At 56.1% G+C, this 169,251-nt stretch carries 155 protein-coding genes and 4 pseudogenes; 52 read left to right on the top strand and 107 right to left on the bottom strand.

Features of this window, described 5'->3' with window-relative positions; genetic code table 11:
* Together KIN_RS20775 and KIN_RS20770 are read right to left on the bottom strand one after the other, a co-directional pair.
* The coding region (locus KIN_RS20775) for a type IV secretory system conjugative DNA transfer family protein (RefSeq protein WP_159810773.1) at positions 1-608 on the bottom strand (608 nt) is incomplete at its 3' end.
* Positions 605-1,111, bottom strand: coding sequence for a DotD/TraH family lipoprotein (locus KIN_RS20770; RefSeq protein ID WP_159810771.1), 507 nt, complete (start codon positions 1,109-1,111; stop codon positions 605-607). The genes KIN_RS20770 and KIN_RS20775, both read right to left, overlap by 4 nt.
* Positions 1,112-1,242: 131 nt before the next feature.
* Between KIN_RS20770 and KIN_RS20765 the strand changes: the two genes are divergently transcribed.
* Positions 1,243-1,425 carry a hypothetical protein gene (locus tag KIN_RS20765; RefSeq protein WP_159810769.1) on the top strand — a complete coding sequence of 61 codons (183 nt, stop codon included), beginning with the start codon at positions 1,243-1,245 and terminating at the stop codon, positions 1,423-1,425.
* Positions 1,426-1,455: 30 nt separating this feature from the next.
* Here KIN_RS20765 and KIN_RS20760 read toward each other — a convergent pair whose 3' ends face one another.
* The 3 genes from KIN_RS20760 to KIN_RS20750 all read right to left on the bottom strand — a co-directional run bounded on the left by KIN_RS20760 (position 1,456) and on the right by KIN_RS20750 (position 8,105).
* Positions 1,456-2,370, bottom strand: coding sequence for a DUF2493 domain-containing protein (locus KIN_RS20760; protein ID WP_159810767.1), 915 nt, complete (start codon positions 2,368-2,370; stop codon positions 1,456-1,458).
* A gap of 306 nt (positions 2,371-2,676) precedes the next feature.
* The gene (locus tag KIN_RS20755) at positions 2,677-3,732 is read right to left on the bottom strand and encodes a DUF7146 domain-containing protein (protein ID WP_159810765.1); all 1,056 of its coding nucleotides are present in this window, start codon (positions 3,730-3,732) and stop codon (positions 2,677-2,679) included.
* Positions 3,729-8,105, bottom strand: coding sequence for a strawberry notch-like NTP hydrolase domain-containing protein (locus KIN_RS20750; protein ID WP_207710160.1), 4,377 nt, complete (start codon positions 8,103-8,105; stop codon positions 3,729-3,731). The genes KIN_RS20755 and KIN_RS20750 overlap by 4 nt, the downstream gene beginning before the upstream one ends.
* Positions 8,106-8,359: 254 nt before the next feature.
* Between KIN_RS20750 and KIN_RS20745 the strand changes: the two genes are divergently transcribed.
* Positions 8,360-9,382 carry a hypothetical protein gene (locus KIN_RS20745; protein ID WP_159810763.1) on the top strand — a complete coding sequence of 341 codons (1,023 nt, stop codon included), beginning with the start codon at positions 8,360-8,362 and terminating at the stop codon, positions 9,380-9,382.
* Positions 9,383-9,398: 16 nt separating this feature from the next.
* Here the strand turns inward: KIN_RS20745 and KIN_RS20740 are convergent, their stop codons facing one another.
* The 7 genes from KIN_RS20740 to KIN_RS20710 form a co-directional block, all read right to left on the bottom strand.
* Positions 9,399-9,716 (bottom strand): VpaChn25_0724 family phage protein, encoded by a 318-nt coding sequence (locus tag KIN_RS20740; protein ID WP_159810761.1) that lies wholly within the window; start codon positions 9,714-9,716, stop codon positions 9,399-9,401.
* Between the two features lie 127 nt (positions 9,717-9,843).
* Positions 9,844-10,428: a hypothetical protein gene (locus KIN_RS20735; RefSeq protein WP_159810759.1), complete on the bottom strand. Its 585-nt coding sequence runs from the start codon at positions 10,426-10,428 to the stop codon at positions 9,844-9,846.
* Between the two features lie 102 nt (positions 10,429-10,530).
* Positions 10,531-10,986: a DUF6915 family protein gene (locus KIN_RS20730; protein WP_159810757.1), complete on the bottom strand. Its 456-nt coding sequence runs from the start codon at positions 10,984-10,986 to the stop codon at positions 10,531-10,533.
* A 1-nt stretch (position 10,987) separates the two neighbouring features.
* Positions 10,988-11,380, bottom strand: coding sequence for a DUF6878 family protein (locus KIN_RS20725; RefSeq protein WP_243144997.1), 393 nt, complete (start codon positions 11,378-11,380; stop codon positions 10,988-10,990).
* Between the two features lie 72 nt (positions 11,381-11,452).
* Positions 11,453-11,743, bottom strand: coding sequence for a hypothetical protein (locus KIN_RS20720; RefSeq protein ID WP_159810755.1), 291 nt, complete (start codon positions 11,741-11,743; stop codon positions 11,453-11,455).
* A gap of 117 nt (positions 11,744-11,860) precedes the next feature.
* Positions 11,861-12,262 carry a DUF3768 domain-containing protein gene (locus tag KIN_RS20715; protein ID WP_159810753.1) on the bottom strand — a complete coding sequence of 134 codons (402 nt, stop codon included), beginning with the start codon at positions 12,260-12,262 and terminating at the stop codon, positions 11,861-11,863.
* A 125-nt stretch (positions 12,263-12,387) separates the two neighbouring features.
* Complete coding sequence (locus tag KIN_RS20710) at positions 12,388-14,484, bottom strand: ParB/RepB/Spo0J family partition protein (RefSeq protein WP_159810751.1); 2,097 nt, start codon at positions 14,482-14,484, stop codon at positions 12,388-12,390.
* 332 nt (positions 14,485-14,816) lie between these two features.
* On the opposite strand from KIN_RS20710, the gene KIN_RS20705 reads away from it, so the two are divergent.
* Positions 14,817-15,185: a helix-turn-helix domain-containing protein gene (locus tag KIN_RS20705; protein WP_159810749.1), complete on the top strand. Its 369-nt coding sequence runs from the start codon at positions 14,817-14,819 to the stop codon at positions 15,183-15,185.
* Positions 15,182-16,480: a type II toxin-antitoxin system HipA family toxin gene (locus KIN_RS20700; RefSeq protein WP_159810747.1), complete on the top strand. Its 1,299-nt coding sequence runs from the start codon at positions 15,182-15,184 to the stop codon at positions 16,478-16,480. The genes KIN_RS20705 and KIN_RS20700 overlap by 4 nt, the downstream gene beginning before the upstream one ends.
* A 198-nt stretch (positions 16,481-16,678) precedes the next feature.
* Here the strand turns inward: KIN_RS20700 and KIN_RS20695 are convergent, their stop codons facing one another.
* Positions 16,679-17,551 carry a LytTR family DNA-binding domain-containing protein gene (locus tag KIN_RS20695; protein ID WP_159810745.1) on the bottom strand — a complete coding sequence of 291 codons (873 nt, stop codon included), beginning with the start codon at positions 17,549-17,551 and terminating at the stop codon, positions 16,679-16,681.
* Positions 17,552-17,797: 246 nt separating this feature from the next.
* Here KIN_RS20695 and KIN_RS20690 point away from each other — a divergent pair, with 246 nt between their 5' ends.
* The 3 genes from KIN_RS20690 to KIN_RS20680 are packed head-to-tail and all read left to right on the top strand — an operon-like array spanning position 17,798 to position 20,743.
* Positions 17,798-18,583 carry a MipA/OmpV family protein gene (locus KIN_RS20690; RefSeq protein WP_159810743.1) on the top strand — a complete coding sequence of 262 codons (786 nt, stop codon included), beginning with the start codon at positions 17,798-17,800 and terminating at the stop codon, positions 18,581-18,583.
* An 11-nt stretch (positions 18,584-18,594) separates the two neighbouring features.
* Positions 18,595-19,806, top strand: coding sequence for an alpha/beta fold hydrolase (locus tag KIN_RS20685; protein ID WP_159810741.1), 1,212 nt, complete (start codon positions 18,595-18,597; stop codon positions 19,804-19,806).
* Positions 19,799-20,743, top strand: a complete 945-nt coding sequence (locus tag KIN_RS20680) for a hypothetical protein (protein ID WP_159810740.1) — start codon at positions 19,799-19,801, stop codon at positions 20,741-20,743. The genes KIN_RS20685 and KIN_RS20680 overlap by 8 nt, the downstream gene beginning before the upstream one ends.
* A 690-nt stretch (positions 20,744-21,433) precedes the next feature.
* Here KIN_RS20680 and KIN_RS20675 read toward each other — a convergent pair.
* The 4 genes from KIN_RS20675 to KIN_RS20660 all read right to left on the bottom strand — a co-directional run bounded on the left by KIN_RS20675 (position 21,434) and on the right by KIN_RS20660 (position 24,489).
* Complete coding sequence (locus KIN_RS20675) at positions 21,434-22,519, bottom strand: DUF4158 domain-containing protein (protein ID WP_159810738.1); 1,086 nt, start codon at positions 22,517-22,519, stop codon at positions 21,434-21,436.
* A 142-nt stretch (positions 22,520-22,661) separates the two neighbouring features.
* Positions 22,662-23,243 (bottom strand): hypothetical protein, encoded by a 582-nt coding sequence (locus KIN_RS20670; protein WP_159810736.1) that lies wholly within the window; start codon positions 23,241-23,243, stop codon positions 22,662-22,664.
* Between the two features lie 53 nt (positions 23,244-23,296).
* Entirely contained in the window at positions 23,297-24,052 is a 756-nt protein-coding gene (locus KIN_RS20665; RefSeq protein WP_159810734.1) for a hypothetical protein, read from the bottom strand.
* Positions 24,049-24,489, bottom strand: a complete 441-nt coding sequence (locus KIN_RS20660) for an ABA4-like family protein (RefSeq protein WP_159810732.1) — start codon at positions 24,487-24,489, stop codon at positions 24,049-24,051. The genes KIN_RS20665 and KIN_RS20660 overlap by 4 nt, the downstream gene beginning before the upstream one ends.
* Positions 24,490-24,600: 111 nt before the next feature.
* On the opposite strand from KIN_RS20660, the gene KIN_RS20655 reads away from it, so the two are divergent.
* Positions 24,601-25,239, top strand: a complete 639-nt coding sequence (locus tag KIN_RS20655) for a TetR/AcrR family transcriptional regulator (protein ID WP_159810730.1) — start codon at positions 24,601-24,603, stop codon at positions 25,237-25,239.
* Between the two features lie 66 nt (positions 25,240-25,305).
* Here KIN_RS20655 and KIN_RS20650 read toward each other — a convergent pair whose 3' ends face one another.
* The 15 genes and pseudogenes from KIN_RS20650 to KIN_RS20580 all read right to left on the bottom strand — a co-directional run bounded on the left by KIN_RS20650 (position 25,306) and on the right by KIN_RS20580 (position 39,782).
* Positions 25,306-28,422, bottom strand: a complete 3,117-nt coding sequence (locus KIN_RS20650; protein WP_159810728.1) for an efflux RND transporter permease subunit — start codon at positions 28,420-28,422, stop codon at positions 25,306-25,308.
* Positions 28,422-29,531 carry an efflux RND transporter periplasmic adaptor subunit gene (locus KIN_RS20645; protein WP_159810726.1) on the bottom strand — a complete coding sequence of 370 codons (1,110 nt, stop codon included), beginning with the start codon at positions 29,529-29,531 and terminating at the stop codon, positions 28,422-28,424. The genes KIN_RS20650 and KIN_RS20645 overlap by 1 nt, the downstream gene beginning before the upstream one ends.
* Before the next feature lie 63 nt (positions 29,532-29,594).
* The gene (locus KIN_RS20640; RefSeq protein ID WP_159810724.1) at positions 29,595-30,128 is read right to left on the bottom strand and encodes a hypothetical protein; all 534 of its coding nucleotides are present in this window, start codon (positions 30,126-30,128) and stop codon (positions 29,595-29,597) included.
* Positions 30,129-30,219: 91 nt separating this feature from the next.
* A complete protein-coding gene (locus tag KIN_RS20635; protein ID WP_159810722.1) occupies positions 30,220-30,903 on the bottom strand; it encodes an isochorismatase family protein in 684 nt (227 codons plus the stop codon).
* A gap of 110 nt (positions 30,904-31,013) precedes the next feature.
* The gene (locus KIN_RS20630; RefSeq protein ID WP_159810720.1) at positions 31,014-32,084 is read right to left on the bottom strand and encodes an alpha/beta hydrolase; all 1,071 of its coding nucleotides are present in this window, start codon (positions 32,082-32,084) and stop codon (positions 31,014-31,016) included.
* A 14-nt stretch (positions 32,085-32,098) separates the two neighbouring features.
* Positions 32,099-33,295 (bottom strand): HlyD family secretion protein, encoded by a 1,197-nt coding sequence (locus KIN_RS20625; RefSeq protein ID WP_159810718.1) that lies wholly within the window; start codon positions 33,293-33,295, stop codon positions 32,099-32,101.
* Positions 33,288-34,874: an MFS transporter gene (locus KIN_RS20620; protein WP_243144999.1), complete on the bottom strand. Its 1,587-nt coding sequence runs from the start codon at positions 34,872-34,874 to the stop codon at positions 33,288-33,290. The genes KIN_RS20625 and KIN_RS20620 overlap by 8 nt, the downstream gene beginning before the upstream one ends.
* A 49-nt stretch (positions 34,875-34,923) precedes the next feature.
* Entirely contained in the window at positions 34,924-35,370 is a 447-nt protein-coding gene (locus KIN_RS20615) for a nuclear transport factor 2 family protein (protein ID WP_159810714.1), read from the bottom strand.
* Between the two features lie 16 nt (positions 35,371-35,386).
* A complete protein-coding gene (locus KIN_RS20610) occupies positions 35,387-36,235 on the bottom strand; it encodes an alpha/beta fold hydrolase (RefSeq protein WP_159810712.1) in 849 nt (282 codons plus the stop codon).
* 120 nt (positions 36,236-36,355) lie between these two features.
* Complete coding sequence (locus KIN_RS20605) at positions 36,356-36,847, bottom strand: cupin domain-containing protein (protein WP_159810710.1); 492 nt, start codon at positions 36,845-36,847, stop codon at positions 36,356-36,358.
* 20 nt (positions 36,848-36,867) lie between these two features.
* Positions 36,868-37,428, bottom strand: a complete 561-nt coding sequence (locus tag KIN_RS20600) for a cupin domain-containing protein (protein WP_159810708.1) — start codon at positions 37,426-37,428, stop codon at positions 36,868-36,870.
* Positions 37,429-37,487: 59 nt separating this feature from the next.
* The gene (locus KIN_RS20595; RefSeq protein ID WP_159810706.1) at positions 37,488-37,952 is read right to left on the bottom strand and encodes a cupin domain-containing protein; all 465 of its coding nucleotides are present in this window, start codon (positions 37,950-37,952) and stop codon (positions 37,488-37,490) included.
* A gap of 26 nt (positions 37,953-37,978) precedes the next feature.
* Positions 37,979-38,467, bottom strand: a pseudogene (gene dps, locus KIN_RS20590) (DNA starvation/stationary phase protection protein Dps); the annotation flags it as partial.
* Between the two features lie 26 nt (positions 38,468-38,493).
* Positions 38,494-38,922 carry a nuclear transport factor 2 family protein gene (locus KIN_RS20585; protein WP_159810702.1) on the bottom strand — a complete coding sequence of 143 codons (429 nt, stop codon included), beginning with the start codon at positions 38,920-38,922 and terminating at the stop codon, positions 38,494-38,496.
* Positions 38,922-39,782 carry an alpha/beta fold hydrolase gene (locus KIN_RS20580; protein WP_159810700.1) on the bottom strand — a complete coding sequence of 287 codons (861 nt, stop codon included), beginning with the start codon at positions 39,780-39,782 and terminating at the stop codon, positions 38,922-38,924. Before KIN_RS20580 ends, KIN_RS20585 begins: the two co-directional genes overlap by 1 nt.
* 183 nt (positions 39,783-39,965) lie before the next feature.
* On the opposite strand from KIN_RS20580, the gene pdxR reads away from it, so the two are divergent.
* From pdxR to KIN_RS20555, 5 genes are all read left to right on the top strand, one after another.
* Entirely contained in the window at positions 39,966-41,471 is a 1,506-nt protein-coding gene (pdxR, locus tag KIN_RS20575) for a MocR-like pyridoxine biosynthesis transcription factor PdxR (RefSeq protein WP_159810698.1), read from the top strand.
* Between the two features lie 70 nt (positions 41,472-41,541).
* Entirely contained in the window at positions 41,542-42,219 is a 678-nt protein-coding gene (locus tag KIN_RS20570; RefSeq protein WP_159810696.1) for a pyridoxamine 5'-phosphate oxidase family protein, read from the top strand.
* Between the two features lie 34 nt (positions 42,220-42,253).
* On the top strand, positions 42,254-43,147 hold the full coding sequence (locus KIN_RS20565; protein WP_159810694.1) for a helix-turn-helix transcriptional regulator: 894 nt from the start codon (positions 42,254-42,256) through the stop codon (positions 43,145-43,147).
* Between the two features lie 183 nt (positions 43,148-43,330).
* A complete protein-coding gene (locus KIN_RS20560; RefSeq protein WP_159810692.1) occupies positions 43,331-44,236 on the top strand; it encodes a helix-turn-helix domain-containing protein in 906 nt (301 codons plus the stop codon).
* 6 nt (positions 44,237-44,242) lie between these two features.
* A complete protein-coding gene (locus tag KIN_RS20555) occupies positions 44,243-45,154 on the top strand; it encodes a helix-turn-helix domain-containing protein (protein WP_159810690.1) in 912 nt (303 codons plus the stop codon).
* Between the two features lie 274 nt (positions 45,155-45,428).
* Here KIN_RS20555 and KIN_RS20550 read toward each other — a convergent pair whose 3' ends face one another.
* From KIN_RS20550 to KIN_RS20475, 16 genes are all read right to left on the bottom strand, one after another.
* The gene (locus tag KIN_RS20550) at positions 45,429-45,746 is read right to left on the bottom strand and encodes a Dabb family protein (protein WP_159810688.1); all 318 of its coding nucleotides are present in this window, start codon (positions 45,744-45,746) and stop codon (positions 45,429-45,431) included.
* Between the two features lie 31 nt (positions 45,747-45,777).
* Positions 45,778-47,334 carry a GMC family oxidoreductase N-terminal domain-containing protein gene (locus KIN_RS20545; RefSeq protein WP_243144995.1) on the bottom strand — a complete coding sequence of 519 codons (1,557 nt, stop codon included), beginning with the start codon at positions 47,332-47,334 and terminating at the stop codon, positions 45,778-45,780.
* Positions 47,335-47,379: 45 nt separating this feature from the next.
* Positions 47,380-48,036: a 3,4-dihydroxy-2-butanone-4-phosphate synthase gene (gene ribB, locus KIN_RS20540; protein WP_159810686.1), complete on the bottom strand. Its 657-nt coding sequence runs from the start codon at positions 48,034-48,036 to the stop codon at positions 47,380-47,382.
* Positions 48,037-48,063: 27 nt separating this feature from the next.
* A complete protein-coding gene (locus KIN_RS20535; protein WP_159810684.1) occupies positions 48,064-48,780 on the bottom strand; it encodes a FadR/GntR family transcriptional regulator in 717 nt (238 codons plus the stop codon).
* Between the two features lie 2 nt (positions 48,781-48,782).
* Entirely contained in the window at positions 48,783-49,259 is a 477-nt protein-coding gene (locus KIN_RS20530; protein WP_159810682.1) for a flavin reductase family protein, read from the bottom strand.
* Between the two features lie 73 nt (positions 49,260-49,332).
* Entirely contained in the window at positions 49,333-50,526 is a 1,194-nt protein-coding gene (locus KIN_RS20525; protein WP_243144994.1) for an LLM class flavin-dependent oxidoreductase, read from the bottom strand.
* Positions 50,462-51,922: an NAD-dependent succinate-semialdehyde dehydrogenase gene (locus KIN_RS20520; protein ID WP_159810680.1), complete on the bottom strand. Its 1,461-nt coding sequence runs from the start codon at positions 51,920-51,922 to the stop codon at positions 50,462-50,464. The genes KIN_RS20525 and KIN_RS20520 overlap by 65 nt, the downstream gene beginning before the upstream one ends.
* A complete protein-coding gene (locus KIN_RS20515; RefSeq protein ID WP_159810678.1) occupies positions 51,909-53,084 on the bottom strand; it encodes a mandelate racemase/muconate lactonizing enzyme family protein in 1,176 nt (391 codons plus the stop codon). The genes KIN_RS20520 and KIN_RS20515 overlap by 14 nt, the downstream gene beginning before the upstream one ends.
* 17 nt (positions 53,085-53,101) lie before the next feature.
* The gene (locus tag KIN_RS20510; protein ID WP_159810676.1) at positions 53,102-54,250 is read right to left on the bottom strand and encodes a sugar ABC transporter permease; all 1,149 of its coding nucleotides are present in this window, start codon (positions 54,248-54,250) and stop codon (positions 53,102-53,104) included.
* Positions 54,247-55,842 (bottom strand): sugar ABC transporter ATP-binding protein, encoded by a 1,596-nt coding sequence (locus KIN_RS20505; RefSeq protein WP_159810674.1) that lies wholly within the window; start codon positions 55,840-55,842, stop codon positions 54,247-54,249. The genes KIN_RS20510 and KIN_RS20505 overlap by 4 nt, the downstream gene beginning before the upstream one ends.
* Before the next feature lie 65 nt (positions 55,843-55,907).
* Positions 55,908-56,945, bottom strand: a complete 1,038-nt coding sequence (locus KIN_RS20500; RefSeq protein ID WP_159810672.1) for a sugar ABC transporter substrate-binding protein — start codon at positions 56,943-56,945, stop codon at positions 55,908-55,910.
* Positions 56,946-57,283: 338 nt separating this feature from the next.
* The gene (leuD, locus tag KIN_RS20495; RefSeq protein WP_159810670.1) at positions 57,284-57,865 is read right to left on the bottom strand and encodes a 3-isopropylmalate dehydratase small subunit; all 582 of its coding nucleotides are present in this window, start codon (positions 57,863-57,865) and stop codon (positions 57,284-57,286) included.
* Positions 57,862-59,259 carry a 3-isopropylmalate dehydratase large subunit gene (gene leuC, locus KIN_RS20490; RefSeq protein ID WP_159810668.1) on the bottom strand — a complete coding sequence of 466 codons (1,398 nt, stop codon included), beginning with the start codon at positions 59,257-59,259 and terminating at the stop codon, positions 57,862-57,864. Before leuC ends, leuD begins: the two co-directional genes overlap by 4 nt.
* Positions 59,256-59,687: a tripartite tricarboxylate transporter TctB family protein gene (locus KIN_RS20485; RefSeq protein ID WP_159810666.1), complete on the bottom strand. Its 432-nt coding sequence runs from the start codon at positions 59,685-59,687 to the stop codon at positions 59,256-59,258. The genes leuC and KIN_RS20485 overlap by 4 nt, the downstream gene beginning before the upstream one ends.
* Positions 59,684-61,186 carry a tripartite tricarboxylate transporter permease gene (locus tag KIN_RS20480; RefSeq protein ID WP_159810664.1) on the bottom strand — a complete coding sequence of 501 codons (1,503 nt, stop codon included), beginning with the start codon at positions 61,184-61,186 and terminating at the stop codon, positions 59,684-59,686. Before KIN_RS20480 ends, KIN_RS20485 begins: the two co-directional genes overlap by 4 nt.
* Before the next feature lie 76 nt (positions 61,187-61,262).
* Positions 61,263-62,222 carry a Bug family tripartite tricarboxylate transporter substrate binding protein gene (locus KIN_RS20475; RefSeq protein WP_159810662.1) on the bottom strand — a complete coding sequence of 320 codons (960 nt, stop codon included), beginning with the start codon at positions 62,220-62,222 and terminating at the stop codon, positions 61,263-61,265.
* A 120-nt stretch (positions 62,223-62,342) separates the two neighbouring features.
* Between KIN_RS20475 and KIN_RS20470 the strand changes: the two genes are divergently transcribed.
* Positions 62,343-63,284, top strand: a complete 942-nt coding sequence (locus tag KIN_RS20470) for an alpha/beta fold hydrolase (RefSeq protein ID WP_159810660.1) — start codon at positions 62,343-62,345, stop codon at positions 63,282-63,284.
* On the opposite strand, the gene KIN_RS20465 is transcribed toward KIN_RS20470, so the two are convergent.
* The 3 genes from KIN_RS20465 to KIN_RS20455 all read right to left on the bottom strand — a co-directional run bounded on the left by KIN_RS20465 (position 63,263) and on the right by KIN_RS20455 (position 66,179).
* Complete coding sequence (locus KIN_RS20465) at positions 63,263-64,195, bottom strand: LysR family transcriptional regulator (protein WP_159810658.1); 933 nt, start codon at positions 64,193-64,195, stop codon at positions 63,263-63,265. The two genes, KIN_RS20470 and KIN_RS20465, sit on opposite strands and share 22 nt — an antisense overlap.
* Positions 64,196-64,593: 398 nt before the next feature.
* Positions 64,594-65,046, bottom strand: a complete 453-nt coding sequence (locus KIN_RS20460; protein ID WP_159810656.1) for a MarR family winged helix-turn-helix transcriptional regulator — start codon at positions 65,044-65,046, stop codon at positions 64,594-64,596.
* Complete coding sequence (locus tag KIN_RS20455; RefSeq protein ID WP_159810654.1) at positions 65,043-66,179, bottom strand: Acg family FMN-binding oxidoreductase; 1,137 nt, start codon at positions 66,177-66,179, stop codon at positions 65,043-65,045. Before KIN_RS20455 ends, KIN_RS20460 begins: the two co-directional genes overlap by 4 nt.
* 330 nt (positions 66,180-66,509) lie before the next feature.
* On the opposite strand from KIN_RS20455, the gene KIN_RS20450 reads away from it, so the two are divergent.
* From KIN_RS20450 to KIN_RS20435, 5 genes and pseudogenes are all read left to right on the top strand, one after another.
* Positions 66,510-68,282: a monovalent cation:proton antiporter-2 (CPA2) family protein gene (locus tag KIN_RS20450; protein WP_159810652.1), complete on the top strand. Its 1,773-nt coding sequence runs from the start codon at positions 66,510-66,512 to the stop codon at positions 68,280-68,282.
* A gap of 215 nt (positions 68,283-68,497) precedes the next feature.
* A pseudogene (locus KIN_RS22735) lies at positions 68,498-68,755 on the top strand (NAD-dependent epimerase/dehydratase family protein); the annotation flags it as partial.
* Positions 68,756-68,764: 9 nt separating this feature from the next.
* Positions 68,765-69,376, top strand: coding sequence for a Rossmann-fold NAD(P)-binding domain-containing protein (locus tag KIN_RS20445; protein ID WP_243144993.1), 612 nt, complete (start codon positions 68,765-68,767; stop codon positions 69,374-69,376).
* A 68-nt stretch (positions 69,377-69,444) separates the two neighbouring features.
* Positions 69,445-69,909, top strand: coding sequence for a hypothetical protein (locus tag KIN_RS20440; RefSeq protein ID WP_159810648.1), 465 nt, complete (start codon positions 69,445-69,447; stop codon positions 69,907-69,909).
* Positions 69,910-69,962: 53 nt separating this feature from the next.
* Positions 69,963-70,934: a dihydrodipicolinate synthase family protein gene (locus KIN_RS20435; protein ID WP_159810646.1), complete on the top strand. Its 972-nt coding sequence runs from the start codon at positions 69,963-69,965 to the stop codon at positions 70,932-70,934.
* Positions 70,935-70,940: 6 nt separating this feature from the next.
* Here the strand turns inward: KIN_RS20435 and traA are convergent, their stop codons facing one another.
* Positions 70,941-74,657: a Ti-type conjugative transfer relaxase TraA gene (traA, locus tag KIN_RS20430; protein ID WP_159810644.1), complete on the bottom strand. Its 3,717-nt coding sequence runs from the start codon at positions 74,655-74,657 to the stop codon at positions 70,941-70,943.
* A 229-nt stretch (positions 74,658-74,886) separates the two neighbouring features.
* Between traA and KIN_RS20425 the strand changes: the two genes are divergently transcribed.
* The 3 genes from KIN_RS20425 to KIN_RS20415 are packed head-to-tail and all read left to right on the top strand — an operon-like array spanning position 74,887 to position 77,163.
* On the top strand, positions 74,887-75,135 hold the full coding sequence (locus KIN_RS20425; protein ID WP_159810642.1) for a TraC family protein: 249 nt from the start codon (positions 74,887-74,889) through the stop codon (positions 75,133-75,135).
* 7 nt (positions 75,136-75,142) lie between these two features.
* On the top strand, positions 75,143-75,364 hold the full coding sequence (locus KIN_RS20420) for a hypothetical protein (RefSeq protein ID WP_159810640.1): 222 nt from the start codon (positions 75,143-75,145) through the stop codon (positions 75,362-75,364).
* On the top strand, positions 75,361-77,163 hold the full coding sequence (locus KIN_RS20415) for a type IV secretion system DNA-binding domain-containing protein (protein WP_159810638.1): 1,803 nt from the start codon (positions 75,361-75,363) through the stop codon (positions 77,161-77,163). The genes KIN_RS20420 and KIN_RS20415 overlap by 4 nt, the downstream gene beginning before the upstream one ends.
* Positions 77,164-77,177: 14 nt before the next feature.
* On the opposite strand, the gene KIN_RS20410 is transcribed toward KIN_RS20415, so the two are convergent.
* From KIN_RS20410 to KIN_RS20365, 10 genes are all read right to left on the bottom strand, one after another.
* Entirely contained in the window at positions 77,178-78,110 is a 933-nt protein-coding gene (locus KIN_RS20410) for a hypothetical protein (protein ID WP_159810636.1), read from the bottom strand.
* Positions 78,111-78,119: 9 nt separating this feature from the next.
* Positions 78,120-78,542, bottom strand: a complete 423-nt coding sequence (locus tag KIN_RS20405; protein WP_159810634.1) for a hypothetical protein — start codon at positions 78,540-78,542, stop codon at positions 78,120-78,122.
* Between the two features lie 168 nt (positions 78,543-78,710).
* The gene (locus tag KIN_RS20400; protein WP_159810632.1) at positions 78,711-79,070 is read right to left on the bottom strand and encodes a DUF736 domain-containing protein; all 360 of its coding nucleotides are present in this window, start codon (positions 79,068-79,070) and stop codon (positions 78,711-78,713) included.
* 424 nt (positions 79,071-79,494) lie between these two features.
* The gene (locus tag KIN_RS20395; protein WP_159810630.1) at positions 79,495-79,830 is read right to left on the bottom strand and encodes a single-stranded DNA-binding protein; all 336 of its coding nucleotides are present in this window, start codon (positions 79,828-79,830) and stop codon (positions 79,495-79,497) included.
* Positions 79,830-80,234: a hypothetical protein gene (locus KIN_RS20390; protein ID WP_159810628.1), complete on the bottom strand. Its 405-nt coding sequence runs from the start codon at positions 80,232-80,234 to the stop codon at positions 79,830-79,832. The genes KIN_RS20395 and KIN_RS20390 overlap by 1 nt, the downstream gene beginning before the upstream one ends.
* Positions 80,234-80,704 (bottom strand): hypothetical protein, encoded by a 471-nt coding sequence (locus KIN_RS20385; protein ID WP_159810626.1) that lies wholly within the window; start codon positions 80,702-80,704, stop codon positions 80,234-80,236. The genes KIN_RS20390 and KIN_RS20385 overlap by 1 nt, the downstream gene beginning before the upstream one ends.
* Before the next feature lie 180 nt (positions 80,705-80,884).
* Complete coding sequence (locus tag KIN_RS20380; protein ID WP_159810624.1) at positions 80,885-81,112, bottom strand: hypothetical protein; 228 nt, start codon at positions 81,110-81,112, stop codon at positions 80,885-80,887.
* Between the two features lie 494 nt (positions 81,113-81,606).
* Complete coding sequence (locus tag KIN_RS20375) at positions 81,607-81,861, bottom strand: hypothetical protein (RefSeq protein WP_159810622.1); 255 nt, start codon at positions 81,859-81,861, stop codon at positions 81,607-81,609.
* The gene (locus KIN_RS20370; protein WP_159810620.1) at positions 81,858-82,187 is read right to left on the bottom strand and encodes a single-stranded DNA-binding protein; all 330 of its coding nucleotides are present in this window, start codon (positions 82,185-82,187) and stop codon (positions 81,858-81,860) included. The genes KIN_RS20375 and KIN_RS20370 overlap by 4 nt, the downstream gene beginning before the upstream one ends.
* A gap of 997 nt (positions 82,188-83,184) precedes the next feature.
* Positions 83,185-84,639, bottom strand: coding sequence for an HD domain-containing phosphohydrolase (locus KIN_RS20365; RefSeq protein ID WP_159810618.1), 1,455 nt, complete (start codon positions 84,637-84,639; stop codon positions 83,185-83,187).
* 111 nt (positions 84,640-84,750) lie between these two features.
* Here KIN_RS20365 and KIN_RS20360 point away from each other — a divergent pair, with 111 nt between their 5' ends.
* The 3 genes from KIN_RS20360 to KIN_RS20350 are packed head-to-tail and all read left to right on the top strand — an operon-like array spanning position 84,751 to position 86,673.
* Positions 84,751-85,341, top strand: coding sequence for a hypothetical protein (locus tag KIN_RS20360; protein WP_159810616.1), 591 nt, complete (start codon positions 84,751-84,753; stop codon positions 85,339-85,341).
* Between the two features lie 25 nt (positions 85,342-85,366).
* Positions 85,367-85,969, top strand: a complete 603-nt coding sequence (locus KIN_RS20355; protein ID WP_159810614.1) for a cytochrome b/b6 domain-containing protein — start codon at positions 85,367-85,369, stop codon at positions 85,967-85,969.
* Positions 85,966-86,673: a molybdopterin-dependent oxidoreductase gene (locus KIN_RS20350; protein WP_159810612.1), complete on the top strand. Its 708-nt coding sequence runs from the start codon at positions 85,966-85,968 to the stop codon at positions 86,671-86,673. Before KIN_RS20355 ends, KIN_RS20350 begins: the two co-directional genes overlap by 4 nt.
* 683 nt (positions 86,674-87,356) lie before the next feature.
* Here the strand turns inward: KIN_RS20350 and KIN_RS20345 are convergent.
* From KIN_RS20345 to KIN_RS20290, 12 genes are read right to left on the bottom strand one after another with little or no spacing between them, the layout of a single operon-like run.
* Positions 87,357-89,318 carry a TRAP transporter large permease subunit gene (locus tag KIN_RS20345; RefSeq protein WP_306439017.1) on the bottom strand — a complete coding sequence of 654 codons (1,962 nt, stop codon included), beginning with the start codon at positions 89,316-89,318 and terminating at the stop codon, positions 87,357-87,359.
* Positions 89,319-89,327: 9 nt separating this feature from the next.
* Positions 89,328-90,404, bottom strand: a complete 1,077-nt coding sequence (locus tag KIN_RS20340; protein ID WP_243144992.1) for a C4-dicarboxylate TRAP transporter substrate-binding protein — start codon at positions 90,402-90,404, stop codon at positions 89,328-89,330.
* A 57-nt stretch (positions 90,405-90,461) separates the two neighbouring features.
* Positions 90,462-91,118 carry a malonic semialdehyde reductase gene (locus tag KIN_RS20335; protein WP_159810610.1) on the bottom strand — a complete coding sequence of 219 codons (657 nt, stop codon included), beginning with the start codon at positions 91,116-91,118 and terminating at the stop codon, positions 90,462-90,464.
* 28 nt (positions 91,119-91,146) lie between these two features.
* Positions 91,147-91,971, bottom strand: coding sequence for a 3-oxoadipate:acetyl-CoA acetyltransferase (locus KIN_RS20330; protein ID WP_159810608.1), 825 nt, complete (start codon positions 91,969-91,971; stop codon positions 91,147-91,149).
* Positions 91,968-92,849 carry an intradiol ring-cleavage dioxygenase gene (locus tag KIN_RS20325; protein ID WP_159810606.1) on the bottom strand — a complete coding sequence of 294 codons (882 nt, stop codon included), beginning with the start codon at positions 92,847-92,849 and terminating at the stop codon, positions 91,968-91,970. The genes KIN_RS20330 and KIN_RS20325 overlap by 4 nt, the downstream gene beginning before the upstream one ends.
* 9 nt (positions 92,850-92,858) lie before the next feature.
* Positions 92,859-94,613 carry an FAD-dependent oxidoreductase gene (locus KIN_RS20320; RefSeq protein ID WP_159810604.1) on the bottom strand — a complete coding sequence of 585 codons (1,755 nt, stop codon included), beginning with the start codon at positions 94,611-94,613 and terminating at the stop codon, positions 92,859-92,861.
* On the bottom strand, positions 94,613-95,671 hold the full coding sequence (locus KIN_RS20315) for a branched-chain amino acid ABC transporter permease (RefSeq protein WP_159810602.1): 1,059 nt from the start codon (positions 95,669-95,671) through the stop codon (positions 94,613-94,615). Before KIN_RS20315 ends, KIN_RS20320 begins: the two co-directional genes overlap by 1 nt.
* Positions 95,671-96,534, bottom strand: coding sequence for a branched-chain amino acid ABC transporter permease (locus KIN_RS20310; RefSeq protein ID WP_159810600.1), 864 nt, complete (start codon positions 96,532-96,534; stop codon positions 95,671-95,673). Before KIN_RS20310 ends, KIN_RS20315 begins: the two co-directional genes overlap by 1 nt.
* On the bottom strand, positions 96,531-97,238 hold the full coding sequence (locus KIN_RS20305) for an ABC transporter ATP-binding protein (protein ID WP_159810598.1): 708 nt from the start codon (positions 97,236-97,238) through the stop codon (positions 96,531-96,533). Before KIN_RS20305 ends, KIN_RS20310 begins: the two co-directional genes overlap by 4 nt.
* Positions 97,238-97,957 (bottom strand): ABC transporter ATP-binding protein, encoded by a 720-nt coding sequence (locus tag KIN_RS20300; protein WP_159810596.1) that lies wholly within the window; start codon positions 97,955-97,957, stop codon positions 97,238-97,240. The genes KIN_RS20305 and KIN_RS20300 overlap by 1 nt, the downstream gene beginning before the upstream one ends.
* A 45-nt stretch (positions 97,958-98,002) precedes the next feature.
* A complete protein-coding gene (locus KIN_RS20295; RefSeq protein WP_159810594.1) occupies positions 98,003-99,262 on the bottom strand; it encodes an ABC transporter substrate-binding protein in 1,260 nt (419 codons plus the stop codon).
* A gap of 47 nt (positions 99,263-99,309) precedes the next feature.
* Entirely contained in the window at positions 99,310-100,374 is a 1,065-nt protein-coding gene (locus KIN_RS20290) for a maleylacetate reductase (protein WP_159810592.1), read from the bottom strand.
* Between the two features lie 89 nt (positions 100,375-100,463).
* On the opposite strand from KIN_RS20290, the gene KIN_RS20285 reads away from it, so the two are divergent.
* Entirely contained in the window at positions 100,464-101,414 is a 951-nt protein-coding gene (locus KIN_RS20285) for a LysR family transcriptional regulator (protein WP_159810590.1), read from the top strand.
* An 86-nt stretch (positions 101,415-101,500) separates the two neighbouring features.
* Here KIN_RS20285 and KIN_RS20280 read toward each other — a convergent pair whose 3' ends face one another.
* On the bottom strand, positions 101,501-102,079 hold the full coding sequence (locus tag KIN_RS20280) for a TetR/AcrR family transcriptional regulator (RefSeq protein ID WP_159810588.1): 579 nt from the start codon (positions 102,077-102,079) through the stop codon (positions 101,501-101,503).
* Positions 102,080-102,316: 237 nt separating this feature from the next.
* Between KIN_RS20280 and KIN_RS20275 the strand changes: the two genes are divergently transcribed.
* Positions 102,317-103,015 (top strand): hypothetical protein, encoded by a 699-nt coding sequence (locus KIN_RS20275; RefSeq protein ID WP_159810586.1) that lies wholly within the window; start codon positions 102,317-102,319, stop codon positions 103,013-103,015.
* A gap of 364 nt (positions 103,016-103,379) precedes the next feature.
* On the opposite strand, the gene KIN_RS22495 is transcribed toward KIN_RS20275, so the two are convergent.
* The gene (locus KIN_RS22495) at positions 103,380-103,766 is read right to left on the bottom strand and encodes a TetR-like C-terminal domain-containing protein (protein ID WP_243144991.1); all 387 of its coding nucleotides are present in this window, start codon (positions 103,764-103,766) and stop codon (positions 103,380-103,382) included.
* 45 nt (positions 103,767-103,811) lie between these two features.
* A pseudogene (locus KIN_RS22730) lies at positions 103,812-104,000 on the bottom strand (TetR/AcrR family transcriptional regulator); the annotation flags it as partial.
* A 103-nt stretch (positions 104,001-104,103) separates the two neighbouring features.
* On the opposite strand from KIN_RS22730, the gene KIN_RS20265 reads away from it, so the two are divergent.
* Entirely contained in the window at positions 104,104-104,835 is a 732-nt protein-coding gene (locus tag KIN_RS20265) for a DUF8737 domain-containing protein (RefSeq protein ID WP_159810582.1), read from the top strand.
* Positions 104,836-105,006: 171 nt separating this feature from the next.
* Positions 105,007-106,164: an MFS transporter gene (locus tag KIN_RS20260; protein ID WP_159810580.1), complete on the top strand. Its 1,158-nt coding sequence runs from the start codon at positions 105,007-105,009 to the stop codon at positions 106,162-106,164.
* 211 nt (positions 106,165-106,375) lie between these two features.
* Here KIN_RS20260 and KIN_RS20255 read toward each other — a convergent pair whose 3' ends face one another.
* Positions 106,376-107,665, bottom strand: a complete 1,290-nt coding sequence (locus KIN_RS20255) for a beta-propeller fold lactonase family protein (RefSeq protein ID WP_159810578.1) — start codon at positions 107,663-107,665, stop codon at positions 106,376-106,378.
* Between the two features lie 143 nt (positions 107,666-107,808).
* Here KIN_RS20255 and KIN_RS20250 point away from each other — a divergent pair, with 143 nt between their 5' ends.
* Positions 107,809-108,735 (top strand): LysR family transcriptional regulator, encoded by a 927-nt coding sequence (locus KIN_RS20250; protein ID WP_159810576.1) that lies wholly within the window; start codon positions 107,809-107,811, stop codon positions 108,733-108,735.
* A 410-nt stretch (positions 108,736-109,145) separates the two neighbouring features.
* Positions 109,146-112,508, top strand: a complete 3,363-nt coding sequence (locus KIN_RS20245) for an HD domain-containing protein (protein ID WP_159810574.1) — start codon at positions 109,146-109,148, stop codon at positions 112,506-112,508.
* A gap of 189 nt (positions 112,509-112,697) precedes the next feature.
* On the opposite strand, the gene KIN_RS20240 is transcribed toward KIN_RS20245, so the two are convergent.
* The gene (locus tag KIN_RS20240) at positions 112,698-114,287 is read right to left on the bottom strand and encodes a hypothetical protein (protein ID WP_159810572.1); all 1,590 of its coding nucleotides are present in this window, start codon (positions 114,285-114,287) and stop codon (positions 112,698-112,700) included.
* Positions 114,288-114,451: 164 nt separating this feature from the next.
* On the opposite strand from KIN_RS20240, the gene KIN_RS22305 reads away from it, so the two are divergent.
* The 6 genes from KIN_RS22305 to KIN_RS20205 all read left to right on the top strand — a co-directional run bounded on the left by KIN_RS22305 (position 114,452) and on the right by KIN_RS20205 (position 122,260).
* Positions 114,452-115,663 (top strand): phosphatase PAP2 family protein, encoded by a 1,212-nt coding sequence (locus KIN_RS22305; protein ID WP_207710159.1) that lies wholly within the window; start codon positions 114,452-114,454, stop codon positions 115,661-115,663.
* Between the two features lies 1 nt (position 115,664).
* Positions 115,665-117,827: a S8/S53 family peptidase gene (locus tag KIN_RS20225; RefSeq protein ID WP_159810566.1), complete on the top strand. Its 2,163-nt coding sequence runs from the start codon at positions 115,665-115,667 to the stop codon at positions 117,825-117,827.
* A 260-nt stretch (positions 117,828-118,087) separates the two neighbouring features.
* The gene (locus KIN_RS20220; RefSeq protein ID WP_159810564.1) at positions 118,088-120,049 is read left to right on the top strand and encodes a vanadium-dependent haloperoxidase; all 1,962 of its coding nucleotides are present in this window, start codon (positions 118,088-118,090) and stop codon (positions 120,047-120,049) included.
* Positions 120,050-120,052: 3 nt separating this feature from the next.
* On the top strand, positions 120,053-120,370 hold the full coding sequence (locus KIN_RS20215) for a hypothetical protein (protein WP_159810562.1): 318 nt from the start codon (positions 120,053-120,055) through the stop codon (positions 120,368-120,370).
* A gap of 106 nt (positions 120,371-120,476) precedes the next feature.
* Entirely contained in the window at positions 120,477-121,211 is a 735-nt protein-coding gene (locus tag KIN_RS20210) for a hypothetical protein (protein WP_159810560.1), read from the top strand.
* 113 nt (positions 121,212-121,324) lie between these two features.
* Complete coding sequence (locus KIN_RS20205) at positions 121,325-122,260, top strand: tyrosine-type recombinase/integrase (RefSeq protein WP_159810558.1); 936 nt, start codon at positions 121,325-121,327, stop codon at positions 122,258-122,260.
* A 67-nt stretch (positions 122,261-122,327) separates the two neighbouring features.
* Here KIN_RS20205 and KIN_RS20200 read toward each other — a convergent pair whose 3' ends face one another.
* The 5 genes and pseudogenes from KIN_RS20200 to KIN_RS20180 form a co-directional block, all read right to left on the bottom strand.
* On the bottom strand, positions 122,328-122,972 hold the full coding sequence (locus KIN_RS20200) for a hypothetical protein (protein WP_159810556.1): 645 nt from the start codon (positions 122,970-122,972) through the stop codon (positions 122,328-122,330).
* A 514-nt stretch (positions 122,973-123,486) separates the two neighbouring features.
* Positions 123,487-124,659 (bottom strand): annotated as a pseudogene (tuf, locus tag KIN_RS20195) (elongation factor Tu); the annotation flags it as partial.
* 128 nt (positions 124,660-124,787) lie between these two features.
* Positions 124,788-126,743 (bottom strand): ATP-binding protein, encoded by a 1,956-nt coding sequence (locus KIN_RS20190; RefSeq protein ID WP_159810554.1) that lies wholly within the window; start codon positions 126,741-126,743, stop codon positions 124,788-124,790.
* Positions 126,744-126,814: 71 nt separating this feature from the next.
* A complete protein-coding gene (locus KIN_RS20185) occupies positions 126,815-129,280 on the bottom strand; it encodes an HD domain-containing protein (protein WP_159810552.1) in 2,466 nt (821 codons plus the stop codon).
* Positions 129,281-129,287: 7 nt separating this feature from the next.
* Positions 129,288-129,704 (bottom strand): hypothetical protein, encoded by a 417-nt coding sequence (locus KIN_RS20180; protein ID WP_159810550.1) that lies wholly within the window; start codon positions 129,702-129,704, stop codon positions 129,288-129,290.
* A gap of 132 nt (positions 129,705-129,836) precedes the next feature.
* On the opposite strand from KIN_RS20180, the gene KIN_RS22725 reads away from it, so the two are divergent.
* On the top strand, positions 129,837-130,271 hold the full coding sequence (locus tag KIN_RS22725; protein WP_159810548.1) for a MerR family transcriptional regulator: 435 nt from the start codon (positions 129,837-129,839) through the stop codon (positions 130,269-130,271).
* Positions 130,272-130,310: 39 nt separating this feature from the next.
* Here KIN_RS22725 and KIN_RS20170 read toward each other — a convergent pair whose 3' ends face one another.
* Both KIN_RS20170 and KIN_RS20165 read right to left on the bottom strand, forming a co-directional pair.
* Positions 130,311-131,138: an HNH endonuclease family protein gene (locus KIN_RS20170; protein WP_159810546.1), complete on the bottom strand. Its 828-nt coding sequence runs from the start codon at positions 131,136-131,138 to the stop codon at positions 130,311-130,313.
* Positions 131,139-131,143: 5 nt separating this feature from the next.
* On the bottom strand, positions 131,144-132,397 hold the full coding sequence (locus KIN_RS20165) for an AAA family ATPase (RefSeq protein WP_159810544.1): 1,254 nt from the start codon (positions 132,395-132,397) through the stop codon (positions 131,144-131,146).
* Between the two features lie 181 nt (positions 132,398-132,578).
* Here KIN_RS20165 and KIN_RS20160 point away from each other — a divergent pair, with 181 nt between their 5' ends.
* Positions 132,579-134,168, top strand: a complete 1,590-nt coding sequence (locus KIN_RS20160; protein ID WP_159810542.1) for an alkaline phosphatase D family protein — start codon at positions 132,579-132,581, stop codon at positions 134,166-134,168.
* A gap of 152 nt (positions 134,169-134,320) precedes the next feature.
* Here the strand turns inward: KIN_RS20160 and KIN_RS20155 are convergent, their stop codons facing one another.
* The 5 genes from KIN_RS20155 to KIN_RS20135 all read right to left on the bottom strand — a co-directional run bounded on the left by KIN_RS20155 (position 134,321) and on the right by KIN_RS20135 (position 140,445).
* On the bottom strand, positions 134,321-135,076 hold the full coding sequence (locus KIN_RS20155) for a hypothetical protein (protein ID WP_159810540.1): 756 nt from the start codon (positions 135,074-135,076) through the stop codon (positions 134,321-134,323).
* Positions 135,077-135,295: 219 nt separating this feature from the next.
* Complete coding sequence (locus KIN_RS20150) at positions 135,296-137,347, bottom strand: ATP-binding protein (protein WP_159810538.1); 2,052 nt, start codon at positions 137,345-137,347, stop codon at positions 135,296-135,298.
* A 220-nt stretch (positions 137,348-137,567) separates the two neighbouring features.
* A complete protein-coding gene (locus KIN_RS20145; RefSeq protein ID WP_159810536.1) occupies positions 137,568-138,683 on the bottom strand; it encodes a Fic family protein in 1,116 nt (371 codons plus the stop codon).
* 209 nt (positions 138,684-138,892) lie between these two features.
* The gene (scpB, locus tag KIN_RS20140) at positions 138,893-139,495 is read right to left on the bottom strand and encodes an SMC-Scp complex subunit ScpB (protein WP_159810534.1); all 603 of its coding nucleotides are present in this window, start codon (positions 139,493-139,495) and stop codon (positions 138,893-138,895) included.
* Positions 139,492-140,445 (bottom strand): DUF1403 family protein, encoded by a 954-nt coding sequence (locus tag KIN_RS20135; protein ID WP_159810532.1) that lies wholly within the window; start codon positions 140,443-140,445, stop codon positions 139,492-139,494. Before KIN_RS20135 ends, scpB begins: the two co-directional genes overlap by 4 nt.
* A 126-nt stretch (positions 140,446-140,571) precedes the next feature.
* On the opposite strand from KIN_RS20135, the gene KIN_RS20130 reads away from it, so the two are divergent.
* Positions 140,572-141,777 (top strand): tyrosine-type recombinase/integrase, encoded by a 1,206-nt coding sequence (locus tag KIN_RS20130; RefSeq protein WP_159810530.1) that lies wholly within the window; start codon positions 140,572-140,574, stop codon positions 141,775-141,777.
* A 36-nt stretch (positions 141,778-141,813) separates the two neighbouring features.
* On the opposite strand, the gene repC is transcribed toward KIN_RS20130, so the two are convergent.
* The 8 genes from repC to KIN_RS20090 all read right to left on the bottom strand — a co-directional run bounded on the left by repC (position 141,814) and on the right by KIN_RS20090 (position 150,532).
* Positions 141,814-143,139 (bottom strand): plasmid replication protein RepC, encoded by a 1,326-nt coding sequence (gene repC, locus KIN_RS20125; RefSeq protein ID WP_159810528.1) that lies wholly within the window; start codon positions 143,137-143,139, stop codon positions 141,814-141,816.
* Between the two features lie 171 nt (positions 143,140-143,310).
* Positions 143,311-144,288 (bottom strand): plasmid partitioning protein RepB, encoded by a 978-nt coding sequence (gene repB / locus KIN_RS20120; protein ID WP_159810526.1) that lies wholly within the window; start codon positions 144,286-144,288, stop codon positions 143,311-143,313.
* Between the two features lie 72 nt (positions 144,289-144,360).
* Positions 144,361-145,557 (bottom strand): plasmid partitioning protein RepA, encoded by a 1,197-nt coding sequence (repA, locus tag KIN_RS20115; RefSeq protein ID WP_159810524.1) that lies wholly within the window; start codon positions 145,555-145,557, stop codon positions 144,361-144,363.
* A gap of 457 nt (positions 145,558-146,014) precedes the next feature.
* Positions 146,015-146,317, bottom strand: a complete 303-nt coding sequence (gene icmT, locus KIN_RS20110; RefSeq protein WP_159810522.1) for an IcmT/TraK family protein — start codon at positions 146,315-146,317, stop codon at positions 146,015-146,017.
* 6 nt (positions 146,318-146,323) lie between these two features.
* Positions 146,324-147,595, bottom strand: coding sequence for a DotG/IcmE/VirB10 family type IV secretion system protein (locus KIN_RS20105; RefSeq protein WP_159810520.1), 1,272 nt, complete (start codon positions 147,593-147,595; stop codon positions 146,324-146,326).
* Positions 147,592-148,791, bottom strand: coding sequence for a DotH/IcmK family type IV secretion protein (locus tag KIN_RS22490; protein ID WP_243144990.1), 1,200 nt, complete (start codon positions 148,789-148,791; stop codon positions 147,592-147,594). The genes KIN_RS20105 and KIN_RS22490 overlap by 4 nt, the downstream gene beginning before the upstream one ends.
* Entirely contained in the window at positions 148,791-149,438 is a 648-nt protein-coding gene (locus KIN_RS20095; protein ID WP_159810518.1) for a type IVB secretion system apparatus protein IcmL/DotI, read from the bottom strand. The genes KIN_RS22490 and KIN_RS20095 overlap by 1 nt, the downstream gene beginning before the upstream one ends.
* Entirely contained in the window at positions 149,438-150,532 is a 1,095-nt protein-coding gene (locus KIN_RS20090; protein ID WP_159810516.1) for a thioredoxin domain-containing protein, read from the bottom strand. The genes KIN_RS20095 and KIN_RS20090 overlap by 1 nt, the downstream gene beginning before the upstream one ends.
* A 170-nt stretch (positions 150,533-150,702) precedes the next feature.
* On the opposite strand from KIN_RS20090, the gene KIN_RS20085 reads away from it, so the two are divergent.
* The 11 genes from KIN_RS20085 to KIN_RS20035 are packed head-to-tail and all read left to right on the top strand — an operon-like array spanning position 150,703 to position 161,682.
* Complete coding sequence (locus KIN_RS20085; RefSeq protein ID WP_159810514.1) at positions 150,703-151,221, top strand: hypothetical protein; 519 nt, start codon at positions 150,703-150,705, stop codon at positions 151,219-151,221.
* A gap of 15 nt (positions 151,222-151,236) precedes the next feature.
* Positions 151,237-151,788, top strand: coding sequence for a hypothetical protein (locus KIN_RS20080; protein WP_159810512.1), 552 nt, complete (start codon positions 151,237-151,239; stop codon positions 151,786-151,788).
* 13 nt (positions 151,789-151,801) lie between these two features.
* Positions 151,802-152,215 (top strand): DUF6750 family protein, encoded by a 414-nt coding sequence (locus KIN_RS20075; RefSeq protein ID WP_159810510.1) that lies wholly within the window; start codon positions 151,802-151,804, stop codon positions 152,213-152,215.
* An 11-nt stretch (positions 152,216-152,226) separates the two neighbouring features.
* Positions 152,227-155,247, top strand: a complete 3,021-nt coding sequence (locus KIN_RS20070; protein WP_159810508.1) for a putative type IV secretion/conjugal transfer ATPase — start codon at positions 152,227-152,229, stop codon at positions 155,245-155,247.
* Positions 155,244-156,098, top strand: coding sequence for a hypothetical protein (locus tag KIN_RS20065; protein ID WP_159810506.1), 855 nt, complete (start codon positions 155,244-155,246; stop codon positions 156,096-156,098). The genes KIN_RS20070 and KIN_RS20065 overlap by 4 nt, the downstream gene beginning before the upstream one ends.
* Entirely contained in the window at positions 156,098-156,823 is a 726-nt protein-coding gene (locus KIN_RS20060) for a hypothetical protein (RefSeq protein ID WP_159810504.1), read from the top strand. The genes KIN_RS20065 and KIN_RS20060 overlap by 1 nt, the downstream gene beginning before the upstream one ends.
* Complete coding sequence (locus KIN_RS20055; protein WP_159810502.1) at positions 156,823-157,425, top strand: hypothetical protein; 603 nt, start codon at positions 156,823-156,825, stop codon at positions 157,423-157,425. The genes KIN_RS20060 and KIN_RS20055 overlap by 1 nt, the downstream gene beginning before the upstream one ends.
* A complete protein-coding gene (locus KIN_RS20050) occupies positions 157,418-157,693 on the top strand; it encodes a hypothetical protein (protein WP_159810500.1) in 276 nt (91 codons plus the stop codon). Before KIN_RS20055 ends, KIN_RS20050 begins: the two co-directional genes overlap by 8 nt.
* Entirely contained in the window at positions 157,683-158,819 is a 1,137-nt protein-coding gene (locus KIN_RS20045) for a conjugal transfer protein TraW family protein (RefSeq protein WP_207710158.1), read from the top strand. The genes KIN_RS20050 and KIN_RS20045 overlap by 11 nt, the downstream gene beginning before the upstream one ends.
* A gap of 5 nt (positions 158,820-158,824) precedes the next feature.
* A complete protein-coding gene (locus KIN_RS20040; protein WP_159810498.1) occupies positions 158,825-159,388 on the top strand; it encodes a hypothetical protein in 564 nt (187 codons plus the stop codon).
* Complete coding sequence (locus KIN_RS20035; protein ID WP_159810496.1) at positions 159,385-161,682, top strand: DotA/TraY family protein; 2,298 nt, start codon at positions 159,385-159,387, stop codon at positions 161,680-161,682. The genes KIN_RS20040 and KIN_RS20035 overlap by 4 nt, the downstream gene beginning before the upstream one ends.
* On the opposite strand, the gene KIN_RS20030 is transcribed toward KIN_RS20035, so the two are convergent.
* From KIN_RS20030 to KIN_RS20005, 6 genes are all read right to left on the bottom strand, one after another.
* Entirely contained in the window at positions 161,679-162,074 is a 396-nt protein-coding gene (locus KIN_RS20030; RefSeq protein WP_159810494.1) for a hypothetical protein, read from the bottom strand. The genes KIN_RS20035 and KIN_RS20030 overlap by 4 nt on opposite strands.
* Before the next feature lie 56 nt (positions 162,075-162,130).
* Entirely contained in the window at positions 162,131-162,634 is a 504-nt protein-coding gene (locus KIN_RS20025; RefSeq protein ID WP_243144989.1) for an SOS response-associated peptidase, read from the bottom strand.
* 267 nt (positions 162,635-162,901) lie between these two features.
* On the bottom strand, positions 162,902-163,213 hold the full coding sequence (locus KIN_RS20020) for a hypothetical protein (protein WP_159810492.1): 312 nt from the start codon (positions 163,211-163,213) through the stop codon (positions 162,902-162,904).
* Positions 163,214-163,536: 323 nt separating this feature from the next.
* Entirely contained in the window at positions 163,537-165,285 is a 1,749-nt protein-coding gene (locus KIN_RS20015) for an adenylate/guanylate cyclase domain-containing protein (protein ID WP_279285296.1), read from the bottom strand.
* Positions 165,286-165,543: 258 nt separating this feature from the next.
* The gene (locus tag KIN_RS20010) at positions 165,544-165,765 is read right to left on the bottom strand and encodes a putative antibiotic biosynthesis monooxygenase (protein WP_159810488.1); all 222 of its coding nucleotides are present in this window, start codon (positions 165,763-165,765) and stop codon (positions 165,544-165,546) included.
* A 1-nt stretch (position 165,766) separates the two neighbouring features.
* Positions 165,767-166,561 carry an aldo/keto reductase gene (locus KIN_RS20005; RefSeq protein ID WP_159810486.1) on the bottom strand — a complete coding sequence of 265 codons (795 nt, stop codon included), beginning with the start codon at positions 166,559-166,561 and terminating at the stop codon, positions 165,767-165,769.
* A gap of 94 nt (positions 166,562-166,655) precedes the next feature.
* Between KIN_RS20005 and KIN_RS20000 the strand changes: the two genes are divergently transcribed.
* Positions 166,656-167,555, top strand: coding sequence for a LysR family transcriptional regulator (locus KIN_RS20000; RefSeq protein ID WP_159810484.1), 900 nt, complete (start codon positions 166,656-166,658; stop codon positions 167,553-167,555).
* Positions 167,556-167,597: 42 nt separating this feature from the next.
* Here the strand turns inward: KIN_RS20000 and KIN_RS19995 are convergent, their stop codons facing one another.
* Together KIN_RS19995 and KIN_RS19990 are read right to left on the bottom strand one after the other, a co-directional pair.
* Positions 167,598-168,836: a type IV pilus twitching motility protein PilT gene (locus KIN_RS19995; protein WP_159810482.1), complete on the bottom strand. Its 1,239-nt coding sequence runs from the start codon at positions 168,834-168,836 to the stop codon at positions 167,598-167,600.
* Positions 168,833-169,251: type IV secretory system conjugative DNA transfer family protein (locus tag KIN_RS19990; protein WP_159810473.1), on the bottom strand; the 419-nt coding region annotated here is incomplete at its 5' end. The genes KIN_RS19990 and KIN_RS19995, both read right to left, overlap by 4 nt.

The following is a 169,251-nucleotide window of genomic DNA, read 5'->3' as shown; positions in this document are numbered from 1 at the left end:
GCGAACACACGTTTTTCTTCACGGTTCTGTGGGAGGAAGTCATCGTTCTGCTGCGCTGGCTCCTCGAGCGGGATCACCAAATAGTCGCGCCATGTCGGTACGACGGTCGTGATCCGACCAGGGATCTCGATCCGGTAATATTCGTCTGCCGCGACCGCGGATCGCCCATCCCCCTCGACATTGATCGCCGCGGTCGCCCGTGACACTACGGGCGGCAGGATGTAACCCGTTTCGCGCGGGGGCGGGTAGGCGACCCGGTTGAAATCAAATGTTGCAGACAGCTTGCCGCTGTCGGTTTCCAACTGGCGCATGATCTCCCAGACGCGGCGCTCATATCCGGCCTGGGCCGCATAGGAGAGCGCCGCATCGCGCAAGAGATCGTAGCGTTCTTCCTCGATATCAGTCTCATAGTTGCCGCGCTGCGCACGGGCTGTGAACGTATCAAAGCCAACAGGCACGCGGTCGCTGCGATATTGATCGGGACCGCCGACGATGATCGGTGGGGGAGGGGCGATCTCCGGCTCCACGCCTAGGTCGAGTGTCTCACAGGCGGTGAGAGTCGTCAGGAAAAATGCAAAGGCAGCGAGGCGCGCGACGGAATGGCTCATAGTTCTAGGTCCTCGCGATGCGGGACCGGGCTCGCCTCGTGCCGACGGTAGTGGATCGTCATCGTCCGTGACGTTTGATCGATAAAGACCTTCGCGCGACCTTTGGCCTGATGGAACGCCTCTCTGAGCGCACCGATCGCGGGCAGGTCGCGTTGCACCAGCACCACGACGATGGGGGCGCCTGGTTTCTCGCCGTCGGCGATCACGCGGTAGCCGGTTTCGCGGGTGATGATCGAGACAAGGTCCTCGATCTTGCCGGTGAACTGTGCGTTGACGACGCGCAACAGGGCCTGGTCGGTAACATACTCGGGGTTTCTGAGAACAACCTGGCCGCCCGCGATCGGCTCCAACACGCCGTTGTAGAGCCCCGCGTCGGCGACCTCGCGGCCCACATCAAAGGTTTGCTGCTCGACCAGGCCGGCGATGCTTTGGAGGTTTTCGGGGGCGGGGGTCGTACATGCGGAGAGCACGCCAACGCCAAAACATAGTCCATACCGTATCATCACCGCTCACCTGTCCTCATCCGGTCCGACATTCGGTAGTCGGTTAATCACTGCTTCACATATCGTTATGTGTATCGTTATATTATCTGATAAACCAGAGCAAAAATCACTCCTCAACGGGAATGGCGGAGATGTCCCCAAAAACGATAAAACAGACGATGCTGCGGCTCGCCGTGCTCAAGAACCTGCCCGAGACCAGCGACAGTTTGAGACGCTATCTCGAGGAGGCGCTCGCCCGCGATTCTGTGGACGTGTTCAATGAGATTGATGCTCTGGCGGACGCCCTACAGACCAATGGCGATGCAAGGCGCTGATGCGCGCCTGCACCGCCAGTCATCCGGGCCTCAGCCCCCGATCCGTTTGATCGGGATGCCGAGCTTGCGGGCTTTGTCGACGAGATTGTCGGTGATCCCGGATCCCGGGCAGGCGATCACGCCCTTGGGCATGGCCTCGAGCAACCGGTCGTTGCGCTTGAAGGGAGCGGCCTTATTATGTGCCGCCCAGTCGGGCTTGAAGATGACCTGCGCCACGCCACGATTATCGGCCCAGAGACTTGCGATGTGCTCAGCCCCTTTGGGTGTGCCGCCGTGGAGTAGGATCATGTCCGGATATTTCTCGCGGGTCTGATCAAGGATTGACCAGATCGTATCGAAGTCCTGATAATCGCCTCCCGTCAAGGCGATGCGGGTCCCTTCGGGGCAATGGACCTCATTCTTCTTGCGGCGCTCGGCCGAGATGAAGTTCCGGCTGTCGATCACCGAGGCGGTTAACCCTTTGTTGGACGTGCGTGAGCCTGTGCGGGGAAGCCAAACAGACCCTGTCTCCGCTTGGAATTGCTCTGCCGCATGGTCGCGCATTGTCTCATAGGCGTCGCGGTGATCGATGAGCTTCTGACCCCGTGCGATCTGGCGTTCCAATTCGAGGCTTTTGACCTCTGATCCATCCTGCGCCCGCATCAATCCGCGCTGTTCGATCTCATTCTCGTCGAGACGGCGTTCGATCAATCCCAGCCGCCGATGAAAGATGTTCGTGAGGGACCAGAGCAGTTCTTCGAGATCCTCTTCGAGCTGCGTGTCTGCCAGGAGCATATGTGTCGCCTCCACCATGGCTGCGATCGCACATTCGGTCTGATCCTGTTCGGGGAGCGGGCGGTGATCGATCTCGTCTTCGGGTGGCCTGGGGCCGTGCAGGGCAAGTGCTTCGAGGGCACGGGCCGTGGCGCTTGATGTGGGGCTGATGGGTGCGGGATGAGGGGTCATGATGTGGTCCGTCCTTTGGTCTCGTGTTGCGTCCTGATCCGATTTGGATGGGGCGATGAACGGACCGTCAACGGCCCGACCGCACCCATCAGGGCCGCAGCGCAGCGGAGGACGGGACCGGGCCATAAATTTGCTGCGCGAGGAGGTGCGGCGCAGCCCGCCGGGGAAATTTCTGGTCCGGGCGCGTTGCTGTCGGGCCGAGGGTGCCTCTGCACCCGACCTGTCGGTCCATCGACCCCGGATATCCAAACGGGGCAGGGCGCTGCGCGTGCCGGACGGCACCGCCACCTGACCTCTGTTCCGCTTTCAGGCCGCCTGATCGCGCGGCCAAAGGTCGTGCCCGTCGACCTTCGCCGATATCACTGCGGCAAGCCGGTGTCGCAGAACGGTGGGCCCGTCCGCGATGAGATCAGCGTTGAAGTCATCGCGATGGGGCGTGAGGAAGAAGGCGTCACGCCCCGCGGCCAGTGCGCGGGCGTGGAGCGTCTTGGCACCGCGCCACCCGGCCCGATCATCATCGAGCGCGATCCAGATACGGCGTGTCGCAGAGGGCCAGATGAAGGCCGCAAGGTGATTGGCCGTCAGACAGGATATGAGAGCCGCTGTTGGGAAGGCCGTGCCCACCGACAGCGTGTTCTCGAGACCCTCGCCAACAATCAGATCGCGGGCGGACCTCCAAGCACCCAGTCGGATTCCGTTTCCGTGCAAGGCACCCAAAACGCGTTTCGGTGCAGTGATCGCGGCGACTTGGCTCGTGACAGGATCAAGGAAGATGCGCGAGCAGCCTGTGATCTGACCTTCATTGTCTGTGATCGCGGCAAGGAGTGCTGGACATGCGAGCCGTTCGCCATGGTCTCCCCGCAGATAGGCGCTCGGATGATATCGGAGTGCTGTTCCGAACCGCGTGATACCGCGCGCCGTGAGATAGGCTGCGGCAGGGGTGTTCGCGATCGCTGTCCCATATCCGAAGAGTTTCACGCCGGATCGGACATTGGTGTTTGGAAAGCTCCGCATCTTGTCAGAAGACCGCGTTCGATTTGGACCGAACTGTGCATGACCAAGGAAGGATCGCGCCTCGGCCATCAATGCATCAAAGCTGCCAGACCCAATCTGATGCGCGAGCAAATCCAGCAGATCGCCAAACTCGCCCGTGGCATGATCCGTCCATTTGCCTGGCTGATTGCCGCCCGCCGCACACAGACGGATGGTAAGACTACGTCCGGCGGCACCGGTCACATCTCCCATCTGCCAATAATTGCCGGCCTTCACGCCGTTCGGGAAATAGCGTCGACAGAACCCTTCCGTATCCCGCGCGAGGTCCCGCGCGATTGCGCCTACGTCGATGCCGCGCCCCCGGGTCATGCCGCGCTCCTGGTATCAGCCGGATCGGCGACGATTTGGTGTTTCTGCAAGATGGCATCCAGAGCGCCTGTTGTATCCGTCGGAATGAACAAGCGCGTCGTCCATTGGATGATCTCCGTGAAGCATCCCAACGCCTTGAACTGGGGAAGGGCAGCCGGGTTCGCGCCCACCAGCTCCAACCGGTAGACGCTCATCAAACGCGCTCGGCGCAAGGTGAGCCCGCCCGAGAGATGGATCGATTGTCCTCGCTTCAGAACGGCGTCCAGCACCTCGTCGGGCGAAAGCTCGACCACGTGATCGAGACCGAGTGCCGCATAAAGACGCGCCAGCTGATCCTGGGTGACCAACCGTCCGAGCGCGCGCTCACCGTCCTCGGTCTGCAGCCGGTAGATGCGCATGTTGTCGACCGGCAGACGATCCCAGATCGGGAGGAGAAGGCCCGAGACCAGTGTCAGTTTGGAGACGGTCGTCTCCGGGACCGCAGCAACCTCTTTCTGCCAGGCCGCCTCAAAGGCGCTGTCCGAGGCGGGCTCCCAATGCGAGGTCTTCAGCTCGATTTCCAGCAAGCGCTCGTCGCCCATCGGGCGCAGCAACTCGACCCTTGCAATAGGCTCGCCCTCCTCGGTCATCAGGCTCGTTGCCGGCGTCATAAGCGCGGCGCGATCCGACTTCCGGTTGATCATCAGCCGGACGTCACCGCGTTGCGCGCAGAAAGCCCGTGCCTTTTCCAGTGTCAGCGGGTGGTTGCGATCCGTCCGCTCCACCGTCAGCGCCGTCGCCGTGGCACCGGAGGCGGTATGTTCAAAAATCGTCTTACGATCGATGATCTCGAACCGCTCGGCCTGCAGAGTTTCCAGACCCACCTCGTAAGTTCCTGCCGTGATAGCCTCATCGATAATCGCCTCGAGGATGTGCCCGAAACACGCGAAGATTGCGTTCTGCATGTCGATCGTGAGCGCCAGGCACCGGTTCAGGAACTGCTGGATCGGGGGCAGCTGTTCTTTCAAGGACCCGTCGCTGTCGCAAGGCGAGAGACCCGTCATCTCCTCGAACCGGCTCTGCGAGCAGGCATCGATACGTTCATTCGTGAGATCCCAGAAGAAATTGCGCAGCGCCTTGCGGGCATAGACGCTCTCAAGATTGTCTTCGGCGCGGAACATGTTCTGCCCGCCCGTCTCGCGCTGGCCCTTCGTGATCGCCCCGAGCGTGTCGAGACGCCGCGCGATCGTCGATAGAAAACGTTTCTCGCCTTTCACGTCCGTCGCACAGGGCCGGAAAAGCGGGGGTTGCGCCTGATTGGTCCGGTTTGTGCGGCCCAGACCTTGGATGGCGTTGTCTGCCCGCCAGCCGGGCTCCAACAGGTAGTGCACGCGCAGGCGACGGTTCCGCGCGCCGAGGTCCGCATGATAGGACCGCCCGGTCCCGCCCGCGTCCGAGAAGATCAGGATGCGCTTGCGGTCATCCATGAACGCCTGGGTCTCACCGATATTGGAGGAGGCGGGGCGGCTTTCGACTTTGCGACGTCCATCCGAGGTGCGAACGATCCGCCGGGAGCGCCCGGTCACCTCCGCGACCTGCTCATTGCCAAAATGCCAGAGGATCTGGTCGAGGGCACCCTGTACCGGTGGCAGCGCGCCGAGATGCTCGATCATCGCGTCACGCCGCGCGGCGGCTTCGCGGGATTGGATGGGATGTCCGTCGGCGTCGGTGGCCGGGCGCGATTTGAGGTTTCCGTCCTCGTCAGTGAAAGGCTCGAAGAGCTGTGTCGGGAAGGAATGCATCAGATAGTCGAGAACGTATTCACGAGGGGTGATGTCCACATGCAGATCGCCCCAGTCACCGACCGGGATATGCGCGAGACGCCGTTCCATCAGAGCCTCGCTGGTCGAGACGATCTGCAGGACGGCGGCATGGCCTGCCTCGAGATCAGCCTCAATGGATTTGATGACCGTTGGGCATTTCATGGCCGTGATCAGGTGGTTGAAGAACCGCTGTTTGTTGCTCTCAAAGGCCGAACGCGCGGCGGACTTCGCTTGCACGTTCAGCGTGCCTTCGTCTGAGGTGATGCCCGACGCCTCCAAGGCCGCTTCGAGATTGCGGTGGATGATTTGGAACGCCTCGGCATAGCTGTCATAGATCTCGCGCTGCGTCTGTGTGAGCGGATGGACCAGCATCTCGTAGGCGACGCCGTCATAAGACAGAGATCTTGCCAGATAGAGGCCCAGGGCTTTCAGATCGCGCGAGATGATCTCCATCGCCGCTATCCCACCCGCCTCCATGTCCGCCACGAATTGTTCGCGTGTCGCAAAGGGGAAGTCGCCCGTTCCCCAGAGGCCGAGACGGGAGGCATAGGCGAGATTGCCGACCACCGTCGCACCGGTCGCCGAAACGTAGAGGATCCGCGCATCAGGCACCCGGTCTTGTAATCGCAATCCTGCGAGGCCCTGTTGCGAGGCCTGTTTTTCGCCGCGCCCGCCCTCCTTGGCTTTCTCGCCAGCCGCGTTCGCCATGGCATGGGCCTCATCGAAGGCGATGACACCATCGAAGTCATCTCCGAGCCAGGCCACGACCTGATCGAGCCGCGAGGCTTTGGTGTGTTCGCCATGTTGGCGTTCGGCGGTTCGCAGGGTGGCATAGGTGACGAAGAGAATACCTTCGGCAAGCCGGATGTCTGACCCCTGTTTGAACCGCGACAGTGGAACGATATCGGACCTGCGCCCACCAAGTGCTGTCCAATCCCGCACTGCATCCTCGATCAACTTGTCCGATTTGGAGATCCAGACCGCGCGTCTTCGACCGGCCATCCAGTTGTCGAGGATGACACCGGCCACCTGGCGTCCCTTGCCGCAGCCGGTGCCATCGCCAAGAAACCATCCCTTGCGCAGACGGAATGCGCCTTCGGCCTCAGGCTCGGCGGCGACAAGACGGCCATCCTCGAGATCATGCCGGAACCAGCTCGCCAGATGTTGGCTGTGGGCATCGCCAGCATAGATCACGCTCTCGATCTGGGCGTCCGACAGGAGGCCCTTGGTGAGAATATCCTTCGGCAAATTTGGTCTATGCGTCGGAACGGGCGGGGCGACGGATCCCATGGCGGCGGATTGCACAAGAGCCGTCGGATGCACAGCAGCTCCGTCGATCGCAATGGACTGAACGGTATAGGGCTCGTAGAGCGCAGCGTTCAACGTGTCCTTCGGCTCGGTCCAGTCTTTCGGCTGATAAGACACCGGTGCCACCTCGGCCCGGTCAAAGGGATGTTTGGAACGCTCCGCCGCGACGGCTCTGACCTGACCCTGCGCCTCGGCCAAAAGCGTAGAGAAGGCGCCCCCGTCCGATTGTGCAGATTGGTTTGCAGCCTGCAGAACTTCCCGCGGGGGACAGTGGCGTATAACCGCATTGTGAAGTGCGTCGGTGCTCTCGACTAGGGGGAAGTAGGTCGTCTCCGGTGTCGCCTCGATCCCGGTCATCTTGTCGATGACGGTCAGCCGGGTTTCCGTCGTCGTGCCGTGGCGCGCGTAGAGTTTGCCCGCGATGGAAACCGAGAACCGGACGGTCGCAGCCTCGGTGATGCGGGCGAAGGTCTTCCGGTAGGCGGAGGTTGCAGGTGAGAAATTGCTACCGGAAATCAGCACCAGCCGTCCTCCGTCTGCCAATCGTGCCAGACCCGAGAGCACATGGTCCGAGATCGCTCCCTTGTGGCGGCCCTCGACGCCCGGAGAGGCCGAGAATGGCGGGTTCATCAGAATGACCGACGGACGAATACCGCGGTCGAGCCGATCATGAATCGTGCCGGCATCGTGGCGGGTCACATCACATTTCGGGAAGAGGGCTGAGAGCAAATCCGCCCGAACCGGATCAAGCTCGTTGAGATGCAGACGCGCGCCGCGAACGTGCGCGTGGATCGCCAGAAGGCCTGTACCGGCGGACGGCTCAAGGACCAGATCGTCTTTCTTGATGTGTGCGGCACGGGCAGCGATACCCGCCAACGGCAGGGGCGTGGAGAATTGCTGCAGTTTTTGGGAGGTCTCGCTGCGGCGCGTATGTGGCGGGGCGAGCGCCGCAATCCGTGCCAATGAGGTGATCAGGGCAAGATCGGACCCCGCGCGCTCGACCATGGTGCGCCCGAATTTTGCGAGCAACAGGACCTGTGCGGCTTCGCAGGCGTCATAGGCGTCCTTCCAGATCCAGGCACCAGAGCCGTCACCGGCACCGAAAGCTGTCTCCATGGCGGCGCGGAGACAGGCCTGATCTATGGGTTTGCCGCTCTCGAAATTGACGAGCAGATGCTCTGCCGCGTGAAGGAGGCGATCGGACTTGTGGCGCTCATCAGGTAGGGAACTATGTGCGGCGCGAGAAGGGGAGGATTGAACCATGGGAGAACTCCGGAACTGAGGGTGATGCCCGCCCCGGACCTCTCTCTGACATCGGGGAAGGCTTGCCCTTCCCCCCAAGGCCCTCTCCCTCTCCGCCTTTCGGCAGAGCTTCCCCATCTGTTTGGCGCGCCGTCTGTTTCCTATGTTGGTTCGGTGGGAAGATAAGAGCTGGGCTGGCGTGCGAGCCTGCTCTATCAACACCAGCACATGAGCGTCTTCGCGCCCTCACACGTCACATGGTCTCGAGTTCATAAATGATCCTCTACAAGACAATCGCCCTGCAATATGGGCGCTTTCTGGAGACCGGTCAGCCCGGCAAGGAATACGATCCGGTCGGTCGCATGGTGCCGACCGAGGAGACACGGGCGCAGAGGCGCGGCATCCTTGACGATCTCTCGGCGGCGCGCCTCTATCTGCTCGATCATCGTGCGGCCAACTACCTCGACAGCCTCAGGATGGACGTTCAGGGCAAGCCATGGGAGGAACGGCCAGAGTCTCACATCCAGAGCTATGTCAGCGAAATCGAATTCCCGCAGGCGCTGGTTTGGGTCGAGTACGACAGCAAACAGCTCTGGCAAGATCGCGTCACCCGTGGCCTGACGTCGATGAGCGCCGAACAGCTGCAGTACTGGCATCAGCGAGGATTTCTCTTCGACAATCGCGCGCCGGATTTTATGACCGTGAGGCTCTTCTCCGCGATGACGGATCAGAGTTTCTGGGACGCGCCTCTGACACTTGTTCTGCCGAAATCCCCGGACGGTCGCCCCAGTTTCGAGGGTGTGAACTGGCAGGCTCACCGCAATGTCGCGAAAGCGCATATGCAGATGAGTTCAGGCAATCGGGAGCAGGAGGTCAGGGATCTCTTCAAAGAACACAAAGGGCATCTGAGCTACGAGATGGTGATCGGATTTATGCTCTTTGCAGCTCTGGCCGCGCGGGAAGACGATTTGATTTCGCGAGATGCGCAAAGCCTATCCAACGCCGAGATCAAGACGGCCCGAAAATTCGGTAAGTCATGGATCACCGAAAGCCCACGATCACATGTGACGATCAGGATAGGTCCGAGTGGCGAACGGCATCTGGCCGAACTCGAACGACGACAGCGGTTCGAGGAGGCGCAGGCGTCAGGACGCGCGACGCCGACCGAACATTGGGTAGCCGAGCACGAACGGCGCTATGCGAGCGGCAAGGTGGTGAAGGTGCGTGCGCACAAGAGAGGGCAGCCGACATCTTCGGATCTGCCCGTGCGTGTGGTTGGGCCAAGACCCAAAGACTGATGCGATGGTGCGCGTTTCAATACGGGCATTCGGGTCCTGGCCGCAGGACCAGATCGCTCATGACGAGGCCTTGAGCCACATCACCGCCCGCTTCGGTCAGTTCTAGAACGACGACCTCACCCCGCTCGGTCACCCTAAGAAAACCGACGCTCTCCAAGGAACGGCATTCCTGCAGGAGCTGGTCTCTGGTTGCGGTGAGCGCAATGACGGCGAGACAGTCGCGCAAGAGTTCGATGTTCGTGCAATATCCGGGGTTGCGCTCCAAAAGACGCAAGATGGCTAATGCGCGGTGTTGCCGCTTGATGGAGTCCATCTGGTCTTCAGCGTTTTTCATCTTGGCCCATCTCGTTTTCTTCTCACTCTTGGGCCTAGTAAAAACGCCGACCTCTGAGGCGTCTATAAAATGATCTTGAACACAGAGGAAGGCGTCTAACGTCTTCAGACGTGGCAACATTTTCAACTTAGCCAATCAACACGGCGGATCGTGCTTCAGTCAGACAGCCTTGTTCGTAGTCTCCTAGAAACCCCCAACAGCTGTCGATCTCTTCCCCATCCCGTTCGGTGACAAACCCGAAGCAGTTGCCGGTCAGATAATCATCATAGGCGGCGACCTCTTGCCTGAGTATGTTTTCAACATTTTCGCGCAGGCTTTTCGATACGCGCTGCACTCCATAGGCTTCGCGTACGGGATCAAGAGAGACATGAATGAACCCGACCTGCCCGGAATCCCAGGGGCAATGGAACCCGGTCGTGTTCATGGTGATGCCACTGTGGTCATAGAGATAGAGCGGCAGGATGACTGCTTTGCGGGAGGCGCGTGAATAGAGTTGGTCAAAGCTGGCGTCCGTCGCATCGGACATTTCCGCAAGCGATGCAAGAAACGCATGCGGGTCTTCGTGGCTGTGATCATCCCCCAATCGGTAGCGTCGATGCCAGCAGGTCATCGTGCCTAGATTGTCAAACTCCCGTGGGTTCTCGGGGGTGGGGTCATGGAAAATCTTGATCGTATGTTCGTGATAGGTTTCCTCGTGGATCGGGTCTCGCATGGCGGTTTCTCCTTTTTTGAAGCGCATAAAAAAGCCGCCCGGAAGGCGGCGCTGGATTTTCGTAGTGTTGATGACGTCCGTTCAAGCCGCGTCGCGGGCCGATTAACGTTCCGCCGCCTCAGCGTCGCGCTTGCAACACCACTCGGTCAGCCCGAGAATTGTGCGGCCCGCGACGACGGCGTCGCGCCAAGCCTGTTGCGGGTCGGCAAGGTCAGCTGGTGCTTGATTGTCGATGGCTCCGTTCGCCATCCAGGGAACAGGTTGGATGCGCGAGAGCCAATCCGCGAGGCTTGGGATGCACCCGCGGCAGTCCTCTTTGACATGTTGCTCGCCGATCCACCGGACCGGGACGGTACGACCGGCACTGTTGGCAAGTGTCAGACCAAAGACACGCTCCGCCTCGAATATGCCTTGGCTGTGATGCCGTAAGGCACGGTGGGTGAAGAGCGCGAGATGCGCTTTGGAGGCATCGAACCAGTCGTGAATATGCTGGTAGTCCTCAGGCGCGCCGCCAAAGCGACGCGCGGAGCTCTCGGCGTGGTGCAGGGGATGGGCCATCTCAGACCCCCTCGTGGGTTGTTGTGTCGTGATCGACGAAGCGGTCGTGATGTGTGAGATCGATCCGGTCCTCGGTGATGTCCCATGTCATCTCGCCGTAGCCGCCTTCATTGTTCTCGAAACCGGGATGGAGCGAATAGGCTTGATCCCACCCGAAGTTCTCCAGAGCCTTTGCATCCTCTGACGAAAGCTCTGTGCCCACGGGCTCCAGCGTCATGTCCTGAACATTGCCGGAATCGCCGTAGGCGTCATATTGGACGGTCACGCCTGTGGCACCGGCAGCGCGCAAAGCGACGAGCAAACGCGCCCGTTCGTCTTTCAAAGCGGTCTCGCGTTGCCGCTGTGCCTCTTCCATGGCGGATATGATCTCTGCATTTGTCGGTTTCGTTGGCATTTTCTGTCTCCTCAAAAGGAAAGACCCGCCGGTGCGGCGGGCCTTTTGGGGTGGTCATGATGTGTGTCCCGCTCAGGCGGCCGAGGCCTTGCCCAAGGGCTGTTCCTGCAGGTTGAACACCAGATCCTCCGTGGCCTTCTTGAACCCGGGCGGCTTGCGTGGCGCATGGCAGCGCACCGAGGCGCGACAGCCCTCGCCGTGCTCCATCGCGAAGGCGGTGATCTGGCTGACGAGATCCTCCACCCCTGCGGCGGTGATCTCGCGGGTGGGGTGGCTCTCGCCGAACTCATACTTCGTGACGATGAACCCGCCCTCCTTGTGGGCGCGGTAGAGCTTGACGGTGTAGTCGATGCTTTTGGGCATGGGATATTCTCCGCGATGCGCGGGTCCGAACCGTTCGAACCTCGAAAACGCATCAGCGGAACAGAACCGCTCCCTACCGGATGGGGAGCGGCCCAAAGTCTGTGCGGGTCGGTCTGGTCAGTATTCGGACGGCAAGAGCAGGGTCATCACGCGCCGTGTAAACTGCGGATCGGTTGGATCGGCGGACCCGTATTCGTAGTTTTCGTCATAGAGATCGAGCTTGAACCAGACCGTCACGCCGTCGATCTCCATCACACCCATCTCGTGCCAGCCATAGGGATCGCTGTCTTCATTGAAGGTGCCATAAGCACCGATGGCCGCGAAGAGCTTCTCTTTGAAGGTGTCGGACTGTTCGGCGATGCCACGGGTCATCATCACCCGTCCGGGCGGGATCGGACCTTCTGTGGCGACGCCGACACTCGCCTTGCGGAAGCGATCGTTCTGTTCGGCGACCAGTTTTGCGGTTTCCGCGCTGCTCAAGTCCGGCGTATTGTCGATTGTGATCTCATCTGTGGTCATGTCGTCTCTCCGTGCCGGTCCGCTTGGGACGATCCCGGTGCGATTCACCCGGCAGTCGGAAAGGACCGCCCCCGATCAAGTTGAGATCGGAAGCGGCCGAGGCAAGTGAAGGGTAGGTGCTGTTGTTATGCGGCGTCGCTCAGATAGGCGGGCAGGGCGGTATCGTCTTGCGCCGCGGTCTCTGTGTCGCCTGACCGGGTTTCACCGCTCACATCAAAGGCCATGCCATCCGGCAGCCAGCGGGATGTCTTGGCGGCTGTCTCCGCGGTCAGTCCGGCCGTCTCGCCGGGAGTCTCCGAGAACGCCTGATCCATCGCCTTCGCCAGTTCCGGTTTGCGCAGACCCGACTTGTCGTCGGCCCATTCCCCGCCGATCAGCGCCTTTGCCGTCTCGAGCGCATGGTCTTTTTTGACCCGCGCCCAATAGGTTTCCGCACTCGGACGCCAGCAGGCGGCGACATCAACGTTCAATCGTGTTCCAATCGCTTCAATGATCGGATTGGTCCGCGTGTCGTTACTGAGTTGCTGTTTCAGCGCATAGGACGTGCACCAGGCGAAGAGCGCTTGCTTGTCGCTTTCTTCCAGTGAGCAGAGCTGATGGAAGTCTTCAGGTGCGTCGGCCTCCGCCCAGGAGAGGTTCAGGCCCTCCTGAAGCTTCTCGAGCATCAAGGCTGCGACCGTCTCCTTCAGGGCCTCGTTTGCTCCTTGCGTCATCGCCGGGCGCAATGACTGATCGAGGGGGGAGTGATAGCTGCCGCGACCGATGAACGCGCGTGCCATGGCATAGAGCATCACGTCGTAGGCCGTCGCATAATCGGCGACGAGATGCGCTTGCAGGATCTGATGGCGTGTCGCCCGCAGATCGTCGGCCAGCGCCTGTGTAATGCCTTGTGCCTTCCGCGCCGCCGCCGTGGCGTCCACGGGCACATTCGAGGGTCGCATCGATTGCGGGAGTTCGATCTCCGGTGCTGTCGCAGTTTGCGCGTTCTCACCCTGTGGTGCATCCGCGCTTTCATCCCCTGCGTCTTGCTGCGGGATATCCTCGGGCCGCGCGAGGCCATCATGGTAGGTCGGCTCGCCCGCATGATTGATGGTCACGACACATCCGGCGATCTTGTGGTCTTCGTCGGTGTAAGCGACGTTCGCTTCGCGGATATCGTCGATTTCCCGAAGGCGATCCCAGATTTTCTCCTCTTCCTCCTGGAGCGCCTCAGTCCACGTGTCCTCATCATAGTCGTCTTCCAGCTCGGTTTGCCGGGCCTGCAGTTTGTCATACTCGGCATCAAGTTCGGGATCGGATGCGAGCGGTTGTGGATAGACCCGGCCGAAGGGGCGAAAGCTGTCATAGTCGACCTCCAGCATCGGCTCGGCCCATTTCCAGGTCTTGGCGGCTTCCGCTGCGAGACCGGCCAGCTTCTCTTCGGCGAGCTTTTCCAGAAGGTCGGGATCTTCGAGATGGGTGTTGTCGCGCTCGGAGAAGAGGTCTTCGATGACGGTGCCGCCCGCCGCCTTGTAAGTATCGACCCCGACGAACTTCGCGAGTTTGGATGCGCCGGAGTAGGTTTTCTGGGTGAGGTGATTGCGGATGGCGTAGGCGCCCGGATTGTATTGCTTTTGGACAGCCTCCCATGCCTCGATCTGACGGGCATGATCGTCAGTCAACGTGAACGCCATCACGCAGTCGAGCGTCATGTCGCCCGCGCGGAAGATGTCCATGATTTCTGGGGCCACGCTGGCGAGCTTGAGGCGCTGTCGCACCAGGTTCTGCGTGATCCCGAATTGCGCTGCGATCTGCGCTTCGGTCCGGCCCTTCTTGCGCAGGGTCGCAAAGGCCTCGAACTGGTCGGCCGCATGCATCGCCGCGCGGACGAGGTTTTCGGCCGCCGAAGTGTCTTCGGCCAGATCGGGGTCTTCGATCTGGCAGGGGACCTTGTGACCGGCCTTGATATGGCCAGCCTCTTTCAGCTTCTGCAAGGCAGCGAGGCGACGGCCGCCAGCGTGCACATGGAACTTCGCACCCACTTTGTGCACGAGCAGATTCTGTTTGAGACCGGTCTCTTTGATGCTGGCATAGAGTTCCGCGTCGGCTTCAGCGGATGCGGGCGATTTGCGCACGTTCTTGGGGCTGAGGGTGAGTTTCGAGAGGGGAATCAGCTCGAAGCTGGGTGCGGCGACGGCAGCTGTCTTTGCGACGTCCGCGGCTTTGGATTTGGTCTTGGTCATAACTTGGGATCCTTTTCCAGGTCCCCGAGCCCGGGAGAGCCTCTCTCTCCCTATCAAGCCCGGCAAACTGGGCTTGCCCGCCTCTTCCTCTCTGAACCCAGGGCGCAGCCTATCCGCCGCGCGCGCCTCGTTCTTTGCGGTCATGTTTCGGTCGCGGTTGTCGTGGGCTGTGTATGCTCAAAGTACAGATAAGAGCTGTGCGGCCAATCAATTTTGATCGGTTTTCAACTTTTTCAGTCATAATTTATCAAATATGATAGCAATATCACGGCGTCTCTCTCGAATCTTGCTGTACACAAGGAATGCATGCGTGCTATCAGTTTTGATCGTAAATGAGTGCCAAAAGCGATTTTGCTATCAAAAGTGATCGGATGAAAATTGATATATTGACGCCGGACAAGGTGATCCTCAGGGAGCTCGGGGAGCGGCTTGCAAAGCTGCGCAAGCAGCGCGGGTACTCGCAGGAAGAACTCGCAGAGGAATCTGGATTAGGTGTGGCCACCCTTCGCCGGATCGAAGCGGGCGAGGGGAGCCAGATGGACTCTTGGCTCAAACTGCTTAAAGCACTGCAAATGATCTCATCACTTGATCAATTTCTCCCTGAGAATTTCGAGTCGCCGATGGCGCAGGCCAAGGCCAGTGGGAGACGAAAGAGAAACGCACCTTCGAGCGGCAAACGTTGGGGCGATGAGAACGGATGAGTACGGCGATCGTCAAGCTTTGGGGGACGACAATCGGTTATGTCGCTATGGATGCTTCTGAGCGCTTTGCCCGCTTCGAGTACGATCCGGACTTCCCTGATCTCGCCGTAGAACCCGCACCGATACATATGAAAGTGAGATCGGGCCGCATCTATCAGTTTCCGGATCTGCACCCCCGGTCATTTCACGGGATGCCTGGCATGATCGCTGACAGCCTACCCGACAAATACGGCCAACGACTGATCGATGTGTGGTTGGCAAAGACGGGGCGTAAACCAGAAGATTTCAACGCGGTGGACAGGCTTTGTTACACCGGGCGCCGGGGCATGGGTGCGCTTGAATTTGAACCCTCTAAACGACCCGACATGCCTGAAGACAAGCAGCTTGAGATTGAGCAACTAACGCAGCTGGCGTCCATGGCGTTTGCCAGCAAAGAGACACTCGACACGAAGTTCGAGGAAGCTGGTGGCGAGGAAGCGCTGCTGGATATCCTAAGTGTCGGCACGTCAGCAGGTGGTGCACGGGCCAAGGCTGTGATCGCGTTCAATCCCCAGACCAAACATGTTCGATCAGGTCAGGTCGACCTTCCTGAAGGCTTTGAGCATTGGTTGATCAAGTTCGATGGCGTGGAGTTCAGTGGCGATTGGGGTATCGCCGATCCGATGGGATATGGCTTGCTGGAATACAGCTATCACGAGATGGCCAAGGCCTGTGGGATCGACATGATGGAGAGCCGGGTGTTCTCCGAGAACGGGCGCAACCATTTCATGACCCGGCGCTTTGATCGAGACGAAGTGGGTGGCAAAAAGTTTGTTCAAACTTTCGCAGCTCTGGCGCATTACGATTACTATGAGAGCGGCGCTTACTCCTACGAGCAACTCTTCATGCTCATGAAGCAGCTGGACATGCCGAAGTCGGCTCTGGAGGAACAATTCCGGCGCGTGGTGTTCAACATCGTCGGCTGTAACCAAGACGACCATGTGAAGAATTTCGGCTTCATGATGGACCGCGATGGCGAATGGTCACTAGCTCCGGCCTATGACCTCTGCCATGCGGAGGGCAGTGCTTTTACTCGCTTCCATCAGTTGAGCATCAACGGCAAGACATCCGGTCATACCCGCGCTGATCTCAAGCACTTGGCAGAATATGCAGGTCTTCCGCGTGGCCGCGAAAGAAAGACTCTCGAGCATACTCAAGAAGCGTTTTCAGGTTGGCAGGCTTTGGCGAACGAACTCGAAATACCGAATCCGTTACAAGAGCATGTGCGACGCACAATCCGCCTCAAGATCGATTGAAGCGGGTCGACGATCAGCCAACAAAAGCGTTGTTCTCACAAGGCAAGCACCAAGTACTGAACTCGATAGAGTTCCATAATGAGACTTAAGCAGCTTAGGTGAAAAGGCGGACAAATTCGCAGGGTGGCCTGTTGTGAGATCGTATTCCGGTAATGTTTATTATGTTATATTCATTGTCATAGGTTTGCCGTTGAACAGCTAAAGACGTCGCCGCACCTCTGCAGCACGCCGCCGGCTGACTGGGATGGATTCACTGTTCGACAGGATACAACGATGAGCGCTGCCGTCTCGGACCAATCGCGTGACATGGCGCGGAACCACCCAGTGCGAGCGGTGGCACTGTACCCCTTCAAACGGCTCTAGTTTCTCGACCGTCTCAGCGAAGCCCACGGACAATGTAGTCGAACCCTCAGTCGTCACCACCAGAATGTAGTGATCTTGCGCCTCGATACGGATGAGGTCTGACCCGATTGACAAAGGCACTTTGGGCAGGATGTCACTTAGCTCGGGAGGTGTCGCCTGCGACGCGACAATGCGGCGGCGCAAGAGTTGTGAGAGACGGGACGCGCGCTCCAACAACAGAAAGAGGAGAGCCGACAGCGCAAGGCAAGCTGGCGCAACCTCTACGACCTCACGCAGCAGTGCAGTTCCGAGCTGGTCGGGCGGGCTATCCGGTTCGCCACCAAGCCCGCCATCGACCAACAACGAGATAGGCGCAACGAGCACAGGCAGGGCCGCAATGGCGATGATCACCGCGACTCTGCGCCGGACGCCCGCAAGGACGAGACCGGTCACAGACGCGGTGAGCAGCGCCAGCGCTGCACCGATCTGCAATGTCCAGGCCAGCGCAGCCCCCGGGTAGGGCAACTCTGTCGTTGAGGATGGCTCGAGGGCGGCGACGGCTAAACCTGACGCTGCCGAAAAAACCGCCCCATGCAACAGAAAGTACCGCCATGACGATGCGTTGTTGGCAGTCGGCCCCGCGCCAAGGAAGACGGTCGCGTCGCGCCAAAATCGCAAGATATTCTCCTTACGTTCGACCTCGCCCGTCGGCCCGTGTTTCTTCGGCATTCTATTTCTCTCTTTCTGTCCCTGCAGACTAGGCCTCGGTCCGTCCAGCCGTTGCAATATGGGATTTCGCGACCGGTAGCACTTTGACCGTTCGCGAGACCGCTGCCTCCGTTCGTGAGCAAAACGGCACCTGCCGCGAAGAACCGCTCGCGTTACCCGCTCGTGATGCCGCCAATGTCGCTGCATCACCGAGTCCCAAAGCAGGGGCGAATGAAAGTTGGATGACAAACGAGGGCACCAAATAACATGAACCGAAATTGCATCATTGTCGCGGCGATATCAGCGACTGCGCTTCTCCAAACACCACAGGCTATTGCGCAAGGCTTATCATCTGAAGTTGAGGGCGTGATCGGCCTCGGCGTCGGCAGCGCGCCGACCTTCGCTGGCTCCGATGAGACCGAGACCGAGGTGCTGCCGATAATCGATCTGGAATGGCGGCGTTTTTTCCTCAATTCCGAGCTTGGGGTGGGCGGTTACGTCTTGCGCCGCGATGACGACATCGCGGAGTACGGGGTAGCGCTTTCGCTGGGCTACGACTTCGAAAGCCGCGAGCAGGACGATGACGCTCGGCTGAGCGGTCTAGACGACGTGGAAGGCACAGCGACACTCAACGCCATCTTCGAGTATGGCCTGGGTCCCGCCGATCTCGAATTCGTCATCTCGCGCGGGATCGGCGGTGACGGCCACGGAGGGACGACCGCAACGCTATCGGCCGGGTTCGACACAATGCTAGGCGAACGCTTGCAAGTTGGCGTGGCACCTTTCGTTCGATGGGCCGACGGCGACTATACAGATGCGTTCTACGGGGTCTCAGCTTCTGAGGCCGGACGCTCATCCTTCAGCCGCTACGATGCCTCGTCCGGGATCGAGCGTTACGGCCTCGAGCTCTCGGGCTACTACCGTCTAACCGAGCGCGTTGGCATCGCCGCCGAGGTTGAATGGGGCCGGCTCTCTGGCGACGCCGCCGACAGCCCCTTGGTCTTCGACGACACACAAATCGAGGTTGGAATCGGCCTCCTCTACAATTTTTGATGGAGATTATCATGACCCTACGCAGTCTTTCCGCCTTGGCCCTTCTCTGCGCCACCGCCATGCCCGTCTGCGCGGACGGCGAATTCTATCGCGACATTCGTCCGGCGCATTGGATGTGGAACGGAATTGACCCGATCAACCTTGACGCGACGCTGGAGCGCATTCGCGCTGGCGCACCCGAAGACGGTCCAGCTGATGGCGCGACCGAATACGGGCCCGGCGAATGGACCTACGAGTTCGAGAGTCTGGGCGACAGCCTAGTAAGGCGCGCCGACGTACAGGTCGCCGCCGGAAACGCCCTTGTCGCGGCCGAACTGCTCAGTCGCGCGGCGGGACATTACGCTGTGGCCAAGTTCCCGTATGTCGGGGAAAACCCGAACCAAGAGCGGAACTTCGGCAAAAATATCGACGCCTTGATGCGCGCCGCAGCGCTGCGCGGGCATCAGGTGGAGCAAGTGAAGGGTAACTGGGGCGGTCACGCTATCGATGGCATCTTGACCTTGCCAGCCGATGAGGATGGTCCGATCCCAGTCGTTGTCGCGTCCAACGGCATCGACGTCCTCAAAGGCGAGTTCTTCGGACTGACCGAGGCGCTGCTAGCCGAAGGGATTGGGTTGCTCGCTTACGACATGGCAGGCACGGGAAGCCATTCTCAAATTCGTCTCGCGCCAGACTACGAGCAGTTGCCGGTCGCACTTATGGAAATCCTACGCTCCGACAAGCGCGTGGATGGCGACCGGTTCGCAATCATGGGCGTTTCCTTCGGCGGCGGCATCGCCGTCAAGCTGGCTATGCAGGCACCTGAGGGTTTACGTGCCGCAGTCAACGTTTGCGGGCCTGTCCATTCTGTCTTCCAACTCGAAGCCGAGCAGATCGCCTATGTCGGAGAGATGTATCGCCATGCCTTTGCCGACAGGGCCAACCTAGACCCCAACGATTTTGAGGCCATCGCGGCAGCGTTGAAGGGGTTCTCGCTGGTAGATCAGGGACTGATTGGCGAGGGACGCACGACCCACGTGCCGATCTTCTCGATCAACGCGCGCGGAGACGACGTAGCCCCGGAGTCGGATATGGAATTGGTGACCGCGTCGACCACCGACGGGACGTTGGTGTGGTCGGGAACAGATGACCATTGTCCGCAGGACCGTTGGCAGATGACCTCGAAACTCGTGCCATGGCTTGTCGAGCATCTGAACTCAGCAAAAGGCGACGATCATGGATAACTCGACCGAAATCCGCGCCCACCTCCCCGCCGCCTCGCAACCCCGAAAGCGGCGGTCAGGCATCGTGGCAATTCTAGCTGTCGCGGTGGCACTTGGCCTCCTCGCCTATGGTGCGCTTTACACGCGGACTGGCGTGGATGTGATGTTCACTCTATTTGCGCCGGACCAATCCATCCCCGACCTCAACCCGGACGGGCCACCAATCCAGCCGACCGCAAACCTTGTTCGCGCAGACACGCGGTCACTGCCACTTGCTATCCTCCAACCCTCTGGCATTGCCTGGGATCCCACTGATGAGCGGTTCCTAGTAGCGACCGACCAGGCGGAGCTCTTTGAACTTCCGCCGTCACTCGACGCGGTTAAGTCTTCGACCGTGATCAACGGTGCGCCACTGTTGCTGCGACAGGGGCAGATCGAAACTGTGACCATATCGGACGAACGTGCCTTCATTGCTGGTGACTATGACGAGATCGCTGTTTGGTCTAAGGGCTCAGGTGGATGGCAGACCGAGCCGGGGCTGCCACTAGGCCTAGGCGGCCTGCCGACTGTTGGAGAAATCGCGGCTATGTCGGTAGATCCCGCGACCGGGACGCTCGTCCTCTCCGACGAAGGGCAAGGGCTGCTGCTGAGTCTACAAGACGGCACAGCGCTCCGGCTGCAACTGACAGGCGATCTTCGCCCTAGCAGATCCGTATCCGAATATCAGATCGTCGGCTTGCACCACGGCGGAGACAAAATCGTCGCGCTCGCTGCAGGATGGAACGACTTGCTGTACATCGACCCGGTGACCGGTGAGATTTCGACCGTTTACTCACTTGTCGATGCCGGAGAAGTTTCTGGGATTGCGTTGCGAAAGGATCAAGCCTTTGTCACCGTTGATCATGAGTATTCCGAGGCGTCTCCTGGAGTAGCAGTTTATGCCTTACCGCCCGACTGACGCCGAAGCCAAGCGCACCATCGACTATTGCCCTTAGTATTTCATCGTTTCATATAACCAGGACAGTCAGCCCGCTCAAGGGTGACCCCAACTGCGAAAAGCATAGGGGTTACCTCCTTGGGCATGGTATGATGTATTGAAACAGTCGAGGCATTGCACATTCCGAAGAGTTAGTTGCGTGTTGCGCTGCTTGGCTGACGCAAACAGGATCGCCATCAGCCCCCCAGGCTCAGGTACTGGATCAAAGGGCGTGATGCCGATCCTGTTTTCGCCAGAAAAGTGTATCCTCACTTTTTCATTTGACGGCAATATCGCATTCAATTGAAGCAGTTCCTGTTCCGAATGTTCACGCACAGAACCCGAGAAAGCCTTTGCACCTTGGGTCAGGTCCAACCTGGCGTTTTAGATGTCCCGTTTCTGCAGAAAATCTTTCGGCAGATCATCATCTGGATTGAGATACGACATTGAGTCGCCCCTTCTGATCAACCACTGTGTCCCACCATTTGCGGGGAATTGACCCTTCCGGGACCAGTGATACGGGCACAAGTCGTCGCCCTTCTTCATTCAAAAGCACGATCAGAGACTGCGCTTTCAGAATGGGCCGCCAGGTTTCATTAATCGAACGAAATTCCAAAACGGGAAGCAACGATGGCAGCATGCGCCGGTAGTGGGTGGCATAGGAGCCGCGCATCATCGTCTGTATCCGAAGTCCAATGTAACCTTGGCCCGGTGTTCATCTGTATTGGCTTTCAACTTGACCGCTGTTGCCACCGGGAAGATCACATCAGCTACCCGTCCATTTGGGGTCAGCATTGCCGCCGTTGCAATGCCCACAAGTAACCGGTCTTTGCCGTGTACCTTCTCAATATCAGCAGCAATCCTGCTGACGACCTTGCGTCGGGACTTGGTGCCAACCCAATGCACAACTTCAAGCAATAGATCTGCAAGCTCGTCAATCATCCGTGCGCGGCGGGACATGAGGTAAATTGCGAACAGACCAAGGCGACGCGCCCCGCAATGTCGTCGCATCTCGGTTGCAGTTTCTCTTTCCACCCGGCGTGTCAGCGTAGCCAGCCATGACGGATTGAGATGCACCAAGAGTTCAAATGGCAGAGCCAAGCTGGGAATGAATTCCAGTCGGTCGGCCGCTTCCGGCACGTTATCCAAAGTCGCAGCGCCAACGTCAGTTTTCAGACGCTGAAATCCATGGTCCCCACTTGGATTGGCAAGACAGCTTTCCAGCCTGGAGATCGTTTCAGGCGACAGTGCGTTGACTACTGATGGAAGGTATCTATCCAGAAATTTCCGACGGACCGACCGTACAATGCGTGAAAGCGTTTTTTCGGATGGCGGAATAAGCCCATGATACCCGAACCGAAGAAAACAATGTTCGATCATCTCAACAACTGAACCGCCCATAGGGCAGGCTTCCGTCATCAACCGAGTTTCCAGCGCAGCAAGATCATCCGCGGTAGCGCGCGAAAGACCCATGTATTCGATAAGTCTGACCCGATATCGACGCGCTGTCCGATCATCGAAAGAGCGGTGCGTGCGGGCGTCAGACTGTTCAACCTGCGAGGCCACATAAAAAATGGCGTCATCGGAAATACATGACCAATCCTCAACAAACCGGCCAGTACGACGGAGATGGCATAGTTGAAGCGCAGCCTCAAGACGGACATACTCTGGCAACTCGGCCAGAAACAGCAAATCGTCAAAGGACAAACCCCAGTCGCGCGCAATATCCGGTGTCACTTCGGCCTCCATAGACTTCATGACGATATCTTCGGCAGCCTTAGACCATGCAGCAAGCCGGTACGTTCGCAAATGTTCCAGAATCTGTCCGATTATGCAGCTTCGAGCCCCCTAGGCCTGGTACAGAAACTCACGAAACAACATCTGGTGGGAAAACCGGATGTTACTCTACCTTGAAGAACGCAGTCTCCGATACTTCTGTTGGACGCGTTATGCATCTGTTGACGTTTTCGCCTCCGCCATAGCGCAGCCGAGTTCCCTCCAAGTCAACCAGCACGATGTCCATGTCGATACAGTCCGTCACAGCGAAGGGTGGGCCGTTGACACAGTCTGTGATATCAATTCCGACACCAACGGTCAGATCACAATTGGCGAGACTAATTGCCCGCCAAAGGTCTGGGGCGTCTACAAAAATTGTCACCACAGAGCTGTCGTTTTCTAAGTCAAGCGCGCGAGCTCTGGGAACTGCCTCCCAGGGGCCGATATCCGTGAATGGACCGAAGGAATCGTATCTGAACAGAGGCTGTGTTCCGCTCGGATCGGAAAATGCTTCCACCGTAAGGGTTTGTTGTTCCTTGTCAAAGGACGTCGTCTGGCGAACGTAGGCTGGCGGGCCGCCACCTGGGGTTGGGCTTTCGAGGATGGTCGTCACCCAGGTACCCTGGATCGCAGTGACAGTGGTGTCTGCATGCGCCGGGAGAGCAATACAAGCAAAGAGCAGGTTCATGGGAAGACGAAGTGACATGAAAGGTCCTTTCTCGCGGTTGATAGGTTTGTCGTGTATCAGCAGAAAGTATTTTAGCCGATCCAGCCCATCCCATAGGCTGCAATCAGCAGGGTGATCGCCGAAAACGTCGTTGTTAGTACCAGGCTGGTGCCACGCCGCTCGAGCCCAATCAAAGCGACAAACCACATCGCTATTGGGATAATCTGCATCAGGTGCGTGGCCACGAAATGCGCGGGGCGGAGGTCACCCGGGGCAAGAGTCCATCCAAAGGGCGCAATGCCAATGCCTTCGACCGGCGCGAAGGAAAGTGCCATTCCAATTGGAATTGTCAGCATCGTCGTCGCGACGAACGCATACCCGACAGCGCGATCCATCACGTCCGTGCCATGACGCAGAAGCGATGCACCGAAGCCGGCTGCTGTCAGGGCGAGCAAGACGGCAATTGGCCCCATTGCCGTCTCGTAGAGCGTTTGGAGCAGTGGGTCGGTTACATTGTAGTGTGATCGGGTGCCAAGGGCGGCCGCACTTGCTACCCAGACAAGTTCAGCAAACGCTGTGGTAATGGCGATACAGGCCCAAATCGTCAGCCAACGCCTGTTCCGTACTGATGATGGGAGCCTGCGCGCTCCCCAATCCAGCGTCGCCAACCAAAGTGCAAGTGACACGGAGAATTTAAGGGGCTTTAGCCAGACGCTTTCCCCGTCCAGCACACGCGTATCAAATGCAACCATTGAGAGCAAAAGGACTGCAATTCCTGCGAGGGCGAGGGCGGCAACGGCGAGCGGCGTTAAAGTCGCGCGCGTTTGTGATAGGGAGATGTCAGTCATGCGAATGCAACCTTTCGTTTTTGCCAAGTAACCCATAGGCTTCGTAAGGCGAGATAGGCCAGTAGACCGACTGGGCCGAGCATGAGGGTAACGAACAGACAGGGCAGCAGAGTAATGTGTGGGACGCTGCGGGCGCGTGCGTCACGGACGATCCAGCCGCCGACTAACAGATCGAAAGCTAGAAAATGAACCCATCCGACCGTGGTGGCTCCCCGATCCGAGAACAGCAGCATCACATTGTCGAGGGTGTCGAATCCGCCCTCCGCACCCGGCAGGTAAAGCACCGCTGCCAGAGCGTAGATAACACAGACCAATAGCGGCAAAACTACACCACCGACGGGCAGCAGCCTGCGTGGCGCCAGCGGACTCAGCGCAAGCGCTACCCATCCTAGCATTGCAAGTGTCGACGCAACGTCGAACAGAGTTTGCGGGTCCATGCTCGGCTCCATAGCTACCATCTTGACAGTGACAAGAATCAGGTATCGCAAAATCTTGACACTGTCAAGAAATGGCTTGCTGAAGCTAGGGTCACTTTGTAGAACTGTGGCATGAATGAGAGGATCGATCACACTCAGCCCACGACCAGCCCTGAGGAGCGCCGTTATCATCATGGTGATCTACGCACGGCGCTGCTTGACGCGGGTGAGGTCGAACTGGCAGAGGTCGGGCCCGAAGCGTTTTCGCTTCGTCGTGTCGCTCGGCGAACCGGTGTCAGCCACGCTGCACCCGCGCATCACTTCAACGATGTCGCAGGGCTACTAACGGCGCTGGCGGTGCGCGGGTTCGAACGGCTGTTGGATATGGCAAAAGCGGAGATTGCAAAGACGACAGGGCCTCGGGAGGGTCTGTTGGCCTATGGACTTGCCTACATTGCGTTCGCGCAGATTCATACAGCCTTGTTTCGGTTGTCTTTTACATCAGATCGCACCGACCGCGCGGATATCGATCTGACCCGGGCGGGAGACGATGCCTTTCGGCTATTGGCTGAACAATTCGCAGCACTTACCGGCAAAGCGCCCTTTGGAACTTTTCAGGACATGGTTTTGACCCATCATTATTGGGCGGTTGTACACGGGACGGCTGATCTGCTGGCGGGTCAACGGCTGTGGCAAGTACAGGGTCTATCGGATCATGCGAAGCGCAATGCGCTTCGCGCTCTGCTGGAACCCGCCTTACCAGTCGATTGATCTGGCAAAAGATGTTGAGCCAACGCAGTTAAACTAATCATCGGTTCTGCTTTTCCGAGACGCCCTCTAGAGCGGATGGTGCGATCCGAAACGTGCGCGGAAGCTTTCAATTGTTAGCAAGAGCATCGGTGTTAGCAAAATGCCAAAGACTGCGGATGCCAACATGCCAAAAAGCACGGGAATGCCGACTGCGACCATGGCACCGGCTCCTGCGCCCGTCGCCGTTGCAAGCGGTATCAACCCAAGGATGAAGGAGAGTGCTGTCATCATGATTGGTCGGAACCGGAGCCTTGCACCGTCCAGTGCTGCTTGTTGCGGGCTATCGCCCTGCGTCCGACGCTCCAGGACGAAACTGGCGACAAGAATGGCGTTCTTTGCGGACAAGGCGATCAGGATGATCAAGCCGATCTGGGCATAGAGGTCGAACGACATCTGGAAAAAAAGTAAGGCCAGCACAGCACCCATGCCAGCGACCGAAACCGATGTCAGCACAGCAATTGGGATTGCCCAGCTCTCATAAAGTGCCACTAGGAATAGATAGGCAAACAACAGAGCAAGGGCCAAGACGATTAAGGTCTGGTCACTGGTTTCCACTTGTTCAAGAGCCTGCCCGGACCACTCATATGCGTAACCATCTGGCAGAGTAGTGCGCGATAGCTCTTCCATCGCGGCGAGGGCGACACCATCACCGACGCCTGGCATGGGAGCGACCGTCAAAGCTGCTGAACGATAGTTGTTGTGTCGGCTGATCAAACGCGGGCCCGCTTCCAACGACACAGTTGCAAAAGATGACAGGGAGATCATATCGCCGTCTGTGTTGCGGACCCTCAGGGAGAGGACGTCCGAGATTTCGTTTCGATCGGCTGCATCGCTTTGAAGTCTGACAGACCATGTTCTCCCAAATAGATTGAAGTCGTTGACATAGGCCCCGCCGAGATTGATCTGCAGCGCCCGAAAGACATCTGCGACCTCAACCCCGAGCACTTGTGCGCGCTCTCTGTTGACGTCCAAGCGCAACCGAGGCGTTTCCGCGCTGAAGGTGGTAAACACAGCGGCGATCTCTGGTGCCGCACTGGCGGCGACGATCATGCCGCGTGCAGCTGCCGCCAATTGAGGCGCGTTCTGGCCAGTGACGGCTTCAAGGTTGTATTCAAGCCCGCCGACCTGTCCGATCCCGTCGATTGCAGGTGGGTTTACGGGGAAAAATGTCCCGTCTGGGATCGATGCCAACAAGGCACCGAGCCTTCGAACAACGGCAAAAGAACTGAGCTCCGGATCTTCACGGAGTTCATAAGGGAGCAGCGTCACAAAAATGACGCCCGTGTTGGGGGCCGCCCCTCCACCTAGGAAATCGATACCCGCGACGGGGACGGCGATATCGATGGCCGGATCCTCGACCACGCTTTCCGTCAGATCCAAGAGCAGGTCTTGAGTTCGATTGAGTGACGTTCCCTCTGGCAATGTCACGACGACGAAGGCAAATCCCTTGTCTTCTTCGGGGACAAAACCGGATGGCAGCATTTGGGTTGATTGAAACGCGATGTAGCCTGCCCCAACTGATAGCACGAAGGCCAATGGAGCAACGCGCAGCAGACGTGCGATGGTCCAGGTGTATCCCTTGGTGAGCCCATCAATCCGTCTCGACACCCATCTGAGTGGCGCGAATGCCACCGGACCTGGCCTAAGAAAGAGTGCTGCGAGTGCCGGCGCAAGCGTCAACGCATTGATGGCAGATATTACCATGGCAGCAGACACTGTGACGGCGAACTCGCGCAACAACGTGCCCGATGATCCTCCTAGAAAGGCTACAGGCACAAAGACCGAGAGTAGCACCAGCGTAATAGCAATGATCGACCCAGCGATTTCTCGCATCGCCTTACTGACAGCTTCATTGACGGGCATTTCGGGATTCTCTTCCATCACCCGTTCAACGTTTTCGACAACGATGATGGCATCGTCCACAACAATCCCAATCACGAGGATCATCGCCAACAAGCTGATCGTATTGGCCGACATGCCCGCGATAAGGAGAACCGCAAACGTACCAATAACGGCCACAGGTACGGCAATGAGGGGTATCACCGTTGAGCGAACCCGCCCCAGGAAGAGCAAGATGACCAATGCTACCAATCCAAAGGCCTCTGCCAATGTGACGACAACCTTATCTATCATAGCTCCGACGAATTTTGAGTTGTCCAAGACGGACCTGTAGGCAAGCCCATCCGGGAAGCGCTCTGACAAAGCACTGAGGCGTAGATTTACGGCTTCAGCGACAGATACAGCATTTGCACCTGGCAAAAGACTGATCCCCAAAACAGAGGCACGGCGGCCTTCATAGAAAGCTGCTTGGTCGAAGTTCTCGGCGGATAGCTCAACGCGGCCCACATCTGCCACCCGCACAGTCGCTCCTCCCGGCTCGGCCAAGAGAATTACGTTCTCAAATTCTTCCGGTGTGACCAAACGACCCGTGGTTGTCAGATTGAGCTGTAGCTGTTGATCTCCGAATATTGGGGCGGACCCAATACGGCCAATAGGCGCTTGAATATTCTGTGTTTGCAGCGCTGCGGACACGTCGGATGCGGTCAGACGGTAACTGTCCAGCGCGTCTGCATCCAGCCAGACCCGCATGGCGTAGTCGCCGCCACCAAACTGTTGGGCACTTCCAACACCTGGAACGCGTTTGATTTCGTCAAGCACGGCGATGGCCAAGTAGTTGTTGATGAACAAGCCATCTCGCGAACCATCAGTTGAGAAGAAGAGGAAGGCCTGAAGCAGATCGCCAGCAGACTTAGTGACCGAAACACCGTCGTCCCGCACTTCTGCCGGGAGCGTCGATTCCACCGCAGCAATGCGATTTTGAATGTTGATCGCCGCGATGTCAGGATCAACGCCAACTTCAAAAGAGACCGTCAATGAATATGTTCCATCAGCAGAGGACGATGACGACATATAGCGCATGCCTTCGACACCATTGATTGCGCTCTCGATGGGCTGCGCCACGGCACTTTCGATGACTTCAGAATCTGCCCCGGGGTAGAAAGCACTGACCTGAACGGTTGGTGGTGCGATATCGGGGTATTGTGCGACCGGTATGACGCGCATGGCGATCAACCCGGCAATCGTGATCAAGAGAGAAATGACAATCGCGAGGCGTGGACGGGCGATGAAAATGTCATAGACCACTAGTCTTGCGCTCGGGCAAACTGGGGCGCGACGACAAGGCCTGGCCGCGCGCGGGTAAGACCAGAGACGATGACCACGGCACCGGTCTCAATGCCCGAGGTCACTTCGATTTCCGTGCCTATTTGCACGCCTGTCTTGATGTCATAGCGGATCACGGTGTCGGTCTCGTCAACACCCAGCACATACGTCCCCTGCTGATCGAGCAGCAAAGCGGCCTGCGGCAAGACAAGACGTTCTGTCGGTTGCTTGTTGCGGATCACCACATCGACGAGCTGCCCGTCAATCAGCGATCCCTCCGGGTTGGCAATACGCGCGGTGACTTCTATCGCGTCTGTCCGGCCGCTGGCGGTGACTTCATTTGCGACGATCTGGCCAATTTCTGAGTACACTGAGCCATCCATAAGCCGAAGCAACACATCTACATCACCCGGTTCCAAACCATCCCGCCGGACATCCAAAAAGACTTGCTGGCTCGCGGCAAAGACAACCTCGGTTGGATCCTCGGCGACAAGCATCGCCAGCGGGCCTGATGTTGGCCCAACAAGGGCCCCTTGGGCCACCACCGACCGCGACATACGGCCAGAGAAAGGCGCTCTAATCTCGGTGTTCTGCAAATCTATTTGGGCAAGATCCCGGCTCGCGGTGAGCTGCGCGATCTCGGCGACAGCACTTTCAAATGCGGCTTGCGCTTCATCCAGCCGTGCCTGCGGCGTGGCACTGCGCGTGGCAAGTTCGCGCGTGCGCTCCAGCGTGGCACGTGCGAGTGTTCGTTGCGCCTCCGCAGATGCCAACTGTGCTTCAACCGCTCTGAGTTGAGCGGCAAAACGCGACGGCTCAATCTGAAACAGCAGCGTACCCGCCTCGACATAGTCCCCGATTTCAAAGAGCGGTTTCTCCAAGAAGCCAGTGACGCGTGGTACGATCTCCAAACGGTCTGTGGAGCGAACCCGGCCGGGGTAAACATTCTCATCAGCGCGCGCCTCTGGACGGACCTCTGTGACCAAAACGGCGGGCGGCGGCTGATCGCCGTTTCCAAAGCCCTGCGCAGACACTAAAGAAGCGCTCACCAGAAGTGCCAAGGAAACAAACGCACCGATTGTAGCAATCATCCGGCCTCTACCGAGAAGACTATCTATCGTGCGAACGGTTGATGGACAAAGCATCAGCAGCTCCTAGAGGGCACGTAAACTACGGAAATTGCGCCAAAGCCAACGGGCCGGGAGGAGCGCAAAAATCAAGCCAAGTCCCGCCATGAAAACCGTTGCAATGAGCGGAACGCCCATGAGAGAGGCGATGAGAAAAGACGAGTATGAGAAGTAAACGCCGATCCCGATAAAAGCGGCCACCCCCGTAACAGCCGCTATTTCGAGAACGATCTGAGGACGCCCCGTGTCCGCGTGAAGGTGTCTGGCAGAATACAAAATGGCAGCGCCGGCAATTAGCTTCACCGCCGCAAACACAAAGGCAAACTCGATGTTAGCGAAGACACCGGCAAATAGAGACAACACCTCGTCCGGGAGCGGCGTATCACCGAAGTGAGACGTCATTGGAGACAGCAAATCCTCTGGCGGTATACCGGCGAGTTGTGCAGATACGATCGGCTGCGCTATCGAGGCGACGAGGAGGACCGATCCGATAATCGTCCAGTACCGTGCAAGTCTCTCACGTGGAATAGCGTCAGCTACGACGAGCTCTTGAACGCTCATATTTGTTCTCCCTGCCATAACGGCGAACACTGGGCTTTCAGATCGCGTATGAACCGCCGCCCGAGGGCGACGGTTCCAATTGCGCGACGGGTTACTGGCCCGCCATCGGGATCGGCGGGTGACCTGTGAGGCCCACGTTCTTCGCGACTTCGTCGGCCGTCTTGCCGGAGCCCAGGAAGAAGTTCATCGCGGCGTAGTACTGGCCCATATGCTCGCTCAACAGCATGCCAATATGCTGGCCGTTTTCCTGAGTGTTCTTGGCCAGTTCCGCCAATACCGCCACCCAAGTGGTCACGATCACGCCAGCGGCAGCCAGACGCGTCATAGTGACCTGTTGAATGAAAGGGTTGAAGTCCGCGCTGGCGTCCATCACCACGTAGACCTCATAGCCTTCACGCAGAGCGGCGATAGCCGGAAATGCGGCGCAGACTTCGGTCGCCAGACCAGAGATCACGAGCTTCTTGCGCCCGGTCGCCTCAACTGCCGCCTTGGACGCCGGATCATTCCAGAAGTTCACAAACGGGCGGTCGATCACGTCGACATCGGGAAAGAGCGCTTTGAGCTCGGGCATAGTCGGGCCGTTTGGACCGGTGGGCCAGCTGGTGCCCATGATCACCGGGATGTCGAACGCTTTGGCTGTCTTGGCGTGACCAAGAATGTTGTTCTTCATCTGGGTCGGATCGATCGATGTCAGAAACGACATCAAACCGACCTGGTGGTCGATCATCATGAAAACACAGTTGTCGGGGGTCAGTTCACTTGAGGGCAAGCCCATGGGATACTCCTTCTTAGACGATTGAAAATCTCGCGTGATCTCTGCTGATCACGAGTCAAAGATGGGGTCGCTATTTCAGAAGTTTTCCGACTTTCAGACCGTTCTGGATTTCAACGATCAGGTTGGGTTTTCGTCGGGTTCGGTGTATGTGGAAGTTCCGAGAGGACAACAAGATCAGGTATCTCAGCGTTTGCGATTGGCATATCGGCGTCCAGACGTCGTAAAATTTCGATGGCCGCCGGAGATGAGGTCGGTATGGCATGATCGAACCTTTCGCCAGTTCCCAAATCATCAACGTCGATTACACTAATTGGCAGGTCAGCGACGATGGCTCTGTCTGTCTGTCCTCCCAGTCGAGGGCGTTGTCCTGCGAGAAATGCAGACAAACGCAGCGCTCGGTCACGCTGGGCAACCATCAAGATGGACGGATCCGGCAGAGCATCTAAGCTTCTGACTTGCGACAGGAACACCTCACCATCAATGTCGGGCGCCATCAGTACTAGTGCAGTGATTGAGGTCGCGATATCTAAAGATTTCTTGATCTCGATCTGGCGCAGGGTTTCCATAATGAGGTGGCTGCCCATTGAATGCCCCACCAATATAATTTCGCGGTTACTTTGTTTGGACAAGGCAATGATCGTTTGCTCGAGAGCATCGCGCGAGATCAGCACGCTGTCGCGATCATAGACATACCCTGCCGCGACGCCCGCGGAGGGCCAGGAAAACACTACTGCCGGCCCCGACACGTCGTAGTCCTCGGCCATCTGGGCAAGCTGATAGACCGCTTCGTAGTGGCGAACGTTGTAGCCGTGTACAAAGAGCAGCGTCTCGCCTTGCTCAGCAGCCTGACCAGCATTCAAAGCGTTTACGAACTGCGATTCAGTAGAGAATTTCACTTCCTGCGTGATGACAAAATCGGTGTTGGCGTCCGGAGGTCCCTTTGGCCATTTGATCTGACCAGGTTGGTGTGTCGGCGGGATGGAAACGGAGGTCCTTTCAAAGCTCAGCCTGTTCGTGCGAGGCGGTGCTGTGCGGCGCGTCGCTTGCGCATCGCCTCGCAACTTCACCACCCAGACATCCCGGACATTCGAAACCTCTGGTGGCGGCAATACAGCGACAATGGCACGCTCAGCGCATGCCGCGCCCAATAGTACCACCACAAGCCCGAGCGCTGTCCGCATATGCAAAGCTGTCCTCAACCGTTTGCCTCTTCATCCCAAACAGGCAGGGAGCGGCGCAAAGGCTGTGGCGGTGAAACAGGAGCGCCTGTGTCACAAGCAAATCTGTCGGCATGCCCAAAACGAAGAAGGTTCTCGAGAAAACCTGCATCACTGAGTCCCGTCTCGTGAGAGCCCGCAGCGATCGTGGGAACAACCGACATGCCGGGACGCACGAGCGTCAATCTTGGATCATCAGGATCAAACTGAAGTCGCACAGTGAAGCGGCGAACGATCTTGGTGAAATTGCCGGTCGCGTTGTCTGGTGGGATCAATGAAAACTCGCTGCCGGAGGCCGGCGCAACACTTTCAACAGTGGCACAAAACGGAGTTCCGCCGAGCGTATCAACCTGTACCTCGGCGCGGTCACCTGGTCGCACGTTTTGGATCTGCGTCTCGCGGATGTTGGCTTCGATCCAGTGGCCGTCTTCCGGAACAACGCTCATCGCAGATGCGCCGGCCGCCGCAAACTCGCCTAGACGCAACCCACGACTGGCTACTGTCCCCGAGAGCGGTGCCCAAACCGTCGTGTCGTGCAACGCCATGCGGTTCTTTTCCAGTGTCGCCTCGGCATTGGCGATTGCTGCTTCTGCTGATTGACGCTCAGCCTCCAAAACCGTCTGCTGCTCCTGTTCCAGAAGCAGATCAGCAGATGCTTCGACAAGCCGGGCGGCTGCAACAAGGTCTGCGGCTGTTGCGTCTTCCAGGCGTTGCTGTGTTCCTGCCCCGCGGGTCCGCAGTTCGGTTGCTCGCGCCAGCTCTGCTGCTGCGAATTCTCGCTCTGCCTGGCGTGCGTCTACGGTGGACTGAGCAGCACTTATGCGGGCGAGCTGCAGCCGAGCGCGGGCTTCTACTGCTGCTCGCCCAGCATTCTGGATTTCAACATCGGCTTCGGCCTGGCGCACCGCCGCCTCAAAGTCACGGCGATCCAATTGAAATAGGGGCTGACCCGCTGTGACAGCGGTGTTGTCCTCGACTAGAATTTCCACCGCATACCCGGAGATACGTGGTGCGACGGTGACGATGTCTGATCGCACATAAGCGTTTTCGGTACGAACATAAATAGTCCGCCCGGAAATCAGTTGTCCCACCACGACAGCCAGAGCTGCAAATACGCAGACGAAGCCTATTGTCATCAAAACTCGTTTCACGCCACTGTGCAGGCCATCAGCCATTCGGGTTCTCCAAAAGTTCGGATTGAGATTTGGGCCGCGGTCGAATATCCGGCAGCATCCAAACGAGAAATGCGGCAGCGCTCAGAAGCACAGCCAGGACAACAAACGCGTCCATGTAGGCCAGCACGTATGCTTGGTTCGCAATTTGACCCCGCAGTGCGTTTAAGCCGGACAGCTGCGGTTCAGGTAAACCGACTGACGCGTATCCGTTTGCAAGGGCAGCTAGTCGGTTTTGAAAGATTCCATCGCTGGCCGTCAGGTGCTCAACGATTTGATTAGAATGAAACTTCTCACGCTCGGTCACCAGCGTCGCGATCATCGCTGTGCCCAACGCCTGTCCAAGAATACGTGTCATGTTGAACAGTGTGCCTGCTGTCGCACCGTTTTCGGGCCGCAACCCGTGAACCGCGAAGGCGAGCAAAGACACCATGAAAAACGCTTGTCCGGTGCCCAGAAAAACCATGGACGTACGAAATTGTTCGGCGGCCCAAAGAGGGTTCAGATCAACATTGATCGCGGCGGCAGCGGCAAACAACAGCAAGCCAATCATTAAGGTGAGCCGCGGGTCCAGTAGCCGGACTGCGAAGTAGGCGGCAGGAAAGGCAAGGAGGTGGACCGGCACCAACCACAGGGTCACCTCGGCAATCTCGCCCGCTCTAAACCCCTGCAGCCTGATGAGGTATTGGGGGACAACAAAGGCGACCACAAGCAATGCAAATCGCACTGTCAGAGCCATTAGCATTGCCCAGCCAAAAGTGATGCGACCAATGAGGGATAGATCGATGAAGGGACGCTCGGCGCGGGTAAGCGACACAAGGGTTGCGCCCAAAAAGCCGATGCCAAACAGAGTCGAGAACATCACAGTCGCGCTTTCAAACCAGAACAGCCGCTCGCCTTGTGTCAAAGCGATGACCAAACAGCAGAAGCCAACGACGAGCAGGAAATAGCTGCGCCAGTCGGCCATCCGCAAAATGACGAGGTTGGACTGTTGTCTTGGAAAGGCCATTGCCACCAGGAATATGTAGAATACCGTCCATCCAACCTGGAAAACGAACGGTCCATCGTGACTCAGGTGAAAGGTCAAAAAGTCGGCTGCTAAAGCAGCGCACCCAAGGCTCACGCTCACCGCCATGGCAAAGACCGCCAACCCTTCTCGTTGTCCTTCGCCAGGCGGAAACGAGCGCATGACAAGGAGCATTGTCAGCACCGGAAAAGCACCGCCAAAGAAGCCTTGTAAAAGGCGCAGCAGCAGCATCTGTTCATACGTCACCGCTGATACGGCAAGTGCGGAGGTGAAGGCGAACCCAACACCTGCAGACATGGCCACCGTGCGCGCCGATAGTGCTAAGGTGGAGATCGCTACCAATGGAATCACGATAATCTGGCCTATCTGATAGAGCGTGCTGAACCACGACGCAGCGTCGGCGGAAACGCCTAAACCACCCGCCAAGTCAGCTTGTGCAAAGCCACTGATCTGACCCGACAGGATAGCCATCACACATCCAAAGCTGGCGACGGCAACCATACCGATGCGAGGCCAAATATCCGGCCTGGCCGTATCGCCCGTCACTGGCGTCATCGCGATCACGACACGAACTCGGTAGCGCTCGTGGGTATGGGTTTGATTGTCAGAACCCTTCTCCCGCCAAAGGCGTTTGATCGAGGTACAGGACCTTGTAGTTGCGCGACGCAAAACGCCACTTTCCATCGATCTTGACCATCTCGTCCTCATAGAGGGCGAAGTTGTAGTTCCCGGAACCGTCATTCGCTTGGGCAATTTCGTTTGTATAGGCCCGGCCCGTCGCCCGATCTCCCTGGATATCTACGACATTGGCTGCCGATGGCATCTGCAGAAAGAACTTCCAGCGATTACCAACCAGTTGGGAGAAGGCGGCAACGATATCATCCGCTCCTGTAAATGTGGTGCTGACGGGTGGACCAATCGTCCACGTTGCATCATCGGCCCAGAGTCTCCGAAAATCCTCAGGCGAGAACCGGTTTGCAGCATCCGAGAAACCAGCCATCAGGTCATCAAGTGCGCGACGATCCAAAAGGTATTGCAGATCTTGATTCATAGTCGTTTTCCAGTCTTTAAGCTGATGCCGCGGCAATGGAGGCGGCGATGATATCGGCAACGGCCTGGGGTTTTTCTTCAGGCACCCAATGTCCGCAGGCAGGGACAACACCACCCGTTACGTTCTCTGCGACAAGTGCTGCGACGGCCTGACAATAGCCGCTCATGACCATCTCAGAGCCGAAAGCAGCAACTGGGATGGTCAACTTGTCGGCGCTCAGTTTCTTGAGCTGCTCCGCGGTCTCGGGGATTGCGTGATAGTGCATCAGGCTGCCGCGCAGTGCACCGATCCCACTGTATGCCCGCACATATTCTGCGACCTCGGCAGGTGAAATCGCATCTGGGTTGAACCCGAAATCACGGTAGAAGTGTTCGAGATACGCCCCGATGTCACCGCGTATCAGCTTCTCAGCAAGATCCACGTCCTGATGGAATTGCAAATGCCAAAACATCGACAGAAGATCAGGAACACCGTCCCCTACGACACCCCATAGCGGCGCTTCGATGAGCGATAGCGAGGCGCAGCGGCTACGGTGGGACGCGGCAAAGGCGTAAGCCACAGGACCACCTACGTCATGCCCGACCAGATGTGCCTGTTTGAGTTGAAAGTGATCCAGAAGCGCCAAGACGTCATCGGCTTGCGTGACAGCGTCATAACCCAACATCGGCTTGAAGCTGTCACCGCATCCGCGCAGGTCAGGTGCAATAATCTGGTGCTGATTTTCCATCAGCGCGGTGACGGCGTTCCATTCGCGGCAGGTCTGAGGCCAGCCGTGCAGCATAACGATTGCGGTGTCGCCCTCTCCTGAGTGTAGTGCATGCAGCGCACCTCCGGGAACGGGAATACGATGGTTGGTTTGGGTCATAGAACTCTCTTTCGAAAAGTGAGGGGTGGCGCGACGGGGAGGAGATCGAGGCGGGCCACCCCTCATAAGGCACGGGTCGGGGGGACAACCGATCCCGTGCGTTTCAGCGACCTAATCCTCCTAGACGAACTTTAGGCCGTAGGTCGTTTCTCCGATCTCTCGCATGCGTTCGGGCGATCGGGTGGCAGCTTCAAACCACCCTTCAAGTCCGGCTGGAGCGAAGAGAACCAGCATCCTCGCGGGCGCATCCGAGACGTTTTCAAACCAGTGTTCGACGTTCTTCGGGATACTCAGAGACGTACCGGCCCGTGCGACCACTTCTTGCCCGTCGGCATGGAAGGTGAGTGTTCCACTAAGGATGTAGAACATCTCTTCTTCTCGGGTCTGGATATGCTTTGGCGGATGTCCACCGGGCGCGATTGTCGCTTGCATGAGAAGATATTGACCATCGGTTTCCGCGCCGGTCGCCAACATGTCAAAACGGTTCTCGACGCCGCCGGTCTGACGGCGCGGGTCATCAGCGTGGATAATTGTCGGTTTCTTTGATTTTACGGCTTTCCGCATCCCTTCGGGTCTGCAGTCAGACAACTGAAAATCCTGAGCAAAGGTCATATTGTCTCTCCAACAGAGGTTCAGTCTTGGGCAGGGAAGTCTTGAATGAATTCGAGGCCATACTCTGCCTCGCCAAGGGCACGCGCGTTCGCCGGATCTTCGCCTGCCGCTTCAAACCAATGCTCAAGACCAGAAGGCGACAGCAGGATGAGCATCTTTGCATCCTCGCCGGACACGTTTTCGAAGTAATGCGGCACACCTTTGGGAATGTTGATGAAGGTACCGGCACGCGCGATCACCTGCTGACCGTCGGCGTAGAAGTTCAACGTGCCACTGAGGATGTAGAAGCCTTCTTCCTCTCGGGTCTGCACATGCTCAGGCGCGCGTCCCCCCGGAGTAATCACTGCTTCCATCAGGAAGTATTGCCCGTCGGTTTCAGCGCCGGAGACCAGCAGATCGAATTGATCTTGCCCACCCCCGATTTTCTTCCTTGGATCATCGGCGTGCACCACGGTGGCTGTTCGAGGCCCGTCGGTCGCGGCATCAGTTTCGTGCTGTCCGAAATCATGAGCATGGCCGGGGGAGATCAACAGCGCCAGAGCAATAAGGGCTGAGAGAATGATCGGTTTGAACATATTCATCTGTATCGTCCTTGTTCTGAAGCGCCGAATGGCATCTTGGCGCGGTTGACTGGGTTGGGTCAGTCGATTGGGGGACCGACAAACTCAACAGAGTATTCGGCGGCAATCTCGTTGATCCGGGGCATGCCATTTTTTGGCGAAAGCCCTTCGGTCTCGACGTCCCGGAAGAAGCCCTCCCCCTTGCCTGCAACCAGCATGACAAGAACGCGCGATATTCCTGGCCCGATGCCGCGAAACGCATGGCGCGCACCTGCGGGGATCAAAGCAGTTGTTCCGGGCCCTGCCACCGTCTCCTCGCCATCACAGTGAAACTTCACCGACCCGGACAAAACGGTGAATACCTCTTGTTCGGTGTGATGGATGTGCAGTGGAGGCCCTGCGCCTTCTTCGATTTCTTCTTCGAAGATGCAAAACGCGCCTCCAGTATGCTCCGGCGTGACCCTGAAGTAGCGGTTAAGGCCAAACGCGCTGTTGTGTTCGCCTTGACCCGGCCCGTGAACGATGGGTTTGTGTTTTTTCGTCATGGTTTTTGTCCCTTTTGCGAATTGGTTCAGGCTTCTGCGGCAGGCAGGTGCGCCTCGATGAACCAGAGTGACTTGTCGAGAAATCGGGATGTGCCGGTGAAGATATCGGCGGTGTCCGCGTCGCCAGCGTCATCTGCTTGATCGATAGCCTCGCGAATGTGATCGCCAAGCGCCGCAAAGCGGTCCGCGAGCCATTCCAGATGCGACTTACCGGCCCCGCCTTCTAGTGGGTACGCCTCGAGCTTACTCCCGGTACCGACCGTGACAGCTCGGCCGTCCGGCACACCACCAAGAATTGAGATACGCTCCGCAATGGTATCGACCTCGTCATCCAGCGGCTCGACAAAGCTGTCGAACAACTCGTGAAGTTGCTGGAAATCCGACCCTTTGACCGTCCAATGCGCTTGTTTGACCGCAAGCCTCAGATCAAGCGTATCAACGAGCGCTTTTTGCAACAAGGCGATTGCAGTCATCTTGGTGTTGTCTGGAAGACCAATCCGCGAGTGTCTCATGTCGTTGCTCCAATTTTGGGTGAATTCTGTTAGCCGAAGGCGGCGGCCGCGACGTCCGGGTCCAGCTCATAGACGCTGATCTGGTCGATCAACTCGGAGCGAAACCGGTAGATCACCGCGCGCCTGAAGGTCAGGGGCTTACCGTCTTTGGTGGTCTGTTCGGTCGCCACCAACACGACACGGTCCAAGCTGGCACACCAATCCGTTTGCTCGGTCATGGTGTAAGTGTGTTCGGTCAGCTCCAGCATGCGCCCGAAGTTCTCGAAGAAAGCGTCAGGCCCTGATCGCGTACCTGACACGGCGCTGGAGCCCGCAATCTCAAGGCGCAAATCGTCGGTCAGATAGCGTTTGGCATCCTCAATCTTGCCGCCATAGGCTGCTGCAAGAAAGCTCTGCACCGTACCCTTGAGCCTCGTTGGTCGCGCTGGATCGGAAACGTCGGTTTCATGCTGTGACATCAGATCAAAACCTCTCGTGAAGCGGGACTGCTTTCATTCAAATGGGCGCTGAACATTTTGGGCAGCTCCTCGCGTAAGCATCGGTTGAAGTCTTCGACGCGCTCGAGCATCACAAAGTGCCCCGCTCCCTCGAATTCAACGAGCTTGCAGTCAGGATGAAACGCATCAAAAAAGTCCGCGCTTGGCGCGGGCGGTGCGCCATTCATCAACAGAACGGGAATATCGCGGATGGCGTCCAGCAGCTTCGCATGATCCTGGGCCAGGAAATCTCGCAAACCCTCAACCGCAGTCGTTCCATCGGCAGAGCCCAAGGCCCGCTCGACATAAGAGACAATCTCAGATGACGTTTTGTTGGTGAACGCCGCTTCAGCAAGCCAGGCTGGAACGTTGCGCGGCCAATCGACTGACAGATAGTCCAGCATTGCATCGGCGTCTTGCTGGGGCAACGTCTGGTCAGGGCGTTTGATCGCGTCCACGACGACAACAGCAGCGGTTTCGGCGCGCATCTCTGCCGCCAGCATCGCGACTAAAACACCGCCAAGAGAATGACCTACGAGAGCCCATGACGGCCGGTTTACCGCCTTCACGACAGCAAGGGCATCTTGAACATAGGATGACATCGGCCAGGCGTTCTGGCGTTTGCCCGCAGAGCCATGCGATGCAAGGTCAAGCGCGACGACCGTGTAGTCAGAACACAGCGCTGCGATTTGGTCGCCCCAGATGCTATGATCGCAGCACCAACCGTGCACGAAGAGGACGGTTTCTGGTCCGTCTCCAAATATCTGATACGGAATGTCAACACCGTCACTTGACGTTGCGACACCACGCGAGTGGGGTTCGGGTGTATCAATTACGAGCACGGCACTCCCTCCTGTTGTGGCTGAGGTGGTGTGATGCCAGCCGCGATTCTTACAGATTTGGACCAGTTCTGGATTCCAAACCCATAGAGAAGCGCGTGCAGACTTTGCCGAAATCGCCGCCGCTGCTAGTGTCGGCCAGGATTGAAATCGAAAGGATGCCTTGAATGAGATCAAGTAAGTCCTGTGTTTCGAGTAGCCATCAACATCGAGCGTATCCCTGATTTAAGCGAACAGTACGACACCATGACGGAAGCCTTCTTAGACGATCTACTCCTCGACCGAGCCGCCCGCGAAACCCTGGCGGCGCAGCTTGCGGGAGAGTTGCGTAAGATAATCGTCGCTGGAACGCTTTCTGCGGGAAGCAAGTTGCCCTCGTCTCGTGTTCTTTCAAAGCAGTTATCTGTTGGTCGAAACGTTGTGACCGAAGCCTATGACGCGCTGATCTCCGAAGGGCTTGTCGATAGCATCCATGGTGCCGGGTCTTTTGTAGCGGAAGGATCAAACTCTACCGCGTCAAACCCCAGGCGGCATCCACGCTCGGTTTTTTCCGAAGCAACGCGTGTGCTGCTTCAGCGCGCGGATGCTTGGGCGCTGCCTGATCCTCATCTTGCATTAACACCCGGCATTCCAGCCCTTGATGAGTTTCCAACGGACCAATGGTCCCGCTGTCTCTCAAAGGCGTTGCGTACACGTCCGTCGGACTATGTGTTGGATACCGATACAAGAGGACTTCTTGCTCTTCGTGAAGCCATCGCAGCCCATGTCGGACCGGCAAGGGGAATTTCGTGTCACCCAGAGCAGATCATCGTTCTTTCCAGCGCGCGCCAGGCTTTTGAAATCGTCACACGTCTGTTCAGTGATCCGGGCGATACGGTGTTGGTAGAGAATCCTGGCTTTGTAGAAGCGCGAGAGATTGCGCTGGCTCTAGGGCGGCGCATTCAACCCTGCCCGGTCGACACCACCGGCATTCAACTTCCGCAGGGAGAGGGCAGTGCCAAGCTGGCTTTCCTGACACCCACGCACCAGTATCCAACCGGGCAAAAGATGCCACCCAAGCGCATGTTGGAGGTAATCAAAGAGTGTCGAGATAACTCCGTCATCATCGTTGAAGATGATTACGACGGTGAGTTCCATCATTATGGGAAACCCTCGCGCGCCTTGGCGGCGCAAGACGAGCTTGTGTCAGCGATACATATCGGCACCTTCTCCAAATCGATGTTCCCGGGTCTGAGATTGGCCTATGTCATTGTGCCGTACGATTGCGCTCCTGCCTTTGGACAAATGCGGGGATTGCTTGATGGGCAGCCCAGTACAGTCCTGCAAGCGGGCATGGCTGAATTCATCCGATCCGGTAATTACGCACGACATCTGCGACGTATGCGTAAGCTCTATGCGGCCCGCAAAGCCGCCTTACTCGAAACCGTTCAACATTTTGCATCTGATGTCCTGGACCCGATCTCTTCGAACTCTGGCCTGCATCTGTGTTTCCGAGCCTCTCAGCAGATCGATGACACTGCGGTCGTGCGATCACTCAGACAGAGCAAGATCGGCGCAACGGCATTGTCTGGTTATCATGTGGAGCGCATAAATGCCGATCATGGGCTGGTGCTGGGGTTCGGGAACACAAGCGAGAAGACCTACGCTAAACACATCACCACGATTGCAAACGCGCTGAAAGTGGCCCTGTAGTTTAGTCATTTTCGGCCCTGATATGCGGGCCTATCCGCTGCTATCTCTTTTGCAACAAGGAGATCAGCACATGAACAAACAATCCTTACCAACGCTACCGAACGATCCATTCTCAGCTGGAAAGATCAACCAGGTGCGGCAAATCCGAGAGCGCGGATCATATGATCGTGCGTCCGTGTTTCCCATTTTGGATGCCGGTCTGGTCGCTCATGTGGGCTTCGTCGACGATGGTCGGCCTGTGGTCATACCGATGGTGTACGGTCGAGACGGCGATCGCCTGTTCATTCACGGGCATCGAAAGTCGCGAACCATGTCACGGGCGGAAGGCGAGCCGGTGTGTTTGACCGTGACACATGTTGACGGGGTGGTTGTGGCGCGATCCGTCTTTGAGTCCGCGATGAACTATCGCTCGGTTGTGGTCCATGGCACGGCGCATGTCTTGCAGGACGAAGCTGAAAGACTTCATGCTCTGCACTGCACATCGGAGCATATCTTCCCGGGTCGCTGGGACGAGGTACGTGCGCCTTTGGCCAAAGAACTTAAAGGCACTGGAATTTTTGAGGTGCGCATCACTGCCGCCTCCGCCAAGGTACGACAAGGCCCGGCGACCGACGATTACCCAGATCCAGACCCAAATGTTTGGGCCGGGATTGTTCCGGTGGCTACCGCCTTTGGCGCGGCAATCCCCGACAAAACAGTAACACCAGGCCTTCCATTGCCAGCCTCGCTGGGCCGAGTCGCAAGATAGGCACCTTTGACCATTTCAGAAGTAGGAGGCATTCATGAACGCGATTGCGTCTTCCACATTTAATTTCTATGAACGCGCGGCTTTGCATCAGGAGATCTTGAAAGCCGATACTGCACCCATGCATTTGCCCTTCACGGCGTTGCGTCTGTCGATGAAGCCATATCGGGCGATACTACCTCCTGCCGATGAAGTCGTGATACGGCTGTGCTTGACGCATGATACGCCATTGAGGGTCCGAGATACCGACGGCTGGAAGTTGGCCGGCAAGGCAAATGCCCCGAGTGTCATCGTAACCCCCGCAGCACAAGCGTGCGAGTTCGATGCGCCACACCCTCACGAGATGATTGTGATCGGATGTGACAATCGTGCGCTTTCTTCCCTTCTGACCAGTCATGGTTTGAATGCAGACAGCACTGCAGCAGCGCTGTCATCCCTTTCAATCGTTCACGACATGCGAGTTGCTGCGCTAATACTGGATCTCTGGCGTGAACTAGCGCGAGCAGAGTCCTCTGGGACTACACTAGTCATCCAAGGCTATTGGAAGCTCTTGCTAGCCGCCCTCGTCAATGCGCTTCTCACGCCCAAGGCGCCTACGTGTTTCGGTATGAGCCAGCAGGATCTGAGGAAAGTTGACACGTACATCGCTGATAACCTTTGTGATCAGATAACCGCTAAGGACCTTGCAGACCTCGTCGGTATGTCCATTTCCCGGTTCACCAAGGAATTTCGAGACATTAGAGGCTTGGCTCCCTACCAATATGTACTGGCTTACCGGATTAATCAGGCGCGCTTACACATCTCCACCAGTGATCTGTCATTGGCCTCAATTGCTATGCTTTGCGGGTTCTCATCCCAGAGCCACATGACCGACACGTTCCGCTGCAAGCTTGGTCAAACACCTGCCACTTTTCGGCACGAACACGCCTAATTGCTGAGCAAAGCATCCAGGCGGCCCTCACAAGCGCATCCCCGGGGCGAGCTGATTGGCTCTGCGGTTGATTTGTATCCCCCTCAAACTATTTTTCCAATTAGTGCCACTTGAACTCAAAAAGGCGCTATCAAGGACCTTAGGCCGTATCTTCATCAGTAATTGGGAAGCAGAGATTGGATTATGAACGCTGCCTCCGTCTCCAGAAAACTACAGATTTCCAAATTCTACGCTGAGGCCAATAGCCATAAGGGCTTTGAACAAAATTTTCGGTCGGGCGGTTCATTTGGCGTGGAAGCCTTGCGCGCTAAAATGGAGGCTTACCAAGCTTCGACTCCCGCTTTGCCAGAGCTTCAGCTTGGCATGGGCCTCACAAAAGATGTCATAGCGAATTGGAATTTCGGAGATCGCTGGTTGGGTGAAACAACCGCAAACGTTGGGAGCATCATAGCAATCCCATCGAATGTCGTTGTGGACTACGATGTCCACGGGTCTCATGATCTACTTCACATAGGATGCCCACAGGATACTCTCACCAGGCTCCTGGAGCCATATGGACTTGATCCAAGCACGGTATTTGATTCCCTGACGCAACGTCGCTTCATTTACAACGCCGACATAAAATTCAGCATGCTAGCCATTTGGAAAGAGAGCAAGTGTGCCAACCCTTCTTCCGGCTTGCTGGTTGATGCCCACTGGCAAAAAGTTATCTCGTGCCTTCTTAGTCTCGCAGACAAGCAACCTAGAGTCGTCAGTTTCGGGCTTACGCACCGGCAATTGGTTGCGATCGATGAATTTGTTCGCGAAAACATAGCTAAGTCATTTGCCACCACTGACTTAGCAGAAATTGCCAATCTACCAATTTCGCAATTCTCCAGAGACTTTAAGGAAGCCACGGGCTTTTCACCCTATCAATATGTCTTAAAACAACGTCTTGCAGCAGCTCAAGACGCCCTTGCGCATAGCCAGAAACCTTTAGCGGCTATCGCATTGGAATGCGGGTTTTCATCCCAAAGTCATATGACCGATATTTTTCGCAGCAAACTCGGTTCCACACCTGGAACCTTTCGTTACTCACTTGAGGAATAATTTAGTATGTTAACCAGCCATGCAGGAAGTAGCTACAAACGTTCCATATCGAAATTTCTGACAAGATCAGAGAGCCACGCGAATTTCAAAAAGGAATTTCGTGAAGGTGGCGCATTCGGCATAGAAGCAGTGCGCATCTCAGCAGAGGCTTTCGAACAAGTGACACCTGCTGTCGACGATTTCACAATTGGTATGGGTCTTGGCAAAAACGTGCCAAGCGACTGGGACTTTGGCGATGGGTGGGTTGGTGAAAAATTATCCCATCCAGGAAGCAGTTTGATTACGCCTGCTGGAGTGTCCGCTTCTCACAAGGTTCGTGGTGCTAACGACATCATCGTCATTGCTTGTCCTCAAAAGACGCTGAAGTCCCTCCTGCAAGAGCACGGCATCCCATCTACTGCAGTCTTCGACCGCTTGGTTGGGCAGTCCTTTATTCAAGATCTGACATTGCGTGTCCTTATTCAGAACCTCTGGAAAGAAGCGGCGAATGAGGGAGTGGCATACGATCTGATGGTAGACGCCTTTTGGCAATCCATAGTGGCAAGGCTCTTACAGCTAGCTGAAGAGCCGCTCACAAGGAAATCATTCGGACTGACACGCAAGCAAATAACCAAGATTGACGAATACATCGTTGAAAACCTCGGTAGAGCATTTAATACGCAAGACCTTGCAGAGCTTGTTAATCTGCCCTTAAGCCAGTTTTCCAAGGACTTCCGAGAAGCAACAGGATGTTCACCCTATCAATATGTCTTATCTAGACGACTTGAGCGAGCGCAACACGAGCTTGCGACAACATCGACACCCCTCGCTGCTGTGGCCATACGGTGTGGGTTTTCCTCACAAAGCCATATGACAGACGTTTTTCGAGACAAGCTAGGCTCAACTCCAGGAAAAATGCGGAAAGAGTTGAAGTCGTAGCTTATTGCATATCAATCAGCAGCAAAGCTAAAGCGCACCGAATGCTGTTCATTTCAAGTCAATGAAGAGCGGCCGGATCAATCGAGGCGCTTGCAGCCCTTCTCTGATACCATGTATTACAGATTTTTCGCAGGACGCTTCCGCTTTCTGAATGTGTCAACGCCTTTTATGTTGGCTCAGGAAAGCTGTCAGAATCGGCAAATGGTATAGCGCCTTGATCAATAAAGTTAATCGGGGCGCACTGGGTCAGGTGCAATGGACATTTACCAAGCAGCTATGATGCCCCAGTTTCCAGGTCAAAGACTACAATGCCGTCGGCGCCGCCTTTACAGCTTGCAATCAAGCCCTCCGCAATCCGCTTGTGCTTTGGATTTTCAGCATAACGCGCAAGCGCTTCAGCGTTATTGAAGGGAATTACGAAACCATATGGAAAGTCCTCGGATTTGCTTTCAAAGTCTCGATTTGGGCCATGATCAACGCAGCCCATACCGTCAATTTCGTCCGACAAGCTGGACAAGGCTGACATAAGCTCAGCCAAATCACGATCTTCAGTCTCGGGTTTCAACGACAGGTAAACGCAGTGAAGCAACATTTTTCTGGGGTCCTTTTCTTAGCTTAGAGAATTAGAGTTGGGCGAACCTATCAAGCGCATGATGCGCAGCCCGCAGGGAAAGAGCGGCAACCGTCAGTGCCGGGTTCACGCCAGCGGACGAAACAAGAGCGCTGGCGTCCGCAACTATCAGATTGGGGTGATCCCAGCTGACATTTTGAGGATTCAATACCGAGGTTTTCGAATCGCTTCCCATACATACGGTGCCGCATTGGTGATAGGGCAGTGCCTCATCCATCAACCGATGCAAAACGATAGGAAACCGCGCATCGCGCAATAGCTGCTTCGCCCGTTTGACAAAGGTCTGATGGGTGGGGATGTGGTCGCGGTGCCATTCCAGCTTGATCCGGTCACCTTTCAACGTAACTCGGTTCTCCGGCTTTGGAACATCTTCGGTTTGCAGAAAGAAATGCGCCGAGTGATCTGCGATCCAGTTCAATGCAAAGCGCGGCAAATACTTGACGTCATGTGCAAGCGTGTCGCCATAGAGCCGCCCAAGCAGCTGGATATTGCCCAGTGCTTGGCCGGTGTCGTTTTGCGTATCGTAGAAGGCGTTTGATGTGATGGTCTTCTGATAGGCGCTTGTGTTGCGGAAACGTGGATCGATGGCGATCAGAACGCTGAATATGTGGTTCATGAAGTTGCGCCCGACCTGATCAGAGCTGTTTGCAACCCCTGACCGCAAAAGCAGAGCCGCACTATTCACTGCACCTGCCGCAACAACGACAAGCTTTGAGTTGTGGGTCCATTCCCGTCCGTCGCGTTCAAAGACCACACTCGCGATCCGCGACCCACCCGGCTCCACAAGCAGGCGCGTCGCACGGGCGCTGGTGATCAGCTTAAAGCGCTTGTTTTGCGCTGCGAGCGGAAGCAATCTGGATTCCGCCTCCATCTTGCCCTGACAGGTCGCGTCAGGGTAGCCGTCCCAGGGCCCCTGCCCCTCGGCAAGCCATGCGTCTGTGTCGACACCGAGCGGCAGTGTCGCCGTGCCGATCCCTCCGTCTATCTCCAGCCTGCGGCGTAACTCGGCAATAGCAGGCTCATCCGGAACTTTGGGGAAGTCGTATCCATACGGCCCCGAAGGTTCCGTGGAGTCCTCACCCGTAACGCCCCGAACATGTAGCATACGCTCCGCTTTTTCATACCAAGGCTGCAGTTCACCGTAATCGAAAGGCCAAGCCGGTGAGATGCCCTCGGCATAGTGCCGTTCATGAAAATCGATTTCGCGAAAGCGGTATAGGACGGCTCCGAAGAACTTACTATTCCCGCCTACCCATTCATAGGTGCCGGGCACGAAGGCTCTGTCGTTTTTGTCAAGCCACCGATCCCGGCTGTGAAAGCGCATTTCGTGATAGACGGCCTGCGGCGTCCGGTTGTCCGGCGCGTCCGGGATGAAATCACCCGCCTCGAGCATGCGTACTTTGAGACCGGTCGAGGCTAGGCCGGCAGCAAATGCAGCGCCTCCCATTCCGCTGCCAATGATCAGAACATCAGAAGACAAATCAGTTTCGGGATCAAAGCCGTGTTGTCCCATATCCCGGAACACGGGACTGGGTGAAGTGGTTTTCATGACAGCCTGCCGTCAAATCCTAGTCGAGTGGTGCCAAGCACAGCTTCACTGCGCTTCCCGCCATGCAATGAGGTCCGCAATTGTGCCGATCTTCATGCCGTGCTTGCCCGCAAAGTCGATCAGGGCAGGCAAGCGCAAGGGCTCGCCGTCATCGCCAAGGATTTCGCAGATTACGGCGGTCTCACCGGCACCCGCGGCCTTGGCGAGATCAACACTCGCTTCCGTATGGCCGGGGCGTTCGAGTACACCGCCGCTTTTTGCGACCAGAGGAAAAATGTGACCCGGGGTGACAATATCGGCGGCACTTTTTTCCGGATCGTTCAAGATATCGATGGCTGCCGCCCGGTCCTGTGCGGATATCCCAGTTGTAATCCCGTATCTTGCGTCGATTGACGTTGTGAACGCGGTATAGCCTTCGCCTACATTGCTACTGTCTTGGAACGCTAACTCAAACCGGTCCGCGACCGCGCCAGGCACGGCAACGCAGATCAAGCCGCGCCCAAGCCGCGCCATAAAGGCGATTGCGCTCTGTGTTGCATAAGCGCCGGCGATCACCAGATCGCCCTCATTTTCACGATCCGGGTTGTCCACCAGGATGAACATTTGCCCCGCACTACATTCCGCGATAATCTCTTCTGTCGACGCAAGCTGTCTGACCGGTTCGACGCGCGATACGACGTCAAATGATCCACCAAAAAACATGATTGGGCCTCCCTTTTGCCGTTCGCGCTAGTCAGCGAATTCTTCGGCATCCTCAGATGCGCCAAAATAGCTTTCGACATTGCCAATGTGCCGATCCATGAGGCCAGCCGCCGCCTTTGTGTCACGCGCGGCTATTGCATCAATCAGTTGCAGGTGCTGCTGGTGACTATTCAAGAAATTCTCCTTGTTGCGAAAGAAGCGTTCCCGCCGCATCTCGGACATCAGGTAGAACGGCGTCACAAGTTGCACGAGCACCTTGTTCTGAGTGGCCTCGAATATCTGCATATGGAAGTCGTAGTCCAGCTTTGACAGATCCGAGCCATCTCCCGTGCTGTGGGCTGCAACCTCTGCAATGCGCGTTAGCTCTGCCAAGTCTTCATCTGTTCGACGTTCGCACGCGATCCGCACTGCCTGCACTTCAAGCAAACGTCTGACTTCGAGACATTGCAGATCAGTGTCATGTCCAAAGGGGATACCGATGTTCGAGTACATCACCAGCGCTTCGATACTGGTTTCCGCCTCGTCTTCGGCCCGCATGAAGATGCCCGAATTCGGGCGCCGCTGGATGTAGCGCATCAACTCAAGCGACATCAACGCCTCTCGGATAACGCCGCGTGTGACTTCAAACCGCTCCGCCAATATCCGCTCGGATGGCAGACGTTCGCCTGGCTCGTATCCTCGTTGATTGAGGAAATGAACAAGGTTCGAAATTGTCTTCGTCACCTGGTTATCGACCCGCTTCATTCTTACTCTCCCATTTCCAAGCTTTCGGTCGCCAACTGCCGGAACCCACGGTCAAAATACAACAAGGGGTTTTGAACACGATCGGACCGGACGCTCACCACGTCACCGAGGATCAGCGTGTGCGTCCCGATGTCGATGAACTGGGACACCTTGCAATCCACATTCGCCAAGGCACCGCGGAGGCATGGCGATCCTGTGACGAGAATGTCCCATGTATCGTGTTCGAACCGGCTGGCCCCTTTCGACCCATCACGTGCTGCAAAGCGGTTGGCGATACCTTGCTGCTCCACCGCCAGAACATTCACGCAGAAGGACGAGTCCGGCCTAAGCGCGTCATGCGCATCGACGGACTTGTTAACACAAATCCCAATGGCAGGCGGATCCATCGTCGCACTGAAAACAGCTGTAGCAGTGAAGCCTCGCCGCGCCTCGCCGGATCCGGTCGTAATAACGTTCACTGTTGCGGGGTATTTCGACATGGCATGCCGAAATCCCTCCACTGCTTCGCCGTACGCATCGGCGGAATTAGCGCTCGATTCAATATGCTCCGCGCTAGGCATCAACCAGTGCTCCCGCCAGGCGCGGCATGACAAAATCAGACATCGCTGCCATTGTTCGGCGTTCCGCATCACCGTTTTTGCCGGACCCATCGACCGCGGCCTGCAAGAGCGTTCCAAACGGCCCAACGTTTTCGCGGAAGGCGATCAACTTCTCCGTTACAGTCTCCTTGCTGCCGTAGATCACCAGTTGCGAGATGACATCGTCCAGCTTTACATCTTCATCGGCCATCTTTGGATCGGGCTTCATTGCTACGCTGTAATTCGCACCGCACAGGGCTTTCCACAGATAATCGAAGTAATAGTGCGTGCTGCCCATTGGATCGTGAGCGAGGTCTTCGGCCTCGGAATCGCTGTCCGCGATAATGATGTTGCGGGCGACACGCCACCGATTGCCGTCTGGAGCTATCCCTGCCTCTTCGCAGCCTTCAAGGAATTTTTTCCAGTGACTGGCTACGCTGTATTCGGGCACGAAGTTTGCCGAAATCGGGCTCCAACCTTTTCTGGCCGCCTGTTTCACACTGCCGGAAAACGGGCTCATCGCGCTCAGCCCGATATCGGGGGCCGGGTTCTGATAAGGCTTGGGCATAAAGCCGATACCCATTTCGGGAATGATGTTTTCAGTGATGTGGAAGTTGTAGTGCTTGCCCTGGAAGCGATACGGCGGATCATTGGCCCAGATGTAGCGTATCGCCTCATACGCCTCGAGCATCTTTTCGCCGCGCGCCTCGGGATCTTCGTTGCCAAAAACCTCAAAATCGCTGGCAAGCCCGCCAGGACCGATCCCGAAGAGGAAGCGGCCTTTGGCCATGTGGTCGAACTGTGCCGCCTCAGCCGCCACGATCACCGGGTTATGGTTCGGCAGATTCACAACGCCGGTGCCAAGCATGATGTTCTTGGTCAACGGCAGCGCCGCGGCAAGAAACGTCATTGCATTGGCAATCGGCTCGGTCGATGCGGTGAAGTGCTCGCCGATCCAGACCTCGTCAAATCCCACCTTGTCAGCGTGCACGACCTTGGCAAGATCTTCGTCGTAGGTTTCGTGCATCGGGCGATGCGGCGGGTGCAGCGGCATCATGAACATTCCAAGTTTCATCTCTAAATTCCTCCGTGTAACTTCGTTTTCAGGCCACGGCCCTGGCCGCGACAAGTTTCTTGATTTGGTACGCGTCCAGCCCTTCGATCCCACCCTCTCGACCATATCCGCTTTGGTTGACGCCGCCGAAGGGGGCCTCGTGATGGGCGATCAAACAGGTATTCACACCCACCATCCCCGCTTGCAGCTCACCGGCAACACGGATCATTGTCTCGGGCGAGGACGAGAACACGTAACTCCCTAGGCCAACGTCGAGCATGTTGGCCTTGGCAATCGCGTCATCTGTAGTGTCGAAGGTCTGAATGGCCGTCACTGGACCGAATGGCTCTTCACGCATGATGCGAGCGGTATCAGGCACGTTCAAAAGAACGGTAGGCTCATAGAAATAGCCGGTATTGCCAATACGATGACCGCCTGCGGCCAGCTGCGCGCCATGCGTCACAGCGTCCGAAACCAGGTCCACGATATGTAGCAACTGGCGTTCATTCGACAGCGGCCCCATCGCCACACCGTCCTGGAGACCATCGCCAACGACGATCTTGTCGACGTGGGCAAGGTAGCTTTCGGTGAACGATTCTACGATGTCACGATGCACAAAAAAGCGTGACGGCGAGGTGCAGACCTGCCCCGCGTTCCTGTATTTCGCCACGGCAAGCTGGGCCGCGGCACCCTCGGCATCCGAATCGCCAAAGACCAGAACTGGGCTGTGACCACCCAGCTCGTAGGTGCCGGGTTTCATCGTGTCGGCAGCAAGCCGTGCAAGAATCTTACCGACCCGGGTAGACCCCGTGATCGCGACCTTGCGGATCTCAGGAGCGGCCAGCAGCGTCTCGGATATTTGCGCCGGATCACCGTAGAGAACGGCCAAAACACCATTGGGCAGCCCGGCATCGCGGAGGCAGCGCGCTATTTCGACGACACAGAGAGGTGTTTCCTCCGACGGTTTAATGATTATCGAACATCCTGCAGCGATGGCCGCTGCGATCTTTCTGCCAGGAACCACCATCGGAAAGTTCCAGGCTGTGAAAGCAGCCACAGGCCCAATCGGTTCGGCCATCACATTGAGCGCAACGCCAGGCACCTGACTCGCTACAATACGCCCGTAAGAGCGGCGCGCCTCCTCGCTGAACCACTCGAAGAGGTCTGCTGTGGACAGCGTCTCCGCACGCGCCTCGGCCAGGGGTTTGCCTTGCTCGAGTGTCATGAGCCTCGCGATGTCGTCTGCGCGCTCGCGGATCCGTTCCGCTGCACCGCGCAGCACACGCGACCGGTCAATCGGCAGCGTTCTGCGCCACGTTTCAAATCCTTGCACAGAGGTGGCGATAGCCAGCTGAATATCATCCGCTGTCGCAACCGGTGCATGACAAACAGTCTCTTCAGTCGCGGGGTTTATGACTGGAACATATTCGCGCTGATCTGCGTGTATCCAGCTGTCTCCGATCACGAGGCATGGACTATCGCCAGGTACGAATGCATCAATGTGCAGCATAGGAAAGTCCCTCCGTTGTCGGATTGCCACGCAGGTAATCTTCGTCGACTTCGACACCGATCCCGGGTTGCTCAAGCGGACGGACACATCCGTTGGCACCAACCATGTAGGGCGTGCTCGTCAATTCATCTCGAAACGGGTTGCTGACAGAGACGTCGCCTTCGAAGTATCCGGCGTTGTCGATGGCACAGAGCAGATGCACGCTGGCTGCCATGTTGAGACCCGTGGTCGAGGTATGCGGGCAGATCATCCTTTTCCACGCGGATGCGGCGGCCGCAATGCGCATGGATTCAGTGATCCCACCGGTTTTTGAGACATCTGGCTGTAGTATCGTGATCTTTCCGTCTTCGATAACGCGATTGAACTCGAAGCGGGTGTAGTGATTTTCCCCGGCTGCCAGCGGGATCGAAGAAAGGTGCGCCGCCAAGCGATAGTTGTCGATGTCGTGCGGCGCAAATGGTTCTTCGATCCAGAACACATCGTGCGCGACAAAGCCGGGCAACGCGCGGCGGAACGTTGCCGCGTCGTAGTTTGTATTGGCGTCGACCATGATCGACACATCATCACCGATGGCTGCCCGGACCGCTGCAACACGTTCCACGTCGCGCACATGATTGTCGCCAACCCGAAGCTTCACAGCTTTGTAGCCTTCGTCCAGCGCGGCTTGCACTTCGTCCACAAGCTGCGCGGCCGGCTGCCAACCCAGAGAAACGCCACCCGCATAGGCTGGAATGTCCTGCGACATGCCGCCCAGAAGCCGGTAGAGTGGCCACCCGACGGCCTTGCCGCGTATGTCCCACAATGCCAGATCGATACCGCTCATCCCGATGCTCGACGCGGCACCCATGCCGTGGCTTTTAAGCTGCATCGTATAGATGGCATCCCAAATCCCAACCACGTCCGCCGCCGACTTACCGACCGCGAAGTGTTGCAGAGTGTGGTTGATCAGATGTGCCACCGATGCGGCGGCTCGTCCGTGATGCGCTTCTCCGTAACCAACGATCCCGTCCTCGGTTTCGATCCGGACCACCACAGATTCGCGCTTGGTCAGTTGGCCTATGCCGAGAATAGGGCCGTTTTTGACCGGGCTGCTGATCGGAAAGGCTTCGACCGATCTGATTTTGAGCAGGCGGTCAGGCGAAGAGATGTCTCTTGGGTTCATGATTGCAGCGTCCCTTGTCATTTCTTTTTGTTCAGTGTGACGTCCGCTGCGAGTGCCAAGAGCAGAACCATGCCCTTGACCATCATCTGGACGAAGGTCGAGATGTTCAGGATGCTCATCCCGTTATCGATAGTGACAAGCAGGGCTGCGCCAACCAGTGCGCCTCCGACCTTGCCAATCCCACCGCGGAGCGATATCCCGCCAATCACGGCGGCGGCGATCGCGTCGAGCTCCAGATAGAGGCCAGATGTCGGCGTCGACGCACTGAGCCGCGCGGTCATAAGGGTGGCGGCGACGCCATAAAGAACCCCCATGAGCACAAAGCCGGACAGCAGATACTTTTTGATTGGAATGCCGGCTAGTCGCGCCGCTTCATGATTGGAGCCAATCAAGTAGGAGTTCCGACCATACGCCGTGCGATCCATCAGGAACCAAAGGATCGCGAAACAGACGGCGACCCACAAAACGGCGTTCGGAATGCCGCGATAGCCGACAAAGATCCACGCGCTGACGCCGATCACTGCAGTCAAGACTACCAGGGGGATTACTGGAGTTGATGCATGGCTTTGCCGAGCCGTCATTAAGAGATAAGCTGAACTCAAAAGCCAAACTGCACCCAGTATAGTGTAGGTCATCGGGATTGACACAAAGCCCTCGCTCAACGCCGTGTAGCTTGGAGACATCGGTGCCAAGGTGGCCGCATCAGTGAGGTAGTAACCGGTGCCACGGAACGCGAGCAGGCCCGCGAGTGTAACGACAAATGAAGGCACCCCGAGAACGACAGCCCAAACACCTTGCCATGCTCCCAGAACGATGCCGCACAAAATGGTCAAGACGACCGTTGGCACAACTGGCAGGCCAAGTTTGGTCTGCATTAATGCCGCGGCAACGCCGCAGAGATAGACGGCGCTGCCGGTCGACAGGTCAATCTCGCCTTTGATGATCAAAATGGCGACACCCATCGCGACGATCGATACGATCGCGCCCTGACGCATCAGCAAGGTTAAATTGCGCGGCGTCAGAAACAATCCATCGGACATGATCTGGAACGTGATCACCAGAACTAGGAACACGCCAACCATCGCAAGCGCCTGTTTAGACGCAAGGCTCGACCAGGTAATCAGCCCTTTGCCAACGTCGGTTTTGCTAAGGGCAAGCCCATTCATATCGCGACTCCAATCTTCTGTTTCTCTTGTTTGAACGGAATGGTAGTTGGGACGGCATCAAACGAAGGAACGTGCGTTTCGCCGGTCGCCGCCGCCATAAGCTCACGACGCGACACGCCTGGCTCGAATTCACCTGCGATCTGGCCTTTGTACATAACAAGAATGCGGTCTGCTTCATGCATAATCTCTTCGATGTCACTGGAGATCATCAGGATCGCCGTGCCGTCCTTCGAAAGGGCCCTGAGGCGTTCGTAAATCGCGTAGCGCGCACCGACATCGACGCCGTAGGTCGGCTCATCCACGATGAGTAGATCCGGGTCTGTAGCCATCCAGCGCGCGAGCATGATCTTTTGCTGATTGCCGCCCGAAAAATTCTCGACCATTGCGTCGATATTTGGCGGCCGCAGGTCCAGGTCCCTGGCCAAGGATTCGGCACGCGCTCGTTCGTTCTTGGAATGGATCACGCCCGCCTTGCAGACGCGCCCAAGGCTGGCTGCGCTGATATTGCGCAAAACGGACTGGCCTTCGATCAGGCCAGAGCGTTTCCGGTCTTCGGTCAGCATGCCGACCCCGCGCGCAATCCCTTCACCAGGTGATGTCGGCCGCCCTGCGACGCCGTTAATGCGCACATCGCCAGTCACGTCGCCCCGCCATGCCCCGAACACGGCGCTCGCAAGCTCGGTCCGGCCTGCGCCGACCAAGCCGAAAAGGCCGAGGATCTCGCCGGCGCGCGCGCTGAGCGAAACGCCGCAGACATGGGGCTTACTTGTGGCGGAGCTGCCTCGGACCCAAAGATCACGAACCTCAAGGATCTCTGCGCCCGGCGCCGCGCGGTTTAGCGACGCGTCAACTGCAGGATCATGTCCGATCATCGCGCGGATAAACTCGCTGCGCCGCCCTTGCACATCCGGTGTTTCTAAAACGACCGCCCCATTGCGCATGACCACGGCCCGATCACAGACCCGTTCGATTTCATCGAGGCGGTGTGTAATGTAGATGGTAGCCACGCCTGTAGCGCGCACCTGCTCCATCTTCTCAAAAAGGTGCTCCGCCTCGCCATCTGTGAGTGATGCTGTCGGCTCATCGAGGATCAAAACCTTGGCTGCTGACTTCGCCAAGGCAGCCGATATCATGATTAACCGTTGTTCTGACGCGCTTAGGCTTTTGGCTGGCACATCTGGGTCGACATCAAGTTCGAAAAAATCGAGACATTGCTTTGCCTTTTGGCGGGCTTTCGCCCGGTCGACAATGCCAAAGCGCGTTGGCAGCATTCCCATCAAGATGTTTTCAGCGATCGAAAGGTTGGGGGCAACGTGAAGCTCTTGGGGAACCAGAACGACCCCGTTCTGTTCGGCTTCACGGACGTTTCGAAACTGGGCCTCAACCCCGTCCAGACGAAACGATCCAGCATAGGTGCCTAGTGGATACACGCCAGCGAGCACTTTCATAAGTGTCGATTTGCCCGCGCCATTCTCGCCCAGTAGAACCAACGTCTCTCCAGCGCCAACCGAAAACCTTGCCTCGGACACGGCTGGCACGCCGCCAAATTCCTTGGTTATGCCTTCGATTGAAAGTCGAACGTCTTGTGTCATTGTCTCAACCCGAAATGTGGAAGTGTCCTGCGCGGGCTGAGCCCGCGCAGGACCTTGGCTTTGTGTCAGTTACACGCGGATGGGTCGTCAAAGACCTCGTCAACCGACGTCCAGCCTTCGGGAGCACCGGAAACCACAAAGTCACAGAGATTATCGGAGTTGATTTCTTCCACGATGACCAGGTGCGTCGGCACTTCACCCGCCCCAAGGTCAACCATCTCGGAAAATGTAGGCTCTTCGCCTTTTGCGATCGACACCGCCGCCTTGACGGCGGCAATGCCGTGATCGGTTAAATCAGTCCACACGGTCATCGTCTGCACGCCGTCGGCAATCAGGCGCAGGTTTGCGGATTCCGCATCGAGACCGGACAGAAACACCTTGCCTGCCAAGTCGCGTGCGATGATTGCCTGGGCCACTCCTGATGCCATACCATCATTCGCTGTCACAAACGCTTTCACGTTGTCATCGTTGGCTGACAAAATGTTTTCCGCGTTGGACAGCGCCGTCTGCGGGCTCCAGCCATTCACGAATTGGTCAAAAACAATTTCGACCCCATCGGCGTTTGGTAGAATGCGGTCATAGGACGCGGCAATGGACTGTGCCACATCGTTGCCAGGGTCGCCTTTGATTAGCGCAAAATTGCCCTTGGGAGCAAATTCCATTGCGGCCTGGGCTTGCAGCTCACCCACCAGCCCGTTGTTGCGCATGACGAAGTAGTCCAGCTTGGCGGTTGAGACGCCAATATCGTAGCCCACCACCGGGACACCTGCTTCTTGTGCGCTCCGCACGATGGACCCCGCGGCCGCACTGTCGACAGGCACAAGGATCAGCACATCGGGCTGCTGGCTGAGCAGGTTTTCAACTTGGGATGCCTGAAGTGTCGGATTGTCATTGGCATACTGGAAGATCAACTCCACGCCTTGACGCTCGGCTTCTTGCTCCATGGCTTTGCGGTCAAATGCCCAACGACGCTGCACCTGTGTCTTCATCGCAACGGCGATTTTGATGTCGTCATCTTCAGCGTAACTGGGGGCCGGACCCATTGCTGTGAACGCAGCTATCGCCGCGCCAGCCATAGCGGCCAGCTTACAAAAATATGCCATCATTTCCTCCCTAGTGGCATTTTACCGATTTGATTCTACCGGTTTGGTAGTACCAATTTAGAGGGGGCAATTTGGCCCTGTCAATAGCGTAGGATTTGCCTCTCAGCGTAGCAGTAAGGCTTGTTCAAATGTCATTAATTACAATGGTTTGTTTAAGTCTGCAGATAGTTAGAAATGCTGTCGGTGGGTCCGCCGCAGATTGAAGAGTTAGCAAACTTTGTACGCATGGTGCTGCTTATACTGCAGATTTGACAAAGTAAGCCGGCCGCTTGGAGTGCCTACGTGGACTGGCTTGCGCGCAGCTAGCAGTCACTGAGCAAGCAGCAGCGCATGTGACGTCAATGCACGGCGTCTGAGCCATGATGTCTCTCAAATGTGGCGATTTCAGTTTCGTGCTCCAACGTGCAGGCAATATGATCCTTGCCTTCTAGCAACAGAGCCTTTCGCGCGGCAGGAATATCAAATTGCCAATTGGATCCGCCCTGTATGATCCGTTGCTGATGCAAATCGATGCCAATCTGTGCCGTCGCCGGATCCTGCGCAAGCCATGACAGCTCTTCGACATCATCCGCGGGCATGTCTACGGCCAGAAGCCCATTCTTTTCACAATTTCCAAAGAAGATGCCCGCAAAGGAAGGTGCAATGATTGCGCGGATGCCCCATTGCATCAGCCCCCAGACAGCATATTCACGGCTGGACCCGCAGCCGAAATTCTCGCCGCAAATCAGGATGGATGCGGTGTCCCATGGGGGGCGGTTCAAGACGAACTCCTGGTCCTTGAACAAATCAAAAAACACACCCTCGGCCAGACCTTCGCGGTCAATGCGCTTGAGGAACTGCTTTGGAATTATGACATCGGTGTCGAGGTTCGGCATCGGCAGTGCCGCCGCGATCCCGGTATGTGTGGTGAACGGGGTCATGCCGGCCCTCCCAGAATGCGCACATCGGTAAGATGCCCGGTGATTGCAGCGGCGGCGACCATCGTTGGGCTCATCAGGTGGGTCCGCGCGCCCTGTCCCTGCCGTCCTTCGAAGTTGCGGTTGGTTGACGAGGCAAGCCGCTCGCCCGGTTTCGCCACATCATCGTTCATGGCAAGGCACATGGAACACCCTGAGCCGCGCCACTCGAAACCGGCGGCAAGAAACACTTTGTCGAGACCTTCGGCCTCGGCCGCCGCCCGAACCGTCTTTGACCCTGGGACACATATCGCCTGCACGCCTTCAGCCACACGACGACCGCGTAGAACGTCAGCTGCAGCCCGCAAATCGCTGAGGCGCGCATTGGTGCAAGACCCGATGAACGCCCGGTCAATCCGGACAGAGGTCAGCGGTTGACCTGCCGTCAGGCCCATGTAGGACAAAGCGCGCGCTTCGGCCTCCGTTTTCGGTTGGGGGACATCACTCATGACGGGCAATGCCTGATCGGGGCTGGTGCCCCAGGTGACAAGCGGCGCGATGTCGCCTGCGTCGACCGTCACCTCCTTGGCGAAAACCGCCTGCGGGTCAGACCGCATACCCTGCACCCTCGACACCAAAGCTTGCCAATCAGCGCCTTGCGGCGCGCGCGAACGGCCCTTGATGTAGTCCAGCACCTTGGCGTCCGGTGCGATTATTGCCACCCGTGCCCCGCCTTCGACGATCATGTTGCAGAGCGTCATGCGGCCTTCGACCTCCAAGGCCTCTACAGCTTCGCCTGCAAACTCCACGGCATGCCCTGCTGCGCCATCCGCTCCGATCCGGGCAATGACCGCCATCACGATGTCTTTGGCAGTGATACCAGGCCCTGCTGTCCCGACGATCGACACGCGCATTGGTTTCAATACAGTATGGTCGATGCATTGCGTCGCGAGGATGTGTTCAATCTCGGACGTACCGATGCCGTAGGCCAATGCGCCGAAAGCGCCGTAGGTCGTAGTATGGCTGTCCCCACACAGAATCGTCATTCCCGGATGCGCCAGACCTAGATCCGGCACGACGACATGCTCGATGCCCTGCCTTGGATCAAAGAGGTCGATGAGTTCAATCCCGTGGCGCGTGCAATTTTCGGCAAGCGTCTCGATCTGCAAGCGCCCGCCAGCATCCTCGATCTCGGCAATGGATCTGATCGGATGGGTGGGATTGACGTGATCAACCACCGCCAATTGCCTTTCCGGCCTGCGCACGCGCCGCTTGGCGGAGTGCAACCCCGCAAAGGCCTGAGGGCTGGTGTATTCATTCATCACGTGCAGATCAACGTAGAGCAGGACCGTGTCGGGATCGAACTGACGCACCCGGTGTGCATCCATCAGCTTTTCATAGAGCGTTCGTGCAGTCATGGCAGGTTCACCATAAGAATTTGACCAAATAGAAGTGCGGCAACGCCCACCAGAGCGGCGAGGGAAATCGCTTGGATAGCTGCGGTCTTGGCATCAAATTTTTCGTCTGCAGACAGGAACATCGCAAGCAGCGCCGCACAGACCGAGGTGAGGACAAACCCGGTGATTGGCAACATCACCGCCCATCCCAGCAGCAGCGCCAGAAACAGCAGCGGACGCGTCAGCTCTCCTTCCGGCGGTTGAACGGGCGGCGCGCGCCAAAGTGCCCGGATGCACAGAATGACCCCGCCGACCAACATACCACTGCCCGCCAAGCGCGGAAACACAGCACCAAGGACCGACATTGTAAGTGTTTCCCACAGGGCCCAGCTGCCTAGGCCGATCAGGACCAGACCGGGTGGTAGATCGCGGTGCAGGGTGCGGTTCATTCTGTCACTTCCAAAGTGCGCCGGCGCGCTTTCCAGTCACTGAACCACGGCCATGCGAGCGTCAGTAAAGTGAGGAATATGATCCCAAGGCTTATGGGACGTCCAAAGTATTGCCCAAGCAGATCACCAGAAGCTCCCCCGATCAGCCAAGCCTGTACGAAGCCTTGTTCCGCGATCGGGCCAAGAATCAGGCCAAGAACAATTGGCGAAGGTTCAAAGCCCCACCGCGCTGCGATGAAAGCAAGGCCACCGAGGATCACCATCATGACCACGTGATTTGGGTTCTGCTCGACAGCAAATGCCCCGACCATAATCAGGACTCCGATTGCGGGGGCGAGAACGGATTTCGGGATCGAACTGATCGCTCGAAACGCGGTGCGTCCGATCACCAGCCCGGTCGGGATCATCAAGACGGTCGCGATCAGCAGGCCAAATGTGAAGGTCATGACCAGATCGCTTTGTGTGGTGAACAGCTGTGGTCCAACCCGGATGCCCTGCACCAACAATGCGCCAAGGATAATCGCGTCTGGCGGGGTTCCCGGGATGCCGAGCACGAGCGTGGGGACAAATCCACCCCCAACCGTGGCGGAGTTCGCGCTTTCGGAAGCAACGACGCCATCGGGCGCTCCCTTTCCGAACCGTGCGCGATCCGGTGAGGTGCGGCGCGCCTCTGAATAGGCGACAAGCCCTGCCACCGCCCCACCCGCGGCGGGCAGGATGCCAACAACCGTTCCAATAATGGACGACCGCAAGAGGTTGAACTTGGAACGCCAAAGCGTGCCAAGCGCTTCGGGGATGCGTGTGCCGTTTCCCGACTTTGCGCGTTCGATATGCGGGTCCCGGTTGGCCACCATGCCCAGCAAAACGGGGATGCAATACAGCCCGATCAGTGCAGGAATGATGTGAATGCCGCCCAACAACGACAATTGGCCCATTGTGTACCGTACGTCGCCACCAATCACCGCTGAGCCAACGGTAGATAGGAAAAGCCCGATAAAGCCACCGATCAGCCCCTTGATTGTGTTGCCCTTGGATAGGACCGCGATGAGCGACAGGCCAAAAACAGCGAGCCAGAAGTATTCCACCGGCCCGAAGTTGAGCGCGATGGTGGCCAAAGGCGGCGCAACAAACAAAAGCGCAAGCGCGCCCACTATGCCCCCAAACGCCGAAGCAAAGCAGGAGATCGTCACGGCAAGATCACCATCCCCGCGCTTGGCCATTGGAAAGCCGTCCAATGACGTCGCGATTGCGGCGGGCGTGCCGGGCGTGTTGACGAGGATCGCAGCATAGGCCCCGCCGTAGATCGCGCCCGTGTAAACCGCTCCCAGTGCTATCAAACCAGACGCCGGATCCATCGTGAAGGTGAACGGCACCAACACCGCAACCGCCATCGTTGCCGACAAGCCAGGCAGCGCCCCGATGATGGTGCCGAGCACGACACCCGCTAGCGCGAGCGACAGGTTGAATGGGGTCAACGCACTTAGAAAGGCTTCGAGCATCGTTTTCTTTACTCTGCTGGATGGGGGTAGGGCCGACAAGGCAAGCCTGTCGACCCGTCACAACGGTCGGAGCGGGTCAGCCGCGCATCCGTTCAATCGCCGGAGCATAGGCCCCCTGCCGTTCTTCGATAAAGGCTGGCACGTTCGCGAGCGGGATATCAACCACTTGATACCCAGCCTCGGTCATCTGGCGCTGAAACTCCGGGTTGGCATTCACTTGACCGATGACGTCCGAAAGCTGCTGTTGGACGGCTGCGGGTGTCCCCGCAGGCACAGCGACACCACGGTAGGCGCCACCGACGTGATCAAAGCCCAGCTCGCGGAAGGTTGGCACATCTGGCAGCGCTGCAACGCGGTCTTCGGTGGCAACGGCCAAGGTGCGCACCTGATCACCCGCGCGGACAGCCTGTGTGGTATAGGACATTCCGCCGCCAATCTGCCCGCCCAGAACGGCTGTCATAGCTGGAGCCGACCCCGAAAACGGAACGTACGTGACTTTGGCCCCGGTCAAATCACCAAAGATGACGGAGGCAAGATGGTTTGCCGTGTTGGTACCCGACCCTCCCATCGTCAGTGCGCCCGGGTTGTCAGTCGCAAAGTCGATCAGGTCCTGAAGCGTCTGGAACGGGCTATCGGCCCGGACAAGAACCGCATCAGGGGTATAATGAAAGAAGAAGACATTGTTGATGTCGGCGGTCTGATATCCCACGTCCTTCATGGCCGGTTGCAGGATGGTATGCGGCACGATGGTGTTCATGATGGTGTACCCGTCCGCTTCCAGACTATTGAGCTGCGCCCAGGATGTCGCCCCACCTGCGCCAGGCCGAGACGTGATCACGACCGATTGACCGGTAATCTCCTCCATGAACGGCTGCTGGAACCGGGCCGTCACATCAGACTCGCCACCCGGATTGAATGGGATCACATAAGTAATCGGACGGCTGGGCCAGCCCGCTTGCGCGCGCAAAAGGCTCGGAGCAGACAGTGTAGCGGCCCCGGCAAGAAGGCTTTTGCCGAAAGTACGACGATTTAGCATTTGGTTTTCCTCCCGTTGATCGGCTGCACAGTAGGCCAGGCAAGAAGAAAAGATTGAGCGCGAAACATTACACAATAATTCGTTGTTATTTCCGTTTCAGAAGCGTGGCACGCATGTCCCATGTTGACGCGAGCCTCTTTTCCAATCGACCCGACAACCATCCTCTTGACCGCAACGGCGGCGGATCAGTTCTTTGACGGTTTCGAAGATCGTATCTTGCATCTTCGAAACGGCCATGTCCGCTATCGCATAGGTGGATCGGGCCCCGCCATTGTGCTCCTGCATGGGCATCCGCAGACGTCGGCGATGTGGCATCATCTGGCTGCAGATCTTGCACGGGACCACATGGTGATCTGTCCTGATTTGCGCGGCTACGGGCGGTCTTGGAAACCCCCTGTGGTGGATGATCACTCCGCAATGTCCAAGCGAGAAATGGCAAGCGACATCATCTCGCTGGTCGATGCGCTCGGCGTTGAGCAGTTTGTTCTTGGAGCTCATGATCGCGGCGCGCGTGTGGCACATCGGCTTGCAGCAGATCACCCGGACAGGGTCCGCGTGCTGTTGCCGCTCGATATCGCCCCGACACGGGAAATGTACGCGAGAACCGACGCAGCATTCGCCGCGGACTACTGGTGGTGGTTCTGGTTGATCCAACCCGCGCCCATGCCAGAGCGCATGATAAGTGCCGATCCTGACTGGTACTGGTGCCGAAAGTGCTGCAAGGGACCAGCTGGATCTGGCATTTTTGTGCGACAGGCGCTTGAGGAATATCTGGACTGCTGGCGTGACCCAGACACGGTCGCATCAGCCTGCGAGGATTACCGCGCGGCCTGCAGTATCGACATCGCGCATGACAACGCCGAAACATCCCCCCTTAACGTGCCAGTTCACGCACTCTGGGGTAGCAAGGGTGCCATTGAACGCCATTTCGATTGTCTCGCACTGTGGCGCAAACGGGCGCGTCATGTTTCTGGCCAGGCGTTGGAAGGCGCGCATTTCCTTGCGGAGGAAGTTCCTGATGCCGTCATTGCGGAGTGGCGTCAGGTTTTGGCGGCGCTTTGACTTTGTGGTGCGAAGCGTGTTCTAACGTCGGATGCTTGCGCACGCACGAGATCAAGGAAATCGGTCAAAGTTTGGCTGCTCCCGTCACGTTCGCGCCAAGCCACGCCAAACTGCAGAACGGGGCTGTCGCGAAGCTCAAGAAACTGCACATCGGGTGAGCCCAGTTCAGACACCCATTGCGGCACAAGACCGATACCGGCCCCTTGCCCCACCAGCCGTAGCAAAGTGGACTTGTCGAGAACTTCCAGATCAATTGGAGGCATGGCACTCACGTCCCTGAAGCAGGCTTCAACCATCGACGCGAGATAAGCGCGAGAATGGCGCGGATATCCGATCAGACGCTCATCGAGCAAGTCCCCCGGTGACACGCAGGACCGTGCTGCCAAGGGAGATGTCGCCGTAACAGCGACCATCATCCGCTCCTCATAGAGCGCCTCCCACTCAATCCCGTCCCTTTGCACCGGCGGACGGAAGAAACACAAATCGATGCGGTGGCGCGAAAGCTCGTCCAGTTGCGCAAGCGAGCCAGTCACCTCAGTCAAATTAAGTCGTATTCCCGGATGCTGTTTCTGAAAAGCCGCGAAAATGGGCGGCAGCAACCACACCAGCGCTGCATCAATCCCGCCGATCCGCAGCCGATCTAGCCCACTGAGCGCGGCTGCCCCAGCCCGGTCGACCGCAGCATCCAAACGGTCCAAAACAGCACGACATTCCTCAAGAAAGACAGCGCCGGCCTGCGTGAGGCTTACATGACGAGTTGTACGAAACAACAAGGCAAACCCAAGCTCGTCCTCAAGCCGCTTCACCTGCGCGGACAAGGCGGTCTGTGCAAGCCCGACTCGCTCAGCGGCGCGCCGGAAGTGCAACTCCTCGGCCACGGAAATGAAGCACTTGATCTGCCGTAGGTCCATTTTGAGGGTAAGTTCTAACCTTTCGTGCGGATGCAAAAAATACGACTACCTTATGCGCTCGGACCCTACAGTCAAACCCGATCGCTTCGCACTGAAACCGGTTCTTTGTATCTCTACCGGGAATTCTGAGAAAGACCGTAATGGGTCTCCAAAAGCCGCATTGAAATGGCGTCGAGAAACGAACCAATCAAGTTTGGTTGGCACTCAGTCAAACCCTGTGATCTACCCCCTGAAAATTAGATCATTCGAAGCCGGATTTGTTCGCTAGAATTCACAGGCTGGGACAGGAGCGGATTCGTGAGAAGGCATCCTACTTCACGGAGCCACAGCAGTTTAAAGTGAAGAAACAACAACTCTTACATCGTGAACTTGTTGGCGAACGGACAAGTTGAAGACTGCTAGAGTCGGTGGTTGTCCAGGTGCATTCTTAGACGCTCCAGATCACCGCAAACACGACGCATTTGGACTAGCTGCTCCGGCCCAATGATCGAAACAACAGCCTCGGTAACTTTCTCGATGGCCTCTTTGTGAAAATCTCGACCTGATTGCGTCAAAACAACCAGTTTTCCACGTCCGTCGTTCGGGTCGGGCTCAGTCGATATGTAATTTCGCTCAACGAGTACTTTGATCGAATGACTCATTGTTGTCTTTGTCACCTGCATCGCGGATGTAATCTGGGCCGGACTTACTGCATCGCTTGTCCGAACCAGATGATTTATGATCGAGAAATGTGAAGGGTGAACTCCTTCAGGTAGGGTTTTTGCCAGCATATTGGTCGAAAGCTGGTGCAGAATCCCAACCTCTGTGAAAAACGCAAAGGCTTCACCTACATCTGACGTCTCTTCACTCACGCAGTTCCAATCTTACTGTCCAATGGCCACCTGGGGCTCACCGGTGTTGAGGATCCGTAACCAATTCTAGCCAGCATTTGAACCGTTCCGCCATCTGGAGCAAGACGCTCATGCGTTTGCGCAAAGATGTTCGCCATTTCAGGATATTCTTGCAAAGCCTGGCTAAGTGGATGAAAGGAGATCCCCTGCTCGGCACAAGCGAGGTTGACCCGTAACCAGTCAGCACCTGCATTGAGCTGATCAACCCGTGTGTTGTCGGGTGTAACCATCCAGATGTGTCCCATGGCGGATTCTGTATTTGCGAGAACCGCGGCCAGGCCTTGCGTATACGCAGTTGAGTTCACATCGAGGGACGCTTCACGGCTCATGAGGCCGGTGAGAGCGAGTGCTTCAATCATGGGCCCGCCAAGGTCGATGCCGTCAGGGCTTGCATTGATCTCACTCTTGCCGATGCGAAAGAGATCGACACTTTCCTTGTACGTATGTGGTGTCTCAATTTCAATTTTCAGAGCATCGCTCGTTAGAGTTCGCCAAAACGCAATATCAGCAGGATCCACTGACCCGCCCAAGACCGTACTGTTTGCCACATTTAGAATTGCTGCGAGGGTGCTTGTGTCGATATTGCGACCAGTATCGAATGGCTGCTTGTATGACCGCCTTTCCATCACTTTGGCAAAAAGCGGATCCGATTGAGGTTCAGTAGCCGTGAACTTTGCATAAGCGACTGGCCTGTTGTCCAAACCTGAAGCATCCTCTCCTTCCGGAAAGAGTTCCATTTCGACACTATAGCCGTTTGCGCTCGCGGCCATGCGCATCAGCTCGAGGAAACATCCCAGACCGATGGTGAGCTGTCTGTCAAACGGATCCGTATGCGGAAGCTGCTTGTTCATATCAAAGTAAAGCGCCACCCCATCGTCTCCTTCCAGATTTACAATCCATGGCTGACGATTGTGGGGGTTTGGAGCGAGGATTGCATAAGACAGAGCGTTCTTCCGTGGATCAGAATATGTCCCTGCCAAGGACCACGGCTCAAGTGCTGAAGTCGGCGTCCGGGTTGCTGCGAACACTCCCGCCCCGCCCGCGGCAGCAATAATCCCTCCTCCAACAATCTTCAGGAAATTTCGACGTTTCATACAAGATCCTCTAGTTCGATATCGAACCATTATAGTTTGATATCGAACTTGTCAACTCACCGCTAAGTAATAATTTTCCAAGTCGTCGCTGACCAAGAACTGCGACGGCATTGGGTCGTGCGGTAAAACTCGATGAATCAATTCGGTATGACACATCATCAGGCATGTAGAATGAGGAGGTGCTTCCGTTACCAGGTGCCCACTATCAGAACACCGAACCGGAACAGACCCAATAGCCCAACCTAGCGGGTGGAAAACGACAGTGACACTCTAAGTCACACAAGAAGGCTTTTTGAGCCCAACGCCACACGACATTAGAGAGCCGAAAAGATGCCAGAATTCTCCCCGTCACAACTCCAGATCTATTTCTGGGAAGCCCTGGCCATCATTCTCGTGGCTTGCATCTGTGTCCCGCTCAGCCGCCGCTTGGGGCTTGGACAGATCATTGGCTACCTGCTGGCAGGCGTCGTAACCGGCGTCATGCTGTCACTCAGCTTTGAGGCCAACCCGGAAGAGTTGCTGCAGTTTGCTGAGTTTGGCGTGGTCCTGTTTTTGTTCGTGATCGGTCTGTCGTTCCAACCTGCGAAGCTTTGGGCACTTCGACGTACGATCTTTGGGCATGGGCTGGTTCAAATTCTGACAACAAGCCTGGTTTTGTCGCTCCCTCCACTTTTGGTAGGGTTTGAATGGAAGGCATCGCTGGTCATTGGCATGGGGCTGGGGCTTTCATCAACCGCATTGGTCATGCAAACTCTCGACGATGCCGGATTGAGAGATAGCCCATTTGGGGAAAGAACCGTGGCTGTTTTGCTTTTCGAAGATCTCTCGATCGTCCCGTTTTTACTTATCGTTGCGCTGTTAGCACCTGTCCAAGACGCTCAGGTGCCCTGGAGCGAACGATTTGTGGCGCTAGCAGCAGCTGGCGGCGCAATCATAGGTCTCATTCTAGCAGCACGCTACTTGCTCAATCCGATCTTCACAGTTCTTGCGCGCACTGGCGTGCAAGAGTTGATGACTGCGGGTGCTCTAGGCGTAGTCATCGCTGCCGCACTCCTGATGGACCTTGTTGGGCTGTCTTATGCCATGGGAGCTTTCATCGCCGGGGTCATGCTCGCGAGCTCCAAATTTCGGCACGAAGTTGAAGCAAATATTGAGCCCTTCCGTGGCTTACTCTTGGGTCTGTTTTTTATTGCTGTCGGGCTGTCTCTGGATCTGTCGGTTGTCGTCGAAAATTGGCTGACAATCATTCTGGCTGTGCCGCTCCTTATGCTCGTCAAAGGCCTCACGGTTTATGCGGTAAACCGCTTCTTTCAACCAAATCCGGAAGACGCCACGCGTATGGCATTTGCTTTGGCGCAACATGGCGAGTTTGGATTTGTGCTCTTTGCCGCGGCTGTCGGCGTGGCAGTCCTGGATCAGCAAACGGGTTCGTTGCTCGTATGTATCGTGACACTTTCCATGGCGGGCGCTTCGCTTCTGGACACGGTCCTGAGCAGAAGAAAGCCAGCGGCTCGCATACTCGATGAGAACTTTGACGGCGCGCACGGCGAGGTCCTGCTGATTGGCTTTGGGCGCTTCGGTCAGCTGGTGTCCCAACCTCTCAATGAGGCCGGACTACAATTGAGAATACTGGACAACGACGCCGACAGAGTAGAAGAGGCCCGTTCCTTCGGGGCCAGAGTTCATTTTGGCAACGGTATGCGCCGAGATGTTTTGCGCGCCGCGGGCGCAGCTTCTGCCCGGTGCGTCATCATCTGCATCGACAAGCCCGACCAAACAGATGCAATTGTTGCCCTCATCCGAAGAGACTTCCCTCATCTTCGCATCTTTGTTCGAGCGTTTGACAGGCTCCATGTCATCGGTTTGGGACAAGTAGATGGAGTCGTACGAGAAACCGCTCCTGCGGCGCTGCACCTTGCCGATTTGGCACTGAAGGCCATGGGTTTCGATGACACCGAAGCAGCACAGAATGTCAGGATTGCCGCCACGAAGGATGAAGCGCGTCTGCATCAACAGATCCAGGACGCACCGGAGGACGCCACACGCGCAGCACTCGTTGCGTCTATAAAGCCCAAAGCTCTGTTCGAACGCGCAAAGCGGTAGGGTTCAGCTTAGTCGCACAAAACAACGCAGACAGCTATCCGGAAACCCCGCAGCGCAAAGCCGGTCACGCTCTCAACCTGTGGACGAACCCTGTCTCAGCGTGTTCCATGAGACCGCAAACGGAATCTAGAAATCAGCCAAAAGCAGAATATTCACAGCAATTGGAGCGCTAACATTCCTCAAACGGTTTTTAGCTGAATGGGGTAGATTTCGAAATGGACGTATTGGTTACGGGAGCAACGGGATTCATTGGCAGCGCGGCATTGCGCTCAATAGAAAAGCGTGGGCATAAAGCTACAATCGTTGCCAGATCCCAACAGGACGCCGATGCTTTCAAGGCTCGTGGTCACAACGCACAAATTGTAGATTTGACAGATCTCTCCGGACTTCGGGATATCGCACGACACAATCATGCTGTCATCCACTGTGCAGCCAGTGACAACCCTAATTTTTGGCCAATCAGTGAACGGGCGGCCACAGCAATGATCGAAGGCCTCCCAGACGGAGCTGGCTTTGCGACGCATGGCGGGACCATTCTCTTTGGTCAGACAGGTACGACACCGGAAGCGCCAAGAACTTTTGCGCCACCCCCACCTCTCGTGCGACGTTCGCAGGTAGATGAACGCATTGAACATGCGGCTGGGGACCGGTTGACAACCGTTTTCGCCTACGGAGCGTTCGTCTATGGCGGTCAAGGTGCTGCGCTGCCCGGCTTGATGAAAGCGAGTGCATCCAAGATGGGTGTGGCTTGCTACCCTAAAAATGGATCTGGATTGTGGTCGACTGTTCATGTCGATGACTTTGGGGCCCTTCTTGTTGACGGCGTTGAAAAGGCACCAATTGGTCACCACAAGGTGTTTGCAGCTGATACAGCGGTCACGATCAAACAAGCCGCCGAAGCGACCGGTCAAGCCCTGTCATTACCCGTTCGGTCCGTTGAAGGGGAAGAAGCTCAACGCGCCTTTGGCTTCTTTTCCCAAGCGCTCTCAGGGAACCAATGCTACTCAGCTGAGCCAGCAAAAACAGTCTGCGGCTGGCAGCCGGAACAATCCAGCTTCCAGGCCTTTGAAATGTCGTTCGGGTCAGAGGCATGAACGCTCAACTTTCGAAGATGGAAACATTTCCAGATCCGCCCGGTCGTGGCTTCTGAGGACGAAAAGACATGAGTGAAACTTCAGAAGTATTGTCCGGTGGTTTGATGCGGCTGCTGGCGGGGAATTTCGCGCTTCTTTTCAAAGCCAGATACTTATCATGGCAAGAGGTTGCTGAACAGCAAGGCGATTTACGCGCAGTCGTGCGTCAGGATCACCGTGATCTAAACGAATCTGTAGATGCACTTGCAAGAATGATTGTTGGCCTCGGTCGCAGGATTCCACCCAGCTATCACGAATTGGTACAAGGTTCATCTTTCTCAGAGAAGCTGCTCGCCACGAGTGTCCACGAAATGATCCGTGAAATCGCAGAGGATCATCGGCAAGCAATAACAGACATCGATCTATTAATGGCCGTACTTCCCAGCAACATTCACGTCGGTGATCTTCTCAGAAACCTACGTGTTTGTCACACAACATCGCTGCAAAGCCTGTTGCTGATCCTTGCTTCTGACAGAAGTTCACTTCCGAACTAGCGAAGGTAAAAGAAGTCCAATCATCCGGCAGAGCAAGTGAAGGGAGGGAGACCTTGATCCTTTCGGCCCAGGAAAATCAACACCCGTCACCGGTTGCTTTATCGGGGGGCGTTATCATTTCGCTGATTACACCAAGACATGTCTCTCCGACGGTAGCCGGGGATATTGTCAGTGAACAAGTCCAAAGGCTTCACCATATCGAAGGCGTGACGGGTTTCCTAATCAAAGCGCGCGAACCAAACGGAGTTCGGCTTAACAACCAGGATGTCTCATTCCTTCTACGCGCAGTAAAAGAAAAACTGGCACGTGGAAAACTGCTGATTGCTGACTTGGGGTTCCTTACCAGTGATACTGCACAGAATGCGGCTGGGTGGACACATGCGGGCGCAAATGCACTGATGACCACGTTGAATATTCAGGCAGTTGAAACTGCGGACATCTCCCAAATTGCAGGGATCGTCGAACAAACGCATCTGTTGGAGCGCATGCGACTTCCTGTGATCCTGAATGAAACTCGCAGAGAATTCCGTCGCTTCGATGCCTATAAGCGGAACTTGCAGCACGCCGTTGCAAAAGCTGATAACGTAGTTGGAGTTTTCTTCGGCTATGACGACAGGACATCAGCCTATGACGAAAACTACTATGCGATAAAGGCTATGGATCGTCCCGTCGCTTGCTTTACCGGATCAGAAACAGCACTCTTTCATAACCTAAATACCGGGGCCGACGGTGTTGTATCAAAGCTTGCTTTTATCGCCCCTCACGAGGTCGTCGCACTCTTCCGCGCCTCACGTTCTGCTCGCTTCTTCGATGCGCAAGTGATGCACAACAAGCTGTCTCCGTTGGTCGAACTCGTTGGAAATCGACCTCCACCGGAGCGCGAGGCTGTCTTTTATGCGATCGCAAAAAGGCGTGGATTGCTTGGATCGACGGAACCTGATGGTGAGGATCTGCAATTGGACCCAGCCACGATCCGAAGGATTGATGAAACGCTGGAAGCGGTGGCTCTCATACCGATCGACTGAGCTGGCCTATCGCTCAATGCCGCGACCTGAGGCTTTGCCCAAGTCTCGAGACCGCTCATGCTGTTGGACCTGTGTCTGCAACTTCTTAATAGCGGGTAAGGCGGTTGCGACACCATCGAGACGGGTCATCACAGTGGCTTTCTCGGCAGGTTTCATACGCTGAAATGCGGGGTCGACAGCCCGCCCCGCTTCTATGGTTGCTCGCCCACGCCCATACCTATCGTTCAAGCTTTGTTGGAACTGAGACACTTCATTCAAGGCAGCGCCATTCTTCAGCAGCTCCGATGACGCGCGCAGTTTCTCGTCCCCGTTGGGCATCTTATCGACGCTCTTGACGTCCTCAACGAAGCGCTGAGCCTCTGGCGACAAGTCACGGATCGGCACGGCGATAGCAGCTCTCGTCTGATCGTGGCGCGATTTGATTTGACCTTCAGTTTGATCAATCGCGGCACCAACTTTGCTGGTGTGCTGGATAAAGGCCGGGATGTGTTTGAGTGCCTCGCGCTGTTCGGCGTTTGCGATACCTAGTCGCGAAGTGCCTTTCACATCGCCCAATGTGGCCGGCTCTCGAAAGAGTGCCTCTGAGACAGTGTCTGCTGTTTGGCCCCTCTGGAACCGATCCACAAGTCGCTCGACAGCCCGGTCCGGCTGGACATAGATCCGGCCTGCAATGTCTTTTGCCGTCGCGATGACCGGCTCCATGGAGGGGTGTTGTGCTGCTTGGACGCGCAACCTCTCCGGCGCAATGGCGGGCATATCTCGCACGCCTTCGATGAGAATCTTCGGGTCAGACATGGGTGGTCTCACTTTCTCTGTGGGTGTGTCAGGAAGGAGTGGAGCGCGGACATCCTGTGCTTTCAGCGGCTGCAGAGTGGTTTTGTGTTCCGCCCATTGCGCAGCGAAGAGGGTCTGCCAATTTTCCTGCGCAAAGCTCTGCCACTCTGAAGACTGACCACGCAGAAGAACGCTCTCAGATGTCGGCGCGTGAGAGCCATGATGCAGGATGGCCTCCTCACCGAACTGTGCGCGCACGCTCTTGTTGAAGTCACGGAGTTCCTTTGCACCGTCCGAGACATTCAACTCGTAATGGGCACGACGCTTAAACCGACGGACAGCACGTCCAGCCGTCGCTTGCGCCTGCAGATCGCGCCCCAATCGACGCCCTGCCTGATGGACACGATGCGGGATTTGCGGCGGCAAGGGACGTTGCGCTTGATGCAAGCGCACAGCGGCTTGTGCATCGGACCCTAGCGACAGATGCGAAGATCTGCGGTCGACAGGCCGTTCGACCCGATCAAAATGCTGCGCCAAACGTTCCAGACGTTCGCGCAAATAAGCAAGATTGGACCGGACGAACTCGACGACAATTCTGGTGGTGGGATAGCCACGCCGCTCTGCAAACCCTTGGATTGCGTCCTTGTAGTCAACCGTACTGCGATAGAGCGCCGTGGAATCCTGCAGTCTGTCTTGGGCCATCTTCTCGACCATCTCGCCTTGGGATCGAAAATCCTCGCGGGAGACGTAAAGCGTCACATCCTCACGGTGTCGGGTCAGTGCCACGTAGGAAAGTTGCGCATCCATGGTGGGCGAAAGATAGACAAAAGACCGATCAACGGTGTTGCCCTGTTCTTTGTGGATGGTGCGCGCGTAACCGTGATCGAGGTGGTTGTATTCATGGGCGCGGACGACAATCGGATCGAGATGCCCATCGACTATAACTTCCAGCCTATTAGGTTCGGCACTGCTCACTGTCCCGGTTGACCCATTGAAGACATTGAGACTTCGTTCGTTCTTCAGGAAGAGGATCCGGTCTCCTTCCGCAAAGCTGCGCGCCCCACGCTCAGCTGTAAACGGGGTGTCCTCGCCTAAGGCCCGAGCGTCCTGCAACGCGCTTCTTGCATCCGCATTCAGAGCAAGAACATCTTTGTTGCGATGCGCCATGATGGTGACATCGGCCCCGGCGCGATGATGCGGCATCCACTCTGCGATGAGTGCGGCGCGCGCCTCTTCCGAGGTCTCACTCCAGGCGAATTTGTCTTGATCGACGTAAGCTGCCACACCGGCTTCTGCATCGCCCGATCCAAAAGCAACAGCCGCCTCGCGCATCCAGCGCTCGGATTGGCGAACAACCGTATCGAGCTCAGCATAGCCGGTCACATCGACAAAGGCGCGGAAGGCAGCACCGGCTTGAATGGGTTGCAGCTGACGCGCATCGCCGAGGACAATCATCTTGGCACCAGCTTCTGCCAGGCGTCCCGTGATCCGCTCCATTTGATCGGATGAGACCATGCCGGCCTCATCCATGATGAAGACAGTCTTGGCATCGGGGAGCATGTTCCCCCTGCCCCATTGGTGTTCCCAGGAGGCCAAAGTCCGGCTTTCCACGCCCGCCTCGGACCGTAGGTTGTCGGCCGCAATCCCTGCGAGTGCGCCACCGACAACAGTATACCCTTGCTGCTGAAGAACTGTTCGGGTCGTATGAATGGCGGTTGATTTCCCCGCACCCGCATAGCCAACAAGGGCTGCAGCACCGGCCTCTCCGGTCAGATGACGCACCACCATTTTCTGCTGATCCGTGAGCGCAAATCCCCGCTTGACCTCAAAGCTTTCAAAGGCGCGGTCCACCACGTTGGCCGGTGCGGCCCAGGTTTGCTTTGTCGCGAGCCGCTGGATGTTTTGAACCATCCGATGCTCAAGCACGACCATGCTGCGCGTGGAGAAGAGCGCCTCACTGGTCTCGTCTCCAGTGAAGGGATCAAAGGAAGGCGCTGCGACGGGAACCAGCTCCTCATGCGCGCCCACGCGGTAGAAGAGCGCCTGAAACTCTTCCGGCGAACACTCGGATTTATGGATTTCGCGTGCGATGTCGTGACGCGTAAAGACTGCCTTCTGCGTTGTGATCTTCTTCAGCACCAACGCCGGATCATCGGCAAAGAGCTCGTAGTTTTGCCGCGCGGCCGTGCGGGCTTTCTCAGCCAGCTCCGAAGGCTCACCGCGCGCATCCATGTTGTCCGCCGCCGGCCCGCGATGTGTCGAGGGAACGGCATCGATCCCCATCTCTTCAAAGGACCGATGATCGACCCGTATGTCATGACCATGTTTGGCAAGGTGGTGGTTTTGGATCTGCGCCCAAGCCTCCCGCATCTCTATGAGCCGCTCCGGGCTGCCGGAGAATTGGGTATACCGAATCTTTCCATCTGACACGCGAAGCGGTGCACCATCTTCGCCAAGGACGGCAACGCGCTTGGGTCCAAATCCGTCATCGGTCAACGGCCGCAGCGAGGTCATGACATGGACATGCGGGTTGTTCGGCATGTCATGGTAAGCCCAATCGGCAACAATTCCATGCGCGCTGAGCTCTTGCGCGACGAAGTCTCGAACGAGCGTGATGTTCTGTTCCTGGGTCAGCTCGTTTGGGAGTGCCAGAACAATCTCGCGCATCAGCTGCGCGTCTTTGCGCGCCTCTGCCTGCTCCACGGCGTTCCAGAAAAAGGCGCTGGCCTCCGCCGCGGTGTGCGATTGCGCAACCCGCGCAATCCAAGTGGGTGCTCCTTCCGGCACCACAAACTCGGAATGGGCATTCCCGCCTTTGCGGGAGTAGTCGATCTCCTCTGCCGTCTCTTCCCGCTCCATCTTCGCGCAATGGCGATATGCGGCGGCGGCCACTGCGGACCGCCCGGCTCCTTTGCCAATGATCTGCGCTGACAAATGGTAGATAGCCACCTTTCTTCTCCTTTTTGGCACCTCACCGACCACAACCCGACGCACACAATCTCCAAGCGCCGGAGCTCTCCACCTCCTCGCGGCCCGACCAGGCCACGCATGTCGCTTGCGACGTATAAGTGCGCCGTTATCGCTCTTTACTTGATACATATATCGATATATGTCAACGTTATATATAACGTTATAAAATCTCACTTGAAATCACTGCGCTGCAGAGAAGGAGGCCCTCATGGCCCGCAAACCAAAGTCCGTCGCCGACTTCGACGAAGAGATCAGAGCCCTGCAAGCCAAGCGCGCAGAGGCGCTCGAGGCCCGTGCCGCGCATATCGGGAAACTTGCCGACAAGGCCGGACTGACCATGCTCGAGTTTGCCGATGATGCTTTGCTCAAGGAGTTCAAAGCGATCGCGCAACGATTTCAAAACCAACCCAAAGCCGCGCCTGCTGCACCGGTTGGACGCGCAGATCAAACAACTTGAGCAGCAGATGCAACGTGCGAAACATGCGGAGCGTCGACTTGCAACGCGCAAGCGTCTTGAACTGGGCGAGGCGGTTGAAGACGCAAGTGCAGGACATCTGTCACGCGCGGACTTGATCGCAATATTGCGCGCCCATGTCGACGGCCAGCATTCGCAAAGCTTGGAAAAGGCCGGGTCGCATGGGCGTGAACCGACGCCAATCGCAGCACGCCAAGGCCGACTGAAATGATCCGCAAACCGGAAGACCCACCCTATCGGGCGATCATCATCACGGCCGTTCTGGCTGGTCTCGCCACAATTGGTTTCGGCATCTACGCATTCCTGTTTGAAGAGTTTCGCGCGACCGGGGGCGGTCTTGTTCCGCTACAATGGGACTACGTGAAAGCCTGCCTTAATCCGTTCGATCAGGCCTATTGCGCGCAGATCCAAGCCGCGCTGGAGCCTGCATCGGCGGAGCGCTTTTACCTTTTTTTGATCACCGGGGCATCGCTCGCCCTCCTCGCCATTGGTGCTCTGGGCTACCTGATTTGGGAAGCGGGCCTGCGGATCAGGCCGCTCATTGTGAAGACTGGATTGTCTGTTGCCAGCGAACGCCAGTTGGAAAAAGCCTCCCAAGGGGAGATCAAACGCAACGCAGCCGGGCTCTCTTGGTTCGGGCCGTTTCAGCTAAGCCGGTTGCGCGAAGTGAACCACTTCCTGATCTACGGCGCAATTGGTGGCGGCAAGACCCAGACCATCCTACCTTTGCTGCGGTCTGTGATGTCGCGCGGCGACAAGGCGGTCGTCTTCGACTTCAAAGGTGACTACACACGCATGGCCTATTCATTGCCACCAGGAACAAAAGAGAAGGCGGAGCCGCTGATCCTCGCCCCCCATGATGCCCGCTCTGTGATATGGGACATCGCGAATGATTTGGTGGTCGAAGAAGACGCAATCGAGGTCGCCAACCGTATCATCCCGGAAAGCAAGGATCGGTTCTTTTCAGACTCGGCCCGTACGATCCTGGCGCTCTGCATCATCACCTTGATGAAGACCAAACCGCGTCGTTGGACCTGGTGGGAGTTGATGGAGACAACGCAATTGCCTCTTGAGACGTTGCAGGAGTTTGCGCGCAAGTATCACCGGGATGCGATGATCTATCTGAACGCCGACTACCGGCAAGTGGCAGCAACGATCTCGACCATGGCGGCGGGCCTGGGTGCGGTCCGGATGCTCGCCTATGGCTGGCGCAATGATGCGCACCAACGCCAAACCTTCTCCTTGAGGCGCTGGCTCCTGGATGAAGGGACGAAGGATCGCACGCTCGTTCTGCAGCGCTCGGGTCGGTTTCAGGATCAATCGGAGGGATGGATTTCGGCGTTTCTGACGGTGATGTCTTCCTCGGTGTCCGATGTGTCGTTTGGCGAGAATGACGAACGGCGCGTGTGGCTCTTTGTCGATGAGTTCGCGCAACTGCCGAAGGTGCATCGCTTCGAGGCCATGGTGGAAACGGGTCGCTCAAAAGGCTTGGCTGTCGTGCTGGGCATCCAGGGGTTGGAACAGCTGGTGGCAAAATACTCGCAACAAGTCGCCGACCAGATTGAGTCCCTCATTGGTACGAAGGTGATCGCAAAGATCAATGTGGGCCAAACCGCGCGTCGCCTTGAAGAGCAGTTCGGGAATTCGATCCTGATCACCTATCGGCGCGACACGGATGGGTCCGGTCGCCTCAAATGGATACGGGACGAGAAGCGCGAACCGGCCATGCATCGCACGGATTTCCAAACCGAGCTCGGGCCCCTTCTGCACAAAAGGGGTGTCTATGTTCTCGTCAGCGGGATTGGTAAATACATCTACCGCGTGCTGGTGCCGTATTCGAAGTCAGACGAGTTGCGCGAGGCCGAACGCGCTGCAGGGTGGACCACCAAACTGCGCGAGATCTTCGATGATGAAGAGGCGATTGCCCGCCAGGAAGATATCACGGCGCAGGAAGAGATGCGGTTTGGCACGCGGGAAATGGAATCTAGCGGCCACGAGATTGAGCGATGATCGCAGCGGCCAACTCAGCTTTGGGCCTGCAAGATGAACGCCTGAGCTTGAAACACTGTTGCGACTTCACGCCCGAAATCAGACAGGCCCGCGCGATCTTCGTCCGCTTGTGAAAGTGGGATTGGCCGAGGGCGTGGCAGCGCGACAGCCTCAGGTTCGGGGTCGATGACTTTGAAACTGTCACTAACGAGGGCGTGACGTTCCACAACATCGGTGGCATCACTGTCTTCTTTCGCAAGTCGATCTTCGGCGCGTTGCTTTTCGACGGCTGCAGCGCGGATTTCGTGCAGGCGCTCACCCGCCTCGCGCGCGGTTCGCAAGTCCTCCATCCAATTCGGCAATAGATCCCGCAGCGGTGTCTTGGCCTCTTCGAGAGCTCGAGAAAGGCCGACGCGCACACGATCAAAGGCCAAGGCTGGGACAGGTTTGGGCTTTGAAAACAGAAAGCAGTTGCCGTCCGCGAAGGAGAGGCCGTTGAAACAGATCGTGTGCCTGAGGCCATCCTCAATGGGACCGATCTCATTCGGGCGTACGTAGAGCGTATTGTCGGAAACAGACCCTCTGGTCCAGAACCGATTCAACGCAGCGTAGGTGTAGAAGTTGGGCGCGGAATAGAAGACGTGGGCATGCGTCTGGTTGAGCGCGACCAGCATCTCGTGTTGTTTCGAGACGTCTGAACTGGTGATCGCAAAGCGCTTGTAGGGCGCTTGAATGACATCGGGGTGGTTCTGCGCTTCTTTGGCCCGGTTGGTTTTCAGATGCTCAGAGAGCTTGAACTGCAGATAGAGCGGTACGGCACCGAGCGACATCTCAACATCGTAGCCGCCGCCGTCCGACCCTTCCATGATGAGGCTTGGAAAAACCGGCACGGCGCGGCACCCCAAGAGATGCGCGAGCTCAGAGACCAGCGAAAAGCCAAAGGTAAATTCGGAGAACTCGGCGCGCATCTCGACGGCTTAGAAGGTGAACACGCCGGACTGGCTTGAACGTGGTTTGATCACCTTGCCATCCGCACCTTTCAGGATCGCCATCTTGGGGTTGACGGAGTAAAGGCCATTGCGATTGTGCAAATCGAGCAGGCCGTTTTCGTAGAAGCGCGACCGCCAGCGTTGAACAGTGACGTAAGACATGCCGACGCGCAATGCGCTGTCTTCCAAACCGCCGATATAGCCATCAATTTGAATGTCCTGGCAGATATCTGCTAGCACCCGCGCGGCACTGTTTTCCTTGGCCTTGCGGTAGTGGACCTTTACCTGGCGAAAGATATCGATGTTCACGCCCAACTCGCCCGCTTTGAGCGCGGCGGCTTTTGGTGCTTCGTCAAAGAACTTCACATATGCCGTGTCGAAGAGTTCCTTGGGATCAAAATGCGGTGTCATGGTGCGTCTTCATGTTGGGGCCTAGAGCATCCTCAATTATGTCGTTTTCCGGGAGGATCCTCCTCGTTCGTATCGTTAACTTATGGCGATATACCTGTTTTGTCATCTGCACAGCCTTTTCGTTTCTGAAATGACCGGGACAGCCTTTGCCCCGGTCTCTCGTTCGGGTCAGGCGGCCATCTGGGAGGCAGAAGCTTGCGGCTCACGAGCGGACCACAGCATGAGGTGTGTGACGTTGTCTTCGCCGATCTGGTCGAGGGCAATGACGTTGGCGTAGATTGCCATCGCACCGAGCTCAGGCGCTGCCATCTTCACCGAGAGATACTCGTTGCCAGTGGTCTCGGACATTTTCTTCCAGGCCGCCCCGATCTCATAATCGCCATTTGCGAAGATGCGGTAGTCAGGCTGGTCGCCATGGGCTTTGGCGTTCGGCACGATCGAGATGCGGGTGCGCACGGCCATGGTGGCGAGGGTTCCGACGAAGATGTCTTTGTCGTTTTTGGTGAGAGATGCGAGTTTGCTGCTCATGGGTCCGATCCTTTTTGATACAGTCAGGAGGTATTTCCTGATGGCACTGGACAGCATGGGGTCCGCCGAGAAAACGCACCGAGAAAAACCCGAAGGGAGCGGCCCGCAGGCGAAGCCGAGGACACGGGAGGGATTTTCGAGATTGCGTTTTGGAGCACCCATGCCCAGTGGTGTCGATTAGGAAATGCCCCCTGACGGTCGTTCAAGAGGAAGGGCGACCCGGATGAGCGAGTGCCGTCATCTTACAGATACGACCAATCACGACTCTGAATTCCAGTCACAAGAAGGTTCGCTCCAACCGCTATACGACCAAGTGAGCACGCTGTTGTTTGCGACTTCTACCGATCCTCTTCGAAATTATTGACGAGATCGGCCCTGGCGACATGAAAATGCCTGATCACCGCGGGCCCTCGTAAGACAGATGTCAGGCACGCGGGCCATCAATGTGCTTATGCAAAAGGTCAAACGCCGTCACAACCAGATCGACAGTGCGTCTCTTTGCATTGCTGTCATCGGTGAACGATGTCGTGCGGACATATCCTTGGAATGAGACCAGGTCCCCGGGGGCCAAAGCGGACTGAAGACGATCTCGTAACGGGGCCCTATAACAGACGATCGTGTTCCAATGGGAAGTCGATGTTGAGCCTTCGCCGGCAGTAAAATGATCCCGTTCATGCACGACCGTCATGACAAGCGCATTGGGATAGGGTTTGATCGTTCCAACACGGACGTTGGCCACCCATGTAAATGACCCGGCCATCAGCGACGCCAATCGATCGGGAGCCTGCGTCTGACCGGCTCCGCGCGCCCGTGTTTGGTCATGACCGCGCCAGTCGCAAGCGTGGTGGTTTGGCTCCGCGGCAAGTCCTCCCCATATCGATCATCACGCAAGCCTTCGATTGTGATCGGCACGGCCGATGGGGATCCTCCACGCTGACGGATCGTTAGAGAGGCGAGAGCTGGCACCTCGATGCGGTTGCCGTTCAGTTTCGGCCTGCTGATGCTATGAAGGTGCCCGTCTTCGCTGCGCCAACATTCCATATTTCCGGAGAGACTGCGGGTGATGCGCCTCCCCTTTGCCCCACAGATACTCCATGCGTTGGTGCCAAGCTCTGGCGCGTCAGAGCACATCGCGTTGGGCAGGGTTGTGCAAGAGCCGGCCATCAGTATTTGCGTTGCTCTGCCGTGAAGTCGCTCAAAAACGTCCACTCGATCAGTAGCCCATTGGAATGGAATGCAGCGACAACCATGGCGTCTTCGCCGTAATAGCCATGCACCGCATTCGTGTAGTCCTGCACATGCTCGACAAACTGCGGGTGATCTGAAGGTACAGGAAAGCGTTCTGCGCCAACAATCTCATGATCTTTCAGGGCCACGAGGTGCCAGCCTTTGTCTCGAATATCGTAGGACAGGACTTCTTCGGCCGTCAGCTTGGTTCCGCGTATGGGGCTTGCCTTGGATCGATCAACTGGCAGGGAGGCGCGGGCATGCAGGCTAACGGTTTCGCGGCGCCGCCGCAGATGGTTAGCCAAAAGCAGAACCAGATCATCGAACCGACCGTCATCGAGCGCCTTGAGGCAGCTTTGTCGGAAGGAGATCACCCCTTGGGGAGAAGCGCCTGATCGATCGTCCATCACTACCACATCTTAAAACTTATCGTTATGTATATCGTTACATAACCCAAGCGGGAATGGAATACACGCTCTGCACGTGGATCGAAGCAAATGTCCGGTGTTTAGCATACGGCCAGACAAGCGCTGGAGGCCAACCCAATTATGACCTATGGTTAACCGGTGGCCGAAGCCAGTGGACGTTTAGCGCGTCTGAGCATGCAGGGCGGCGGTGAAGAGGTCCCCACGACCCGAAAAGCAGGCGAACAGCTCATCAGCTACATACCGCTGCAAGATCTGATCGGACAATTGAAGGTCGTTCTTTTTCAAATAGGCGGCAAGCTGAAGGAATGCTTTGTCGGCCTCGGCATTGGTCAATGCATCGAGTAAAAACTGGGCCTCTGCCTCTGATAAATGAGCCTTCTTCGCCAATCTACGCCCTCCTGAGACCGAGGCTGACCACCCCAAGCCGGGTGTTAGAAACCTTCACTGGAAAGGCGCGAACGCTTTTAGGCGCGAGCGCCTTGGACATAGCGTCCGCCACCCGGCCGCTCAAACTCAAGGGCCGTTGGTGGTTTCCAGTGTTGAGGTTTCTAAGCCTCACACCTTCTAAGGAAGATGCGGGGTCACTATGCGCCCTACGTGCTCAAAACGCAATCGAAGCCGTTGAAGAGCGGTCTGTGGACCGCATACCAGGGTGATGTATCGGCAGGTTTAGGCCTCAGCCTGCGCGAGCGATCGTTACCGGATGGCGAAGACCGCTTGCGGGCTTCGGGAGCGCAGCGAGTAGAGCGCGGCCGGTACGGCGCGCCCAGACAGAGCTCACAAAACCCATGGACCGATGGCTCCCGACGTGCCGCACGTCTCGATCAAACTGGCTCAGCGCATCCCAAAAAAAGATCACTCAAGCCGGGATAAGACCTGGCTCATTGAGCCAGATCTGCGTTGAGGGCGTCGTAATAGGCGATGCGGGCTGCGGTGGCTTTCTCGCGGAGATGATCGATCTCTTCGGCATCGAGATTTGCGGCGCGTGCCCTTGCGAGGATATCATCCGCCCGATCTGCAGCGCGTTCGGCGATATCGAGATGGGCTTGAAGCTGCATCTGGTCCTCCAGGGTGAGTGTTAAGCCGTCGGGGAGAAGGTGGTCGCCGACGGGCCACCAGCTGCCGGCGGCGCTCATTGAGCGTCCGCCTTGAAGGAGAGGATTTCGAAGGACTGTGCGACTAGGGCTGTCTTGTAGAGTTTGGTATCGTTTTGCTCATAGGCATTGGTCTGGATGGTGCCTTGGAAGATGACGAGGTTACCCTTTTGGCCGGCCTTTGCATTGGAAAGGCGTTTGCGCAGGGCGGGGTTGAAGACGGTGACGTTGTTCCAGTCGGTCTCTGTCACCCATTCGTCGCCCCGTTTGACGGAGCGGTCTGAGGCGATTGAGACATGGGTGACTTTTTCGAGGGTGTTGAGGTTTCCGATGCGGCCGATGATTTGGAAGGTTGCTGCGTTGATCATGACTGTCTCCTTTGGTGTGTCGTTTCGATGGGTCGTGCCAAGGCAGACGGTTCTCGGCCGGTGAAACACCGGAGGGCGCACTGGCGCGGCCCGCAGGCGAAGCCGAGGACACGGGTGGGCCCGGAGCAGCGCAGCTGTTTAGTGATTTTGCCGGACGAGGTTCTCTGCCACGTCCCATCCCTTCAGAAACGACAGGCCAAAGGAGCCGGACATGAGGGACCTGGCCACCTCACCTATCTACCCGCTTGGAAACCAGCTGCACCAGAAATCGCGCAGGTGTTAGAAGGATTAGGCCGAATGGTCACGGGGCTGCTGCGAGGGTAACAGGGTCGGATTGGACCGGCGCAGCGGGCGTCGGACCCTCCTCAAAGCAAACGCTGCTTGGATACATGCGACGGAACAAAAGCCCCCTCAGAAGACCGAAGACCACCCGGCACCCTCCCTGCTTTTAGGCCGTGGCGCGGAAGACCTTAGACGCACGTTTGCTGCGGTGCTTCAGATTGAAGACGGCTTGTACAGTGAGCTGGTGAAACATCGTCCGGGCGCGCCGATAAGATGATGGTGGCGATCTATACTACTGCCTGGGACAACTCATTCGGCCTGGCAGTGAGGGCAGCCGACACGGCTGCCAACGTCAGTGCTCAATGAGACGTCAAGTTGAGTTGGTCCTCGGTTCTTTCTTGAGGCATTGGCACCAAATCCCTTGCATGGAAGGACAGGTGTCTTTTTGATCCAGCTTCGCATCCTAAAGGGTTCGTCCCTTGACTGGTTGGTGCTATTCTGTGGGTAGTTGATCCCGCCATTTTGGGTTCCTCAATCACAGCACAAGAAATTCTATCGTTAATCCCAAAAAAATATCCATTAAACCGAGGGCCTTTTGTGTTTGTTATGACGCACTTTTTGCCAATTCGTCGCAAACTTGAGCGAACTGGAGAGGAACGATTATCATGTGAGTGCAGAGGCTGAGTCCAACGACTAATATTCACTCCCCGATGCCTCAGTGCTTTGAGAACTGACCCATTTCGAGGGCCTTCAGCGTTGCCGCCGCTCGGGTTCGAACGTCAAGCTTCAAGTAGATGCGTTCGAGATGTGTGCTCACGGTCTTTGGGGATACACCGAGATCCCGCGCGATTTGTTTGTTCGGCACACCAGTCGCCAATTGCTGAAGCACTTCGGTTTCTCGTGGTGTCAGAAGTTCCTCATTCGCGTGAAACTTCGATCTCTTCCTTTTAGAACCAAGGCTGACCAAAACCGCTTCGATGATCCTTTCATCAAACCCGCCCGCGTATGCTTCGCTTGCAAACATTGATCGGATGGCTTCCACCTTGATCTTGCCTTCAACGATGCAATCAGGCGCCTCAACGACAGCGCGGACGACCTGTATCAAGCGTGCTTCCAACGAAAGCGATTGCGCCGCAAGTCCTTTCCCCAGACCACGACCATCGAGCCGTTCGTAGGCCTGCCCAGCAAGTTTGATCGCTGCACCAAATTCAGGAATGCGAGATAGGATCCGTTCTGTCCAATGAGGGACTAGGAGTGAGGCCTCAGACGAAAGTGAGAGTTTCGTGTTTGAGACGGCGACGCGGCCAATTCCTGCCACGGCCGCTGCAATTTTCAACTTCGAAACAGCATTCTCCAAACCGAGTTTGGGTACTACTTTTTCCACGATTTCTACTGCTACACGACAACACCCCTCGTGTCCGGGAACTTTGATATCGGTGAAGTCGCCGAGTATCAGTGCAGCGCTTTCACCGGATAGTTCGGGGCGATTTGTCTCGCCGACACTGCTTATCGATACATCCAGAAGATCAATAGACTTCAATTCTTCGATCCAGGCAGGCAGACGAATTGCTGCCTTCTGAGCCAAAGAAGTATCATACCTTTTCCCAGCTCGGCTGGAGATTAGAACACAAGCGTGTGGAACTCCGTATGTCCGGGAGAATACCTCGGCATCACCCGCAAGCGCGACATACTGAGCTGCCTCAGCAATGTCTTCTCCGCTCTTTCCCGATGGTAACCCGCTGCCATCCCAAGCCTCGAAGATGTCCATGACCGACTCGGCGACTTCCGGGAGTAACCCAATCCGTTCCGAAAGAATTGCTGTGGCTTCGCAGTGGGCAAGTGCTAGTGGCTCTATCGCGGCGTGGAGTGAACCGGCCGGCGGGTCTGCATCGACAAATGGGTTCCGGTCGGCAATCATTTGAGCGCGCCCGCGCACGTCATCTCCAAGCAAGTCGGAAAACTCGCGCGCATTTGCCGTACATCCAGCCCAGCGAACCAGTGACAGTTGAACTGTGCAGCGTTTGACAGCTTCGCTGGCGCCAAATTCGGTTGCAATTTTTTCCGCAAGACATGCCACAGCAGGGCTGTGCTCAGGTGGTTGCCCCATCGATAGGTCCCCGGCGAATGCCAGAGCTGCGAGCACTTCGTGGTTCAATGACTGTGTTTTCATTCTTATGATCTACCATGCTCATCTTTGGTTTGGGTCGGGTATCTACCCGATATGAAATAGGGCCTCAAAGTGATCCCCTTCTGGTACTGAAGCCAATGAGAGGATCATCTAATGAACACCAAATTTTTCTTGCTAGGAGCGGCACTTTCTTTGACTGCCCATGTCGCCTTTGCAGACCCGCTCCGCGTAAGAGGCACCGTATCGGCATTCGACGGTTCGGTGGCAGTGGTAGAGAACGCGGCGGGCCAAAGCATTGAAGTCAAGCTAACCGAACCAGTCGTCTTGATGTATCGCGACATTTCGTTATCCGACCTTCCGCAAAACGCCTATATCGCCGTGCCTTCCATCGACGCCCCTGATGGCAACCGTCGAGCTCTGGGGGTTATTGTATTTCCTGAACAGATGCGCGGGATGAACGAAGGCTTCAAAGTTTGGGATCTGGGCCCGGAAAGCAAAATGACCAACGCCACCGTTGCTCAAGTTGTTGCGCGCGGTGGAGAGAATATCCTGACAGTGACTTATGGCGGGGAACAGCAAACCATCTATGTTCCGACTTCCGCGCCGATCAACAGCTTTTCTCCCGATCCGGATGAGAAGATCAGCGTTGGCGACAACGTCGTCATTTTTGCGGATGAAAGTGACGGCGTAGTTTCGGGAAAGTTTGTCGGCAAGCACGAGAACGGTGGATTGCCACCCGTTTGAACGAAACCTAGCCGGAGGACTGATAATGCCTAAAGCCTTTTCTCCACTCACGCGACTGCTGCACTGGTTAAACGCCGTGTGTGTCCTAGGTCTTACGACGTCCGGCTGGGCCATCTACAATGCCGCTCCATTTTACCCTTTCGAGTTCCCAAAAGAGATCACTCTGGGGGGCTATCTGACACCAGCACTGCGTTGGCATTTCCTGTTCATGTGGGGTCTTATGTTCGGGGCCACTCTTCAGATCTTCTTGCGTGTGTTTCTTGCGCGCGGTGGCCCAGCCCTTTCACCCATTCACAGCAAGATTCTCGCTGAGGAGTTTGTAGATACTTTGAAGCTGAGGCTCATGCACTCAGCGGGCATCTACGTGCACACACAACGGCTTCTATACCTGACCGTTTTCGCACTGTTCGTACTTGTGATCTTGTCAGGCCTTGCTCTTTGGAAGCCAGTTCAGCTGCAATTTATCGCGGAAGGTCTCGGTGGTTATGAAGCTGTACGGCGTTGGCACTTTTGGTCCATGGCTGGACTAGTCGGATTCATCCTCATTCACGTGGCGATGGTTATGATCGTTCCATCCACACTATTGGTGATGCTTTTTGGGGCACAGCCTGAGAAGGAAAAAGAATGAAACACAGGCTCAGTCGACGTGGTTTTTTTGGAGGACTGGCAGGGATGACTTTTGTTGGAGGGACGGCTGGAGTGATGTCTTTCCCTAGTTTGAGAGAGCCCGCCTTGGATCGCGTTTCAGACTTTAACGACAAGGTTCAGGACGTTCTGTTTGATCCAACCACGTTGGCTCAGGTTTATGAACCATCAGATGTTACTTCGCCATTTCCGTTCAATGCCTTCTACCCAGAGAGCTACGCCCCCAGGATACAGGGTTCAGACTGGCGGCTTAGTGTTGATGGCTTGATTGAAAAACAGCACGATTTCTCGATATCTGAGTTACGCGCTTTCCCTCAGGAAACTCAAGTAACGCGCCTGATATGCATTGAAGGCTGGAGCGCCGTCGGTGAGTGGTCAGGGGTTCCTCTTTCAAGCGTTTTAAACTTTGTTGGCGCGGACTTGTCCGCCAAGTTCGTCGAATTCCGTTGCGCAGATGACTATCGAACATCCATCGACATGAAGTCTGCTTTCCATCCTCAAACAATATTAGCGTTAGATTTTCTTGGTCGTTCACTTCCAGTTCCTTATGGAGCACCCTGCAGATTGAGGATCCCAACAAAGCTTGGTTTCAAGAACGCTAAGTCCATCACTGAAATCAGAGTGACCAACGTGTACCCTGGTGGATATTGGGAAGATCAGGGCTACAACTGGTTCGCAGGGTTGTAGCTCCAAAGAAAACTTGGTGTCACGCTCTGTGACAGGTCGATTGCGATGCCACAGTTGGTTTAATGCTTGTGCCTCGCCTGTGCCAGAACCAAGCTCGAAGTCTTTCTGAAAGATGCGCTTGTGACCATCATCGAAAGGGAACGTGAACTTGCCGTAGAGGCCTCTAAACCTCCGGCAGAAAAATCGACGGACCCGAGCAAAATCTGCCATGGTTCAGACCAAGCGATTGGTGCGCCCTCTCTGTTTCAACGCGTTCCAAAAACGCTCTTTCCAATTGATCAGAACAGTTGCACAGGCGTACGCGGTGAGGCTTTTACAGCACCCCAACCGACTTCTTCCGAATTGAATTGCTTAACTTACTTGCATAGCTTCTTTGCAGGTAGATTGTCCTCCCGATTATTCGCAATATCCATCGCAAGAGACGCCTAAATCCAGAAATTTGTCAGAAGATCATCTTGGATTACCACTTCTATGCAGACCCGATCTGGTGCGTCCAAAAAGAGAAGCTATCCTAACAAATCTTGTTCCGCATTCGTCGATCAGCAGGCCAGATTGCAGTACGTGAACGTCATGCTTCTAAAGCGCATAATCAAAGTGTTCCCGGCGCCTGTCCAGTGAAGCAATTTGCAGTCAATGATAATCAAACTCGTCCTTAGCCTGAAACACGAACCGCATGGCCGCTCCTACTCGAACACGAGGCTAAGTGCTGGCACAAAGGTGAGGATCAGCGTGACAACCGTCATCATGATCACGAAGGGAAAGGTGCCGATAAAGATATCGCCCAGGCTGGTCGAACGGTCCGATATCGTCGCCTTGACCACATAGACCGTCAGCCCAAAGGGCGGCGTCAGCAAGCCGATCTCCACTGCGATCACGGTGACAATCCCAAACCAGATCAAGTCACCGCCAAGCCCGCTGACCACCGGCAGGGCAAGGGGCAGCAAGATCAACATGATCGACGTGGAATCAAGGAACATCCCCATGATCACCACCAGAACGAGGTAGATCATCATGAAGCCCATCAGGCCAAAGCCGGCCTCGGCAAAGAACATCGTGGCCTCTTGCGGAATGGTCGACAGCGACAGCATCCGCGAATACATCGACGCGGCGATGATCAGCAGCAGGATCGAGACCGACACCAGCCCGGTATCTACCAGAACCCGCCACAGCCGCGCCCAGGTCAGGCTTCCTTTCAGCAACGCCACCGCGATCGCTGCCGCAGCGCCCGCTGCGCCTGCTTCAGTGGGGGTGAAGACGCCCGAGTAGATGCCGCCCAGTACGATCACAACAAGTGCGGTGATGGGCACCAGCTTGATCAGCGCGCTGCGCCACGTCTCGCCTTCGATTACCGTGGGCTTGTCAGACTGCATCACCATCTTGGGCCGTAGCCAGGCCATCAGGTAAATGCCCGTACCAAAGACGAAGGCCAGCAGCGCGCCGGGGACAATCGCCGCAAGGAACAAGGCCCCCACCGATTGCTCGGCCAGAACACCATAGATGATCAGCAGCAAGCTCGGCGGGATCAACATGCCCAGCACGGATGAACCGGCGACAACCCCCAAAGCAAAGCGGTTGTTGTACCCGTTGGCCACCATCTGGGGCACAGCTACGCGCGAGAACACCGCGGCCGAAGCGATGGATATGCCAGTGATCGAGGCAAAGACAGCGTTCGCCGCCACCGTCGCAATGCCCAGCCCGCCGCGAATGCGCTGCAACATCCAGGCCGCGACCCGGTAGGCCTCGCGCCCGATGTCCGCGATATCAACAACCAGCCCCATCAGCACAAATAGCGGAACCACGCCAAAGAGATAGCGATTGATCGCCCCATCCGCCGCAAGCGCAAGCGAGCGCATGGCAACCGTCGGATTGTAACGAATAAGCCAAATGCCGAGAAAGCTCAGCAGGATCAGTACCACTGCGATATGCGCCCCTGACAGGATCAACACCAGCATGAAGGCAATCGCGGCAAGCCCCACACCGATGCGGTCCATATCCGCAAAGACAAGCGCATAACCAACCACAAGCACGGCGGCGAAAACAACAAGTATCGGCCAGCCCCGGGGCGTGGTCAGCACCGTGTGCCGGATACGCAGGGGGGCCGCACGGTTATGGCTGAGGATTTCCTTGAGATCGAGTAGCGCCTGCGTGGCAAAGGCCAGACAGGTCAACAGCGATCCACCGAAAAGACAGGCCTTGATCGGCCAGACAGGGGCGGTAAAGACACCCTGCGCGCCAAAGAACTCGTCCTCGGCCCAGGCATCCACCAGCTTCGGCCATGTGCCCTGCGCAATCAGCGCAAAGACCACGATGCCCGCCAGATGGAAGACAATGCGCATGACCGCGGCCGCAAAAGGGCGATGTTCTTCAAGTGGGCCGATAAGAATGTCGGTGCGCGTCATGCGCCCGCTCATCAGCGTATGCGCGGCCTGCAAAAAGACGATGGCGACAATGGAATTTGCCACGATCTCTGACACACCCTGTATCGGCGTGTTGAGCAGCGTGCGCCCCAGAATGTCGCCGCAGATCAGCAACATCAGGCAGAAAATCCAGATCGACGCAGCCCCGCTGATCACGCCGGTGAGCGTGGAAACCCCGCTCACCGTCTGATCAATGCGCCGCCGGAAGTGTTGGCTCGAACCGCGCATGGCTGCCCCCTACTCGCGCTCGGACCAGTCGATGCGCGGGTCAAGGTCGGCCGCCTTGACCTTGGCCATGTAGGCATCCAGCACCGCGGCTGCACCATCATCGGCGTTCGCCTCGGCCCAGTCCTTGGCCAGGTTCGGCAGGCCATCTACCCAGGCCTGCACATCCGCCGCGGGCAGTTCAGTCACTGTTGCACCCGCTTCAGGCAACTTGGCAAGGAAGCTTTCGTAGCGTGCCATCACCTCTTCGGCATGGGCAACGGTATATTCCTCGCCCAGCTCGGTCAGGACGCTGCGCACATCGTCCGACAGCCCCTCCCAGACATCCTTGTTGATGCCCAGACCGCCGGTCATCTGCGCGCCCAAACCCACCAGCGTGACATAGGGTGCGACCTCGTAATGCTTGTTGGGGAAAGCACCCGTGATGATCACCACGACCCCGTCAGCCACACCCGTCTGAATCTGGTTGTAGTAGGTCGGCAAGGCCCCGTTCACCGGCACCGCACCCACCGACTTGATCCAATTGGCGGAGGGCCCTGGCGCGATGATCTTCCGGCCATCCAGATCCGCCAGAGAATTCACCGGGAAGTTGGTGAACAGGTGATAGGTCTCTACCCCGCTGGCCCCCAGAAAGACGACGTTCTGATCATCCCACGCCGCCTGCAGCTCCGGCATCTCGCGATGCAGCTCGTTCATGATTTTCAGCGTCGCGACCAGATCGTCGGATACGAAAGGTGTAAAATAAGTCATGTTTTGCAAGGGCATCTTGGACCCTTCCCAGAGGGTTCCCACCCAACCCGCATCAGTCAGCCCGTCGCCCACAGCTTCAAGCGTATCCTTGAACCCGTATAGCGCACCACCATAGGTCTCAGTCCACTCGATCCGGTCTTCCGATCCCATTCCCTCAAGCCGTTCGTTCGACTTGGCCACCACGGTAGTGGAAAGCTGACCTACCCAGGGCAAAACCGTGGGATGGCTCGCGGCCATGGTCAGCTTGTAGGTCTCCGCCGTTGCCGCGCCCGCCGTCATCAGGCTGATGGCCGCTGCGGGCAGCAGGCAGGCAAACTTCGTAAAAGTCGTTTTTGTCATCTCTGGTCTCCTCCCAGTCAAATCATGCGCTTTTGCGCATCTCGTTTTCGGTTGTCGTCAAAGCGTTTCGCAGACCTCGTCATAAGTCATGCGCGGCAAGCGCCGGAAAATCTTGGATGTATCGGCGTAGCCCAGGTTCACAAGGAAGTTGGATTTGATCGAGGTGCCGTGAAAAAACTCCTCGTCCAGCTTGGCATTGTCAAAGCCCGACATCGCGCCGATGTCCAAACCGACCGCCCGTGCGGCCAGCATGAAGTACCCGCCCTGTAGCGTGCTGTTACGGAAAGCGTTGATCTGCGCTGCGGTGGCGTTGTTCTTGAAGATGTCCTGTGCCGCCGGATTCGGCGGGAAAAGCCGCGGCAACTCCTCCCAAAAATTCAGGTCGTAGGCGATGATCGCCGTGACCGGTGCTTCGCGCATCTTGGGCCGGTTCCCTTCGAACAGCACGGGCTCGATACGGTCTTTAGCCTCATCTGAACGAATGAACACCAGCCGCATCGGCTGCTGGTTCATCGAGGTTGGGCCCATACGCGCAATTTCGAACAACTCCTGCAGCGTGGCCTCTTCCACGTTACGGTCCTGCCAGCCGTAATGCGTTCGCGCCTCACCAAAAAGCAGCCGCAGGGTATTCTCATCGGCTTTCAGGTGCTCGGCCTGAAACGCAGCCGCGGCAGCGCGCGCGGCATCATCTGATGCAAGTGCGGGGTCAGTCATAGTCTCTTTCCTTTCTTGGGATCACAGATCACAGACCCAGGATCGCCCGGGCCTGCGCGGGTGTGGCCACGGCCCGCCCGTTCTGTTCGCAGATCTCGGTAACGCGCTTGACAAGCGCTGCGTTTGACGATGCCAGCTTTTCCCTGGATAGGCGCACGTTGTCTTCCAGCCCAGTGCGCGCATGTCCGCCCGCCGCGACCGACCATTCGTTGAGCACGATCTGCGCCGGTCCGATCCCCGCTGCACACCAGGGCGCATGCTCACCGAACAGGCGCTTGACCGTCTTGACGTAGAAGTCGAACACAGTCTTGTCGGCGGGCATGGCGTTCTTCACGCCCATGACGAACTGCACGTAAGGCACTCCGTCTATCTGACCCTTTCTCTGCATCTCGGCGCATTTGAGGATGTGGCTCAGATCAAAGGCTTCGATCTCGGGCTTGACGCCATGTATCTGCATTTCGCTTGCCAGCCAATTCACCAGGTCGGGTGGGTTTTCATACACGCGGGTGGGAAAGTTGTTGGACCCCACCGATAGGCTCGCCATATCCGGCTTGAGCGGCAGCATCCCGCCCCGCGCCTTGCCCGCCCCCGACCGTCCACCGGTCGAAAACTGGATGATCATACCGGGACAGTGCTTTTCCAGTCCCTCTTTCAGCGCGGCGAACTTGTCCGGATCGCTTGAGGGCGTTTCGTCATCATTGCGCACATGCGCGTGCACAATGGTTGCACCGGCCTCAAAGGCCGCCAGGGTGCTTTCCACCTGTTCGGATATGGTGATCGGGACAGCAGGGTTGTTGGCCTTGCGCGGCAGGCTGCCGGTGATGGCCACGCAGATGATGCAAGGATCGCTCATGGCGCAGGCGCCAGTACAAAGTCATGTTCAACCTCGTAGTAGGGCCCCTCAAAACCCGCTGCGGCGATGCGGTCGGGGTCTTCGACCCGCTCAAAGGTCGCCAACAGGCTTTCCTTGACGCCAAAAACCGCATCCGAATGGATGTAAGGATCGTCGGGATCGAAGATATGTGTGATCAGCGTCTCGAACTTCTCCGCTTCTAGGATGTAGTGCAGATGCGCGGGCCGATAGGAGTGCCGCCCCAGCTTTTGCAGGAATTGCCCAACTGGTCCGTCATCCGGGATCGGATAGAATTTCGGCTTCACGCCCTTGAAGTGATAGGCCCCATCCTCGCCCGTTCGAAAGACACCGCGCAGGTTGAACTCGGGCTGAAGTCCCTTTTGCTGAACGTCGTAAAACCCTTCGTCATTGGCTTGCCAGACATCAATCTTGGCCTTGTCGATCGGCTTGCCATCGGTGCCGGTGATGCGGCCTTTGACCAGCATTGGCTCGCCTTTCTGGTCAAGGCAAATGTCCGACCCCATGGGCAGTTCCGGCGCATCTGGTACGTGGAAGGGGCCAAGCACGGTCGATTCCGACGCTCCGCTTGGCTTGCGATTGTTGATCGCATCCACCAGCATTGACACGCCAAGGGTATCGGACAGCAGGATGAACTCCTGCCGCCAATCATCGCAGGTGTGGCCGACCTTGGTCAGAAACTGGATAGCTTCGAACCATTCCTCCTGCGTCGGCTCCAGTTCCTTGATGGCCGCATGGAGGTGTTTGACGATGATCGCTGTCGCTTCTGCCAACCGCGCCTCGGCATCCGCCGATGTCCGGCTGACAACCACCTCGGCCGAGTTTTCTTCCGTGAAGTATCCTTGCTCCTGAGTGCTCATGATCTTCTCCTATTTCGCTAGAACGGCGGTCAGAACCCGCGTCAGTTCGGCCTCGGGGTACTCGGCCATGGCGTCATGCCGCCAGCAGACATGCTGGTCGGGGCGGGTCAGAACGCAGCCTGAATCGCTCACTTCCCGCGCGCGAGCCCAATCGCCGGTGTGATCCACATGTTCCTGCCGCGGACCGATGACATGGGCGTTGATGGTGATGCCCAATGCGTCGGCCACCTTAGCCGCGGCCTCGGTCCAGGCCTTGCCACCCAGGCCGGTCAGCAGGGTGAAGGCCCCTCCGCCGGCCAGATCGAGTGTGGAGTGCTTGGCACCGTCACCGTCAAACAGCCAGACATGCGGAATGCGCGCACCCGGCCATGTGGTCGGCTGGTAATGCAGGTCTGCATCCAGCGCGAAATCCGGCTCAACCTGCCCGTCCGTGACCGCTGCGCTGGAGGTGTAGCGCTGGTTCATCTCAACCCCATGCGCGTCGAATTCGTACTTCTTGAACGCAATCGCCTCCCGGATCGCGGCCCGCTGCGCCTCCGCAGCCGCTGTTGAATCGCACCGCGCTTCAAGGTTTGCCTGCATCACCTCGGGGTCATTGTTTTCGGTCAGACCGAGCGCATCAAAGATCGGCCCGAATTCCCCAATCGACTGGTTCGCCCGGGTCACAATCTGCTTGGCCACCGGCGCTCGCTCGGTCGAGTAGGTGTCGAGCAGTGCTTCACCGGCCTGCCCCTTCAGCACCGCCGCCAGCTTCCACGCCAGATTGAAGGCGTCCTGGATCGAGGTGTTCGACCCCAATCCGTTTGAAGGCGGATGCCGATGGATGGCATCCCCCATGCAGAACACCCGGTCTTTTTGCAGACGCGTGGCATAGTAGTTGTTCACCGTCCAAGTCGACCAGCTGGTTATGTCGACATCCAAATCGCGGTCACCCACCAATTCTCGCACAACCTTCTCGGCAAATGCGTTGTCGACGTCCGGTGCAGGCTGGCTGATGTCATAGCCCCAGACGATCAGCCATTCGTTCCAGGGGCGGACCATGCGAACAACTCCCATACCTATACCACCCACATCCGCACCGGGTTGCACCACCCAGTAAAGGACCGACGGACGGTGCGCGACGTATTTGGACAGGTCTGCCTTGAAGAGGATGTTCATCGACCCGCCAACGCCCATCTGCCCCTCGAACGGCAGGTCCAGATGCTCAGCCACCAGCGAATTACCACCGTCGGCCCCGACCAGATACTTCGAGCGGATATTGAACTCCTTTCCCGTCAGCCGGTCCAGACAGGTTGTCGTCACCCCTTCCGCGTCCTGTATATGGCTCAGGTATTCGGTGCTCATCCGCGCCTGCGTGCCGCGCTGGCATGCGGTCTTGAACAGCAAGGGTTCCATGAACGTCTGCGGCAGATCGTTCATGAACGTGGGCGAGGATAGCAGGTGCTCCGCCTTCGACAGCGGATGCGTGCCCCAGCTTTTCAGCCGCCCGATCTCCTCCCCGACCAAGCTCTCGCAAAAGACGTTCTCGCCCATCAGCTCCTGATCGGCTGCGAACATATAGGCTTCGTCTTCAACCTCGCGTCCCAGATCGCGCAGCACCTCCATCGTGCGTTGGTTGGTGATATGCGCCCGCGGCGTGTTGGCCAGCCAGCGGTAACGGTTGATTACCATGTTCTCGATCCCGTAGGTCGACAAAAGCGCCGCCGTGGAAGAGCCTGCTGGCCCGGTGCCGATGATAAGCACGTCCGTTGCGATATCTGCCATTATTGATCCTCCGAAGTGGTAAGTCGGCCGCCCCTCAGGCGACGCTGAATTGGGAAAAGCTGCAGGCTAGTTCGTTCCGAGACGAGGCCCCAAAGACCGCGCGGCGCTACCAGCATGATTGAAATGGCCAGCACGCCCAGTGTCATCAGGTACCAGCTGCCAAAGTCAGCCAACAGCGATTGCAGTGCGAAGAAGACCAGCACGCCGATGATCGGCCCTTCCATGGTGCCAATGCCGCCAATTACAACGATGAAGATCACATAAGCCGTCCAATCCGTGACGCTAAAGGCTGCATCCGGGCTGATCCGTGCCTTTTGCAGATAGATCAGCGCGCCCGCGACACCGGTGCCAAAAGCGGATGTCAGAAAGACCATCCACTTCATCCGGCCCGCATCGACACCCACGGACTTGGCCGCCTCGATATTGTCGCGCACCGCGGCCAGCGCCAGGCCGCGCCGGGTCCGCAGCAACCAGTAAATGCCACCGATGGTGACCAACGCCAGCACCAGCGCGATCCAATAGGCAAGAATGTCGCGGGCCGCGGCGGAACGAACGCCAAGTGTTTCTTCGATCATCTCTACAAACCACATGTCGCGCGTTGCATCGCGCGGCAGCGATGTGCCAGTACCGCCGCCGAGCGATTTCCACTGCGATGCGATCAGGCGCACGACCTCGGCGATGACCCAAGTGCCTATGGCGAAATAGGCCCCGTTTAAGCGGAAGGCGAAGAAGGCCGTCGGCACCGCGATGGCGAGCGCCGCAAACCCCGCGAGGGCGACCGCCAGTACCGGATCGAACCCGCCCAGTATGACCAGCGCAAATAGCGCGTAAGCGCCTGCGCCGACAAAAGCCTGCTGACCAATGCTGACCAGTCCGCCATAGCCCGCCAGCAGGTTCCAGAATTGCGCCAGCGTCAGCATCGTGAGGATAAAGAACATGTCCTGGATGGTGCCTCGCCCTGCAAAGAACGGTAGCGCGATCAGCATGAGGATCAGCAGGATGCCAGCAATGGCCGAAACACTTGAAGCCCGTGTCTGTGTGGTGACGATATAGCTCATCAGTCATGCGCCCTTGGGAAAAGGCCACGGGGTCGGACCAGCAGCACCAGCAGGAACGCGATGTGACCGGAAAGTATTTGCCATTCGGGATTGATTGCAGCGCCCAGCGTCTGCGCCACCCCGATGATGATGCCCCCCGCCAGCGTGCCCCATAGTGAACCGAGACCGCCAATGATCACCGCCTCAAAGGCATAGATCAGCCGCGCAGGCCCGATGTTGGGATCAAAGTTCGCCCGCAGCCCAAGGTAGAGCGCGGCAACCGTGACGATTACCAATGCAATACCAGTGGCTGTCGCAAAGATGTTCGCGGTTTTGATCCCCATCAGGCTTGCCGTAGTGGCATCGTCCGAGGTGGCGCGAAACGCGCGGCCCAGCTCGGTACGATAGAAAAGCTGGTTTAGCCCGACGATCACGAGCACGGCAGAGGCGAATGTCAAAAGCGGCATGACACCCAGCGAGATAGGACCGGCCTGTATGGACGCGGTTGTCAGGACGTCGGTGGGCAAACGCTGGCTGTCGGCAGAGAAGCCTTCAAGCAGCGCGTTCTGCAAGGCAACCGACAGCCCGAAGGTGACCAGCAGAGGCGGCAGGATGTCATCGCCCAGCGTTCGGTTCAGGAGGAATTTCTGCAAACACCAGCCGATACAGAACATCAGCGGCATCGCAACGACGGCGGCCAGAAACGGCGGCAGGCCCAGCAGGGTGACCAGCAGCAGGATCAGATAAGCCCCCATGACGATCAGATCGCCATGTGCGAGATTGACCAGCCGCATGATCCCGAAAACAAGACTAAGCCCTGCCGCAAACAGCGCGTAGAGTCCGCCCAGCAGGATACCCTGAATGATGGTATCAACCCAGATCATTGGCTCGCTCCGAAATAGGCGTCGTAGATCGCATCGCGGCTCAGGCTGTCGGGGGTGCCAGTCAACGTGATCCGGCCTTCCATCATGCAATAGACCCGGTCGGCCACCGCTAGCGCCTGCGCGATATCCTGTTCGACCACGATCAGGCTGGCACCGGCTTGCTTGATCTTGGGCACCGCATCGTAGATGTCCTTGATCACCACGGGCGCCAGCCCGAGGCTGATCTCGTCACACAGCAGCACGCGCGGATTGCTCATCAACGCGCGGCCAATGGCCACCATCTGTTGCTGCCCACCCGACAGGGCCATGCCGGGATTGTGCCGCCGCTCGCTCAGGATCGGGAACAGTTCATAAATCGTCTCAAGGTTCCAATGACCCCGGGTCTTGCGACCATAGGTGCCGATCAGCAGGTTCTCTTCGACCGAAAGCGACGGGAAAAGCTTGCGCCCCTCCGGCACCATCGCCACGCCCTGACTGACGATGTCTTCGGCTGGCAGCGTGCCAATCTCGACCCCGTCAAATCGCACCGCCGATGGCGCATTGCCCAGCACGCCCGAGATCGAGCGCATGAGCGTTGTCTTGCCCGCCCCGTTTGCGCCGATGATCGCCACCGTCTCATGCTCAGCCAGTTCGATGTCTACACCGAAGAGCGCCTGAAAATCACCATAGTGCGCCGTCAACCCTTCTGTCTGCAAAAGGGCCATCAGATGTCTATCCCCAGATAGATTTCACGGACTTTTTTGCTGGCCATGATCTCGTCCGGATCGCCAATGCCGATGATTTTGCCGAAATCCAGCACCAGCAGGCGTTCAACCACCGATGTCAGCGCGTGCAACACATGCTCGATCCAGATGATGGTGACCCCACGCGCGTGGATGTCCTTGATCGTGCCGATCAGCGCCTGGCATTCCCCCTCGGTCAGCCCGCCCGCAATCTCATCCAGCAACAAAAGGTTGGGCTGCGTCGCCATGGCGCGGGCCAGCTCCAGCCGCTTGCGCTCCAACAGCGACAGCTGCCCAGCAGGTGTGTTGGCGCGACGGATCAACTCTGTCTGTTCCAGAACATCCGCGCAATCGGCCTGCACCGCCGCTTCGCTCAGGTTGCACCCATGTGTTGCGGCGACCAGCAGGTTTTCATAAACAGTCAGCTTTTCAAAAGGTTGCGGGATCTGAAAGGACCGTCCGACACCGGACAGACAGCGATCCTTCGCCGAAACCCGCGTGACATCGCGATCCTGAAAGTGGATGCGCCCTGCATCCGCGCTCAAGTTACCCGTGATCAGGTTAAAGAGAGTCGACTTGCCTGCCCCATTCGGACCGATGATGCCAAGGGCCTGCCCCTTGGGAACGTCAAAGGTCACACCATTCGTCACGGTCAGCGCGCCAAACTTCTTGCTGACGTCCTTTAGCGCTAAAATGCTCATGTCGCGGCTCTCCTTCGGTCCTGCGGGGTGTAGGGCCGCTCCGGGTCAGCTGATGGCTTCCATCGTGCCACCGGTCGGAATCTCGGGATGATCGGAGTTATCGATGATCACCAGATCGTAACCGCCCCCGTCTTTTAGCCGCCACTGCCCTCCCACCAGCGGCGTCTTAGCCACGTTTGCCGCCGCAAAAGGCGGCAGCCCCGCGCCATCAAAGGCGATGCGGCCCACAATGGAATTCAGCTCACTCGCCGCTATTGCCGCGGTCACCTCATCCGGGTCGCGCGTGTCATCGACCCGGCCCATCACATCTGCCGCCATCTCGAAGAGCGCATGCACAAAGCCGATGGGCTGCGTCCACTGCTTGCCTGTCGCCGCCGCATACCCGGCCGCCAGATCACCTGCCGAGGTGCCCGTCAGCGAAGACGCGAATGGATGGTTCGGCGTCCACCACACTTCAGAGCTGAGGTTATGACCCTGATCGCCCAAGGCCTTTACTGCCTGCGGGAACAGGATCGCTTTACCAATGCTGGCTGCTTTAGGGGTGAACCCTTGCTGCTTCGCCTGCGTCCAGAAGGTCGTAAAATCTGGCGGGATCGGCACGCCGGTGACAATATCGCAATCGGCCTGTTTGAACGCGTTGATCTGCGCGCTGAAATCATCCGTCAGGTTCTGATACCGCCCCGGATCGGTCAGTCCGTAACCTAGCTCCGCCAGCGGCTTGGGAAAGCCCACATTAGGATCGCCCCAGGCATTTCCGTCCCCATCATTGGGAAACAGCCCGCCGACTTGCTTGTTGGTGTCCAACTGACCCCACATCGCGGTGAAAACGCTGATCACATCTTCCAGACCCCAGAAAAAATGAAAGCTGAAGTCAAAAGGCCGCCACGATCCGGGATCGCCCGGATTGCCCTGCTGTCCAATGAAGTAGGGTTGCCAAGGGGCCACGGTTGAGATGACCGGGATCTCTTCAGCTTCGCAGGTGGTAGCAACTGGGTTCGTCGTCTCAGGCGTTGAGGCCACCAGCATCATATCGATCTCATCATCGATGATCAGCTCTTTTGCGACCTCCGCCGCGCGGTTGGGGTTAGACTGGCTGTCCTTGACGACCACTTCGAAATTGGCACCGGCCTCCGACCCGAGAAAACCGTCGATAACGAACTGATCGGCCTCCGAAAACCCGGCAAGGGGGCCCGATTGCGGGCTGACATACCCGATGCGGATCTTGGCCCCCTGCGCCAGCGCGGGCGCAGCCAGTGTCAACCCGGTGGCGGCGGTGGATTTCAGCAATGTGCGGCGTGTAATCATGAGGTCCTCCCTGAACTCAATCAATCGTTAATGTCGTCCACGAGACGTTAGTGTTTTGGCGCGTCCCCAGCCCATGCGGCTTGCAGCAGCTCTCGAATATCCTCGCGGGTGACAGGCTGTGGGTTCGTATAGGGTTTGGTCGTCGCCAGTTCTGCTGCGCGGTCCAGATCGCTTTCCTTCAACCCGAAGTCGCGCAGGGCCAACGGCGCGAACATCCGTTGCGCAAACTGGTGCAGGGCGGCCCCCGCGTTTCTACCCCCCAGAAGATCGCAGATCGGCTGCAACTCTGTGGCCGCGGCGCGCGCATTGTAAGCGATGGCATGGGGCAGAACGACGGCATGGGTTTGCGCATGTGGCAAATCAAAGGAGCCGCCCAGCGTGTGACAAAGCTTGTGATGCAGCGCCATGCCCACCTGCCCCAGAACGGTGCCGCAGGCCCAGGCCCCGCGCAAGGTCGCCTCTCGTGCGGCAAGATCGTCAGGCGCTTCCAGAACACCGGGCAGCCCTTGGACCATCGCCCGCAGCCCCTCCTGGGCCAGCGCATCCGTCTCTGACGTCCGACCCGTCGCATAAAGCGCTTCCGCCGCATGGGCCATCGCGTTCAAGGCGGAGGTGACGGTCATATCGACAGGCAGGGTGACCACCAGTTCGGGATCATAAAGAATGACTTCCGGCAGCACCTTCGGGTCCGTGAGTGTGGTCTTCACCGCATTCTCGGTCTGGCCGAGAATGGGTGTCGCTTCGCTCCCCGCATAGGTGGTCGGAATGACGATTTGCGGCAGGTCGGTGCGATAGGCAATCGCTTTGCCCAGTCCTGTCGTCGATCCGCCACCAATCGCAACGACGCAGTCAGCGTCGGTTTCGCGGGCATGGGCCACGCCTTCTTCAGTGACATCGACCGGCGTGTGCATTGCGGCCTTGCTGAAAACCCCAGCGGCAAGGGACCCAAGGTCCTGCGCGATCAGACAGGCGGCGTCCGATTGTTGAGGGGTGGAGAGCACCAGCGCCCGCTTGCAGCCCAAACGGTCAACTTCGGCGCGGATCGTATGCCGGATCGCCGCGCCGAACTGGACGCGGACAGAACGCAGATAATCTTGAATGGTGTCAACCATCGCCCCCTCCCGGTCTTGATTGATCCCTTTTTAACCTCGCAAAACTGTTCAGTTGATCGAAACCGCATGACCTAATATACCTTCATGCTATGCAAATAGATCCCAACCACCTCCAGCTACTCTCTGCCATCGTCGACGCCGGGGGGCTAAGCGATGGCGCGCGGATGGTGGGGAAGTCTCAACCCAGCGTGTCGCGCACCATCTCGATGCTGGAGGCGCGACTGGGATCAAGGCTGTTTGAAAAAGGCAAACGCCCGCTGCACCCGACAGAGCTGTGCCAGACCCTTGCCGAGCAAGGGCGCATCATCGCAGAAGCGGCCCGAGCCGCAGAAGCGGCGGCAGATCTCTACAATGGCGGCAAATCCGGGACGGCACGTCTGGCGGGTACGCCGATCTTTATGGACGGTGTGATCTCAAACATGATCGCCTCATTCCAGACCGCCTTTCCCGAGGTCGCCATTCACCAGACCTACGGCTATCTCGCGGACCTCACCGAACAGCTAAACGTGGGCAACATTGATATCGCAATCTGTCCTGTGCGACATGACAGGGTACCACCTGGCTTGAGTTTCAAACCCATCCTCAAAGGAAGGAACGTCATTGCGTGTGCGCCCTCACATCCTCTAGCTCGCAGATCTTCTCTAAAACTGGCCGAGATTGCTGATTTTCCTTGGATCGCTCCGCCAGCAGACAGCCCGCTTTATGAAGACTTGCTCCTGGCACTCAAATCGATAGGCATCAAAGACTTCAAAGTCAGTTTTACGGGCGGATCACTGGCATCAATTACTAGCATTCTGAGCGGGTCAGACGCGCTCACAGTATTGCCCTTTTCGGTTGTCTTTATGCAAAAGCACAGCAAGGCGGTAGCATCCCTGCCGATAAAGATAGATCACCCCGACCGAGAACTAGGTCTACTTTGGCGGAATGACCGACAACCGCGACCAGCTGTGAAACGGTTCAGCAAGTATATTGAATCAGAGTTTTCCGGTCTTGGACAGATCATTAGCCAAAGTGGGCGGAACGAAGTCTGGCGAACCTAGCCTTGGCCAGCGGAAATGAAACAGCACCCGAAGCGCAAAAACCATCGGCCAGCAGAGAAAATCCTATGGCCTGTGTTAGTACAGCGTTACGCGCTACGAGTGATTTCTTCCAAGGTTGCGTCAATTACCCTTTTGTCGGAAACGCTCACATCCACGTCATCCAACTGCCCTGACATCTTCAGAAGCGCGTGGCCGTGCAAGCGGGTCCAGGAAAGATAGGCAACTGTCTCAGCCGTTTCGGCAGATGCCTGAGGCATACAGGCGGCTACGGCTGCCCGAACTCTTCCATAGATGCGCCGCCCAAGCGCTTCCAGGTCGCGGTCCTTCATGGTGGTCGCAGACACCGAGAAAGACAGCCGAAACATCGCCGGATTGCCCGCGGCATAATTCAGGTAGGTCTCACACAAACCACGCATCTGCACCTCGGGATTGTCCACAGCCTGGGCCTTCATTTCTGCGTCTAACCGAGACATTTCACGAATAATGAGCGCTCCAAAGATTTCCGCGCGTGAGGCGAAGAGCCTGAACGGAGCACCTGAGCTTACGCCCAACCCTCTAGAAATGCGTCCAAAGGAGACGGCTTCAGGGCCGTCCGCCTCGCACACGCTCTTGACTTCATCGAGTAGCGCATCGCGCAGAGCGCCGCGCTCTATCTTCGCTGCCATTCGGGCCGCCTCAAAAACTTCTTGACCCTTTGTAAGTGCAACTTACCTAATCCGCAAGTAAGCGATACTTACGTAAATCAAAGCGAGGGCAGACAAATGGAAATCATATACTTAACGCTATCGGAGAAATTCATGTGGGCAAGCGTCGCCCTCTGTGCAGTCTGGTTCGGAATATGCGTGGTTGGGCGACTACTAGACCGGCGTACGCTCCACGGAGAAAACGTTTGGATTAAACCAATGCGGTTCTCTTCCTCATTGGGGATCCACTATTCGACTTTTGCGGTGGTGCTGACGTGGCTCTCGCCACAGCTGCAAACTGCCGACTGGATGGGATGGATGGCCGGGATCATGGCAGCATCCCTCGTCTATATGGTGGGCTTCATCGGTGGCACTGCAGCACTTGGCATCTCGTCGCACTTCAACGACTCCAGCCCGTTTTTGCGCAAGCTGGAGTTGACGATGGCAGTTTTGGCGGCAGTGGTGACGGCACCGATGGCGATATTGGGCGGGACGGTGCTGATGGACGGGGGCTTTGCGTTGTCCCGGACCGTGCAACACGCCTCCGCCGCAGGACTGATCTTTGGGACAGTGATGACTTTCGTCGCTGCCTACCATCTCGGCGTACGACAAGGGCCGTTCTTTGGCGAAAAGCCTGTCCGTGAGCGCCGAATGCCAGTGACAGATTGGTCACTTGATCGTGGCGACCTGAGGGTGGCTCACTTCTTTGCCACGCACATGATGCAGGTCACGCCGTTTGCGGCACTCCTCGCAGTGTGGCTCTTTCCTGAAGGTACGGCCTACACGGCAGCGTTGACGGTGACAGTAGTCTGGGGCTGGTTGACAGTACGTTCTTATCGTCACGCGCTAGCCGCACGTCCCGTGACGAGTTTGCTAACCCGAAAACGAACTCCCAAAAAGGCGCAACCTGCCCAATAAAATTTGGCACCCGACTATTCCTGCGCAGGACACCGTTTTTTGCTAAAGCCCAGCCAGCGGACATCGATGGACGCTAAAATGGGGATCACTTCACGTGGCAACCGCGAAGGGAGGCCGAAGCAGCCATCTGTCAGTGTATCAATAACTGCTACAATTTACGTCGGAGGCACACATCTTTAGGGTGGAAAAGCCTCCTCGCCTTCGAACTGAAAGTGGCCGAAAAGAGCACTTGGAACGGCATAAAAGCGTTATAAGTCCACAGTTCATCTTATTTGCTCGATAGTTTTTGTGAGGTCGCGCTCCTGTGTAGTAACCGATGTAGTAGTAGCCGGCGACAGGGAAGTCTTTGGCTAATGGAAAGGGACTATTGAGGACCTGCAACCAGTATCCTAAGCGTCATCTGCCGCATCACTTTTTCTGTGTTTATCACATCTCCAACGACGGCATCACGGTTGTCGAGAGCTAGAACCGATTGCCCATGTACCATTGACCAAAGTGCGTAAGCTGTCTCACCTGCAATTGGTGCATCAAAATCAACATCAAGAACGATAGCTACTTCTTTGCGCAAAACTGCAAACGTATCGTGGCCTGCTGATCGGAGCGCATCCGCTTCAATCGTTTTCAAATCCGTCATGGCTTCACCGAACATTGTAGCGAACAGATTTGGTTCCTTTCGAGCAAATGATAGGTAGGCTTTTCCAATTGCAACGACACGCTCGGAGCCATTTTTGGGCTGTGCGGCCTCTGCCATAGCTTTGCCTAAGTCTTGCATGCCATGCGCCCCAACTGCGTGCACCAGCGCGGCTCTATTGGGGAAATGCTTGTAAGGCGCGGCCGTACTGACCTTTAGAGCGCGCGCAATTGCAGCTACAGAAAGCGCTTCGAGTCCCCCTCTGCGCACTTGTTCGACCGCATAGTCTAGGACTTTAGCCCTCAATCCGGACGATTGGGGTTGGCCACTCTTACTATCTTCCTGCCTCGGCATCTTCACTCGACCTTTTTTGTTACATCACTCTTGTCTTTCAAAGGTGATAGCCTATCACTTACAGCATCTGCTCTTTCGGCGTTGCATAATTTGGAGAACTAAAATGCTCATCAATGAATACTTATCAACTACGCAAGCATGGTGGGTTACTTTTGTGATCCTTGGCACTGTATTGCTGGTTGTTTCGGCCACGTCGATGTTCGTAGGCTGGGCCGTAAGAGATGCGGGTTCTCACGGCGACAGACGCGCACTTTTGGTTTTTCCAACTATATTCGTTCTATGGGGCGGTGGTGCACTTACAACGTCGCTGACCCTGGTATTAGAGTTTACTTGGTTCCTGCCCTTTGCACTTTTTCCAATTCTCCTAGGTACAGCCATGAGCTTTCTGCCAGTCATCGCTGGCGTTTTAGCTCGGGTACCTGTTCATTGGATGGTCGGTCTTCAGACTTACAGAATAGTAGGAGCAGTATTTTTATACCCCTTTATGACCAGTGGCATTCTGACTCCGGGTTTCTCTTGGCCAGCAGGAGTGGGTGACGTTATGACTGGAATGGCCGCCCCGTTTATCGCTTGGGCTATACTACAGGACTCCCAGAAATGGCGTTGGGTTTTTTACGGTTGGACAGTTTTTGGTATCGCTGATCTGATTGTGGCCCCCCTCTCTGCAGCGATATGGTCATTCGGTGTTGGTGGACAGGACATGACGTTCGCTGTAACCGCCATTCCTCTCTTTCTTGGACCTCCGTTCGGCATTCTTATCCATATTATGACCTGGCGAGCTTTTGAAATTCAGCGTCAAGATGCCGGACACTTTGCCAATGCTGAACGGGCATGAACGTAAATTGCACACCTTGGCCGCAAAACCCTGTGAAGAGCCCTAAACGCACAAACTATCCGGCCACCAAGGGCGTATTTTCTCGCTTGCCATCAACAAGTGCGACCAAAGCTATAAATCTTCCGGGTTACTCCCCCTTGTGATCGGGGCATCATTGAAGGAGCATCACAGGTGCGCCATGTAGTGGTTTTAATGCTTGCACCGTTTGCCTTTGCTACCGGCGCATATGTCTTTGCAGGGATATTGGAGCCTATGTCTCAGGACCTTGGCGTTTCAGTTGCAGCTACTGCCCAATTGCAAACGGCTTTCACAATAGCTTGCGCCATCGGCGGGCCGCTCCTAGCTCTACTAACAACAGGTGTGGATCGCCGCAGGCTCTTACTGATCGTTCTAGTATTACTGGCTAGCATCAATGCCGCTTCGGCCCTTGCACCAGATTTCGGCACTCTATTAATCGTGCGTATCGCCGCAGGTTTTGTCGGGGCGCTGACCCTCCCTGTAGCGTCATCGATGGCGGCAATGTTAGTTCCACCTGACAAACGAGTAATAGCATTTGCAGCGATTTTAGCGGGGAATTCGCTCGCTTTTCTTTTTGGCATCCCAATTGGCTCACTCATCGGTGCAACCTTTGGATGGGCGGCATCTTTCATGTTTTCAACCGTTCTCTGTAGTGTGGTTGCGATCTTAATCTACTTTACAGTCCCAACAGTACAGACGTCGGCAGACCTTCCTAAGGGTGCGATCAAGTCTGTGCTACGTTGGCCGTTGACCGGTTTGATGGGAGTGACGTTGGCCGCATTCACGGCGACGTTTTCAACAATTGGCCTGGTCGGGCCTACAGTTACGGTAGCAACAGGGTTGACCGGTGCTTCAATAGCGTGGATGCAGGCGCTCATCGGGATCGGCTCAGTTGCCGGGTTGGCGATCGGAGCAGCTTTGGCGCGAGCAGTTGATCGCCCACTGACCATTCTTCTATTGGGAATCCTCGCAACACAGTTGTTGTACTCTTATGCTGTTCAACTGAGTGCCATTGGGTTCATCGGCATAGTTCTGACTACTTTTGCAATCGGGGTAGGTGCTATCTGTCTTTTTGCATGCGCGCCTGTCATTCAGATGCAGCTTGCCCATGCCGCTGGACCCGCAGCCACCCTCGCCTTTGCGCTCAACGGCTCAATGATCTTTCTAGGACAGGGGGTTGGTACCGCCATTGGTGGCTTAGCAACGGTTACTTTCGGACTTGGGAGTGTCGGCGTTGCCGGTGCCGTTGTCGCTGCTCTTGGTATTCTCCTCACTACGAGGCTGCTTTATGTGCAGTCGCTTTCCAAATAACCTTCGCTTAAAAGGTCGGATTTGCGCGCCTAGAGATCAGGTTTGGTGGCCAAGGTCGGTATCGGGAAGTGGATCGAGTTAAACAACCGCAACCCCCTAACCATAGTCCATTGCCCACACCAATTTTGCCAAGACACTCCGAATGGCAACCTAACAGTTCTTAGCTGCCACTCGTAGGATGGTACTTTGTTTCTTTACACGTGGCGCTTCCTTATTCGATCACGCGCACAACGTGGACACCTCTTGGCGCCGGCATCCGAATTGATGTGCGGTCCAAACCCTCAGTCGAGACTTCCCAAAGCTCGATCCCGGCGCGGGTCACAGGGTCAGTGGCATCGAAGTACTCGTTCACGCCAACGTAGAGGTGGTCTCCTCCGGGATCGAAGGCCAGTCCTTGTGGCAGATGCGCGTCGAAAAACTCTTCTTCAATCAAGGTCATCCCCCCGGTCTCAGCGTCAAGTGCATAGAGGGATACCGATGCCGCGGCATCAAATAGCGCATTGTCCTGTGGCAGGCCCGTCGTCCGCAGGTTGCTGGTTGCGATCATAGAGCCGTCCGGACTGATCGCCAGCGTTTCAGCCTGAAAGCCGCCAGTTTGAATGCCTTGAATAAAGTGGGCTGGTTCAGCGGCGTCCGGCTCGGCCACTCGGATTGAGGTGAGGGTTCCCTGTCCGACAATCCCATAGAACCGCTGCACGTCCGCACCCCACATGAGGTCACTGGTGATGTAGTGCCGCCCATTAGGCGTGAAGAGTCCACCCATCGGAAATTTGTTGGTCGCGACGAGATTGCCCCATTGCGTAATACCATTGGGCCCACCCGCATCGTCACGGCCGACCCGGTAGAATACTACCTGGTTCCGCAACGTCAGGTTCACGGCTAAGATGTCTTCGGTGGGATGGAACTGTACATTGTGAGCGAGATCGAAAGGAATATCACCGCGATCTGTGAGATTGAGGCTAAATGTTTGCGGGGTACCAAATCCCTCGTCAACCTCTACAAGAGTTAGCCCATTGTCCGACGTCAACCCCACAACTGCAACCATGTCGCCAGCAGCATTGAAGCTCACGGCTTGAGGACGCGCCGGAACCTCGGTTTCAGCAATCAGCTTGAGTTGGGCAGGATCAGACAAATCGTAAAGCCGTAGGGCAGTGCCCGGGTTTTCTTCCAACTCGGCGAGCTTCGTCTGGCCATCTCGGCGCTGTTGAAGTGTCTCGACCACGACAGCGCGTGTACCATCGGGAGAAATATCCATCACCTCAGGTGGGCTAAACACGGAATTGGGGGCGTCTATCAGGCCTAGCGGCCTGTCTGGCTGGGATGTATCGAACACCAAAAGTGTGTCTTTGGCGTCCAGCGGGACTCCAAGTTGACCGTCCTCGTAAGCCGTACCGGCCATATCAAGGTCTGACAAGCCAAGGACATATCGGGCCGCCGGTTCCGCGACAGCCGGCGACGACAACAGAACTAAGCTGATGACAGCGGCAAGAGCGTTTCGCATATGTATCTCCTTTCGGGAAGAAAAATTGGACTACCCTAGGAGATTGATGCAGAACGGATAATCTCAAATCGAAATACAGCATAGTCAAATACGATTCAGGAATAACACTAGTCATTGGATATCTTTTGGTTATCTGTTCCCCTATGAACCTTGCCTCTGTTGATCTTAATCTGCTTGTAGCTTTCGACGCCATCATGGCTGAACGCAGCGTCGGCGAAGCAGCAAAACGTCTCGGTATTAGCCAACCCGGGATGAGTAAGCGGTTGGCCAACCTACGCCTCTTGATGCGTGATGAGCTCTTTCTGCGCACAAAGGAAGGGCTGAAACCCACCGAGAAAGCGCTTGATCTTGCGGAGCCAGTGCGATCTGCACTCGCTGGGCTTGAAACAGCTCTTGGAGGCCACCGGGCTTTTCAGCCAGAAACGTCTCACCGAACGTTTCGGATTTCAGCAACAGATCACATCGCGGTGACGTTACTACCGCCTTTAATGCAACGGCTGCGTAAAATTGCACCACGAGTGACGCTTGTGATCCGCTTTGAAAATCGCCTTACTGTCGCGGAAGCTCTGGAAAAGGGAGACCTCGATATCGCGTTGACGATCCTACCTGACGCGCCTGCAGCCATCCAACGGCTGGATCTGTTTAAAGAAAATTATATCTGCCTCGCTTCCGAAAACCACCCAGAAATCCGCGACGATTTGACTCTCGGACAGTTCATGAAATATCCGCACATCCTCGTCACTATGGCCGGCGACACGCGTGGTTTCATGGATCGCCTATTAGCAGATTACGGATTGAAGCGGCAGGTTGCTATAAGCCTGCCCTACAATCTAGTGGTGCCCGAACTGATCGCGCAAACGGATATGCTGGCCACGATGCCGACCCGCGTCGCGCGCCTGATCGCGTGGAAATGCGTGCGCAGCTTTCCGGTACCGATTGACGTTGCTGGATATAGGGAAACCATGCTCTGGCACGGACGTAATGATAGTGACCCCGCGCACCGTTGGCTACGGAAACTAATCGAAGCCGTGAGCCGGGATGTCGACATTGCAGTAAATGCCGACATCTAACCATAACATCCGAAGGGCAAAGAAGTCCGCACACCTTGGCAGAAGCACGGTCAACCGAAATGTCCCTTTTGGAGATTTAGTTGGGGCCTATCATCGTTACCGCCTTGCCCATTCTACGGACAAGCGGCTTGGAGTAACGATAACCGAGAATTATCAGTGCGTTCCTTGCCGGCGGCCGGGATACCCCTGAAAAATGTCACCGACCAACATATGAATCCCCAAAAAATTGATCCGAAACTCTATAAAATGACTGCTGATGCTCGGACTCCGTCAAACTAGGAGTTGGAAGCAGATGGCTCCGACGTTCTCATGGACCACAGGTTCGGCGGCGGCAGATTTTTATCGGTTGCGCATTGTTAAAGCGACGGAGTTCGATAGTCTTAAGGCGTTTCAAATCAAGGGATTCCTGAATGACTGGCGTAGATGTGGTGATTTTAGTAGCTCTTTCAGAGGAGTTTGATACTTTCCAAAAATATGATTTCTATGAGCTTGGTGAAAAAGAAGAGCTCGGTCCGTTTAGCCAGTATCGGTTTTCGTTTTTTGACAAACACAACGTAAGCCGGAACGGTGTGGTCGTACTTGTAAATGATATGGGTAGCAAAATCAGAGATGCGACAATTGAAGCTTGCCGCCAACATGGGCCACGAATTGTCATCAATGCCGGTATTTCCGGCAGGCTGAACACCGATGCGAAGCTTGGTGATCTCGTTATTCCAAGCCACATTAATCTTTATGCTGAACGTGGAGCCGCTGTCCAGTCAGGCAAAGGTTATGTATTGCAAGCGGGTGGCTCCGCGATACCTATTGAACGAGAACTCCGAAATTCTATTTCTGAACCACAGTTTCTTAGCAAAGTCGGCTTCCCAACTTTCTTGGATTTTTGTTCGATCCACGGGTTTCACTTGACGGAATCGGACATAGAAAAAACCAAAGCTTGGATAACGGAAGGAGAGGTATCACAGTCACCAAACGCTGTTGTCGGTCCTTTCGCCGTCGGTCCGCTCGTCGGGAAAGCAGAGAGCTTCAAGTTGTTCCTCAAGGGAACGGACAAGAATGTGCTAGCGATCGACATGGAGAGCGGCTACGTCGGCGACGCTATCGAAAACATGAACCGACGCACTCGACCCGATTTTATCGCAATACGATCGGTCAGTGACACTGGTGACCAAAGAAAAAAGGAATTTGACGCGGTCGGGAGCGGCGCTTTCCGGCAATGGGCAATGAACAACATTGTCTCGATACTTCAAAAGTTCATAGAACATCAGTATGAATTCCAGGACACTAAGGAGGCCCCTAGTGCAAAACAGGATCCTCCTCAAAGCCTGGAGCCCAGCACTGAACAACTTAATTTGTCCAGCAGCCATTACGCCGATGGCTATCCGGGTCAAAATATTGATAGATCTTCGCTTTCAGATGCAAAAAACAGTAGATTTTCAAATTTGAGAAAAAAGAACAATGCTGATCAGGCTCCTGTCACCTACGAAGAGCTCATCGAAGAACTACGAAGTGCACCTAATGGCTCTCTTTTCCTAGTTGAGGGAGCAGGTGGTTGTGGCAAGAGTTCCATGCTTCGCTTTGTTGAAGATGAGCTCAACATCGCAGACGATGCGCATAAATCTATCTATATCAACTCAAGAATTGTTTTCGAGCAAATGCCTGAAAGACAGGCAGATATTGCAATTTTGGACTTCTTTGAGAAAGCCCTTCAGAGTTACAAAGACAGCGACGCTCGACTGATAGTATTGTTCGATGAACTTTTCGGCCATCCAAGAGAGGAGCCGATCGTAGAGGCTCTATTAAGTGTCTTAGATAGGATGAATGGCAAAGCGGTCTTGGCCTTTGGTTTTGACCACTATGAAACTTCCAAATCGAAGAACGGCGATAAAGACGGGCTATATCTCTACAAGAAGCGCTACGAGGCAGAGTTTAGACTAAAGAACACGAACATTTTTGATCGCAGCAAAGCTTTACCGGTGATACGTGGAATGCTTGAAACTGGTCAGGACTTAGATCAGAGCACAACTGCAGAAGATATATATGGAATAGCACTAAAGCTCGGATTTCCATATCTAAACGCTTTTGTTGTGTCTTTGCTCTTAGAGAATCGGGGCAAGCGGTTGTTTGAGCAGAGCCGTTCAAGCACTGAATTCATCTTACATGCAATGCGAGATGAGCTGAAGCGCCGAGAGGAGAAAGTAAAATCAGGAATCAGTTTTGATGATATTTGTGTCGAAGCTCTTCGAGTGCATATTCCTGAGCTTCGGAGAAAAGGTGTCTCCAAAGATAGAGAATGGCATAGAGATTATTTCGATGATAACTTTGCTCAGTTTCCGAAGCTTGTACAAACAAGCTTCATTGCGAACGCCGTGGCGCACCTTATGGAGTTTCCACCGGATGGTAGTCACCAATTATTCAAGAGCCTTGAGATTGACCATGAGGATTTTTATTCGATCGTTTTTGGTTGTGATGTAACTTCTAGCATCAAGGACCTACTTCACAACGAAGAATTAGAAGAGAGACTACTAAGGTCCGCGGTATCTATTTGCGACAAACTCAAGGGGCCAAGCCTATCTTTCGCGTTGTATCTGGCAGGTCGTGCTGTATCTCCCAATGGGAAATCCATAGCAAAAGACATATTCAAGCTTACTGATTTCTTGCTCGAGAACGACTTATCTGAAACATCAGCAAAAGACGTGCGCACAATTTCTGCTGTAAGCAACGAAGATAAGTTCTTACGCCTCGCCACACGAACCCATTTTATCAGCGCAGCCTACTCTGGTGATGCCGATTTGACTTCTGAGTACATCAGGCGGGTCATCAACGACCCTGTCGAAGAAAGTCTTAATCGCACGTTTCACCTAGAATATTATGGCGATCATCCGGCCCGGTCATTTGGGTCAGCTAGCATTAGCGTTAGATTAGAGCTCGATGAAACCTCTGAGGCCTGGAAGAGAACACGTGGAGTCCTTCAACACAGAATTCGTGCGGCCATCACTCAAAAGACTTTCTCTCAAGTTCACAAAATTCACATCCTGACATACTTTTGCATCCTAAAGAGCAAACACGAGCAAGGTTTGCTTTCTGAGTGGGAGGTTTCGGAAGCTAGTGAAATCTTACAACAGCTTAAGAACTTTCTGATCGATATTGGCGAACAGTTGACAGGCTTCCTCCATGTGCTTGAGCATGCCCTGCAGTTTGATCGCTATGACTTAGTTGATGTCATTGAGAACCTTTACAAGATTAAGACTATTCCACGGTTTGGCTGGGTATCTCGCGGATTTGGAACAGAGGTCGAAGGTGTTGAGACGGTTGGTAGTCATGTTCTGGGTTCACTCATCCTCGCGGATATACTACTTCCAGACCTTTACCCACATATGACGCTTCAAGAACATTACAGGGTGAAGGACCTTTTGCTAACACATGACATTGGCGAGGCTTTTGTCGGTGACTTTCATCCAAGTGATCAGACCAAAAGAGAGGAAGAGAAACATGCTATTGCACTCATTGATGCAATGAGGGTCTATGGCGACTATTCAAATCTCAGGACATTTGGTGAGAGGTTCGAGGACTTTTCTGAGGGGACTTCCCAAGAGGCCAGGCTAGCTGTTGCGTTCGATAAACTTGACGCGATTTTTCAAGCACTTTTTTACAAAGAAAAATTCGAGTCGACCGACGAATTCCAACACTTTTTGTCGGAGAACTTCAGTCGAATCTCAGATGTAAAGGTCCGGCGGTTTGCCCAAACAATCCTTGCACGTGCCGGCGTCGAGTAAATAACAAAGTCGGCAATTTTAGAATTTGGATCTGTCACTTTGGCATAATGTCGACGCTACACGGAAGCTTGCCAGCGCACATTACTATCTGGAGACGATAATTCCTAGTTATCGTTACTAATCTTGGGATGGAACATTCACGAAGTTCAAGTTGTGCGTCAATCATATTGTAGTGAAATGTACCAATTTCTACTCAATGAGGTCTCGAAGAGCTCTAAAATCAATATTGTTATCCCGCCTAAACAATGATGTCGGATACTTTCCGTCTTCCATCAACTGATCTGGTTTGAACCCGGTTTCTTGATTGCCCAAATCTTTCGCGAGTGCGCGTGCACGGGCAACGTTTCCTTGTTTTACATTCAAGCCTAGGGCGTAACGCAAGGACGGTTTGAACGAGGGTCTGAAAGACAGTGAACGTTCGAAATGATGCAATGCTTCTGCCTCTTTGCCCATCGCAAGCGCCGCACCTCCAAGAATACTTTCTGGAAGAAATTCAAGAGTCGATCCTCGCAGCAAATGTCTTGATTTCAGAGAAGATTCGTAGGCCAGACGCAGATCATCGTTGCTAAGTTGAGCAGCGGCCAACGTCCACCATGCAAACGGATTTCCGGAATTTAGTTCGACGGCTCGAGTCGCTAGCGCCAAAGCGTCTTCTAGACGTCCTTCCAAGTAATTCATCGTATTGGCAGCTAGAGCCAGCACCGTGGAATTATTCGGTTCTTTCTCTAACGCCTGAGTAGAAAGGGTACGGCTCTCTTCCAAAAGGCTTACATCCTTTCCCCTATACTTTTCAAAATACTGGATCACTCGAATCTGAGCGCGCCAGGCAAGATGGGTCGCATGCGGGGCGCTGTCATGGGCGTTTATGAGCAGAAGGTCCGCGGCTCCTGCACCTTGTTCAGTCATGGTGAACATGTTTGTAATCGCCTGCGCGTTCAGCAGTGGCGGATCATTGCTGGAAAGGATTGGGCGTCTACTGTACTTTTCACGGATCGTTTCACAAATCTCGAAAATCATCTGCAGGACATCGTCGTCCTGCTCAGGTGATATTTGAAGTGATTTTATAACTCGATGCCCAGACCATATCTGTATATTAAGGGGCGCTTCGCTTAGTCGGGCACGCAAAAAGATCCATTCATTTTCGCCTTGGATCGCGCTAAGCGTCAGCTGAAATGCAGGCTCGCTTTGCGCAATAGCGTTAGGCGCGATTACATTGGCTCCGATAACTTGGTTGAGCAGCGTTGAACAATGATCCGCTATGACTTCTGTGAACCAACCAGCCAAAGCATTAGGTGCCGCCGCCGTCTCTATCGCCAGTGTTACTGTTGGAGGCACCGCTGCAAGCTTGTAGTCCAACTTTCTTGGTGGTCTGTCCGTCTTGTTAAGCTCCGATCGATTGGATCGCTCGACAGTAAGCCAGCTCTCAAATTCCACGTCTCGAACATCGATCCCCTCTGCAAATTCGCCGGAGCAATCTTCGCTTATCGAGACCTCAGACAGATCAAGCGAGACTCTGCGTTTCGTTGACTTCAATAATTCCGAATGGATGCCAAGAGCCTTCTTAAATTGGAACACCGCCTGGCGCAGACTTCCAGCGCTTTGATCTTGACCCCGGTCGCTCCAGAGCTTGTCTTGGAGCCAAGCGCGTTCGCGGCTTCCATTTGGGGACGTCAAAAGCAATAGCACAAGGCCGCAAACCTTCGCGGACATAGGCGTCAAATCATCGCCGGAATCTGTCTCCAACCGAAACGGACCACTCAAATAAGCAACTATCTTCAATACTGTTCATCCTCAAAACTTGCTCAAATAGTGTAGAGAATTTGGCTCCCAATATCCAACACCGTTATTAATGCGTTAAAAGTTAGTTGGCGCAAGGGAAGAAGCATTGACTCCCATGATTTCACAGCTTTCGCTTTGGACGTGTAATAAGGGGAGGATAACAAATGGCTATTTCAACAGGGCCCGGCACGGGACCAGGCACAGGGCCGGGGACAGGTCCTGGCACAGGACCAGGGCCGGGAACGGGACCCGGTGCAGGTACAGCTAGTGATGTAGGACCTTTTGGTGAAGTTTTCATGAGTCGGCACGCTGGTTCACCTGCCTCGCCGTTTTTGAGCACGGCGCTGAACACCACTCGGGACGGGTTAATCAATTACTGGCCGGGCACTCCTACAAACGCGGTAAATGCGTTTGAGACGGACGAAAATTACCTTGAGCAAATACGCGTGCCGACGCAGGCCATGCTGCTTGATTGTGAACTTCGCAGCAGACTGGCCGTGCTTGGGGTCAAGGAAACAGACGCTACAATCGCGCAGGGCAAAGCCAATCTGATTTATATGCATGATCTGGCTGGAACTCCCACAGCCCAAAGTTTAGTTCAACTTGAACGGCCGGGTGCACAACACTTTGTCGATCAACTTCAATGGGTACGCGCCTATGCTGACCTGCGCGCAGATCGCATGGCCGAGATCCAAGTTCAGCTGGGCGATATGTTGTCATTTTTTGGGGCCCATGCATACCTCGACAATGGCCGTCGCAGTAAGACGCTCCTTTATCTTTCGGTTGCTCTATCCGTTGCGATTCATGTGGCTTCGTTGATGAAGTATCACCTTCGTCAGAAGCGGCCAGTTGATTACGCCACAGAGGTACAACCGATCATCCAGACACCGGATCATTCGTCCTTTCCTGCGGGGCATTCCATCGAAGCGTTTGCCGTGGCCACCGTGTTGAACCATTTCATGACGCTGAACAACACTGATAAAATTGAAGAGGTCTCTTTTGCTTCCAAAGACATAAAGTTGCCGTTTCTTTTGGCGCACCGGATTTCGACAAACCGGGTCGTTGCAGGTGTTCATTTCCCTATTGATTGTCAGGCAGGTGCCTACATTGGCGTCCTTCTTGGAGATCTTATCTACAAGCTGGGCGCAGATGCCACCAGATTGAGCACAGAAACAGATCCGAACGCTCCGCGTAAAATTCGCGTTCAAAGCATCACCTCACAGAAACTCTGTGAGAAGCAAACCAAAGCTGGCGATTTCTTACTCAGCAGCTTTTCCGAACTGAAATCAGTAACAGCTTCGACAAAAACAGTTTCTGGAATAGAGCCTCTACCAATCGCACGTCACCTTTGGGACGCAGCGCAGGAAGAATGGTAAGATGGCCAAGGAAAGTACATCATCAGATACCTTTCCAGAGGTCGCCGTTACCGATCCATACGTGGATTGGTGGAGCAAAGCGGAAGGTAGTCGAAAAACCGGAGAAGCCGGGGAGTTTAATTTTCAAAAATTGAGAGGCGATGTTTTTGGTCTCAGAAACCGACGAGGTAGCTCAATCTTTCAAGTGCCACTGCCCAAAAAGGCGAAGAACTTTAAATTTTGCCCAACGAAGTGGCAAAATTGGGCCGCAACAGCGGCCGACTATTCGCATGTTGAAGCAAATGATGTCATCCTAGGCGTAATTGATACAAACTTTGCACTGGGGCATCGGCGGTTCAGGTTTAAGGACGGCTCAACTCGTTTCCTTTCAGCTTGGCTGCAAGGTGCTCCTTCAGAACAAGCGGGCGCGCCTCATCTACCATTTGGGCGGGAATTGTCTACCACTGAGATTGAGGAAAAGTTAAAAGAACACAGCGACGGCTGCTTAGACAACCCTCTGGATCAGGAAGGATTTAACCGTGCTCTCGGGTTGGTCGATCCTGACAAACCAGTCTGGGAAGGCAGTAAAGAGCTTCAGATGTTAGCCTCGCATGGCACACATATGCTTGATGTTGCGGGTGGCATTGATCCGGGGCGCTTTGGGTCGATGCGGACGGGTGAAAACAGCCGGTGCCATTTGATTGCGGTCGCCTTACCGCCGCTCTTTTTCCACGGCCATAGCGGCAATTTTTTGCAATACCACGCTGTGCTTGGATTGATCCGTATCTTGCGGATTGCAGATGCTATTTCCAAGGCCAAACACAAAGAGGGATGTGAAAATTTTGATAGCGACCACCAGTTCCCGATCGTCGTGAGCTTTTCGTTTGGTTTTGAAGCAGGACCAAAAGATGGATCGCTGGATATGGAACGGGCTATCCGGGAGGAAATTCGCAAGCGCGCCAATGACGGAGATGACGATAGCAGAACAAACTGCCAGGGCAAAACGCCCAATGCGGCCGGCAATCGCAAACGTCGAGATGTCAAAACCTTCGTCAACATGCCGGCTGGGAACTCTAATCTTTCACGCATTTCAGCCCGCGAGACGATTGCTCCAGAAGGGCACACGCCTTTCGAAGTTGTCTTACAACCAAATGATCATTCTTCGACATTTATCGAGTTCTGGTCCGAAACGTTCAACAGGACGTCCAAATATTTCAAGAAATCCAAACTTGAAATCAAACTGCCGAACGGACAGATGCATACCATTGAGATTTCGAAACCCAAAAACCGGACACCAGAAATGAAAGATATCCCGAGCGCGGACGGAAAGTCTGTGATTGGGAGGGTCTATTATTCACTTCGAAGATCGGGTTTGCGTGCGGAGGACAGAGTCCGGCTGCGCGTGGTTGTGGCCCTGGCACCTACCCTCGTATTCTACGATATGAAAACCGATGCCATTGACGGTTCAAAAGCGTGCAACGTTGATCTTGCGCCGGCTGGGCGTTGGACGTTTGAATTTAAAGGTCTAAAGAATACGCTAAGATTTGATGCGAATATCCAGGCCGATCTTTTTGACAGTCCGTTCTCTCAAAACGCACGTCGGGCTTATTTTGATCACCCGGATTACCAAGATTTTATCGAAGGCGGGCGTGTGCGGGATAGCTTCACATATAGTGACCCCATTGAGAAACTTGATAGCGGGCCGGTCACGCGGGTCGGTTCGCACAATGCGCTTGCATCGACCCCCTATGCGTCGATGATTGGGGGCTATCGCGGATCAGACGGGCAACCGGCGCCATATTCTGCCACCGGTTACAAAGGTCCGCCCGACTACAACAATCAATCCGATGTGGACGTCGCGTTGCCCTGTGAAGATGGCGTTTTGCATTTTGGTGTTCTGGGAGCTGGCCCAAGGGACGGTGCCGCATTGGCGCTGAATGGAACCAGCGTCGCAACTGCCCTGGCCTCACGCATGATGGTAGATTGCCTCCTCCTGGACCCACGCACAGAAGTTGGGCAACCGTGGCTGCAAACCGCCGCGCGCACCTTCAAGAAATCAGGTCGCCCAGACGGCTATCTTGACCCCGCCCCATTGAAAGTCGGCGCAGGCCATATTCCCTATCCGGATAGTTACGACATTGCCAAAGCAGGCCTTGGAATGCGCAAGCGGCGGCGGCACTTCTGACATCACCACCTTCCCCCGCCGCACGCAGTCCAGCGGGGAGGAACGCGATCCAACACAGCCAAATTTTGTGCTGAGATGGTGCGAATTAACGAACCGTTAACGCTTGAATAACCTTCGAATAACGCACTCCAAGCTTCCTCATACCTACAGACAACGTGGGCTGTGCCGTGGTTCTCTCGTGGCACTTCTCCACTGCGTTCAACGCGACAACTGCACGCGCTGATCCTCAGCGCAAGCTCATCACACTTAGGGGAAACACGATGACCAAACCTACGTTGCAAAGCGGAATGACCCGCCGTCCTGAGGCAAAAAAACGCCGTGAAAACGCACTCAGCTATTCTGACATGCTTCCAACGCTGACACCGATCAACAACAATGACGAGACACTCTACTCACACGGCCAGCCTGCAAGTTTTACGAAAGGGCTCAAGCACGATAAGTACGGCCTCGCGACAAAAGAAGAGTATGCCAAGTTTTGCTCAGCGCTCATTACCGGCGACGTGAACATGGGCGGCTTGTCAATCAGTGCGGGTGAGAAAGCGCGCAAATGGGAAAGCCCGCTTGCAGGCGTCTACTTCAACGATATCGGGGTAGATTCCGATACGGTTGCGATGGCCCCGGCACCTAAACTGGGCCGCAGCGAGCTGTGCGCTGAAATGGCAACGGTTTACGCCATGGCCCTGACGCGGGATATGTCCTTCGAAGATCTATGCGATCCTCAGAAGATTATCCCGGACATTAAGACCGGCACAAAGAAGGTTAGCGTTGGTGACTTGATCGCAGAGCTCCGAAAGCTCAGCTGGTTTGACCCCGCCGGAAAACCTATCGGATACAAAGGTCATACCCTGACTGCACATGAACAACGGCGGCGTGCGTCTCTGTGGGAAACACCAGAAAAAGGGCTGACAATTGATGTGCTGTTCCGCGGATCAACCGCAGGTGCAAAGCAGGGCCCTTACATATCGCAGTTCATGCTCCTCGGCACGCATGATTTGACAAAGGCCAACAATAAGGGTGGAGACCCCAAGGATGGAAAAATCAGTTACGGTTTGCAAACCATTGAGCAAGCTCAACTTATCCCGGAAGCGTCCGAAGATTACATGACGACCTGGGAGAAGTGGCTCAAGGTTCAGCAGGGTACACTTTTTGACCATCCCGCACACAAGATCAAGCGCCGCATTCACACGCCCCGCGATTTGGCCGGCTACGTTCATTTCGACGCGCTTTACCAAGCGTACTTGAACGCCTGTCTGATCATGCTGGATAGCAAAATTGGTACAGATGGCGACAACCCGATTGCTCAACAAAGGTCCTCCAACAGCATGCCCTTTGCCACCTGGGGCGGCCCCCATATTCTGAGCCTCGTTACGGAAGTTGCGACACGTGGTCTGCGCGCCGCCCGGCGAACCAAGTTTCAGGTCCATCGCCGCGCTCGGCCTGAAGTGATTGCTGCGCGCATATCCCAAGTGGCCGAAGGCCACGTGGGCGGAATGGATCCTGCCGCAATTGAGCAACTGGAAAACATGCTCAAAGAACTGGGGTTCGATCTGAAGAAACGGACCGCGCGGGAAGGGTCAATTCTGGATTGGGTACAACAGCTTAACCTGCATAAGAACGGTGCAGGAAAGGCTGCGCCAATTTCGGACGATAAGAACTTTCTGTTGCCAATGGCCTTCATTGAAGGATCGCCAATGCACCCTGCCTATGGTGCGGGTCACGCAACTGTTGCGGGTGCCTGTGTAACGGTACTGAAGGCCTTTTTCGATTCCAACGTGGGATTCGGTGAAAAAATCAATGGCGGCGGAACTTTATATGCAGCTGATGATGCAGACACGCTTGTTAAGGCGAAACGACAAGATGGGAAAAACGCCAGCCTGTCGGACGAGCTCGACAAGCTCGCTGCGAACATCTCCATTGGTCGAAACATCGCGGGGGTGCATTACTATTCTGACTATTACGACAGCCTTCGTATGGGCGAACGCATCGCCATCGGCATCCTTGAGGAGCAAATGTTCACCTATCACGAAAAACTGTCCCTTACCCTGACCAGTTTTGATGGCGACACTATTGAACTGATCCAAACCGACGGAGGATATGGCACCAACTCCGTCAAGACGAAGATCACAAATGCGCAAGGTATCGAAGTGCCGCGCGATACATGGTGGACCCGTGATATCGCCGACTACGGCATCGTCGACCAACCAGCGGTAGCGATCGCCTGAAAGATGGAAGATCTGAAAGGTATCAAAAATGTAAAGGAGTTGGTCTCACGGATTGAGACCAACCCGACCTTGTCAACCAAACTTGGAGAAAAACCTTCCGAGGTTCTGCGCGCAGCAGACGATGAAATCCGCGCAAATCAGGATTTACCCAACAATTTCATCTACCAAGCAGCAGTCGTCTTTGTCGGTGCGACACTGATTATCACTGTAGTCGGCGCGCTTTCCCTTATCGGTTTCGGCAAGATGACAGATACGCCTGAATGGGTCATCGCCTTAACTTCAGCAGGGGTTGGCGCACTCGCCGGTATGCTTCGATCATAATCAGAACTCGCTTCTTCATCATTGAGCGGCACTCCTGATTTTAGTAAAATTATCGATGCACATAGAACGACAATGTTTGAAGACCCAAAATTAACTGAGAGACAAAATGAAAAAAGTATCGATCACCGTAGGCCTCTGCATCTTGATGATGGGATGTGCGGAGCGTAGTTTGCTAGAGAAAGAAGGCGAGGTTCTTAGTTTCAGCCAAGTTAACAGCAATAGTAATCTCAAGACTATTGGCGAACACAGTGCCCTTCTCTCAGTGGCCTACCGTGAGGCCGCTCTTGAAGCTTCAGGCGGCCAAGATATTGCAGCGATTCTTACCTACCTAGCGGCTGCAACCTTTGTCGGTGGCGCTGTCGGCGGTGCTTCCGACACTGCTTTAGCGAACCGTGCTTTGATAGGTGTTAGCTCTACCTCAGTAGCAGGCCGAACTGTATCAGAGGACACGATACAAGGAATCTACGTAGCAGCAAAGAGAATGAACTGCGTATCGACAACCTCGCGGATGGGCGGATTTTTGTTGGATGGCACTAGTGCGGCAACAATAGGGATGGCCAGAGCTGCAACATTCGGCGCTATCGAAGAAATCAAAATAATCACGCGCGAAGCTCTGGTACGTGAAGTTGCTGATTTTACGCAGATACGGGACGATCTACTGGCTGGCGCAACCTTATCGGAAGAACAAGGAGCCGGGCTCGAAAGACTAGCATCGCTCAAAGTAATGCAGCCCGCCGATTTAGTCTTGCTGAATCAATACCTGAATCTGCTAGACAACTGCCTCGGTGCCTCCGAAAATGTGACATCGGTCGAACCGATCACAGAAGAAGGCAGTGGCTGATACCCAGTAAAATAACGATAATGGGTCCCATTATCGTCACCGCTCAGGCGGTAGATTTCGGCGGAGAGACCCGACTGTGCTGAACTGGCTGGACTCAACCAAAGGAGTTCAGCATGCCCCATCTCGATCACACCGCCTTTGTCAATTCGCGCCGCGACGAGCGCAGCCTGGGCCACCACACGCTTCGGGCCTACGCCCAGGATCTGCGCACCTTCGCGCGCTTCATCAAGGTGCACCGGCTCACAGAGCCGCTGTCGAAGGACGACATCCTCGCCTACCACCGGCATCTGCGCGACGAGTTGGGCGCCAAGCCTGCCACCATCGAGCGGCGGCTCGTGACCCTGAAGTCGTACTTTGCCTGGCGCGCAGATCGGAACAGCGCCCTGCCCTCCCCATTCGCCGACGTCCGCATCTCCGTGAGGATACCGCGTCGCTTGCCGCGCCCCATCGATCGAGACATCCTCAGAGCGGTCCTCAGCGCCAACGATGGCACCATCGCTGCGCAATCGACGCCAGGCGCAGAGGACACGGCACCGACCTCGCAAGATCGTGTCACGCTCCTGATCATCAAGCTGCTGATCGTGACCGGGCTTCGGATCAGCGAACTGACAAATGTAAAAGTCCGCGAGGTGTCGCCGGACAGTGGCCAGATCCTCGTAAACGGCAAGGGCAGCAAGGAGCGGATCGTGTTCGTGCCGAACCGGGAACTGCAGGAGGAGTTTCGACGCTACTCTCAGATGCGTTCCGAACATGGCTCCTTGGCGTCGCCGCTGTTTCTAAACACGGTCGGACGGCGGCTTCGCGCGGCCACCTTCCGAAAGCGGCTGCGGGCGATGTCGAAACGTCTCGGCATCGAACCCCACCTGACCCCGCATCGGTTTCGGCACTCGGCCGCGACACTGCTGATCGAAGAAGGTATCGACATCCGGATGGTTCAGGCTCTCCTCGGGCATGCGAACCTCAAGACCACCGAGATCTATGTGCGGGTCTCGAACCATGCTCTGCGTCGCGCATTGGAACGGGCGGATATTCTTAAGATATTAGGCTAGCAACGGCCCCATGCGCTCAAAATGTCAGTTATCCAACGTACGGTACCGCTACTGTGAGTGCTCTTAGCTATTTTCTCGGCGCGAAATGTAGCGGTACGATCTTATGCCTGATAGAAAAATCCAAACCGCTATTGCTGCAAGTATGACATGATCTAAACCAAAGATCCTGATCAGAGCGATCTTCAATTATTTCAGCCACCTCCATCTCCTCTAGCTTTTTTCGCCACTTCCGCAGCACCTCAAGTGCATTGGAGCCTCGACAGTAGATTATTATTTCGCCCTGATTCTGCCCCGGCAAAGCAGTTCCATACCTTGTTGACAGCTGTAAGAAGCCATCCGTCAACCAACCATACGTGCTGTGAATTTTTGCCTCTGCAATCCATTGAAATCTCTCTGGGCCTCTTACCAGAATATCGCAGTGACCTCCGACTTGTGTATCATGTGAGGCCATCACCTGGAATTGAGCCAGTTGTTCCACAATCTGAACCGTAAGCTCGTCCTCCGATTGGTTTTTATTCAAATGGCGATTTCGAACCAATGAATCGTAGGCATACTCGAGCATTCCCTCTAGCGCTTCGGTCCTCACTTCGTGGTTCGGCGCAACTTGATATTTGAACGCATACCCACCAGCCAGACCTTCTGCAAATTGAGTTAGGAGCCTCAAAGTTCTCAGGTTATTGGTCTCGTGGAAATCGTCGTCAGTGAAATGCATTTGTCTTTTTCTCTTTGGCACTTGTTCTTAAAGAGAAAACTGGAAACACTGAAGTCTCAACATCTTTGATGATCCGGCCCGTCTCCGGATGAAGGAGTTCGTCAGAATCTAATGCAGAGATGAAATTGGCTTCGGATAAAAGAAATCTCTTTCCAAATGAGTCGATAAAAATGGCCTCCACGGAAAAGATACCGATTGGAGATGATGAAAGAAAAAGGACTGCCTTCGCGAACTTATCAGCGTCATGGCTCTTCCCAGCAAGCGCCATTAGGTCCAAAAGCATAAAACTAGAAGGCTGGTCATTTGCAATCGTCGCAACGGCGCCAATTATGCTCTCTGCAGCTGCACGAACGTCTTTGGATAGCGAATTCATATACTTATCGTAATCCTCTGAGCGATCGCCAAACGAGCTATCTTCTTCTGCGACAGCTAAAATACTGGCGAGTGCGCCTACCGCTTTGTTGAGATCGTTTTTTTCTCCCGTACTGGATGCGAGGCCAATCGGGCTTCCCTCATCCAGTATTCTTGCCACTACGCCTGCACCTACGGTGCGGCCGCCTTCCCGTATCGCAAACCGCAGTCCCTGCTCCATTGCGATGGGAGCAATGAGTTCAACGTTGAACCTCAGATTGTCGCCCGGCATTACCATCTCGGTGCCTTCAGGTAGCTGAACCGTGCCGGTCACGTCTGTTGTCCGAAAGTAGAATTGCGGTCGATAGTCTGCGAAAAACGGCGTGTGACGACCACCTTCTTCCCTAGTCAGAATGTAAGCTTCTGCCTCGAAATTGGTGTGCGGGGTCACCGAGCCAGGTTTGCAAAGAACTTGGCCGCGCTCCACCGCGTCACGGTTGATGCCGCGCAGTAGTGCGCCAATGTTGTCGCCAGCCTCGCCGCGATCCAAAAGTTTACGGAACATCTCGACACCGGTACAGGTTACCCTTTGTGTCTCCTTGATTCCTACAATTTCGATCTCATCGCCAACATTGATCACTCCACGCTCGACCCGGCCTGTGACAACAGTACCTCGACCAGAAATTGAGAAAACATCTTCAACCGGCATCAGGAATGGCAGGTCAACAGCACGTGCAGGCGTGGGGAAATACTCATCCACAGCGGCCATCAGTGCCTTGATAGAACCTACACCAATACCTTCCGAATGACCTTCCATTGCTGCGAGAGCAGAGCCGAAGATCACAGGAATGTCGTCGCCGGGGTACTCATAGGACGAAAGCAACTCGCGAATTTCCATTTCTACCAGCTCAAGCAGCTCATCGTCATCGACCTGATCGACTTTGTTTAAGTAAACCACTATGTGAGGAATACCCACTTGACGGCCCAACAAGATATGCTCGCGAGTCTGAGGCATAGGGCCGTCGGCTGCACTCACCACCAAAATCGCACCGTCCATCTGCGCAGCACCGGTAATCATGTTCTTTACGTAGTCGGCATGGCCAGGACAGTCGACGTGCGCATAGTGACGCGTCTCAGTCTCATACTCTACGTGCGCTGTCGATATAGTGATTCCGCGGGCTTTCTCCTCCGGGGCGCTATCGATTTCGTTGTAAGCTTTGAAGTCACCAAAGTACTTCGTGATCGCCGCCGTTAGAGTTGTTTTCCCATGGTCCACGTGTCCTATTGTACCGATATTGAAGTGAGGCTTATGGCGTTCAAACTTCTCCTTTGCCATATCTCTCGTATCTCCCATTGGAAACTTAAGGTCCCTCTGGACCAGCTACCAATAACCTAGTCCAGTGTTTTTCGTATCCGCAACTCAAACATATAGCTGAAAATCGAACGAGGATCATTCGAAGAAAGCTAACCTGCTTGAGGCACGAACTCAGGATAAATTTCATTGAGGTATGCCACTGCTTCCTCGTCAGAAATCGCTATGTCGAGCTTTTCGCGAACAAATTCATGGCGTGATATACAGTCATGAAGGACCTGACCCCATGTCTTTACCCAAATGCTTCCTTCACCTTCCTTGAAAACATGTGCACAACCTCGCGGGCGGTCTGACGCTTCAGCTAAGCTTTCGAGCTCTGGCGCCAGCGAAACGCCGACAAGCCAAAACGACCATTTCACACCAGTTTTTTCGTACCTTACATCTTTCATAATGGCATCGGCGTACTTCATAAGCTGCGAAAAATCACCTAGATCGAGTTTCTTCTTCGCCCGCTTCAGCTCAATGATCAGATGATGGTCATCAGTTCGCCCACTGATCTTATTGGTTTGGCAGAGCATGATGTCTATTCGTGCATTCTTCCCACCAGGCAGCAGTACCGGATGAAGCACCTCGACTGGGCGTTTTAGTCTTCTAAGGTGCTCCTTCAGCGAATTTGTTAGGGACGACTCACTCTGGCCTAGGGCAAACTCCTCCCCGAAGAGCCATGGATTACGCTCCACGATCTGATGAATGTGCTGACGTTCTTTCACAGTTTTGCGTGTTGACGTATAGCAAACAAGCGATCTCAGACCTCGAGCGGCATTGAGCCGGTGATCTACGAACGCAACAGTATCAATAATGTCCGTCAAAGCTGTCTTGTTCAGCAATGACGCGAACTGCTTTCGTTTATCTTTTGACAAGTTCAGTACGTCAGACAATATACGTGTCAGGTCAGCAGGGCGGTCCTCAATGACTTCTCGTAACAACCGAAATGACAACGCCTTTGACACCTTGCCTTGAGCATCGAAGTCTTTTGCATGTTTGTTAATTGTGACCGCACACATATTGAAGATTTTTTTGGTCTGGCGGATCACCGGCGTGTCTTCGGCATCAGCAAAAGGATAGACTCTTTCGTCCCGCCACTTCTGTATGAGAGATTCAGCCTTCTGTTTCTCACGATCTCTGAAGTGTCTAGACAGTATTTCTCGCGCCTCCTTTACGAGACGGATTAACCCCTCTTCCATATCGATATCTGCAAGTGACGATGCTTGTAGCTGGGATATGTGCGAGCTTTTAACGTAGGCGCTGAAACTGAAACCTGGAGCTCTTATCTCAGGTGGTCTTTCAGAAATGGTAAAGCCAGTTTCATCACAAAGATAGAACGCTCTACCAAGATCGCTGCTCCACTCCAATATCTCCAAGACAGCGGAAATTTTAATGCCTCCTGACAGCTTCAGAGGGCCAATTTTCGTTTCCTTCGCACTTGCAACTAATCCACCAACATCAATCCTCTTCCCGTCAAAATATAGATCAGCATCGCGATATTTATTCAAATAGGGAGCAAAAGAGTGTAGTAAATCTTCTTGTCGATCTTTTGAAAAATATGATGCTGTTTTTTCAAAGATATTTTCGATGGTAACCGTTGTTCCAGTGGCTTTCGCTTTCGCTTCTGAGATGTCGCTGATTTCAAACGTGCCAATTGATTTTTCTTGTGTCGAAATCTGATACTGCAGCCGCCTGCCATCTTCTTCATAAACTGTTGACCACGTCACGATCTCACCAAGTGACAGAGCCCTAAATCGCCCTTCACCGTTTTTGCCTTGGAGCAACCGCTTCTTGGACCGCGAACGCACAGCGCTCATCTTCCAAGAATTGCCTAGTTGCGAAAAAAGGTGCTCAGTAGCGGAATACGAGATACCTTCGCCATCGTCTTTAACCACAACTTTGGTGACAAGCCCCAGCTGGTTCATAGACAGAGAAATTCTAACTGTGCTGGCGTCTGCATCAAAAGAGTTCGAAACCAACTCTGACAGCGCCCTTAGTGGGCTTCCGGCGGCTAAGCGTTGCCAGAAATCCTTTTGGGCGACGACTTCAATGGTTCTAGTCATTCTGATTTACTCCAACTGGAGAAACTAGGGCTCTCAGCGACATCTTGAGATGTCATAAACATGCAACAGGCTCAACGCTTGGGTGCTTTTTCGCCAGACGGTGGGACAGCGCCAAACGGCAGATCAAATCGGATTTCTACTCGGTTCAAATCATTGCCAGCAACACGGCAAACACTGACACAATTCGCCTTGTCGGGAAATGCACCGGCAGCTGCCTTGGAACCGGCCACGACGACGACAACCTGCGAGCTGAGCGAGATTGCATACCGCCTGCCTTGTACGCCTGCTGCATCGCCAATCGTTTTTTTCGGCTTTGATGAGAACTTGTTTTCTATGAGGATCGCATCCTCTGCAAAAAGGTCAAGCTCGCCACCGCTGACCTCAGTCCCTTCATCCAGACTTATTTTTGAAGATCGTAAAGACCGTGCCATTCGAGTTTGCAATTCCCGCTCACTAGCGAGATCACTGGTTACGTAGTCACCCATGAACCACTCATCAGCAAAAGAGAACAAACCGCTCATGACTTTTCTGAAGGCTTCCATATCTTCAGAAGTTAAACCGCCATGCAAACAATCTTGTATTTGCAAAGAAAGTTTGGTCGCCAGGTCTGGATCGGTCTTGAGCCAATCGTCAGGTACCCCTAGATCCTCCTCGCGTACAGGCATGAGCGAGTGACGTTTTGCTTTGAGGAGGTCCGCAGCCCTCTGGTCGATAATCCCTGCACCAATGACTGGAGCCGTCCAATCGTCGGGAGCAGGATCAGCCTTAATGTATCCGTCGGCTTCCTGTGCCATCACTACGCCAAACTTCTTCAAGAATACCGTCTTTGCTGCCATTCCAATGATTGGCGCCACACTCTTCGGGCAGAACACGTAACCGGTACGCTTTTGTAGATCGTATGCTTCGGCCCACTTTTGCGGGTTGAAGGAGAATTCTGGGACACGCAAGGCACCGTTTGGATATCGCGCAAGTAGACGTATCCCTTCTGTCTTACTCTCAGGAAGGTCGACTATCACGTGTTCAGGTCCGACTTCAGCAAGAGCCGCTTTAATTCTACTTAGCTCTCGGTCATGTGGACTCGCCGCTGACAGTACTTCACAAAAATTGCTGGCGAGGTCGTAAATCTCGTTTCCAAGAGCGTATCGGCTTTCCAAAGTCTCGAGCGTCTTGACGACTCGAAGCCAGCTTTCGTTTTGGGTAGCTGTCATCTCTTTCGCGTCATAACCGTTCGGGGTGGCAATAAATCGTCCCCGAAAAGCATATGCACGATGCAAGAGATCTCGCTCCAGAATTCGAGCAGCTAAGCTTGCAGCAGCCTCACTCTTTGTCTCAAGTTCGGCATGTTGAACTTCTCGCGAAAAAATTCGCAGCATTGTTTCATCACCAACACCAAGAAAAATCTCTTTAAATGTGAACCGTTTCCCACGGTCCCGTTCCGCAACTAACATTAAGCGTTGAGCCATCGCTTCAGCAGCTCGAACCTTGTGGTGATGATAGAGGCGATCGTAAAGAAAAGTGCGGCCGATCAGCATCTGCTCGAATGAACCAAACCCGGAGGCTGCGATGCCCAACTGCAAGAACGTTCCTTCGTCGCTCTTAATTGCTCTGTCTCGGAGCTCTCGCTCCGTTGGATGCAAATTCTCTTCGCGAACACGCAGGATTTCGAGTTTGGCGAGCAACCTTTGAGTGTCAAACCCGATTTCTAATCCGGCATGGTGCGCATCGCGAGCCAAGTAGTCCATGCGATCTGCATCCAACTGGCTACTAACAAGTGCGGAGAGGTAGCTCGCGCCGGGGCCCTCAACTGCTCCGACAATAGCTGCGACGATGCGCTCTTCTAACTTGCTGGCACTAAGTTGAATCTCCGACATTAGACCACTTTCAAGCAGCTTATGTATCGGTTCAGACAACACCATCATCACCGCAATCGCGACAGAACTGGAAGGAATCTTGTTGAGCGAGTAGAGTTCAGAAAGGGCTTTGCGAACGATGGGAAGTTCAGATCGCCATCCTCCCTCTTCCCTTTTCGTGCCTTCAAGAGGAGACGAGACTTCGAGAACTGGTTCAAGTGCGTGACTGAATGGCCCATGACCAACATCGTGAAACAACCCGGCCAAGCGAACAGCATAGCGATCTGCGGTATCAATTTTTCCAATCGTTGTATTGGGGTTCTTGATATTCCACCGCTCAACTTGGCGACCAAGAGCTCGTGTCGCCTCTTCCAGGGCACCAATCACACCAATGCTGTGCTCGAGGCGGCCGTGATTGGCACCCGGGAAAACCAACTGAGCCAATCCAAGCTGCCTTACGCCACGTAGTCGTTGGATGAACGGCGTGTCGAGAAGTGCTACTTCCCAGGGAAGCAACTCAATCGTGCCCCAAATGGGGTCGTTTACCTGTTTGGGTTGAAAATCTGTGGAATGCTCTGATGATAGCTTCTCGTGAAGCCCCTCCAACCAAGGTTGGCAAACAGAATCTATTTCTCGCGTAAGCGACTTAGCGACACCTCTTAGCGTCGATCGAACACTTGCAGCCATTGGAACTTCAGGCGACGGAGCGCTCCGTGAGCTCATCGTTTAGTTGGTCCTTGACCTGATGAACCCTCTCAAGCAACTGCCTGCCAATATCCTTCGCTTGCGCGCTTGATAGACCATTCGCAACAGCGATTTGTCTGGCACGTCCTTCGTCCAACGTCACAATAGACGACAAATAGGTCGGATTAGGCTCAGAAGTAAGCATTGCTTCTTGTGCAGCCAGAAGAATATCTGGCAATTCAAAACATCTTAGGCCAACACCTGTTACACCAAAAGACAGACCGTTTTTCAGCGCATCGGGAAGCGTATCTTGGCAATCCCTCAACGCTCTATCCAAAATCCCGTGAGAGGTTGGAATGCGTTCATCGTCTGTACTAAGTTTCCACAATGCGGTCAGAAGTTCTGCTTTGGTGTACCGACCAGACATTTGGCTCCCTTCCAATCAAGCTCTCACCCCAAAATGTTGCGGGTGGTGCATCTCACCCTAACAACACTTACATCTGGCCTCAAGTCCATTTATAAATGGCATCATTAACGACTCTGCCAAGTGAGCTTGCCTATGCGATATCAAACCAGACAGGTGCTAGACCTTGCCGACATTACGGCAGACACCTTAAGGCATTGGAAAAAACAGCTTCCTCCTATCGCGAAGGTCGATGGACGGTCACTTCAGTACACTCCTTCTCAACTTGTTTGCATCTGTGCCATTGCCTCGGCGGTCTCTGGCCTAGGCATACCAATATCCAGGTTTTCTGCCGAGGCCGAGACGCTCTTTGATACCATCGAACGATACACAGCGGAACGTCGACAGAACCTGTCGCTCCTGGTTACCCCATCCAGAATCACTTTCATACGTGATGCCGACCAGATCAAAGAAGCAACCTGTGTCCTTGTGCGGCTCGACCCAATCTGGGAGAGGATCCAGAACGCACTTCTTGAGGCTGACCCACAGGATGTGGCGCAAACTGCACTACCGTTCGACAGTGTGAGGTAGCAGGGTGTTCTGCAACAAGACTAGCGGTATGCTGTGCAATCACGCAGCATCCAGAAACCTAATCATCGCTGCATACTCACTGTCTGCTTTTCGGAGACTCACCAACATCTCCTCAACATCAGAGCGTGACGGAGCCCCCGCTGGAAGATCGTTGAGCGCATTGCGGAATAAGTTGTAAAATTCGAACCTTTTATACCGCCTCCGTTTCAACTGGGGCCTGTTAATCCCGTAGATCCGCTCACACGCGTCGACGATCCTATCTGAGTTCGGAAATGCATTGTTAGGAATGACCTCGACTTCGCGCGCACCTTCAAAAACCTCCCAAGCAAAAATTGGCTCAGGATCATCAATATACGGGTTTGGTATCAAAGGGCTCTCAGCGCGATGCAATTCTTCAAAAACTACAACAGCATCTTCATCAAGCGGATCAGGAATGAGGACTGCCGCCAGCTCTTCCAACTCTTCGTCAGTCGAAGTAGCTAGGACTGTCGGTGGGGGGATAGCCGGACCCAGAAACTCAAACTTTGCCCCTTTGAATCGCTGATTACAAATTGCACAAGACGCCAAGTAGTTGTCATAGACGTAAGCCAGCCACCAATAAATTGACTTTGGCCTATAGTGCTCGACATCGCCATAGGACACGGTCGTTATGTCGGACTCACAATAGGCGCACTTGTTGTGAGTTTCGATCAAGAGTTGATCCTTGGTGTTCGACCACTTTGACTCGATATCATGCCTGATTGGCTTCCCCGCCTTAAGTTGGCTGCGGGCGTGCTTCAGCATTGCAACCAAACGATTGCGAGGCGTCCGGCCACGGAAAGCCGACGGGATTGCAGTCTTAGTCCTTACTCGCTCGAGCTTAATCATGCATTCTATTCGCGTTGAGAGGCCAAAATCTTTTTCATTAGAATCTGTTGCTCTTCGTTTAGTGAAACGGCGGCATCTTCATCCAATGGGCGGGATCCCAAAACTTCTGACAATGCCCTTAAGCGTGCCTCGTCAGCGTCCGTCTTGTTTTCCTTGCGCTGAATTTCTCGGTACTCGTTTTTTGCAACCTCTACTTGTACCGACTCGTCACTCATCTGACCAAAAGCTTCAGTCGCGATGAGTTGATTAAGCAACAGATTTCCTGGATCAATATCAAACAGTTCGACCATTGGATCGCCGTCGCGACGGACACAATAGTGGAGAGCACCTAACGGGGCCTGTTGCGCCGTCACGACAGAGTGGGTTGTGACAACCAGCTGCATTTTTGGAAGTCTATCTTCTAGAAAATCCAGAAGTCTGCGTTGCCATTTGGGATGCAAATGCAAGTCAACTTCATCAATGATGAGGAGACCACGAGCACTCAGTGGATCCTTGTAGTCGCCAAATGTGTTTGTGATCTGAAAAAGTAGATCTCCGACCCACGCCGCGACGCTTTGATAGCCATCGCTCAGCGACCTAAGCGGAACTTTGCCATCTTCGGTCTCAAAGATGAGCGCCTCCTTTCGCTTATCGATGTGGGAAAACTTCATTTCCGGCAAAAAATCAGAAAGCACGGCGCGGATGACATCGAGACCATCACCATTTGTTGAATAATCAAGCTGCATCGCCCAGCTCTCTAGTGGATTGAGCGTCGCCGACGGATCAAAGAGCGAAAGCATACTCCGGGCACGTGGGTGGTTGCGGCTGGAAGAATGCCCCCTGTCCGACAATCCTGGCTCAGACAGACGGCGCGATGCACCAAAACCGATTGTGAGGTAACTACGGTTCGTATGTTCCAACGCATCATTCAATAGCGACAGTGTCTCTGAAGAACGTTTGATAAGTTTGGACAGCCCTTCACCACGCTTGATCAACAGGCTAATCTTGCGTTTTTGTCCAGATGCCGTCTCAATCTCAGCGACGATCTCACCTTGCTCGGCTCCCATCGCAATCCAATCATCGGGATTGCCAATCAACTCGGGCAAAGCATCTGATCCCGCCATGACCAGTCCAATGGACTTAAGAATGGTCGACTTACCCGTACCGTTCTCACCTGTGAATATCGTCCACTTTCGATTGTTCCCGCCAGGCAAGTCGAAATCGACAAAAACATCCTTGAAGCAACGGATATTCGAGAGTCTTATAGATGTGAAAAACATAGCATTCTGCTTTCCGGCAAAGTAACCCAGCTCAAACGCTTGGCTGCTCCACACTAGTTGAAACGTGACATGGGCTCAAACTCTTAGATCAGTGTACATACGACCCAAGTGATGGAGATTTCCTGAGACCACCGTGCGGCAGGCTTCTCAATTAGCAACACTTCAGTTTTAAGGAAGACGCATGATTTCACTCGGACCAATTTTGGGCATAGAGCGGGACTACAGATATTCCCTTATCTTGCTACTCCCCAAGAAGCTTGAGACGGCAAGCGGCGACCTTCTAAAACTGGTCGTTTCTGCGCGAGGCAAGAGAACCAGCAATCCGCCGGCAACCTATGCCAGTACATTCGGTCACACCCTTTACCGCTTCGAATTTGAGGTTGATCCGTCCGTCGAGACAGAGGCCGTTGACTACACGATCGAGCTTTCTGGGGCACCTCTAGAAAACGCGTCCGGCGAAACCAGTTGGAGTTTTGTCGTCCCTGGTAAGGAAGTCGTACCAAAGGTTGGCTTTGCTTCATGTAATGGCAATGACAAGCTGCTGGCACCTGAGATGGACGCCGCCGAATTCGTTATGTGGGATAAATTGATCGCAGCACATAACCAAGAGGAGCTATCATATGCTTTTCACTGTCTGCTCCTGTGTGGAGATCAAGTATATGCAGACCCCATCTGGGATCGGGTGCCCTACTTCAAAAAATACGGCCTCAACGGACGAAATAGCGGTAAGAAAATGTCTGCGCACAGGATCGACCCTGCTGAAAAAGAGGCCTTCATTGCCCAGCTAGAGGCGTTCTACGAAGATCTCTACATCGGATGCTGGACCCGACCTTCGATCGCAAAAGTGCTCGCATCTGTGCCGTCTGTCATGATGTGGGACGACCATGACATTTTTGACGGCTGGGGGTCGTATCCCACAGAACTTCAGAACTGCGAAGTTTTCCAAGTGATCTATGATGTTGCAAAGAGATACTTCGAACTATTGCAGATCCGAACCCGGTTAAACTCGGCTTTAATCTCAAATGATCACTATTCTCAGCGGGTGCCGTTCCGCAACTTCGAGATGCTGATCCTAGACAACCGATCTCTGCGCACTCGCGATCAAATTATGTCAGACCTCCAATATCAAGAGCTGGAAAGCGTCAGGGATGGGTCAGTGTTCGACCAGGCCAAGGGCGAACTCGCCAAACAGAGAACATTCATCTTTGGGATCCCCGTTCCCGTTGCTCATCTGAACTATAAGAAACGTGCAGAAGGATTGTTGGGGCGATTGGGTTGGCTGTTCAAAGGTGATTTTAGAAAGAGCCTTGACGACGATGCACTGGATCATTGGGATCATCATTTGCACGCGGATGAGCAAAAGCGCCTGATTGACCTACTTTTCAGTTTTGGCGACCGTCATGATCCCAAGTACATACACATTGTATCCGGAGATGTGCACTCGGCAGGTGCCGGGCGTATCGAAAGGCGACAAGGTGCAGAACGGCACGTAAATCAGCTAATTGCATCACCGATTGTTTATCACCCAGTCGGGAGATTCCAACAAAAGATAGTTCATTGGGTCTCAGAAGATGTCACCGATATTCCCGGTTATCGAGTACGTGTAGACAGGTTTGGTCTAGGAGAGAACGCTCCCGCGAATATCTACGAGCGTAATTTCGGTTTTCTATACAAGGCCACGGGCAAGGGGATTATGTTTTATCTCACGCTCGAGCACGACCAGGAGAAATATGCTTGGGATCAACCGCGTTTGTTCAACCCTGATAGTTGACTGCCTAATGATGACCGAGGCAGCGTTCGACACGTCATTCATTCTGGAGGAAAAGGCAGATATTGGTTGGCGACGCAAGGGAGCGTCAGAGTACAGGCTGTAATCTAGTTCATCGCGACATCTCTTGAAATGAGTCACATGGTGCGGATCTACTATCCGTCTTCTGCATCCTGTGAGAAGTGGTTCCAAGCCTGCTGAAGGGCGGCTCGAATTCCTCTGCCAGCCTCTGTAACAGGTTCAACGCCTTCCAGAATGAGACTTGCCCCACCTGTCACCAATGCCATTGCCCCAGAAACACAAAGTTTGCCCACTTGTTGTCCTGCTCCCAACACAAAAGCATCCTTGAATTGGTTGAATAAATTGCGCTGTGGAGCCCCCGATCCTTGTTGATCTTGACCAAACTCGTGGAGCGCTTGTTGCGCTTGTACGCGTTCTTCCGGGGTAAGCACAGTCAAGCAAAGCAGAAGGTACTTTTCGCCGGAAAGTTGGAGAATGGCGGAGTTAAACGAGCTATCTACTATGCCAAACTCTGTGCGAACAATCTTTTCCGCATATCCCCGCAATACGGCATCATCGAGTTGGATCTTGACCATACCGTGGTCGCTAGGAAGCACTTCCGCGCGTCTGAGCTCGTTGCGGAGATGGGTATTTAAGAAGCCTTCATCATTAGCTTCCCGGAAAGAAACTTCATCCCGCAATCCTCGAATTTTTCGCTTCGTTGTTCGCAAGACAAGTGCCGCATCAAAGTCTGTTTTGTCTTGGAAGCCAGGAAGATGCTTTTGTAGTAACTGGATCAGCAGCAGGTCGACTTGCCTTTTTGAAAGAGCCCCGAAACCAACCGCAGTATACTTGTCAAGAAACTCTTGAGCGAAGGCAACAGCATTATCTGCGTTCTCGGGAGCAAACATGAACTTCTCCAATTCTAGTCTCTGAATTGTGAACGGTGAAAAAACGTGGTGGATCTCTCGTCAGCTTCCTCCAATGCGCCAATGGTAGCAAGCATCTTGGCGATGAGACAGCCGCCCCTCGTAGTAACGTCTACGCAATATGCCAAGTCTTGTTTCATGAGGAATGCTTGGGATTAGCTGCGACGCCCAAACGGCTGTGGCCATACACTGGGTACAGAACTATTCGGCTGCCTGGCTAGAGGCGGATGATCTGTCAGAAAAGAGTCGATCCCCCTTACTCGCAAACGAAAGACTGGCGGCCTCTAGGAAATTTTGATTGCGTACCTTGGCGTCCCGCACAAGTTCTTTCCATTCAACCACCTCCATCGTTCCACGGAATTCCCCGCCCAAGTAAGTGAACTTACCCCTCCCGCTAGGCGAGTCATGCCAGCTCTGAGTATCAGTTTTGATGTCACCGACTAAGTCGGCAACGATGTAGCAATGAAAAACGACGTCTTTAGAAAGTTCGATCAAGTCTCCGTTGTAAGAGCGAATTTTCCCATCTTTCAACTTGTCCATATAGCGATTCATCTGACGATTAATGGCATAGTCGCCTTTGTAAGACGTTCGTTCAGGCTTCTTAAACTCGACCAATATCACTCGTTCCAGCTTGTCTTCGGTGCCTAAACCTAGACCGTGGACTTTGTCCCAAACCATCAAATCTATTCGTTCAGAGCCATCATCGTCTAAGAAGTCTTTAGCCATTGCGTCACTGGCAAAGTATGTAGCCGGTGCAAGCCGTTCATCCAAAAGCCAGAGGTCATGCGTAACAGGCTCCACACCTGCCGGATTGCCGCTTACAACACGCATCGGACAAATTAGCTGGTGGAACGTATCTTCGAGATGGGTATCGAGCCTCCCTTTCAATATACGAACCTTGCCAAGCAGTGCTTGCATAATTTCAATAATGAATTTTCGCCGAAGTATATACTCCATAAGCTGCCGATTTTCGTCCTTGGTAGCTTCTGCAGCTGCAAGTTGGATTTCACGCGCCAAATCAGGTTGAATTTCTTCATCCTTGGTCAATCGCTCTAACACCGATTGAACCAGTTCGCGCCGGTCGCGGTCAGCTCTAATTTTATGTGGGATTAATGATTTTGCAAACGCCTCATGGTTATCCGCGTTCACAGGTGTTTTGCCCAAAAGGGCTTTGGACGACTCGAAACCGAAGCTGGGATAGAGATCAACGAAATCCTCCAATTGCTCCAGCCTGTACGTCTCATACGAATCCACTTCATCAGGAATGATTTTTTTCTTAGCATTCTCAACGCACTCTTTTGTAAGCTCCTCAGCTGTCTTTTCCGCGAAATTGAATTGAGTGCGCTCCTGATTGACCCTCTCATCAAGGAATGATCCCGAAACGCAGGCGTGAAACACCCCCACACCATCTGGTCCAACTCTTTTTACGCCCAAAAGGCCATCAACTTTTCTGGTCTGTACTGTTCGGCCTGACGAAACAAGATGCAGCTGATGGCTTCCATCGAGGTCGGCGCTCGCCTGCGGTTTCATTACATATGAGTCAAGTTTCAATCTGCCGAACTTCTCAGAAGTGAACTCCAAGGCCGGCTTTGTTTCAAGCAGCATATCGTTTACCGATTCAGGAAAAGTTGCTGACTTTCCTTCAAAGGTCACAGTCATTTCTGGTGCTTTTCCTAGCAAAAAATCTGCTAAGAAGTGTGATCCGAAATGCTTGATTGTTGCCGCAAACTGAAGCGGCATTGCAGATGAGTATGAGTTTGAACGGAGACCCGTCATGGTAACGATTGTCCCTGTCGGAGCCACACCCACTACCTCTTCAACCGTTTCATTGTAAATTGGCTCTGGTCCGGAAAGCCCAAAGTCAAAGGACCGCCTCATTAGCTGCCCATTTTTCCGATAGATGCTAACAACCCTAGTTTTCGAAAAAGCATCCAACCAAAGAAGCCGACCGACACCCTTTCCACCCCGTTCAATTTTGTAATCTGTATCTGTCGTGCAGAAAGCCGCGAACCTTTCATCTTCGAGGCCAACCCCGTTATCTGAAACAACTATCGTGTATGAACCTGCATTCCTAGTGTCGGAGAAGTCGACAAAAACCTGCCCGACTTCTTGGGCATTCTCACCAAATTGGTCGAAAATCGCATGCATTCCATTACTGACGGCCTCAAAAACAGGCTGGAGACCATCCGCGATGTTCGAAGGCTTAGGGAGCCTGCGTACCCTGTTAGCGACGTCACCAACCAATTGTGTCAAAGCATGACCCTCCAAAGTGCCGCGAAGTGATGAAATCGAAAGCATAGCCTCTATCAGTCTCTTTTGACCATCCTGAAAGCATGCTGCCAATTCTGAATGTAGGAACGAATGAGGAAAACACGTCGCACCAAGCCCTGCGCTCCTGATCCGCATATCCGCTTCGTGTCTCAAGTGCAGATGCAGCGAGCTACGGCTTCCCGCCCTCTCCGCCGACGCTGCACTATTCTCTCGACCCCTCAAGCTTGAGCCAGTAGCGGGTATACCGGCGTTCGCCCGTGCGCGTGAGGGCTCCGATCTCAACAAGTTCCTGTAGATCCCTGGTCGCAGTTGCACGCGATGTCCCGGAGATCGAAATATAGTTCTCCGCACTTAGGCCACCTTTGAACCCATCTGGCCCCTCCCGGAACATACGCTCGATAACCTTGGCCTGCCTTTCATTCAACGCGTCGCGATGTCGGTCGTAGAAATGGGCCTTGGCAATGAAGAAGCCCACGCGGTCGAGGGTGACCTGTTGCGCTTCCAGAACGCTCTCTGCAAACCATATCAGCCAAGGCGTGACATCTAGCGTCTGCTGATGCCGCTCAAGCTGATCGTAGTAGTCCTTGCGTTTTCGCTCGATGGTGAAGGCGAGCGCGATCAGGCTCGGCTGCCCAATGTTCTGAGCTAGCGATTTTTCGGCGAGGGCCCGACCCAGGCGACCATTGCCGTCCTCAAACGGGTGGATACTTTCGAAGTAGAGATGACTCAGGCCCGCGCGCGTCAGTGCCAGCAAAGGCTTTTCCGCATCGGGCCCTGTCCGGTTGAACCAGTCGATATACCGTTCCATCTCATCCGGAACCTGCGCAGATGCAGGGGCCTCAAAATGCACGACCGGGCGGTCAAGACGACCCGAGACGATCTGCATGGCATCTTCGTGCTGCCGATAGGACCCGATGGCCTCCAACCTTTTGTCAAAAGACAAAAGCATCTCGTGCCACCGAAACAGGGTGTCGTGCGTGAGGGGCTCCGCATAGGTCGAGTAAACGTCAACCATCATCTCAGCAACACCATGCTCGCGGGGTTTGTTCGGATAGTTGTCTGGTTCCAATCCGAGGTGTCTGCGGAGTGACGACTGCACACTGCGCCGGTCCAGCATCTCGCCTTCAATGGCACTGGTTTTCATGGCCTCATCGCTCAGCAGGTCGATGCGGAGTTGATCACGCTCTGCCGAACTGACATGCTGAACGGCACCCAGGACTTCGCCTGACGACAGCAAGAAACGCTGCTCGAGTGGCGCAAGCTCTGCATCGTCATACCGGAAATCCGGCCAACCGGGCATCTGCCAGTTCCATGCCATGAGTTATAGAACTCCTTTCTATAACTCACATATAGACCACTTTTGAGTTATAGAAGTCAATTCTATGCCTCACAGCGACAACGCCACGTTGCAATCTGATACCCGTGGACCTCAATTCTTCATAAGTCGCCGACTGATTGAAAGTCAAAGCCCGACCAATTGAAAGCCGACGGCTATGCGCGTCAGAAGAGTACCACATATTTCGGACATCAAGAGTCCGGCAGGTCCCGCAAACTCTGCAGATCAAACGTCATCAGAAACATCTCCGTTGTCACGAAGGTATGCGGCGCGCCCGGTCGCGGCGACCTTGGACCGCTCGCGATCAAGTCTTTGTAGCGCAGCCGGGCAAGCAGATCGCGGCTCACCTCCTTGCCGAAGATGTCCTTGAGACCGGCCCGGTCGATGGGCTGATGATAAGCGATGGCGCAGAGCACCCCCATCTCCATCTCGGTGAAGGCGAGCGACTGGTCACCAAGATCAGCCGCGGCCTTGATGGCGTCTGCGAACTGGGTCTTGGTTCGGAACATCCAGCCGCCACCGCCTGACACGCTGTGTCCGACCTGGGCCAGCTCGTAGGGTCGACCAACCAGCTCGGCCTGGATGTCGTCGATCAGCATCTCGATCGAGACCCCCTGCCCCACGACGCGGGCCAGGTCGTCGCGGCCGACCGGTGACGCGCTGGCGAAGAGTACGGCCTCGATCCGCCCCATCCATTCGCGCCAGCGCAGCTCTTGAGGCAGATCGTCGAGCTCCCGGTCAAAAACGGCACTACCCTTGTCCGCCGGTTTCCGTTTCGTGGTCCCGACATTCATGACACGATCCCGTAAAGCCGGAAGGTCGGCCGCCCGGTCAGTTCCCGCGCCACGCCCAGCTCCACCAGCCGGTCGCAAAATCGCCGCGCGGCCCGGTCGGTCATGGGGATAGTGGTTCCCCGAATGTACGGCGACAACATTGACGCTGGCGCGACCGCATCTTCGCCCAGGAACAGATCGACCGCGTTGTCGGACCCCTTTGCACGGAGCTTTGGGGCGATGCTGCAAAGCGCCTCGGCGCGACGCGCAAGGTCTCGCGCCAAGCGGATCGTCTCTTCGATCGCCTCGAGGATCCGTACCTGGACCGCCAGCTCAGCCCCCTGATCGTCAGCGGTTAGGTTCCGCAGCGCCGCCTTCGTCAGCCGCTGCGCCGTAATCGGCAGCACCGTCTTCCAGTTCAAAGCCCGGGCCAAGACGATATCCGAGAGCAGGCAGGCGATCCGCTCCGCCCGGTCGTCGACCTCAAGCACGGCGCGCAGGACGGAGACGCAGCCGGCCAACGGCCCATGAGTTCGGGTGCGCTCCTGTCCCGCATCTAACCAGACACCTACCTCGCCCGCGAAGTCGGCACTCACCACGTCGGCGATATCACCCGCACCAATTTGCCGCATGCGTACAGCCTCGCGCCAGTAGGCAAGCAGATCGCCATCCGGTCCACGTACCTCGCCCGGCGGCGTCAGGTGGTAGGCGTCACGGATATCGGCTTCTCGCGCCAGCCGTCCTTCCAGTTTCGAGGTCGCCGTCGCGGCACTCAGCGCCAGCCTATTGGCCAGGAGTTTTAGCGGCACGCCATGCCTTGGATCGCTGATAAGCTGGTCGAGCACCGTGAGTGCTGATCCAGACCGAAAGGCCACAGTTTCAAGGGTTTCTGCACGCCCAGAGGTGACCCAGCCCGGGAGTTTGGGTAGGTTGCCTAGGTCATCAGAGATCGTGGCGGGCTGATCTGTCATGCCACAACACTAGTCTCTCGCGGCGCTTTCGTCCACAATATGATGTGCAAACCGCCCTACCCTGCGGTTCTCAGCTATGTCCAATAAGTTTGCCTTATCGGACGCAAAAGTGATAGCCTCGGAAACATGAGCAAAGCACCCAAAAAAGCGCCCAAAACACCCGTTTCTGATCTGCCTGAGACCGAGATTTCGACGTCAGCGTCCCGGAACCCTTTGATCCACGCTCAGGGCGACGAGAGAGACCGTGCCAGCGCTACTGATGATCTACCCGATATCGATCTCGACGATCTTCTCGGAGAAGAAGCCGATGAGGCTACCGATCAAGCAATCGCACTGCCTGCCCATGTCGCCGGATCCGGGAACCTCGACAAGCTGGTTGATAAGGCACGCAGTTACGCTGAAGCCGCCACGGCTGAGAACACCAACAAAGCCTATAGGGCGGACTGGAAACACTTTGCGAGCTGGTGTCGACGCAAGGGGGTTGATGCCCTGGTCCCCTCCCCCGCCATAATCGGGCTCTACATCACCGACTGCGCCAAACCGCAAGACGGGTCCCCTGCCCTCTCCGTCAGCACAATCGAGCGCCGCCTATCTGGCATCTCTTCGAACTATCGGCAGCGCGGGCTCTATCTCGATCTCAAGGATCGCCACATCGCCTCGGTTTGGGCTGGGATCAAGCGCCAACACGCAAAGCCACCTGTGCAGAAGGAACCGGTCACCCCTGAGGAACTACTTGAGATGGTGGCAACGCTAACCTTCGGCCTCCGCGATCTACGCGACCGTGCGATCCTCCTTATCGGGTACGCCGGTGGCATGCGCCGCTCAGAGATCGTCGGGCTGGACGTCAACCGGGATGAGACCGAAGACGGCCGCGGCTGGGTTGAGATCGAAAAGGAAGGCGCGATTGTCATCCTCAGCACCAAGACCGGGTGGAAGGACAAAGAGATCGCCCGCGGCTCCTCAGAGCAAAGCTGCCCGGTCCACGCGCTTGAGCAATGGCTCCACTTCGCCAAAATCGCCCATGGTCCCATCTTCCGGCGAGTACTGCGGGACAATTCCGGGGTCCAAAGCGACCGGCTATCCGACAAACATGTCGCGCGTCTCATCAAACGCACCATGCTGAGCGCTGGTATTCGATCTGAGCTAACCGACAAGGAACGCTTGGCACTGTTCTCAGGCCATTCGCTCCGCTCCGGCCTCGCCTCCTACGCTGAAGTCGACGAGCGGTACGTCCAAAAGCACTTGGGTCATGCCTCTGCGGAACAGACCCGGGCCTATCAGCGTCGTCGAGATCGGTTCCGGGTGAACCTGACCAAAGCCGCCGGGCTTTAGCCGTAGATCCGTACCAACGTTTTCCGTCGAGCCACATCATGCCCCTGCCCTCTCGCTCAGCCGGCCATAGAAGCTGCGATCAAGATGCAATTGACCGTCCTGGGCCTTCTGAACCATGCCGCGCAGATACCCGCCGGGCGATGCGACCTCTCCGGCCGCATGCTTGTCGTAGATGAGCGCAATCGCCGCTGCCGCGACCTCCGCGCCGAGCGCCTTTTGTGCCACGTTCCAGGCATGTTCCGAGATACCGACCATCGGCCTGATCATCGCTGCCGCACGATGCACGCCCGTCCAGTCGCGGATGTAACCTTCCAACCCCCGCGCCATCTCGCCAAACTCCGGACAGGTAGCCATCAGCGTTGGCACATCGATGTCTGATCGACGTTTTCGGGTCTGGGTGCTCCACTCGCCACCCAAGTCCACATCTTCCGGCCTCTCAACCGGCACATCGGCCGGGGTTTCTGGCGCTGCGCCCGCCGCGTGCTTTGTCTCAAAGCGATTACTATTTACAGGATCAGGTTGGTTTGTAGTTAGTATGTGGGGCTCATTTGTGAGCCCGCTGGGGGTCATATTTTCATGAATTGAGACAACTTTCGTGTCGATGGAAGGCTCCTGATAGGCTCGTTGATCCGGTGATTCCGCATCCGACGTCTTCGGCCAATCGAATGCTGCCTCGAAAGCAGCTTCCACACGCTCCTTCAGCGCCTTGAACCAGTCGACGATGCCGAGAAGCTTCTCTGAGCTTACAGCGCGCCCAGGAAGCCGTTCCAGCATCGCTGCGAACTCGCCTTGCAGCTCCTGCCAAGGACCCTTCAGGCGGCTCTCCAGAGCCTTCTCGATCTTTGCGCGGATCACACGCCTTGTGATGGTGATCGTATTGCGCAGCGATTTGCAGAACTGGCGCTCTTCCTGGAGCGCTGCATGCAAGGCCTCAAACTCTTCTGCACGGGCTGCCAGCGGCGCCAGATCGAAGCCATAGGCCTGGACGATGTATCCGTCCTCATCGCGCGCGCCGTACCGTTTGCCATTCGGGCTATCTTTGAACGCAATAATGCCAGCCTCGCACAGCCGGCGGGTGTGACGCTTCAGCGTAGCAAGGGAGAAGCCGGTCTGTTCCATCAGGAAATTGTTCGAGGCCCAGACGATTGGCCGTCTACCCTGCTCCCAGTCCTGTGGCTGTGTGACGGCCCCGAACGTGTCCAGTAGCAGCAAGTCCTGTGATTTGAGCCCGATCGCAGCTGCGACCTTCTTTGCGGCCACGATGGCCTGTGATTTGGGTACAGCTAACCGTTCACCGGCTTGGGCATACTTTTCAGCTTGCACAAGGCCCGGTGTTGGCTTGCGCCAACCTGTATGTGTCATGATGGTTCTTTGACCTCCTCTGCTCGAAAGAAGGCAACAGAAATCCGTTCACCAAAGCGGTGTTCTGCGTTGACAGTGATTCGCGGTGAGTGCTATCTATTAGGTGCTAAACAGATAGATCAGCTCTCTTACCGCTTGGTGGAGGGCTTTTCTTTTGCCTGTATCATCTCCTCATGGTTTCGTTTCCGCCTTGAACTGCTCGTATAGTTCCTCAAGGCGTTTGGAGACGAATTCTCCAAACTCGATGCCGCTATGGTCTTTGGCTTTCACGGCAATTGTATAATTTTTCCCACGCTTGGAACTTTGAACCTCGACACGCCTGTCCTGTGGGATCCAGGCCTGCGCCTTCGCAACTGCACCCTTTCGCGGAAGGTTACTTTTCTTGAGAAGTGTAAGCAGATGGTCGAACCGCCGATCTCCTTCCAACTTCAAGAAGGCATCGGTCTTGACGGTTTCTAGCGCCTTTTTTGTATTGGCAGGTCGATCTAGAAGCCCCTTGAGTTCATACCATCGATCACGTCCAGTTGCTCTTGCGGACCCCAGCTGATTGAGAACTCTTTCGTCTATCCCTGCAACAGCAAGCATCTTCGACAATGTGGCCTTGTCGATCGCGAGCGCAGACAACACTGTCGCATTGTCTTGATCGTAGTTTTGCTTGGCCAACTCTGACGCCATCAGTGCTTTTTCTATGAATGAGAGATTGGCCCGAGCGGCATTCTCCTGCCCCTGAGCTACGGCATGATCCCGGTCAGTAAGATCTTTGACGACTGCGCGTACTTTGATCCCAAGCTCTTCTGCCGCTCGTCTACGCCTTGCTCCAAAGACAACCATATAACGCTTGTCGTTTGATGGATGCGGTCGAACCAATATCGGCGAAGATTGGCCCTCTTGCTCGATGGCACTCTTCAACGCCTCAAACTCTTCGGTGTCGTGATCCAGCCGATCCCTGATGAACGATGGGTCAATCAACGCAGGATCAATCTCTACGATCGTCTCACCTTCCAGAAGCTTATCAGCTTTATCTGCCAGGTCATCGAGTGTGCTCGTGATCGACTTCGAAGCTCCACGCGCCGCGAATTCGGGAACTGGTTTCGAGGATGGGGCAGGAGCATCGCCCAAGACGCTTTCAAACGGGTTTTTTCTAGGCATTGCAGAACTCCAACTTCTCTAGAGAACTGTTTTTCCGTCTTTTTTTGACGCTTTTGACTGCAGTCAATTGAGTCATTTCCGCCCCCAAGCTCGATGTATGAGTTCTTGAACCTCCGAATTTACGCTCCACATCGATTCAAGAGCTCTGTCGTATGTTTCACGGTTGAAATTTGCGCGTTCAACCTCGAACAAAGACTGTTTCGTAAGGCCTGCATCGGAGATGGCAGTAGACTTCAGCATCTGGTTTGTGAGGATCTCCTCAGCAAACATCGACTGCATGAAGCCCAGCATTTGACTTTGCGGGATGTCGGTTGGCTCGTAGCGGGTAATCAAATACCTTAGCCAATCCATCTCAACTTGAGCGCCCGCCTTCATCAACGACTTGGTAAAATTGCCAAGAGTCAGAAGAAACTGGCTCATTGACATAAGGTCGAGCATCTCCGGGTGTACGGTAATCAAAATTGATGTAGCGGCGGTGACGGCTGTTAAGGTCAGATACCCTAGCTGTGGCGGACAATCCAAAACCACGACATCGTATTTCTCGTCGACCTCCTCCAGAGCCCTTGTAAGTCGCGTAAAGAACAGTTTCCCTTCGCGCGACGACTGGGCGGCCAGTGGTGTCTCAAATTCGTATTCTGACAGCTCTAGGTTTGCGGGAACAATATCTAGATCGGGGAAGTTGGTCGGGCTGATGAGCTCAGCAATCGAGCAACGATCGTCGTCGTACCTCAATGCGTCGTATACAGACCTGTTGTTATCGAGCTCTGGCTGAAACCCAAAGAGCGCAGAAAGAGACGCTTGCGGGTCAAGATCGAGCGCCAGAACGCGATGTCCTGATAAGGCGAGCTGCTGAGCCAAATGAACGGCAGTAGTTGTCTTACCGCTACCGCCTTTGAAATTCACAACGCCGATTACTTGCAGTTTCTCGCCTTCGCGGCGACGCGGCACGTAGTTTTTTGTGACCCGTTTGCCGGTTTTGTCGAGATACTGGCGCAACTCAAGAATTTGTTCAGCGGTATAGTATCTCCGACCCCCGCTCTTAACCTCCGGGGTAGGGCCCTTGTCCTCTAAACTGAGGCGTTTGAGATTGTTTGGACTAACTCCCAGGAAGCGTGCTACCTCTTGCATAGAAAAGCTTCGCAGTTGCTTGCGGGCATCAGGCGGAAACTGTTGCTGCCGCAGCATATCCAAGCGACGTGAAATCTCAGCGCCCTGTGCAAGAATTTTATTGTCGAACTCAAAAGCCGGAAACGGCCTATCTTGATCCATCTGCTCTCATCCAAAATGGCGCTAATTTTGCGACATTGATTATTTTGTCGCCATTATGGCTAGATTTTCCCTTCCCGCAAGACGTTTTAGACACCCCACCCGTGCCGTCTATCATCTAGATATTGTGTTGCTATCGCCACCTCACACAAAGCAAAGATAAAGAGGGACTATCGGTGTTGACTGCAGTCAAAAGTTAGGAATTACGTATATTAATTAATAGCTTAATCGCGGTCACGATTTTCGCAAGGAACGTCGGAGCGTCTCGTTTCCCGACGGCATTACCTGACTTGCGTGATTGCTCGTGAGCGTTTCCCCCCGCGAATGGGCCTGGTCTAACCAATCGCCTCAGAGCGAAGTTGCTGGATTTGGATCAATAATTCCGACTCAGTCATTTCGATTCGGCGCCACTTCTGGTTCCGTCATCTTTTGTTGGCCTTCCAATTTCAGAACCCCGAGTTCACCGAAGGCCATACTCCACCATAGGCCTCAACCTCGTATACGGCACAGCCGATCTCCGACGGCCCGTCAGCCTGGACTTCACGAGCCTGACCAAACTCGCCAACGAGTAGTTCAACTGGCCCGCTACACCAAACACCGTCAGCGCGATGACCAGTGTCAAGAACGTCCACCACCGAATATGGAACGCGAAGAGCGCGATGAAGAAGATCAAGCGCGCATCGAAGAAGGCGAGGAGCGGCCTCGCCATGGCGTAGCGCCAATGGATCGTGGATCGGTAGATGTTGTAGCGCTCGTCTGGCATGCGCGGTCAGGGCCGTGTGACATTTGATGTGAACAGCACACCGATGATCTGGCGCGATCTCAGGCTGATGAGCGGGCCTTGCGGCGCGGAACGCACGAACTCGCCCGCCAGATCGTTTCCGACTTCAGCAAGCCCTTGATAGACGCCTTGCTCGAAAGTGGCTTGCGGGCGTGAGATGCCGACACCGCCGCCGAGATCGACGACCGTGCTGCCTGTATCAGACAGCGCGTCTCCCAGCCCGGATACGAACGCAGCTGCCACCCTCGGCGCATATCGCTGGATCAGACGGCGATCCATGTCTGAGCGCACCGCAAGCGATTTCTGACGCGCATCCACCGCATAGGCCGAAACGGGGATCTCTGTCCCGTCCGGAAGCACGGCCGTACCGAACTGCACGACGAGATAGGTGTTGTTCTGGTTGGGTTGGAAGCCACCAACGAGACGTGTCCCCGTGAGTGGCCCGCGCCGGATCTCGGCGACGACCGGCCCCGGTGTGTCGCTATCGTTCGTGATGATCGTGGAGGCCAATACGACATCCCCCGCGCGAGCAACGATCTCTCCTGCTGACTCTCGCGCACGTGCATCTTGGCCGATTTGCGTTGCTAGGTCGTCAGTCGTGGACGTCGAAGTGGGTTGTGGCAGAAGATCCTGCTCGACCACAACGGTCACGCCAGACGGCTGCACCTGCCACGATTGCAGAAGCCCCTGTTTTTGCGACGCCATCAACTGAGCCAGCTGATTGATGTGGTCATAGTTCGGCGCAGCCTCCGGGGCAGGGGCTGTGGGTTGCTGCCGGACGGGTTCGGTCGGCCGTTCGATGACGATCGTTTGTGGCTCTTGCGCGGGTTGCGTGCGTGGGTTGGCCGGTGGAAGGGGCCGGTTCGTGTTCGCCGGAGCGGTGACGACCGGTTCATCGATCTGTCGCAGCGGTTCATCGGGCGTTGCAATGAACGAGCCACCGTCATCGGCAGCCTCCTCAGCACCTTGCTCGTTCTGTCTTCTGAGATTGTCCTCATAGCGTTCCGACGTTCGTAGCTGATCTCCAGCGGGTGTTGTATTGACGTTTGGCGGACCGCTGATTCGGCTGTCGCCGATCAGGTCTGGATTGCGCCAGAGCTCAAACCCCACAGCACCGCCGACGGCGAGAACGCTCAGCAGCGCGACATTGCGGAACGAGAGCAAACCGCGGCTCCGAGGCCGTTCGATGCGTCGCGTACTTTGCGCCTTGGGTGCTTCCTGATCTTCGCTCTCTGCTTTTGGTTCATCGGTTTTGCTCATTGGGAAATCCTCACTTTGGTGACGACACCGTTCACCGAGAGAAGGGCGATTGCGGTGGGCCTGATCCTGTAGGCGTTGACTTGTCCGGCTGCCGTCAAAATTTGCGAGGCGGGTGGGGAGATCACGGTCTCTCGGGACTGCAGATACAAAGCGCCGTCGTAGCGCCATGCACGCACGGCCAGATTGTCGGTCGAGAGACGCTCTGCGTTGCCTGGGATGTCCGTTCCCGTCGCAAACGCCATCATGACGTCATTGGCAGCGCGCACCTGCGGCTCGCGTGCTGACGGGGTAGGGGAGGCGCGTTCCGCATTCGGGCCGAGCCCGTCGACGGTGAAGTCCCGCCGGTAATGCGTGTTGAGCGAGTTCGTGCGGACGTCAAAGACGAGCGGACGGCTCTCGCCCACTAAAGAGACGATGATGTTGGTGAACCCGTGCGGCACAAGCGGTGTGACCGCCAGTTGGTTTGATCCTTCCTGCATCGCATAGACCTGGAAGCTGGACGGTCTGCCGATGACATAGGATGCGATGGGCCAGGCTCGGCCCGTCCGGTCATAGAACGCCATCACGCTTGCTGTATCGGGACCGGTCAAAAGAACTTCGGGTGCTTGGCTTGGCCCGAGGCTGAGATGGACGGCATCCGTGATCGCGTTTGGAAAGCGTCCAGAGGGTGGTGTGGCTGCGGCTTTCTGGCTTTCATCGAGCCTCCGGCGATAATCGAGGATCATCTCTGGCGTCATCGGGAACTGACTTTGCAGGGCCGCGCCATAGGCCGTGATCTCTTCTGGCATTAGGGGACGATCCAGCTCATCGAGACTTTGCAACAACTCGGTCGCGCCGATGATGGGAAACTGGCCGACTGGCGTGCGGTCCTGGAGAGGTTGAGGTTGGACGCGCTGGTTTTGCTCGTTCTGTGAGACCGGTTCCTGGCCGATCGGCAGGGCAGGGGGCGTCGTAGTGGGCTGACCGTTCTCGATCGTGACCACGGTGGTGTCTGTGTTCTGCTCTGGCAGTGTCGCGGTCGGACGGACGCTGGGCGCGGGCAGGGGGGTTTGAACCGCTGTGCTGGGTGGCACGGTCTCATCCCCATTCTCATCGAGAAGGATCTGTTGCGCTGAAACGGGCGTTGTCGTGAGCAGCAACGCGATGAACGCGACTTGCCGACTGTTCGTGTTTGTTTTGAATATGTTACGCGGCATTAGGCTCCTCCGGGGGCTGCGATGAACCGGGAGATCGCCATGGCATAGGGGGACTCGTAGGTTTGCAGGCGTTCGATGTTGACGGTGATCAGGAAGTTTTGGCCGGTCACCTCCGATGCGGACTGATAGGTGACGCGCAGCGGGATCTGGACGATCCATTCATAGACGCCGCGACTGTTGACCCCTTCGCGCACGATCACCGCGTTGTTGGCGACAGCGGTCGTGTTCAGGCGTCGCCGCTGCACCAAGTCCAGCATCTGCGATTCCTGCACCGCATCGACGAATTGATTCCAGCCGGCCGGTTTGGTGAAGAACTGCAGCGCGTTGTTGAAGTCCGACCGGTAGTTGGCGAAGTCGTAAGTCAGGGAGGTCGTAACGGCGCGCACGGCGAAGTTGCTCACCTCCGCTGCAGTCTGGTGGGGTCGGTCCAATGGGACGAGCGGGAGGATCTGCCCATCCGTGCTGGTGGCAAAATAGCGTGGTTCGGGACGCGACATGGCGAGGTAGGCTGTCGAGGCCGCCAGAGCCAAGGTCGATATTCCGAGCGCCACCGCGATTTTGGCCATGACCTTATAGGCCGCCTCGAACGTGCGGGCGTTCCGCAGGATGGCTTCGGTCCGGGCAAGGTGTTCGCTGTCGCCGCCCATCAAAGCGCCTTTGCGATCGTCAGGATGTCGGAAGGCAGCTCGGAGAAGGCAAAACGGGCTCCGTCCTCCGTCATGAAGAGAAAGAAGGGGACGCCTGGCATCCTGTTGGCCCGCATCCAGTTGATGTTGTCGACGATGCCTTGCACGACCGCGCGGTCAGCAGTTTGCGTGTCCATCTGGACGACGGCGGCCGTACCACGGGTTTTGGATGTCATGTGAGACATGAAGGCTTCGGCCACGTTGTCCGCATGCAGGATCGAAAGACTGGTGTTGAACCCTTCCACACCAGTGATCGGCGCGAAAATGATACGCAGGTCGATGTCGCCCGCGCCGATCTGGGCGTGCATCTGATCGATGGTCCATTGGCAATGCGGGCATTCGGGGTCTGCGAGCATGTAAACGACCGGCGCGCCCGGCTTAGCTTCTGCCGCAGAAAACCAGATCCGCTCGTTTGTGGCTTGGTCGAAGATGGCGTTCATTCCGGCCTGGACCTCAGGCGTCGGGTCGGCCGATGCCGTGATCGGTGCGCTGACCAGCTCGTTTGCTGGCAGCGTTCCGGGTGCCTCGACCGGTTGGGCGGCTGGTGGACGCGACGCAGGCAGATTGCTCAGGACAGACGATAGCGCGTCTGCGGTTGACAGTTCTGTTTGCGGTGCGGGTGTCACTTGCGTGCTTTCGTTGCCCAATAGCGGAAAGGCGCGTTCGACGTCTGTGACTTCAGGTCCGCCAACAGTGGGCGCCAAGCCGAGCAAGGCGCCGGAGATGTCCTCTCCTTGCGGCCCGACGATCCTGCCGATGATCGTCAGACCATCATCCGTCGTCAGAGCGACGGTCGGCTTTCCGTCCTCACCCGTGATCGCCCAAGCCTGCATCTGAGCGATGCGCATCAACGGCCGGTGATCCTGCGCAGAAGATGCGAGCAAACCTTCAATAAAGGGAGAATTCCCCGCACAGGCGGAGAAGTTCTCTTTCCATGTCGACTCTTGTGCAAGAGCGGACCCGCCAAAGAACGTTGCGGTGATTCCCAAGACGATCAAACGCCGTGTTCCATGTTCGCCGGGGCGACGATTCATCCAATTTTGTGGGGTTTGCATCAGGTTTTCTCCTTTGGGAACGGCGGGCGTTTCAATTCCCTAACATCCGGTTTACATCGTTACTTATATCGTTATATATAAAGATATAAGACAAGTCGATCCAGTGTGAGTCCGGTTATCGATGGCGGTGATCCTCAAGTTTCAATGGGCCGCCATCCAGGGGGTGCAGAATGCAACAAGCCGATAGATCAAGACGTGTGGGACAATCCCGCCTTGCCGGCGCAGGCGTTGCCATGGTCGGCCTCGGGTTTCTCGTCATGTCAGCGACGGGATCGGCGATCGCTTGGCAGACTTGGGGAGACCGTGGCGCGCAAACCAGTGAACCGGTTGAAGCCGTCGAAACGGTTCGTTTTGACATCGCACCACTTGAGCGAGACCTGAATGCGCTTGTCCAAGACAACCTCGCACTCCGTGCCGAACTGGAGGCGCTGTCAGGTCGTGACGGGGTGCTGCCCCGCATCATCGCCCAGCTGCAAGAGGGCCGTCGCCTCGACGCGACATATGGGGCAGCGATCCAGCAACTCCTCGCGGGCGGCCTTCAATTGCGGGACGAACCCGCAGGTGTCGGAGCGTACGCCGCCACACAGCAAAACCTCCCCGTCCAAGTCACCCCGATATCGGTTGGGACGGATCAGCCTCAACGGGTCGTCGTGACCCCGGTGACCACTTCCGAAGGGCAGGGGCAGTGATATGGGACGCCACACATGGACGAGCTGACCGCCTTCTTTCAGCGTGTCGTCGCGATCCTGTCGCCTGCGCAGGCGTTTGTGGCTGTGCTGTGTTTCGTTCTGGGGATTGTACTGGTGATTATGGGGGTGCGCCTCTTCATGATCACGGCCGAGGAGAGGATGCACGCCCATCACCGTCGCCACGGGTTCTGGCAGGCGGGAGCCTATGTCGGGTTCGGGTTGTTAATCATCTCGCTCGATCTCACGCTCTCGGCATGGATCGCATCGCTCTTCGGAGCCGCGAACACAACGGCGAGTGCCGCCAGCGAGATCATGGCCTATGCGCCGGAGATGCTCTCTCCCGTGGCCGGTGCTCCCGGAGAGGCGATCCTGATCGCACTGGTCCGCGTCGCACAGTTCATCGGCTTACTTGCCGTCGTGCGCGGTCTCTTCCTCTGCGTGAAATCCACCGATCTGCCCGCCCAGGGCCTCATGGGCAAGGGCTTCATCCACATGATCGCGGGCGTGATGGCCGTCGATCTCCCCCGCACGGTCGGGCTCTTCGAAAACCTTTTCTTCGGACCATGAAAGGACATCCCCCATGTTGTGTCACCGCATCCTGAACCTCCGCCGCGTTTGCGCGGTCAAACCAACCGACCTTGCAGCCGCAACGGCGATACTGGCTCTTTCGCTTCCCGGCACGGCCTCGGCCCAGACCTTCGGTGACATCTTCACTGATATGCGGACCAGTCAGCTTGGGCCCTTCGCCGACATTCTCGGGACGATCTCCTTCGTGCTGGGCATCGCCTTCGGGATCATGGCTGTGATGGCGATGATCCGGCGCTCGCGCACGAGCAATGACAATTCCGTCGAGGTGGGCCGCATCCTGATGCTGTCGATCGCCGCGGCCTGCATGATCGCGATCCCGACCTTCCTCAACGTGGGCGTGGCTTCGATCTTTGGCACGGGCGCCGATCAGTCGACGGTCGACGGCCAACTCCGGTCCCTGAACTAGGGGCGGATGAGATGGTGGCCTTCTGGCATCAGGCAGCGGCCTATCTCGGCCGCAACGCGCTGAACGCGTCACTCGACAGCTATTGCCGTCTAGAGACCGCGGATGGCGCGCACGCCTTGCTGGCCGATGATGGTTCGATGGTCACCTTGTTCCGGCTTGAGGGGTTCCGCTCACTTCCCGGCGAACAGGACATCACGGAGGCCTGTGACAGGCTGCGTGTTGGTCTCTCTCCGTTCTTCTCAAAGCCTGGTCTCGCGCTGCAATTCTGGTTCGGTCACTCCCCCGAACTGGGGCGGCGCGAGATCGAAACCATCATCGAAGACACGTCACGCATCGCACGCAGCAACGCGCTGGATCTGCATGATTTGCTGGAAGAACGCCGCAGACTGCTGCCCAATGCGGTGCACGGAGAGCGGTGCTATCTGGCACTTTGGACCCGGCCAGCACTGCTCACCAGCGACGACCGCACACGCAGCCTCAAGACGCGTTCGGATATTCTTAAAGCGGCCCCACCACTCACGCTGGGACAGATCCCGGATGCCGCACTCGAGGGGCTCTCCGTCAGACACGAAAGCCTCGTGACCGCCCTCGAACGGGAATTCAGCGGCGCTGGCATCGTTCTGGACACCCTCGATACCTATGCCGCCCTCAATGCTATCCGCAAAGTGATCGCGCCCGAAACGCTTGGGCTGAACCATCCTTGGCGTGCGGTCCTGCCCGGTGACGCCTTGCGCGCACGGATGCCGACGCTTGATCGGCATTTCAAGCGCAAGGATCTGTCGAACCTCGTCTGGCCGACGCTCTCAGAACAGCTCTTTGCGGATCACGCGGAAGTCCTGGACAGCAAGGTCGTGCAGATCGGCAATACCGCCTTCTCCGGCTTCGACATCACGTTGCCCCCAGAGATCGTGGTCCCCTTCAACGATCTGATCCGACGCGTCGTCTCAAACGGAACAAAGATTTCCTGGCGCGCCTCGATGCTGATCGAGAGCGGCGGGTTCGCCGGTCAGGTCCTGCGCGAACAACTCGCCCGCCTCCTGCAATGGACCGCCCCCACACATAACGGCCGTATCAAAGAAAGCTTTGATCGGCTGCGCCAGACCGACGGTGACGGCAACACGGTCGTGCGCTGGCGGACGTCGTTTTGCGCATGGGCGCCTGCGGATGAGATCGGGCTCTTGAGGGCTCATGTGGCCTCGCTGCAAGAGATGGTTCGATCCTGGGGAAACAGCCAGACCAATGCTACAGCGGGGGATCCGCTCGATTGCGTAATGTCCTCGGCCCTCGGTCTCTCAACTGCGTCCACGGCCGAAAGCTGTGCCGCGGACCTTCTGGACGTGCTGGCCATGGCACCGTTGGCGCGGCCAGCATGCCCTTGGCAGAAGGGGTCGATCGTGTTTCGGACGGCTGACGGCAAGCCATTTCCCTATCAGCCGGGGAGTTCCAAGCAGAACGCCAGCGTCGATATCATGGTCGGCACGCCCGGATCGGGCAAATCCGTCTTGATGAACGCGATCAACCTCGGCGTCGCGCTCTCCCCGCAGGCCGGGAGTGATCACGACGACGCAGCCCTCCTGCCGCGGATCTCGATCATCGATATCGGCCCGTCCTCCTCCGGGCTCATCAGTCTGATCCGGGATGCACTTCCGCCCAAACGCCGCCACGAGGCGATGTTCCATCGGCTGCGCATGGTCGAACAGGACGCGGTCAACCCGTTCGACACACAGCTCTGCTGTCGCAAGCCCTTCGCCCACGAACGGGTGTTCCTCATCAACCTCATCGCCTTGATCTGCACGCCGGAGGACGGAGACGCGCCCTACGATGGGATCTCCCAGATGGCAGAAGCCTGCGTGGATGAGGCTTATCGGGTGCATTCCGACGGGTTCAGCCCGAAGCGCTACTCGGTGGGCATGGACCTCCAGGTCGATGAGACCCTCGCAGCACATGGCTTTGAGACCGACACGGCCACGAGCTGGTGGGAGATCGTCGACTTCCTCTTTGCCAAGGGCGATTTCCATGCGGCAGCACTCGCGCAAAGGCTCGCGGTGCCCGTGCTCGGTGACCTGGTGCCGATCTCGAACGCCGAGACGGTGCGCGAGCCCTTCGCAGAAATGCGCGTGCACGCAACGCAGGAGCCCTTGGTCGGGGCGTTCCAGCGCCTCATCACGGCCGCGATCAAACAATATGTCATCCTCGCCAGTCCCACGCGGTTTGACATCTCGAACGCGCGGATCGTCGCGTTCGACCTGGCCGGTGTGACCCAGGCCACGGGCGCGCGCGGCCGCAAGCAGACCGCCGTGATGTACATGATGGCGCGCCAGACGCTGACCTCGGATTTCTGGCTCGACGAGGATGAGATCAAGGCCTCGGCACTGCCTGAGCCGGTCAAAGCGCATCATCTGCTGCGCTGGCAGAACAACCGCCAGATGCCCAAACGCATCTGCATCGACGAATACCACCTCACCGGCGGGCTCGGCATACGCGATCAGATGGTCGCGGACGTGCGCGTGGGGCGCAAGGCCGGGGTCCAGATCTCGCTCGCAAGCCAGCTCATTGGCGACTTTGACCCGTCGATCCGCGAGCTAGCAACAAACATCTTCCTGTGCAACGTGCCGACCGCCGACAGCGTCAAAGCGGTCATGGACACCTACGATCTGCCCGACACGTTGCGGCCCGTGATCTCACGTCTAAGCGGTCCCGAAGCGGGGCAGGGGGCGCCGATCGTGGGCATCTTCAAGCTCAAGTCCCAGACCTACGTGCAGCATTTCTACAACCAGCTCGGCTCGATCGAACTCTGGGCCCTGTCGACCACGGCCGAGGACACAGCGCTGCGCGCGCTCCTCTACGAACAACTCGGCAGCCCCGAGGCGCGGCGCATCCTCGCGCGCCGCTTCCCCTCCGGATCGGCCAAACCCGAGATCGAAGCCGAACTCGAGCAGCTCATGGCGAGCGGCCAGATGATTGACGAGACCGTACGCGGGAATGTCATCGGCAGGCTTGCAGACACTTTGGTGAAAGGAGCCTACGCATGACCAGCCGGACCGCCATGAGAGTTGGAGCGCTGTGCTTCGCCGCTTTGGTTGCGTTGGCTGGACCGGCCATGGCCCAATCACCCGCCAGTCCCGTTCAGACCGAAACCGTGTCCTTCGCGGATGCCGACCCGCAGGCCACCCAGATCGCCCGTCGCATGTACGGTCAGGAATTCTCCCACGTGCGCGCCGTCCGCGTCTGGCTCGAGGCCCCGAGCGACGATCCCGAGCAGCTATTCGTCGAGCTTGGCAACGATCGCGGATGCGTCGAAGGCTGCCTGCAGGTGGCGCTTTTTCACAACGAGCAATGGCTGGAAATCTTCCGCCAGCCGCGCTCAGAACGGCTGGGACTGACCGGGGTCACGGCTACCGGCATGAAGTCAATCATCACCGATGATCGGCTCTGGTCCTGGAATGCGCGCAACTACGTGCCAGAGCCGTCCAAAGACGGTCTGACCCGCCGCGATGCAAATGAGACAGAACTCGCACTCGTGGCCGAACAGGTCAGCGGCGGCTTTGATGCTGGTGATCGATCCGCATTCGGCCCGCCTGAGGTTGATGTCTATGACGTCGACATGAACGGCTATCTGGGAAAGATCATCGCCGTCCGCTCGCCCGCAATCTGCGGGCAATCGACCTGTCCCGTCTATCTCGTCAACGCTGACGATCAGATCTTCCGGGTCCTGAGATCGCTCGAGGGCGAGGTTGGCCTGTCGCGACGCATACGAGACGAACAGGCGTTTCGGGGGATCGAACTGCTGACGCGCAACGGCATCTCCATCGTGTCGTCCAGCTCCGGCAAACGTCTTGGTTCGGTGCCCGTCCAAATCGTTCGGATCGCGGGGGCGCAGTAATGACCGTACGTGTTCTTCTTGCCGCTCTCGTTGCGATCGGTCTCGCAACGGCCGCGCTCGCATCGACCTATGCCGACCTCATTCGCACACAAGAGTCCGGCGGCAATTATGGTGCACTCAACACCCAAGGTGGGACTGCGGCCGGTGCCTATCAGATCACCGCAGGCACTCTCGCCAGCCTCGGCTATGTCCGGCACACCGGCGGCTCGCGCGGGAGCTGGGCCAACTACGAATGGACGGACGCCGCGCGCAGTCAGGGCGTGACCTCGCTCAGCGATTTCCTGAACTCCACCTCCGGGCACAGCCTGCAGGACCAAGCCTTTGGGGAACTGACCGACCGCAACCTTAGCTCGTTGTCATCGCAAACCCTCGGCCTGGCCGGTCAAACGGTGAATGGCGTTACCTTCACGCAAGAAGGCCTGCTGACAGCCGCGCATTTTCTGGGTGCTGGCGCGCTCAACGACTGGGTCGCCTCAGGTTTTGACCCGACCGTGTTTCCGCCCGAATACCTCACCGCAAACGGCTTCTCGTCCTACGCCGAGCTGCAATCCCACCTGCTCAATCGCATCGGGGCCGCGAGTGGAACATCCTACGCCGGCGGCTACGGCACGGGCGGACCCTATTCAGAAACAGACGGGTTTCCGGGCTTCGGGGCCAAACGCCCGGTCCTCATCCGCGAAACACCGCCCTTTCAGGGCGAACGTCAAACGCTGGGAGTAAACTGATGATCAGACAGACCAAACGATCCAACTTCTTCAGGGCCACGATGACCGTGCTTTGTTTCGGCATCGTGCAAACGGCCACGCCAGTCGCCGCGCAAGACAACGACCAGATTATCCAGCTCTTCCCCTCGAACGGTCAGGGATGCACCGACACGGTGAAGATCAGTCTCACCAATGCGATCCGTGCAGGCATTGAATCCGAAGTCTTGCGCGGCGAGGAAGCGCTCAAGCCGCCCGCCTCAATCGCGGCTTTGGGGTGTCTCGACAATCTCTTTGACGTCAATCTCGACATCGCGATCCAGGTTCCGAACCTGCAGGCCATCTTCGCGGCGGCCGTCTCCGCCGTGGAAGACCAGATCTGTTCCTTCGCCCAAAGTAAGATGAACGAGCTGACGGCGCAGATCACCGACCTGCTGCAACTCCCCACTTTCGAATTCCTGCCTATTGGCGGGCTCACCGGCAATGCCACCACCACCATCGGAGGCGTCGATCTGAACGTGGGCGGCGGACAACAGGGCACGGGCGTGACGGTCAACGGGACCACGGTCAGCCCCAACAATCTCGATGCGGTCTACGAGCTGATTTACGGAGGCGGCAATGAGTGAGGTCCTTTCCAAGATGACACTGTCCCGCTGGATTGCGCTCGCTATCGTACTGGCCGTTGTCGCCTTCGTCCTGCTGACACGCTTCACCTCGTTTCAGGTGCCGGAAACCTCTGTTCCCGAGCCGGGCGCACGGCAGGTGGGCGGTGGGGTCACGCCGCAAGGGTCGACGGTGACGGACAACAACCTCGATGCCGTCCAGGACATCATCGACAAGAAACCCGGCAACCCCGCGGGCGAGATCGAGAAAGGTCAGTCAGATGCAGACTAAGAATACCAAGAAGAACGCGCGACTGTCCTTCCGCCTGTCACTGCTGGCAACCACCGTCGCGGCCATCGGCATTGCCACCCCAAGCTATGCGTTCGGCGGCTGTTCCTGCGGTGGTGTCGCCAACATCGTTCGCAATGCACGGATCAACGTCAACAATCACACGACCGAGGTCGGCAACTACATTGTCGATAACATCCTGCGCGGTGTCGCCCAGCTCTCAGCCTATTCAAAACGCGAGACCGAGGCACAGACGCGCATCGCCGAAGCACAAGACCAGAACGCCGTGCTGCGCGAACGCCAGGTGATCCGCGCCGCGGCCGAAGGCGGGCGTTACGATCCGGCCGTCTCCGCCTGCATCGATCTTTCGGGCATCCAAAACTACGGCGGCGGGCAGACCAGCCAGGGCGTGGGCGGCATCGACATCGCCAATCTCTCGCGCAACCGCTCTTACGGCAACGGTGCGGCCGGAGAGCCAGTGCGCCAGGGCGGCCTCGCCCTCGCGCAAGAAATCCAGCTCGATCGCGACAGGTTGCGCAATGTGGCGGGTTTCGCCGATCCGACCTCGGATGTGCGGCTTCTGACGGAGGCCATCACGCTCGATACCTCCGATCAGGAAGTGGCGCAGGCCTATGCGCGCATGATCAACAACATGGTCGATCCGCTGCCGCCAAAGCCGATCACGACGCAAGAGGCGCAGACGCCCACCGGTCTGGCGCGGATCGCGGCACGCCAGATCGATGCGACAAGACGGTCGGCCTCCCATGCGGTCTTCACCTATCTCGGCGACATCGCGACGCCGACGGGCGGGACTGAACTCGCGACCTGGGCCCAAAACGCGGCGGGTCCGGCTTATCCCTACAATGTCGGCGATAAGGTCTCCTCCCTGCAGGCCGTCGATATCTTTGTGCATTCCCGTTTTGCAAACCCCGACTGGCACCAATCCATCGCCAGGATGTCACCGGAGTCCGTGCAACGGGAGCTCCTGCTCACGCAAGCCTTGAACCTGCATGTGAACTGGATACGGTTCGGCCTTGAGCGCCGCGTTGCGGCCGTTGAGGCGGCCCAGCTCGCGACCTACGTCGATGGCATCGAGGGGGCGGGCGGCGGCGCGCCGATCGGGAACTGATCTCCATGAGTGACCCGACGCATGACACCTCTGAAAAACCGAGCCGCGCGCGGCGGGCGGCGGGGTTCCTGGCGCGACGGGGCGGGTTGCATCGGGCCTTCGACGGCGCGCGGAAAGGAGCGGACTTTTTCGGTGATCTGGCCGGGCGTCTGCGACCGAAGCCGTTCGACCGCTTCGGCCTCTCGGGCCGCTATCCCGATGGCGGGATCGCGAGGTTCCAACACATGACCGAGAACATGAGCGAGTTCGAGCTGGGCGAGCAATATCGTGGCTGGCAACTCCAACGCACTTGGTTCCAGTATGCGGCCCTTGCCGCCGTGCTGGCGATCCCCGTCGGCGCCGTTTTCTTGCAGATATCAAAATACCTGATCTTCGGCTTGGTGACCTTGTTCCTCTTCGCGCTGTTCCGTGCGGTCCGCGCAGACTTCTTTGTCTGGATCCTCGAACAAGGTCGCTTCGGCGGGTTCCTCGACTATCTGGGCTCGCGCCTGCCGCGCAACGTGCAGATCATCCTGCCGGAGCGCCACCGCGGCATCAGCACCGACCGCAGGGCAGGGGACCCCAAATGACCCCCCACCGACGCCCCACAGCGCTCATTCTCCTCTCGGGCCTCGTTCTGATGTCGCTCGCAGGGCCTTCACTCGCTCAAGAAATCTCTGTCCCGGATATCTTCAGCGGCGACGGCGATGATCGCTCGAACACATTCTTCAACCTGATCTTTGGTGATCTCTTTCCGGGTCCTGCGGCCAATGATCGGACGGTGATCTCGCTTCTGATGCTGTCCCTCAACATCCTGTTCCTCGCGATCGGCGCGCTGTTTCTGCTCTACAACATCTTTCAGGGGACGCTGGACTCTGCCCATGAGGGCGTCATCTTGGGCCAAAAATCTACGATCTGGGTCCCTATCCGGGTTCTGACCGCCTTCGCCCTGCTGATCCCCCTCGGCAATGGATACAATGGCGTCCAGCATGGGATTTCCTATGTCGTGAGAGCGGGCACGGCGGCGGGCAGCTTCTTCTGGAACCAGACCGCCGATCTCATCATCGCCGATGAGGTCCCCATTGTCGGGACAGACTACGTTGCCTCCGATGCCCGATTCTTACAGCAACTCTGGCGGATGGAGTTTTGCCGCGCCGCCTATAACCACGAGGTCTCCAAAGGTGGAGCCTTGCAGCTTGTCAGCGGCGGCGTCTGGTCGGGTCTGCAACCCGCTCAACCGACCGATCTGATCGACGGATACACACCCCAGATCTTGACCTATTCAACCCCGACGATCACCGCGGCTTGCGGATCGATCACCTTGCCTTCTGCGACACCGGCGCTCAAACGCATCAGCCCCTCAACCAATATGGACGCGATCAATGCCCAGATGCGCGATCTGATCGACGATCTGCGCGCGACGATGCGCGGCTCGGCCGAGACGGTTGCCGCCAAAATCTCCAACCGCGAACCTGTCACTCCTGCCGATACTCCAAACCTCGCGCAGATGATGCGTCAGCTGCGCACGCAGCATTCGGCCATCGTTAACCCGATCGTCAATCCGAACGCGCTCTCCCAACTCGTCCAGAGCGAGAGCGGCACGCCGGTAACGCAGCAGATTCGGGCCATCGGATCAGATGGGTCCGGCGCATTGTCAGCACCGACGGCGATTGCGGGCGATCTCAAGACCGGCGGCTGGATGATGGCGGGATCTTACTACATGCTCATCAGCAAAATATCCGGTGATGCCAACGCGGTCGCATCGATGTTTCCGACGGCGACACCAGGAACCCTGATCTCAACGACCCTAAGCGGCGGTGTGCAGAATACCTTGGCGACAGAGCTCGGTCGGTCCTATTGGTTCCAGAGTAACGCGGACCGGGATGCACAGAAAATCCTCGCGTCCATCGGGGCCAGCTACAATGCGAGCGTATCTGCCTGGAACGAGGCGGCCGCCAATGCTGGACTGCGGGAGTTCATCACAGAAAGGGCATATGCCGGTGACGACGCCTCCTCGCCGGAGAATTTTTTGCCACCGCCGACCAATCTGCTCAAAGGCATCCAACTGCTGGCGCCTGACTCGATCACCATAGATCCGATGCTCGGCCTCATGGCTTTCGCATCGACGTTTCTGACCTACTCGGTCGCAGCGGTCGCGGTCCTGGCTACGGCCTCTGCCGTTCCGGTCTTCGGCTCGATCCCGGCCACACTTGCGTCGCTGACCAGCGGGTTGTTTCAGGTTGGCATCTTTGCAGCGATCTTTGTCGGGTTCATCTTGCCCTATCTCCCTGCCATCATCTGGCTGATCGCAATCCTGGCCTTCATGCTGCTGGTTATCGAAGCAGTCTTCGCGGCCCCGCTTTGGGCCGTGGCAATGCTCTCGATGGACGGGCACGGCATCTCTTCCAACATCGCGCTTAAGGGCTGGTCCCTGCTTCTGATGCTCTTTCTCACGCCACTCCTGATGGTGTTCGGGTTCCTGCTTGGGATGGTTCTGTTCCGCGTTGCGGCTTTCTCGCTCAATGGCATGATGTTTGCCGCACTGAGCTCGCAGATGGCGGCGGACCCCGGCGCGTTCGGGTTCCTATCGGACTTTCTTGTCATGGCCGTCCTGACAGTCTTTGTCGCTGTCCTCTATGTCATCATCATCGATTGGACCTTTAGCCTGATCAACATCTTCCCGGCGCGCGTCTTCAAGTGGATCGACGGCATTGGCGATGACCTCGGGGCGTCTACGGCAATGACAGCAAGGGCTGCCGCAGTCGCGGGTTCATATCAAGGAGGCGCGGCTACCGGCGGACTGCTAGCCCAAGCCGGCAATGTCGGATTGTCTAACCACCGCGCCAAGGGTCTTCGGATCGGCAACAAAGCAGCCAAGGACTAACGGCGAAAAAGCATCATCGTCGCAAAGATTTTAGCTCCACCGTGGTTCAAGCGCGTTTGCGGCTCCAGACGATCACCATACCCTTGACGATTCACGGTAAGGTAGCAAACCAAGGTGATCGCACAAAGCTGGCCGAAATAGACAGGCTCGGATACCAAATGGACAGGGATCGCCCACAAACCGTCCAAGAATCCGAACCCCTCCCAGGTGCTTGTACGCCAACCTGCGACAAATGCTTCGACTGTATCGAGAAGATGCAGCATCGCACGCCACCAATAGATCATCAGACCAACAGCAATCCATTGGCCGAGAAAATGCACCCAATGGCCCAAGGTCGAATGGGTCTCTCGCGTGCGTTTGAACCAGCGCAGGATGTTCAGGATGGGTTTCATAGTGCGACGATCGTAGCGCAATCGAAGTCAAAAGAACAGATGTTGAACATCCAGCATCAGTCTTCGGCGGGATCCCGTCTTGCGCCCTCCGCAACCACCTGCAGCGCGCCATCGGGCAGGGGCCTTTGCAACGTCAGCGCCTCCTCCGTATCGGCGCGCAGCCAGGTGTCGATCTCGTCAGGTTCGGTCAGGATCACCGGCATTGCCTTGGGGTGGACCCGTCCGACTTCTACGTTCGCATCGGTCGTCAGGAACGCAAAAAGATCGTTGGTGGTCTCGCCTTCCTTGAGTTTACGGACGGACGTCCACTCCGTCCAGATGCCCGCGAAGAAGGCGAGGGGTCGCTCTTCATTGAGGGCAAACCAGATGGGGATCTTCTTGCCGTCGCGGGTTTCATACTCGGAGAAACTGGTGAAAGGGACGACACATCGGTGTTCTGTTTTGAGCCATCGACGCCAGTGTGGTGACTTGGTGTTTCGTACATTGGTGACACCGGAGTCCGTTTTGCGGTTCTTCAGCACGAACTTCGGGCTAGGCATGCCCCAACTCATCATGGACATGGCCCGGCCCTCTGAGGATTGCCGGACGACAGGTCGAACATGTCGGGAAAGATACCCGGCAGAGTCGGCATATTGCCGGTCCGATCTTCCCAGACTTTGACCAGTTCCCTGATGGCCGCCTGGCCCTTGCTCAATGAATAGAGGTTACACACAAAACCGATCTCCCTTGGGCGGGAGTTTCGTCGTGAATGGGCGCTGTGTAAATGCTGGCTGGATGAATTCGGTTTAGGGCTGCTGTGCGGACTTAGCTGCCATCCAAGCGTTCGCCTATTTGTTCGCATGACTTTCTCTGCCACACATAATCGCATCCAGTTCTGCTACTGAGAGCGAAGCTACTGGAATCGCTTTTTTTGTTTCAACGAAGGGTAGCCATCCCTTCAGTGTTCTCATCCAACCGAATTCGCTGGGAACGCACTCAGCGGGAACAAGGAAATCTGTGCCGTAAGTTTCACTAAGGATTTCATAAAATTCGGAAAAATCATCGCCGTAGATACCCAAATCGGTAACGATCTGTGTGTCCGCGTTGACGTCTTCTATGCGGCTGTCATTCCCCCAAAACCGCCTCAATGCTTCAAGCATCTTATCTGGGGGCTCTAAGGTTTGCATAGCACTCGAATACCCGCTCTAGTTATCTTTTGAGAATGGCTTCCATGACAGCGCAATTCAAGCTCTCGTGGTAGGTCTGGGCTCGAAGCAGCCATCGGAGACGTTCGGTACGAGATTGCGACGCTCTGAGAGGTCTTCGAACGGCAAGGATGCGGGACAAAGTGTGAATTCGCTGCGCTTGCGCCAAGGGCTGTTTTTGAGAGTCTAGAATTAAGTTTAGTCCCTTTGAAACAACTACATTTAACTGTTCTGTGGTGTAAAATATGGCCCCGCTTTCTCAGCGTTGAGAAGACCGACTAGGTTGAAAGGTCTAGGTTTGACAATTGGGCCAATTCCAATCGCCAGAGTGGCCAAATGCGGCTTCTCTCGAAAATATCGGCGATGACGGACATTGAAAATGCTGGAAACAGTGTATGCGCGGCGGCTATGTGCTGTTGCGCAAGCGGTCTTTTGCCCCGCCGCAGTTCCACTAGTGCAAGAAATAGACTTGGCCACCAAGTAGCGCCAGCAGCACCCGCTGACCTTTCCAATGTGGAAACTGCGGGCTGCAAGTTTTCGGCGTTGTGCAGAAGCTGACCGATGCCCAGAAAGAAAAGATGTCCAGATCGAAATTTGGACGATTCTGCCAACTCTAGAGTACGTTCAGCGGTCGAGAGCAGTTGCAGACCGTCAGGGTCGTGTGTCTGAGCCCAATCTGGGGATGCAAATGTACAAGCAATGGATTTTCCATGTGGTGCACCCCAGGCATTGGGGTTCAAGCGTTCGACCTGTGCCGCCGATTCAAACGCGGCTTCTGTTTTCCCCATCATGCCGTAAACGCTCGCCAACATGACATAGCCACCCGGCATTTTTGGATCAATCCGAACGACTTCCATGGCGGGTTGCAAAGCTGCCGCGAGCGTTGGGTGTACTGGCCACGCACCACTCATCGCCTTACGGTAGCCCACAAAGGACTTCTGTATGTAAGCCGAAGTGTTCCGAGGTTCGAGCGCCACAGCCCGTGTCAGCATAGCGTCCGCTTCGTCAAATGCGTCGGGTAGGCCTGATGACATGAGATCATTCGCCCGCGCACTGAGTTCGGCAGCGTTCAATTGTTCTGGAGGACGCATCTCGGCTCGCATTTTTTCATATGTGTCGATCTCCGCGCTTATCCGCCGTGCAAGCATCATACCAAGCTCATCCACGAGCTCGAATTCATCTATGACGACCCGGTCAAATCTTTCGCTCCAGAGCCGCCGCCCGTCATGACGTGCCGATAGGTCAACCGTGACCCGTACCCGTTCACCCGACCTGCGAAGCGTACCCCTCAAATAATACTTCGAAGCTGCAGCGTCATCATCCGTTCGCTGGACCTTCAGCCATCGGTACTTTTCAAGCTCTATTGCCACAGCATCCAGTATGTCGGGGGCCATTTTGCTGGACGATGATCTTTCGACAAAATTCTCTAGCAGTACGGAAATTGGTTCCGAGGAACCGCCGGTCGGGGGAATCCCGCCGAACGCCCAGACCTTTACGGGCTCTGCGATGTTTTTCAGCAACCGCGCTCCTGCATTCTCAAAAGAAACTTGTAAATCCTTCGGCAAGTTCGCAAAGACGACATCGGAGATTGCGATGCCACCGGGCTTTGCGAGCGCTTCTAACCGCGACGCGATATTAACGCCGCTCCCAAAAACATCTTCATCGACAAAGCTCACCGTCCCTTCGTGAATACCGATGCGCAATGCCGGGGCTCCATCAAAAGTTAACTGTTTTTGTATCTCGAGTGCCGATGCGCAGGCTTCCTCACCCGCGTCGAATGCTGCCAACCATCCGTCCCCGAGCCGCTTGACAATTTCGCCGCCGCCACTCGAAATACATGGCTCGATAACACTGTCGCGAGCGTCTCTGAGAGCCTCCAATGCAGTTTGGTGATTCTCATCCATCATCTGCGAATATCCAACGACATCCGCGGCCAGAATAACTGATTTCCGCTCTGGAGTACTCAACTGAAACCTTCCACAAGTGCTGTCCCAAAACCGCTGCTCTCTTAAATCCGAACACAGCATATCAACTAAAGCAACCGTCCATGAATGCGGACATTCGCGCGCAGTGCAGCATCGGTCGTTCTGGGCTCACTCCGGACCTTCCTCGCAGCGCAGCAACGCTGTGGGCTTACCGTCGAACAGCCGTGAGGACAGACCTGCCGCTGCGAGAGTCAGGATGGGAAGTTTCATTGTCTGGCTCCTTTTGGGTATCAGGTGACAGTCCCACGCACGAGGAAATGCGCAAATTGAAAGCGGTTCCGAGTTTTTGTTGGCTGTGGTTTAGGTGTCTGCGTGACACCTTTTGCGATAGTTTTTCGAGAAATGAGCAAGCAGTCGGTTCAACGCTGGAACGATCACGACGGTCATCGCGGGAACCATGAGGCCGGTCAGAACAAGCGTGCGCAGGGCTAGCGGCCAATGCCCAAGCACTCCGTCGAGGGCGAACAGCAGGGCCGTGATAGTTGGCCAAGCTGCCGCCCAGGTGACCAGCACTCCGCGCATGTCAGGTTGCCAATACGCTTGCGTTGTCTTCCAGATGCGCGATTGTCGTCGTTCCGGGGATGACAAGAATGTTCGGTGCTCGCGCCAATAGGGTCCGCAGCGCTTCGCCCGGATCGACTGTTGCGCCCTGTTTCATCGGGTCTGCACCCAACGGACCATGCGGCACAAAAGCGATGCCCTGCTCGTTCAGCCAGTCGATCATCTCTTCCAGTTCTTCATCACGTTCATCAGCGGGGGAATAGCGGTTCTGCACTGCCGCAACCGGCGCGACTTTCAATGCCTCCTCGACTTGTGCACGGGTAACGTTCGACAATCCGATCATGTCGATTTTCCCGGCCTGCCGCATCTCTTCGAATGCTGCCACACTCTCAGAAATCGATGTGATGCCGTCCGGCGCATGTACATAGTAGAGGTCGATCTTGTCCGTGCGCAGGCTTGCAAGGCTTTCTTCCAGATGCCGTTTCATCGTTTCAGCGGAGGTATCCCTCGCAAGGCTTGTGGCACTTTTCTCGACACCGCCTTTGGAAGCGATGAACATCTCGCCATAGCTGCCATCGGCGTCCACCAGTGCATCGGCGATCAGCTTTTCGTTCTCATGCGGGCCATAGGCACGGGCTGTATCGATGTGGTTGATACCGAGATCGCGCGCACGGCGCAGCAGGTCAATGCCGCCCTGCCAATCGGCGTAGGGGCCGAAATTGCGAGGCTGGCCGGTCAGGCGCATCGCGCCATAGCCGATGCGGTTCACGATCCGCCCGTTCAGGAATATGAAGGTCGTGTTCGGATCATTGGTCATGTCTTGGGTCCTTTCGTTTCTATTGCCCGGAACATACCCATCACCAAGAGACGCGGTAGTAGCATGAAAAGTAAGATTGCTATACGTTGATCGTATGAGCACCCGATTTGACCGCCTCGCCCTTTTGGAAACCTTCGTACGGATCGCCGAGCGGCAGTCGCTCTCCGGGGCCGCGCGTGATCTCGGGACATCGCAGCCCTCAGTTTCCCGGCAACTTGCAGCATTGGAAAACCGACTTGGCGTCGTGTTGATACGCCGCACCACGCATGACGTGACGCTCACTCCAGACGGTTTGGAGCTATTGGCGGATGCCCGGCGTATGCTAGGAGAGTGGGAGGCGATTAAGGATCGTCATCGCAAGGATGACGCGCTGATGGGCACCATCCGGGTCATCGCTCCGGTCGCCCTTGGCCAGAGCCTGTTCATCAAGTCTGCCACGCACTTCATGAAGGATCACCCCGATGTCACGATCGATTGGTGGCTGCGCGATGATGCGATCCGTTTTGCCGAGGAAGGGTGCGATTGCTGGCTGAAGATCGGTTCTGTTCCGGATGATACGCTCATCGTGCGTGAGCTGGCGCGAGTGGAACGCCTTGTCGTCGGAACAACGGAATGTCTGGCGCAACATGCGGGGATTGACTTAGAGGCAATGCCTTGGCTTACACTTGGTCCCTTCGAAGGAAACCGGATTGAGTTGTTCGATGAGAGTGGAACACCGAAGACTTTCGCAGTCACGCCGAAGATGGCCAGCGACAACATTTTTGCCGTCTATGAAGCCGCAAAGCAAGGCGTCGGCATCGCCATTATGCCCCGTTGGTTTGTTGCGTCAGACCTTGAGGATGGAACACTGATCGACGTTGCACCAAACCTGCGTGCCGCACGTTTGCCGGTGAACCTCGCCCTCGCATCAGGAACCAGGCGCCCCGCCCGTGTCGAGCAGTTTTGTGAGGCCGTGCAGGACTATTGTGATGTCCACCTCCGCGTGGATGCTTAACGCGGAAACTCGTGCAGTTTGCAGTATCCCCCTAAACTTGACTCAGACCTGACTCTTGGACTGCTGCTCCGATGATGACCCCAAACCAATCGTCTCAACATCCGCCTCTCTCACCAATCCGTGCTTCACCAACAGTTCCGCCGAATGCACCTTTGACCGCGCCACGATGGTCGGATCCCACACCGCTTCCGCAAATATCTCCTCAACGAGCGTTGCCCATTCAAGCACTGGCCGATCCAGGAATCGGCTCCGTATCCTTTGATCGAACACCAGGTATTCCCGCAACGCGATCCGGCCTTTGCCATCGGCGCGTTGCAATAGCCTTTGCCAAACGATCATATTGAGCGATGTCATGAGATCGAAGGACCGAACGGCTTGCTCCTCGGGCGGAAACAGGAACGCCATACGCCGCAGGGCCTCTGCGATGGAGCCAGCATGCGTTGTCGTGTTGACCAGGTGCCCGGTCAAACAAGCCTCGATACAGGCTTCCATGCTTTCGCGATCACGGCTCTCGCCAACGTTGATGATCGCGGGCGCACGGCGCATGGCTGCGCGTATGCCTTCTGCAAAGTTCGGGATGTTGCGCCCGATGCCAACCTCGGACTGGCTGATGAACGACGGCGTATCAGCTGTATCCGTATCGATGTCACGGAATGTGTATTCGATAGGGGCCTGAAGATCGACGATCTTGCGGGATCGTTTGGCGTTCTCAAGATGGCATCTGGTCATCGCCGCCATCGTGGTCGATTTTCCGTGCCCGGTCGCGCCTGCGACGACGATGATCCCACTCGTGGGTTCGAGCCTGTCATGGAGTTCTTCCTCAAGACCAACTTCCTCCAAGGTCGGTGTCTTATCCGGAAGGACCCTCAGGGTGATTTGCACCCCGTTGGTCCCGAAGCGCTGCTCGCCGACAGCATTTACCCGAAACCTCTGGCTGCGCTTTCGGTCGATCTTTTTCTCGTAAGAAAAGTCCAATGCCCGGCCTGCACTTACGAGCGACATCGCATCGTTTGCCGTCCAGAGATGCGCCAGCATGGCTTGGGCCTCCGGCAAGAGCAGGGGCCGTTTCGTACCAAACTTCTGTTCCCCATGAAGCTGGACCCGCACGCGCAGATCAGCGCTGATATTGATATCGGATGCGCCCTTGAGTGCGGCCCCCACCAGGAAATGGTCGAAGGCGTCCAGATCGGTATCGAACCGGTTGGGCTCGTCCTTGAGGATGTTGAACTCCGGGGCAGTCACGTCCGCGGTACTCATATCGATGCGGTTCAAGTCGATCATTTGATCACTTCGAACCGGCGCTGGAGGGGACGCCACTGCGAGGGATCACGCACGAACTGTGCCGCGTTGACGATGCGGACCCGACGCTCACCGATGAACAGCTCGTCCCCTTCGCCCGTCGCCCGACGCTCGGAATCACGAATGATCATTTCAGTAATCAATCCGGCCTGCACGAGGCGGCGATATTCGATCATGCCGAGATAGTCGCGCCGGAGCCGTGCGAAGTTGAACTCCAGCGCTTCGTCGGCCTGTTCGACGCCCGCCTGCCAGCCTTCGGCGGCAAAGCGTGCGAACACACGTTTTTCTTCACGGTTCTGTGGGAGGAAGTCATCGTTCTGCTGCGCTGGCTCCTCGAGCGGGATCACCAAATAGTCGCGCCATGTCGGTACGACGGTCGTGATCCGACCAGGGATCT

The organism is Litoreibacter roseus, assembly GCF_009811795.1.
Classification (GTDB): Bacteria; Pseudomonadota; Alphaproteobacteria; order Rhodobacterales; family Rhodobacteraceae; genus Litoreibacter; species Litoreibacter roseus.
This window is presented reverse-complemented; position numbering and strand designations above follow the sequence as displayed.

Coding starts and splice junctions, on each gene's coding strand:
- KIN_RS20560 (WP_159810692.1), top strand. CDS start 43,331: ATGAACGCTGCCTCCGTCTCCAGAAAACTACAGATTTCCAAATTCTAC.
- KIN_RS20470 (WP_159810660.1), top strand. CDS start 62,343: ATGTTGACGCGAGCCTCTTTTCCAATCGACCCGACAACCATCCTCTTG.
- KIN_RS20520 (WP_159810680.1), bottom strand. CDS start 51,922: ATGCTGCACATTGATGCATTCGTACCTGGCGATAGTCCATGCCTCGTG.
- KIN_RS20750 (WP_207710160.1), bottom strand. CDS start 8,105: ATGGTTCAATCCTCCCCTTCTCGCGCCGCACATAGTTCCCTACCTGAT.
- KIN_RS20625 (WP_159810718.1), bottom strand. CDS start 33,295: ATGGCTGATGGCCTGCACAGTGGCGTGAAACGAGTTTTGATGACAATA.
- KIN_RS20300 (WP_159810596.1), bottom strand. CDS start 97,957: ATGAGCATTTTAGCGCTAAAGGACGTCAGCAAGAAGTTTGGCGCGCTG.
- KIN_RS20645 (WP_159810726.1), bottom strand. CDS start 29,531: ATGATTGCTACAATCGGTGCGTTTGTTTCCTTGGCACTTCTGGTGAGC.
- KIN_RS20760 (WP_159810767.1), bottom strand. CDS start 2,370: ATGACCCCTCATCCCGCACCCATCAGCCCCACATCAAGCGCCACGGCC.
- KIN_RS20685 (WP_159810741.1), top strand. CDS start 18,595: ATGACCCTACGCAGTCTTTCCGCCTTGGCCCTTCTCTGCGCCACCGCC.
- repA (WP_159810524.1), bottom strand. CDS start 145,557: ATGGATCAAGATAGGCCGTTTCCGGCTTTTGAGTTCGACAATAAAATT.
- KIN_RS20515 (WP_159810678.1), bottom strand. CDS start 53,084: ATGAACCCAAGAGACATCTCTTCGCCTGACCGCCTGCTCAAAATCAGA.
- KIN_RS20095 (WP_159810518.1), bottom strand. CDS start 149,438: ATGGGCGGCGACAGCGAACACCTTGCCCGGACCGAAGCCATCCTGCGG.
- ribB (WP_159810686.1), bottom strand. CDS start 48,036: ATGTTTTTTGGTGGATCATTTGACGTCGTATCGCGCGTCGAACCGGTC.
- KIN_RS20425 (WP_159810642.1), top strand. CDS start 74,887: ATGGCCCGCAAACCAAAGTCCGTCGCCGACTTCGACGAAGAGATCAGA.
- KIN_RS20135 (WP_159810532.1), bottom strand. CDS start 140,445: ATGACAGATCAGCCCGCCACGATCTCTGATGACCTAGGCAACCTACCC.
- KIN_RS20385 (WP_159810626.1), bottom strand. CDS start 80,704: ATGGACGATCGATCAGGCGCTTCTCCCCAAGGGGTGATCTCCTTCCGA.
- KIN_RS20290 (WP_159810592.1), bottom strand. CDS start 100,374: ATGGTTGACACCATTCAAGATTATCTGCGTTCTGTCCGCGTCCAGTTC.
- KIN_RS20535 (WP_159810684.1), bottom strand. CDS start 48,780: ATGAAGCGGGTCGATAACCAGGTGACGAAGACAATTTCGAACCTTGTT.
- KIN_RS20350 (WP_159810612.1), top strand. CDS start 85,966: ATGAAACACAGGCTCAGTCGACGTGGTTTTTTTGGAGGACTGGCAGGG.
- KIN_RS20405 (WP_159810634.1), bottom strand. CDS start 78,542: ATGACACCGCATTTTGATCCCAAGGAACTCTTCGACACGGCATATGTG.
- KIN_RS20265 (WP_159810582.1), top strand. CDS start 104,104: ATGCTCATCAATGAATACTTATCAACTACGCAAGCATGGTGGGTTACT.
- KIN_RS20745 (WP_159810763.1), top strand. CDS start 8,360: ATGATCCTCTACAAGACAATCGCCCTGCAATATGGGCGCTTTCTGGAG.
- KIN_RS20630 (WP_159810720.1), bottom strand. CDS start 32,084: ATGCGGACAGCGCTCGGGCTTGTGGTGGTACTATTGGGCGCGGCATGC.
- KIN_RS20305 (WP_159810598.1), bottom strand. CDS start 97,238: ATGGCCCTTTTGCAGACAGAAGGGTTGACGGCGCACTATGGTGATTTT.
- KIN_RS20340 (WP_243144992.1), bottom strand. CDS start 90,404: ATGACAAAAACGACTTTTACGAAGTTTGCCTGCCTGCTGCCCGCAGCG.
- KIN_RS20445 (WP_243144993.1), top strand. CDS start 68,765: ATGATCGAAGGCCTCCCAGACGGAGCTGGCTTTGCGACGCATGGCGGG.
- KIN_RS20295 (WP_159810594.1), bottom strand. CDS start 99,262: ATGATTACACGCCGCACATTGCTGAAATCCACCGCCGCCACCGGGTTG.
- KIN_RS20410 (WP_159810636.1), bottom strand. CDS start 78,110: ATGCGCGCCGAGTTCTCCGAATTTACCTTTGGCTTTTCGCTGGTCTCT.
- KIN_RS20545 (WP_243144995.1), bottom strand. CDS start 47,334: ATGAAAACCACTTCACCCAGTCCCGTGTTCCGGGATATGGGACAACAC.
- KIN_RS20020 (WP_159810492.1), bottom strand. CDS start 163,213: ATGCTTGAAGCATTGAGGCGGTTTTGGGGGAATGACAGCCGCATAGAA.
- KIN_RS20595 (WP_159810706.1), bottom strand. CDS start 37,952: ATGACGAAAAAACACAAACCCATCGTTCACGGGCCGGGTCAAGGCGAA.
- KIN_RS20325 (WP_159810606.1), bottom strand. CDS start 92,849: ATGAGCACTCAGGAGCAAGGATACTTCACGGAAGAAAACTCGGCCGAG.
- KIN_RS20075 (WP_159810510.1), top strand. CDS start 151,802: ATGTTGTGTCACCGCATCCTGAACCTCCGCCGCGTTTGCGCGGTCAAA.
- KIN_RS20455 (WP_159810654.1), bottom strand. CDS start 66,179: ATGAAACGTCGAAATTTCCTGAAGATTGTTGGAGGAGGGATTATTGCT.
- KIN_RS20015 (WP_279285296.1), bottom strand. CDS start 165,285: ATGCTGTGTTCGGATTTAAGAGAGCAGCGGTTTTGGGACAGCACTTGT.
- KIN_RS20155 (WP_159810540.1), bottom strand. CDS start 135,076: ATGTTTGCTCCCGAGAACGCAGATAATGCTGTTGCCTTCGCTCAAGAG.
- KIN_RS20025 (WP_243144989.1), bottom strand. CDS start 162,634: ATGTCCATGATGAGTTGGGGCATGCCTAGCCCGAAGTTCGTGCTGAAG.
- KIN_RS20570 (WP_159810696.1), top strand. CDS start 41,542: ATGAACAAACAATCCTTACCAACGCTACCGAACGATCCATTCTCAGCT.
- KIN_RS20765 (WP_159810769.1), top strand. CDS start 1,243: ATGTCCCCAAAAACGATAAAACAGACGATGCTGCGGCTCGCCGTGCTC.
- KIN_RS20600 (WP_159810708.1), bottom strand. CDS start 37,428: ATGAATATGTTCAAACCGATCATTCTCTCAGCCCTTATTGCTCTGGCG.
- KIN_RS20255 (WP_159810578.1), bottom strand. CDS start 107,665: ATGCGAAACGCTCTTGCCGCTGTCATCAGCTTAGTTCTGTTGTCGTCG.
- KIN_RS20705 (WP_159810749.1), top strand. CDS start 14,817: ATGAGTGCCAAAAGCGATTTTGCTATCAAAAGTGATCGGATGAAAATT.
- KIN_RS20275 (WP_159810586.1), top strand. CDS start 102,317: ATGCGGTTCTCTTCCTCATTGGGGATCCACTATTCGACTTTTGCGGTG.
- KIN_RS20480 (WP_159810664.1), bottom strand. CDS start 61,186: ATGCTCGAAGCCTTTCTAAGTGCGTTGACCCCATTCAACCTGTCGCTC.
- KIN_RS20730 (WP_159810757.1), bottom strand. CDS start 10,986: ATGGCCCATCCCCTGCACCACGCCGAGAGCTCCGCGCGTCGCTTTGGC.
- KIN_RS20530 (WP_159810682.1), bottom strand. CDS start 49,259: ATGTCGAAATACCCCGCAACAGTGAACGTTATTACGACCGGATCCGGC.
- KIN_RS20415 (WP_159810638.1), top strand. CDS start 75,361: ATGATCCGCAAACCGGAAGACCCACCCTATCGGGCGATCATCATCACG.
- KIN_RS20005 (WP_159810486.1), bottom strand. CDS start 166,561: ATGACCAATGATCCGAACACGACCTTCATATTCCTGAACGGGCGGATC.
- KIN_RS20050 (WP_159810500.1), top strand. CDS start 157,418: ATGAGTGAGGTCCTTTCCAAGATGACACTGTCCCGCTGGATTGCGCTC.
- KIN_RS20615 (WP_159810714.1), bottom strand. CDS start 35,370: ATGAATCAAGATCTGCAATACCTTTTGGATCGTCGCGCACTTGATGAC.
- KIN_RS20035 (WP_159810496.1), top strand. CDS start 159,385: ATGACCCCCCACCGACGCCCCACAGCGCTCATTCTCCTCTCGGGCCTC.
- KIN_RS20735 (WP_159810759.1), bottom strand. CDS start 10,428: ATGCGAGACCCGATCCACGAGGAAACCTATCACGAACATACGATCAAG.
- KIN_RS20770 (WP_159810771.1), bottom strand. CDS start 1,111: ATGATACGGTATGGACTATGTTTTGGCGTTGGCGTGCTCTCCGCATGT.
- KIN_RS20605 (WP_159810710.1), bottom strand. CDS start 36,847: ATGACCTTTGCTCAGGATTTTCAGTTGTCTGACTGCAGACCCGAAGGG.
- KIN_RS20500 (WP_159810672.1), bottom strand. CDS start 56,945: ATGGCATATTTTTGTAAGCTGGCCGCTATGGCTGGCGCGGCGATAGCT.
- KIN_RS20725 (WP_243144997.1), bottom strand. CDS start 11,380: ATGCCAACGAAACCGACAAATGCAGAGATCATATCCGCCATGGAAGAG.
- KIN_RS20200 (WP_159810556.1), bottom strand. CDS start 122,972: ATGCATTTCACTGACGACGATTTCCACGAGACCAATAACCTGAGAACT.
- KIN_RS20640 (WP_159810724.1), bottom strand. CDS start 30,128: ATGAGCGTTCAAGAGCTCGTCGTAGCTGACGCTATTCCACGTGAGAGA.
- KIN_RS20310 (WP_159810600.1), bottom strand. CDS start 96,534: ATGATCTGGGTTGATACCATCATTCAGGGTATCCTGCTGGGCGGACTC.
- KIN_RS22725 (WP_159810548.1), top strand. CDS start 129,837: ATGCGATATCAAACCAGACAGGTGCTAGACCTTGCCGACATTACGGCA.
- KIN_RS20465 (WP_159810658.1), bottom strand. CDS start 64,195: ATGGACCTACGGCAGATCAAGTGCTTCATTTCCGTGGCCGAGGAGTTG.
- KIN_RS20475 (WP_159810662.1), bottom strand. CDS start 62,222: ATGCTAAATCGTCGTACTTTCGGCAAAAGCCTTCTTGCCGGGGCCGCT.
- KIN_RS20000 (WP_159810484.1), top strand. CDS start 166,656: ATGAGCACCCGATTTGACCGCCTCGCCCTTTTGGAAACCTTCGTACGG.
- KIN_RS20355 (WP_159810614.1), top strand. CDS start 85,367: ATGCCTAAAGCCTTTTCTCCACTCACGCGACTGCTGCACTGGTTAAAC.
- KIN_RS20130 (WP_159810530.1), top strand. CDS start 140,572: ATGAGCAAAGCACCCAAAAAAGCGCCCAAAACACCCGTTTCTGATCTG.
- KIN_RS20710 (WP_159810751.1), bottom strand. CDS start 14,484: ATGACCAAGACCAAATCCAAAGCCGCGGACGTCGCAAAGACAGCTGCC.
- KIN_RS20485 (WP_159810666.1), bottom strand. CDS start 59,687: ATGAACCGCACCCTGCACCGCGATCTACCACCCGGTCTGGTCCTGATC.
- KIN_RS20635 (WP_159810722.1), bottom strand. CDS start 30,903: ATGGGCTTGCCCTCAAGTGAACTGACCCCCGACAACTGTGTTTTCATG.
- KIN_RS20065 (WP_159810506.1), top strand. CDS start 155,244: ATGACCAGCCGGACCGCCATGAGAGTTGGAGCGCTGTGCTTCGCCGCT.
- KIN_RS20165 (WP_159810544.1), bottom strand. CDS start 132,397: ATGTTTTTCACATCTATAAGACTCTCGAATATCCGTTGCTTCAAGGAT.
- KIN_RS20370 (WP_159810620.1), bottom strand. CDS start 82,187: ATGATCAACGCAGCAACCTTCCAAATCATCGGCCGCATCGGAAACCTC.
- KIN_RS20510 (WP_159810676.1), bottom strand. CDS start 54,250: ATGAATGGGCTTGCCCTTAGCAAAACCGACGTTGGCAAAGGGCTGATT.
- KIN_RS20670 (WP_159810736.1), bottom strand. CDS start 23,243: ATGTCACTTCGTCTTCCCATGAACCTGCTCTTTGCTTGTATTGCTCTC.
- KIN_RS20170 (WP_159810546.1), bottom strand. CDS start 131,138: ATGATTAAGCTCGAGCGAGTAAGGACTAAGACTGCAATCCCGTCGGCT.
- KIN_RS20250 (WP_159810576.1), top strand. CDS start 107,809: ATGAACCTTGCCTCTGTTGATCTTAATCTGCTTGTAGCTTTCGACGCC.
- KIN_RS20660 (WP_159810732.1), bottom strand. CDS start 24,489: ATGGACCCGCAAACTCTGTTCGACGTTGCGTCGACACTTGCAATGCTA.
- repB (WP_159810526.1), bottom strand. CDS start 144,288: ATGCCTAGAAAAAACCCGTTTGAAAGCGTCTTGGGCGATGCTCCTGCC.
- KIN_RS20680 (WP_159810740.1), top strand. CDS start 19,799: ATGGATAACTCGACCGAAATCCGCGCCCACCTCCCCGCCGCCTCGCAA.
- KIN_RS20555 (WP_159810690.1), top strand. CDS start 44,243: ATGTTAACCAGCCATGCAGGAAGTAGCTACAAACGTTCCATATCGAAA.
- KIN_RS20145 (WP_159810536.1), bottom strand. CDS start 138,683: ATGGCATGGAACTGGCAGATGCCCGGTTGGCCGGATTTCCGGTATGAC.
- KIN_RS20085 (WP_159810514.1), top strand. CDS start 150,703: ATGCAACAAGCCGATAGATCAAGACGTGTGGGACAATCCCGCCTTGCC.
- KIN_RS20335 (WP_159810610.1), bottom strand. CDS start 91,118: ATGACTGACCCCGCACTTGCATCAGATGATGCCGCGCGCGCTGCCGCG.
- KIN_RS20390 (WP_159810628.1), bottom strand. CDS start 80,234: ATGGCCGGCTCTTGCACAACCCTGCCCAACGCGATGTGCTCTGACGCG.
- KIN_RS20395 (WP_159810630.1), bottom strand. CDS start 79,830: ATGGCCGGGTCATTTACATGGGTGGCCAACGTCCGTGTTGGAACGATC.
- KIN_RS19995 (WP_159810482.1), bottom strand. CDS start 168,836: ATGATCGACTTGAACCGCATCGATATGAGTACCGCGGACGTGACTGCC.
- KIN_RS20210 (WP_159810560.1), top strand. CDS start 120,477: ATGAAAAAAGTATCGATCACCGTAGGCCTCTGCATCTTGATGATGGGA.
- KIN_RS20060 (WP_159810504.1), top strand. CDS start 156,098: ATGACCGTACGTGTTCTTCTTGCCGCTCTCGTTGCGATCGGTCTCGCA.
- KIN_RS20160 (WP_159810542.1), top strand. CDS start 132,579: ATGATTTCACTCGGACCAATTTTGGGCATAGAGCGGGACTACAGATAT.
- KIN_RS20315 (WP_159810602.1), bottom strand. CDS start 95,671: ATGAGCTATATCGTCACCACACAGACACGGGCTTCAAGTGTTTCGGCC.
- KIN_RS20320 (WP_159810604.1), bottom strand. CDS start 94,613: ATGGCAGATATCGCAACGGACGTGCTTATCATCGGCACCGGGCCAGCA.
- KIN_RS20220 (WP_159810564.1), top strand. CDS start 118,088: ATGACCAAACCTACGTTGCAAAGCGGAATGACCCGCCGTCCTGAGGCA.
- KIN_RS20610 (WP_159810712.1), bottom strand. CDS start 36,235: ATGACCCAAACCAACCATCGTATTCCCGTTCCCGGAGGTGCGCTGCAT.
- icmT (WP_159810522.1), bottom strand. CDS start 146,317: ATGCCAGACGAGCGCTACAACATCTACCGATCCACGATCCATTGGCGC.
- KIN_RS20700 (WP_159810747.1), top strand. CDS start 15,182: ATGAGTACGGCGATCGTCAAGCTTTGGGGGACGACAATCGGTTATGTC.
- KIN_RS20090 (WP_159810516.1), bottom strand. CDS start 150,532: ATGCAAACCCCACAAAATTGGATGAATCGTCGCCCCGGCGAACATGGA.
- KIN_RS20585 (WP_159810702.1), bottom strand. CDS start 38,922: ATGTCACAGCATGAAACCGACGTTTCCGATCCAGCGCGACCAACGAGG.
- KIN_RS20675 (WP_159810738.1), bottom strand. CDS start 22,519: ATGAAGTCTATGGAGGCCGAAGTGACACCGGATATTGCGCGCGACTGG.
- KIN_RS20345 (WP_306439017.1), bottom strand. CDS start 89,318: ATGCGCGGTTCGAGCCAACACTTCCGGCGGCGCATTGATCAGACGGTG.
- KIN_RS20400 (WP_159810632.1), bottom strand. CDS start 79,070: ATGAGCAGCAAACTCGCATCTCTCACCAAAAACGACAAAGACATCTTC.
- KIN_RS20550 (WP_159810688.1), bottom strand. CDS start 45,746: ATGTTGCTTCACTGCGTTTACCTGTCGTTGAAACCCGAGACTGAAGAT.
- KIN_RS20720 (WP_159810755.1), bottom strand. CDS start 11,743: ATGCCCAAAAGCATCGACTACACCGTCAAGCTCTACCGCGCCCACAAG.
- KIN_RS22495 (WP_243144991.1), bottom strand. CDS start 103,766: ATGGCAGAGGCCGCACAGCCCAAAAATGGCTCCGAGCGTGTCGTTGCA.
- KIN_RS20695 (WP_159810745.1), bottom strand. CDS start 17,551: ATGCCGAAGAAACACGGGCCGACGGGCGAGGTCGAACGTAAGGAGAAT.
- KIN_RS20285 (WP_159810590.1), top strand. CDS start 100,464: ATGCAAATAGATCCCAACCACCTCCAGCTACTCTCTGCCATCGTCGAC.
- KIN_RS20180 (WP_159810550.1), bottom strand. CDS start 129,704: ATGTCTGGTCGGTACACCAAAGCAGAACTTCTGACCGCATTGTGGAAA.
- KIN_RS20185 (WP_159810552.1), bottom strand. CDS start 129,280: ATGGCTGCAAGTGTTCGATCGACGCTAAGAGGTGTCGCTAAGTCGCTT.
- leuD (WP_159810670.1), bottom strand. CDS start 57,865: ATGACCCCGTTCACCACACATACCGGGATCGCGGCGGCACTGCCGATG.
- KIN_RS20215 (WP_159810562.1), top strand. CDS start 120,053: ATGGAAGATCTGAAAGGTATCAAAAATGTAAAGGAGTTGGTCTCACGG.
- KIN_RS20010 (WP_159810488.1), bottom strand. CDS start 165,765: ATGCGCGGAGTGCTGGTCACCTGGGCGGCAGCTTGGCCAACTATCACG.
- KIN_RS20505 (WP_159810674.1), bottom strand. CDS start 55,842: ATGACACAAGACGTTCGACTTTCAATCGAAGGCATAACCAAGGAATTT.
- KIN_RS20105 (WP_159810520.1), bottom strand. CDS start 147,595: ATGAGCAAAACCGATGAACCAAAAGCAGAGAGCGAAGATCAGGAAGCA.
- KIN_RS20450 (WP_159810652.1), top strand. CDS start 66,510: ATGCCAGAATTCTCCCCGTCACAACTCCAGATCTATTTCTGGGAAGCC.
- KIN_RS20655 (WP_159810730.1), top strand. CDS start 24,601: ATGAATGAGAGGATCGATCACACTCAGCCCACGACCAGCCCTGAGGAG.
- KIN_RS20440 (WP_159810648.1), top strand. CDS start 69,445: ATGAGTGAAACTTCAGAAGTATTGTCCGGTGGTTTGATGCGGCTGCTG.
- KIN_RS22490 (WP_243144990.1), bottom strand. CDS start 148,791: ATGCCGCGTAACATATTCAAAACAAACACGAACAGTCGGCAAGTCGCG.
- KIN_RS22305 (WP_207710159.1), top strand. CDS start 114,452: ATGGCTATTTCAACAGGGCCCGGCACGGGACCAGGCACAGGGCCGGGG.
- repC (WP_159810528.1), bottom strand. CDS start 143,139: ATGACACATACAGGTTGGCGCAAGCCAACACCGGGCCTTGTGCAAGCT.
- KIN_RS20375 (WP_159810622.1), bottom strand. CDS start 81,861: ATGAGCGCCGCCGGCAGCTGGTGGCCCGTCGGCGACCACCTTCTCCCC.
- KIN_RS20280 (WP_159810588.1), bottom strand. CDS start 102,079: ATGGCAGCGAAGATAGAGCGCGGCGCTCTGCGCGATGCGCTACTCGAT.
- KIN_RS20330 (WP_159810608.1), bottom strand. CDS start 91,971: ATGAGCGATCCTTGCATCATCTGCGTGGCCATCACCGGCAGCCTGCCG.
- KIN_RS20055 (WP_159810502.1), top strand. CDS start 156,823: ATGATCAGACAGACCAAACGATCCAACTTCTTCAGGGCCACGATGACC.
- KIN_RS20665 (WP_159810734.1), bottom strand. CDS start 24,052: ATGACTGACATCTCCCTATCACAAACGCGCGCGACTTTAACGCCGCTC.
- KIN_RS20040 (WP_159810498.1), top strand. CDS start 158,825: ATGAGTGACCCGACGCATGACACCTCTGAAAAACCGAGCCGCGCGCGG.
- KIN_RS20620 (WP_243144999.1), bottom strand. CDS start 34,874: ATGACGCCAGTGACGGGCGATACGGCCAGGCCGGATATTTGGCCTCGC.
- KIN_RS20205 (WP_159810558.1), top strand. CDS start 121,325: ATGCCCCATCTCGATCACACCGCCTTTGTCAATTCGCGCCGCGACGAG.
- KIN_RS20080 (WP_159810512.1), top strand. CDS start 151,237: ATGGACGAGCTGACCGCCTTCTTTCAGCGTGTCGTCGCGATCCTGTCG.
- KIN_RS20420 (WP_159810640.1), top strand. CDS start 75,143: ATGCAACGTGCGAAACATGCGGAGCGTCGACTTGCAACGCGCAAGCGT.
- KIN_RS20360 (WP_159810616.1), top strand. CDS start 84,751: ATGAACACCAAATTTTTCTTGCTAGGAGCGGCACTTTCTTTGACTGCC.
- KIN_RS20565 (WP_159810694.1), top strand. CDS start 42,254: ATGAACGCGATTGCGTCTTCCACATTTAATTTCTATGAACGCGCGGCT.
- KIN_RS20715 (WP_159810753.1), bottom strand. CDS start 12,262: ATGACCACAGATGAGATCACAATCGACAATACGCCGGACTTGAGCAGC.
- KIN_RS20690 (WP_159810743.1), top strand. CDS start 17,798: ATGAACCGAAATTGCATCATTGTCGCGGCGATATCAGCGACTGCGCTT.
- KIN_RS20190 (WP_159810554.1), bottom strand. CDS start 126,743: ATGACTAGAACCATTGAAGTCGTCGCCCAAAAGGATTTCTGGCAACGC.
- scpB (WP_159810534.1), bottom strand. CDS start 139,495: ATGAATGTCGGGACCACGAAACGGAAACCGGCGGACAAGGGTAGTGCC.
- KIN_RS20245 (WP_159810574.1), top strand. CDS start 109,146: ATGACTGGCGTAGATGTGGTGATTTTAGTAGCTCTTTCAGAGGAGTTT.
- leuC (WP_159810668.1), bottom strand. CDS start 59,259: ATGACTGCACGAACGCTCTATGAAAAGCTGATGGATGCACACCGGGTG.
- KIN_RS20070 (WP_159810508.1), top strand. CDS start 152,227: ATGGTGGCCTTCTGGCATCAGGCAGCGGCCTATCTCGGCCGCAACGCG.
- KIN_RS20365 (WP_159810618.1), bottom strand. CDS start 84,639: ATGAAAACACAGTCATTGAACCACGAAGTGCTCGCAGCTCTGGCATTC.
- KIN_RS20045 (WP_207710158.1), top strand. CDS start 157,683: ATGCAGACTAAGAATACCAAGAAGAACGCGCGACTGTCCTTCCGCCTG.
- KIN_RS20225 (WP_159810566.1), top strand. CDS start 115,665: ATGGCCAAGGAAAGTACATCATCAGATACCTTTCCAGAGGTCGCCGTT.
- KIN_RS20030 (WP_159810494.1), bottom strand. CDS start 162,074: ATGAAACCCATCCTGAACATCCTGCGCTGGTTCAAACGCACGCGAGAG.
- KIN_RS20755 (WP_159810765.1), bottom strand. CDS start 3,732: ATGACCCGGGGGCGCGGCATCGACGTAGGCGCAATCGCGCGGGACCTC.
- KIN_RS20740 (WP_159810761.1), bottom strand. CDS start 9,716: ATGAAAAACGCTGAAGACCAGATGGACTCCATCAAGCGGCAACACCGC.